Origin of the sequence: Streptomyces zagrosensis, assembly GCF_014203645.1 — a bacterium.
In the GTDB taxonomy this organism is placed as follows: domain Bacteria; phylum Actinomycetota; class Actinomycetes; order Streptomycetales; family Streptomycetaceae; genus Streptomyces; species Streptomyces zagrosensis.
Window position 1 is genome coordinate 1 of sequence record NZ_JACHJL010000011.1, and the last position, 230,686, is coordinate 230,686.

The 230,686-nt window shown below is 69.7% G+C and carries 179 protein-coding genes, 1 tRNA gene, 3 pseudogenes and 1 riboswitch (1 of these 184 cut by a window edge); of the genes and pseudogenes, 82 read left to right on the forward strand and 101 right to left on the reverse strand.

The genetic code is table 11. From position 1 onward, the window contains the following. The 7 genes from FHS42_RS20640 to FHS42_RS20670 all read right to left on the reverse strand — a co-directional run. Positions 1-827: beta-ketoacyl synthase N-terminal-like domain-containing protein (locus FHS42_RS20640; RefSeq protein ID WP_184574068.1), on the reverse strand; the 827-nt coding region annotated here is incomplete at its 3' end. After that, entirely contained in the window at positions 827-10,756 is a 9,930-nt protein-coding gene (locus FHS42_RS20645) for a type I polyketide synthase (RefSeq protein ID WP_184574070.1), read from the reverse strand. The genes FHS42_RS20640 and FHS42_RS20645, both read right to left, overlap by 1 nt. A gap of 431 nt (positions 10,757-11,187) precedes the next feature. Beyond that, positions 11,188-11,802 carry a helix-turn-helix transcriptional regulator gene (locus FHS42_RS20650; protein WP_221476715.1) on the reverse strand — a complete coding sequence of 205 codons (615 nt, stop codon included), beginning with the start codon at positions 11,800-11,802 and terminating at the stop codon, positions 11,188-11,190. A 968-nt stretch (positions 11,803-12,770) separates the two neighbouring features. Next, a complete protein-coding gene (locus FHS42_RS20655) occupies positions 12,771-13,631 on the reverse strand; it encodes a 3-hydroxybutyryl-CoA dehydrogenase (RefSeq protein ID WP_184574074.1) in 861 nt (286 codons plus the stop codon). Beyond that, positions 13,624-14,664: a 3-oxoacyl-ACP synthase III family protein gene (locus FHS42_RS20660; protein WP_246495095.1), complete on the reverse strand. Its 1,041-nt coding sequence runs from the start codon at positions 14,662-14,664 to the stop codon at positions 13,624-13,626. Before FHS42_RS20660 ends, FHS42_RS20655 begins: the two co-directional genes overlap by 8 nt. Continuing rightward, positions 14,661-16,016: a crotonyl-CoA carboxylase/reductase gene (ccrA, locus tag FHS42_RS20665; protein WP_184574076.1), complete on the reverse strand. Its 1,356-nt coding sequence runs from the start codon at positions 16,014-16,016 to the stop codon at positions 14,661-14,663. Before ccrA ends, FHS42_RS20660 begins: the two co-directional genes overlap by 4 nt. Before the next feature lie 479 nt (positions 16,017-16,495). Continuing rightward, complete coding sequence (locus FHS42_RS20670) at positions 16,496-19,354, reverse strand: helix-turn-helix transcriptional regulator (protein WP_184574079.1); 2,859 nt, start codon at positions 19,352-19,354, stop codon at positions 16,496-16,498. Between the two features lie 184 nt (positions 19,355-19,538). Between FHS42_RS20670 and FHS42_RS20675 the strand changes: the two genes are divergently transcribed. Next, entirely contained in the window at positions 19,539-22,442 is a 2,904-nt protein-coding gene (locus FHS42_RS20675) for an AAA family ATPase (protein ID WP_184574081.1), read from the forward strand. Positions 22,443-22,514: 72 nt separating this feature from the next. Here the strand turns inward: FHS42_RS20675 and FHS42_RS20680 are convergent, their stop codons facing one another. Further along, positions 22,515-23,546, reverse strand: coding sequence for an alpha/beta fold hydrolase (locus FHS42_RS20680; RefSeq protein ID WP_184574083.1), 1,032 nt, complete (start codon positions 23,544-23,546; stop codon positions 22,515-22,517). 573 nt (positions 23,547-24,119) lie between these two features. On the opposite strand from FHS42_RS20680, the gene FHS42_RS20685 reads away from it, so the two are divergent. Both FHS42_RS20685 and FHS42_RS20690 read left to right on the forward strand, forming a co-directional pair. Next, complete coding sequence (locus FHS42_RS20685) at positions 24,120-25,784, forward strand: ABC-F family ATP-binding cassette domain-containing protein (protein WP_184574444.1); 1,665 nt, start codon at positions 24,120-24,122, stop codon at positions 25,782-25,784. A 268-nt stretch (positions 25,785-26,052) separates the two neighbouring features. After that, positions 26,053-26,697, forward strand: coding sequence for an HD domain-containing protein (locus FHS42_RS20690; RefSeq protein WP_184574085.1), 645 nt, complete (start codon positions 26,053-26,055; stop codon positions 26,695-26,697). A 63-nt stretch (positions 26,698-26,760) separates the two neighbouring features. Here FHS42_RS20690 and FHS42_RS20695 read toward each other — a convergent pair whose 3' ends face one another. Beyond that, positions 26,761-28,602, reverse strand: coding sequence for an ABC-F family ATP-binding cassette domain-containing protein (locus tag FHS42_RS20695; protein WP_184574087.1), 1,842 nt, complete (start codon positions 28,600-28,602; stop codon positions 26,761-26,763). 203 nt (positions 28,603-28,805) lie between these two features. Here FHS42_RS20695 and FHS42_RS20700 point away from each other — a divergent pair, with 203 nt between their 5' ends. Next, positions 28,806-29,759, forward strand: coding sequence for an FAD-dependent oxidoreductase (locus tag FHS42_RS20700; RefSeq protein WP_184574089.1), 954 nt, complete (start codon positions 28,806-28,808; stop codon positions 29,757-29,759). Between the two features lie 330 nt (positions 29,760-30,089). On the opposite strand, the gene FHS42_RS20705 is transcribed toward FHS42_RS20700, so the two are convergent. Then, complete coding sequence (locus FHS42_RS20705) at positions 30,090-31,031, reverse strand: alpha/beta hydrolase-fold protein (protein WP_184574091.1); 942 nt, start codon at positions 31,029-31,031, stop codon at positions 30,090-30,092. Positions 31,032-31,556: 525 nt separating this feature from the next. Between FHS42_RS20705 and FHS42_RS20710 the strand changes: the two genes are divergently transcribed. After that, positions 31,557-32,606, forward strand: a complete 1,050-nt coding sequence (locus FHS42_RS20710; protein WP_184574093.1) for a dTDP-glucose 4,6-dehydratase — start codon at positions 31,557-31,559, stop codon at positions 32,604-32,606. Continuing rightward, positions 32,603-33,553, forward strand: a complete 951-nt coding sequence (gene rfbD / locus FHS42_RS20715; RefSeq protein ID WP_184574095.1) for a dTDP-4-dehydrorhamnose reductase — start codon at positions 32,603-32,605, stop codon at positions 33,551-33,553. The genes FHS42_RS20710 and rfbD overlap by 4 nt, the downstream gene beginning before the upstream one ends. Before the next feature lie 308 nt (positions 33,554-33,861). Here the strand turns inward: rfbD and FHS42_RS20720 are convergent, their stop codons facing one another. Both FHS42_RS20720 and FHS42_RS20725 read right to left on the reverse strand, forming a co-directional pair. Next, on the reverse strand, positions 33,862-35,547 hold the full coding sequence (locus FHS42_RS20720) for a BCCT family transporter (RefSeq protein ID WP_312866979.1): 1,686 nt from the start codon (positions 35,545-35,547) through the stop codon (positions 33,862-33,864). Between the two features lie 190 nt (positions 35,548-35,737). Beyond that, positions 35,738-37,750, reverse strand: a complete 2,013-nt coding sequence (locus FHS42_RS20725) for a Xaa-Pro dipeptidyl-peptidase (protein WP_376772649.1) — start codon at positions 37,748-37,750, stop codon at positions 35,738-35,740. Between the two features lie 221 nt (positions 37,751-37,971). Between FHS42_RS20725 and FHS42_RS20730 the strand changes: the two genes are divergently transcribed. After that, complete coding sequence (locus FHS42_RS20730) at positions 37,972-39,528, forward strand: M1 family metallopeptidase (RefSeq protein ID WP_184574099.1); 1,557 nt, start codon at positions 37,972-37,974, stop codon at positions 39,526-39,528. A 150-nt stretch (positions 39,529-39,678) separates the two neighbouring features. Here the strand turns inward: FHS42_RS20730 and FHS42_RS20735 are convergent, their stop codons facing one another. The 4 genes from FHS42_RS20735 to FHS42_RS20750 form a co-directional block, all read right to left on the reverse strand. Continuing rightward, positions 39,679-40,122 (reverse strand): hypothetical protein, encoded by a 444-nt coding sequence (locus tag FHS42_RS20735; RefSeq protein WP_184574101.1) that lies wholly within the window; start codon positions 40,120-40,122, stop codon positions 39,679-39,681. 92 nt (positions 40,123-40,214) lie between these two features. Next, a complete protein-coding gene (locus FHS42_RS20740; RefSeq protein ID WP_184574103.1) occupies positions 40,215-40,499 on the reverse strand; it encodes a hypothetical protein in 285 nt (94 codons plus the stop codon). Between the two features lie 275 nt (positions 40,500-40,774). Beyond that, entirely contained in the window at positions 40,775-42,241 is a 1,467-nt protein-coding gene (locus tag FHS42_RS20745) for an amino acid permease (protein WP_184574104.1), read from the reverse strand. A gap of 112 nt (positions 42,242-42,353) precedes the next feature. After that, positions 42,354-44,177 (reverse strand): AMP-dependent synthetase/ligase, encoded by a 1,824-nt coding sequence (locus FHS42_RS20750; RefSeq protein WP_184574106.1) that lies wholly within the window; start codon positions 44,175-44,177, stop codon positions 42,354-42,356. 195 nt (positions 44,178-44,372) lie between these two features. On the opposite strand from FHS42_RS20750, the gene FHS42_RS20755 reads away from it, so the two are divergent. After that, positions 44,373-45,002, forward strand: coding sequence for a class I SAM-dependent methyltransferase (locus tag FHS42_RS20755; RefSeq protein ID WP_184574108.1), 630 nt, complete (start codon positions 44,373-44,375; stop codon positions 45,000-45,002). Between the two features lie 81 nt (positions 45,003-45,083). Here the strand turns inward: FHS42_RS20755 and FHS42_RS20760 are convergent, their stop codons facing one another. Then, the gene (locus FHS42_RS20760; RefSeq protein ID WP_184574110.1) at positions 45,084-45,995 is read right to left on the reverse strand and encodes an aminoglycoside phosphotransferase family protein; all 912 of its coding nucleotides are present in this window, start codon (positions 45,993-45,995) and stop codon (positions 45,084-45,086) included. A 486-nt stretch (positions 45,996-46,481) separates the two neighbouring features. Between FHS42_RS20760 and FHS42_RS20765 the strand changes: the two genes are divergently transcribed. Further along, positions 46,482-47,213, forward strand: coding sequence for a MerR family transcriptional regulator (locus FHS42_RS20765; RefSeq protein ID WP_246495148.1), 732 nt, complete (start codon positions 46,482-46,484; stop codon positions 47,211-47,213). A gap of 201 nt (positions 47,214-47,414) precedes the next feature. Here the strand turns inward: FHS42_RS20765 and FHS42_RS20770 are convergent, their stop codons facing one another. The 6 genes from FHS42_RS20770 to FHS42_RS20795 all read right to left on the reverse strand — a co-directional run bounded on the left by FHS42_RS20770 (position 47,415) and on the right by FHS42_RS20795 (position 56,163). Beyond that, positions 47,415-49,601 carry a 3-hydroxyacyl-CoA dehydrogenase NAD-binding domain-containing protein gene (locus FHS42_RS20770; protein ID WP_184574112.1) on the reverse strand — a complete coding sequence of 729 codons (2,187 nt, stop codon included), beginning with the start codon at positions 49,599-49,601 and terminating at the stop codon, positions 47,415-47,417. 35 nt (positions 49,602-49,636) lie between these two features. Continuing rightward, positions 49,637-50,851, reverse strand: a complete 1,215-nt coding sequence (locus FHS42_RS20775) for an acetyl-CoA C-acetyltransferase (RefSeq protein ID WP_184574114.1) — start codon at positions 50,849-50,851, stop codon at positions 49,637-49,639. Between the two features lie 78 nt (positions 50,852-50,929). Then, complete coding sequence (locus FHS42_RS20780) at positions 50,930-52,072, reverse strand: acyl-CoA dehydrogenase family protein (protein ID WP_184574116.1); 1,143 nt, start codon at positions 52,070-52,072, stop codon at positions 50,930-50,932. Between the two features lie 155 nt (positions 52,073-52,227). After that, a complete protein-coding gene (locus FHS42_RS20785) occupies positions 52,228-53,415 on the reverse strand; it encodes a CaiB/BaiF CoA transferase family protein (RefSeq protein WP_184574118.1) in 1,188 nt (395 codons plus the stop codon). A gap of 322 nt (positions 53,416-53,737) precedes the next feature. Continuing rightward, the gene (locus FHS42_RS20790) at positions 53,738-55,228 is read right to left on the reverse strand and encodes a sialate:H+ symport family MFS transporter (RefSeq protein WP_184574119.1); all 1,491 of its coding nucleotides are present in this window, start codon (positions 55,226-55,228) and stop codon (positions 53,738-53,740) included. After that, positions 55,225-56,163: a dihydrodipicolinate synthase family protein gene (locus FHS42_RS20795; RefSeq protein ID WP_184574121.1), complete on the reverse strand. Its 939-nt coding sequence runs from the start codon at positions 56,161-56,163 to the stop codon at positions 55,225-55,227. Before FHS42_RS20795 ends, FHS42_RS20790 begins: the two co-directional genes overlap by 4 nt. Before the next feature lie 340 nt (positions 56,164-56,503). Here FHS42_RS20795 and FHS42_RS20800 point away from each other — a divergent pair, with 340 nt between their 5' ends. Together FHS42_RS20800 and FHS42_RS20805 are read left to right on the forward strand one after the other, a co-directional pair. Then, on the forward strand, positions 56,504-57,697 hold the full coding sequence (locus FHS42_RS20800; protein WP_184574123.1) for a saccharopine dehydrogenase family protein: 1,194 nt from the start codon (positions 56,504-56,506) through the stop codon (positions 57,695-57,697). Between the two features lie 85 nt (positions 57,698-57,782). Continuing rightward, entirely contained in the window at positions 57,783-58,415 is a 633-nt protein-coding gene (locus FHS42_RS20805; RefSeq protein WP_184574124.1) for a DUF1203 domain-containing protein, read from the forward strand. A gap of 167 nt (positions 58,416-58,582) precedes the next feature. Here the strand turns inward: FHS42_RS20805 and FHS42_RS20810 are convergent, their stop codons facing one another. Both FHS42_RS20810 and FHS42_RS20815 read right to left on the reverse strand, forming a co-directional pair. Further along, positions 58,583-58,747 carry a hypothetical protein gene (locus FHS42_RS20810; protein WP_184574126.1) on the reverse strand — a complete coding sequence of 55 codons (165 nt, stop codon included), beginning with the start codon at positions 58,745-58,747 and terminating at the stop codon, positions 58,583-58,585. A 106-nt stretch (positions 58,748-58,853) separates the two neighbouring features. After that, the gene (locus FHS42_RS20815) at positions 58,854-59,579 is read right to left on the reverse strand and encodes an endonuclease V (protein WP_184574128.1); all 726 of its coding nucleotides are present in this window, start codon (positions 59,577-59,579) and stop codon (positions 58,854-58,856) included. 97 nt (positions 59,580-59,676) lie between these two features. Here FHS42_RS20815 and FHS42_RS20820 point away from each other — a divergent pair, with 97 nt between their 5' ends. After that, a complete protein-coding gene (locus FHS42_RS20820; RefSeq protein ID WP_184574130.1) occupies positions 59,677-59,976 on the forward strand; it encodes a YciI family protein in 300 nt (99 codons plus the stop codon). 195 nt (positions 59,977-60,171) lie between these two features. Here FHS42_RS20820 and FHS42_RS20825 read toward each other — a convergent pair whose 3' ends face one another. Next, entirely contained in the window at positions 60,172-61,383 is a 1,212-nt protein-coding gene (locus FHS42_RS20825; protein ID WP_246495097.1) for a beta propeller repeat protein, read from the reverse strand. A 117-nt stretch (positions 61,384-61,500) separates the two neighbouring features. Further along, positions 61,501-63,120 (reverse strand): sigma factor, encoded by a 1,620-nt coding sequence (locus tag FHS42_RS20830; RefSeq protein ID WP_184574134.1) that lies wholly within the window; start codon positions 63,118-63,120, stop codon positions 61,501-61,503. Between the two features lie 201 nt (positions 63,121-63,321). Between FHS42_RS20830 and ssgD the strand changes: the two genes are divergently transcribed. Next, positions 63,322-63,735 (forward strand): spore wall synthesis regulator SsgD, encoded by a 414-nt coding sequence (gene ssgD, locus FHS42_RS20835; protein ID WP_184574135.1) that lies wholly within the window; start codon positions 63,322-63,324, stop codon positions 63,733-63,735. Continuing rightward, on the forward strand, positions 63,728-64,828 hold the full coding sequence (locus tag FHS42_RS20840; RefSeq protein WP_184574138.1) for a PP2C family protein-serine/threonine phosphatase: 1,101 nt from the start codon (positions 63,728-63,730) through the stop codon (positions 64,826-64,828). The genes ssgD and FHS42_RS20840 overlap by 8 nt, the downstream gene beginning before the upstream one ends. On the opposite strand, the gene FHS42_RS20845 is transcribed toward FHS42_RS20840, so the two are convergent. Continuing rightward, on the reverse strand, positions 64,765-65,625 hold the full coding sequence (locus FHS42_RS20845) for an isocitrate lyase/PEP mutase family protein (protein ID WP_184574140.1): 861 nt from the start codon (positions 65,623-65,625) through the stop codon (positions 64,765-64,767). The two genes, FHS42_RS20840 and FHS42_RS20845, sit on opposite strands and share 64 nt — an antisense overlap. A 473-nt stretch (positions 65,626-66,098) precedes the next feature. Here FHS42_RS20845 and FHS42_RS20850 point away from each other — a divergent pair, with 473 nt between their 5' ends. The 6 genes from FHS42_RS20850 to FHS42_RS20875 all read left to right on the forward strand — a co-directional run bounded on the left by FHS42_RS20850 (position 66,099) and on the right by FHS42_RS20875 (position 71,545). Then, positions 66,099-67,853, forward strand: a complete 1,755-nt coding sequence (locus FHS42_RS20850) for a helix-turn-helix domain-containing protein (RefSeq protein WP_184574142.1) — start codon at positions 66,099-66,101, stop codon at positions 67,851-67,853. A 295-nt stretch (positions 67,854-68,148) separates the two neighbouring features. After that, entirely contained in the window at positions 68,149-68,409 is a 261-nt protein-coding gene (locus tag FHS42_RS20855; protein ID WP_312866966.1) for a DUF5988 family protein, read from the forward strand. Between the two features lie 241 nt (positions 68,410-68,650). Beyond that, positions 68,651-69,301, forward strand: a complete 651-nt coding sequence (locus tag FHS42_RS20860; protein ID WP_184574144.1) for a winged helix-turn-helix domain-containing protein — start codon at positions 68,651-68,653, stop codon at positions 69,299-69,301. Beyond that, a complete protein-coding gene (locus tag FHS42_RS20865) occupies positions 69,298-70,842 on the forward strand; it encodes an MFS transporter (RefSeq protein WP_184574146.1) in 1,545 nt (514 codons plus the stop codon). Before FHS42_RS20860 ends, FHS42_RS20865 begins: the two co-directional genes overlap by 4 nt. 26 nt (positions 70,843-70,868) lie before the next feature. Then, a complete protein-coding gene (locus FHS42_RS20870; RefSeq protein WP_184574148.1) occupies positions 70,869-71,039 on the forward strand; it encodes a hypothetical protein in 171 nt (56 codons plus the stop codon). A 41-nt stretch (positions 71,040-71,080) separates the two neighbouring features. Further along, the gene (locus FHS42_RS20875) at positions 71,081-71,545 is read left to right on the forward strand and encodes a nitroreductase family deazaflavin-dependent oxidoreductase (protein ID WP_184574452.1); all 465 of its coding nucleotides are present in this window, start codon (positions 71,081-71,083) and stop codon (positions 71,543-71,545) included. A gap of 150 nt (positions 71,546-71,695) precedes the next feature. On the opposite strand, the gene FHS42_RS20880 is transcribed toward FHS42_RS20875, so the two are convergent. Then, a complete protein-coding gene (locus tag FHS42_RS20880; protein WP_184574150.1) occupies positions 71,696-72,235 on the reverse strand; it encodes a hypothetical protein in 540 nt (179 codons plus the stop codon). Between the two features lie 460 nt (positions 72,236-72,695). On the opposite strand from FHS42_RS20880, the gene FHS42_RS20885 reads away from it, so the two are divergent. After that, entirely contained in the window at positions 72,696-73,895 is a 1,200-nt protein-coding gene (locus FHS42_RS20885) for a DUF1266 domain-containing protein (RefSeq protein ID WP_184574152.1), read from the forward strand. Between the two features lie 185 nt (positions 73,896-74,080). Here FHS42_RS20885 and FHS42_RS38690 read toward each other — a convergent pair whose 3' ends face one another. Next, positions 74,081-75,163 carry an alpha/beta hydrolase gene (locus FHS42_RS38690; RefSeq protein ID WP_312866967.1) on the reverse strand — a complete coding sequence of 361 codons (1,083 nt, stop codon included), beginning with the start codon at positions 75,161-75,163 and terminating at the stop codon, positions 74,081-74,083. Positions 75,164-75,172: 9 nt separating this feature from the next. Next, positions 75,173-76,546 (reverse strand): radical SAM protein, encoded by a 1,374-nt coding sequence (locus FHS42_RS20895; RefSeq protein WP_184574154.1) that lies wholly within the window; start codon positions 76,544-76,546, stop codon positions 75,173-75,175. A gap of 451 nt (positions 76,547-76,997) precedes the next feature. Here FHS42_RS20895 and FHS42_RS20900 point away from each other — a divergent pair, with 451 nt between their 5' ends. Continuing rightward, the gene (locus FHS42_RS20900; protein WP_184574156.1) at positions 76,998-79,901 is read left to right on the forward strand and encodes a SpoIIE family protein phosphatase; all 2,904 of its coding nucleotides are present in this window, start codon (positions 76,998-77,000) and stop codon (positions 79,899-79,901) included. Between the two features lie 63 nt (positions 79,902-79,964). Here the strand turns inward: FHS42_RS20900 and FHS42_RS20905 are convergent, their stop codons facing one another. The 3 genes from FHS42_RS20905 to FHS42_RS20915 form a co-directional block, all read right to left on the reverse strand. Beyond that, on the reverse strand, positions 79,965-80,384 hold the full coding sequence (locus FHS42_RS20905; protein ID WP_184574158.1) for a YunG family protein: 420 nt from the start codon (positions 80,382-80,384) through the stop codon (positions 79,965-79,967). Positions 80,385-80,413: 29 nt separating this feature from the next. After that, complete coding sequence (locus FHS42_RS20910) at positions 80,414-81,379, reverse strand: D-2-hydroxyacid dehydrogenase family protein (protein ID WP_184574160.1); 966 nt, start codon at positions 81,377-81,379, stop codon at positions 80,414-80,416. A 238-nt stretch (positions 81,380-81,617) separates the two neighbouring features. Further along, positions 81,618-82,031 carry an arsenate reductase ArsC gene (locus FHS42_RS20915; RefSeq protein ID WP_184574162.1) on the reverse strand — a complete coding sequence of 138 codons (414 nt, stop codon included), beginning with the start codon at positions 82,029-82,031 and terminating at the stop codon, positions 81,618-81,620. 91 nt (positions 82,032-82,122) lie between these two features. Between FHS42_RS20915 and FHS42_RS20920 the strand changes: the two genes are divergently transcribed. Next, positions 82,123-82,437 (forward strand): ArsR/SmtB family transcription factor, encoded by a 315-nt coding sequence (locus tag FHS42_RS20920; RefSeq protein WP_184574164.1) that lies wholly within the window; start codon positions 82,123-82,125, stop codon positions 82,435-82,437. Next, entirely contained in the window at positions 82,434-83,567 is a 1,134-nt protein-coding gene (gene arsB / locus FHS42_RS20925; RefSeq protein WP_184574165.1) for an ACR3 family arsenite efflux transporter, read from the forward strand. Before FHS42_RS20920 ends, arsB begins: the two co-directional genes overlap by 4 nt. 163 nt (positions 83,568-83,730) lie before the next feature. Here the strand turns inward: arsB and FHS42_RS20930 are convergent, their stop codons facing one another. Beyond that, positions 83,731-84,201, reverse strand: coding sequence for an ArsI/CadI family heavy metal resistance metalloenzyme (locus FHS42_RS20930; RefSeq protein WP_184574167.1), 471 nt, complete (start codon positions 84,199-84,201; stop codon positions 83,731-83,733). A gap of 495 nt (positions 84,202-84,696) precedes the next feature. On the opposite strand from FHS42_RS20930, the gene FHS42_RS20935 reads away from it, so the two are divergent. After that, positions 84,697-85,050, forward strand: coding sequence for an ArsR/SmtB family transcription factor (locus FHS42_RS20935; RefSeq protein ID WP_184574169.1), 354 nt, complete (start codon positions 84,697-84,699; stop codon positions 85,048-85,050). A 124-nt stretch (positions 85,051-85,174) separates the two neighbouring features. Here the strand turns inward: FHS42_RS20935 and FHS42_RS20940 are convergent, their stop codons facing one another. The 5 genes from FHS42_RS20940 to mtnA form a co-directional block, all read right to left on the reverse strand. Further along, entirely contained in the window at positions 85,175-85,993 is an 819-nt protein-coding gene (locus FHS42_RS20940; protein ID WP_184574171.1) for an S-methyl-5'-thioadenosine phosphorylase, read from the reverse strand. A 141-nt stretch (positions 85,994-86,134) separates the two neighbouring features. Beyond that, complete coding sequence (gene mtnC, locus FHS42_RS20945; RefSeq protein ID WP_184574173.1) at positions 86,135-86,938, reverse strand: acireductone synthase; 804 nt, start codon at positions 86,936-86,938, stop codon at positions 86,135-86,137. Further along, positions 86,935-87,519, reverse strand: a complete 585-nt coding sequence (locus FHS42_RS20950; RefSeq protein ID WP_184574175.1) for a 1,2-dihydroxy-3-keto-5-methylthiopentene dioxygenase — start codon at positions 87,517-87,519, stop codon at positions 86,935-86,937. The genes mtnC and FHS42_RS20950 overlap by 4 nt, the downstream gene beginning before the upstream one ends. Before the next feature lie 13 nt (positions 87,520-87,532). Then, positions 87,533-88,357: a methylthioribulose 1-phosphate dehydratase gene (gene mtnB, locus FHS42_RS20955; RefSeq protein WP_184574177.1), complete on the reverse strand. Its 825-nt coding sequence runs from the start codon at positions 88,355-88,357 to the stop codon at positions 87,533-87,535. Next, positions 88,354-89,454, reverse strand: a complete 1,101-nt coding sequence (mtnA, locus tag FHS42_RS20960) for an S-methyl-5-thioribose-1-phosphate isomerase (RefSeq protein WP_312866968.1) — start codon at positions 89,452-89,454, stop codon at positions 88,354-88,356. Before mtnA ends, mtnB begins: the two co-directional genes overlap by 4 nt. 1,234 nt (positions 89,455-90,688) lie before the next feature. Here mtnA and FHS42_RS20965 point away from each other — a divergent pair. The 7 genes from FHS42_RS20965 to ssuE all read left to right on the forward strand — a co-directional run bounded on the left by FHS42_RS20965 (position 90,689) and on the right by ssuE (position 97,228). Further along, complete coding sequence (locus FHS42_RS20965) at positions 90,689-91,816, forward strand: LLM class flavin-dependent oxidoreductase (protein WP_184574179.1); 1,128 nt, start codon at positions 90,689-90,691, stop codon at positions 91,814-91,816. Continuing rightward, on the forward strand, positions 91,813-92,469 hold the full coding sequence (locus FHS42_RS20970) for a GNAT family N-acetyltransferase (RefSeq protein WP_184574181.1): 657 nt from the start codon (positions 91,813-91,815) through the stop codon (positions 92,467-92,469). The genes FHS42_RS20965 and FHS42_RS20970 overlap by 4 nt, the downstream gene beginning before the upstream one ends. Before the next feature lie 17 nt (positions 92,470-92,486). After that, a complete protein-coding gene (locus FHS42_RS20975; protein ID WP_184574183.1) occupies positions 92,487-93,494 on the forward strand; it encodes an amino acid ABC transporter permease in 1,008 nt (335 codons plus the stop codon). An 8-nt stretch (positions 93,495-93,502) separates the two neighbouring features. Next, on the forward strand, positions 93,503-94,255 hold the full coding sequence (locus FHS42_RS20980; protein WP_184574457.1) for an amino acid ABC transporter ATP-binding protein: 753 nt from the start codon (positions 93,503-93,505) through the stop codon (positions 94,253-94,255). Positions 94,256-94,307: 52 nt separating this feature from the next. Next, a complete protein-coding gene (locus FHS42_RS20985) occupies positions 94,308-95,291 on the forward strand; it encodes an ABC transporter substrate-binding protein (protein ID WP_184574185.1) in 984 nt (327 codons plus the stop codon). A gap of 119 nt (positions 95,292-95,410) precedes the next feature. Next, on the forward strand, positions 95,411-96,508 hold the full coding sequence (locus tag FHS42_RS20990) for an LLM class flavin-dependent oxidoreductase (RefSeq protein WP_184574187.1): 1,098 nt from the start codon (positions 95,411-95,413) through the stop codon (positions 96,506-96,508). A 162-nt stretch (positions 96,509-96,670) separates the two neighbouring features. Further along, positions 96,671-97,228, forward strand: coding sequence for an NADPH-dependent FMN reductase (gene ssuE / locus FHS42_RS20995; RefSeq protein WP_184574189.1), 558 nt, complete (start codon positions 96,671-96,673; stop codon positions 97,226-97,228). A gap of 973 nt (positions 97,229-98,201) precedes the next feature. Here ssuE and FHS42_RS21000 read toward each other — a convergent pair. Beyond that, a complete protein-coding gene (locus FHS42_RS21000; RefSeq protein ID WP_184574191.1) occupies positions 98,202-98,810 on the reverse strand; it encodes an exonuclease domain-containing protein in 609 nt (202 codons plus the stop codon). Positions 98,811-99,334: 524 nt separating this feature from the next. On the opposite strand from FHS42_RS21000, the gene FHS42_RS21005 reads away from it, so the two are divergent. Beyond that, entirely contained in the window at positions 99,335-100,087 is a 753-nt protein-coding gene (locus FHS42_RS21005) for a type 1 glutamine amidotransferase (RefSeq protein ID WP_184574193.1), read from the forward strand. Positions 100,088-100,546: 459 nt separating this feature from the next. Here the strand turns inward: FHS42_RS21005 and FHS42_RS21010 are convergent, their stop codons facing one another. Then, positions 100,547-100,819 (reverse strand): hypothetical protein, encoded by a 273-nt coding sequence (locus tag FHS42_RS21010; RefSeq protein ID WP_184574195.1) that lies wholly within the window; start codon positions 100,817-100,819, stop codon positions 100,547-100,549. A 191-nt stretch (positions 100,820-101,010) separates the two neighbouring features. Continuing rightward, complete coding sequence (locus FHS42_RS21015) at positions 101,011-101,262, reverse strand: hypothetical protein (protein WP_184574197.1); 252 nt, start codon at positions 101,260-101,262, stop codon at positions 101,011-101,013. Positions 101,263-101,813: 551 nt separating this feature from the next. Here FHS42_RS21015 and FHS42_RS21020 point away from each other — a divergent pair. The 3 genes from FHS42_RS21020 (at position 101,814) to FHS42_RS21030 (ending at position 105,461) form a co-directional block, all read left to right on the forward strand. Beyond that, the gene (locus tag FHS42_RS21020; RefSeq protein ID WP_184574199.1) at positions 101,814-102,221 is read left to right on the forward strand and encodes a YciI family protein; all 408 of its coding nucleotides are present in this window, start codon (positions 101,814-101,816) and stop codon (positions 102,219-102,221) included. Between the two features lie 8 nt (positions 102,222-102,229). After that, positions 102,230-103,474: an RNA polymerase sigma factor gene (locus FHS42_RS21025; protein ID WP_184574459.1), complete on the forward strand. Its 1,245-nt coding sequence runs from the start codon at positions 102,230-102,232 to the stop codon at positions 103,472-103,474. A gap of 1,408 nt (positions 103,475-104,882) precedes the next feature. Then, complete coding sequence (locus FHS42_RS21030; protein WP_184574201.1) at positions 104,883-105,461, forward strand: hypothetical protein; 579 nt, start codon at positions 104,883-104,885, stop codon at positions 105,459-105,461. 216 nt (positions 105,462-105,677) lie between these two features. Here FHS42_RS21030 and FHS42_RS21035 read toward each other — a convergent pair whose 3' ends face one another. Together FHS42_RS21035 and FHS42_RS21040 are read right to left on the reverse strand one after the other, a co-directional pair. Beyond that, the gene (locus FHS42_RS21035) at positions 105,678-106,037 is read right to left on the reverse strand and encodes a hypothetical protein (RefSeq protein ID WP_184574203.1); all 360 of its coding nucleotides are present in this window, start codon (positions 106,035-106,037) and stop codon (positions 105,678-105,680) included. A 14-nt stretch (positions 106,038-106,051) separates the two neighbouring features. Continuing rightward, positions 106,052-107,308 (reverse strand): helix-turn-helix transcriptional regulator, encoded by a 1,257-nt coding sequence (locus tag FHS42_RS21040; protein ID WP_184574205.1) that lies wholly within the window; start codon positions 107,306-107,308, stop codon positions 106,052-106,054. Positions 107,309-107,830: 522 nt separating this feature from the next. Between FHS42_RS21040 and FHS42_RS21045 the strand changes: the two genes are divergently transcribed. From FHS42_RS21045 to FHS42_RS21060, 4 genes are all read left to right on the forward strand, one after another. Continuing rightward, complete coding sequence (locus FHS42_RS21045; RefSeq protein WP_184574207.1) at positions 107,831-107,959, forward strand: albusnodin family lasso peptide; 129 nt, start codon at positions 107,831-107,833, stop codon at positions 107,957-107,959. Between the two features lie 68 nt (positions 107,960-108,027). Further along, positions 108,028-109,725 (forward strand): albusnodin/ikarugamycin family macrolactam cyclase, encoded by a 1,698-nt coding sequence (locus FHS42_RS21050; protein ID WP_184574209.1) that lies wholly within the window; start codon positions 108,028-108,030, stop codon positions 109,723-109,725. Further along, positions 109,722-110,360 (forward strand): lasso peptide biosynthesis B2 protein, encoded by a 639-nt coding sequence (locus FHS42_RS21055; protein ID WP_184574211.1) that lies wholly within the window; start codon positions 109,722-109,724, stop codon positions 110,358-110,360. Before FHS42_RS21050 ends, FHS42_RS21055 begins: the two co-directional genes overlap by 4 nt. Next, positions 110,357-110,911 (forward strand): GNAT family N-acetyltransferase, encoded by a 555-nt coding sequence (locus FHS42_RS21060; RefSeq protein WP_184574213.1) that lies wholly within the window; start codon positions 110,357-110,359, stop codon positions 110,909-110,911. Before FHS42_RS21055 ends, FHS42_RS21060 begins: the two co-directional genes overlap by 4 nt. A gap of 679 nt (positions 110,912-111,590) precedes the next feature. On the opposite strand, the gene FHS42_RS21065 is transcribed toward FHS42_RS21060, so the two are convergent. Further along, a tRNA-Leu gene (locus FHS42_RS21065) sits at positions 111,591-111,678 on the reverse strand. Between the two features lie 458 nt (positions 111,679-112,136). On the opposite strand from FHS42_RS21065, the pseudogene FHS42_RS39405 reads away from it, so the two are divergent. The 3 genes and pseudogenes from FHS42_RS39405 to FHS42_RS21075 all read left to right on the forward strand — a co-directional run. After that, positions 112,137-112,382: pseudogene (locus FHS42_RS39405) on the forward strand (formate dehydrogenase accessory sulfurtransferase FdhD); the annotation flags it as partial. A 315-nt stretch (positions 112,383-112,697) separates the two neighbouring features. Further along, positions 112,698-113,303, forward strand: a pseudogene (gene fdhD / locus FHS42_RS39165) (formate dehydrogenase accessory sulfurtransferase FdhD); the annotation flags it as partial. A 1,037-nt stretch (positions 113,304-114,340) separates the two neighbouring features. Beyond that, complete coding sequence (locus FHS42_RS21075) at positions 114,341-116,269, forward strand: exo-alpha-sialidase (protein ID WP_312866969.1); 1,929 nt, start codon at positions 114,341-114,343, stop codon at positions 116,267-116,269. Between the two features lie 164 nt (positions 116,270-116,433). Here the strand turns inward: FHS42_RS21075 and FHS42_RS21080 are convergent, their stop codons facing one another. After that, complete coding sequence (locus FHS42_RS21080; protein WP_184574219.1) at positions 116,434-117,507, reverse strand: bile acid:sodium symporter family protein; 1,074 nt, start codon at positions 117,505-117,507, stop codon at positions 116,434-116,436. A gap of 123 nt (positions 117,508-117,630) precedes the next feature. Here FHS42_RS21080 and FHS42_RS21085 point away from each other — a divergent pair, with 123 nt between their 5' ends. After that, positions 117,631-118,497, forward strand: coding sequence for a LysR family transcriptional regulator (locus FHS42_RS21085; RefSeq protein ID WP_184574221.1), 867 nt, complete (start codon positions 117,631-117,633; stop codon positions 118,495-118,497). A 134-nt stretch (positions 118,498-118,631) separates the two neighbouring features. Here FHS42_RS21085 and FHS42_RS21090 read toward each other — a convergent pair whose 3' ends face one another. The 3 genes from FHS42_RS21090 to FHS42_RS21100 all read right to left on the reverse strand — a co-directional run bounded on the left by FHS42_RS21090 (position 118,632) and on the right by FHS42_RS21100 (position 122,701). Further along, entirely contained in the window at positions 118,632-121,520 is a 2,889-nt protein-coding gene (locus tag FHS42_RS21090) for a M4 family metallopeptidase (RefSeq protein ID WP_184574223.1), read from the reverse strand. 195 nt (positions 121,521-121,715) lie between these two features. Then, positions 121,716-122,195 (reverse strand): hypothetical protein, encoded by a 480-nt coding sequence (locus FHS42_RS21095; protein ID WP_184574225.1) that lies wholly within the window; start codon positions 122,193-122,195, stop codon positions 121,716-121,718. After that, entirely contained in the window at positions 122,192-122,701 is a 510-nt protein-coding gene (locus tag FHS42_RS21100; protein ID WP_184574227.1) for a hypothetical protein, read from the reverse strand. The genes FHS42_RS21095 and FHS42_RS21100 overlap by 4 nt, the downstream gene beginning before the upstream one ends. A 337-nt stretch (positions 122,702-123,038) precedes the next feature. On the opposite strand from FHS42_RS21100, the gene FHS42_RS21105 reads away from it, so the two are divergent. Further along, positions 123,039-124,172, forward strand: a complete 1,134-nt coding sequence (locus tag FHS42_RS21105; protein ID WP_184574229.1) for a helix-turn-helix domain-containing protein — start codon at positions 123,039-123,041, stop codon at positions 124,170-124,172. Positions 124,173-124,452: 280 nt separating this feature from the next. Here the strand turns inward: FHS42_RS21105 and FHS42_RS21110 are convergent, their stop codons facing one another. After that, a complete protein-coding gene (locus tag FHS42_RS21110) occupies positions 124,453-125,118 on the reverse strand; it encodes a TetR/AcrR family transcriptional regulator (RefSeq protein ID WP_184574231.1) in 666 nt (221 codons plus the stop codon). Between the two features lie 96 nt (positions 125,119-125,214). Between FHS42_RS21110 and FHS42_RS21115 the strand changes: the two genes are divergently transcribed. The 5 genes from FHS42_RS21115 to FHS42_RS21135 all read left to right on the forward strand — a co-directional run bounded on the left by FHS42_RS21115 (position 125,215) and on the right by FHS42_RS21135 (position 129,809). Beyond that, a complete protein-coding gene (locus FHS42_RS21115; RefSeq protein WP_184574233.1) occupies positions 125,215-126,057 on the forward strand; it encodes an NmrA/HSCARG family protein in 843 nt (280 codons plus the stop codon). Continuing rightward, complete coding sequence (locus FHS42_RS21120) at positions 126,044-126,493, forward strand: SgcJ/EcaC family oxidoreductase (RefSeq protein ID WP_184574235.1); 450 nt, start codon at positions 126,044-126,046, stop codon at positions 126,491-126,493. Before FHS42_RS21115 ends, FHS42_RS21120 begins: the two co-directional genes overlap by 14 nt. 73 nt (positions 126,494-126,566) lie before the next feature. Next, positions 126,567-127,046: a carboxymuconolactone decarboxylase family protein gene (locus FHS42_RS21125; RefSeq protein WP_184574237.1), complete on the forward strand. Its 480-nt coding sequence runs from the start codon at positions 126,567-126,569 to the stop codon at positions 127,044-127,046. A gap of 769 nt (positions 127,047-127,815) precedes the next feature. Continuing rightward, positions 127,816-128,481, forward strand: coding sequence for a class I SAM-dependent methyltransferase (locus FHS42_RS21130; RefSeq protein WP_184574239.1), 666 nt, complete (start codon positions 127,816-127,818; stop codon positions 128,479-128,481). Between the two features lie 77 nt (positions 128,482-128,558). After that, positions 128,559-129,809, forward strand: coding sequence for a glycosyltransferase family 4 protein (locus tag FHS42_RS21135; protein WP_184574241.1), 1,251 nt, complete (start codon positions 128,559-128,561; stop codon positions 129,807-129,809). A gap of 13 nt (positions 129,810-129,822) precedes the next feature. Here the strand turns inward: FHS42_RS21135 and FHS42_RS21140 are convergent, their stop codons facing one another. Beyond that, a complete protein-coding gene (locus FHS42_RS21140) occupies positions 129,823-131,049 on the reverse strand; it encodes a glycosyltransferase (RefSeq protein ID WP_184574243.1) in 1,227 nt (408 codons plus the stop codon). A gap of 729 nt (positions 131,050-131,778) precedes the next feature. On the opposite strand from FHS42_RS21140, the gene FHS42_RS21145 reads away from it, so the two are divergent. Together FHS42_RS21145 and FHS42_RS21150 are read left to right on the forward strand one after the other, a co-directional pair. After that, on the forward strand, positions 131,779-133,602 hold the full coding sequence (locus tag FHS42_RS21145; RefSeq protein ID WP_184574245.1) for an AMP-dependent synthetase/ligase: 1,824 nt from the start codon (positions 131,779-131,781) through the stop codon (positions 133,600-133,602). Between the two features lie 128 nt (positions 133,603-133,730). Next, the gene (locus FHS42_RS21150) at positions 133,731-134,564 is read left to right on the forward strand and encodes an aldo/keto reductase (protein ID WP_184574247.1); all 834 of its coding nucleotides are present in this window, start codon (positions 133,731-133,733) and stop codon (positions 134,562-134,564) included. A gap of 46 nt (positions 134,565-134,610) precedes the next feature. Here FHS42_RS21150 and FHS42_RS21155 read toward each other — a convergent pair whose 3' ends face one another. The 5 genes from FHS42_RS21155 to FHS42_RS38270 form a co-directional block, all read right to left on the reverse strand. Further along, the gene (locus FHS42_RS21155) at positions 134,611-135,870 is read right to left on the reverse strand and encodes a glycosyltransferase (protein ID WP_184574249.1); all 1,260 of its coding nucleotides are present in this window, start codon (positions 135,868-135,870) and stop codon (positions 134,611-134,613) included. Positions 135,871-136,123: 253 nt separating this feature from the next. Continuing rightward, positions 136,124-136,393, reverse strand: a complete 270-nt coding sequence (locus tag FHS42_RS37325) for a hypothetical protein (RefSeq protein ID WP_246495102.1) — start codon at positions 136,391-136,393, stop codon at positions 136,124-136,126. Beyond that, positions 136,332-136,874 carry an MFS transporter gene (locus FHS42_RS37330; protein WP_312866970.1) on the reverse strand — a complete coding sequence of 181 codons (543 nt, stop codon included), beginning with the start codon at positions 136,872-136,874 and terminating at the stop codon, positions 136,332-136,334. Before FHS42_RS37330 ends, FHS42_RS37325 begins: the two co-directional genes overlap by 62 nt. Before the next feature lie 159 nt (positions 136,875-137,033). Then, entirely contained in the window at positions 137,034-137,291 is a 258-nt protein-coding gene (locus FHS42_RS21165) for a helix-turn-helix transcriptional regulator (RefSeq protein ID WP_312866980.1), read from the reverse strand. Beyond that, positions 137,288-137,413 carry a hypothetical protein gene (locus FHS42_RS38270; protein ID WP_281392818.1) on the reverse strand — a complete coding sequence of 42 codons (126 nt, stop codon included), beginning with the start codon at positions 137,411-137,413 and terminating at the stop codon, positions 137,288-137,290. The genes FHS42_RS21165 and FHS42_RS38270 overlap by 4 nt, the downstream gene beginning before the upstream one ends. 308 nt (positions 137,414-137,721) lie before the next feature. Between FHS42_RS38270 and FHS42_RS21170 the strand changes: the two genes are divergently transcribed. Next, complete coding sequence (locus FHS42_RS21170; protein WP_184574251.1) at positions 137,722-138,711, forward strand: LysR family transcriptional regulator; 990 nt, start codon at positions 137,722-137,724, stop codon at positions 138,709-138,711. Positions 138,712-138,797: 86 nt separating this feature from the next. Beyond that, on the forward strand, positions 138,798-139,964 hold the full coding sequence (locus FHS42_RS21175; RefSeq protein WP_184574253.1) for a S1 family peptidase: 1,167 nt from the start codon (positions 138,798-138,800) through the stop codon (positions 139,962-139,964). Between the two features lie 246 nt (positions 139,965-140,210). Here the strand turns inward: FHS42_RS21175 and FHS42_RS21180 are convergent, their stop codons facing one another. The 4 genes from FHS42_RS21180 to FHS42_RS21195 all read right to left on the reverse strand — a co-directional run bounded on the left by FHS42_RS21180 (position 140,211) and on the right by FHS42_RS21195 (position 143,109). Next, positions 140,211-141,227, reverse strand: coding sequence for a class I SAM-dependent methyltransferase (locus tag FHS42_RS21180; protein ID WP_184574255.1), 1,017 nt, complete (start codon positions 141,225-141,227; stop codon positions 140,211-140,213). 198 nt (positions 141,228-141,425) lie between these two features. Beyond that, the gene (locus FHS42_RS21185) at positions 141,426-141,806 is read right to left on the reverse strand and encodes an Asp23/Gls24 family envelope stress response protein (RefSeq protein WP_312866971.1); all 381 of its coding nucleotides are present in this window, start codon (positions 141,804-141,806) and stop codon (positions 141,426-141,428) included. Next, positions 141,803-142,573 carry an Asp23/Gls24 family envelope stress response protein gene (locus FHS42_RS21190; RefSeq protein WP_184574257.1) on the reverse strand — a complete coding sequence of 257 codons (771 nt, stop codon included), beginning with the start codon at positions 142,571-142,573 and terminating at the stop codon, positions 141,803-141,805. The genes FHS42_RS21185 and FHS42_RS21190 overlap by 4 nt, the downstream gene beginning before the upstream one ends. Then, positions 142,564-143,109 carry an RNA polymerase sigma factor gene (locus FHS42_RS21195; protein ID WP_184574259.1) on the reverse strand — a complete coding sequence of 182 codons (546 nt, stop codon included), beginning with the start codon at positions 143,107-143,109 and terminating at the stop codon, positions 142,564-142,566. Before FHS42_RS21195 ends, FHS42_RS21190 begins: the two co-directional genes overlap by 10 nt. A 256-nt stretch (positions 143,110-143,365) precedes the next feature. Between FHS42_RS21195 and FHS42_RS21200 the strand changes: the two genes are divergently transcribed. Continuing rightward, complete coding sequence (locus FHS42_RS21200; protein ID WP_184569116.1) at positions 143,366-143,881, forward strand: Asp23/Gls24 family envelope stress response protein; 516 nt, start codon at positions 143,366-143,368, stop codon at positions 143,879-143,881. 81 nt (positions 143,882-143,962) lie between these two features. Then, a complete protein-coding gene (locus FHS42_RS21205; protein WP_184574515.1) occupies positions 143,963-144,172 on the forward strand; it encodes a hypothetical protein in 210 nt (69 codons plus the stop codon). 161 nt (positions 144,173-144,333) lie between these two features. Here FHS42_RS21205 and FHS42_RS21210 read toward each other — a convergent pair whose 3' ends face one another. Beyond that, positions 144,334-144,639, reverse strand: coding sequence for a 4a-hydroxytetrahydrobiopterin dehydratase (locus tag FHS42_RS21210; protein ID WP_184574261.1), 306 nt, complete (start codon positions 144,637-144,639; stop codon positions 144,334-144,336). A 69-nt stretch (positions 144,640-144,708) separates the two neighbouring features. Between FHS42_RS21210 and FHS42_RS21215 the strand changes: the two genes are divergently transcribed. Then, positions 144,709-145,512 carry a helix-turn-helix domain-containing protein gene (locus FHS42_RS21215; RefSeq protein WP_184574263.1) on the forward strand — a complete coding sequence of 268 codons (804 nt, stop codon included), beginning with the start codon at positions 144,709-144,711 and terminating at the stop codon, positions 145,510-145,512. 48 nt (positions 145,513-145,560) lie between these two features. Here the strand turns inward: FHS42_RS21215 and FHS42_RS21220 are convergent, their stop codons facing one another. The 5 genes from FHS42_RS21220 to FHS42_RS21240 all read right to left on the reverse strand — a co-directional run bounded on the left by FHS42_RS21220 (position 145,561) and on the right by FHS42_RS21240 (position 151,210). Beyond that, positions 145,561-145,962: a nuclear transport factor 2 family protein gene (locus FHS42_RS21220; protein ID WP_184574265.1), complete on the reverse strand. Its 402-nt coding sequence runs from the start codon at positions 145,960-145,962 to the stop codon at positions 145,561-145,563. A gap of 162 nt (positions 145,963-146,124) precedes the next feature. Next, complete coding sequence (locus FHS42_RS21225; protein ID WP_184574463.1) at positions 146,125-147,939, reverse strand: ATP-binding SpoIIE family protein phosphatase; 1,815 nt, start codon at positions 147,937-147,939, stop codon at positions 146,125-146,127. 357 nt (positions 147,940-148,296) lie between these two features. After that, positions 148,297-149,463, reverse strand: a complete 1,167-nt coding sequence (locus FHS42_RS21230) for a DUF5954 family protein (RefSeq protein WP_184574267.1) — start codon at positions 149,461-149,463, stop codon at positions 148,297-148,299. Positions 149,464-149,507: 44 nt separating this feature from the next. Continuing rightward, entirely contained in the window at positions 149,508-150,512 is a 1,005-nt protein-coding gene (locus tag FHS42_RS21235; RefSeq protein WP_246495108.1) for a YihY/virulence factor BrkB family protein, read from the reverse strand. A 290-nt stretch (positions 150,513-150,802) separates the two neighbouring features. After that, a complete protein-coding gene (locus FHS42_RS21240; RefSeq protein WP_184574271.1) occupies positions 150,803-151,210 on the reverse strand; it encodes an ATP-binding protein in 408 nt (135 codons plus the stop codon). A gap of 305 nt (positions 151,211-151,515) precedes the next feature. Here FHS42_RS21240 and FHS42_RS21245 point away from each other — a divergent pair, with 305 nt between their 5' ends. From FHS42_RS21245 to FHS42_RS21265, 5 genes are all read left to right on the forward strand, one after another. Then, positions 151,516-152,400 carry an RNA polymerase sigma factor SigF gene (locus tag FHS42_RS21245; RefSeq protein ID WP_184574273.1) on the forward strand — a complete coding sequence of 295 codons (885 nt, stop codon included), beginning with the start codon at positions 151,516-151,518 and terminating at the stop codon, positions 152,398-152,400. A gap of 270 nt (positions 152,401-152,670) precedes the next feature. Beyond that, positions 152,671-152,886: riboswitch (cobalamin riboswitch) on the forward strand. 159 nt (positions 152,887-153,045) lie between these two features. Beyond that, positions 153,046-155,370 carry a 5-methyltetrahydropteroyltriglutamate--homocysteine S-methyltransferase gene (gene metE / locus FHS42_RS21250; protein ID WP_184574275.1) on the forward strand — a complete coding sequence of 775 codons (2,325 nt, stop codon included), beginning with the start codon at positions 153,046-153,048 and terminating at the stop codon, positions 155,368-155,370. Positions 155,371-155,773: 403 nt separating this feature from the next. After that, positions 155,774-156,976 (forward strand): L,D-transpeptidase, encoded by a 1,203-nt coding sequence (locus FHS42_RS21255; RefSeq protein WP_184574277.1) that lies wholly within the window; start codon positions 155,774-155,776, stop codon positions 156,974-156,976. A 311-nt stretch (positions 156,977-157,287) separates the two neighbouring features. After that, on the forward strand, positions 157,288-159,417 hold the full coding sequence (locus FHS42_RS21260) for a PIG-L family deacetylase (protein WP_184574279.1): 2,130 nt from the start codon (positions 157,288-157,290) through the stop codon (positions 159,415-159,417). 100 nt (positions 159,418-159,517) lie between these two features. Then, positions 159,518-160,828: an acyltransferase family protein gene (locus FHS42_RS21265; protein ID WP_184574281.1), complete on the forward strand. Its 1,311-nt coding sequence runs from the start codon at positions 159,518-159,520 to the stop codon at positions 160,826-160,828. Between the two features lie 108 nt (positions 160,829-160,936). Here FHS42_RS21265 and FHS42_RS21270 read toward each other — a convergent pair whose 3' ends face one another. The 6 genes from FHS42_RS21270 to FHS42_RS21300 all read right to left on the reverse strand — a co-directional run bounded on the left by FHS42_RS21270 (position 160,937) and on the right by FHS42_RS21300 (position 171,296). Continuing rightward, positions 160,937-164,440 carry a chondroitinase family polysaccharide lyase gene (locus FHS42_RS21270; protein ID WP_184574283.1) on the reverse strand — a complete coding sequence of 1,168 codons (3,504 nt, stop codon included), beginning with the start codon at positions 164,438-164,440 and terminating at the stop codon, positions 160,937-160,939. A gap of 176 nt (positions 164,441-164,616) precedes the next feature. After that, positions 164,617-164,835, reverse strand: a complete 219-nt coding sequence (locus FHS42_RS21275; RefSeq protein WP_184574285.1) for a DUF397 domain-containing protein — start codon at positions 164,833-164,835, stop codon at positions 164,617-164,619. Next, positions 164,819-165,445, reverse strand: coding sequence for a DUF5753 domain-containing protein (locus FHS42_RS21280; protein ID WP_184574287.1), 627 nt, complete (start codon positions 165,443-165,445; stop codon positions 164,819-164,821). Before FHS42_RS21280 ends, FHS42_RS21275 begins: the two co-directional genes overlap by 17 nt. Before the next feature lie 141 nt (positions 165,446-165,586). Continuing rightward, positions 165,587-166,984, reverse strand: coding sequence for an amino acid permease (locus FHS42_RS21285; RefSeq protein WP_184574465.1), 1,398 nt, complete (start codon positions 166,982-166,984; stop codon positions 165,587-165,589). 160 nt (positions 166,985-167,144) lie between these two features. After that, positions 167,145-169,628, reverse strand: coding sequence for a phage holin family protein (locus FHS42_RS21295; protein ID WP_312866973.1), 2,484 nt, complete (start codon positions 169,626-169,628; stop codon positions 167,145-167,147). 237 nt (positions 169,629-169,865) lie between these two features. After that, entirely contained in the window at positions 169,866-171,296 is a 1,431-nt protein-coding gene (locus FHS42_RS21300) for a DHA2 family efflux MFS transporter permease subunit (RefSeq protein ID WP_184574289.1), read from the reverse strand. 279 nt (positions 171,297-171,575) lie between these two features. Between FHS42_RS21300 and FHS42_RS21305 the strand changes: the two genes are divergently transcribed. Both FHS42_RS21305 and FHS42_RS21310 read left to right on the forward strand, forming a co-directional pair. Then, a complete protein-coding gene (locus FHS42_RS21305) occupies positions 171,576-172,358 on the forward strand; it encodes an MBL fold metallo-hydrolase (RefSeq protein ID WP_184574291.1) in 783 nt (260 codons plus the stop codon). After that, positions 172,355-172,975: a DedA family protein gene (locus tag FHS42_RS21310; RefSeq protein ID WP_184574293.1), complete on the forward strand. Its 621-nt coding sequence runs from the start codon at positions 172,355-172,357 to the stop codon at positions 172,973-172,975. Before FHS42_RS21305 ends, FHS42_RS21310 begins: the two co-directional genes overlap by 4 nt. Before the next feature lie 107 nt (positions 172,976-173,082). Here the strand turns inward: FHS42_RS21310 and FHS42_RS21315 are convergent, their stop codons facing one another. Then, complete coding sequence (locus FHS42_RS21315; protein WP_184574295.1) at positions 173,083-173,574, reverse strand: NUDIX hydrolase; 492 nt, start codon at positions 173,572-173,574, stop codon at positions 173,083-173,085. A gap of 120 nt (positions 173,575-173,694) precedes the next feature. Between FHS42_RS21315 and FHS42_RS21320 the strand changes: the two genes are divergently transcribed. After that, positions 173,695-174,204, forward strand: a complete 510-nt coding sequence (locus FHS42_RS21320) for a GNAT family N-acetyltransferase (RefSeq protein WP_376772655.1) — start codon at positions 173,695-173,697, stop codon at positions 174,202-174,204. Positions 174,205-174,271: 67 nt separating this feature from the next. Here the strand turns inward: FHS42_RS21320 and FHS42_RS21325 are convergent, their stop codons facing one another. After that, complete coding sequence (locus tag FHS42_RS21325; protein ID WP_184574297.1) at positions 174,272-174,835, reverse strand: TetR/AcrR family transcriptional regulator; 564 nt, start codon at positions 174,833-174,835, stop codon at positions 174,272-174,274. A gap of 75 nt (positions 174,836-174,910) precedes the next feature. On the opposite strand from FHS42_RS21325, the gene FHS42_RS21330 reads away from it, so the two are divergent. The 3 genes from FHS42_RS21330 to FHS42_RS21340 all read left to right on the forward strand — a co-directional run bounded on the left by FHS42_RS21330 (position 174,911) and on the right by FHS42_RS21340 (position 177,812). After that, on the forward strand, positions 174,911-175,606 hold the full coding sequence (locus FHS42_RS21330; protein ID WP_184574299.1) for an alpha/beta hydrolase: 696 nt from the start codon (positions 174,911-174,913) through the stop codon (positions 175,604-175,606). A 50-nt stretch (positions 175,607-175,656) separates the two neighbouring features. Next, positions 175,657-175,818, forward strand: coding sequence for a hypothetical protein (locus tag FHS42_RS21335; protein ID WP_184574301.1), 162 nt, complete (start codon positions 175,657-175,659; stop codon positions 175,816-175,818). A gap of 71 nt (positions 175,819-175,889) precedes the next feature. Further along, positions 175,890-177,812, forward strand: a complete 1,923-nt coding sequence (locus tag FHS42_RS21340; RefSeq protein WP_184574303.1) for an acyl-CoA dehydrogenase family protein — start codon at positions 175,890-175,892, stop codon at positions 177,810-177,812. Between the two features lie 97 nt (positions 177,813-177,909). On the opposite strand, the gene FHS42_RS21345 is transcribed toward FHS42_RS21340, so the two are convergent. Further along, a complete protein-coding gene (locus FHS42_RS21345) occupies positions 177,910-179,232 on the reverse strand; it encodes an aminotransferase class I/II-fold pyridoxal phosphate-dependent enzyme (protein WP_184574305.1) in 1,323 nt (440 codons plus the stop codon). Between the two features lie 200 nt (positions 179,233-179,432). On the opposite strand from FHS42_RS21345, the gene FHS42_RS21350 reads away from it, so the two are divergent. Continuing rightward, positions 179,433-179,999, forward strand: coding sequence for a hemerythrin domain-containing protein (locus FHS42_RS21350; protein WP_184574307.1), 567 nt, complete (start codon positions 179,433-179,435; stop codon positions 179,997-179,999). Here FHS42_RS21350 and FHS42_RS21355 read toward each other — a convergent pair. Then, positions 179,938-180,867 (reverse strand): ANTAR domain-containing response regulator, encoded by a 930-nt coding sequence (locus FHS42_RS21355; RefSeq protein WP_246495110.1) that lies wholly within the window; start codon positions 180,865-180,867, stop codon positions 179,938-179,940. The genes FHS42_RS21350 and FHS42_RS21355 overlap by 62 nt on opposite strands. 190 nt (positions 180,868-181,057) lie before the next feature. Here FHS42_RS21355 and FHS42_RS37335 point away from each other — a divergent pair, with 190 nt between their 5' ends. After that, on the forward strand, positions 181,058-182,599 hold the full coding sequence (locus FHS42_RS37335; protein ID WP_246495112.1) for a PAS domain-containing protein: 1,542 nt from the start codon (positions 181,058-181,060) through the stop codon (positions 182,597-182,599). Between the two features lie 189 nt (positions 182,600-182,788). Here FHS42_RS37335 and FHS42_RS21365 read toward each other — a convergent pair whose 3' ends face one another. Beyond that, positions 182,789-183,583 (reverse strand): SigB/SigF/SigG family RNA polymerase sigma factor, encoded by a 795-nt coding sequence (locus FHS42_RS21365; protein WP_184574309.1) that lies wholly within the window; start codon positions 183,581-183,583, stop codon positions 182,789-182,791. A 343-nt stretch (positions 183,584-183,926) separates the two neighbouring features. Between FHS42_RS21365 and FHS42_RS21370 the strand changes: the two genes are divergently transcribed. Further along, a complete protein-coding gene (locus FHS42_RS21370) occupies positions 183,927-184,475 on the forward strand; it encodes a type 1 glutamine amidotransferase domain-containing protein (protein ID WP_184574311.1) in 549 nt (182 codons plus the stop codon). 252 nt (positions 184,476-184,727) lie between these two features. Here FHS42_RS21370 and FHS42_RS21375 read toward each other — a convergent pair whose 3' ends face one another. Then, entirely contained in the window at positions 184,728-185,315 is a 588-nt protein-coding gene (locus tag FHS42_RS21375) for a TIGR03086 family metal-binding protein (RefSeq protein ID WP_184574313.1), read from the reverse strand. Positions 185,316-185,898: 583 nt separating this feature from the next. On the opposite strand from FHS42_RS21375, the gene FHS42_RS21380 reads away from it, so the two are divergent. The 4 genes from FHS42_RS21380 to FHS42_RS21395 all read left to right on the forward strand — a co-directional run bounded on the left by FHS42_RS21380 (position 185,899) and on the right by FHS42_RS21395 (position 189,807). Then, positions 185,899-186,339 carry a CBS domain-containing protein gene (locus FHS42_RS21380; protein ID WP_184574315.1) on the forward strand — a complete coding sequence of 147 codons (441 nt, stop codon included), beginning with the start codon at positions 185,899-185,901 and terminating at the stop codon, positions 186,337-186,339. Positions 186,340-186,650: 311 nt separating this feature from the next. Next, entirely contained in the window at positions 186,651-188,330 is a 1,680-nt protein-coding gene (locus FHS42_RS21385) for a bifunctional phosphatase PAP2/diacylglycerol kinase family protein (protein WP_246495114.1), read from the forward strand. Positions 188,331-188,601: 271 nt separating this feature from the next. Beyond that, positions 188,602-189,423 (forward strand): class I SAM-dependent methyltransferase, encoded by an 822-nt coding sequence (locus FHS42_RS21390; RefSeq protein WP_184574318.1) that lies wholly within the window; start codon positions 188,602-188,604, stop codon positions 189,421-189,423. Between the two features lie 24 nt (positions 189,424-189,447). After that, positions 189,448-189,807, forward strand: coding sequence for a VOC family protein (locus FHS42_RS21395; RefSeq protein ID WP_184574320.1), 360 nt, complete (start codon positions 189,448-189,450; stop codon positions 189,805-189,807). Between the two features lie 28 nt (positions 189,808-189,835). Here FHS42_RS21395 and FHS42_RS21400 read toward each other — a convergent pair whose 3' ends face one another. Further along, positions 189,836-191,977, reverse strand: a complete 2,142-nt coding sequence (locus FHS42_RS21400) for a DUF5107 domain-containing protein (RefSeq protein WP_312866974.1) — start codon at positions 191,975-191,977, stop codon at positions 189,836-189,838. Positions 191,978-192,204: 227 nt separating this feature from the next. On the opposite strand from FHS42_RS21400, the gene fes reads away from it, so the two are divergent. Then, on the forward strand, positions 192,205-193,791 hold the full coding sequence (fes, locus tag FHS42_RS21405) for an enterochelin esterase (RefSeq protein ID WP_184574324.1): 1,587 nt from the start codon (positions 192,205-192,207) through the stop codon (positions 193,789-193,791). Here fes and FHS42_RS21410 read toward each other — a convergent pair. The 3 genes from FHS42_RS21410 to FHS42_RS21420 all read right to left on the reverse strand — a co-directional run bounded on the left by FHS42_RS21410 (position 193,772) and on the right by FHS42_RS21420 (position 195,173). After that, on the reverse strand, positions 193,772-194,140 hold the full coding sequence (locus FHS42_RS21410; protein WP_184574326.1) for a glyoxalase superfamily protein: 369 nt from the start codon (positions 194,138-194,140) through the stop codon (positions 193,772-193,774). The two genes, fes and FHS42_RS21410, sit on opposite strands and share 20 nt — an antisense overlap. Continuing rightward, positions 194,137-194,721: a GNAT family N-acetyltransferase gene (locus tag FHS42_RS21415; RefSeq protein ID WP_281392831.1), complete on the reverse strand. Its 585-nt coding sequence runs from the start codon at positions 194,719-194,721 to the stop codon at positions 194,137-194,139. Before FHS42_RS21415 ends, FHS42_RS21410 begins: the two co-directional genes overlap by 4 nt. A 218-nt stretch (positions 194,722-194,939) precedes the next feature. Then, positions 194,940-195,173: a LapA family protein gene (locus FHS42_RS21420; protein WP_184574330.1), complete on the reverse strand. Its 234-nt coding sequence runs from the start codon at positions 195,171-195,173 to the stop codon at positions 194,940-194,942. A gap of 268 nt (positions 195,174-195,441) precedes the next feature. Here FHS42_RS21420 and FHS42_RS21425 point away from each other — a divergent pair, with 268 nt between their 5' ends. Then, positions 195,442-196,710 (forward strand): FUSC family protein, encoded by a 1,269-nt coding sequence (locus FHS42_RS21425; protein ID WP_184574332.1) that lies wholly within the window; start codon positions 195,442-195,444, stop codon positions 196,708-196,710. Between the two features lie 241 nt (positions 196,711-196,951). Here FHS42_RS21425 and FHS42_RS37340 read toward each other — a convergent pair whose 3' ends face one another. The 7 genes from FHS42_RS37340 to FHS42_RS21470 form a co-directional block, all read right to left on the reverse strand. After that, on the reverse strand, positions 196,952-201,511 hold the full coding sequence (locus FHS42_RS37340) for a non-ribosomal peptide synthetase (RefSeq protein ID WP_246495117.1): 4,560 nt from the start codon (positions 201,509-201,511) through the stop codon (positions 196,952-196,954). Next, a complete protein-coding gene (locus tag FHS42_RS21445; RefSeq protein WP_184574334.1) occupies positions 201,508-201,738 on the reverse strand; it encodes a phosphopantetheine-binding protein in 231 nt (76 codons plus the stop codon). Before FHS42_RS21445 ends, FHS42_RS37340 begins: the two co-directional genes overlap by 4 nt. A gap of 5 nt (positions 201,739-201,743) precedes the next feature. Continuing rightward, on the reverse strand, positions 201,744-202,376 hold the full coding sequence (locus FHS42_RS21450) for an isochorismatase family protein (RefSeq protein WP_184574336.1): 633 nt from the start codon (positions 202,374-202,376) through the stop codon (positions 201,744-201,746). A 95-nt stretch (positions 202,377-202,471) separates the two neighbouring features. Beyond that, complete coding sequence (locus tag FHS42_RS21455; RefSeq protein WP_184574338.1) at positions 202,472-204,217, reverse strand: (2,3-dihydroxybenzoyl)adenylate synthase; 1,746 nt, start codon at positions 204,215-204,217, stop codon at positions 202,472-202,474. Continuing rightward, the gene (dhbC, locus tag FHS42_RS21460) at positions 204,214-205,599 is read right to left on the reverse strand and encodes an isochorismate synthase DhbC (RefSeq protein WP_312866975.1); all 1,386 of its coding nucleotides are present in this window, start codon (positions 205,597-205,599) and stop codon (positions 204,214-204,216) included. The genes FHS42_RS21455 and dhbC overlap by 4 nt, the downstream gene beginning before the upstream one ends. 190 nt (positions 205,600-205,789) lie before the next feature. Beyond that, positions 205,790-206,569: a 2,3-dihydro-2,3-dihydroxybenzoate dehydrogenase gene (locus FHS42_RS21465; RefSeq protein WP_184574340.1), complete on the reverse strand. Its 780-nt coding sequence runs from the start codon at positions 206,567-206,569 to the stop codon at positions 205,790-205,792. Positions 206,570-206,992: 423 nt separating this feature from the next. Continuing rightward, positions 206,993-207,994 carry an ABC transporter substrate-binding protein gene (locus FHS42_RS21470; protein WP_376772657.1) on the reverse strand — a complete coding sequence of 334 codons (1,002 nt, stop codon included), beginning with the start codon at positions 207,992-207,994 and terminating at the stop codon, positions 206,993-206,995. Between the two features lie 297 nt (positions 207,995-208,291). Between FHS42_RS21470 and FHS42_RS21475 the strand changes: the two genes are divergently transcribed. From FHS42_RS21475 to FHS42_RS21485, 3 genes and pseudogenes are all read left to right on the forward strand, one after another. After that, a complete protein-coding gene (locus tag FHS42_RS21475; RefSeq protein ID WP_184574475.1) occupies positions 208,292-209,326 on the forward strand; it encodes a FecCD family ABC transporter permease in 1,035 nt (344 codons plus the stop codon). Beyond that, positions 209,323-210,483: a FecCD family ABC transporter permease gene (locus FHS42_RS21480; RefSeq protein ID WP_184574344.1), complete on the forward strand. Its 1,161-nt coding sequence runs from the start codon at positions 209,323-209,325 to the stop codon at positions 210,481-210,483. Before FHS42_RS21475 ends, FHS42_RS21480 begins: the two co-directional genes overlap by 4 nt. Positions 210,484-210,485: 2 nt before the next feature. Further along, positions 210,486-211,289, forward strand: a pseudogene (locus FHS42_RS21485) (ABC transporter ATP-binding protein); the annotation flags it as partial. Positions 211,290-211,519: 230 nt separating this feature from the next. Here FHS42_RS21485 and FHS42_RS21490 read toward each other — a convergent pair. The 9 genes from FHS42_RS21490 to FHS42_RS21530 form a co-directional block, all read right to left on the reverse strand. Continuing rightward, positions 211,520-213,634: a prolyl oligopeptidase family serine peptidase gene (locus FHS42_RS21490; protein ID WP_184574346.1), complete on the reverse strand. Its 2,115-nt coding sequence runs from the start codon at positions 213,632-213,634 to the stop codon at positions 211,520-211,522. A 3-nt stretch (positions 213,635-213,637) separates the two neighbouring features. Beyond that, entirely contained in the window at positions 213,638-215,008 is a 1,371-nt protein-coding gene (locus FHS42_RS21495; protein WP_184574348.1) for a M20/M25/M40 family metallo-hydrolase, read from the reverse strand. Between the two features lie 12 nt (positions 215,009-215,020). Then, positions 215,021-215,854: a M55 family metallopeptidase gene (locus tag FHS42_RS21500; RefSeq protein ID WP_184574479.1), complete on the reverse strand. Its 834-nt coding sequence runs from the start codon at positions 215,852-215,854 to the stop codon at positions 215,021-215,023. Between the two features lie 395 nt (positions 215,855-216,249). Continuing rightward, entirely contained in the window at positions 216,250-218,520 is a 2,271-nt protein-coding gene (locus FHS42_RS21505) for an MMPL family transporter (protein ID WP_184574350.1), read from the reverse strand. Positions 218,521-218,868: 348 nt separating this feature from the next. Continuing rightward, entirely contained in the window at positions 218,869-219,591 is a 723-nt protein-coding gene (locus tag FHS42_RS21510; protein WP_184574352.1) for a class I SAM-dependent methyltransferase, read from the reverse strand. Between the two features lie 382 nt (positions 219,592-219,973). After that, complete coding sequence (locus FHS42_RS21515) at positions 219,974-220,357, reverse strand: VOC family protein (RefSeq protein WP_184574354.1); 384 nt, start codon at positions 220,355-220,357, stop codon at positions 219,974-219,976. 105 nt (positions 220,358-220,462) lie between these two features. Next, the gene (locus FHS42_RS21520) at positions 220,463-223,048 is read right to left on the reverse strand and encodes an ATP-binding SpoIIE family protein phosphatase (protein WP_184574356.1); all 2,586 of its coding nucleotides are present in this window, start codon (positions 223,046-223,048) and stop codon (positions 220,463-220,465) included. A 251-nt stretch (positions 223,049-223,299) separates the two neighbouring features. Then, positions 223,300-226,089: an MFS transporter gene (locus FHS42_RS21525; protein WP_376772658.1), complete on the reverse strand. Its 2,790-nt coding sequence runs from the start codon at positions 226,087-226,089 to the stop codon at positions 223,300-223,302. 426 nt (positions 226,090-226,515) lie between these two features. Beyond that, the gene (locus FHS42_RS21530; RefSeq protein WP_184574358.1) at positions 226,516-226,959 is read right to left on the reverse strand and encodes an SRPBCC family protein; all 444 of its coding nucleotides are present in this window, start codon (positions 226,957-226,959) and stop codon (positions 226,516-226,518) included. Between the two features lie 146 nt (positions 226,960-227,105). Between FHS42_RS21530 and FHS42_RS21535 the strand changes: the two genes are divergently transcribed. Further along, positions 227,106-228,128 (forward strand): Rv2578c family radical SAM protein, encoded by a 1,023-nt coding sequence (locus FHS42_RS21535; protein ID WP_184574481.1) that lies wholly within the window; start codon positions 227,106-227,108, stop codon positions 228,126-228,128. 47 nt (positions 228,129-228,175) lie between these two features. After that, positions 228,176-228,574, forward strand: coding sequence for a RidA family protein (locus FHS42_RS21540; protein ID WP_184574360.1), 399 nt, complete (start codon positions 228,176-228,178; stop codon positions 228,572-228,574). A gap of 102 nt (positions 228,575-228,676) precedes the next feature. Here FHS42_RS21540 and FHS42_RS21545 read toward each other — a convergent pair whose 3' ends face one another. Beyond that, positions 228,677-230,398: a dipeptide ABC transporter ATP-binding protein gene (locus FHS42_RS21545; RefSeq protein ID WP_221476719.1), complete on the reverse strand. Its 1,722-nt coding sequence runs from the start codon at positions 230,396-230,398 to the stop codon at positions 228,677-228,679. 83 nt (positions 230,399-230,481) lie between these two features. Then, positions 230,482-230,686 carry the 3' end of an ABC transporter permease gene (locus FHS42_RS21550; protein ID WP_184574362.1) on the reverse strand. 788 nt of this gene lie beyond the right edge of the window, so the window shows 205 of its 993 coding nt (coding positions 789-993); its start codon lies beyond the right edge, outside the window; the stop codon is at positions 230,482-230,484.

Genomic DNA, 230,686 nt, shown 5'->3' on the forward strand with positions numbered 1-230,686 from the left:
ACCAACCCCACACCCTCCGCAAAATTCGTCCCATCCGCCCCCTCCGCAAACGCCTTACACCGCCCATCCCGCGCCAACCCCCGCTGCCGACTGAATGCCACGAAGGGAGTTGGCGTTGCCATGACCGTGACACCACCGGTGAGGGCCAAAGTGCTTTCCCCCGAACGCAGCGACTGGCATGCCAAGTGCAGCGCGACAAGGGAGGAGGAGCAGGCCGTATCCACGGTCACCGCGGGGCCCTCAAGGCCGAGCGTATAGGCCACGCGTCCGGAGATGACGGAGGAGTAGACCCCGGTGGGAATGTAGCCCTCGACATCGGCCGACGCATTGTTCAGCAGAGTGTCGTAGTCATGGGAATAGCAGCCGACGAATACACCGGTGGCGCTCTTATGCAGGGAGGTGGGGTCGATGCCGGCCCGCTCGAAGGTTTCCCACGCGGTTTCCAGTACGAGCCGCTGCTGCGGATCGGTGGCCAGGGCCTCGCGCGGGCTCATGTGGAAGAACTCGGCGTCGAAGTCGGCGGCGTCGTAGAGGAATCCGCCCTGTCGGCCGTAACTCTTGCCCGCTACATCGGGGTCCGGATCGTAGAGCGTCTCCAGATTCCAGCCCCGGTCGGCAGGGTAGTCCGCGATGGCGTCCTTCTCGTCGATGACGAGTTGCCACAGGTCCTCGGGGGATGAGACGCCTCCCGGGTATCGGCAGCCCATGCCCACAATCGCGATGGGCTCGAACCGGTCCGACTCGACCTCTTGTAGGCGTTGGCGAGTGCGGCGCAGGTCGGCCGTCACTCGGCGCAGGTACTCCCGAAGCTTCTTTTCATCCGACATCAGAAGCCACCATCCTCACGTTGGCCGGGCAGTCCGGAAAGTCCAAACTCGTTCTCGATGACGTTGAAGATCTCGTCGTCCGTGGCGGACTTCAGGTCGTCGCCGGAGTCAAGTGCCGACTCCCGATCGTTTTCGCCCAGCTTCCACACAAGGCTTTCCAGGCGTGCTCTGATTGCGGCGCTTTCGGATTCTTCGACGGCGAGTTCGGACAGGCTGCTTTCGAGTTGTTCGAGCTCGCGCTGTAGGCGTAGCGCAGGGTCGGCGTCACGCGGGTTGAGCTGGGTGTGTAGATGGGCGGCGAGTTCGGCGGGCGTGGGGTGATCGAAGATCAGCGTGGGGGACAGCCGTAGCCGGGTCGCCGTGGTCAGGCGGTTGCGCAGCTCGACGGCGGTGAGCGAGTCGAAGCCGATCTCCTTGAAGGGGCGCACGGCCACGATGCTGTCGGGGGTGGGGTGACCAAGGACGGTGGCCGCATGGCCGCGTACCAGGCCGAGCAGATGCCGGTGCTGGTCTTCGGGGGCGAGGGCCGCGAGTTCTTCGGCGAGGCCGCTCGCGGTCGTGCCGGTGGCCGCGGCGCGCCGGGTGGGGGCGCCCGGCAGGGCCCGTAGCAGTGCGGGCACGGCGACCGGGTCGGTGGGCGGTGTGATGGGGCAGGGCGCGAGGTTGGCGTGGTCGAGCCGCAGGGCCGTGTCGAAGAGCGCGAGGGCGTGGTCGGTACGGAGTGGAGTGACGCCGGCGTGGCTGATGACGCGGTCGCGCTGGGCGCCGTCCAGGTGTCCGGTCATGCCGCTGGCCTCCTCCCACAGCCCCCAGGCGAGGGAGGTGGCAGGCAGGCCCTGGGCGCGCCGGTGGAGGCTGAGGGCGTCGAGGAAGGCATTGGCTGCGGCGTAGTTGGCCTGGCCCGCGTTGCCCAGTGTGGCGGTGGCGGAGGAGAACAGGACGAAGGCAGCCAACGGTGCTCCCGCGGTGGCCTGGTGCAGGTTCCAGGCGGCGTCCACCTTGGGGCGGAAGACGGTGGCGATGTGTGGGGAGGTGAGGTTTTCCAAGGTGCTGTCGTCGAGGGCGCCCGCGGCGTGGAGTACCGCCGTGAGGGGGTGCTCGGCGGGGATGCTCTGCACGAGGTCGGCCAGGGCCTGCGGGTCGGCGGCGTCGCAGGCCGCGATGGTGACCTCGGCGCCGAGTTCGGTGAGTTGGGTGCGGAGTTGTGCAGCACCGTCCGCGGCGGGTCCGCTGCGGCTGATGAGCAGGAGTCGCCGGGCGCCGTGCCGGGTGACCAGGTGCCGGGCCACTAGGCCGCCGAGCGTGCCGGTGCCGCCGGTGATCAGTACCGTGCCGGCCGGGTCGAGAGTCGCCGGGAGGCTGAGTGTGATCTTTCCGGTGTGCCGGGCCAGGCTGAAGTACCGCAGGGCCTGGCGCGCTTGGGAGATGGGCCAGGTGGTGGTCGGCAGGGGGCGAAGAGTTCCGGCGTCGAAGAGGGCCGAGAGGTCGGCGAACATCTCCTGGAGGCGATCGGCGTCCACATCGAGGAGGTCGAACACCTCGTACAGAAGGTTCGGATGGACGGTGGCGACCTCATGTGGGTCGCGGATGTCGGTCTTGCCCATCTCGATGAAACGGCCGTTTGGCGCCAGCAGGCGAAGGGAGGCGTCGATGAATTCCGCGGTAAGGGAGTTCAGGACGATGTCCAGGCCGCCGGGGGCATGGGAGCGGAAGTGTGCCTCGAAGTCCAGGGCGCGTGAGGACGCGATGTGGTCGGCGTCCAGGCCCATGGCCCGCAGCGTGTCCCACTTCGGCGGGCTGGCCGTGGCGTAGACCTCGGCGCCGAAGTGGCGGGCGAGTTGGACGGCGGCCATGCCGACGCCGCCGGTGGCGGTGTGGATGAGGACCTTGTCGCCGGTACGTATCCGAGCCAGCTTGACGAGGCTGTAGTACGCGGTAAGGAAGGCCGCGGGGACGGTGGCCGCGGCGGTGAACGACCAGTCGTCGGGTATCCGGGCCACCAGGCGGTGGTCGGTGACGCGAATGGGGCCGATGCCGCCGTCTGCGGCCATGCCCATCACGCGGTCCCCCGGCGCGAGGGATGTCACTTCCGCGCCGACCTCGGTGATGACACCGGCGTCCTCTCCGCCGATCGGCACCTTGCCCGGTACGAGTCCCAGGGACACCATCACGTCCCGGAAGTTCAGGCCCGCGGCCCGTACGGCGATGCGTATCTCTCGCGGCCCCAGGGGCGCGCGGCCCTGCTCAGCCGCCTCAGCCTGGTCTGGCTGGTCTGGCTGGTCTGGTTGCGCTGTGCTCGCGAGGACCACCTGTCCCAGGGTGCCGCCCTGCCCCGACACCTCCAGGTGCCAGCCGGGCCCTTCCGTGGGCGGGATGAGGGTGTCGCCGCCGGTGGCCGGCACGAGCCGGGCCGCACTGATCTCCCCGTCGCGCAGGGCAAGTTGGGTCTCGCCATCGCTCAGCGCGGCGGCGAGTGCGGTGGGTAGCGCGCGGTGAGATGCCTCGCGGTGATCGGTGTCGAGCAGCAGGAACTGGTCGGGATGCTCGGCCTGTGCGCTGCGTACCAGGCCCCAGATCGCGGCGTGCACGAGTCCGCGTACGTCCATCGGCTCGGTGATCGATGGGTTGACGGCGCCGTGCGAGATGAGACACAGCCGGCTGGCCACGTACTGCGGGGTGGTGAGCCAGTCCTGGAGCAGTTGCAGGACGGTAGCGGTGAGTGCGGCGGTCTGTTGCACGGGGTCGGCATCGGCGTCGGGTGCGGGCAGCACGGCGAGGACGGCGTCCGGTGCGGCTTCGCCTGCTTCCAGGGCGTTGGCGAGGCCGGCCAGTCGGTCGTGGCGCCTGACGGTGGCACCGGTGTACTGGCTCAGGAGGCCGGCCAAGCCGGAGTCCTGGGCGTCGAGCACGGACAGGCGCTGCGGGATGTCGGTCCGCGGACTCTCGTCCCGGGCCGGGAGTGGGTGCCAGGCAAGGTGGAACAGGGAGCGCTGGGTGTCGAATTGGGGTGCCAAGCCCTGGGTGGTGAGGGGGCGCAGGGTCAGGCTCTCGATCGTGATGACGGGCTGGCCGGCGGGGTCGGTCGCGGTCAACTGGACGGTGTTGGGGCCCGTGGGGGTGACCTGTACGCGCAGCGAGTCGGCGTCGGTGGCATGGAGGTGGACCCCGCTCCAGGCGAAGGGCAGCGCGAGCGCGTCCGCTGTGCTGCCGGCCTGGTCGGGGGTGAGGAAGACGGCGTGTAGGGCGGAGTCGAGTAGGGCCGGGTGCAGCCCGTATCCGCTGGTGGGGGTGTCGGGTGCCAGCCGGGCATCGGCGTACACGATGGTGTGGTGGCGCCAGGCGGCGCGCAGGTTTTGGAAGGCGGGCCCGTAGTGGTATCCGCGCTCGGCCAACATCGGGTAGAGGTCGTCCACGGGCAGGCGGTCGGCGCCGGGCGGCGGCCAGGTGCGGTCGGCTGGCTCTGCCGCGGTGGCGCGGGTGGCGGTGCTGAGGATGCCGCTGGCGTGCTGGGTCCAGGGGTGGTCGGCTTCGGTGCCCTGGGGACGGGAGTGGATGTCGATGCGTCGCCGCGCGCCGACCCCGGTGTCGCCGCCGTCTGACTCGGCGGAGGCGACGGTGATGTGCAGGTGTACGGGCTGCTCGCCGGTCAGCAGCAGGGGGGTGTGGAGGGTGAGCTCCGCCAGTACGGGGCAGCCGGTGGCGGTGCCTGCGGTGAGCGCCAGTTCGAGGTACGCGGTGGCCGGTAGCAGGGGCGTGTGGGTGACGGCATGCTCGGCCAGCCAGGGCTGGCTGCTGGTGCTGAGGGTGCCGGTCGCGTGCCAGCTTCCATCGGGCAGGTGCGTGGTACTCGCAAGCAGTGGGTGCCGGGTGCCGTGCAGGCCGACACCGTCCGCGCCGGTGCTGGCGGTGGTGGGGCTCAGCCAGTGGCGGGTGCCCTGGAAGGCGTACGTGGGCAGGTCGATGGGCCGCGTGCTGCCCTGCGGCCGGCAATGTGCCCGGGTCCAGTCCACCGGCGCGCCGTGGACGTAGCCGGTCGCCAGCGCGGTCAGGAACTGCGGCCAACCACCGGCGTCCCGGCGCAGTGTTCCCAGTGCGGCCGTACCAGCGGCGAGGTCGCCATCGGCGTGCAGGACGTGCTGGATGCTGGGGGTCAGCACGGGATGCGGGCTGGTTTCGATGTAGAGCCGGTGGCCGGCGGTGACGAGTTGGTCGAGCGTGGGGTGGAACAGCACCGGCTGGCTGAGGTTGCGGTACCAGTACTCGCCGGTCAGGGCGGTGGTGTCGAGCAGTCCGCCGGTGACGGTGGAGTAGAAGGGCACCTCGGCGGCGGTGGGGTTGAGGTCCGCGAGGACGGTGCACAAGGTGTCGCGGAGGACGGTCATGTGCGGGGTGTGGGAGGCGTAGTCCACCGGGATCGTCTTCGCATCGACGCCTTCGGCCTGGCAGTGGGCGACCAGCCGCTCCAGCGCCTCGACGTCGCCGGCGACGACGGTGGTGGCCGGGCCGTTGACCGCCGCCAGGTGCAGGCCCGGGTGGTCCGCGAGAAGGGCACGGGCCCGGCCGACGGGGAGCGGCACCGATGCCATTCCGCCCGTCCCGGCGACCTGGGCCAGCGCCTGTGAGCGCAGGGCCGACACGCGGGCGGCGTCGTCCAACGAGAGGGCTCCGCAGGCGTACGCGGCGGCGATTTCGCCCTGGGAGTGGCCGATCACCGCATCGGGGTGGACGCCGTGCGCGCGCCACAGGGCGACCAGTGCGCTGGCGACCGCGAACAGGGCGGGCTGGACGACGTCAACGCGGTCCAGACCGGGGGCGCCGGGCCGGTGGCGCAGCACGTCGAGCAGGTGCCAGTCGGTGTGGGGTTCCAGGGCTTGCGCGCAGGCGTCGAGTTCGGCGGCGAAGAGTGGGGAGTCGTCCAGCAGGCCGGCGGCCATGCCGGTCCACTGTGGGCCCTGGCCGGGGAAGACGAACACGGTCTTGGGTGTGCCGGCGGCGGTGCCGGTGACGGTGCCGGGGGCGTCCTTGCCTTCGGCCAGCGCTTCCAGTGCGCTGATGAGCTGGGGGGTGTCCTGCCCGGTGATGACGGCGCGGTGCTCGAAGTGGGAGCGTTCGGTGGCCAACGCGATGGCCACGCCCACCGCTTCGCTCGCCTGCGCCGCGGGTGGCTCGGTGCCTTGGTGGCGCTGTGCCCAGGCGGCCAGTCGGCCGGCCTGCGCGGCGAGTGCCTGCGGGCTGCGGCCGGAGATCGGCCAGGCGAGGGGCCGGCCGTCGCCGTCGTTTTCGGCGCTGCCGTTGTTATCGCCACTGCCGTCGTTATCACCGTTGCCGTTGTTATCGCCACTGCCGTTGTTATCGCCACTGCCGTTGCCGTCATGTTGGGCGGGGACACGGTGCGTCGGGAAGCTGGGGACCTGGTCCGCATCGAGGCTCAGGCGATCGGGGGCCTGTTCCACGATGAGGTGGGCGTTGGTACCGCTGATGCCGAACGAGGACACCGCGGCCCGCCGCGGCCGATCCGCCGTGGGCCAGGCGCGCTCTTCGGTCGCCAGCGCCACCGCGCCCGCCGACCAGTCCACGTGGGAGGACGGCGCGTCCACGTGCAGCGTGCGCGGCACCACACCGTGCCGTAGCGCCAGCACCATCTTGATGACACCGGCCACACCCGCAGCCGCCTGCGTATGCCCGATGTTCGACTTCACCGAGCCCAGCCACAGCGGCCGATCCGCCGAGCGGCCTTGCCCGTACGTGGCCTGCACCGCCTGCGCCTCGATCGGGTCGCCCAACGCCGTCCCCGTACCGTGCGCCTCGACGACGTCCACCTCGCAGGCCGGCACCCGTGCGTTGGCCAACGCCTGGCGGATCACCCGCTGTTGCGAGGGGCCGTTGGGCGCCGTCAGCCCGTTCGACGCGCCGTCCTGGTTGACCGCGCTCCCCCGTATCACCGCCAACACCCGGTGGCCGTTGCGCTGGGCGTCGGACAGCCGCTCCAGCAGGAGCAGACCCACGCCCTCGGACCAGCCCGTGCCATCTGCGGCCTCGGCGAACGCCTTGCACCGGCCGTCGATGGACAGCCCGCGTTGCCGGCTGAACTCGACGAAAATGCCGGGGAGTGACATCACCGTGACGCCGCCCGCCAGGGCCATGGAGCACTCCGCCGACCGCAGTGCCTGGGCGGCCAGGTGCAGCGCTACCAGCGAGGATGAGCACGCCGTGTCCACCGTTACCGCGGGCCCCTCCAGGCCCAGCGAGTAGGCGATACGGCCGGACATGACGCTGCCTGTGCTGCCAGTCAGCAGGAAGCCGCCGTCCGTGCCCTCGGGGGGCTCGTGCATCCGGGGCCCGTAGTCCTGTGCCATCGCTCCGACGAAGACGCCGACCGGGCCGCCGCGGAGCGCCCGCGGGTCCATGCCCGCCCGCTCGATGGCCTCCCAGGCCACCTCAAGCAGCAGCCGCTGCTGGGGCTCGATGGCATCGGCCTCGCGCGGCGATATGCCGAAGAACTCGGCGTCGAAGCGGGCCGCGTCGTGCAGGAAGCCGCCTCGCTTGGTGTAGGTGGTGCCGGGGTGGTCGGGGTCCGGGTGGTAGAGCCCGTGGAGGTTCCAGCCGCGGTCGGTGGGGAAGTCCGTCGTACCCTCGGCTCCTGCGCGCACCAGGTCCCACAGCTGTTCCGGTGTCTGTACGCCTCCCGGGTAGCGGCAGGCCATCGACACGATGGCGATTGGCTCAGCCGGGTCCGTGGCCGGTACGCCGGCGGGGCTGAGCAGCTGGGCACCGGTGTCCTGCCCGTGGGGCGCGGGCTCGTTGAGCTCGGTACGCAGGCGGTCGATGACGTGCTGCGGGGTGGGGCAGTCGAAGGTCAGGGTGTGCGGCAGGCGTAGGCCAGTTGATGTGCTCAACCTGCTGGCGAGCTCGGCGCCGGTGACCGAGTCGAGGCCCAGGTCCTTGAACGTGCGCTCCGGGTCGAAGGCATCGAGGCGCGCGTGCCCCAACACGGCCGCGGTGGCGCTGAGTACGACGCTGGGCACGTCGATGGCACGTCCCTCGCGGGCGCCGTGGCCATCCGGCTCGTGCGCGGGCATCGGCGAGGCGGCCGGTTGCGAGGGCAGTTGCGAGGCAGCCAACTGCGGGCCGGCTGTGTCGGCAGCGAGGGGCCCGGGCTGCGCTGACTGGGTCACGTCCAGCCAGTAACTCTTCCGCTGGAAGGCGTAGGTGGGCAACTCGCTGGGTCGCGCTCCGTGTGCCGCGAAGCACGCCGTCCAGTCCACGGGTACTCCGGCAGCGTGCGCCTGCGCCGCCGACATGAGCATCCGCCGCCCATCGCCGCTGTCGCGGCGCAGGGTGCCGATCGCGGCACCGGCTTCGCCCACGATCTGCTCGACGCTCAGCGTCAGCACCGGATGCGAGCTGTTTTCGATGAATACCGTGTGTCCTGCCGCGGCCAGCGCCCGAACGGCCTCCTCGAACCGCACCGGGTGGCGCAAATTGCGGTACCAGTAGTCCGCGTCAAGGCGTGCGGTGTCGATGGGTTCCCCGGTCAGCGTCGAATAGAACGGGATGTCCGACGTCCGAGGGGTGATGTCGGCGAGCGCCGCAAGCAGTTCGTCGCGTACCGACTCGACCTGCGGAGTGTGCGAGGCATAGCCCGCAAGGACGCTTCGTGCCCGCACGCCCCGTGCCTCGTACGCGGCGGCCAGCTCATCGACGGCTGGCTGATCGCCGGCTACGACCGTGCGCTCCGGGCCGTTGATCGCGGCGACGTGCAGTCGCCCGCCGTACGCCGCCAGGTCCACGCGCACCTGCGCGACCGGCAGCGGCACCGACGCCATGGCGCCCGGCGTGCCGGACAGCGACCCCACCGCCTTGGCGCGCAGGGCCACGATCTTCGCGGCATCCTGCAACGACAGGGCTCCGCTCACATGCGCGGCGGCGATCTCGCCCTGCGAGTGTCCGACCACCGCATCGGGGTGCACCCCCAGCGAACGCCATACCGCGGTGAGCGAGACCATCAGTGCGAACAGCACGGGCTGGATCACATCGGTCCGGTCGAACGCCGGCGCACCGTCCACGCCGCGGATCACCTCGGCCGGCGACCAGTCGAGGTAGGGCGTCAAAGCGTCCGTGCACGCCTGAAACGTCGAGTGGAACACCGGCGATGATGCCCACAGTTCCGCGGCCATCCCGGCCCACTGGCCACCCTGGCCGGGGAAGACGAACGCGACCTTGCCGGGATGGGCTCGCCCACGCACCACGTGCGGCGCGTCCTCACCTCGGCCCAGCGCGGCCAGGCCGGTCAGCAGGTCCTGCCGGTTGTGGCCGAGCACCACGGCCCGATGGGCGAATGCCGACCGCGTTGCCCACAGCGCCGCGCCCACGTCGGCCGGCCGCAACTCCTGTCGTTCGGCCATGAACTGCGCCAGCCGTTCGGCCTGAGCTGCCACGCCCGGCGCGGACCGCGCCGACAGCACCCAGGGCACCGGGCCCGAGGCGGGCACGGTCGCGCGAGCCGCCGCCGGTGACGCAGCGGGCGGCCCGGCGTGGATGTCGGCGTCGCTATGGGCCCCGTTATTGGCACCGTTATTGGCGGCGTTATTGGCTGCGTTATTGGCGGCGGCGGCGTCGGGTGGCGCTGAAAGGACGAGATGGCAGTTGGTGCCGCCGATGCCGAAGGAGGAGACGCCGGCGAGCCGCTGGCCGTCCTCCCTGGCCGGCCATGGGGTACGGACGGCGGCCACCCGCAGGTTCCAGGCGTCGAAGTCGATACGTGGATGGGGCTCAGCGAAGTTGAGGCTGGGCGGTATCTCGCCTTCCTTGATGGCCAGGGCCGCCTTGAGGAGGCCGACGATGCCCGCCGCGCCTTCCAGGTGCCCCACGTTGGTCTTCGCCGAGCCGAGCAGCAGGGGCTCGCTGCTCGTCCTGCCGACACCCAGGACGTCGCCGAGCGCGGATGCCTCCACCGGGTCTCCGACCCGCGTGCCTGTGCCGTGCAGTTCGACGTACTGCACCTGGTGGGGGTCGATTCCAGCACGCCGGTAGGCGCTCGTGAGCACGGCGCGCTGCCCCTCGGCGCTGGGCGCGGCCAGGGCGGTGCCGGGGCCGTCGTTGTTGACGGCGCTGCCGCGGATCAGGCAGTAGATCCGGTCGCCGTCGGCAAGCGCCCGGGACAGCGGCTTGAGGGCGATCATGCCACCGCCTTCGCCCCGTACGAACCCATTGGCCCGGGCATCGAAGGTGTAGCAGCGGCCGTCCGGGGAGAGAGCCCCGATCCGGTCGATGGCCAACGCGCTCTCCGCCACGAGGTTGAGGTTCACCCCGCCGGCGAGGGCGAAGGTGGACTCCCCCGACCGCAGGCTGGCGCATGCGAGGTGCACCGCGACCAGTGAGGAGGACTGCCCGGAATCGACGGTGAGGCTGGGCCCGCGTGCGCCGAGGAAGTACGAGAGGCGGTTGGCGATGATGCCGCGGCTTTGGCCAGTGAAGGTGTGCGGGTTGGTCTCCCGGCGGCGATGCCGGTCCTGGAGCAGGGCGTAGCCGTCCCAGATCGCCCCGATGAACACGCCGGTGCGCGTCGCGTGCAGCGCGGCGGGCACCTGTCCCGCGTCCTCAAGTGCCTCCCAGCCCAGCTCCAGGGCGAGTCGCTGCTGCGGGTCCATGGCAGTGGCCTCGCGCGGGGAGACTCCGAAGAAGTCCGTGTCAAAGCCGTCCACTCGATCGAGGAAGCCGCCCCAGCGAGTGTGTGCCGCTGCGGGCGTAGCCGCGTCCGCTTCGGTCGCGTCCAAGGTGTTCCACCGTCCGGCCGGCGGCTGCGAGATTGCGCTTTCTCCCCGGCAGAGCAGTGCCCAAAATTTCCGCGGATCGGCTGCCTTTGGCAGGCGGCAGGAGAGACCGACGACAGCTATTGCCTCTTCGTTCGGCAGGTGGGTCTCAGGCACAACTCTGCTTCCCCTCGGGGCGTTTTGACACAGGACCGTGCACGCGGGCGCGCCGATTTGATCGCAGGTGACGGGGCCGGCTGGGCCGGTCAAGCGCAGTCCGCGGGTGACGTCTTCGTCGCCGTGAACCGTCCGTCACTCATGAGCAGCTCGCAGCGGTAGACGTGCTTGCACAAGCAGTCGCCGGGCCGTTTCCGGCCTGCGGGCCCGGATTCTTGGTCAGGGAATCTCAGGCCCGGTTGCGTGGAATGAGATAACCACTGCCGATAGCTGCTACGCAACCATATGAAGAGGCCGTTGCCTGTTCGTACTTCCGCCTTGCCCATGTTTCCCATGGACCTTGGGTGGCGCACCGCGGCCTCATTGCGGGCAGCGGGAATCCCACGGGTCCGAATGGATACCGCGGGAAAAGTGCAGTGACGTTTCTTGTGTCAGATCAGGCCGGATCGAATGGCGTAGGAAACCACATGCGTACGGTTGCGTAGATTAAGCTGCTTCATCAACCCGTAAAAGATGTTCTTTATCGTACGCTCCGAGTAGCATAGCTCTTGGGATATTTCTGCTATCACGTAGCCTTCGGCCGCCAGTCTCAGCACGTTGATCTCTCTGGCGGACAGGCCGGATGCGGTGAGGCCACGTGGCGTGAGGACATCACGCTGTACTCGGTGCACATGGTCGAGCAATCCCCCCTGGAGAGAGGAAGGGAAGTCCGCCCAGCCCCTGTTGACTCGTCGAATGACGTCAATAAATTTGGCGGGCGTGAACTCGGCACGCCACAGCGCCGCCCGAACACCGTGTTCGGCCGCCGTCGAGTAATCGGCGTGCCAACTGTTGTCCACGATGAGGCAGAACCGGACGGAGGGAGTCTGCAACTCCCGTAACAACTCCATGGTGGCTGCATTCACCGTCTCCACGGAGACGACCATGACGTCAACTTCAACTCCCGGTGCTGCGGCGCTGAGCACGAATTGCGGATTCGCTTCGAGCGGACCGACCAACCCCATGCACGTTATGGGATCTTCCGCATGAACCGCTACCTTGATCACGACCGTCACCCCGTGTCGAATGAGCGCCCCTGTAGCACGGGCTTCGACCCGCTGCGAGGCGGTACCTCGACATAATTGCATGGCTGCACAGAGGCATCCCCAGCCCGGAGCGGACGGACAGCTACCTGTAGGGAAAAATCACGCGAGCACACGCGAAAGCGGAATGCCGCACACCGCGAAGCAGGTGTCGCATTTTTTCCTATCGGTTCATCTCGGGGGAGAAAATCAGGTAGCGCGCAGGGCACGTACCAGCGTAATCGGCGTATCCGATCATCGATACGCATGAATTTTCGCTCAAAGTGGCACCCGGCGCGACTTCACGAGGCCGCATAAAGTGTCCGGCCCTGCTGGTCGCCCGGCGCACTCCACTCGCGATACGCCAAGAACTCCCACCAAGAGCCGCCAAGAACGCACGTGGTGGCGCAACCCCAAGAACACCGTGGTTTTTTCGCCCTGTCGAGGAAAGGAGTTGGGCATGCCGCGAGGCGCGAACCGGACACGGTGACATCGGGACGGTCCTTGGCTCGCCTGGTCCGCTGTGCGTGCGCGATGGCCCCGCATCCGCGGGCACCCTGCCCGTGCCGCGCGACGCGCCTGGGGCGCCGCCTCTCGCGCAACGGCCCCTGCCCTGCCCACGGGCAGGGGCGGCTGGCGCTGCTGCCGGCACACCTGGCGCCGCCCTGGTCGGCGGTGGGGAGGCGCGACCGACCAGGCGGCTGCTACGCGGCGAAGGCGGCTCGGCGGCAAAGACGCCTGGGGCCTGCATGGTTGGCGCTTCGCACACGACCGGTACGGGCGCCACCGCGGCGCGGGCGACTTTGCCCCGGGCGGGCACGGCCCTGCCCGACCGGGCGATCGTGCCCGGCCGGGCAGGGCAGGCCAGCGCTGCTTTGCCTGAAGGCGCTGGGGCGCGGCAGCTGTGAACACACCGATCCGCCAACTAGCGCTTGCGGCCCACGAGTTCATACCTAGGCGTAGAGATGGAAGCCCTGCCCGCTTTTTCTGCCCAGTAGCCCGCTTTCGAGCATGCGCAACAGTAACGAGGGCGGTGCGTAGAGCGGTTCCTTGAGTTCGGCGTACATCGCCTCGCCGATGGAGGCGATGGTATCGAGACCGATCAGGTCGATCAGCGCCAAGGGGCCCATGGGGTGCCCGCAGCCGAGGGTCATGCCCTGGTCGATTTCCTCGGCCGACGCCGCGCCGGCTTCCAGCATCCGCACCGCTGCCAGCAGGTAGGGCACAAGCAGCGCGTTGACGATGAAGCCCGGCTGATCCTTGGCACGCACCACCTGCTTTCCGAGGGTGGTGGTAAGGAAGGACTCCACTCGATCCAGCGTGGCGGCCCGAGTGGGCAGTGAGCCGACCAGTTCGACCAGCGGCATCACCGGCGCCGGGTTGAAGAAGTGCACGCCGACCAGGCGGCCGGGGTCGCGGGTGCCCTGTCCCAGCTTGCTGATCGGGATCGAGGACGTGCTGGACGCGAGCACCGCGTCCGGGTCCTGCACGACGTCGTCCAGTTCGGCCAGGACCCGCCGCTTGTCGTCAAGGGATTCGCCGACCGCTTCCACCACGAGCTGTCGATCGTGCAGGGCCTTGGCGCGGGTCGCGAAGGATACGCGTTGCATCGCGGCGTCACGGTCGTGCCCGCTGATCTTCCCCTTGCGCACGGCCCGTTCGAGCGATCGCAGCAGTCGTTCCATGCCACGGTCGATGGCTTTCTCGCCGCGGACCAGGACGGTCACGTCGAGGCCGGCCCTGGCCACGACCTCGGTGAAGCCCGCGCCCATCACCCCGCAGCCCACGACTCCAATTCTTCGGAACTCACTCATGCTGCCCTTGCCCGTGGCACGCCGACCAGCGCAGCAGGCAGGTACCGACCGACATACCGCCCCCGAACCCCGACAGCAGCACCAACTCGCCGTCCCCGATCGCGCCCGTACGCACGGCGTCGTCCAGCGCGACCGGCACCGATGCGCTACCGAGGTTGCCGTACCGGCCGACCACGAGATGGGTGCGGTCGCGGGATAACCCGCAACGGTCGGCGAGTTGACCGAGCAGTACCCCGTTCGCCTGGTGCGGCACGAAGCAGGCGATGTCATCGACGCCGACCCCCACCCGATCGAGGACCTTTTGCACCACGGGGGGCACGTTGTTCATCACGAAGTCGCGGACGGCGCGACCTTGCATGGTGAAGAAGTGCCCTCCGTCGGCGAGCGTCTGCGCCGAGGTCGGGAGCCTGCTGCCGCCGGCCGCGACCTTGATCAGGTCCTGAGCCTCGCCATGGGTGCTCAAGGTGACGTCAAGCATCCCGTGACCTTCGGGTACCTCACCCATGATCACGGCGCCGGCCCCGTCGCCGAGGAGCACCGCGGTGCGCCGGTCGCTGAAGTTGAGGATGCGCGAGTAGACGTCGGCGCCCACTACCAGGGCGCGGGAGCCGGGGTTGGCCATGATCAGTCCGCGGGCCACCTCGATGGCGTACACGAATCCGGCGCACACCGCGTTGATGTCGAAGCAGGCCGCGCTTTGGGCACCGATCAGTTGCTGGAGGATGCTGGCCGTGGCCGGTTGCGGGAAGTCGCCGGTGGAGGTGGACACGATGATGTAGTCGATGAGCGTGGCCGGCAGGCCCGCATGGTCCAGGGCGTTGCGCGCGGCGTGGGCGGCCAGGTCCGATGTTGCCTCCGTGTCGGCCGCGTAACGCCTGGTGCGGATGCCGGTTCGGCTCTCGATCCAGTCGGCGGTGATGTCCGGCACCTTCGCGGCGACCTCTTCGTTGGTCACCACGCGCTCGGGCACGTATGAGCCGGTGCCCAAGATGCCGATGGGTCGTGGCGGCGCCATGGCGCTCATGCCGCTCATGCCGTTGCCTCGACTCGGGCCGAGCAGCCCCGCAGGGGGGTGAGGCTCGCTGCGCCGAGTCGGGCGCGCCGCTCAGGGGCGCTGACTCCCATTCCCTCTTGCGGCGCCATACACAGCACCGCGACCTTGCCGAGGTGCCCGTTCGTCTGCACCAGCCGGGTGGCCTCGCCGACCTCGGCGAGCGGATAGACCGTGGAGAGGGTGGGTACGACGTGGCCCGAGTCGATGAGTCGGGCGCATTCCAGCTGTTCCTGGAGATTCGCCACGTGGCTGCCGATCACCCGCTTCAGCTTCATCCACAGATAGCGGTTGTCGAAGACGTGCTGGTAGCCGGTGCTGGAGCCGCAGGTCACCACGGTGCCGCCGCGCCGCACCACGAACACCGAGGCGCCGAAGGTGGCCTGCCCCACGTGCTCGAAGACCACGTCCGGGTCCCGGCCTATGTGGCCGCGGATGATCGAACCGAGCCGCTTGCCGATCGCGATCGCCTGCCCCGGATCGTTGGACGCGTCATCGTCGAGCCCGACCTCGGAGCGTTTGATGACGATGTCACAGCCGAGCTTGCGCACCGCATCAGCCTTGGCGTCCGACCCCACCACCCCGATCGGGATGCCACCACCGTTCTTCACGAACTGCACCGCGTACGCACCGAGGCCGCCGGCGGCGCCCCAGATCAAGACCGCGTCGCCCTGCTTCATCCGGGCGCCGTTGGCGCCGACGAGCATCCGGTAGGCGGTGCCCGCGCACAGTGTGTTGCAGGCGGCCTCCTCCCAGGTCAAGTGGGCGGGCTTTGGCACGAGTTGGCTCGCTCGTACCACGGTGTACTCGGCGAGTCCCCCGAAGTTCGTCTCGAACCCCCACGCCCGCTGTTCAGCGCCGAGCATGCCATCGGCGTGCGTCGCCGGCTCCTGATCGTCCACGTATGCGGGGCTGACCACCACGTGGTCCCCCACGCGCCAACGGCGCACGCCGGAGCCGACGCGCACGATCACGCCGGCCCCATCGGACCCGACGACCTGGTGGTCTTGGTCGTGCCGGGTCGCCCAGCCGCCCTGCTGGGCGAACTGCCGCAGGAAGCGAAAGGTGGAGACGGGTTCGAACATGGCCGACCACACGGTGTTGTAGTTGATCGAACTTGCCATGACGGCCACGACGACTTCGTCCGGGGCGAGTTCTGGCATGGGGACCAACCCGACCCGTAGCGACTTTCTGACGTCCTTGTCTGCCACGTCACGGAACATATCCGCGTCTTCTTTGCGGAGATATGCGGCCACATATTCGCGGGGTAAATCGAGGCGTTCTATCTCAGCGGGCTTCGCGCCGCCGATCAAGGCGTCAGCCAGGGAGCTCATGACAACCTCTTTTCGTAGTCACCGAGATTCTTCATCCCCCGATTGATCTTTGTGTTCTCCGTGATTCAGCAGGTCATCGCGGGAGTTCCCGTGGTGATTCTTCGCCTGTCGTCGGCCGTAGCGGCCACCGACGACCTCATGTGTGGATACCGCATGCGGACAACGCACCAGTGCACAGAAGACGAAACAGGAAAACTTCACTGCTGCGCCGTTCGGAACGGATGACGCGCCTTCGATACGGGTGAGCTACGCGCTACAGAAATGGCGAAGGTCTCCAACGGACGGGTCTTAGGAAATCACCGTCGCGAACGGCCGTCCAACTGTGCCCCCATACTGTGCCTGTTCGTACTCCCAGCCTTGCCCGAACTTCGCAGCTCGCCCGAACTTCGCGGCCACTGTTTGCTGTGAACCTGCGAACCCACAAACGCGCGACGCCTGGGAGCACTGCCACAGCGGTCGGTGACGGCGTCAGCAGGGCCTCAGTGGGGCACGTACCGCGCGAGTCCGCCGTCCAGCCAGGCGGTGGCGAGCTCCAACCGGGAGCGGCATCCGGTGCGGTCGAAGACGCTGGCGAGATAAGTCTCCACGCTCTTCTCGCTGCGCGCCAGCACGGCCGCGATCTGCCGGTTGGTCCGACCGCCGGCGACCATTTGCACCACCTTGAGCTCCATGGCGCTGAACACGGACCTGCTGGTGCGTCGGCGCGGCAGCGATAGCCCCAGCGACTCGGCGACGTCCACCAGCAACTGCCTGGCTCGCCGCGCCGACAGTCGTTCGCACCATTCCCACGCTTCGGCCAGCCACTTCTCTTCGCCGGTGGAGCGGGCCAGCCACAGGCTGGTCATGAAGGACAGCATCTGGTCGCTCTGCCAGGCCGGCAGGGTATGGACGGCCAGGGCACTGTCCACGTCGTCCCACACCAGGGCCCGGGCCAGCAGCGTGGCCACGTGGGTGGTGGTCGAGTCCACACAGGTGTGCAACTCCTCCAGCGCTCCGAGCGCCTCACGGGCAGCGCGATCATGTCCTTCCCGTACCGCGTAGATGGCCAGACGCAGCAACAGGCGTTCCAGTCCAGCGAGATGGCCGCCCGCTCGTAGGACGCGATACTCACGCCAGCCTTCTCGCCAGGCACCCACCGCGTCGCCGCTGTCGTATTGCAGGCCGGTACGGGCCCAGCTGGCCAGCGGCCCGCGGCCATGCGGGGCCGCAGCGCCGGCTAGCCAGGCGGCGGCCCGCGCGGTGTCGCCCTGCCAGCGGCAGATCTCGGCGGCCAAGCTGCGGCTGTGGTCGTACAGCGGCCCGCGGCCGGTGCCCCCGGAGTACATCTCGACCCGGCGGGCCAGTGCCAGCGCCGTATCCCAGGAGCCCGTCAAATACTCGCGGACCAAGGATTGGTACGTACGCAACGGGCTGTCCTCGAACCGTGCGCAGCGGTCACCGAGTACCGCCTCGAACGCGGTTGCCCAGTCCCCGAAGGCCGCCGCTCCGCGAAGCTGTTCGGTGTCGCCGAGTGGGGGCAGGCCGTTGTCCATGCGTAGGCTTTGCACAGCGGACAGGCCGCTGTTGAATTCGGCCCGAGTCCCCAACGTGCCGGTCAACAACAGCATCTCGGCGACGGCCGGTATCTGGAGCGAGGGTGGCTCCGCCAGCGGGACCGCGGTCGGTCTGGTCTGCGCCGGCAGGTCAAGCAGCGGCCCTGCGGAGCTGGGGGGCGGTGGCAGGCCACGCATCCGCAGGGCCAGTGCCACGAGCGCCGCAGCGGGTGGCACGCGCATCGCGGTGCGAGCGGGCGGGCTGTCGTAGGCGACGACGTAGTTGCCCAGCCACTGTTCGTGGAGCGCGGCAAGGGCCCAGGCCGACGCCAGGTCCGGCAGGTACTCGCGGTGCCGTAGCGCGAAGTCATCAGCTTCCGGCAGGAGTTGGTTGCCAAGTCTCAGCAGTGCGGTGGCATCGCCGTGGTCCAACATGAGGGCGATCGCACCACGCAGGATTGCGGGTAGGTCTGCGTCGTCGGCGGGCAGTTGGTGGAACAGGGCCAGACAGGCGCGCGCCGCTGTCCGCCGCCGCTGGCCACCGTGGTCACGGCGAACCGTGGCCAGCAAGATGTCATTCGACAGGGAGTCGGGCAACTCCGCGCCCGCCGCGAGGACGTGATCACACAGGCGCGGGTCCAAGGCCCCGTGTGTCCCACCCGCCCGCCGCTGCGCGTTCAGCACCACTTGGGCATGCAATCGGGCCTCGTACCACCGCGCCGGGGAGGTCTGGAGGGCAGTGCCGAGAGCGGGTACGGCGCAGGCGAGCCGCTGTTCGTCGGTCACGGTGACCATGCGGTGCTCGACGAGGGCGTCCAAGGCGCGGCCGATGTGCGGCACCGATCCGCCGAGTTCCGGGGCGAGGTCCAAGAAGTCGTCCACGGTCGTTTCGGCCACCGAGGTCAGCCGCGCGAGCAGTGCCAGCGCCTCCTTCAAAAAACCGAGGTTGGTGAGCGCACTGCCCTCGGCCGCGCACCACGTCCGGTCCAGCACCGCATGGCCGATGGGCAGGTGGACGGCCAACTGCGGATCGGCTGGACACGCATGGCCGTCCACCACCATGAGTTGGTCGCTCTCCCACAGCGCGCCCACCGTGGAGAGCACGGCCCGCGGGTTGCCGGCCCAAGCGCCCAGCCCGCGCCGCACGGCGGACACCAGTTCGGGGGCCGCTAGGAGGCCCAGCCGGCGCCCGGCCAGTGTGCTGGTTTGTTCCCAGGTCAGCGGCGGTACCTCCACGGTGCGATCCGCCGCGGCGGCCAGCGCGTGCAGCGCGCCCGAGCCGCCCGGGAGCAGTTGCCCGGACACCACGACGGGCACCCCGTCGGTACGCAGCCCGCACAGCAGCGCCCCGAGCGCCCCGACGTCGCCTTCGTTGACGTGGTGGGCGTCGTCGAGCACCACGGCCACCCGCTGGCGCAGCGCAGCATGCCGTACCAGGGCTTGGGTCTCAAGGAGCGCAGGCAGCAGGTGCCGCCGGTCGCGGGATGCCTCGACCTGCGCACGCCGGACCGCCGCGACGAGAGGTAGGGCATCGTGCTCGATCACCTTCACGAGCAGATCGCCTATCTGGTGTGCGAGGGAGTCAAGGCCTGTGCGGCCATGCGGTGTCAGGCCGACGCGGAGCACCAAAACGCCGGAGCGTGCCGCCAGGTGGTCAGCCGCCTCCAGCACCGTGGTCTTTCCGATGCCGGACTCACCGCGCAGGAGAAGTACACGCGCGTTCTCGCCGGTTTGCCGAAGCGCCATGCTGACCGCGCGTACCTCCTCCCTGCGTCCGACAAGCGTCGTCTTGCCGTGAGTCGGCATCAGTTCGCGTCTCTTTCCCAGGAGTTGACTCTCGACACTTCCGTCAAGATCTTCACTGATTAGACACTCCCTTCACCATCCGGACCTTCATATGATTGGTCAACGGGGGGTGGCGCCTTTCGGCCTGCCGTGGTGAGACGAGGGGGTGGGGGCGGCGAGCCACGTCACGGGGCATATTCAGGCGATGAATGAGGGGGCGTCACCTCAGTTTCAGCCGAAACTCATTGGCCGGGACAAGGTGGTTCAACGGCTCATTGACTGCGCTACCGCAGCGTCGGGCCCGGCGGTGTGGCTGGTGCGTGGCGAGATCGGCGTCGGACGCAGCGCCGTCCTCGGCACCCTCGCCGAGCGGGTGCGGGCGACCGGCATGCCGGTGCACGAGGTGATGTGTCTGCCCCGTGACCACCAGGCCGCCTATCTGCTCGCCCACCGGCTCGTCACGGCCCTGACGCCCGCTGCGCGCACCGCCACCTCGCCTACCGGGCCCGTGGCGAAGACCTCGACGCTACGCCCCGCGGCCCGCTCGCATACCGGTCCGCGCGACCCGGCGGAGGCGGTGTCCATCCAGCTCAACCGGGCTCTACGCACCCACACCCGAGCCGTTGTACTCGTGGACGACGCCCAGTTCGCCGACCCCGAGACGCTGCGCCTGGTCCGCGTCATCGCTCCCACGCTCGCCTTGTCGGCCGTGCGGCTGGTCCTGGGGGTGTCCCCCATCGGGGGCGTGTCCAGCGGAGAACCCGCAGCACACGAGGCAGGCGAAGGCGCCGTATGGCTGCTGCCAGGTGCCCTTGCAGTGGACACGGTCAGTGTGCCGCCCCTCACGAAAGAGGACGTCGCCGACCTCGTCACGGACCGGTTGCGCGCCGTGCCCGACCACGACCTGGTAGCCGAGCTCTATCGGCTCAGCGGCGGTAACCCCGGAGCGATCTCGGCAGCGCTGGGGCCGGCGGGCGAGGCAGCGATCGGCACGCTGATCGGCCACGCCCATCTGGTCCCGGGGGCGCCGTCTCCCGTGTTGCAGGACGACGACCGATTCGTCCGCGCCCTGCGGGACCTCGGTGACACTGTTTGGCGCGTGGCCAAGGCCCTCAGCGTGCTGGAGCCGATGGGCAGGCGGACACCGAGCATTCTCGCAGCGGTCACCGGCCTGCCCGCCGACACCGTAGCGAGTGCCCTAAGCCGCCTGGTGACCGCCGGCCTCGTGGTCTGCCCGGACAGCGACGGCCACGAGCGCCCCGGGAACTGGACGTTCCGTATCCCGCTCATCGCCGTCGCCCTACGGGCCCGACTCGGCCCGTACGAGCGCCGCGCCGTATCGGCGGCTGCCGTATCCGCCCTGTGGGAGCCCGACGACGACAGGCCCGCCACGACGGAGCAAGAACGCGGTGACGGCGCCGCGCGCCGCGCCTACCTGGCGGACCGCATCGTCGATGCGGGCGCGCTCATCGAACGACGGCGGGCCCTTGGCGAACTGCTCGGCGCTGCGGCCCAGTTGTCCGACACCCATACGCGCGCGGCGGCCAACTGGCTGCGGGCAGCCGCGGATCTGACCGACGATCCGACGCTGCGTGCATCGCTGCTGGCACGCCATGCGGCCACCGCCTACCGCGCCAGAGACGCCCGGGTCGCGGCGGAGGCCGCAGGCACGGTGTTACGCACCCACTCCGGCGAGCTCGACCCCGCAGCTCGGCAAGAGATCACCGTCGTCCACCTCATGGCCCTGGCCGCGGCCGGCGACATCGGGGCACTCGGCGCGCAGCACCGCCCTCGGCCCGACGACGCGGACGGCGCATCCGCCATCGCCGGTGTGCTCGCCCTGTGTCTGCTCGGCTGCTGGTCACAGGCCCTTGAGCTGATCGCGGCCACGGGCCTTGACACCCGCCCCGACCCGGTCACGCGGTACTTCGGCAAGATGTACAAGGACGCGGCCATGATGATGGGCGGCGACGCCGCGGGCCTGCACACCGCGCTGCGGACCGCGGCCGACCCCTCGCTCCCACCCCATATGGCCTTTGAGCTGACAGCCCAACAGTGTGACTACCTGCTCTCGATGGGCAGTCTGCGACAGGCGAATGAGCTGCTGCACGCACGCGGCATAGCCGCGTCCCAACTACCCGCCGAATCTGTCTTGTTGAGACAGTATCTGACCGGTTCTTGGGAGGAGGGACTAGCGACGGCACGTTCACTGATGGTCAGCAGTTGCGCGACGGCCAGGCCCCCGGTCAGCGTGCTGGCACACTCCCGGGCATCGACGATGCTGCTGGCCCTCGGCCGGCCATCGCGGGCCCGTACGGTGCTCGATATCGCACGGGCGCAGCCAGTGTCCGTGTCCTATCTGCTCGACGCCGAAGAAGCCGCCATCGCCAGCTTCATCGGGGAGCCTGACCTTGCGGAGCAGAGCGTACGCCGCGGGCTGGACGACGCGCGCGAGCGCGGTTGCGTTCTGGGGACCGAGCCGCTGTGGGCAGCGCTCGCCGCCCTGGAGAGCGATCGGGGGCGCCCCGAGCGCGCCGGGGAGAGCATGAGCGAACTGGAGCGGATCACCACGGCGATGCCAAGCGACAGCACCCGGCTGCTGTATCTGCGAGCCTGCCTCAGAGCCGTACGGCACCACCCCGAGTTGGCCGCCGAGCTGCCCGACCAACTGGCCTGCGCGCGCGAGGCCGTCCAACTGGCTCGCGCATCCGACCAGCCCTTCGAGACGGCTCGTACGCTGCTGGCCGTCGCCACGACCACCGACCCATACGCGCATCCGGACGGCCCGCACGGTCCCGATGGCGAAGCCCTGCTTCGGGAGGCGTACGACCTGTTCGGGCACCTCGGCGCCCTGGTGTGGCGCTATCGGACCCGCACGGCCCTGCGGGAGGCGGCGCTGCCCGTTCCTGGCCGTCGAACCGCCACCGAGGAAAACGAAACGCTGCTGGCCACACTGGTCGCCGAAGGACTCACCAACCGCCAGATCGCCCGAGCCCTCTCGGTGAGCGAGAGCAGCGTGGCCAGTCGCCTGACCCGGTTGTTCCACCGCACCGGGCTGCGCTCCCGGGTGGAACTGGCCACCATCATGCTCGCCACGAACCGACGATGACCTCACCAACGCTGTCGTGGCAGCCAACGTCCAGGCAGCCGGGCCCAGGCAGCCGGACCTAGCCAGTCAGGTCTAGGCAGCCGGGCCTAGCCAGCCGGGGGCTGGGCAGCCGGGGGCTGGCAGGGGCAGGGCGCGTAGCCAGTCGAGCAGCAGCCGGTTGACGTCGGCGGCGCGCTCTTGCTGGACCCAGTGCCCGCAGTCGTCCAAAAGGTGCGAGGAGACCAGCCCTGGCAGTGTGTCGGGGAACGCGGCGATCGCGTCGGCCATCCAGGCGGTGGAGGCGTCCACAGCGCCGCCGATGAACAGCGACGGCTGGCGGATCGGGTCGCCGTCCCAGGCGGCGAGGTCCGCCCAGTCCCGGTCGATGGCACGGTAGCGGTTGAGCGCGCCCGTCAGCCCGGTCCGCTCGAACTCGCCGGCGTACGTCTCCAAGTCCGCTTCTGTGAGCCAGCCGGGCGCCCGGCCTTGTGGGAAGCGATCGCTGAGCCGTCCCCCCGGCGGGACGAAGTACAAGCTGGGCGCGTCGGGCGGCGACATGGTGTCGGCGGACAGACCGGCATAGAAGCCGGCGAGCCAGGCCCGCACATCGGGCTCGATCTCGGCCTCGGCCCGGCCTGGCTCTTGGAAGTAGCGCACATAGAACTCCTCGTCCCCGCCGATCCGCGCGAAGGCTTCGGTGGGCCTTGGGCCGCCGCGCGGGGCGTAGGGCACGCTCAGCATGCCGAGCGCGGTGAAGACGTCGGGGCGCAGCAGCGCGGCGTTGGCCGCGATATTCGCTCCCCAGTCATGGCCCACGATCACCGCGGTGCGCTCGCCGAGCGCCGCTACGACGGCGGCGCTGTCCGCAACGAGGTCGAGCATGCGGTACGCCTCGATGCCGGCTGGCTTCGAGGAGCGCCCATAGCCGCGTACGTCGATGGCCGCCGCGCGGAAACCGGCGGCGGCGAGCGCCGGCAGTTGGTGGCGCCAGGAGTACCAGAACTCCGGAAAGCCGTGGACCAAAAGGACCAGCGGACCACTACCTTGCTCCACGACGTGCGTACGGCCTGCCGGTGTCGGGACCAGGTGGTGCACGGCCGGTCGCGACGGGTCGGGCTGCGACATGAATGCCTCCAGTGCGGTGCTCGCGGTGCGTCGTTCTCGTGGCGCGCCGTTCGTAGTGCGTCGTTCCCTGAGCGCACCGTTCCCGTGACGCGCCGTTCTCGTGACGCGCCGTTCTCGTGACGCGCCGTTCCCTTACGGCACGGCGGCCGGTTATCCGTCCGCTTCCATGCCGGGTGCGCGCCGAGACGATCATCCGTCGGGTGGGAATCCAGCCGCGAGCGTCTTTGCTGATTCGGCGAATGACGCCGCGCGACCTGCTGGCATGGGCGCCGCTCGGCTGCGGCCCTGTCTGCTGGCGGACCCGGTCGCGTACACTGGTCGGGTCCTGTTGTCTCCGATAGAGGTGGACGTTGCGCATCTGAGGTTCGCGATCATCGCGCGGTACGGCCCTGTCCGTACGCCCGTCACGCTCAGGCCGGCCCTGGTGCCGCCCGTGACCCCGCGCAGATGCGACCTCGGTGCATGAGCCGTCCGTACCCTTCGGACGGTCGCAGCCCCTCCATCGGCCTGGTCGCCGCACGGTGCTCGCACACGAAGCCCCTACCCACTGCGCTGGTGACTGCGAGAATCATCATGGCCCACTCCGCTCCTCCCCCCGCCTCCGTAACCTGCTCAGCCCTGTCCTTCCAATGGCCGGACGGCACGACCGTCTTCGACCAGCTTTCACTCACCATCGGCCGCGGCCGTACCGGACTCATCGGCACCAACGGCACGGGCAAGTCCACCCTGTTGCGGCTTTTTGCCGGCCAACTACGCCCCGCACACGGCTCGGTGACCGTCCACGGCACCCTCGCCTACCTGCCGCAAAACGTCACCCTTGACACGGCGGTACGCGTGGACCAGGCACTTGGCATCGTCGAGCGGCGCACCGCGCTGCGCGCCATCGAGTCAGGGGACGTCAACGACGACCACTTCGACACGATCGGCGACGACTGGGACGTGGAGGAACGGGCCCTGGCGACCTTGGCCGCACTCGGCCTTGGCGGCATCGAACTCGACCGCACCGTAGGGCAGTTGTCTGGCGGAGAGACCGTGCTGTTGCGCCTGGCCGCCCTGCTGTTGGAGCGACCCGACGTCTTGCTCCTGGACGAGCCGACCAACAATCTCGACCTGTTCGCGCGCCGCCGGCTGTGCGACGCGGTAGACGCCTGGCGCTCCGGTGCGTTGGTCATCGTCAGCCACGACCGCGACCTGCTGGAGCGCATGGACCGCACGGCCGAGCTGCGCTCCGGATCGGTGACCTGGTACGGGGGTGGCTGGTCGGAGTACGAGGCGGCGTTGGCCACCCAGCAGGAGGCGGCAGGGCGGACGCTGCGCGCCGCCGAGGCAGCGGTGCGGCAACAAAAACGTGAGCTGGAGGAAGTGCAGACCAAGGTGGCCCGCCGCGAGCGGCACAGCAAGAAAATGGACGCCCAGCGCCGCGCCCCGCGGATCGTCGCGGGTGAACGCAAACGGTCGGCTCAGGAGTCGGCGGACAAGCTGCGCGGCGTACAGGAGGACCGCCTCAGTGCGGCGCGCGAGCGGCGCGAGGAGGCCGCGGACGCCGTCCGCCAGGACGCCGAGATCCGGGTGCGGCTGCCCCATACCGCCGTGCCCACCGGGCGGACCGTGCTGCGCCTGAGCGAGCTGCGCCCCCAGTTCGGCCAGCTCAACGACGGCAACCTCCAGGTGCACGGGCCCGAGCGCATCGCGCTGGTGGGGCGTAACGGGGCGGGTAAGACCAGCTTGCTACGCACCCTCACCGGCGAGCTCGCACCGCTGTCGGGCGAGGCCACAGCCTTCGTACCACTGCGCTTCCTCCCCCAGCGCCTGGACGTGCTGGACGAGGAGTTGAGCATCGCGGCGAATGTGGCCCGGCTGGCACCGGGGGTGAGCGACAACCACATCCGCTCTCAGCTCGCACGGTTCCTCTTCCAGGGCGCCCGCGCCGAGCAGCCGGCGGGAACGCTCTCGGGCGGAGAACGGTTCCGCGCCGCCCTCGCGGCGACGATGCTCGCCGCACCGGCCCCGCAGTTGCTGCTGTTGGACGAGCCGACCAACAACCTCGACCTGGCCAGCGTGCGACAACTGACGCATGCCCTGGAAGCCTTCGAGGGCGCCTTGCTGATCGCCAGCCACGACCTGCCGTTCCTGGAGTCGATCGGCATCACCCGCTGGGTGTTCGTCGGGCAGACCCTCCAGGAGACCACCGCAGAGGATGTCCGCGAACTACTGGAAGCCGGCCACACCACGGCGTAGGCGGCCGTCCGCAGCCGGGGCGAAGAACCGTGTCAAAGGAGTGCCGCCGGGGCGAAGAACCGTGGCACAGGGGTGCCGCCGCGGTAAGGGGCGCCGCCGCGGCACCCGTGTGGCGTGCGCTGCGCGCTCGGGCGACGGGCGGGGTTTCCCTGGCCGCCGCGAGGGGGAGCGCTGGTTCATGCGGCCACAGCACTACCGTGCCACGGCCGTCAGCGGGCATCGTCGGCTACCCAGGCAGTCGGCCACCCCCGACAACGAGGAGATCGCCATGCCCGATGAACCGTACGCCGCGGGGATCGCCGTGCCCGACAGCGCGCTGGTCAAGGAGGCCACCGCACTGGTCCGGGCGGTGACCACCGACCTGATCTACCACCACTCGCGCCGCGTCTTTCTCTTCGGCAGCCTGCGCGGGCGCGACCGTGGCGTGCGGTTCGACCCCGAGCTGCTCTACATCGGCGCCATGTTTCACGACCTGGGTCTGAACGAGGAGTTTCGGGACAGCGGCCGGCGCTTCGAGGTGGACGGGGCGGAGGAGGCAGCGGCCTTCCTACGCTCCCACCAGGTGCCCGAGGACGCGGTGCGCCGGGTGTGGACGGCCATCGCCTTGCACACCACGCCGGGCGTGCCCGAGTTCATGGAACCGGAGGTGGCACTGGTGACCGCCGGGGTCGAGTACGACGTGCTGGGCATCGGCTACGACACCATCAGCGCGGCCGACCGGACCGAGATCACCGCTCTCCACCCGCGCCCCGACTTCAAGCGGCAGATCCTGGAGGCGTTCACGGAGGGCATCGCGCCCAAGCCGGACACCACGTTCGGCAATGTGAAGGCGGACGTCCTGGAACACTTCGTGCCCGGGTTCCAACGCGGCGACTTCGTGGACGTCATCCGCAACTCGCCCTGGCCGGAGTGACCACGCTCGCCCCGCTAGCCTGCCCGCCCGGCCGCCGCCCCAAGGGGGCGGAGGCGGCCCGGGTCAGCGCTCGGTGACCCGACCATCGGCCACCTCGATACGGCGCGTGGTCTGCACCGCATCGAGCATCCGGCGGTCGTGGGTGACAAGGAGCAGCGTGCCGTCGTACGTGGCGAGCGCCGACTCCAGTTGTTCGATGGCGGGCAGGTCCAGATGGTTGGTCGGCTCGTCGAGTACGAGCAGATTGACCCCTCTGGCCTGGAGGAGGGCCAGGGCGGCCCGAGTGCGTTCGCCCGGTGAGAGGGTGTGTGCGGGTCGCAGGACATGCTCGGCCTTGAGGCCGAACTTGGCCAGGAGCGTACGGACCTCGGCCGGCTCCAGCTCGGTGGCGACGGCGCCGAAGGTGTCAAGCAGCGACCTGGCCCGGGCCCGAACAGCGGCGCCTTGCGCGCGGCCCACCGCCTGCGGGCCGGTGCTCGCAGGCCCCGCGGCCGAGTCCGGCGCGCCCCGGCCCGCCCCATGGCCGCCGTGAGCGTCGTCCGTGCGACCGCCGCCCCGCCCGTCGTGCGTCTGATCGCCCTGCCCGTCGTCCGCATCGTCGCTGAAGAGTTGCGCACGGGCCTGGTCCACCTCGCCGACGACCACGCCGGAGCCGAGCGTGGCGTACCCGGCGTCAAGCGGCAGCCTGCCCAGCAGCGCTGCGAGCAGCGTGGTCTTGCCGGAGCCGTTGACGCCGACGATCGCCACCCGGTCCGCCCAGTCGATCTGTAGGTCCACCGGCCCGAAGTGGAAGCTGCCGCGCTCTACTTCGGCGCTGCGTAGCGTCGCCACCACCGAGCCCGAGCGGGGCGCGGCGGCGATCTCCATGTGCAGCTCCCACTCCTTGCGCGGCTCATCGACCTCATCCAGGCGTTCGATCAACCGCTCGGTCTGCCGAGCCTTCGCCGCCTGCTTTTCGGTGCTTTCGACGCGCGCGTTACGGAGAATCTTGTCCCCGTCTGGCGCCTTGCGGCGGGCGTTCTTGACGCCCTTGTCCATCCAGGCGCGCTGGGTGCGGGCCCTGGCCTCCAAGGAGGCTCGGGTGTCCGCGTACTGCTCGTACCGCTCCTTGGCGTGCCGCCGTGCGGTCTCACGCTCCTCCAGATAGGCGGTGTAGCCGCCGCCGAAGAGGGTGACCTGCTGCTGGGCGAGGTCCAGCTCAAGGACCTTGTCCACCGTGCGGGCCAGGAACTCGCGGTCATGGCTGACCAAGACGGTGCCGGCGCGCAGTCCACTGACGAAGCTCTCCAGGCGCCCGAGACCGTCCAGGTCGAGATCGTTGGTCGGCTCGTCGAGCAGGAAGACGTCATACCGGCTGAGCAGCAGCGAGGCGAGCCCGGCGCGGGCTGCCTGGCCGCCGGACAGTGCGGTCATCGGCCGGTCGAGACCGACCGCGAGCCCCAGGGACGCGGTGACCTCATCGGCCCGCTCGTCGAGATCGGCGGAGCCGAGCGAGAGCCACCGCTCCAGCGCGAGGGAGTACGCGTCGTCGGCGCCGGGGCGCTCGGCGACCAGCGCCTCGGTGGCGGCGTCGAGGGCGGCCTGTGCGGCGGCGACCCCGGTGCGGCGGGCCAGGAAGTCCCGTACGGTTTCGGCGCCGGTGGCCGGGTCGGAGCCGCCGGTACGCCGCCGCTCGTGTTCCTGGGGCAGGTGGCCGATGGTGGCGTGCGGTGGACTGAGCGTCACGCTGCCCTCCTCCGGCTCTGCGAGGCCCGCGAGGATGCGCAGCAGTGTGGACTTGCCCGCCCCGTTGGCGCCGACCAAGCCGATCGTGTCGCCCGGGCTTACGACCAGGTTGAGACCGGAGAACAAGGTGCGGTCGCCGTGTCCGGCGGCGAGGTTTTTGGCAACGAGAGTGGCAGTCATCAGGCGTCGATCCTAACGGCGGGCGCGCGGCGAACGCCCGCGGGTTTTTCGGGCGGCGGACGCGCCGCGGCGGTGGGCGCGGACGGCGGGCAGCACACGGTGGGCCGGGTTGGCGTGCGCGGGCGGGTCGCTGCGCGCTCCGGTGGCAGCTCGGCGCATCCGATGGTCTCGCGCGCCGTCGTGCGAGCGGATAGCGTCCCCGCATGGTGCGCGATGTGATCGTTGTGGGCTCCGGAGTCATCGGCTTGACCTGCGCCGTTACCTTGGCAGAGGGTGGTCGTCGGGTGAGCGTGTGGAGCCGGGAGCCGGCCGTGGACACGACGTCGGCGGTGGCGGGCGGGCTGTGGTGGCCGTACCGCATCGAGCCAGTGGATGCCGTGGGCCGCTGGTCGCTGGCGGCCCTGGCCGAATGGACCGCGTTGGCCAAGGCCCCGGAGGTGACCGGGGTACGGATCGCCGATGGCACGCACGCCGGGCTCAGCCGCGCTGCTGTGGGGGCGTGGGCCGATGAGTTGCCTGGGCTGCGACCGGCTACGGCGGCGGAGCTGCCGGCGGGGTTCGGTGCTGGGTTGCGGGCGCGGGTCCCGATGGTCGATATGCCCACCCATCTGCGGTATCTGGAACGGCGGTTGGTCGCTGCGGGCGGGGTGGTCGAGGCGCGCGCCCTCACCTCGCTGACGGAGGCGGGCCGGGCGGCGCCGCTGATCGTGAACTGTTCGGGGCTCGGTGCCCGGGAGTTGGTGCCCGACCCCGAGGTGTATCCGGTGCAGGGGCAGGTGCTGGTCGTGGAGAATCCGGGCCTTGACGAGTGGTTGGTGGCGGCCGATCCCGCGGCAGCCGAGACGCTGTATGTGCTGCCGCAGCCCTACGGGGTGGTGCTGGGCGGCACGGCGCGGGCGCATGCCTGGGGGATGCGCCCCGAGCCCGCGACGGCCGAGGCGATCTTGGCGCGCTGTGTGCGGGTCCGTCCGGAGTTGGTCGGGGCGCGCGTCATTGCCCACCGGGTGGGGCTGCGGCCCGCGCGCCCGCAGGTGCGGCTGGAGGCGGAGGAACTCGCCGGCGGCGCACGGTGCGTACACAACTACGGCCATGGCGGCGCGGGCGTCACGGTGGCCTGGGGCTGCGCCCGCGAGGCGGCGGCCCTGGCCAACGCCTGACCGGCGCGTATGGGGAGGCCGCACCGGCGGGCCTCGGCCCGCGCCCGAGCAGGTGTGCTCCCCGCGAGGGCCTGACGGCAGGGCCTTGGAGCCGCCCGGCTCGCGGGGAGCACGATCGTGGGGCCGACGCATGGTCGGCCGGGGGCGCCTGCCACCTGGGCGAGGCCGAGGGTGCCCCTCCGGAGGGCGGCAGGCGCATTTCCCGTGCGGAGGGCAGTGCCCCACCGTCTTCGCTCGCACGAGGACGGACCGATACGGGAAATGCAGGGACAGGGTGCCATGCCGGTCCGGAGGGGCGGTCTGATGTGGCCGTGGGCGGCCTGGGTCCGGTCAGCGGGGGCGATCACCGAGCAGGGTGAGGAGCCCATCGGCGAGCCCACCGGACCAGCAGGAGTAGTCGTGGCCTCCGTTGAACTCGGTATAGCTCACTGGGTAGTTGCGGTCCCGTAGTGCGGCGCGCAGGCCACGCGTGTGCTGGAGCAGGTCCGGTTCGTGCAGGCCGACATCGAGGTGGAGCCGTAGTTCGCGGGGAGCGCCATCAACGTACCGACGCGTGATCCACGGCAGGGCGTCGGGATCCCACTCTTCGCCGTCCGGGTGCCACCCCAGCGCGGCGGACTGCGCGAGCACCTTGCCGAACCGCATGGGGGCAGCGTATCCGGTGTAGAGCGCAGTCAGTCCGCCCAGGCCCTGTCCGGCGACGACGGTACGAGCCGGGTCGTAGGTAACCGGCCAGCGCGCGGCAGCCCACGGCATCAACTCGGCGACCAAGAAGTTCACGTGAGCATCACGGCCGCCCAACTCCCGCGCCCGTGTGCGCTCATCGACCGCATCGGGCGCGAGCACCACCAGTGGCGGCAGCAGCCCGATCGCGATGAGGCGGTCGAGCACCGACTCGAAGCCAAGCTGCCCGAACCACATGTCGCCGTCCAACAAGACCACGGCATCGCACTCATCGGGCCATGACCCCGGTGGCTCGTACACCCACACGTCACGCTCGGCGGCGAGTGCCCCGCTGCCGAGCCGGTGCCGCCGCAGGGCCCCAGCTGGCACGTCCTGCGGCGCCTCGGCCCACGGCTGCGCGGGGGCGTCCGTAAGCTCCAGAACCGAGCCGGGCGGGGCGTACCAACGGGCCGGCAACGTACGAGTGTTGAGCGGGTTACGGACGGCCCGCCCCGCCACCTCGGGCAGGTCGGTCAGCCTGGCACTGTGCGGCGGTGGCGCGACCGCTCCCACGGGCGCCGCCGGCGTGGGGCTCCGGTGGGCGCTCATCGGTTCCTCCCCTCCGTGAGCGCCGGTTGGCCTGCGGCACGATACGCCCGGGACGGCGGGATCACCGGGAAGGGCGAGCCGTCACGGGAGCGACCGGCGGACAGGACACACATCGGCTACCTGCGCTTCCGTCCCCACATGCCGTCATCTTCGGCGCCGGCGCGGCGCGTTACAACAGTCGGCATAGGGGCACATAGAGGGATGATTGTGGGTGAGGTCACACATCGAAGGTGGCGAGCACCTACTTAGGTAAGCCTAAGCTAACCATGTGCCGTGCAGCTCAACAACATCCCCAGGCCAGTCGCCCCGACTCGGCTCCCCTTCGCGGACCAGTTCCTCCAGCGCAGTTCCCTGCGGGCCAGATCCCTCAGCGTCAGCCACGCCCACTCGCTAGTCCGTTCACCTGGCGCCGCACAGCGTGCCCCCGCTCTCAGCGCCCACGTCACCTCGCCCGTACGCGCCGCCCCACGGGTGCGCTACCGCTCGCACCACCCGTCCCCCAGTCCCCAACCCCCCGGAATCCCCATGCGAATCCTCGTCACCGGCGGGGCCGGATTCATCGGCTCCCACTTCGTCCGTACCCTGCTCGGCCCGGCAGGCCCTGGCGGCGATCTCGCCGTCACCGTCCTCGACGCCCTCTCCCCCACTGGCGACCGGGCCAATCTGTGGCCGGTCGAGGACCATCCGTGCCTGGAGTTCGTCCAGGGCACCACCCGCGACCTGGCGCTGATCGACGCGTTGGCCCGGCACCACGAGATGGTCGTGCACTTCGCGGCCGAGTCGGCCACGGACCTGCCGGCCGCGGACCTACCAGCCGCGAACGAGTCCGCGTACGCCGCCACCAATGTGCTCGGCACCCAAACGCTTCTCGACGCGGCCGTACGACACGGTGTCCAGCGCTTCGTGCACGTGTCCACCGACGAGGTCTACGGGGCGATCCCCGCCGGTTCGTGGAAGGAGTCCGAGGCACTCGCCCCGGCCACGCCCTATGCCGCGTCCAAGGCCGGGGCCGATCTGTTGGCGCTCGCCTGTCATCGCACGCACGGCCTCGATGTGCGCGTGACCCGCTGCTCCGCCACCTACGGGCCCTACCAGTCCTTGGAGCGCACTATTCCGCGGTTCGTCACCCGACTGCTCGCCGGCCGCGGCCTCCCACCCTCGGGCCCGGCCCTGCCCACCAGGGAATGGCTGCACGTCGATGATCATTGCCGGGCCATCCGCCTGGTGCTCGACGGCGGCAGGCCGGGAGAGGTCTACAACATCGGCGGCGGCCCCGAATTGACCAGCAAGCAGCTCACCGACCGGCTGCTCACGGCGCTCGACGCGGACCGGGGCCGCGTCGGACACGCCATCGACTCGGCGCCGCCCCCAGGAGCACGCCCGCGCTACGCGGCTAACTGGGCAAAGATCCGTACCGAACTCGGTTACGCGCCACGGCATTCCTTCGAGGACGGACTCGCCGAGACCATCGAGTGGTACCGCGACCACCCCACCTGGTGGCAGCGGGGCCGGCCCGAGCAACGAGAACGACGTCAGCAACGAGAACGGCGCGAGCAGCAGGAGGCAGTCCGATGAACGGTTGGCTGATCACCGGGGCGGGGGGCCTGCTCGGCCGCGAGTTGCGCGCCCGACTGGCCGCGGCGTCCGTACCCGCGCTCCCCCTGACCCATGCCGACCTGGATCTGACGGACACCGAGGCGGTGGCCCGCGCCGTGCGGCGCACCCGGCCCGCGGTGGTCGTCAACTGCGCGGCCTGGACCGACGTAGACGGCGCCGAGTCCCACGAGGCCGCGGCCCTGCGGGTCAACGGCGACGCGGTGCGCAGCCTGGCCCGCGCCTGCGCCACGACAGGCTCCCGGTTGCTGCACGTCTCATCCGACTACGTCTTCCCCGGCCGGTCCACCATGCCCTACGACGAGACCGCTCGCCCCGGGCCCCGCACCGCCTACGGCCGCACCCGACTCGCCGGCGAGCGCGCGGTGCTCGAAGAGTTGCCGCGTACGGGGACCGTGGTGCGTACGGCGTGGCTCTACGGGGCGCACGGCCGCAACGTCATCCGCACCATGGCCGCGCAAGCCGCGGCGGGCGACACCACCTTGGCTGTTGCGCACGACCAGCATGGTCAGCCCACCTGGACCAAGGACGTGGCCGGTCGCCTCCTCGCACTCGGGCGGCTACCCGCCTCGCAGGCGGCCGGGATCTTCCATGCCACCTGCGGGGGCCGCACCACCTGGTACGACCTGGCCAGAGAGGTGTTCCGGATGTGCGGCGCCGACCCGGACCGGGTGCTGCCGGTGGACAGCGCCAGCTTCAACAGGCCGGCGCAGCGCCCGGCGTGGAGCGTACTCGGCCATGCTCGGTGGGAGGAGGCGGGGCTGACGCCGCCGCGGCACTGGCGGGACGCGCTCGCGGTGGCGTTCCGCTCGGTGACCGCGGAAGGGCCACCCGCTCGGCGCCGGCCCGATGCGCGGCGCCCGGTAGCGAGCGCTGCGCGCAGCACAGTGCGGGCACTGAGCGGCTGATCACGCGACGGTGCAAGGAGCCAGTGCACAGGGGTGGGCCGACCGCACGGGCCGACCGGACGGCTCCCCGGTCATGGGGATCGGTGATTGTGGTCGGTAGCTGAGATCAGTAACTGAGCGTCCCCGAAAGACGGCTGAGGGGCTTCGCGCACCGCAGTGCGCGAAGCCCCTCACTCAGCTACAGCAGCCGGACGGCATACGGGCCGTAACGGCTGATCGCGCCCCTCGCCTCCGTGCGGGGCGGGCGATCGGCCAACGCCGGCGGCCATGGCAGACGCAGTCAGCACCGTGGCCACAGCCAGCACGTGCTACTTCTTGCTCACGGGCTCCGCCTCATCGACCTCGGTGGCCCCGGAGCCGGGCATGATCTGGATCTCGAAGTCGCCCGCGTACTTCTCATGACCGGCGATGACCGCCATCTCCACGGCCTCCTCGCCCCTCTCACCACGCACGATGAGCGGGTCGTGCCGCAGATCGCGCATGAGTGCCACACACATGCCGACCATGACCAGGACAAAGGGCGCGGCTACCAGGATGGTCAGGTTTTGCAGTCCGGTCAGTACGTCCGAGCCGCCTTCGCCGACCATCAACATGACGGCCGCCACGGCGCCGGTCACCACGCCCCAGAAGATGACGACGAGCTTGGTGGGCTCGAAGGAGCCCTTTTGGGAGAGCGTCCCCATCACGATGGAGGCCGCGTCCGCGCCGGAGACGAAGAAGATGCCGACCAGGACCATCACCAGGATGCTGGTCACGGTCGCCATCGGGTACTGGTCGAGTACGTCAAAGAGCCGACCCTCGGGCGAGGTGTCGGTACCCAGTTTGTCAGCGGACTGAAGCTTCATCGCCGAGCTGCCGAAGATGGCGAACCACAGCAGGGAGACGGAGCTGGGAACCAGGATCACCCCGCCGACGAACTGCCGGATGGTACGGCCCCGGCTGATCCGTGCGATGAACATGCCGACGAACGGCGTCCAAGAGATCCACCAGGCCCAGTAGAAGACCGTCCAGGAACCGAGCCAGTCGGCGACGGACTGGCCGCCGGTGGCCTCGGTACGGCCCACCAACTGCGGCAGGTCGCCGAGGTAGGCGCCCATGGACGTGGGCAGCATGTCGAGGATCACGATGGTCGGCCCGGCCACGAAGACGAAGATCGCCAACGCGAGCGCCAACACCATGTTGATGTTCGACAGCCACTGGATGCCCTTGGCGATGCCGGACACGGCAGAGGCGATGAAGGCGACCGTGAGCACCGCGATGATGGCGACGAGCAATCCGGTGCCCGCGTCGTTCATCCAATCCAGTTTCTCTATGCCGCTGCCGATCTGCACGGCGCCTAGGCCCAGCGATGCGGCGGAGCCGAAGAGAGTGGCGAAGATGGCCAGGATGTCGATGATGCGGCCCGGCGTGCCGTTGGCGTGCCGCTTGCCGATCAGCGGGGTGAACACGGCGCTGATCGTCTGCCGGCGCCCGCGCCGGAAGGTGCTGTACGCGATGGCGAGGCCCACCACCGCGTAGATGGCCCACGGATGCAGTGTCCAGTGGAAGAGCGTGGTGGCCATCGAGGTCTGCATGGCCTCGTAGTCGTTCGCGTTATTGGTGCCTGGTGGCGCGTCGATGAAGTGCGACATCGGTTCGCTGACGCCGTAGAACATCAGCCCGATGCCCATGCCCGCGCTGAACATCATCGCGACCCAGGAGACGGTACGGAACTCCGGTTTCTCCCCCTCCTGGCCCAGCGTGATCTTGCCGTAGCGGCTCATGGCCAGCCACAGCGCGAACACCACGAAGCCCGATGCGGCCAGCATGAAGGCCCAACCACCGTGGTGGATGAGTTTCGTGAGGAGATCGGATGAGATGTCCTGCAACGCGTCGGTAGCGATCGCACCCCAGGTGACGAACGCGAGCGTGAGGACGGCCGTCACCCCGAAGACCACACGGTCGGTCTGTGGTGGTTTCGTCTGGTGTGGGCTGCCCGGCACGCTGGCCGGCACGGTCGAGTCGCCCCGACCGCCCTTCTCCTGTTGGTTCTCCGACACGCGGCGACCTTTCCTTTAAGGAGTAACTAACGAACGTTTCTGTTGCTCGCTACCCCTTACCACGGAACACAGTCCCGCCGCTTGAACTGTGCGACCTGCCGGGGGCCGGTCGGTAGACCCCCGGTGGCCTGGTGTTATGCCGTCGTCACGCGCGGCGACCCGATGTCCGGTGGTCGGACCCGGTCGGCAGCCGGTCGATGAGCCCGGGCGCGGGCACCGAGGTGAGCGGCGCGCTCGGGCCGCTGTGCGCTTGGCCGCCCGAGCGCTGGACGAGCGCCGGTGCGCCGCCTACCAGGGGCAGTTCGGCGCTGGTGCGGGCCAGGTCGAGGGTGAGCTTTGGCTGACTGTTCGGCGCGCTGATCAGCCCGCGGTCGGTGCCCGCGACGATGAGAGCGAGCCGGTGCCCGGCCTTGACCACGTGGTCGCTCGCGGCCAGGTCCAAGGTGATGGTGTGCGGCTTGCCCGGAGTGAGCGGCCGGCCGATGTGGTCATCGGCATAGTTGCCGAGGTCGGCCCAGCCGCGGCTGAAGATGGTGTAGTTCACGCGTCGGGTGTCGGCCCCGGTGTCCAGGAAGCAGGCGCTGTCGCCCGGCCTGCTCTCGCCCCAGCAACTACGGGTGGACAGCGTGGAAATGCCTTCCCCCGCACCCGTGTAGTTACGGATCGTGTCGGGCCCCACGTCCACCAGTACAGCCGAGAGGTGGGCCGTACGGGTGCTGGGAGTCGCGGTGACCGTCACCTTGGCCGACCCGGAAAGCCGTAGGTCCTTGGCGAGCGGGCGGGTGGTGAACCCGGCCTTGGCGGCGGTGCGCACATCCACCTGCGCGGCCCAGTCGGCCTCGCTCAGTCGCGGGTCGTCGGTGAACGTCTCGGTGCTGCCCGCGGTGGCGGGTTCGGTGCCCAAAATGCCGACGCCGGGGGTGGCGCCGCTGCGTGGCCGTAGCGTGGTGGCCTCGGTGCCGGCCGCGGGCCATACCGCGTCGGTGGTCCACCGGTCGGGTTCGCGCTCGATGGTGGCCATGGGCTCGCGCTCGATGCCGTTGTCAACGCCGAGTAGGTAGTGGTCGAACCAGCGGTGTGCGGTGTCCACCCACTGCTCGCGGCGCAGGTCGAACGGGTCCACGTGACCGGCCTGCGAAAGCCAGATCTTGCGCTCGACGCCGGCGGTGGCGAGAGCGTCCCACCACTGGCCGAGGTGCTTCATCCGGACGTTGAGGTCCTGCCCGCCGTGTACGGCCAGGACGCTGGCCTTGACGTTCTTCGCGTCCGGGACGTAATCGCGCTCGGTCCACAGCTTGGTCCAGTCACCGGTGCGCGGGGCGCCCTTGACGAGTTCGTCCTTGACCACGCGGCAACGAGCGGCGGCCTCCTGGCTCTCCACCGCACGGGCCAGACCATCGGGGCCACCGCTGTGGTACGGGGCGCCCTTGGCGAAGTAGTAGTCGTACCAAGAAGAGATGGCGCCGATCGGCACGATGGTCTTCAGGCCCTTGACGCCGGTGGCGGCGACTCCGTTGGCGACCGTGCCGTCGTAGCTCTTGCCGATCATGCCGGTGGCGCCGGTGGTCCAGTCCGCGGTGGCCTTCGTACCGCCCGTACGGCTGGTGTACGCGGTGGCGTCGCCGTTCAGCCACTGCACCACGGCCTTGGCCGAGATGATGTCGGAGCGCCCACCGACGTCCACGCAGCCATCGGAACGATTGGTGCCGGCGAGGTCCACCAGGACGGCCGCATAGCCGCGCGGTACGAAGTAGTTGTCGTAGTGCATCGGGAATTGCACGGGTTTGCCGGAGGCGTCGTAGGTCTTCTTCTGGCTCTCGTTGCCGCGCCCGCAGCAGGAGTAGTACGGGCTGGCGTCCATGATGACCGGAACCTTGCGGCCCGCACGTGCTGCCTCGCTGGGGCGCACGATGTCGGCCGCCACCCGATCGGTCCTACCGTTCCGATCGAGGTCAAGGCCGGTGTCCACCCATACGGACTCGCGGATGGCGTCCGCGTAGGAGTAGGCCGGTCGGCTCAGTTCGCCGGTGACCGTGCCGCCGGGCGACTTGCTGCCCTGAGCGGAGGTCGGGGTGGCGATCGTGGCCATCAGGGCGGCCACGACCGCCAGTATGAGCGTCGTCCACTGGATGCGGGTGCCCCGCGCACGTTTCAGCACGGGCGGACCGTAGCGCGAGTGACCACGCGGGCAGAAGAGGGCGGGGTGCCAGATCTTCCCCATGCGACAGCGGTCTTCGACTGACTCACTCATGTCGATCTTGTGACAGTGAGCGCCATGGACATGTCCCTTTGGACCGTCAGTACGTAGGGTCGAGCCGACCAACCGATCGTTCTGCCTGACCAGGAGCGATCGTTTCGCCTGACCGAGTTGGAGGACTCGTGCGTTACAGACTCCTCGCCCCGAGCGCGGCTGCCGCCTGCCTGCTGCTGGCGATCCCGGCATCGGCCGCGCAGCCCACGCCGGGCGCCCCGGGCGTCGGCGACAGCTACTACCCGGCGAACGGCAACGGTGGTTACGACGTTTCGCACTACGACCTGCGTCTGAAGTACCAGCCGAAGACCGACCTGCTTGAGGGCACGGCGACGCTGATAGCCAAGACAACCCAGGACCTCTCTCGCTTCAACCTCGACTTCGGGCTCCCCGTGAGTGAGGTGCGGGTGGGCGGCAAGAAGGCATCGTTCGCGACCTCCGGCAAGCACGAGTTGGAGATCACGCCGGCCACGCCGCTGGCGAAGGGCAAGCAGATATCCGTCGTCGTCCGCTATGCGGGCAAGCCCTCCGACCTGAAGATCGATGGCTTCACCGCCTGGGCCCGTACGCCCGATGGCGGGGTCATCGCCCAGGAGCCCGAGGGTTCCGCCTGGTGGTTCCCGGGCAACGACCACCCCACCGACAAGGCCACGTACGACATCTCCGTCTCCGTGCCGGACGGCACCCAGGCCATATCCAACGGTGTGCTGCTGTCAGAGAGTTCGAAGCTGGGCTGGACCCGCTACAACTGGCGCTCGGACAAACCGCAGGCGACGTACCTGACCACGCTCGCCATCGGCAAGTTCGACATCACCAAGGACACCACCGCATCCGGGCTGCCGGTCATCAACGCCTTCAGCAAGGACCTGGGCGTCAACGACGGTGCGGCGCGGGCGAGCATCGAGCGCACCACCGAGGTCACCGAATGGCTGGAGACCGTCTTCGGTACCTACCCGTTCAACTCGGTCGGCGGCTATGTGCCGAACGTGCCGGCGGGATACGCGCTGGAGACTCAGACTCGTCCCTTCTACGGCAAGAAGGCGTTCGACCGCGGCAGCAACGTCTCGGTCGTCGTGCACGAGTTGGCGCACCAGTGGTACGGCGACAGCGTCGCCCTCAAGGACTGGAAGGACATCTGGGTCAACGAGGGCTTCGCGCGCTACAGCCAGTGGCTGTGGTCGGAGAAGGAGGGCGAGGGCACCGCGCAGGAGTTGGCGCAGTACGCGTACGACCAGCACCCGGCCGATGACCCGTTCTGGACCGTCAAGCCGGGCGACCCGGGCCCGCAGAACCAGTTCCACGGCGCGGTCTACGACCGGGGCGCCATGGCCATCCAGGCGCTCCGCAACGAGATCGGTGACGAGGACTTCTTCACCATCCTCAAGGAGTGGCCGACCACCCGCCAGCACGGCAACGCCTCGGTGAAGGACTTCGTGCACTTCGCGGAGAAGGCGTCGGGCAAGCCGCTGTCGGAGCTCTTTGACACCTGGCTGTTCACCGACACCAAGCCGGCTGCGCCCGCGGCACACGACGCGGGGGTCGCCCGCGCGACCAAGCCGTCGGCTGCTACTTCCTCCGCTCCCTCGTCGGCGCCGCTCAAGCAGCCCAAGTCGTGGAAGCAGATCGAGGCCACGAACTCCGTGCACGACCATGGTGCGGGCGGCTGCAACTGCGGCCAGCACTGACCGCTACGGGGGCCCTGCGCGCTGACTCGCGAGGGCCGTAACCCCGGCCACCGGGCCACCGGCCCACCAGGTCAACACCGCGCGCCGGCGCGGCGGGTGCTTCCCGCCACGCCGGCGCGCCGGCCGTTTCCGGGACTGCGCGGCGCGGTGTCACACCTCGTCGGCTGGGGACCATCCCACCGAAAACCACTCGTCCGCACTCTGTTGGCCCAAGGCCCAACAAACCGCAAAGGGCAGCGCGAGTGCGGCGAGTTGAGCGAGCACAAAGCCATCAGCGGCCAGGGCCACTCCGATGCTCAGCAGGGCGATGACGACGGTGAAGACCTCGTAGCCGTACACCAGTTTGCAGGCGAGCAGCGAACGCCGAAAGAACAACCCGCTAGCGACGAGCAGCGCGGCGCACAACACGAACATTCCATAGGCGATCGACCGCACGGCCCCCTCGCCCTGCACGCTCTGCCCGTGGTCATGGCGGGTATCGATCTCCGACAGGATGAACCACCCGGCGAACGCCATGATGAGGACCTGAATCCACAGCGTGATCAGGCCGAACTTCACTGAGCCCGGCATGCGGTACAGCGTGCGAACGTCCATGGGGGCGACTCCCTCAGCGTGGTTCCCGTTGGCGCATCGGCAGTCTCACAGGCACCGCGGGGACCGGTCCCGACGGTGCCCGAGAGACCGCCCTACCGCTTCGCACCCGCCCACGCCGTTTCCCGATAGGTGTAGCGCCGCTCCTGCTCGGGCCGTAGTTCGACCAGGGCCATGGGTTTGTGTTGCGGGTTGCCCCTGGCGTCGAAGGCGATGGGGCCGCTCAGCCCGGGAAGTGGGCCGCTTTGACCAATTCGGAGGAGCATATTGCGCACCCCGGCCGCGTCCACCGCGTCGCTGCCCTGGGGCCCCGACGCATCGCGGATGGCCGTGCCGAGGGACTGGTTGTCGGTGTCGTCCCGCTTGATGTCCTTCACCACGTCGATGCGAAATCCATGGGATTGGCGCCGCCGCAGGTAGGCGGCGCGGCGGCGACGGCGGTTTGATCGGCGTTGGGCGAGGACACCCGGAAGAAGGTCGGGTGGTCGCACGACCCATCGGTTACGCCCACGCTTTCGTCGGCGGCACCGCGCTTGGTCACGCCCTGGGCGCACTGCTGCGGCTGGCAGGGCCGCCGCTGGCAAGGCCGGAAAGAGGCGCGGCCCACGAACCCGAGGGTGAACTCGCGGTTCGTGGGCCCGTGGCGCCTCGTCGGTCACTTCCTGAGATCGGCCGCCTGGCCGCCATTCGCCGCGCTGGCCTCGCGCACCCTGCCGCGGACGACGAACCAGCCCGCGACCAGGGCCGCGACGATGATCGGGATCAGCATGACCGTGTCGCGTCCGACCCCGCCGTCGTACCACATCAAGACGATCACGCCGGCCAGGAATCCGATGGTGATGATCTCGGTGAACGGCGAGAAGGGCAGTTGGAAGGAGGGTCGGGTGAGCAGCCCGGCCTCGGCGCGGCGGACGAAGACGATGTGGCAGAGCATGATCGAAGACCAGGCGGCAATGATGCCGAGCGCCGCGATGTTGATCACGATCTCGAATGCCTTACCAGGGACGACGTAGTTCAGGCCCACGCCGACCACGCACACCGCAGAGGTCAGCATGATGCCGCCGTAGGGCACCTGGTGGCGGTTCATGAGGCCGGTGAACCGGGGCGCCGAGCCGGCCTTGGCCATCGAGCGCAGGATGCGGCCGGTGGAGTACAGGCCGGAGTTGAGGCTGGACATCGCGGCCGTGAGCACGACCAGGTTCATCACATGGCCGGCCGCCGGGACTCCGATCTTGGACAGGACGGTGACGAACGGGCTCTCACCGTCGCTGTAGCCGTCCCATGGCAGCAGCAGCGCGAGCAGCACGACCGACCCGACGTAGAAGATGCCGACCCGCCACATGATGGAGTTGACGGCCCGCGGCACGATCTTTTCCGGCTCGGCGGTCTCACCCGCGGTGACGCCGACCAGTTCGACAGCGGAGTACGCGAAGACGACGCCCTGCAACACCACCACGACCGGCAGCAGGCCGGCGGGGAAGATGCCGCCGTTGTCGCTGATGACGCTGAAGCCCGGGGTCTCGCCGCCCACCTCGTGCTGGGTGACCAGCAAGAAGATGCCGATCGCCATGAAGATGACCAGCGCCGCGACCTTGATGATCGCGAACCAGAACTCCAACTCGCCGAAGATCTTCACCGAGATCAGGTTGAGGGACAACACCACGGCCAGCGCGATCAGCGCCATGACCCACTGCGGGATGTCGCTGAACATGCTCCAGTAGTGCGTGTAGAGCGCGATGGCCGTGATGTCCGCGATGCCGGTCGTGGACCAGTTCACCACGTACATCCATCCCGCGACGTACGCCCCTTTTTCACCGAGGAACTCGCGGGCGTAGGAGACGAAGGAGCCGGAGGACGGCCGATAGACGACCATCTCACCCAGCGCGCGGACCACGAAGAAGGCGAAGAGTCCGCACACGGCGTAGGCGATGGCCAGCGCAGGCCCCGCGGACTCCAAACGCCCACCCGCCCCGAGGAACAGACCGGTGCCAATCGCGCCGCCGATGGCGATCATGTTGATATGGCGCGCCTTGAGATCCTTGCTGTATCCCGCGTCGCCCGCATCCTGGAGCGCCCCACCGGATGGCTGCGGGGTACTGTCCTGCACGGCTTCCTTGCTCACGAGCTGTGTCTCTCGCCTTCGGTGAAAAGGTTCCTGCTGTCGGATCGCTGATCGAGCGACCCGCCGCAGTCTCACATCCTCAGGCGCATACCAGGACTTACCGTGGGTTATCTCACATCTCGTACATCCCTGCGATCACCTCTGCGTAGCGGGCGTGAACCACCCGACGGCGCAGTTTGAGCGACGGGGTGAGCTCTCCCGTCTCGGGTCCCCACTCGCGGTCGAGCAGCCGGTACCGCTTGACCATCTCGGTGCGGTTGAGCCGGCTGTTGGCGCCGGCCACCGCACGGTCGATCTCAGCGAGCACGGCCCGGTGCTGTGGCAGCGCGACGGGCTCCGCCTCGATGCCCTGCCGAGCGGCCCAGACCGTGGCGGTGTCCACGTCGAGTACGAGGAGTGCGACCAGATACGAGCGGCGGTCGCCGTACACCAGTGCCTGGCCGATCAGCGGGTGCTCCTTGAGCGTGTTCTCCACCAGGACGGGCGAGACGTTCTTGCCCGTGGAAGTGATGATCAACTCCTTCTTGCGGTCGGTGACGTACAGATAGCCGTCCTCGTCCAAGCTGCCCATATCGCCAGTGCCGAACCAGCCCGTCGCGCCACCGAGGGGTTGCACCGAGCCGTCCTCCTGGAGGTAGCCGCACACCAGCTCGCCCCGCACCTCGATCTCGCCGTCAGCGGCGATCCGCACCTCGATGCCGTCGATCGGGCGGCCGACCGAGCCGAGCCTAAACCCCGCGTGATGGTTGAGCGTGCATACGCCGGTCGTCTCCGACATGCCCCACGCATCAAGGATCACGACCCCGAAGCCGGTCCAAAACCGCACCACGTCCTGTGGCATCGGCGCGGCGGCGCTCACCGCCCACACCAGCCGGTCGAACCCCATCAGCAGCAGGAGTGGGTCCAAGACGTCCCGCTTGGCCTCGGCGTACGCGGTAGTCAGCGCTTCGGGCGGTTCCTCGGCCCGCTCCCGGTAGGCCACCCAGGAGCGTGCGGTCTCGTTCGCCGCCTCGATTGCCGCCTGCCGCTGGGCCGGAAGCTGGCTGATCGCCCCGCGTACCGCCGCGGTGAACTTTTCCCACACCCGAGGCACCCCGAAGAATTCCTCGGGCCGCACGTCGCGCACGGTGCCGGCCAGGTCGCCCGGGTCACCGCAGAAGTAGACGTGCGAGGCGCGCAGCAGTGGCAGGTACAGGCCCAGCATGCGTTCGGCGATGTGCGCGAAGGGGAGGTAACAGATGTGCGCCGCATGGGCGGGCACGATGAACTTCTGGTCGATTCCGACGCCGCTGCGGATCACCTGCCGGTGCGTGGCGACGACTCCCTTGGGGTCGCCGGTGGTCCCCGAGGTGTAGACGACGGTCACCGGGTCACTGGAGCGCAGCTGCCGCCACTCGCGGTCGAAGCTGCCGGGGTCATGTCGGTGGACGCCGTCTGCAAGGACCGCCGCGTACGACATGACCGGGTACGCGCCGTCCGCTGCGATCGGGTCCACCACGATCAGCCGCTCCAACTGCCCCACCTCCTTCACCAGCAGCGGCCCCCAGCGCTCCAGCTCGCGGGCGCCATCGATGATCGCGACCCGGGCGCCGCTGTGCCGGACGATGTGCGCGATCTGCTCGGGCGCCGCCGTGCCGTACACCGAGACCGGCACCGCGCCCAGGTGCACCGCGGCCAGATCGCTCAGCCAGTGCTCGGGCCGGTTGGCCATCATCAGCAACACCCGCTCACCGCGCCGCACCCCGACACCGGCCAGGCCCGCCGCCAACTCCACGATCACCTGACGGGCCTCGGCCCAGGTCATCGAGGTCCACGCGGCATCGGGCCCGCGCCAGGAAAGGGCGGGGAGATCCCCGTACCACTCGGCGTTACGGAGCAACAGGGCGGGGAGCGTGAGGTCTTGCGAAGGGTCCGCACGTCGCAGGGTCTGAGCCAAGGCCGCCTCCTAGTGCAGTGCGACCATTCGCGATAGTTGGCGAATGCGTCGAGGCATCGACTGGTCGCTCACCGACTGTTTACCGTAGTTGACGGAGTGTGTTCTCGATAGGTGACGGAACGATCAGTCCCAGGGGAACGGTGCTTAGGGGGCCGGACAACGGCTGCGAAGGGCGCGGGTGTTAGCTTCCTTTCCGTGGTGGAACACCAGGATGAGACCAGGACGGCCTACGACGGGGTCGTTGAGCTGTATGCGTCGATGTTCGCTGATCGGTTGGAGACGCAGCCGTTCGCGCGGAACATGATCGGCACCTTCGCCGAGCTCGTGCGCGGGACGGGGAATCCGCGGGCAGCCGACGTCGGGTGCGGGCCCGGTCATCTGACGGCCATGCTGCACGACTTGGGGCTCGATGCCTTCGGGCTCGATCTCTCCCCAGCCATGGTCGAGCACGCCCGGCGGGCCCATCCGGCGCTGCGGTTCGACGAAGCGCGCATGGAGGCCCTGCCGGTCGAGGACAGCGCGCTCGGCGGAGTGCTGGCCCACTACTCGATGATCCATACCCCACCCGGGGAACTGCCCGCGCTGCTCGCCGAACAGATGCGTGTCCTGGCACCGGGGGGCCTGCTCCTGGTGTCATTCTTCGGGACCGAAGGACCGGAGCCGGTCCGCTTCGATCACAAGGTGACGCCCGCCTATAGCTGGCCGGTGGAGCGGTTCGCCGAGTTGCTGGCCGGGGCCGGGCTCGTCACGGTGGCTCGGTTGCTCCACGACCCGGCCTCCGAGCGGGGCTTCCTCGACACCCACTTGCTGGCCCGCCGACCCTAGGGCGTGCCGTGGCCTGGAACGCAGTGGTGAAGATCATTCACGTAGAAGAAGTGCGCCCAAAGCACCACATGCGCAACTGGTTCACTGCTCGCCGCCAGCCTCCACAATCGCGCGAAGACGCGACAGGCATTCGCTGACGAAAAGGGGATAGGTGCCCCAGTAGTACGACACTCCGCTGACTGCCACAGCGATGGCCCACGCCCGGGCACGCAGCCATGTCGCGTCGTCGAGGCTCATGGCGTCCCAGTACGCCTGTCGGGCCTTGGGTGGAAGATCCCACACAGGCGAGTGCTCGGCGTCGGGAAAGCCGACTGACAGGCCTCCGAAGTCGATGACGGCGTGCAGCTTCCCCCGCTGGACCAGGAGGTTGGTGGGTTTGAGGTCTCCGTGGAGCCACCCGTGGCGGGCGGACGGCTCGGGCAGGGCGAGCGCGCTCTGCCACAGGTGTTGTAGATACGCGATGTCGAGATTGAGGCCGCCTTGGATCGTTCGGCAGGTGTCGAAGCACTCGCTGATCCACCGCTCACAAGCGTGCAGGCCACCTCCGCGGTACCAGCTGAGCCCGCCCTGGCGAGTGGCTCCCATGAGGGGGATGGAATGCAGGCTCTGCACGATCGTCGCCAGGTCGCTTCCGAAGGCGGCCCAGTTCGTGACCGATCCCGGGCCGGCTTCATCGCCATCGATCCAGCGGTACACCGACCAGGCGAGCGGGAATGCGGAACCCGGCGTGCCGGCGTGCACCGGCTCCGGGATGCGACAGGGAAGATGCGGCGCCATCCGCGGCAGCCATGTCTGCTCTTTGCGTACGGCCTGCGCGTTGTGCGGGGTACGCGGTAGCCGCATGAGCAGTTGGTCGCCCAGCCGGTACATCGTGTTGTCGGTGCCCGCACCGGCCGGCGCGATGGGCAGGGTGGCCCATTCCGGACGCTGTTCGCGCAGCAGTGAGCGGATAACTGCCTCATCCACCGGGATCTCGTCTTCGTGAAGTGTCACGGTGCGAGCCTCATGCCTGGGCTTCGCCGTCACCAGTGATTTTCCCGAGGCGACCGCCGTTTTGAACTCGATCACTTGAGATGTGCCCGATCAAGTGAGTGCCGGACGCACTGCGCGTGGGGAAGGTTTCACAGGAGCAGTGAGACAGCAATACTGTTGAACTCAGATGTACTCCGTGCCGAGTGCGCGTGCGGCCACGATCAGCCATGATCGGCCACCAAGCAGTACGTGAGTGGCCCAGAGAGCGAGGCGCAGCCGATGACCCATCCGGCGACCACGGACGCCAGCGACCCCGAAGAGACCTATGCACCCGGCACACCCCACGAGCGGGGCGCGCCCGACGCCGGCAACGGACGGGGGGCGATGGGCAGTGTTGGCGCTGTCGGGGACGACGGTGCTGTCAGCGCTGTCGCAGGTGCCGGGGATGACGGTGCTGTCAGGAACGACGGTGCTACCCGCGATGACGTTGCTGTCGAAAGGCTCGGCCTGACCATCGACGAGTTGGCGGCTCGGGCCGGGGTCACGGTGCGTACGGTGCGGTTCTACGGCACCCGGGGCTTGCTGCCGCCTCCGCAGATCGGGCCGCGCCGGGTGGGCCGGTACGGACCGGAGCACCTGTCTCGGCTGGCGCTGATCGAGGAGTTGCAGCACCACGGCATGACGCTGGCGGCGATCGAGCGCTATCTCCAGCAGCTGCCGGACGAGATCAGCGCCCACGACCTGGCGATACATCGTGCGCTGGTTGCCTCGTGGACGCCGGATGTGGCCGAGGAGGCCGGCCGGGACCAGTTGGAGCGGCGGGCCGGGCGAGCGCTGGCCGATGAGGACATCGACCGGCTGGCCGCGATGGACGTACTGGAACGCACCGCGGACCCCGACGTCTTCCGCGTGGACCCCGCGATCTTGCACCTGGGCGTGCGGCTACTCGATGTGCCCATCTCGCTGGAGACCGTGCTGTCGGCCCGTACGGTGGTCCTCGACCACGCCCGCGCCGCTGCGCGCGAGCTCAGTCGCCTTTTCCGCGACGAAGTGTGGGGGCCCTATCGGGAACGCGAGTCGGACCCGGAGCAGGTGGCCGCGATGAAGTCGCTGTCGGCCCACATGCAGCCCATGGTGGTCCAGGCCCTGGTGACCGCGTTCCAGCGGTCGCTGCGGGAGGAGTTGCGAGCGGGCTACCCGCCAGCGGATTCGGGGCCGCGGGCGCGGGAGACGGAGTAAGGGACGGGGTGGGGCAGGCCGCGCCATGAGGTGGAGCGCGTCGCATCGCCGGGGCCACCGGCCGCGCCTGCGGCCGGCGCCACGCCTGCCCGCAGTCCTTGTGCGAAGCCGGTCCGCGGCCCGAGCGCGGAAGCGGCCCGCGCCCCGCACGCGTGCGGAGCGCGGGCCGTCCCCGCTGAACAGGGCTTGCGCCCCGGGTGGTTACTCGTCGCTGAACTTCTCGCCCCGCTTTGCCTTGTCCACCAGGAGGGCCGGCGGGGCGAAACGGTCTCCGTAGGTCGCCTGGAGTTCGCGGGCGCGGGTGATGAAGCCGGGCAGGCCGCCCTGGTAGCCGTTGATGTACTGGAGTACGCCGCCGGTCCAGGCCGGGAAGCCGATGCCGAAGATGGAGCCGATGTTGGCGTCGGCAACAGAGGTCAAAACGCCTTCCTCGACGCAGCGCACGGTGTCCAGCGCCTCGGCGAACAGCATCCGCTCCTTGAGGTCATCGAAGGGGACCGACGGGGCGCCTGCGTCGCCTTCGGCGCCGAAGTGCTCGCCCAGGCCCGGCCACAGGCCGGCCCGCTTGCCGTCCACGTACTCGTAGAACCCGGCGCCACCGCTGCGGCCTGGGCGGTTGAACTCCAGGACCATCCGGTCGATGACCGCCTCGGCGGGGTGCGTCTGCCAGACGCCGCCCGCCTCCTCGACGGCACGCTTGGTCTCCTCGCGGATCTTGCGCGGCAGGGTCAGGGTCAACTCGTCCATCAAGGACAGCAGCTTGGCCGGGTAGCCCGCCTGGCCGGCTGCCTGCTCGATGGTGGCCGCCGGGATGCCCTCACCGAGCATCGAGACACCCTCGTTGATGAAGTGGCCGATGACGCGCGAGGTGAAGAAGCCACGCGAGTCGTTGACCACGATCGGGGTCTTGTGGATCTGGCGGACCAGGTCGAAGGCGCGGGCCAGTGCGGCATCGCCGGTCTTCTCGCCCCTGATGATCTCCACCAGCGGCATCTTGTCCACCGGCGAGAAGAAGTGCAGGCCAACGAAGTCAACCGGTCGCTCGACGCCCTCGGCCAGCGAGGTGATGGGCAGCGTGGAGGTGTTGGAGCACAGCAGCGCGTCCGGCTCGACGATGCCCTGGATCTCCTGGAAGACCTGGTGCTTGAGCGAGGTGTCCTCGAACACCGCCTCGATCACCGCGTCGCAGCCGGCCACGCCCTGCGGATCGGCGGTCGGGGTGATGCGGGCCAGCAGGGCGTCCGCCTTGTGCTGGGTCGTACGGCCCCGCGATACGGCCTTGGCGCACAGCTTTTCGGAGTAGCCCTTGCCCCGGTCCGCGGCCTGCTGGCTGACGTCCTTGAGTACGACCTCGATGCCGGCCTTGGCGCAGGAGTACGCGATGCCGGCGCCCATCATGCCCGCGCCGAGGACCGCGACCTTGCGCACGGTGTGTTGCTCGCCGTCCTTTGGCCGATTGGCACCGGAGTTGACGGCCTGGAGATCGAAGAAGAACGCCTGCGTCATGTTCTTGGCGATCTGGCCGGTGACCAGCTCCGTGAAGTACCGGGCCTCGATGGTCTGCGCGGTCTCGAAGTCCACCTGGGAGCCCTCGACCGCGGCGGCCATGATGTTGCGCGGCGCCGGGTAGTGGGCGCCGTTGAGCTGCTTCCTGAGGTTGGCCGGGTACGCCGGGAGGTTGGCCGCGAACTTGGGGTGCGCGGGGGTGCCGCCGGGGATCTTGTAGCCGTCGGTGTCCCACGGCTGCTGCGACTCGGGGTGCTCGTCGATGAACGCCCGCGCCTTGGCGAGCAGTTCGTCCCGATCCGCGGCGAGCTCATGGATGAGGCCGGCCTCCAGGGCCCGGGCCGGGGTGTACTGGGTGCCCTGGAGCAGCACCTTCAGCAGCGCGTCGGTGATGCCAAGGAGGCGTACGGAACGCGCCACGCCACCACCGCCGGGCAGCAGTCCGAGGGTCACCTCGGGCAGCCCGATCTTGCTGCCCGATGCCTCCAGCGCGATGCGGTGGTGGCAGGCGAGGGCGATCTCGTAACCGCCGCCCAGGGCCGCACCGTTGATGGCCGCGACGATCGGCTTGCCGAGGGTTTCGATGCGGCGCAGGTCGCGCTTGAGCTCGCGGCTCGCATCGAAGACCTGCTGGGCCTGGTCGGGGGTGACGGCGATCAGGTCGCGCAGGTCGCCGCCGGCGAAGAAGGTCTTTTTGGCTGAGGTGACGATGATGCCGCGAAGGGACTCGCGCTCGGCCTCAAGTCGGTCGGCTACCACGGCCAGGGATGCCTTGAAGGCGGCGTTCATGGTGTTCGCCGACTGGTCCGGGTCATCCAGGACGAGGGTGACCACGCCCGTCTCGTCCTGTTCCCAGCGGATGGTGGTGGGCTCGGTGCTCATCTGTGTGTCTCCGTGTGAGGGTTGGCTGCGGGCGGTCAGACGCGTTCGACGACGGTGGCAACACCCATGCCGCCGCCCACGCACAACGTGACCAGGCCGTAGCGCAGGTCGCGCCGCTCCAACTCGTCCACGACGGTGCCGAGCAGCATCGCGCCGGTGGCGCCGAGCGGGTGGCCGAGCGCGATGGCACCGCCGTTGACGTTGACCTTGTCCAGGCTCAGGCCCATGTCCTTGACGAAGCGCAGCACAACGGCGGCGAACGCCTCGTTGATCTCGACCAGGTCGATGTCGTCGATGGTCAGGCCCGCCTTGGCGAGCGCCTTGCGGCAGGCGGGGGCGGGGCCGGTGAGCATGATCGTCGTGTCGGCGCCCGAGACGGCAGCGGAGACGATACGGGCGCGCGGCGTCAGCCCGTACCGCTCCCCCACCTCGCGGCTGCCGATGGCGACCAGCGCCGCACCGTCCACGATGCCCGAAGAGTTGCCCGCGTGGTGAACGTGGTCGATCGCCTCGACCCAGTGGTACTTCTGGAGCGCCACCGCGTCGAAGCCACCCATGTCGCCGATGCCCGCGAAGGACGGCTTGAGCTTGGCCAGCGACTCAGCGGTGCTGCCGGGGCGCATGTGCTCGTCGTGGTCGAGGACGACCAGGCCGTTGCGGTCCCGGACGGGGACGATGGAACGCTCGAAGCGGCCGTCCTTCCACGCCTCGGCGGCCCGCTCCTGGGACAGGGCCGCGTAGGAGTCCACGTCATAGCGGGAGAAGCCCTCGACGGTGGCGATGAGGTCGGCACTGATGCCCTGCGGGATGAAGCCGGTGTCCAGGTTGGTCATCGGGTCGTTGAACCAAGCGCCGCCGTCAGACCCCATCGGGACCCGGGACATCGACTCGACGCCACCCGCCAAGACCAGGTCCTCCCAGCCGGAGCGAACCTTGGCCGCCGCCAGGTTGACCGCATCAAGACCCGAGGCACAAAAGCGGTTCTCCTGGATGCCGCCCACGGTGTCGGGCAGTCCGGCCGCAAGCGCCGCGATCTTGGCGATGTCGGAGCCCTGGTCGCCGAGCGGGACAACGACGCCGAGGACGATGTCGTCGATGGCGGCCGGGTCCAGGTCCGGAAAGCGGGCGCGCAGTTCGTGGATGAGGCCGACCACCAGGTCGATGGGCTTGGTGCCGTGCAGGGCGCCATTGGCCTTGCCGCGCCCACGCGGGGTGCGGATGGCGTCGTATACGTATGCTTCGGTGCTCACGTCGGAAGCCTTTCAGGTGCGGTACGGACGGGGGCTGCCACCGGAGTCGGCGCGTCCGCGCGCACCGGGGGCTGTCGGTCAGGCGAGCAGGGACCGGCCGATGATCTCCTTCATGATCTCGGTGGTGCCGCCGTAGATGGTCTGGATGCGCCCGTCAGTGAAGGCTCGGGCGATGGGGTACTCGGTCATGTAGCCGTATCCGCCGTAGAGTTGAAGACAACGGTCGGTGACGCGCTTTTGCAGTTCGCTCGCCCACCACTTGGCCATCGACGCGTGTGCCGCGTCGAGTTCGCCGGCGTCGTGATCGACGATGCAGCGGTCCACGAAGCTGCGGGTCACGGCGCATTCGGTGGCCATTTCGGCGATCTCGAAGCGGATGTGCTGAAGCTTGGCGAGCGGCCGTCCGAACGCCTCGCGCTCCTTGACGTACGCCATCGTCATCTTCAGGACGTGTTCGGCGCCGGCGATGGAGGCGACCGCGATGTTCAGGCGTTCTTGGGCAAGATTGGTCATCAGGTGGATGAACGCGCCGTTCAGCTCACCCAGCAGGTTCTCCTTGGGCACCACTACATCGTTGAAGAACAACTCGGCGGTGTCCTGCGACTTCTGGCCTATCTTCGCCAGGTTACGGCCCCGCTCGAATCCGCTCATGCCGCGCTCGACGACCAGCAGGCTCAGCCCGTGCGCCCCGCCATCGGGGTTGGTCTTGGCGACGACGATCACCAGGTCGGCCAGGATGCCGTTGGAGATGAAGGTCTTGGAGCCGTTGAGCACCCAGTGATCGCCCTTGTCCTCGGCGTTGGTACGGATGGCCTGGAGGTCGGAGCCCGCCCCTGGCTCGGTCATGGCGATGGCCGTGATGATCTCGCCGCTACAGAACCCGGGCAGCCAGCGGCGCTTTTGCTCATCGGTGCCCAGCGAGGTCAGATAGGGGCCGATGATGTCGTTGTGCAGTCCGAGCGCGAGCCCGGGGGCCGCCGCGCGGGTGAACTCCTCGCCGAGCACGGCACTGTAGCGAAAGTCGTCGTTGCCGCCGCCCCCGTACTCCTCGGGCACCGCGAGCCCGAGCAGCCCCTGCCGCCCGGCGGCCAGCCATGCGTCACGGTCCACGATGCCGTTGTGCTCCCACCGCTCGTAGTGCGGCAGCACCTCCTTGGCCAAGAAGGTCCGTACGGTCTCGCGGAACGCCTCGTGTTCCGCGGCGAAGATCTGGCGCTTCACGTGTGTGTCTCCTTCGGGGCTGCCGTACGGTGCCGGTGGTTGCGATGCGCTCGGCCGGCGCTGGCGGGGCGAATGCCGGTGGAGCGCTGCCGGTGGTCGGGGGCTCTTGGTGCGGGCGGTAGGCCGGTCGCCGGTGGGCGGGCAGCGGGCGCCGATCACTTCCGTGGTGCGGGTGCTGGCGCGGGTGCGGGTGCTGGCGCGGGTGCGGGTGCTGGCGCGGGTGCTTCGGCGAGCCGTGGTACGGCCCAGTCGGCGGCGACCTCGGCAGTGTGTGCGCCCGGCAGGGCCGGGGGCCTGCGGACGCTGCCGGGGGTGGCGGAGAAGCGGGGTGCGGGCGCGGGTTGGACGATGCCCGCGTGTTCGGTGAAGGTTCCGCGGGCGGCCAAGTGCGGATGCGTGGGCGCCTCGCGTAGGGAGAGTACGGGGGCGGTGCAAGCGTCCGACGGCGCGAAGATCTCGGTCCATTCAGCGCGGGTACGGGCCTTGAAGCGGGCCGCGACGGCCTCGCGCAGTTCGCCCCAGCGGGCCATGTCGCCCTGCTCCGGCGCCTCGTCCTGGAGGCCGAGCAGGGCGATGAACTCGGCGTAGAACTGCGGTTCCAGGGCGCCAACCGCCATATGGCCGCCGTCTGCGGTCTCGTACACGCCGTAGAACGGGCAACCGCCGTCGAGCAGGTTGGCGCCCCTGCGGTCCTGCCATGCGCCGGCCGCCAACATGCCGTGGATCATCGAGGACAGATGCGCCGTGCCGTCCACGATCGCGGCGTCCACGACCTGTCCCGCGCCGCCGGGACTGCGGGCGTGATGGAGGGCGGCGAGGACGCCGATGACCAGGTAGAGCGAGCCGCCTGCGTAGTCCCCGACCAGGTTGGCGGGGATGGCGGGCGGCTCGTCGGGCGATCCGATCATGCCAAGGACGCCGGTGATGGCGATGTAGCCGATGTCGTGCCCGGCGCGCTGGGCCAGCGGCCCGTCCTGACCCCAGCCGGTCATGCGTCCGTAGACCAGCAGCGGATTACGGGCCAGGCAGGCGCCGGGGCCCACACCGAGCCGCTCGGCGACGCCGGGTCGCAGGCCCTCGATGACGATGTCGGCGCGCTCGGCGAGGTCAAGCACCGTCTGCGGCCCGTCCGCGGACTTGAGGTCCACGGTCACCGAGCGCTTGTTGCGGTTGGTGATGTCGCGGGCCGGGTCGATGCCGAGCCCAGCGCCGCTGGGGCGATCCACGCGTACGACGTCGGCGCCGAGGTCAGCGAGCACCATCGCGGCATACGGGCCGGGGCCGATGCCCGCTAGTTCCACGACCCGCACGCCGGTCAGCGGCCCGTGCTGTGTTGCCGTCATCCGGCCCCCACCTTGCTATGACAGTTGTGACACTTTTGCTGTAACACCACTGATGCTAAGAACACGTTCCAGTTTCCACAAGCCCCTAGTTCGCCGACTCCCACCGGGCCGCACCTCGGCCAAAACATGCGGAAAGCCCCCGCCCGGACGCCCACTTGGCGCACCGGCCAGGGGCCGGACCCCGCCGCTGAGTGCAGAGCGACTGCTCCACGGGACCGGCGGCTGTCCACGCTCACTCACCCCAGCGAACGCAGCGGCCCCACCTAACACAGCCAGCTCAGCCAGGTCAGCCATGGCAGGCAGCTGCGCTATCTCAACAAGCTCAGTCGGCGGCGCTGCCGCGCAGTCCACCTAGCTCGCGCGGCCCCTTCGCCAGAGGCACGACGGGGGACGGCGCCAGATGGTCGTCCGGGCCATCGGGATCGGTGAGGCGGGAGAGCCTGCGCGGCACGTCACATCCGACGAGCACGATGACCACCACGGTCAGCCCGAACGTCAACACGGCCAGCGCCCGCCCCAGGGACATCCCCTCGGCCAGCCGGGCGCCGAGCACCGGCGCGACCGCGCCACCGAGCGCGCCGACGTTGTAGACGAAGCCGAGCGAAGCGGCCCGGTTGGCGGTCGGGAAGTGGCTGGCGATGTACTTGGGCAAGATGCCGGAAATCCCCTGGCTGAGTGCGAGCAGCCCAAACAGCAGCACGCCGAGCGCGACCAGGCTGTCCTCAACGGCGAAGACGGGGAAGACGAAGCCGAGCGAGGCGATCAGCGTCCACGCGTAGGCGCGCCGCGTGCCCACCCAGTCCCCGACGAACCCCGCCAGCCAGCAACCGCACATGGTGCCGAATCCGGCGTAGAACATGACGTCACCGACCTGGCCTGGCGAGTAACCCATCTCGGTTTTGAGGTAGGTGGGCAGCAGCGCCTGGATCGGCCAGCTGTAGAGGAACGCGCAGAAGACGGTGACCATCAGCGATACGTACAAGATCCACCGTCGCCGTCCGCCGATCTGTACCGCGAATGCGATCAAACAGCCCGCGGCCAGCACCGACAGCGGCCATACCAGGCCCTCGCCAACCGGGGTGAACACGCAAAACAGTGCGGTGCTCGCGGCGACGGTGAGCGCCGTGTTGCACCAACTGCGCAGCCGCCCGGCGAACAGCGGCGCAAACGCGTTGGGCCGCCGCTTGTCGGCCGCGACCTGCGCACTCCACTCCTCAGCCTCCGGCAGGGACCGGCGCACCCAAAGGGCCACCAGGACCGGCAGCACGCCGATCCAAAACATCCAGCGCCAGCCCCACTGGGGCACCACCCACTCGTACAGCTTGGACGCGATGATGGTGCCGCCCGCGTAGCCGGAGATCAAAAAGCCGGAGGCGCGGTTGCGCAGCCGCGGCGGCCAACTCTCCAAGACGTAGGTGGCGCTCGCGCTGTACTCCCCCGCCATACCCATGCCGATCAGCAGCCGGGCGGCGAAGAGGCTGGTGTAGCCCCACGCGAAGCCGCACGCGAAGGTGCCCAACGAGTAGAGCAGGATGCTGATGACCATCGCGGCCTTACGCCCGTAATGGTCCCCGAAGGCCCCCAGCAGCGCCCCGCCCAGCCAGCGGGTGATGAATGCCCCGGACACCAGGCTGGCGGCTTGCACCCCGCTGAGCCCGAACTCGTCGCTGATCTCGGTCAGCACCAGGGTGATCAGGACGAAGTCGAACCCGTCGAGGAGGTAGCCGAGCCAGGCCGCGAACATGGCCTTCCACTGGGCCGCCGAAACCTCGCGGTACCAGGGCACCCCGGGTGCCGGCACGGCATCGGTCATGGCAGCAGTCCCGCTTCTTCGAGGAGCTTGCGCACCCGCCCTACCGCCTCGTCGTCGAGTGGCACCTGGGGCGCCGCGGTGGCCTGGCAGTCGATGGCGCCGAGCAGCCGCAGCGCGGCCTTGAAGCCGCCGAGCCCCGCCGAGCTGCCACCCATCAGCGTCGGGTCGCCGGCGTCGGTGAGCGCGAACAGCGCGGCGAGGCGATCCTGCTCGGCGGCGGCCTCGGCCCACCGGCCGGCGCGGGCGTGTGCGTACAACCGCACATAGCCGTGCGGGTCCACGTTGCCAAGGCCCGGAACAACGCCGTGCGCGCCGGCCAACAGCGCTCCGTCTACGGTGAGTTCGGAGCCGGTGAGGACGGAAAACCGTGCGTCAAGCCCCCTGCGGCGGACGTCGGTCAGCAGCCGGCGCAGCGCTCCCTCGTCGCCGCTGCTGTCCTTGAGCCCAGCGAGGGTGCCGTCTGCGGCGAGTGGCAGCACGATGTCCGCGGTGAGCTTGGAGTGCACGGCGAGCGGGATGTCGTACGCGAACAGCGGCAGTTGCGTGCTGGTGCGGATGCGGCGGAAGTGATCGGCGATTTCGGCGGGGTGCGTGCGGGTGTAGAAGGGGGCCGTGGCTACGAGCGCGTCGGCGCCACTGGCCACGGCGCTCGCGGCGTGTTCGCACACCCGGGCGGTGGTCATGTCGATGATCCCGGCGAGCACCGGCACCCGCCCTGCGGCGGCCTCCACCACCGTCTCCAAGGCGGTCCGGCGCTGGGCGTCGGTGAGGTACGCGGCCTCACCGCTGGAGCCAAGGACGAACAGGCCGTGCACGCCCGCATCGAGCAGCCGCCCAGCGAGCGCGGCCAGCGACCGGGTGTCCACGTCGCCCGTACGAGTCAGGGGGGTGCACAGCGGCGGAATGACGCCGGTGAGGGGAACCGCAAGGCGCATCGGGACCAGCTTTCTCCGAGGGCGTCGATTGAGGACGTCGATTAGCGCTAGGGGAGTAACAGGGGAGGAATAACGGGGAACGGCATCCAATGCCATCTAAAACGACTGCTAACCCATGACAAGAAGCGACAATCCGGACGTTGGACGTCCTATGTTTGGGCCGAATGTGACGGAGCACCGGGCGCCTGTCAAGCCGCCTGCACCCGCTCGCCGCTTATTGACTCGAAGTCAACAACTGCTTACCGTGACGGCTTCCGGGCTGTGGACCGCCTAAGCCGCGCCCCCAGCCGAGCATGCACGGCGAGCCGGCGCAGCCCCGGTGGCCAGCGAGGAGACAACGATGCTGCGAGCGCGGGACGGGGAACAGCGCGAGCACGACCTCGTACTGTTCGGGGCCACCGGCTTCACTGGGGCGCTGACCGCCACCTATCTGGCCACACACGCCCCCAAGGGCTTTCGCTGGGCGCTCGCCGGACGCAGCGAACAGCGGCTCGGCGCGCTCCGCGCCAAGCTGGCTGCCATCGATCCGGCGCACGCGAAGCTGCCGCTGCTCACCGCCGATATCACCGACCCCACCTCGCTGCGCGCGGTGGCCGGCAGTGCACGCCTGGTCGTCAGCAGCGTCGGCCCCTATCTGACGTACGGCGAGCCGCTGGTCGCCGCCTGTGCCGAAGCGGGCACCGACTACGCGGATCTGGCCGGGGAGCCGGAGTTCCTTGACCGGATGTACGTCCGCTACCACCAGCGGGCCCGCGCCTCCGGAGCCCGGCTGGTGCACGCCTGCGGCTTCGACTCCATCCCGCCCGACCTCGGCGTGCGCTACACGGTAGGGCTGCTGCCGGAAGGGGTTCCGTTGCGGGTGGACGGCTATGTGCACACCCATGCGGCCTTCTCCGGCGGCACCTTCGCCTCCGCGCTGAACGCCGCCTCAAGGCCGGTCGCCATGGCCCGCGCGGCCCGCGCCCGCCGGCGCGTCGAGCCGCGCCCTGCGGGTCGCGCGGTGCGCGCGCCGCTCGGCTCGCCGCACCGCAGCCGGGACCTCGGCGTCTGGGCGCTGCCGCTGCCGACCATCGACGCGCAGATCGTGGCCCGTTCGGCCGCCGCGTCCGCGCGCTACGGCCCGGCCTTCCGATACCGCCACTTCGCGGCCGTGCAGCGCCTTCCGGTGGCCGTCGCCGGGGTCGCGGGAACGGGCGCGCTGCTGGCGCTGGCCCAGATCCCGCCGATCCGCTCCTGGCTCTCGGGCCGTCACAAGCCGGGCGTGGGGCCGAGCGAGGAGCGGCGGGCGGGGAGCTGGTTCACGGTGCGCTTGGTCGGCGAGGGCGGCGGGCGGCGGGTGATCACCGAGGTTTCCGGCGGTGATCCTGGCTACGACGAGACGGCCAAGATGCTGGCCGAGTCGGCGCTGTGCCTGGCGCTCGACGACCTTCCCGAGACGTCGGGCCAGGTGACGCCGGCCACGGCGATGGGCGGGGCGCTTACGGATCGCTTGATCCGGGCGGGCCTGGTGTTCCGGGTGGTGCAGGGCGCCTGACGGCGTGCGAGCGGGGCCTGCGGGGTCGAGCGCGACGTCCGAAAACCGCCAGCGGTTGCCACACGGGGCGTTGCAGCATGGCCGTATGAGCAGCGAAACCACCACCGCGCCCCATGACTTCCCCCGTCCCGTTCCCAGCGCCGGGCCCGGTTACGAGGTCCGCCCCATCGTTCCCGAGACCCTGCGCGAGCTGCGGCTACGGGACGACGCCGGACGAGCCCCCCGCGTGGTCATCGAAGGGGACGGCGGCACTCCGCTGCGTTGCTGTCTGAGCCGCAGCGTTGCCGGCGAGCGGCTTTTCCTGGTGTCGTACGCGCCGCTGCGCCGGTGGGCGGCCGAGACCGGGGGCGACCCGGGCCCGTACGACGAGGTGGGCCCGGTCTTCATCCACCCCGAGCCGTGCGGCGGCTGGCCGGCTGCCGGGCAGGGCGGCGGCGGAGCCATGAGCTACCCGCGGGAGATGTGGGGCGAGCGAAGGGTGCTGCGCGCCTACTCGACCAAGGGCGAGATCCTCGGCGGACGCCTCATCGAGGGACACACAGGCACTGCCAGCACTGCCAGCACCGAGGAGAATGACGGGAACGCCAAGGCCGGTGTCAGCCTCGATGAGGCGCTGGAGCAGTTGTACAGCGACCCGCGCGTCGCCGCCGTGCACATCCGGGCCGTGGAGTACGGCTGCTTTCATGCGGAGACCCGGCGGGTGGATGGCGGGGCGTGACGCCTCGCGTGGCCCCACCTGTTCCAGTCCCGGTCCAGTACCGGTCCAGTCCCGGTCCGGCCTCTGAGCTCGGGTTCGCAGCCTGGCCCCTGAGTTAGAAACCTCTGACCCGATCTTTGGGCTCGCTCTCGCGTGGCCCGACTCCTGGGGGCTGGCGCTGCCACGGCTCAGTCCCAGAGGTTGCCGATCAGCCCGGCGTACGACGTACACAGCTGCCAGACGAGCCAGAACGCGCCGTACACGATGCCGACCAGCAGCACGGTGGCCACGATGGGGTCCAGCCTGCGCTGCCACCGAGACCGGTTCATCGACTGATAGTCATGCTCTGCCATGCCTTCAACATACCGATAAAAGTCAACCGCCCATGCCCCCGTGGCGGCGGCGAGCGGCAGCCAGCAGAGCCCTGGCGGCCCGCCTAACCGGATCTCCCGGCACGGGTCAACTCCCGGCGGCGAGCGCGGCAAGCGCCCTACGGCATGCTCCATCCGCCGCCCGGGTGGTTTCCGGCAGCCGAAAGCGCGGGCTGAGGAGCAGGGTGTGGGCGCAGGCGGCGTCCAGGGTCATCCGGTGGCCAACGGACACAAAGACGGGCTTGACGCCCGGCTGGGTCCGCACCGCCCGGCCCACCTCCTCATCGCCGTCCCACAGCGGCGAGCTGTCGCCCCGCCGCTCGCCCGGCGGGGCGTAGCGGAAGGCGAACGGGTTCTTGGCGACGCCGATGGCAGGCAGCCCGGTCAGCACGCCCAGATGGCTCGCCAGTCCGAACCGGCGCGGGTGTGCCAGGCCGTAGCCGTCGCACACCACGAGGTCGGGGGTGCGGCTGAGCCGGCCGAGCGCGGTGAGGACGGTGGGGATCTCACGGAAGGCGAGGAGGCCGGGCACATAGGGAAAGGAGATCCGGCCAACGGCGGTGGTCGCCTCGACCACGACGAGGCTGTGCAGGTCGATGGCCACGGCCGCCGCGGCAACGAGATCACGGGCATCGTCGTACGCGACGTCCACGCCGACGACCACGCCCGGCGCGCCCGGCTCGACGGCCGCGCTGGACTGCGTGACCCGGCCGCGCAGCATTTCCTGCACGGCGGTCGCTTCAGCCTCGGTGGTGGGCCAGTCGGCGGGCACGTCCGCCACTGGCGGACACGGCGACTCGGGAGAAGGACTCATAGCGGTGCGCACGCTACGCGAGATCACCGAGTCGTCCCCATCCGGCCCCATCCGGCCCCGGCGGCCCTCAGTCGATCATCGACGTAACCTGGCGACCATGTTCGTACTTGAGTTGCACTACACCGCTCCGCTGGAGCGGATCGACGCCCTGCTCAGCGACCACATCGACTGGCTGACGACGCACTACGAGTCGGGGACCTTCATCGCCTCCGGGCGCAAGGAACCGCGCGACGGCGGCGTGATCCTCGCGGTGGGGGCGGACCGGCCGGACATCGAGCAGGTGGTGGCGAACGACCCGCTGGTCGTCGCGGGAGCGTGTGAGTACCGGATCACGGAGTTCCTGGCGACGAAGACCGCCCCCGCGCTGGCCGCATACCGGCAGGAGCTGCCGTCCTGACACCGGCCGCGCCCCACGGCGCGGGCCCGTTGGCCAAGGCGGCCCCTGGCCGCGAGGCGCCTGCCGGCCGAGGCAGCGGCTGACCGGAAGCGGGCCATCGGGCCGGACGCGGGCTGCCGGCCACTCCGCGTCCCCCGCCGAGTGGGTCCCAGGCGGGGGCCGCGGCGCAGCGGGGCGGCCCCGACGTGCTGCGGGTCAGCGGCCCGCGACGCTGAGGCGGGCGATGCGGCCCTTTTCGCCGGAGGCCCAGCAGCTCAGGTCCGGGGCGCAGTCCACCGTGTCGTAGGAACCGGTGTCGAAGGTGCGCCAGCGCCGGCCGCCGTCGAGAGTGAGTTCGCTACCGGTGGGGCCGACAGCGAGCGCGGCGGAGCGGCTGTACGGCAGCCAGGCAACGCCCGAACGGTAGCTGGGCGGCTGACGCCGCGCCAGGCTCCAGTTCGCGCCGCCGTCACCGGTGGTCGCGGCCGTGCGGGGTGACGGCTCGCCCGGTCGGTAGTCGCCGCCCACGGCCAGGCCGTGCCGGGCGTCGCGGAACGCGAGCCCGAAGACGCCACGAGCCGGGTCGCCGGCCGGGATGGGCGCCGCGGTCACCGTCCAGGTGTGGCCCCGGTCGGCCGAGTGCAGCACTCGCGCGGTGGCGGCGCCGCCGGTGGCGATCCACGCGTCCCGGCTGCCCGAGCTGACCAGGCACTGTCCACTGGCGGCGAACGCCGCCTCGCCCGGCTGCGCGGCCGGCATCCCCGCGGACGGCAGCACGCGCCAGCTTCGGCCACCGTCCCCGGTGGACAGGATGCGGTACTTGCCGCCCACCGGGTCGCTGAGTGCAATGCCGTGCCGAGCGTCGAAGAAGGTCATGCAGTCATAGAAGGCCGCCGGGTCGGTGTTGCGGAAGCTCTCCGTCCAGCTCGCGCCGCCATCGTCGGTACGAAAGACGCGGGACGCCTCCCCCTCGCCGATGGCCAGTACCACCGCGTGCCGTCCGTCGAACGCCTCCACGTCCCGGAACTCCAGCGCGCCCGCGCCGGGCGGCGATACGTTACGCCAGCTCTTGCCGCCGTCCGCGGTACGCAGCACAGTGCCCTGGCTGCCGGCTACCCACGCGGTACGACGGTTGACGGCGGCAAGCCCGCGGAACCGGGCCTGGCTGCCGCTGTCACCCAACCGCCACGCCAGGTTCGGGCCCACAGCGCCGTCGAACGCATCGGCACCCCCTGCCCCGCCACGGCTTTCCGCAGCGCCGGCGCTGCTCGTACTGCCGGCGTTGCCCGTGCTACCGCCGGTGCCAGCACCAGTGCCACTGCCAGCGCCTTCGTCGCCAGCCGCACCGGCGTTCGCGGGTGCCGTGAGCGCGGCTGCCAGCGCCACCCCGCACATGCCCGCCGTCATCATCCGTCGCAGTGTCCTCATGCCCGTCATACCCCTCATGCCCCTCATGGCGCTGGAAGCTAGCCCATTCCTCGGGCGGCGTCCACGGTCGGCGGCTTATGCGCACCGGCCAGGGGGTGCGGCAGGAGGCGTACATCCTCATCTGTACCAGCAGACCTGCCAGCCCAGGACCAGCTGCCTGCAGACGAGTTCACCGTTGGTTGGGCGGTCGGTCGGGGAGCTCGACGGCGAGGGCGGCGTCTGGGTCGGCGTCCCCGTTGATGTGGGCGTGGGCGTGGGCGTGGGTGCGCCGGTGGGGGTCGGAGTAGGCGTCGGAACCGGGGTCGGTATGTCCGTGGGCGGCACGGTTGGCGTAGGTGTGGGCGTGGGAGGGGCCGGGGACGGGGTCGGCTCCGAGACGGAAGGAGAGGGGGAGGTGGGAGCGGTGGATGTCTGGTGGGTGGGGCTTGCCAGCCTTGTTGGCTGCTGCTCGCGGGGTGGGGTGCTCGGGGCCTGGTGCGGCGGTGCGGCGGATGTGGTCGGCGGGCGCGGAGCGGTAGGCGCCGGGGGCACCGTGGAAGGGGAGCCCGGGGCCTGCACGCCGGGCGCCGACGCCGACGCCGACGCCGACGCCGAAAGGGTGGGCGCCGCCGACCGCTTCACGTCATCCCGCGGCGCGCCTTCGGTGCCCGGTGCCGGGTCGGCCGGCCGCTGGCCTGCGGACTCACTCGTAGCCGCGGCGGGTGCCTGCGCGCGCTGGCGCGGTGCGGAGTCACCCCCACCGCTGAGCAGCAGGCCCACCGCGACCGCGATGCCCGCGACGGCGACCACCCCGGCACCGGCCACCGTGGCGGCGACCGGTCCCGCCTGGCCGAGCTGGCCGCGTAGCAGGTGCCGTACGGACTTCAGCGCCCCCGCCACCGGCTGACCACCGGCGCCCCCGGTCGCGGAGCCGCCGACACCCCCAGCTCCGGCGGCTCCCATGGCTCCCACGCCAAGGAGCGGCGCCAAGAACTTCGCACCGCCGCCCGCAAACAGCACCAGCAGCGCGGGCCCGACCAGCGCGGGCAGCCGCGTGTTGGCCTGGGCCAGCACGGCGAGCCGGTCCCGGCACTCCGCGCACTTCTCGACATGCAGCGCGATGCTCTCGGCCTGCCGGGGTGAGTCGGCGCCCCGTACGTGTGCGGGCATCCGCTCCCAGTGCACCGCGCAAGTCGGACTGCTCGGGGCACCGGGCTGCGCACGCAAAAACGCCTGCCGCATGCCCTCTCTGGCCCGATGCAGGAGGACGGCCGTCGCGGCGCTGTTCGCGCCTATCTGCCGGCCGACGGACTCCAGCGGTTGGTCCTCGGCCTCGGCCAGCCACAACGCCTTCACCCACCGCTCGGGCAACTGACCCATGACACGGGCCAGCAGATCGACGTACGCGACCCGCTGCGCAGGGTCCTGGCCCACCGCCTGCTCCTCGGGCAGGCCAGGACCCTGCGCGCCCGCCCCCGCAGGGTCACGCGGGATCTCGCGGGAGCTGCGGCCGGCGGTGGACCAGGAGAGGTGTCGGACGGTGGTCGTCAGATACGCGGAAACGTTGTCGATGTGATGTCCGGTACGCAGCCGCCGCCAGACCCGGAAATGCGCCTCGGCCACCAGGTCCTCGGCCACCCAGGCGTTCCCCGTCAGGCTGCGCGCGTACGCGACCAGGCGAGGGTGTTCCTTCTCGTACAGCCGCGCGTAGGCGGCCGTGTCCGGCCCGGGGTCCGGCGCGGGAGAGGCTTTGGTCATGTGGGGGGCACCTCGGGGTGTGACGCGTGGTATCGCGGGGACTCGCGGGCATGGTCGGAACTTCGCAAGCCTAAATCTCCGCCCGCCGCTCTTCGATGCCGTGACGCAGCTCACGCATGGATTGAGTGCACTGGCGTAATGCACCAGCCATCTAAGGGGTCAAAGAGACAAGGACCCGCACCAAGAGCAAGGGAGCAGGCGTTGTCCATCGTCATAGACCAAGCCGTCCAAGCCCGACTGATCGCGTCGGCGCCTCGGACCCGTGCCATCCCCGCCCGCTTGCGGTACGAACCCGCCGACCCGTTCGCGGTGTGCGTCTCGTTCCCGCCCACCGCGTCACTCGACGGATTCGAGGTGGAGTGGGCCTTCGGACGCGATCTGCTGGAGATCGGGCTGCGGGAGCCCGCAGGCAGCGGGGACGTTCATATCTGGCCATGCGGCCCCGAGCTGACCGTGCTGGAGTTTCGTGCCGTGGAGGGCATGGCCATGGTCCAGCTCAACACCGCCGATCTCCGCGAGTTCCTCGGCCGCTCGTACGAGCTCGTCCCGGCGGGCGACGAGGGCGGGTACCTCGACGTCGATGCCGATCTCGCGGCGCTGCTACGGGATGCCTGAGCCGATGGGGGCCCGCTGCGAGACCGCGCTGGCCGGTGCCGCGCCCGGCATGAGCCGGCCCGCCGCGCCGTCCCGACCCATGCCCGCAGTGCGCCCCGCGACCGAGCCGGGCCTGGCGAGTTCTGCGTACCCGCTGCCTGGCACAGCGGTTGGGCCCGGCATGGCCACCGCGGGCGCGGCAACCTCGCCCGGTGCCGGTCTGCGTGCGGCGCTCACCGTGTCGGCCCGCAATGTGCCGGCCGACGCCGTCAGCGGGGCCAGCGGCGATGTGTGTGCCGCCCAGCGCACCCCGTACGGCCTGCGGCTGCTGATCGGCGACGTGCGGGGCAAGGGGCCCCGCGCGGCCGTGGGTGCCGCCGCGCTGCGCCGGGCCTTCGACCGGGCCGCGGATCGAGTACCCACCCTGTCCGTCCTGGTGGACACCCTGGAATGGGCACTGGTCGGCGCGACCGCGCAGCCGGCGCACCGGGGTGGCAAGGATTCCGGCCCGCACAACGGCGCGAGACTCGGCGGTGCCAGACCCGGTGGTGCCAGTCTTGACGCTGGTGCGACGGGGGCCGACGAAGACAGCGCCGACGAGAACTTCGCCACTGTCCTGGTCGCCGAGGTGAGCCTGGACGGTCGGACGCTGCGGCTGGTCAACCGGGGCCACCCGGCGCCCCTGCTGCTGCGCCCCGGGCGGATGCAGCGACTTGAGCCGAGGCGGCGGTTGCTGCCGCTCGGCCTCGGTGCGGTCGCCGGCATCGGACAGGTCTCGGCCCCGGCCGGTCCGTACGCCGATGAGCTGGCGTTTCCCGAGGGTGCCTCGCTGCTGCTGTTCACCGATGGGGTCACCGAGGCGCGGAACGCGCAGGGCGTCTTTTACGATCCGTTGGCGCGGCTGACCCGGTTCGCCGGTGCCGCTCCCGCGGACCTGATCGATGTGCTGCACCGCGATGTCATACGGCACACGGGCTCGGCCCCCGCCGACGACATGGCGATGCTCGCGGTGCGCCGCGCGGCGCGTGCTCCTGGCCAACCCACGCCGGGTTACGGGCGGGCGAAGAGGCGGCCCAACTCCGGGTGTGCGAGCCCGTTCGCCAAGGACGCGTAGGTGCCCGTGGTGAGCAGTTCGCGCGCCGCGCGCTGGGTAAGCGCGTGCGCCGCCTGCGCGATCCCCGCGCCCACGCTGACCCTGGCCACCCCGAGCCTGGCCAGTTCGCCGACGCTCGGTGCGCCGGGCCCGACCGTGATGTTGAGCGGTGCGGCGATGCCCCGCGCCAGTGCGGCTACCACCGCGGGCTCGACCACCCCCGGCACGAAGATCCCGTCCGCGCCGGCCGCGAGATAGGCCGCCGCGCGGTCCAGGGTCTCGGCCAGTTGGGTGGCCGGCGTCCCCGCGGCCCGTAGATAGATATCGGTGCGCGCGTTGATGAACAGCGGCACCCCTGCCTCGTCCGCCGCTCGCCGCGCCGCGGCGATCCGCTCCGCCTGCTCGTCGGCGGGGCGCACGGGAGGGCCATCGGATGTGTACGCGGCGTCTTCCAGATTGACGCCGACCGCGCCCGCCGCGAGCACGTCGCGAATGGTTGCGGCGACCCCGGCGGCGTCGTCCGCATAACCGCACTCGATATCGGCGGTCACCGGCACATCGACCGCATCGACGACGCGCCCGATCAGTTCCAGCGCCTGAGCACGGCCCAACTGCTCCCCATCGGCGGCGCCGAGCGCCCAACTGACACCCGCGCTGGTGGTGGCCACGGCCGCGGCCCCGGACCGTTCGATGAGGCGCGCGCTGACGCTGTCCCAGGCGTTCGGCAGCACCAACACGCGCTCATCGGAATGCAGATCACGAAAGGCACGGGCACGCTCGACCAGGGTGGCTACGGCAGAAGATGTCTCGGTACTCATGCAGCCAAGTTCATCAGCACGTATCGCCATCGGCTGGCGAATTTCCGACATAACGGTACGCGGAACACGGCCTCTTGGCTCGACCGGTTCGACTTCGCGCGATCAGTAGCCGCCGGACCGCAACCGTCCTGGCCCTATGTCGGTCACCTTGAGTGTTACCGCCGCTCATCGCGCCGGCGGACGCGCGACACGAAGCCCAGCAGCTTCCGCGTACCGCCCCGGGGGACGACGGCGGGCGCCGCGGGACCTCCCGATGGGCGGGACAGCGCTCCAGCCGCGTAACGGACCACCCGACGCCATACGCGAGAACGGCGGAGTACGGCGGAGTACGAAAGTGCGCCGTTGATCGGCGGAGTACGAACGACACAGCCGGCCACGGCGCCGGGCCGGTGGCTGCGGTATCGGGCAGCGCCAGGCAAGAACGAGTGGAATTAAGAACGAGTGGAAACAAGCGGAAGCAAGGGGGAGCGCGGGTGAGGAGCGCGACGGAGATCGAGAAGTTCGCGGGCTGTCTGCGGGAGTTGAAGGAACGATCGGGGCGTAGCTATGGGGTGTTGGCGCGGCGGCTGCACGTCAGCACCTCCACCCTGCACCGGTATTGCAACGGTGACGCCGTACCAGCGGACTACGCCCCGATCGAGCGGCTGGCCAGGCTCTGTGCGGCCACTCAAGAGGAACTGGTCGAGCTGCACCGCCACTGGCTCCTGGCGGACGCGGCCCGCCGCACGAACTCGGCCCGCGGCAACGCCACGCGGGGGGCAGGCTCATCGGGGAGCACCGACTGCGCCAACTCGGGCCGGGAGGCGCAGCCACCGCAGGCCAAAGGGTCCGGCGAGCCCCGTAACCCGGGTTCAGCCGCTTCAACCGTTTCAGCCGCTTCAGCCGCGGGCGCAGGCTCAGCCAAGGGCGCGGGCCCCTCCCCGGAGCCGGACCCACCACAGGAGCCGAGCCATGCGGCATCGCCCGGCACGCCGCAGCCTCCCTCCGTACCGGCAACGCCCGGTACGCCCACACCCATGCCCACGCCTTCGCCCACGCCGGATACGTCCAGCACGCCCACGCCGTCCCCCACGCCGCAACCACCCCACCCACGCAGGTCGTGGCGCGGTCCGGCGCATCGTCTTCCGGCCCGGCTGCCAGGGCGGGCTGCGGTGTGGGCGGCGGCCGGAGCGCTGCTCGCCGCGACCATCATCGGCGTCGCCGCGGGCTCGTCGCCGGGCGACGCGGGCAAGGGCGCCGGCGAGGACACCGGAGCGGGGTACGCCAACGCCCCCGTGAGCCCGCCACCGACGGGGCCCGATGCGCGCGCCGAAGGGCCGTTGGCCGAGCCGGACGCGGCAGCCGGCAAGAACCGGGAACGCGGGCATGGGGACGAGGCCGAAAAGGGCAGCGAGGACGAGGCGGAAGGCGCGGACAGGAAGGGCGCCGGCGCACAAGGCAGCGACGAGGGGGCGGGCGGAAGACAGCGCGAGCCTACGGCGGATGGGCGACACGGTGGCCAGTCCCCCGGTGGCGCAGCGCGCGAAAGCGCGGCACCGAGGCCCGGCGGCGCGGGCCAGGATGAGGGCCCCGACAGCGGTGCCGGCAACGGCGCCAACGACGGCGCCAGAGCGCCACTCTCGGTCAACACCCGCTCGCATGTCTGGGAGTACGGCTGCGATCACCGCTACCTCATCAACAAGTCGCCCACCGAGGTCGCTCCCCCGCCGGTGGAGCAGGACGCGCCGGGCTGGGCAAGGGCACACAACGCGGTGCACGGTGGGACCACCATCGTGGAGACGACCGTGACCGGCCAGTCTTCGAACGCGGTGGTCCTGCGCGGTCTTCAGGTGCGGGTGGTGGGGCGGCAGGCGCCGCTGGCCTGGTCGTCCTTCGCCATGGACAACGGCTGTGGTGGCGCGCTGACCCCGCGGGAGTTCTCCGTCAACCTCGACGCGGCCCGCCCGTTGGCCAAGCCCACGGACGGCTACGACGGCGAGCATGCGCTCCCCGCGGTTCGCTTCCCGTATCGGGTGTCCGCCACGGACCCGGAGGTGCTGCGCATCAATGCGCGTACGGTGCAGTGCGATTGCCAGTGGTACCTGGAGTTGGACTGGACTAGCGGCGATCGCCACGGGACCGTACGGATAGACGACGCCGGCCAGCCGTTCCGCACCAGCAGCCTCAAGGGGCGCCCGCAATATGGCTATTGGTCCGCAGAAGGTGCCTGGACCGGCGACGGGACCTGACCGCGTGGTGGCGGTCGTCGCCCCGAGCGTCGCGAGCGGGTTGCTGGCCATGAACGTCAACCTGGCGACCGTCGTGCTTGCCTCGCATGCCGGCCACGACACCGCTTCTGTGGCGTAGGTCACTGCCAAGCCCCTAGCGCCCCCAGAATCCCCAGCACTCCGACGTATCGGATTTAGGGGTTACTTGGGGCGCTGGGCTGCTGTTGAACTTGTTGATGGGACAGGCCACCCCCGCCGCCTCACTAAAGAAGGTTCATCGCCTCCACAGCGCCGCTCACCGGAGGAGCTTTCCATCGTGACCGAAGAACTCGCGCCCGAAGATGTGCTGACGCAGCAGACCACGGCCGAAGAGGCCAATGTAATTCTCCGCGGCGGCCCCGCGGCGGAATTTCCCGACCATGAGCGCATTCGCTATGTGCCGGACCCCAGGTCCACCTTGAAACTACCGCGTGGAAATCACTACGCGCATTTCGCGCCGACCACGGAAACCATTCCGCACGGCACGCACGACCTTCAGGTTTTTCTATGGACGGGCACCACCTACGTCGCTGAATAGGGGCCGGTTGCCCGACCGGCCATGGCCGTGAGGCGCGGAACGCACCCCTGCGCCCCACGGCCTCTCTACTCCCTCAGCCTCTCCACCCCTTCAGCCTCTCCGCCCCTTCCGCCCACGGTCCGGCCCTCACCTCGTACGGCCTCACCGCGGCGCGCCCGGCGGCACTCTGCACCCGGCACCAGAGATGGCTCTGCAGAAAAAACCTGTGCAGAGAACCGTCTGCAACCTTACGCTCCCCTCCATGGCCCACGCCGCACAAACCACCCCTGCCCCCGCTGACCCGCCTAGTCCGCCTGCATCCCATCGGCGCGACGAGCCAAGCAAACCCACCCGCCGAATCGATGCCCGCAGTCTGCGCGGGTTGGCCCATCCGTTGCGGATGCGCCTCTTGGATGTGCTGAAGATCGACGGGCCGAACACATCGGCCGGGCTGGCGCGGCACCTTGGCGAGAACACCGGCACCGTGAGTTGGCATCTGCGACACCTCGCCGAGCACGGCTTCATCGAAGAGGAGACCGGCCGGGGTACGCGGCGTGAGCGCTGGTGGCGGGCGATACAGGTCAGCAACGAGCTCAATACCGCCGACTTTCGGAACGACCCGCAAAGCCGGGACGCGCTGACCCTGTACAAGCGCGAGGTGCTGCGCCAGAACTTCGACCGGATCGCACGCTACTTCGACGAGGACTGGGACGATGCCTGGCGCGCCACAGGGACCGTTTCCGCCTGGCATGAACTACGACTTTCCGCCCCTCAACTAGGGGCAATGAACGCCGAGTTGGCAGCCGTGGTCGAACGGTATGCGCAGGAGTCGGTGGTTCATCCGCAACCGGACGCGCTGCCCGTGGTCGTACAGCTCCAGTCGTTCCCGCGGCGAGAGCGAGCCGACGGATGAGCCGGCGGGACCCGGCAGCGGAGCAGGACCCGGCAGCTCGTCGGGACCGGGCCCACCAGCGAGCCCACGAGGCCGCTGGGGAGGCCGAGGGGCGCCGCCCGGCCGTGCTGCCAGACAAGAGCCAAGCGGAAACGGCCAAGAGACAAGCGGACAAGGGGCAAGCGGAGATACGTGGCGGCCTGTTGCGTCGGCACCGCGATTTCCGGCTGCTGTGGTGCGGGGAGACGGCAGGCAAGTTCGGCGCCTCGGTGACCGGTGTGGCCATGCCTTTGGTGGCCGTGTCTGTTTTGGGGGCCAGCTCGTTCCAGGTGTCGTTGCTGGCCGCCGCGAGTTGGCTGCCCTGGTTGGTGATCGGGCTGCCGGTGGGCGTGTGGGTGGACCGGTCGCGCCGCAGGCCCGTGATGCTGGCCTCGGCGACGGCCTCACTGACGCTGTTCGTCTGCCTGCCGGTGCTGGCCTGGTGGGGTGGGCTGAGCATCGCTCTACTGCTGACGGTCGCTTTGCTCGCAGGCGTGTCGGCGGTCGTCTTCCAGACCGCGTACACCGCGTACCTGCCCAGTTTACTCGCTCCGGCCGATCAGCCCGAGGGTAACGCCAAGCTGCACGGCAGCGCTTCGGCCGCGCAGATCGCCGGGCTCGGCTCCGGCGGCTTCCTCACCCAGTTCGCGGGCGCCGTGGGCGGCCTCGCCGCCAACGCGCTGACCTTCGCTGTGTCGTTGGTGTGCCTGCTTCGCATTCGCCACCGCGAGCCAGTGCCGACACGCGCCACCACCGAGATCGCAACCACTGACACGGCCGGGGCCGACACCGGGGCCGGGCCCCGGCCCGACAAGGGCGCCGGCGGTCGCCAGGCCGCTCCGGCACGGGGGCGGCGGTCGCTGACCACCGAAGTGGGCGAGGGGCTGCGGCTGGTGGGAGGCGACCCCTGGCTGCGTACCCTCGCCCTGTTCGGTGCCACCTCAAACCTGGCACTCATGGGCTACCAGTCCGTCCACGTCGTCTTTCTGACCCGGGAGGTGGGGCTGGCCCCAGGCGTCGTCGGTGGCCTGATCGCGACGGCGAGCGCGGGCGGCGTGGCAGGGGCCCTGCTCGCACGCCGGGTCGCGGCCCGGGTCGGCACGGCGCGCGCGACGTTGCTGTTCGAGCTCGGCTTCGCCAGCTGCGCGCCGCTGATCGCGCTGACAACTGACGGGCTTGGCGTCGTGCTGTACCTGATAGGCGGCTGCTGCGTATCGGCCGGTGTGGTAGCGGGCAATGTGATCAAGGCGAGTTTTCAACAGCGCTACTGTCCCCCGGAGTTGCTCGGCCGGCTCACCGCCAGCGCCGCCTTCCTCAACTACGGCACGCTACCGCTCGGCGCCCTGCTCGGCGGCGCACTCAGCACGGTCTTCGGGCTGCGAGCCGCGATGTGGATCACGACGGCGGGGGTGCCGCTGGCTGGCCTTGTGCTGTTCTTCTCCCCCATCCGGCACCGTCGTGACCTGCCCACCACCCGGCGAACGGTGGCGCCCAAGGCGGCAAGGACAGCACGCCGGTCCTGAGAAGGCTCAAGGAGGCCCCGGACCATATGAGCCCGGAGACGACGCTCACCGAGATCGACAAGCTGTTCACGGTCCGGGCGACCGGGCTGCCCCGGGACCTGTTCGCCGATGTCGCGCCGAAGGTGGTGGCCTGCTGGCGGGCGCGGGCTGAGCAGGCTGCGGCGGCTGGTCTCGCCTCCGCGCGAGGCCTGTGCTGAACTGTGCAACATAACCTGCAAGCGACGATGGGGTGACCGCAATGCCTCTTGAGGGCGAGTACGGGCCGAGCCCGGCGCAGTGGGTACGCGAACAAGTCGAGCTGTATGAGAGTTCGGACGGCACGCAGGGGGCGACGCTTAGGGACACGGGTCTGCCCGTCGTCATTCTCACGACCCGCGGTGCGAAGAGCGGCAAGATCCGCAAGATTCCTCTGATGCGCGTGGAGCACGAGGGGCAGTATGCGGCCGTGGCATCCAAGGGCGGTTTCCCGCGCCACCCGGTCTGGTACTTCAACGTCAAGGCCGACCCGCGTGTGCAGCTCCAAGACGGCTCTACGCGCCAGGACATGACGGCCCGTGAGATCGACGGGGACGAGAAGGCCGCGTGGTGGGAGCGTGCGGTCGCCGCCTATCCGCCGTACGCCGAGTATCAGGACGCGACTGACCGCGTGATCCCCGTCTTCGTGCTGGAACCCGGGCACGGGCCAGGGCCGACGGATGCCTGACCTTGTCCCGGGTTGCCGGTATGAGGCCGTGGACAAGGCCGGGAACTCAGCGACTACTGCTCAACCCTACGCGTAGGGCCCCATGCCGGCTGAGTAGCGTGGCATGGGGCCCGAGCTGTGTCCCCGTGGCACGGGGACAGTGCGGTCGCGTTACGAGGTGGGCATCTGCCGCGAGAACTCGTCGGTGCCGCTGCCGTTCCAGGTGATGGTCAACTTCTGGCCACCCTCGCTGATTTCCGCCTTGCCCGTCATCGAATCGCCCTGGCAGACCGAGTTGACGTTCATCGCCTCATCGGCGGTGCCGGTGCACGTCATGGTGCCGGCCCGCATGACGAACGAGCTGCCCGAGACGCTCAGAATGCCCACCTGCCCGCTGTCATCGCGCTCCGTGGCGTACCAGATTCCATCGGCGCTGGTGCCGTCGCTGCCACCGGTCGAGCCGGAGCCACCGATCGTGCTGGAGCCGCCCGTCGAGTTCGAACCACCGATAAGACCAGTCGTGTCGGGGCCCGGAATCTTGATTTCGTCACCGCCGTTGGCACCGCCGCCACCGATGGCCGCGCTGTCGCCCTTACCGGGCTTTCCGAACGGCGAGGAGCCGTTGCCGTCGCCGTCGTCGCCACAGCCGGTCAGGGTGAGCGCCAACACCGCGACAGTCGCGGCGGCAGCGATCCTTGTCTTGTTTCGCACAGAGGTCCCCCGTCATGCCCAGATCAATTGCTCGGGAAACGTAGCAGGCCGCAACGGGCGCGAAAGCCCCAAGACGGTGTTCGTTGAAGCACGAGGACACAATCGATATCCAGCCGTTGCAGATCGAGTCGTCCGCACGGCGCACCAACCGGGGCACTTCCGGCTTCCGGGACGGCGGGACGCTCGCGTCCCCCCGCGTTACCCCAGCGCCGCACGCCTACCCGCCTCGCGTTGCACAGCGCTACCCACCCCGCACCGTAATCCGGCGCCGGCGCCGCGCCTCGTGCGCACGTGTGGCCGCAACCGAGCGGGCCGGCCGCACGCCGCGCGGCCCGCGACCATCACCGCCGCTGCACCACGGCGCGCGATGGCTCGTATTCGGCGGTAGGACGCCGTGCGGCCACACCGGAATTGCCTTCGTGCCCATAGAGGGCCACCTCAGCGGGGAATACTGACTGCCATGGGGACGCCGATCATGGGAGCAGCTGCGCAGGTGCCCGCATGGGTGCCGCCGACCGACGTTGAGTGGGCGTTATTCGAGGCGAAGAAGCGACAGGACTGGGACGGCTACCTACGGGTGCTCTTCGGAACGTCAACCTTCGCGTACGCCCCCAAGCACCTCGTAGACGACGATCAGCTCTTCGCCGGGCTCCCGTACATCGCTGCGCACGGCTCGCGGTTTCTCGCCGTGTACACCCGGGGCGAGCTCACGGCACCACGTGCCGGGGAGGTCGCCTGCGATGTCTCCTTGCCGCTGGCCCCCTATGTGTGGTGGGGGGAGAGGTTGCGCGGCATGGTGATCAACCCGGGGACGCCGACGGAAACGTTCTTCCCCGGCGCCCGGCGCAAACGCCGCCGCTGGCTCGCGCTTCGCGACGAGGTGCGCCCGTACGAACGCGAAGGCGACACGGGAGCGCTGCTGACCAAGTACACCGGGCCGCTGCGCGGGCCCCTCGCGGTGGGGCTCGCCTGTGGTGCGCATCTGTCGGTGCATCGGCGCGCGCTGTGGAACGACCTCACCGACGTCTACGCGGACTATCGCGCCGACACCACAATCCTCCGCGAGGCGTGGGGAACGTCCAGCCGGGGCCAGTGGCGCCGCCAACTCGACTTCCTGCTCGCGGGGCGCAACAGCCCACCGCAGCCGGAGTTCGTGCTGCGGGTGCGGCGAGCGATCGCCCGTCGTGCCCCCGGCGCGCACACCGATTCGCAGCTTTGGCAGCGCCTGGCCGTGGACACGCTGCGCGAACGCGGGGGAACCGAGGCCGAATTGGCCGAACTACGCGAGTTGATCCTACGCATCATCCGTTACGAGGCCCGATTCCGGGCAGATGGTCTGCTGCCGCCTGACGGTTACATTGCCTCGGCCTCCGGTTACGACTTCGGGCGTGCGGTGAGCGTCGCCCGCTGGGGGCTGGGCGCCCGGTACACGGAACCCGCCGAGGCAGCGGCGGCCGTGATCCAGGCCGGTGAGCTATGCCGGCGCCACTACACATCGTGGGCGGACTTCTCCGCCGGCTACACCCTGGGCCGGGTCCTGCGCTTCGACGAGGAGTCCTTCGGGCCGATGTACGCATCAGCCCTCGCTCCGCACCGCATCCTCCTCGACAGCCCCAGCAGCCCCTGGCGCACCCTTCCCTTCCAGCCCCTACCGACCTGAGAAACTCGGGGCGGCCCATGCCCATGCCCCTGGCTCGTATCGATGGTGCTTTCGCTGGCGATTGCGGGGTCGTGGCGGGGTCGACTTCGAGGTCAGGCTCGGGGCATAGGGCCGGGGCCGAGTCGCCGGGCCTGGGCCACTGGGCCTGGGCCGAAGCTGTCACCGAGACGTGATCACGGCCATGCTCAAGGACAAGGTCGCAGTGCCCTCTCGGGGCTCGCAGCTTCGTGCTCGGCGGCGCGGCGAGCGCCGCCCGCGAGCACGGCCGCCACAAACCGGCGCCGATCCTTTCCGTGCTTCCGAAACCACCGGCCCAACTGGTGTGTCGCCTGCGTGAGTTCCAGCCGGGTGAACGCCGGTCCCACCGCGAGGGCCTCGGTAACGGCCTCGGTCACAGCCAACGGAATGACCTCATCCACCGTGGGCACGACGAGCACCGTACGGCCCTGGTAGCGGCGCAACACATCCAGCGCACCGGTGCTGCGCCAGCTCTCCGGGGCCCTGATGATCTCGGTGAACCCGGCGCCGAACCGTACGGGCCACGCGCCCTGCGCATAGACGGCGGGCGCACACAGTCCGATGGCCGCCACCCGGTCACCGTAGTGCGCGACGAGGTCGGTGACCGTCTGCCCGCTCATGCTGAAGCCGACCAAAATGAGCCGCTCCGCCCGTGGAACCAGGGCATCGATCACCCCGCACGCCTGCCGAAAACGCCGTTCCAGGCTGAGTTCTCGCAGTTCACCGGTGCTGGCGCCGTGCCCGGAGAAGTCGAAGGCCACCGCCCGGCAGCCCTGATCGACGAACTCCGCCGCCAGCGGCGCAAGCCGCCCTTTGTCTCCGATGCCCGCACCGTGCAGCAGCACAACGGCCAGCCCGCTGCCCTGGGCGGGCTCCGGGCTCGCTGCGGTTGCCGTCGCCACCGGCGCAGCGGGCACGGTGACGGCACAGCTCAGCCGCTCGCCGTCGCACGGAAGGGCCGTCAGTACCGCGGCAGGCACCCCGTCGCACCGCACCGTCTGGTTGTCGTCACCGTTGCCGTTGCCGTTGCCGTCACCGTTGCCGTTGCCGTTGCTCACGTCAGTTCCCCCCTGTTGGGGCCCGTCGCCCCGCGTCGCGGACCCGCCGTCACGGATCGCCACGCTACTGGGGACGTACCAGCCGCCGATACGGGCCGCCATGAACGCCGAAGCCGTGGGTGCGTACCGACCGGGCCCGGCAACTCCGCCACCCTGCGGGCACGCACCCGCCCCTGCAACCTCGCGGCGCATGCACCCGCCTTACGCCAGCGTGCTGCCGGTCCGCTCCGGCGCGTCGGTACCCTCCGCCGCCTCCGTCCCCTCGGGCAGGCTGTCCATGAAGGAGCTGACCGAAAACACGGCGCGGCCGGGCCCGGGCGGGCCATAGCCGGGAGGCGAGGCCAGTCCGTACTCCTCCAGGGTCGCCCGATAGGTCTCCAGCAGCCGGATGTGGTATTCGAGCGGCGCGCCCTGCGGATTGGCCTTGCCCAGCGGCGTAGTGGGCTCGGGGCACCACGTGGTGAAGCGGGGAACGACGCCGTGGGACATAAAGAAACGCAGGCCCTCGGCGGTGGAGTCGATGGCCTCGTTCACGGTCGCGAAACCGAACGGCTGGGCCATCTCCACGCCCGCCACGAAGTTGGGGATCACGTTACGGGCGCCGAATACCTCGGTGGATTCCAGGATGCGCCGGTGCCATTCGTCGCGGCCGACGTAGCGCTCCTTGCCCGGGCAAAACAGCTCGAACAGCCGCTGATCCCAGACCTCGAAATTCGGGTGATAGATCCGGATGCCGTAATCGTGGAAGCGCTGGACGTCGTCGCGGGGCAGCGCCTGCGCGACCACCTTGCCGATCCACCGTCCGGGGAAACGCTCCTCGATGGCCTTCGCGTAATGACCGTAGAAGTCGGCCTCGTCCCGGCCGCCTATATGGGAGGTGATGGAGCCACCGGTCAGCGTGTACGCCTGCGAGGCGTGCGTGGTGTCGTATCGGTCGATGATCTCCAGCGCCTCAAGGACCTCTTCGACGGGCTTAACGCCGGTGTACGGGCGGCCCGCCGCCTTGTGCTGGCGCCAGTTGTGGTTGATATCGCAGTATTGGCACTCCTCCTTGGCGCCGAAATACTGGCACACCCGAAAGACCGTCAGATAAACGAGATAGCCCCACTGGATGGTCGGCGCGACCTCCATCACCGACTTGCCGTTCTCCAATGTGTGCCGGTAGTAGTCCGGCATCGGCGGCAGCCCCACATCGGCGATCCGCGCCCCGTCCAGATACAGCCCGAGCGCCCCATCCTCGCCGGCCCGCACGATGTAGGGGGATTCCGGGTTGACGCGCACGGACACCACGGTGCGGCGCAGCCCGTACGCCCCGCCCGTGAGCACGATCTCCTCCGGCGGCCGATTGAGCGCGGCGGCGCCTAGTTCGGGAAGGGTGCGGTGGTCGAAGGAGAAGATGAAGTACGACTTTGGCTTGACGTCACCGGAAGAACCATCGGCGGTGCCGCTCAACGCGGACTCGTCGAAGGCCATGCCACCTCGCAGCAAGTCCTCCTTGATCACCGCTTCCCTGGGCACCTGCGGGAAGCGTTCCATCAGATCCTCAACCAGCGCGGTCCGACTCTGGCTCGCCATGTTCTGCTCCATCCCTGGCTCCATGGGCACCCACCGGTTCGATGACGTCCCCCGCCCCGGCACTTCATTGGACCAGAGCACCCCGCCAAGGGCGGCGCGGGGGCGGCGCATCGGGCATGTGCCCAGCTCTGGGATCGTGCCCACGGCCACGGGGCACGCAGCGCCCGCCGGGCTGGTCACCGCCTTTGCCGGTCCCCAAGTGGAGCACTTCGGCGTGCTGCGTGCGCGAGGGCCGCTTACCGTGGACGAGCGCGGAGCCTGAGAAACCGCCGCGCGACGTGTGCCGCGGCGCCGGTGCGACGGGGGCGCCGGGCGTACAGTGGCCGTCCGTCGCCCGATGCTGTTGTCTGTCGCCGGTGGCCTGGGCCGCCCGGTGACAGCGGTGCTCACCCCGGCACTGATGAGCCATCGTGGCAGGCGCCGACCAGGACGCCGAGCGAGGTGTACTCGTATGCGACGCGCGGACACGAACAATGACCCGGTATCCGTCCTCAGCGACCCCGCTGGGGCGGTGCTGGACGCCCACGGTGTGATCATGGGCTGGACGCCGGAGGCAGCCAAGCTGCTCGGTCTGACCGGGGAAGAGGCATGCGGTCGGCACATCAGTGAGCTGGTGATGCGACGGGATGAGTGGCGCGAGGCCCTCGATGTGCGCGCCGCAGGCCGCTGGGAAGGGCGCGCGCTGGTACGCCACGCCACCGGTCGCGAATTCTTAGTCGTCTTTCGGGTGCTCACCCTGGGCGGTGACCCGTGTCGCACCGACGCGGCCCGCTATCTCGTACTCGCCGCGTCCGCCACCACCTACGAACGCTGGCGACAGGACATCGCCTTCTCCCACGAACTGTTCTTCCAGGACCGGATGGGCGTCGCCCTGTTCGACGCTCACCTTCGCCTGGTACGCACCAATGCGCACCTGCTCTCCTACACCGGAGTCCCGGCCGAACTCGCGGGGCAAGGACTGGGCAACTTCCTCTACGCGGAGGACGCCGCGGCCATCGAGGAACATCTCGCCGAGGTGCTGCGCACCGGGGATCTACGGCTCGGCGTGGAGGTCTTGGTCCGCACCCTGGACGACCCCAGAAGCGGCCGGCATATGACGATCTCCGCGTTCCGGTTGTGCGATCCGCATGACGGCGGGCTGGTCGGCGTTGCGGCGTTCTTCACCGACATCACGGCGCACGTCCGCGCCCAGCAGCGGCTCGATCTGCTGCATCACGCGGCGGCCGTGCTCGGTGAGTCGCTGTCCATCATCCGTACGTCCGAGGACCTGTCGGGCGTCCTGGTGCCTGCGCTGGCGGACTTGGCGGCCGTGGACCTGGCCGACCCCGTGCTCATCGGCGAGGAGCCCGCACACGACGGGGAGCACTTGTTCGCCCTGCGTCGGATGGCAGTGGCGGGCTCGGACAGCAACCCGTTGCCCACCGGCCCCATGACCCTCAGCAGCATCGACACAACCCGGGCGACGGACATCACCGCGGCGGCCGAGGCCGTTGACAGTTCCCGGGCCGCCACCGTGGCGCGCAACGGGCGTTCCCCTACGGGCCGCGGTGGGGTCATCGCCGATCTACGCCGCACCGCCACGGGCGGCGCAGGTCCGGAGCGTACGAAAAGTACGGGCACGACGGGTAGCACGGGCGACACAGACAGCCCCGCCAGCGCCGCGGGTGCAGCTGCCGCAGAGACCTCAGACACCTCCGACACCGCAGACACCTCAACCGGAGCACGAGGGGAAAGCGACGGCGGCGACCGCGGTAGGGGTCCCCGGCATGGCGAACGCGCCGAGTACGGCAGCCGCAGCGATCAAAGCAACCGTGACGGCGACCGCGGCGACGCCAACGGCCAGCAGCCCGCAGGCGGCGCTTACGGCGAACAGGACGCACCAGACGCACCGGACGCACCGGACGCACACAGCAGCCCACTCAACCAGCACAGCCCACACGGCCAGCACAGCCAGCACAGCCAGCACGGCAGCGACGCCGACGATCGCGACAAGAGCGAGGAAGTGCTGGCCTGGGCCCGATCCGTCCCCGGCGCGCACTCGGTGATGACGGCTCCGCTCCATGCGCGGGGCATTTTGCTGGGGCGGGTGACCGTATGGCGTACGGGAACCACCGCTCCGTTCGACGCGGAGGACCTGACACTCCTTGAGGAAGTCGCCGCACGCGCCGGTCTCGCCGTGGACAACGCCCGGCGCTACACCCGCGAGCGGCGTGCCGCGATCAAGCTTCAGCGCAGCCTGCTGCCGCCGGCGGTCGCCGACGTCGTGGCAGCGGAAACGGCCAGCGTCTATCTACCGACCGATGCCACGCGCGGCGTCGGCGGCGACTGGTTCGATGTCATTCCGCTCTCCTCAGCTCGCGTCGCCCTGGTGGTGGGCGACGTCGTCGGGCACGGTCTCCAGGCCACGGCGACCATGGGGCGGCTACGCACCGCCGTACGGACCTTGGCCGACCTGGATGTTGATCCGGAGGAGCTGCTGACCCACCTCGATGATCTGGTGCTGCAACTGACGGTGGAGGCCGACAGCGACCGGCCGGGCATCGAGGACGGGGCGTCGCACTCGCTGACCGACTCCGTTGGTGCGTCCTGTCTCTACATCACCTACGACCCGGTGACACGGCAGTGCGTCATGGCCAGCGCCGGGCATCCGCCGCCCGCTCTGATCTGCCCGGACGGCACGATCCGGTTTATCGAGCTCGACCCCGGCCCGCCCCTGGGCGTCAGCAGTCTCCCTTTCGAACTCACCGAGGTCGAACTGCCACCAGGCAGCGTCCTCGCGCTCTTCACGGACGGGCTGGTGGAGCGCGGCACCGGCGACGTCGATGTGGGAATGGCCGAGCTACGCGCTCGGTTGCTGCGCGCGGATGTGCTGAACCGGCCGCTGGCGGGCCTGCCTCGGGAGATCGTGTCCGGGCTGCCGCCCAGTCGGCTGCCCGACGATGTGACGCTGCTCCTTGCCCGTATGCGCGTGGTCCCGGAAGCAGACACCGCCGCGTGGGCGTTGGAGGCCGATCCCGCGCGGGTCGCGCGCATCCGCGAGCTGGTGGCCCGCCAACTGTCCGACTGGGGCCTTGAGGAACTGGCGTTCACCACGGAGTTGGTGGTCAGCGAACTGGTCACCAACGCCATCCGGTACGCGGGCGGCCCGGTCGAACTCCGGCTCATCCGGGCCGGCGTCCTGATCTGCGAGGTCTCCGACCCCAGCAGCACCCAGCCCCGCATGCGCCGCGCCCGCGCCACGGATGAGGGTGGGCGCGGCCTGTACTTGGTCGCCCAGCTCACCAGCCGCTGGGGTAGCCGATATACCCGGCACGGCAAGACGATCTGGACGGAACAGCCGCTGCCGGACCGTTGAGTTGCGGGTCCGACGATCGGGACCAGGCCAGAGCCCAGGCGGGCGCGCTCGCGCAGCCTGCCGTCACGCCCGAACGGGCTCCTTTACCGCCTCTTGTTGCTGCGGCGTCCCCAGCTTTGTCAGCACCCGCTCCCGCAGCAGTTCGTACTCCTCGCGCAGGCGCACGATCTCGGCCGGACGCGGGACGACGGTCCCACCGCTGACGATCTCCTCGGGCGCGAACTGCTCGCGCGTCAGGTCGATGTCAACGCCCATGCCCAGCCGATTCCACCAGTGGAAGTCCGTCTGTTTCCCGTCCACATGCACCTTCCCCCTGATCAGATCACCGCCGAGCAGGTCGTTGAGCACCATGGCGGTCACACCGCATTGGTCCCTGGCCGGGTTGTCAGGGGTCCATGTGGCCCGGGACTCCGGTGTGCAGGTGTCTGCGCCCCAGCTCGCGCGGACGGCTTGTTCGATGTCAGTGAGCAGCCAGTACGTCATGAACTCAGGCTCGCACGAGGCACTGACAATCACGCCGGGCCGAGGCAGCGCACGGGTGTCCCCGCCAGGTACGCCTGAATGTTCTCCACGGCCTGCCCGTAGTAGGTGCGGTAGTTGTCTCGCGTGACATAGCCCAGGTGCGGGGTGGCCAGCAGCCGAGGCGCCGACCGCATCGGGTGCGCGGCGGGCAGTGGCTCCACGTCGAAGACATCGACCGCGGCGCCGGCGATGGTGCCCGCGTGGAGTGCGGCCAAGAGCGCGGCTTGATCGACGATCGCGGCACGTGAGGTGTTGACCAGGTAAGCGGTCGGCTTCAGCAGGGCCAACTCGGCGGCCCCCACCAGTCCGAGGGTGCGCGCGCCGAGCGCCAAGTGTACGGAGACGAAGTCGCTGCTTCGCAGGAGTTCGTCCCGGGTGCCGGCATGGCGTACCCCGACCTCTCGGGCCCGTTCCCGGGTGAGGTTTTGGCTCCAGGCGACCACCTCCATGCCGAAGGCCAAGCCGATCTGGGCCACCCGGCCGCCGATCTTTCCCAGGCCCAACAGGCCAAGGCGTTGACCCGCGAGGTCGGCGCCGACCGTGTTCTGCCAGGGGCCGCCGTCGCGTAGCACCTCGCTCTCCGCGACGATGCCTCGGGCGAGGCCGAGCAGCAGCGCCCAGGTCAGCTCGACCGGCGGCGTCGGCGAGCTCGCCGTGCCGCACACCGTCACCCCGTGCGCCTTGGCGGCGGCGAAGTCGATCGCGGAGTTCCGCATGCCGGAGGCGATGAGCAGCCGCAACCTGGGCAGTCGCGCGAAGAGCTCGGCGGGGAAGGGCACGCGCTCGCGAAGCGTGACGACTATCTCGTAATCGGCCAAGGCCGCGACGAGCGCGTCTTCGCTGCCGAAGTGCTCGGCGAAGGTGATGACTTCCACGTCGTCGGCCAGGACCGACCAGTCGGCGCTGGACATCGCCGCGCCCTGGAAGTCGTCGAGGACGGCACATCGCTGCTTCATATCGGTGTTCTCCCAGGTGGTGACCGTGCGGCAAGGTACCCCTTGCCTACCGCATCCACCTCGGCGCCCCGCACACCGCCCCGAGCAAGCGGCCCGACCGGCCAGGCTCTGACGGAGCTACGGGCATCTCAGGCCCGATATGTCCGCCGCGTCGCCCCGCGGGCGTTGCGCGTAGCTTCACGGGCGTTGCGCGTAGCGCCGCTTCACGGGCGTTGCGCGTAGCGCCGCTTCGCGTGGGTTACGCGGTCGCTTCCGGGGCAATCTCCGCGATCAGGTTCTCCACGCGCCGCTTGATCTCATCGCGGAGGGGGCGTACGGCCTCGATGCCTTGGCCTGCCGGGTCGTCCAGCGTCCAGTCGAGGTAGCGCTTGCCGGGAAAGACGGGGCAGGTGTCGCCGCAGCCCATCGTGATGCAGACATCCGACGCCTTGACCGCATCGACGGTGAGGATCTTGGGCGTCTGGGCAGCGATGTCGATGCCGACCTCCCGCATCACCTCGACGGCGGCCGGGTTCACCTGGTCGGCCGGAGCGGAACCGGCAGAGCGGACCTCGATGCGGTCACCGGCCAGCTCAGCGAGCCAAGCGGCGGCCATCTGGGAGCGGCCGGCGTTGTGCACGCAGACGAACAGCACAGAAGGTTTTTCGGTCATGGGGAGGGCTCTCTTGTCTCTCATGGAGTCAGGCGCCATTGATGTCAGCGCGTACTGGCATCAGCGACCACTGATGTGACAGTATCAGCCCATGATGACGTCAGTCGATCCTGACTTGATCCGGATTATCGCCGACCCACTTCGGCTCCAGATCGTGCAACTGCTGGCCCGCGAGACGCTGTGCACCATCCACCTGGTGGAGGAGACCGGCGCACGGCAGACCAACCTCTCCAACCATCTGCGGGTGCTCCGTGAGGCCGGGGTCGTGGAGACCGAGCCGTGTGGCCGCTTCACCTACTACAAGCTCCGGCCGGAGGTCCTCACCGCGCTGGCGGAGCAGTTCACCGCGCTGGCCGACAGCGCCCGTACGACGATCGACACCTCCCGAAAGAGGCCGTGCCCGTGACCCCGACAGATGCCCCCGCCATCGGCGATCCGGCGCCCCCTACGGACGCCGGCGTCGTCGCCAAGCTGTCCACGCTCGACCGCTTTCTCGCGGTGTGGATTCTCGTCGCCATGGCCGGTGGTCTCGGTCTGGGTCGGGCCATTCCGGGCCTGGACAACGCGCTGGCCACGATGGAGATCGGCGGCATCTCGCTGCCGATCGCGCTCGGCCTGCTGATCATGATGTATCCGGTACTCGCCAAGGTGCGTTACGACAAGCTCGACGCGGTCACCGGTGACCGCAGGCTGATGGCATCCTCGCTGGCCATCAACTGGATCTTCGGGCCGGCCGTGATGTTCGCGCTGGCCTGGATCTTCCTGCCCGACCTGCCCGAGTACCGCACGGGGTTGATCATCGTCGGCCTGGCCCGCTGCATCGCGATGGTCATCATCTGGAACGACCTCGCCTGCGGCGACCGCGAAGCCGCCGCCGTACTGGTGGCGCTGAACTCGGTCTTCCAGGTGGTGATGTTCGGCGTGCTGGGCTGGTTCTACCTCGACTTGTTGCCCGGCTGGCTGGGCCTGGGCGACGGTGAGCACCTCGATATCTCCATCGGAAAAATCGCCCTCAATGTCGGGATCTTCCTCGGCCTACCACTCATCGCCGGATTCCTCACCCGCCACCTGGGCGAGCGGCGGCTAGGCCGCGCACGCTACGAGACGAGTTTCCTGCCGCGGATCGGGCCGTGGGCGCTGTACGGACTGCTGTTCACGATCGTGCTCCTCTTCGCCCTCCAAGGCGACACCATCACCAACGAGCCCCTGGACGTTGCCCGGATCGCACTGCCGCTGCTGATCTACTTCGCCACGATGTGGTTCGGCACCTTCGCTTTGGGCAAGGCCATCGGCCTCCCCTACGACCGCACCGCCACACTCGCCTTCACCGCCGCGGGCAACAACTTCGAACTGGCCATCGCCGTCGCCATCGGCACCTTCGGCGTCACCAGCGGCCAGGCCCTGTCCGGAGTCGTCGGCCCTTTGATCGAGGTGCCGGTACTCGTCGCCCTGGTGTACGTGTCGCTGGCCTGGCGCAAGCGATTCGCGGCGGACGCCCTGACCACGACGGCCTCCCCACGCGCCGGGGGAGGTTGACCCTCTCCGCGGCACGCCGGGGGCCACCGCGAAAGCGCTATGGGGCGGGGCCAGCAGCCCGGTGGTACTCCGCGTCTCGCACGCCCCAGCGGTCGCATGTGCCTGGCCCAACCGCCCCCCGTTGACGGTCGGTTGGCCCAGCACAGCGACGTATGAGCGCGTCCTAGACTCGCGCCGCCCCTCCCCCGGCCGCCGGGGCGCAACAGGCGCCGGCCTCGTCTGCGGTCGGCTGCACCGGGGAGCCGGCGGCGCTGGCACCGAGGGTGTCGGCGTCCGCCTTGACCACGTAGACCTCCCACGGCTCCTGGCCCGGGCCGTGCACCCAGACCTTGTCCTGGACGGCGTAGCAGCAGGAGGTGTCGTTCTCCTCAAACGTTGCCAAGCCGGCCCCCTTGAGGCGGTCGGCCGCCGCCGTGACCTGGCCGGTCTCTTCGACCTCGATGCCCAGGTGATCCAGGGCCGTGAGCTGGCCTTCCTCACCTTCGATGAGAACGAGCTTGAGGGGCGGCGAGGCGATGGCGAAGTTGGCGTATCCCGCTCGGCGCTTGGCGGGCTCCGCGCCGAGCAGCTTGGAGTAGAAGGCGATCGATCCTTCGAGGTCGGCGACGCGCAGGGCGAGTTGGATACGGGACATGACCCCTCCATGAGGGTTGTGATGGACATGATAGAGGCGTGGGTAGGCGCACTGGGGGCGCGCCGGGTTGGCGCGCTCGCATGGCGGGCGGAGGTAACTGCCCCCACCGTGCGCTACGAAGCCGCCGATCGGGGCCTTCGCTCCCCACACAGCCCATCGTGGCACCTAGTTTCGACAACAGTCAACATAGACAGCTATCGAATTATCGCCCGGGAACCCCCCGCCGGCACGTACCGCCCCGCCCCAAGCCCATTGGGCACCGCACCACTCACGACTCACGGCACACGGCACACGACACACGACACACGACGAACTCCGTACGGTGTCAGCGTCAATCACCAGGCCGATCACCATCCGCCACGGCGAGCACGCGCACCGTGGCCGCCCCGGCGGCTACGCCGAACTTTTCGGCACACCGCGCCGGCCAGTCACCCTCGGATACCCCCTCATTGCCTGTTCTTGGCATCGCCCGGAAACGGGTGTCACCATGGGCAGATGCCCACGCTCCGCGAGACGGCCGCCACCACACGCGTTCAGCCGTGCTGCCCTCCCCTCACCCGGCAGGAACTGTCCTCGGCGGACGCGGAAGTGATGGCCGCCATGTTCAAGGCGCTGAGCGACCCAGTCCGGTTGCGACTCTTCTCCAAGGTCGCCTCGCACCCGGACGGCGAGGCATGTGTGTGCGACATCGCCGACGTCGGCGTCTCCCAGCCCACCGTCAGCCACCACCTCAAAAAGCTCCGCGAAGCGGGCCTGCTGCTGGCCGATCGGCGCGGCACCTGGATCTATTACCGCGTCGTGCCCTCCGTGCTGGCCGCCATGTCCGGCATGCTCAGCGACTCGGCCTGAGCCGACCACTACGCGCTCACCACCCCGGGCTCGCCACCCGACGCCCACATCAACCGCGCTCCACCAGCCCCCGCCCCAACTCGCCAACTCGCCGCACGTGTTGGCCCGCCGAGCGGGTGCTGGCTCAGGGGAGGTCGAACGGCAGGGTCAGCCCGTCAAGCACGCGGGCGCACGGGTAGTCGTCGCCCTCGGGGAGTAGGCCGATGGCTTCGATGACCATGCCGCGCAACCGCTCCGTGTTCTGCGCGAAGACGGCGAAGACCTCCTCCTGCGCGACGCTCTCCGTGGCGTCGATACCGGCGTCCCGATCCGTCACCAGGGCGACCGCGGCATAGCTGAGAGCGAGTTCACGGGCCAGCACGGCCTCTGGGTGCCCGGTCATGTTCACCAATGACCAACCGGCCGCGGCGAACCACTGCGATTCCGCGCGGGTGGAGAACCTGGGCCCCTCGACCACCACCATCGTCCCACCGTCAACGGCCTTGATCCCCTGTGCCGCCGCGGCCTTGAGCAGCGCCGTGCGGCCCTCCTGGCAGTACGGATCAGCAAAAGAAACATGGACCGCGCCCTCGTCGTAAAAGGTCTGGGCGCGGCCACTGGTCCGGTCCACGAGTTGGTCGGGCACGACGACGGTGCCGGGGCCCAACTCGTCCTGGAGGGAGCCGACCGCACAGGGGGCGAGCACCCGGCGCACCCCCAACGACCGCAAGGCCCAAAGGTTTGCCCGGTAGTTGATCCGATGGGGCGGCAAGCGGTGCCCGCGGCCGTGCCGGGGCAAGAACGCCACCGTACGACCCTGGACACTGCCCACGGTGAGGGCGTCCGATGGCGCGCCGTACGGCGTGTCCACCACCATCTCTTCGGCGTCCTCGAAGAGTTGGTAGAACCCACTCCCCCCGATCACTCCGATATCGGCCCGCCGGCCGCTGTTCTGGGCCGTCATGCCCGTCCTCTCTATGCGTCTGTGGGGGTTCCACTGGTCTGGCCGATGTTGCGCGTCATGTGGGCCTCGTCGAGCCCCTTGACTCACGTGGGCCTCGTCGAGCCCGTTCGGCTCGACGAAGCCTCCGGGCCCTCCCGGGCCTCACGCTCCCGTGGTGCCCGTGACGTCTGCGGTGCCTGGCGTGTGTCCAGTGTCGGTACGAGCCGGCGCCATGGGGCCGGCCGCCGGGGCGGCACCGGGCGGCACATCTGGCAGGACCTCCTGGAGGCTCGCCACGGTGCGGTGCCCGGTCACCGGGCCCCCCCGCGGGTCATCTGGCCGCCGCACGGCCACGGTCTGCCACCCCGCGCTGGCCGCCGCGTCGAGTTCCTCCCCCACATCGCTGAGGAAAAGCGTCGCCTCGGCGGATACACCCAGGCGGTCGGTGATGGTCCGATACGAGGCGGGCTCCCGCTTGCTGCCTGCGCTGAGCAGGTCGAAGTAGCCACACAGCAACCCTCCGAGGTCACCGTGGTCGCTGTACGCGAACCAATATCGCTGTGCCTCCTGTGACCCGGATGAGTAGATGTAGCGTTCGATACCCGCCCGCTGCCAGCGGTCTAGGGCCAACGGCACATCGTCGTAGACATGCCCGGTCAGCTCACCGTTCGCATAGCCATCGGCCCAGATCAGCCCCTGTACGTGCTTGAGCGGTGGCGCCTTGACGTTCGCGTCGGACCAGGCGATGAGCGCTGTGGCTGCGCCGTCCTCGTCAAGTACGGGCTCGCCGGCGAGGACCCGAGTCTCCCGCAGGACCTGCGTCCAGGCCGGATCTCCACGGTGAGCGGCGAGCCAGTTGGCGATGCGCTGCCTCGCGTACGGGAAGAGCACCTCGTGCACATGGGAGGCGGAACCAGTGGTCCCTTCGATGTCCAGGACCACCGCGCGTACATGCGTTTCGGTCATGCCGCCGCGTCCGCCGCCAGCAGCGCGTCCAGCCGCGGGAAGCGCTGGGCAATGGGGTCACCGGTGAAGTCGCCCACCCAGCCGTCCTTCTTCTCGAAGAAGCGGATCGCGGCGAACTCCGGGCGCGGGCCCATGTCGAACCAGTGTGGGGTGCCTGCCGGTACGGAGAGCAGGTCGCCCGCCTCGCACACGACCGCGTAAACCCGCTCGTTGAGGTGCAGGTAGAAGCAGCCCGTGCCATGGGCGAAGAAACGCACCTCGTCCTCGGCGTGCCGGTGTTCTTCGAGGAAGGTGGCGCGTGCCGTAGTGGCCCGCTCCTGCCACTCGGGGCCGTCTTCGGGGTGGAGTTGGGCAACATCGACCAGGTCGAGGCCGTCACGCGCGCAGAGCTCGGCCACCTCGGTGCGGTAGCGCGCGAGCACCTCATCCTGGCTGGTGTCCGGAGCGATGGCGCCGCGCAGCGGCCAACGGCTGAACGAGACCGAGCAGGCGCGCAGCGCTTCGGCGATGCGCGCCTGCTCACGGGTGCGCAACAGCACCTGCCCTGGCGCGTCGTCGGGCATGACCTGGAGCAGTGTCATGGGATCAGCTTCCTTAGTCGTTCGCGGCCTGCGGACCAGTTCCGGTGAGCAGCAGCAGTTGGCAGATCGCCTCCAGGCACTCCAGCCGGTCGCGCGCCTGGGCGAGGTCACGCCCCCAGGTGGTGATGCCGTGGTCGGCGATGAGGAGGCCCGGGGGCGCGTGGGGTGTGCTGGCCAGTCGGCTGGCCACGTCCGCCGCGATGCGCGGCACTTCGGGCCAGTTGGGGAAGACGGGCACGTCGGTACGGGTGGGGTCCGCGAGGCCAAGTCCCTTCAGGAGCTCGAACCGCTCGACCCGCAGCATCCGCAGTCGCGTGGGGTGCCCAGTGCGGGAGGCTATGGCTGTGGCATACGGGGAATGGACGTGGATGACCGCGCGGGCGTGTGTCGTGCCGTAGACGGCGCAGTGGATCGCCGTCTCCGCGGACGCCCGCAACTCCCCGCGGCTCACCTCCGCCCCGGTGTCCGCGTGCACGACGACCATGTCACGCGCCGTCAACTCGCCCTTGGCCCGCCCGCTGGCGGTAATCAGCACGGTCGCCCCGGGGCGTCGCACCGAGAGATTGCCCGCGGTGCCGGGCATCCAGCCGCGCCCGTACAACGTCCGCGAGAATGCTGTCAGTTGCTGCGCATCCTGGTCGGAAGCGGTCTCGTCTGGTGCGGTCTCCTCCGGTGCGGTTTCGTCTGGTGCGGTCTCCTCCGGTGCGGTCTGGTTGCATACGGTTCGATCGGCCGCAGCCTGGTCGCCCAAGGGTGCGTCCTCCACAGCTCGGCCCCTCCCGTACGCCTCAACCGCGGCTCCGTCACGCCCGTACGCCTCGTCGGCAGCCGGGGTCATGCCGTGACTCCGCTGCGTGCGCCACGGTCGGTCGCCGCCTGCGGTGGGCTGCCCTGCGCAACCTGCACAGCTTGCACAGCAGCGGGCAAGAACACCTGATCCTCCGAGACGATTGCGGTGATCAGATCGGCGGGAGTGACATCGAAGGCGGGGTTGTACGCGCCGGCGTCAGCGGGAGTGGTGACGACGCCAGCGAACGCGGTGACTTCCGCGGGGTCACGCTCCTCGATGACGATCCCCGAGCCATCGGCAAGCGCGCGGTCCCAAGTGGACTCGGGGGCGACGACCACAAAGGGAATGCCGTGCCGCGCGGCGGCGATGGCGAGCCCATAGGTGCCGATCTTGTTCGCGACATCCCCGTTCGCGGCGATGCGATCCGCCCCCACCAGCACACAGTCCACCAGCCCTTGGGCCATCGCGGCGGGCGCGGCGGAGTCCACGCACACCCGGTACGGCACGCTGGCCTGCCCCAACTCCCAGGCGGTGAGCCGGGCACCCTGCAACAGCGGCCGGGTCTCGTCCACCAGGACCTCGTGGACCAGGCCACGCCTGCCGAGCTCGATGATCACGCCGAGTGCGGTGCCGACCGCGGCAGTGGCCAGCCGGCCGGTGTTGCAGTGGGTCAGTAGGCGCATCGGCCTCCTGGGGACGCGGGAAAGCACCAGTTCGCAGGCCCGCGCTACGGCGGCCCCGTTGACCGCGGCGTCCTCATCGAGCATGGCCGTGGCCTCGGCCAGCACGGCATCGGGCCCAGCGGCGAGCCGTCCGATGGCCCGCTTGACGGCCCAGGCCAAGTTGACGGCGGTGGGCCGGGCGCTGGAAAGGCGTGCGGCGTCGGCCCGTACCGCGGCCTCATCGACCACGCCATCGAGCCGGTGCCGGTAGGCCGAGAGCGCCACGCCCAGGGCGCCGGCCAAACCGATGGCCGGTGCGCCCCGGATGGCCAGTGATCTGATGGCCTCGACGACGTCGTCCACCGTCTCCAGCCGCAGGACCCGCGTCTCACCGGGCAGCGCCCGCTGATCGACGGCCAGGACACCACCGCCGTCCCACGTGAGCGACGGCTGCTCAACTGGCACGTCAACTGGCACGTTCACTGCCCGCCTCCCCTCCCCTGCGACTCTTCTACCGTTCTTGCTGCGGTTTGCCTACGGCTACGCCGCGGCTTTTTGCCTGCGGCCCGACCCTTTCGCGGCCCGGTCGCACCTCGCACGGCAGGGCCCACCGAAGGCGACCGAATCGCTTCGGGCGCGAGTCGATCGCGGCGACCCCCGCGGTCGCCGTGCGGCCACCGCTTCGGCCCAGCCAGTCCGGTCGGCATAGCGCGTGGCCTCGCCACACCCAGGCCACACAGCCACACAAGAAGACTATATGAAAATGATAACCACTTCGCTAGGGGTGTCGCTGCCCGTCCGGCACAGGATCGAGGTCACGGACGCCCCGGGTGAGTGGCGAGCGTGCCAAGCGGTCTCAGCGGGGCGCTGCCGACCGCGCTCCCTCGCTCCATGCCCAGCCGGCGGCGGCGGCACGTGTGCGTTGCGGTGCCCGCCACGGAAAAGCGACGGCGTCCTATGGGCGCACGATCAGGCCCATTCCCTGTGTCGGCCTCATTCCGCCTCCCCGAGCAACCCAAAAACGCATCACCGGCTGAAAAGGCCCCCCGGCCCGCACATTGCGGGCATGTCAAATCTTCGGGCGGCGGACGCAAGGCAACACCGTACGGCCCGAACCCGGCGCCACCACCCGCACCGTGCCCCTCAACACGGCGCACAGCGACCCGTACCCGCAGCGGGGCCCGGTCTGCCGCCGATCGTAAGTGCGCCCCTCACTGGTCTGTCAACGGCGCCTCAACGGCCCGTCGATGGGGCATATGACGCGTACAAAACCGGTCAAGGCCCGTCCGGCATCCGGGCAGATGGTTGACGAAAGGCACAACCTACTGGTCCATTAGTTGCGTGAAGGGACAGCAGCGTTTGGTCACCCGCGACCACATCGACTTCGGTCGAGTGTGGTCCGCCGCGTGTTGAAGCTGACGCAGCAGCGAGCTGTGTGACCGGCTCCTCCCTCCTTCGGTAACCCCGTCGCGGGTCGATCTCCCCTCGCGTTTCCTCGGACGCACCGTCGTCGCCTGCGGGCCTGTGAGCCGCCTGCGCACGGCCCGTGCGCCCATCAGCGCACTGCCGCTGCCCACCCCGCCCGATGGCTCGGGCACCACCACCGCTACCCGCCAGGTCCCGTCGATCCGAGGCCCCTGCCCCCACGCCGCAGGCCATATCGGTGAGCCGGTATGTCGGCGTGTCACCCCATCACCCTTGCGAAAGGCCATGTCCCATGCCCGTGGAGTTCCTTGGCATCGCTGCCACCAACGACGGCTCCGAGACGACCGCGCGCTCCGGCGCCGCCTTCGACGCGGCCTACACCCTCCGACTGGCCCGGGCGCACGAGGAACACGGTTGGGACCGGGTGCTGTTCGCCTACGCGTCCGGATCGCCGGACCCCGCCCCGGCCGCCGCGTACATCGCCAGCAAGCTGGACACCTTGCAGGTCCTGCTCGCCCACCGGCCCAACGTCTCCTATCCCACCTATGCCGCCAAGACCTTCGCCACCCTCGACCAAATCAGTGCGGGCCGGTTGACCGTGCACTTCATCACCGGTGGCAATGATCACGAGCAACAGCGCGAGGGCGACACGCTCAGCAAGGACGAGCGCTATGCGCGCACTCGCGAGTACATCCAGATCGTCAAGAAGATCTGGACCACCCGGGTGCCCTTCGATCACGAGGGCGAGCACTACCAGTTCCACGACTTCGTCAGCGACGTCTTCCCCGTCCAACAGCCAAGGCCAGGCGTCTCGTTCGGCGGCTCATCGCCCGCGGCGTACGCGGCCGGTGGCGCCGAGGCCGACATCTACTGCCTGTGGGGAGAGCCGCTGGCCAAGACCGCCGAGCAGATCGAGGCGGTGCGGGCCGCGGCAGCGGCTGCTGGCCGCACCGACACCCCGCGCATCCAGGTCGCCTTTCGCCCGATCATCGCCCCGACCGAGGAACTAGCCTGGGAGAAGGCCCACCGCACGGTCGGCGCCATCCGGGCCCGGCGCGAGCAGGGGCTCGTACGGCAGCACCGAAGCGGCGACCCGGAGAACACCGGCTCGCAGCGGCTGATCGCCATAGCGGACGCCGGAGAGCGCTACGACCGTGCCCTGTGGACCCCGACAGCGGCGGCCACCGGCGGCGCGGGCAACTCCAATGCGCTGGTCGGCACGCCCGATACGGTCGCCCAGGCACTGCTCGACTACTACGACCTCGGCGTGGACATCCTCTCCGCGCGCGGTTACGACCTGCTGGATGATGCGATCGACTTCGGGCGGTATGTGATCCCGATCGTGCGCGAGGAGGTCGCCAAGCGGGACGCGGAGCGCGTGGCGCGCGGCCCGCAGACGCTCGCGGTGGTGAACGGATGACCTCCGTCGCCCAACCCCCGTCCGAGCTGACGGTCGTTCGGGTCACGGTGTCCGACCCCCGCGTCAAACCACTGCTGCGCGAACTCGGTGCCGAGTACACGGCCCGTTACGGCGGTGACGCCCACGCCGAGCTGGCCCGCTACCCCGACGAGCAATTCACCCCCGCTCATGGCGGAGTGCTGCTTTTGCTCCTGGAGCGCGGGACGCCGGTCGCGGGCGGCGCCTTCCGCCGGTACGACGCGACATCTGCCGAGCTCAAGCGGATCTGGACCCACTCCGCACACCGCCGGCGCGGCCTCGCCCGTCGGGTCGTCAGCGCATTGGAGTACGAGGCGCAGTCTCGCGGCTACCGGCGGATCTACCTGACCACCGGGCCGCGGCAACCCGAGGCGCGCGGCCTCTACCTGGCCACCGGCTACACACCGCTGTTCGACACCGAGGCCGACCCGGAAACCATCGGCCCGCTCCCCTTCGAGAAGCACCTGCCCGCCGCGCAACACCTCTCCGCCACCCACCTCGACGCGCAGCACCTACCGGATGCGCAGCACCTACCCGACGCGCAGCTCCCACCCAATGAGCAGCACATCGCCACCGAGCAGCAGTTCCGCGCCGGGCCACCACGCCCCGCCGAGCAGCAGTTCCCCGAGCAGTGATGAGCAGGCACACCACGATGGGAAATACCACCAAAACTGCACCGCCCGGCGCGGCCCCCATCGACGCCGGCCCGCACAGACCCGACCACGGCGACCTCGCCGCACTCAAGGTCGTTCCCACCCGCCACTACGGCCGGTGGGCGGCGGCTGTGGCCGTGCTCGTGCTGACAGCCCAGTTAACGCACGGTTTGATCACCAACCCCGTATGGGAGTGGGGTGTCTTCCGTTCGTACGTACTCTCCGAGACGATCGTCCAAGCGGTCGGCTTGACCCTGCAACTCACCGCTTACGCCACCGCTTTGGGCTTCACCCTCGGTACCGTGCTGGCCTTCATGCGGCTCTCGCGCAACCCGGTGCTTCAGACCGTGGCCTGGGCCTACATCTGGATCTTCCGATCCATCCCGATGATCGTCCAGTTGGTGTTCTGGTTCAATCTCAGCGCCCTGTACGAGCGGCTTGGCCTCGGCATCCCCTTCGGCCCGGTCTTTTGGTCCATCGACAGCAACAGCCTGATCGGCACGATGGGCGCAGCCCTCATCGGTCTTTCGCTGCACCAGGCCGCGTACGCCGCCGAGATCGTGCGCGGCGGCGTCATCTCCGTCGATCACGGGCAGTTGGAGGCCGCCGCCGCGCTGGGCATCCCCAAGCTGCGGCAGATTCGGCGGATCGTGCTCCCCCAGGCGATGCGCGCGATCCTGCCTACGGCCGGCAACGAGATCATCGGCCTACTCAAGGGCACATCCGTGGTCTACGTCATGGCGATCGGTGAACTCTTCTACCAGGTACAGGTCATCTACGGCCGCAACGGGCAGGTGATCCCGCTGCTGATGGTCGCCACCGCCTGGTACGTGTTCCTGACCTCCGTCCTGTCGGTCGCGCAGTATTACGTCGAGCGTCGCTTCGCCCGCGGGGCCAACCGCAACCCGCCACCCACCCCGCTCCAACGCGCCCGGCGCTTCGCGGCCAACCTCCGATCCGCGGCGCGGCACGACGCGCCGGTCACACCCGTGGGAGGCGGCCGATGAGCGGCGTCATGGTGGACGTTCGCGGCGTCCACAAGGGCTTTGGACCGCTGAAGGTGCTGCGCGGTGTGGACCTCCAGGTTCGCACCGGCGAGGTGACCGTCATCCTCGGCCCTTCCGGCTCCGGGAAGTCCACCCTGCTACGCGCCATCAACCACCTGGAGAAGGTGAACCGGGGTTGGATCAGCATCGACGGCGAACTGATCGGCTACCGACGATCCGGCGACAAGCTGTACGAGTTGCGTGAAAAGGACATTTTGCGGCAGCGCACCCACATCGGGTTCGTCTTCCAAAACTTCAACCTCTTCCCTCACCTGACCGCCCTGGAGAACATCGTCGAGGCCCCCATCTCGGCGCTGCGCCGGCCGCGCAAGGCCGCCGTGGTGGCCGCCGAGCGGCTGTTGGAGCGGGTCGGCCTCGCCGACAAGGCCGGCGCTTACCCGCGTCAGTTGTCCGGTGGGCAGCAGCAACGAGTGGCCATCGCCCGCGCGCTCGCCCTCGAACCCAAGGTGCTGCTCTTCGATGAGCCCACCTCCGCGCTCGACCCCGAACTCGTCGGCGAGGTCCTCGATGTGATCAAGGACCTGACCCGTACCGGCACCACCATGATCATCGTGACCCATGAGGTCAGCTTCGCCCGTGAGGTCGCCGACACCGTGGTGTTTTTGGATGGCGGCGTCGTCGTGGAACAAGGGCCGCCCGCATCCGTACTGGACGCCCCGCAACACGAACGCACCCGCGCCTTCCTGTCCAAAGTGCTCTGAACCGCAGAAATTCGGGCCACTGTCACCGCGCTCGCGAGCAAGGAGAACCACCATGCACGCCCCCTCGACCCCACGTACCGCAGCAGCCGTCTTCGCACTCGCCACGTCCCTCGCCTTGGCCGCGTGCAGCAACCCGTCGGACGGCGGCACGACGGAGGTCGCGGCCACCTCTGGCGCCCGTACAAAGATCAACCTCAGTCCAGATCAAAGACGCATCAGTACGCCCAGGGTCGAGTCCATAGCGGCCAAGGTCCCCGAGTCGATCCGCGAGCGAGGCGCCTTGAAGATCGTCAACTCATCTGGCTCGTCAGCTCCGCTGGTGTTCTACGCCAACGACAACAAGACCACCATCGGCGTCGAATCCGACCTCGCCCACCTGGTCGCCAACGTCCTGGGCCTGCGGCCCCAGTTCAACACGGCCTCCTGGGAGAACATCTTCGTCGGCCTGGACAGCGGCAAGTACGACGTCGGCTTCAGCAACATCACCGACACCGAGGAGCGCAAGAAGAAGTACGACTTCGCCACCTATCGCAAGGACGACCTGGCCTTTGAGGCCCGAAAGGGCAGTGGCCTGAAGGTGACCGGGCCCAGGGACGTCGCAGGCAAGACGGTCGCCGTGAGCAGCGGCACCAACCAGGAAAAACTGCTGGTGGAGTGGAGTAAGACCAATGAGCGCGCCGGCCTCAAACCGGTGAACATCAAGTATTACGAGACTCCCAGCGACACCTACCTCGCGCTCGCCTCACGCCGAATCGAGCTCTATCTCGGCCCCAGCCCCACCACCGCGTACCACGTGGCCGTGGCCGGGAAGACCGAGATCGTCGGCACCCACTCCGGCGCCGGTGCCAGCCTCCAGGGCCTCATCGCGGCCACCACCAAGAAGGACAACGGGCTGGTCGAACCGCTGGCCGACGCCCTGAACGTGGTGATCGACAACGGCAGTTACGCAAAGGTCCTGGGACGCTGGGGCCTGTCCGGCGAGGCCCTGACGAAGTCGGAGATCAACCCGCCTGGCCTGCCCACGACCAATAAGTAGCCGCCCCACGGCACGAGACCGTACGGCCTCGGCTCCCCACCCCCGTATCGGGTGCCGAGGCCGGAGCCGCGCACTGTGCTGAAACGTTCCTTGCTGAAGACGTGCCTTGGAGGTTCCCCGTGCGATTCCAAGTTCTGACCATCGGCGGCCACGCCCCGCACCCGCTGACCGGTCAGCTCGACAGCGCCGCCGACCGGCTCGCCGAGATGGTGGAGACGGGGGTCGTGGCCGAGGAGCTGGGGTTTGACGCGTACGCCGTGGGTGAGCGGCACGCCGGGCCGTTCCTCTCCTCAAGCCCCACCGTGCTGCTCGGCGCGCTGGCCGCCAGGACCACCCGGATCAGGCTGCTCACCGGAGTCACGGTGGCGGCCATCTTGGACCCGGTGCGCGTCGCGGAGGACTACGCGACCGTGGACCAGCTCTCCCGGGGGCGCGTCGAACTGGTCGTCGGCAAGGGCGCGGAAATGGGCCACTTCGACCTCTTTGGCCTGGACGAGAGCCTTCAGTGGGAGTACCAGGCCGAGAAGTACGAACTGCTCCGCAGGCTGTGGCACGAACAGAAGGTGACGTGGGAGGGCCGGTTCCGCCCGCCGCTCACGGACGCCACCACCCTCCCGCGCCCGTACGGGGACCGACCGCCGCGCATCTGGCACGGCTCGGCAACCAGCCTCAACTCCCCGGAGCTCGCGGCCAAGCACGGCGACCCGCTGTTCAGCGCCAACGCCATCCAGCCGCAGGCGGCGTACATCCGACTCATCGACCACTACCGCGAGCGCTTCGCGGCCTACGGCCATGACCCGGCCGGGGCCTATGTCGGTGCGGGTTCGGGAGGGCTGTTCATCGCGGACACCACGCAACAGGCGGTGGCTCGCTTCAAGGACTTCTACGAGGCCCGCGTCCAGCAGACGTACAAGCCCCATCTGGCGGGAAAGCCCGGCTACAACACGCCCTTCACCACCATCGAGGACGCCATCGCGGATGGCCCCCATCTGATCGGCAGCCCACAGCAGATCATCGACAAGATCCTCGGCTACCACCAGGCGTACGGCCATGACCTCCAGTCCATCACCGTGGACAGTTCCGGGCTGCCGCTGCCCGAGCAGATCGACCAACTGCGCCGCTTCGCCGAGGAGATCGCACCCGTGGTACGACACGCGGCGCCCACTCGCCTGTGGCAGCGCGCGGCGGACAAGGAGCGGGTTGCCGAACCGGGCTAAGGCTCGCCCCATGCCCGTATCCCGCAACCCGCAACCCGCAACCCGCAACCCGCTGGCTCGATGACCCCGAAGCCCCCGCCCGCACCATCCGACCGATTCGGCCGCCGCATTCTCGCCCGCGCAGGGTCTGAGCCCAGCCGGTACTCCTGAAAGGTCACCCTCATGGCCACCGTTCTTTCCGTCTCCGGAAGCCCCTCCGCCTCCTCTCGCACCGCCCGATTGCTACGCCACCTGGACGCCCGGCTCGCCGCACAGGGGCACGAGGTGATCCCCCTGGATGCCCGAACTCTGCCCGCCGATGCCCTGCTGGGCGCCGACTTCGGGCATCCGGCGATCGTCGAGGCCACGGACCTGTTCGCCCGGGCGGACGGCGTGGTGATCGCCACTCCCGTCTATAAGGCGGCCTACTCCGGGCTGTTGAAGTCCCTGCTCGATCTGCTCCCGCAGTACGCCCTCACCGGAAAAACCGTTCTGCCACTGGCCACCGGCGGCACCACCGCCCACGTTCTGGCCATCGATTACGCGCTACGCCCCGTGCTCAGCTCCATGGGCGCCGCGCACATCGTGCAGGGCTGGTTCACGCTCGACACGGACCTCCTAGTTGGCGGCGACGGCGCGCTGACCATCGCCCCAGGGCCGGCCCGGGCCGTGGAGCGGGTCGTTGACCAGTTCTCCGCCGCACTCGGTGGCCGCATCACCCTGCTGGCGGCCACGGGATGAACATGCTGCCCGCATGGGGCGCAGGCCACCGGCCCAGCACGAGCGCCCGCCACCCCCGGCCGATGGCCGGCAGCGAAGCAACGGGAACTGCCCGGCCCCGGCGACTACCGGCTGCGCGGACACGGGCGCAACCGCGACGACGGTGACCCCCGCGAGGACGGTGACCCGGTGGAGAAGTACATGATCCGGGTATGGTCCGCCCCGCAGCGCGAGCCCATCACGGTCACGTCAACCAGCGAGATCGCGGTCCGGTGGCAGCGCGAGTGAGGGGTCAGGTGGCAGCGCGAGTGAGGGGTCAGCCGGTGACCGTCGCGGCAGCCGCGCACCGACGCATCAGCCAGCCCGCCCGCCTCCGACGCTTCGTGGTCCATCATGATTGGCCCATCATGATCTCGCTCCCCTTGAGTGCCTCCGCGGAGGCCATGGCGATGATCGCATCGCCTGCCTTGAGATGCGGCAGCGACGCCATGGTCAGCCGGCAGTGCGCGTAGACGTTGGTCTTGACGACTCGGTCGGTCGGGGGCGCAGTGGGGGCAGTGGGCGCGGTGGGCGCAGCCGGGCGGTACCAGGCAAGAGCCGATCATCGACGGGCGCCCGAGTGTGTCCTGTTTCGCGTCTTTTGTATGCCCTGGGTGGAACAGGAGGGCACCGCAGAGAGTTGAACCAGGTGTGGGTACGAGGGGAACAGTGTCCCCGGGCCTCATCTCATGCCCATGGGGAAGATCGTTCGGCTGAAGCCCCATGGCGCCTTTCGCCGAGAGGCGACCGCCCTTCGTGCCCTCTGATTCCGCCCCGGCCGGTCCCCCCACCGGTCGGGGCTTCTCGCTGCCCAAGCCTGCCGTCGTCGGCCGCCATAACGGCTGACCGATGTGGCGGGCGTCCAGCCGGTCGTTCCCGGGCCGTGGGTGGCGGCCTCCCACCCGGGTTCCTAGCCGACGCCACCGGTCCACGGCCTTTCGGTGAACAGCCGGCCTCACGCCTCGGGAGGCAGGAGGCATCCCTGCGGCAAGGTGGCGCCAGCGGCGCATAAATGCTTGATGGCGGCAGCGAAGGAATAGCAGTCGAACAGCGCCGAGTGCTCCTCCCCAGCAACAGGTTTGGGAAGACCAAGAACGCGCCAAAGACGTCCCACATGAGACGAAGCGGTGGCCGGCGCAATGGCGTTCAGCCAGGGTCGAATGTTCAAGAAATTGGCGCCAAGGAAGCCGTTCTTTACCTCTTCGCCACGAGAACGCGCCCAACCCACGTTTTCCCCGAGAACGACCATGTCGTTCCCGTACGAGAGCACTGACTGCCCCCGACAAAAGGCCAAGAACTCGCCCAACGCTTGAGCCGGAGGAAGCCCCTGTCGGTCCACCGATTCCTGCTGGATTCCAGTGAGGCCAGTGAAGTACGTGGACAATCGCGGGTTAACTAACGGCTTCACCAGCACCTCGTACTCTTCCACCACGCTGAGGTCCTCACGTACCCGTAAGGCGCCGATCTGAACGATTTCACGAAGCTGCCCAGGCGCCGACCAATCCCGCTCAAGCGCTCCTTGCCACGACGTGAACTCAAGGTCAAACAGAACAAGGGTTGACAAACCAGTTCTCCTCATCCATTACACGTGCACCTCGCTCAGCAGCAGCGCGCTATTCCGCGTCCGATCACATGCCACCACATCGCATGACGGATGCCTGCTGCCTCTCCCATCTGAGCACCTAGCACCTATCGCACAGTGCCAGCGTGACCGGCGACAGCCCGGACGCCAACAGCACGACGGGCGACAGCGACACCTACGCCGTCCACGTTACCCAGCAGTCCGCCACGGCCGTTGGGCCGTGCCGGCAGGCGCCAGGAGGCGGGGAGTGCGGCCGACAGCGCCGCGAGAAGGTAAGGACCAAAAGGCAAAGACCAGTGGCCCAGGTAAAGACCAGTGGCCCCGGGCGACGGGGCGACGGGGCGACGGGGCGACGGGGCGACGGGGCGACGGGGCGACGGGGCGACGGGGCGACGGGGCGACGGGGCGACGGGGCGAACCGTACCCACCCAGACCGGGGATGACCTGCCACGTTAGGGTGAATCTCCCCCTAACGCCCCCCTCTGTTTCCACAAGGAGATCGCCCCATGCCCGCGCGCACCGTCCTGATACTCCAGCACGTCGAGGTAGAAAAACCCGGCCTCATCCTGGACGCACTGGACGGCAGCGGCCTCAACGTCGTCATCCGGAACCTGGTCGATACGCCGGGTGCCTCAGCGAGCGACCTGCCGCCGGCATCCGACCTGGCGGGTCTCGTCGTCATGGGCGGCCCCATGAACGCTGACGACCTGGAAGGGCACCCGGCACTGAAGCTGGAGCGGCATCTGCTGGCCGACGCGCTGCGGTCGCGGACTCCGTCGCTGGGCATCTGCCTGGGCGCCCAGCTTCTCGCCCGCGCCCACGGCCTGGCTGTACGGACAGGCGCCGAACTCGGCCACGACAGTGAGATCGGCTGGTCCCCGCTGCACGACGTGGACCGCAACGACCCGGTTGTCGGCCCGCTGGCCGACGCACCCGCCGTACTCCACTGGCACGGTGACCGCATCGTGCCCGCCCCCGCCACCCGTGTCCTGGCCCGCACCCACACCACCGAGTGCCAGGCGTTCCGCGCCGGCCCGGCCGCCTGGGGCCTCCAGTTCCACCTGGAGGTCACTCCCGGCCTCTTGGACGACTGGCTCACCGAAGCGCCCTTCGCCACCGAGGCCAGGGACGCCCTGGGTCCCGACGCCACGACCCGGCTGCGAGCCGATGCCCGCGCCGCCGCCCCAGCCCTACGCCCCCTGGCCGAGCAGAGCCTGGCCCACCTGCGGACCCTCTTCGTACAACGCGCCGGCCTCTAGTCCCCGGGCCTGCCCGCAAGCCGAGGGCTGCCCTCTCCTCGCGCCCTCGCCAGTGAACCGTACTGAGGCGTGAGCGAGGCGGGCACCATCCCATCGACCGCGGTAGCCGACGCAGGGTGGCGGCGCCGCAGACTCTCCACGCGCCCACGGTCACCGCCGCCCCTAGGCTCACACGGGTCCGCGGCCGGCGCCGTCGATACGTGACCAAGTGGCCTTCGTGACTCCAGCGCGTCGCCCCAGAGGGCGGGAACGACGCGCTGCCGTACTGCCTCGTCGCCTCCACCACCGGCCATGCCTCCCCTGGCCCGGGAGATGGTCGCACTCTCCCCGTGGGGGCGTGGGTATCACTGGTGAGCGGCAGGGGCCGGCACAGCCTGGGGTTGTGCCTGCGATCGTTCTCGCTCATCAGCGACCGCGGCGTTTGTCGCAGGTCGGCTTAGCTCACCGGTGGTCGCTTGCTTACTTGTTGTGGCTGCCGCGCACGTACTTGTTGTTGTTGTTGTCGTGGACATGCTTGTTGTTGTTGTCCTGCACGAGCTTGACGTTGTCCGAACAGTCCGCGTTGTGCTGGTAGTTGCTGAGGATCGGAATGGGGAGGATCGGGATTTCGTTGCAGTTGAGGATGTCGCCACCGTTGCCGTACCTGGGGCTCTCCTCACCGGCGTAGGCACTGGACGCCAACCCGGCGACCAAGGCCATAGCGGCGAACGAAACAGCGAGAGTCTTCTTCATCTTTCCTCCATAGGAAGTGAGGGTCGGGAGGTACGAGCGAGAGTCCCGGTAATTGTCGGGACGCACTGGGTTACGTCTGCTGAGCAACAGGTCCTGCAATGCCCCGTTGTTGACTCACAACAAACGGCGTAAACCCTGAAACACAGTGCGCGGCAGCGCCCCATCGAGGCGAGAACCGCCCTCTGCAATGCTCAGCGGGCTACCTTGCTGCTTTTCGAGCAGTCCACGCTGTGTTGGTAGTTGCTCAATAGCGGGATCGGGAGAATGGGGAGTTGGAAGCACGTCAGAATGTTGACGTTGTTGTGTGCGATTCCCCCGCCACCCTTCGCAGCATCGATAACATACTGCGGTTTCTCTTCCCGGTCGTCAGCCTGCACGGCTGCTGCGGAGACCAGTACGGCGATGACCGCCAGCAGCAAGGTGGCAAAGCGCGTCCTCTTCATGTACGTAGCCTCTCTCGACCATGGCCGGCACTTGGAGACGTCCAGCCCCACGAGCCAGCAATTAGCGGATCTGCGACAGGAGCTGTTATGTGCCCCTCCGCAGAAACCACTATGAAACTCATCGGGCGGACTCCTCGAAGAGACACGCCGCTCACACATCAGACTCTTATCGGATAGGCCCGATAGTGGCCGTTCCCTGCTCCCGTGGTCGCCCGCAGGCCCTCCCACTGTGAGGATTTCGGCGGGCTCCTGTGCGCCGCAGCCGCGCACAGGGGCAGCCGGTGACACGAGGTTTGGGAGGGCGAGGCGGAAGGGGTGTCAGGGCGGGGGCTCGGTGGCCGGCCCGGGGTCGAGGGCGGCGCGGCCGTTCAGGAGGTGGGGCTCGCCGCGACCGCTGGTCTACTCCGGCCGCAAGACGGCTCCACCAGGCTCAGATACGAAATAAAAAAGTTGGACGGCAGTGTCGAGAACCTGTCGAGAACCCGCGACCGGCTCCGTCCTCGCAGTGAACGCGACCACAATGGGTCGTACCAGCACCGAGGAGAACCACGATGGCCAAATACTTGCTGCTCAAGCACTACCGCGGCGCCCCGGCAGCGGTCAACGACGTACCCATGGCCCAGTGGACGCCGGAAGAGATCTCGGCTCACATGCAGTACATGCAGGACTTCGCGGACCGGCTTGAGGGGACCGGCGAGTTCGTAGACGGTCAGGCGCTTGCCCCCGAGGGGACGTTCGTCCGGTACGACGGCGAGGGTCGTCCGCCGGTCACCGACGGTCCATTCGCCGAGACCAAGGACCTCATCGCCGGCTGGATGGTGATCGACGTCCACAGCTACGAGCGCGCCGTCGAGCTGGCCGGGGAGTTGTCGGCCGCCCCTGGGGCGGGCGGGAAGCCGATCCACGAGTGGCTTGAGCTGCGCCCGTTCCTGACCGCGCCGCCCACCATCACTGAGTGACCTCTCGGATGAACGAGGTCCTGCTCCGGAGCCTCACACCGAGCGTGCTCGGTATCCTCGTCCGCCGCGGAGCCGACTTCGCGGCGGCCGAGGACGCCGTGCAGGAGGCGCTCATCGAGGCGATCCGCGTCTGGCCGGCAGACTCTTCCCCGAGTTCTTCGAGCCAGGAACCCCCCGTACGGGACCCGAAGGGCTGGCTGGTCACCGTGGCCTGGCGCCGGTTCATCGACGCGACCCGGGCGGACGCCGCCCGCCGTCGGCGTGAGGAGCTCGTCGAAGAGGAGCCTGCGCCCGGGCCAGCTCCCGGGGTGGACGACACGCTCCAGCTCTACTTCCTGTGCGCCCACCCCTCACTGACGCCGTCGTCCGCGGTTGCGCTCACGCTGCGCGCCGTGGGCGGGCTGACCACCCGCCAGATCGCCGAGGCCTATCTGGTGCCCGAGGCGACCATGGCGCAGCGCATCAGCCGGGCCAAGCGCACCATCTCCGGGGTTGGGGTCTCCCCTGCTCAAGCGGGCCCGAGAGCTCGGGGAACGTTCAACCAGCCCGGTGACGTCGCCACCGTGCTACGCGTCCTGTACTTGGTCTTCAACGAGGGCTACTCCGGCGAGGTAGATCTCGCCGCCGAGGCCATCCGACTCACCCGGCAGCTCGCGTCTGCGATCGACCACCCCGAGGTGGCGGGGCTGCTCGCCCTCATGCTGCTCCACCACGCCCGTCGCGCCGCCCGGATCGCGCCCGATGGCTCCCTGGTGCCGCTGGCCGAGCAAGATCGCGGCCGGTGGGACACGGAGGCGATCGCCGAGGGCGTCGAGATCCTACAGGCGGCCCTTGCCCGCGATCGGTTGGGCGAGTACCAGGCCCAGGCCGCCATTGCCGCACTCCACGCTGACGCGCCCACCACCGAGGAGACTGACTGGGTGCAGATCGTCGAGTGGTACGACGAGCTCGCGCGCCTCACCGACAGCCCGGTCGTCCGGCTCAACCGCGCGGTGGCCGTTGGTGAAGCCGATGGGCCGCGCGCTGGCCTGGCGGCACTCGCAACGCTGGACGCCTCTTCCGCAAGCTCTGTGAGCAGGGGACATCCCGTGCCCCGCTACACCGCGGTAGCGGCGTACCTCCACGAGCGCGACGGCGATCTGACGAAGGCGGCACGGCTATACGCCGAGGCGGCCCAGAAGGCACCCAACCTCGCCGAGCGCGACCACCTGACGCGCCAGGCCGCCCGGCTCAACGCCCGCCTGCGTCGTTGACGGGTCGCGCCCCGGTCATCTCGCGGCACTTGGCGCGGGCACGTGGCACTCGGCGCGAACCGGCGGCGCTTGGCGCGGCCCCGAAGCATGCGGCCCGCGGCCGAAGCGTTCGCCTCACAGCGAGTTGGCGGATCACGACCCGCTGCGCCACGCGTTGCCAGCGGGGAAGTTCAACGGTGCCGGCATACGAGCTGAGAGCGCGGTGTCTCGATAGACCCGCCCACTGAGATGCCTGCTGAAGATGACCCAGCCGCGACGGTTCGGCTGTCTGAAAAGTGGCTCACCCAAGCTCTCCCACGGTGGCGAACGTGCCACCCGCCCACCGCCCCTAGCCTTCGACGATCTGCTCATTGGCCCTCGCGTACTGTGCAGCCCAACCCTCCCGCGGGGACTGTGGGCGCGGGTGGACACCCGAGGCGGGGATCGGTGAATGAGGCAGGCACACGAATGCAGTCCATAGTCGAGGGCCCGAGAGCGTAGCCCAACGCACGGCTGGCGGCGCACAGCACCGTATCCACGTCCCTGCCCCTGCACAGTGATCGAGGGCTGAGCGACGTGCTGAACACCGCTGCCCCGCCCGGCTCCGGTGTCGGTGTCGGTGTCGGTGGGAGGTCAGCGCTGCTGGAGGTGTCCGGTACGCCGGTGTTCGTGAAGCGGGTGCCTCTCACGGAGATGGAGCTCCACCCAGACCACGTCCGATCCACGGGGAACGTGTTCGGACTCCCCCTCTTTTGTCAGTACGGCATCGGCGGGCCGGGGTTCGGGGCGTGGCGGACGTGTAAGGCACGATTCAGGCACAGCTAGCGAGGCACTTCCGGTCCTACTCACTAGGGGTCGCGCCTCTCACTCGCCCGAAAACTACCCATACTCTTGTGTCGAGTAGACGAGGTGTCATATGCGCGAGACTAAACATCACATACAACCCCCTTGACACACCCGGGGGTAATCATTACCTCTCATACTCAAGAGAACCGCGGGCCCCCTTTCCTCTTCGCTTGCGTGCGAGTTTGGTTAATTCGCAATCGCTCAAGCGATGAGTTGTTTTTGCGCTCACGGGATGCGCTTCCCGAGCCTTTGGCGGAAGAATTCGGCTCTTGGCTCCAGGCCGTGGCCGCGGCTTACTCCCTTAAGCTCTGCCCCGCCGCGCGAACGCGTCTCGTCTACCGCGTGCCGGAGAGGCCGGCCGCGCGGTAGCGTCGGTCCTCAAGTGGGTCTTCGAGTCAGGCAGTTGAGCGCGGTGAGCGTCTGCACTGATGGCACCTGGGGAGGGGTAGTGGGCAACGAGCCACAACGACACGTACGACTGCGCTTGGCGCGACAGCGGCCAGCTCCGGGCCGCGTTAGGCCCAGGACACGCGAGGAGACACCTCAGCCCAATCCACAGCCTCCGGCCAAGTGGTGGCGTCGGATGGACTGGATGAAAGCTGCGACGGTAATTGGAGCCGCAGCAGCTATCGGGAGTGTTGCCTTCACTGGTGTGGCGACATATTACAGCGCCATGGTTTCCCGGGACCAGCTTGAGCAGTCGCAGGAGGATGCGAGGAAAAAGGTGCACGAGCAGGCGGAACGCGTCACCTGGTGGCATGAATTCAATGGCGGCAAGGGAGGACGGCGGGCAATTTGGGTGGTAAACAGATCACACGATCCCATCATGGACATGGACGTGTCTATCGCCCACAATGGAGAGAGAGGTGAATCCACTACAAACTTGGACTACTCAACGAGACTGCACATATACAATCTTGCGCCCTGCACCGCCATGCGCATAAACCCACCCTTGAAGCCTCGGTTCGTGGTGCTGGATGTCGAGTTCACCGACTCGGCAAACAACAGGTGGGTGCGTGACAGAATTGGCACTTTGAGCAGAACCGATTACGGTGTAGATCCAGAGGACAAATACAAGAACCTCAAACACACCAATGCCATATGGGACGGCAACTCCCGGCCGACCAAACCCGCAGAAGGGTGTGGTGACAGCGAACGATAGGCGCGATTTACGGCGAGGGACGTGCGCCAGGAATGCTGTAGCACTACGGCTTGGTCACTTCCCTCGCCGATGCCGTCAGCCACAGACGATGCCGCCGCGTGCTACCGCCCGCAGGTCCGTGCTCCAGCGCCGCTCACCACGTGCTGTTTCAGGGCCTTTCCGGCCCCGGTTGGCCATACGTTGGTCACGTGACCAATCCTTTGGCCCCGGCCCTGATCAGGACTTTTCGATGACCTCGAAGATATCGGCGTCGGTCTCCTGCTGCCATACCGGAAGGTCGGGCCAGTCGGCGACGTACCCCGGCTTGGGGTCCTCGAAGTGCTTGAACATCTGCGCCGTCCAGCACACCGCTACGAACCGGCCCTTCTGTTCCCGAGACAGTTTGGCCGTGTGGCCGTCACTGAGCTCGATGAACTGGCGGACCTGGTCATAGACGGCACCTGCGGCGTCACGCTCCCACTGCGGCGTGTCCTCCCAGGGGGTGACATACCCGGGCTTGGGCTCCCCCGGGAAGTGGCGGTGCACTCCTTTGATCCAGGCTTCCCGGAACACTCGTGCACCTTCGACCTGCGACATGCCAACCCCTCTCGTCACGGCGTGCTGAACGTGGCGATCTTCGCCCCCAGCTCCGCTACGCGGCGGTCCTTACTCAGGGAGCCGAACTCTTCGCACAGGGCTTGGAGTCTACGGGCGATGTATCCGGACGCTGAGGCTTGGGCCAACTGGAAGGCTTCCCGCCCATACGCGACGACCTGTTCAGGGTCACGCCGCTTCGCCCCCACGGCGGCAAGGTCGGTCAGCACAGCGCCTCTGCGCCGGTACGACTGCCCAGAGGCCAGGGCGGTCTGCGCTAGCGCTTTCTTCAAGGTCTCTTCCGCCAAGTCGAGTCGGCCAAGCTGCACGTATCGTGCTCCGCGCTCCTCGGCCAACCGCGTGCCGTCGAAGCGCAGCCAGCCACCGTTGGTGCTGTCCGTGGTCAGCTCCCTCACCTGCTCGGCGTTGTCGAGTGCACGCTCGCACGCGGTCAGGTCCCCAATGCCGGCGTACGCCTCGGCCTGGACTGAGGCGACCCAATGCCGGGTAGCGAGGATGCTGTCTCCCCGCTTGGCCAGTCTCTTCGCAGCTACAAGGATCTGCGCCGCCTGGCGGTAGCGCCGCTCCGACATGGCCACGTACGCGTGGCGCACGAGGGCACACGCCCACAGGTCGTAAGCTCCGGCGTCCTTGCTGACGGACGCTGCCAGGGAGTACGACGCTGCCGCGTCGGTGTACCGGTTGGCATCGAAGGCGACTTCTCCGGCCAGTTGGTAGAGGTCGGCTGCTGCGTTCAAGAGCGGGCGCGAGTTACCTCGGGTGTCCGCTGCCAGGGCTTCATTGAGTGTCGCTAGCTGATCGCGAACGATGAGGTAGACAGTCCCCTTGGAGCGGGCCAGTTGGTAGACCTGCCAAAGGTGGCTGTTCATCTGTGTGAAGTCAGCGGGAGCACCTCTGCGTACCCCGTCCGTAAGGGCTTCCGCCTCGTCGAGAGGTAAGGCGGTGAGCGCTCCACTGACGGTGAGGATGCGGAGGAATTCGCGGCGGATCATTTCGTCAGGGTCTCCCGCGCCAGGATGGTCATCGGATTGCTGCCCTGAAATCTCATGGCTGACTCCTCGTGGCTGCGCCAGGAGGGCGTCAAGCTCGGTGAGGCTGGCTTCGAGAGCATCGGCCAAGCTCGGTCGCTGAGGCGGTTGAGGAGTGCTTCTGCCGCTCTCCCAACGCCCGATGGTCGTGCGGTCCACTCCGAGTAACTCGGCCAGTTGCTCCTGACTGTAGCCCAGAGCTTTGCGCCGTTCGGCCATGCTCATGGGTGCCCCTCTTCGTGACCCGCGCCGCCCTGCCCCGTGCACGGAAGTGCATCAAGACTGCCGCATAAATGCTGTGGGATGAACGGCCTTCCGGCGCTTTTCTTGGAGTTGTCGCAGAACGGCACGGGAGTGGACGGAGAGAGGCCGCAGAGGTGGCAGCGAAGCCGCATGGAGAGCGCTCGTCACGACGCAGGTAGTACCGCCGGTCGGCACCGCGGGAAGGGGCACGACCCCATGGGATCGGTACTGACCGGCACTTGGGTGTTGGGCAACATCCTTGCCCTGTTCCTCCTCTGTGCCACCGCAACTCAGCATGTCGGACTGGGTGACCTCGCGTTGCGCCCTTGGCTGACCTGTCGGCGCCGGGCCAGGAAGCGACCGGCTGAGGAACCGAGCGCGGATCATCTAGCGATCCGGTCTCAAGCCCCTCCCGGACCGCGTAACTCGCTCCGGGAGGTCGCACCACCGTGGCGGGGAAGCCCCCTCCGCGCCCAACAGATTCCGAACGGAGATGAGAGAACCATGGAGGACCGTTCCCAGCTCGACACCGAGCCAACGGAAGAGGTCGTGCCTCTGGAGGACGCGGCGCTTCTGACGAAGGGCAACACCAGCTCCAGCGTCGAGAACAAGCGCTCGCCCTACGGGGCCTAGCGACCGGCGGCGGCATCTTCGCGGAGGTGCCGCCGCGCCCTTTCCCGCTCGTCAGAGGAGGTGCCGGAATGCGTTGGTTCGGCGGGGCTCTCGCCCCTTACGGCACGGCCCCCAGACCCGAGGGTGCTCATGCCCTGTGGCAGAAGCCCGACGCTTGGGTCGTGGGCACCACGGTGCGCCAGGCGGAGAGCGAAGGCGGGCGGCGGTTGGCGGTGTTCGGTCCATGCGGCGCGACGGACAGTGAGCTGGAACGGTTGGCCCGACGCACGGACTTGCGGGAATTCGACGCGGCGGCTACGGCTTGGGCTGGCTCCTACGCCCTGGCCCTGGACGACGGCACGGGATCGTTCTTCCTGTGGCCCGACCCGGCAGGTTCGTGTCCTCTGTACGTGGCCGAGATCGACGGCGTATCCGTGTGGGCGTCCAGCTCACTGGCGCTTGCCTCCCTGCTGGGAAGTCGGCCGGACACGGCTTGGCTGGCCGCTCACCTTGTACACCCGACCGCTTGGACGCCGGGGCGGTCGGCGTGGACTGGCGTTGAACAGGTGCCGCCAGGGCATCGGTGGACGGCTCCGCGAGACGGGGCGCCGTTCTCTGTTCCCTACTGGCGGCCGAGTTCCTCCGTCTGGCCGGAAGCGGTGGACAGGCTTCGGCTCGACCTGTCGAACAGTGTGCTGATCCGGGTGAGCGGGCGGGAAGCCTCGTCTGACCTGTCCGGCGGTCTGGATTCCAGCACCCTCGCGGCCTACGCCGCACAGTGCGGACCGGTCGTAGGGGTCACCTTCCACCCCAAGGGGCGGGAGTCGGGTGGAGACGTAGACCACGCGCGCGCGGTGGCTCGTGCGTTCCCTTCCATCCGGCACCGTTTCATGGCATTGGGGCGCGAGCATCTCCCGTTCACCGACCTGGACCCTCTGGTCTTGACTGACGAACCGGCCCCGTCCTCCGTGACCATCGCCCAGCTCTTTCATCAGTTCGCCCTGCTGACCGAGGAAGGTGCCTCCGTGCACCTGACTGGGGACGGCGGAGATTCCCTGTTCATGCCTCCCCCTGTCCACCTTGCCGACCTCGCCCGCTCGGGCCGCTTTGTCCGTCTGGCCCACGATGCTCAGGCGTGGGGCCGCCTCTACCGTTCGAGCCCCTGGCCCGCTATGGCCGCAGCGTGGAACGCACCCGATCGACTAGGTGGCGCGTCGATCCCGAAGCCCTGGCTCAACCGCCAGGCCACCACGCTGGCCGAGTCGGTCATCTCGACGGACACGGCCCCTGATGGCTTGGGCTACGCCGACCGCCACCTTCTCAGCGAGGCGCGGTACGTCGGCCGTACCGCCGCGACGGAGGACCAGCTTGCCGCCACGTACGGCATCGAGATGCACAACCCGTTCACGGATGCGCGGGTCCTGGAAGCCGTGTTGTCGGTCTCCGCTGCGGCGCGGTGGTCAGCCCGCCGGTACAAGCCGCTGCTCACCGACGCGGTTGCGGGCCTCCTGCCCAGCGAGGTCCTGCGGCGAGGCTCCAAGGGGCTGTTCGCAGTGGAGCACCACCACGGGCTACGGGCCAACCAGGCGAGCGTGCTGGAACTGGCTGACGGGCGCCTGGCAGATCTCGGCTTGGTGTGTCCAGCGGTTCTCCGCTCGATTCTCCGACGTGCCGTGCTCGGGGTTGACGTTCCCTGGGGGTTGCTCGAACCGCTCCTTGGCACCGAGCTATGGCTACGTGCCAGCGACACCGCGACCGAGAGCGTTCGTTGGGAGGGCAGGCAATGAACGTCCCCGTTCCGAGTCGTCACACCCGTACGGCGCTGGCCGCTGCGGTGGGCGTGGTCGTCAACTATCGGTTCGGAACGACCGTGGTCCTTACCGGCGATTCCCTGACGCGCTGGCTCGCCTCCCTAGAGCACAGCGAGGCACCGGCCCCCATCACTGTCCGTGCCTCCCAAGTCTCCTGGGGAACCAGGGAGTCGTCCGCACGGCTCGACACGCTGACACCCCCGCCATGGTCGTGGCGCATCGCGGCGACCGTGCTTCTCGCGGGCACTCTTGCCGCGCGCCACTTGGGACGGAGACGCACACGATTCGGCCGCTTGGTACGTCTGGCCGAGGCGGGCCGCAACCTCCCGTACCCAAACCGGACGCACGCCAGCCTGGCGGTCCGTTCGGTCCGCTGGGTCGCGCGTGCCTTCCCCGCTCGTGTCGCATGCCTGGAGGAGTCCACGACAGCCGCGCTCCTGCTGGCGGCGGGCGGACGTGGGGGCGCCTGGAGACACGGCGTGGCCACCGACCCAATCCGCATGCACGCCTGGATCTGTGACGTTCACGGTCAGCCTGTCGAAGAACCGGTTCAGACTGGTGACTACACGCCCATCAATGGATCAGAGCCAACGTCGAAGAGGTACCGATGACCGACCCGCACATCCTGCTTCCGGGCAAGCGCGTCAGCCTGGCGATGCCGAACCGCGAGCACCTACCCGAATACCACCGCTGGGAGAATGACCCCAGCACGATCCTCGGGTTCGGAACACAGGTCCCTCAGTCGTGGGAGGTCCGTGCCGGCGGTTGGGAAGCCACAGGCCGAAACCGGGACTTCCCCCAGTTCGAGGTGATCACCACCGAGGACCTCACACCAGTCGGCATCACGACTCTTCAAATCGACCAAGCCGTCCGGACCGCCGAGTACGTCATCCTTCTGGCGCCCGAAGCGCGGGGCAAGGGGCTGGCCACGGAGGCAACAGCTCTCACGCTTCGGTGGGCGTTCGAGTACGCCGCGCTGCGGATGGTCTGGCTGAAGGTGCTGGAGCCGAACGCGGCAGGGATCACCGCATACGAGAAGGCCGGGTTCGAACCCGCTGGCCGCCTGCGACAGTCCGGTTACTGGCTCGGCCGCCCCTGCGACGAACTCCTGATGGACGCGCTTGCCGAGGAAGTCACCGCCTCCGCCGACTCGATGAACTGACTTTCCCCAGGCCCCGGTGCTCTCCACTCGCGCCGGGGCCTCTGCGTCTCCGTGCGCCTGTCTCAGGCGCTCTCCAATGTGCCGGTACAAAGGTGTCGCACAGGAGATTCCCGGCGCCTTGGCAATGGCCGCGACGCTCTCTCCCTTGGCATGGCGGGCGCGGGTTACGGCTAGCTTGTCGTCGTCCATCACGGTCGGGCGTCCACCGTGGTTGCCCTTACGGGCCGCAGTGTCCAGCCCTTCCACCGTCTTCTCCCGGATGCCTCCCGCTGCACCTCGGCGGCCACGGCCAGCACGGCGAACACGATGGCACCCGCCGCTGGCGGACGGCACGCAACCGTCTGCACCTGCCGGACAACTTCCGGCTGCACGACTGGCGGGCATCGAAGATCACGAACGATCTCGACAACCACGAGAACCCGGTAGAGGTCTCCGCCAAAGCCCGGCACCACTCGCCGGGCTACACCATGACCCGGTACGGCAGGCGTCGCGCCGAGGGAGCTAAGAAGCTCGCAGCCTCCAGCGCATCCCGGATCGGCCTGTCAACCATGGGTCTGGGCCCTGCTGGTCACGAGTCGCGAACCGCCCCGTCCGAAGCGGCGGAAAACTCCACTGGTCACGCTGCGGGTCACGTGAGGCCCAGAAAAGCAGAAAACCCCTGGTCAACAGGGGTCTGAGCTGGTGTCCGAGGGGGGACTTGAACCCCCACGCCCGATAAAGGGCACTAGCACCTCAAGCTAGCGCGTCTGCCATTCCGCCACCCGGACCAGGTGTGCTCCGCGGTTGCCCGCGGCGACAGGGATAACGATACCAAGGATTCGCAGTGCGTTTCACCTGCGTATCCGTGCCTTCCGGGCCGCAGAGATGAGCCGGGGGCGGCGTGCGGAGGGTTGATGTGGTGGATACGCAGAGTGAAGGCATGGGGTGCGCTTTACTCGGGGTCGGTGGGGTCGCCTGTGGGGGTCAGTGAGTGACGCGGCGAGTGTGCCCGGGGCGGGCGGCGGGGTGGGGTGGGCGCAGTTCTGGCCGGCATGTGCTGGCCCAGGGGCTAGATGACCTCGCGACCTCGCGACCTCGAACACCACAGCATCGGCGCCGGCTCGGGCCTGGTGGGGTATGCCGCGAGGCTCGTGGCGTGCCGCGATGGGTGACAATACGGAGGTCAGGGCCCGGCTAGAGGGACGGTCGGCCTACTGCGCGGAGACGATCAGGACGGACCGACACCATGGGACGGGTCACCGAACGACGGCGCGTAGTGCGCATCCGCAACGGGGTGGTCAGCACGCGCCCGGACACGCTCGTCGCCGAGGAGCCGTTGGAGATCCGGCTCAACGGGAAACCCCTCGCCATCACGATGCGTACGCCCGGTGATGACTTCGCGCTGGCCGCGGGGTTCTTGGTGAGTGAGGGAGTGCTGGGGCGCGCCGACGAACTGGCCACCATCGCGTACTGCGCCGGGGCGGTCGCCGAGCTTGCGTCGGAACCCGGCGAGCTGCCGGACGAGGGTCTCGACGGGCCCTCGGGCAGGCATCTCCATGCACTGCCCGGGGGGCGTCTCGGTGGGCCTCCGGGCGGGGAAGGCAACGCACCCGGAGATGACCGAACGAGCGGGGACGGCCGAGCCGGTGGGGAGGGGGCGGTAGGGGACGGTGGGGCGGGTGCGACCGGCTCTCGGCGTAACGAGGGCGTTGGCGGGTGGTCGGGGGGCGCAGGTGCGGCGGCCGGGAGTGGTGCGTACCCGATCGTGAGCACCAACGGGCTGGAGGATTCCGCCGCTCGCCGGACCGCCGGCGCCCGTAACCTCGCCAATACGTACAACATCGTCGACGTGCGGCTCGCGCCCGGGGTGCCTGTCCCCGACATCTCGCTGGAGCGCAACGTCTACACCACGTCCTCGTGCGGGTTGTGCGGGAAGGCCAGCCTGGACGCGGTGCGGACGATAGCCCGCTGGCCCGTGGGCGATCCCGCTTCCCCGGTCACCCTCACCCTCGACACGCTCGCCGCGTTGCCCGACCGGTTGCGCGCCGCGCAGCGGGTCTTTGACCGTACCGGAGGGCTGCATGCCGCCGCGCTGTTCACGGCGGAAGGCGAGCTCGTGGACGTACGGGAGGACGTGGGGCGCCATAACGCCGTGGACAAGCTCATCGGCCGGGCCCTTCAGGAGGGCCGGCTGCCGCTGTCGTCCAGCGTGTTGCTGGTGTCCGGGCGCGCGTCCTTCGAGTTGGCGCAAAAGGCGGTGATGGCGGGCATTCCGGTGCTCGCCGCCGTGTCGGCTCCATCATCGCTTGCGGTGGACATGGCCGAAGAGACGGGGCTGACGCTCGTCGGCTTCCTGCGGGGCGCGAACATGAACGTGTACGCCGGCGCTGAACGGATCGTGTGGGAGGAGTAGCACGGAACGATCGTCGCGGGGCTGGCTGTCGCGACCCCGGCGGCCGGCGCGCAGACTGCGCAGACCGGGCACACCATGCCCGATGCCGTCAGCGGCCAGGGCAATGACGGCCGCCGCGGCATAGTGCGCCAGCTCCTTCAATACACCAGCGGACTCGCCAACTACACCAACTCTCCGGGGCGTTCCCCGCCGATCACTCGGCGGATGGCTGCTACCGAAACCGCTACCGGCACTACGCCGCCCGGGAGTTGGTGCCGAACTCGGGCGCCAGGTGGACACCACGATCATGAAGCTGTCGGCCGCGGATGCGGCGGGGCGCTGACCAGCACGCCGGTTGACAGCAACGCCTTCTTCAAGGCCCTCAGCAACGGCCGGGTGCTGCGTTCCGCAGAGCTGGACGAGATGCAGACCCTCCACCCGAAGCCCGACGAGCCGCGACGCTCGTACGGCCTTGGCATCGAGACGACGCCGCTGAGCTGCGGTGGCTTCCCCCCGGCACCACGGCGGCAATGCGCCCGGCCACGCCAGCGAGAACGGCATCGGTGCCGATGGGCGGCGGACCGTCACCGTCACGGTGAACCGCTTCGATGTGGCATACGAGTGGCATACGAAAGGAAGCAGGGACGCGAAACCCGCAGCACCGCACTCCGCACCCTCGCCGTCCAGGTCCCCTGAGTGGGTGAAGCCCGGACGTCGCACGGTTCTTGTAGGGAGATGCGGGAGACAAGTAACTTCTGGCATGCGCACATAGGACGTGGGATGTCTTGATGTCCAGATGCCTTCGAAGGGCAGGTCCGAGTATGGCGTCAGAACTGCACGCAGACCCCGCGAGAGACGGCAGATCGCACCCACTCAGATCCGAGCAGCGACTGCACCGACTGCACCCTCCCCACAAGGTACGTTCGGCGCACCGGCCGTACGCTCCCATCGGCCCGGACGTCCACCACGGGTCGTCCGGCACGGACTGCGCACACGGCCCCCGCAGGTCGCACGGCCCACGGTTCCGCGGCCGGCGCCGGACGGCGTTATGGACCCTCGTGGTGCTCGCCCTCCTGCCGACCCCCGTACGGGCCGTGGGCCCCGACCGAGCCGCCTCCACAACCGCGGACGCAACCGCGGATGCAACCGCGGGCACAACTACGGGCACAACTACGGACACAGCCGTAGCCCCGCCCGCCTTCGAGCAGCAGGTGCTCTTCAAGGCTTCCCAGGATGGGGGCTATTCCTGTTTCCGGATTCCCGCCATCGTTGAGACGCGGAACAAGACCCTGCTGGCCTTCGCCGAGGGCCGAGTGGGTAACTGCGGCGACGCCGGGGACATAGATCTCGTCCTCAAGCGGTCCTTCGACGGTGGGCGCACCTGGAGCCAGCTCAAAGTCATCGACCACGGCGACGGCGACACACACGGCAATCCGGCGCCGATCGTGGATCGTCAAACCGGCCGGGTTCTGCTCGCCACCACGTACAACAAGGGCCGTGACGACGCGCAGAACTGCGAGGTGCCTTGCGACCGCAGGCCGCATCTCCAGCACAGCGACGACGACGGCGCGACCTGGTCAGTCCCCCGCGACCTGAGCACCGACATCCGGGACCCGGACTGGGACGCCTGGTACGCCACAGGGCCGGTGCACGGCATCCAGCTCACTCACGGCAAGCACGCGGGGCGCCTGGTCTTCGGCATCAACGCGGAGAGTTACGGCGCCGATCGCATCACCGACAACCATGCGGCGCTGGTGCTGAGCGATGACGGCGGCGACTCCTGGCGGGTCGGCGCGCTGGACAGTTGGCCGCTGGCGCAGAACGGAACGTTCCGGCAGAAGCCGTCCGAGGTGACGCTGGTGGAACGCGAGGACGGCGCCATCTACGTCAATGGGCGCGAGCAGGACGGCACGGATCTCGGCCACCGCGATGCCGCGGTCAGCCAAGATGGCGGGGAGAGCTTCCAGGCGCCCTTCCAGGCGCTACCCAGCCTCTACACGCCCATGGTGCAGGGTTCGGTGATCCGGCTGCGCGGCGCTGGCACCGGTGAGCGCGGTCCTGGCCGGCTGCTGCTGTCCGCGCCCGCCGATCCGGACCGGCGGCGGACCATGATGATTCGTTCCTCCTACGACGAGGGCCGAAGCTGGGAGAGCGTGGATCGCGGCAAGGTGGTCACCACCGACTGGTCGGGCTACTCCGACATGGTCCGCACCTTCGACGGTTCGGTCGGACTGCTGTACGAGGGCGGGACGGCCGACGCCCGCGATGAGATCCGCTTCGCCCGCTTCACCGAGGACTGGCTCGGCCCGCGCCGCGGCCCGGACCCGACGACGGCGGACGGGGGGCGCCAGGCACGGCCCGCCGCGGTGCTCGGCGGGGCGCGTACGGGCGAGGGGCGCTTCGGTCAGGCGATGCAGTTCGACGGCGCCGACGACGCGGTACGGCTCCCCTTCCGCGGTGCGCTGCCGCTGGGCGAGCGGGACTTCACCGTCAGCCTCTGGTTCCGCTACTCCGCCACCAGTGGCGAGCAACCCTTCTTGTGGATGGGCGGGGTCGGCAACAGGTCGCCTCAGGTAGCGGTGCGCGGCGAGCCGGACAACGGCCGGATCACCGCGTCGATGCTGACTCTGAGCGGCGCGGCGCCGCCGGTGACGACCACGGTGCACGCGGCACGCGCGTACAACGACGACCGCTGGCACCATCTGGCGCTGCGGCGCGGTGGCGGGGAACTCGCCCTCTTCGTGGACGGCGTGCCCATCAGCGTCGCGGCTGCGGCGGGCTCGGTCAGCCGCAACGCGGTCTTCGGCGTGCACGTCGGGCAGAAGGTGGACAGCAGGTCGCATCTGCGGGGAGCGCTGGACGAGGTGCTGGTGCTCGACCGGGCCCTACCGGACGCGGATATCCAGCGGCTGCGCAGAACGTCGGCGGAGGACATCGCCCGCGGCGGCTCGGTGCTGTGGCTGCCATTGGACCAGGTACGGCCGTAGCATCCGCCGCCGATCGGCCGCCGGTACGCAGCGCGGGCCTTGCGCCTGTGGGCCGTACCGGCGGCCTTCGTACGCTCCAACGCTCCGGCCCGTACCCACTGGCCCGCGTGCCGCCGATACGCATCAGCCCGCGCCCGCCAGCCCGTACGCACCAGCCGCGCCCCTTACGCGGCAGGGGCGCGCGCTCCCGCGGCGGGCTGGGACGGCGGCGCCTCGGCGGGTTCGGCGGGTTCAGCGGGTTCGGCGGGTTCGGCAGGTCGCTCCTGCGGGGCGCGCGCGGCGTACCGCTTGGAGAGGACCGCGCACACCATGAGCTGCATCTGGTGGAAGAGCATCAACGGCAGCACCACTAGTCCAGCCTCGGCGCCGAACAGCACGCTCGCCATCGGCAGCCCTGCCGCCAGGCTCTTCTTCGAACCGGCGAAGGTGATGGCGACGCGGTCGGCGTACGGGAAGCCGAGGCGGCGCGAGCCGTACGAGGTCAGCATGAGCATCGCCGCGAGGAGCACCGCCTCCACGCCGAGCAGCGCCAGCAGGCGGGCCCAGGTGACCTGCTGCCACACGCCATCGGCCATGCCCTGGCTAAAGGCGGTGTAGACGACAAGCAGGATCGAGCTGCGGTCGGCGTAACCGAGCATCCTTCGGTGTCGGGCGATGAATCCGCCGACCCAACGGCGCAGCACCTGCCCGGCCAGGAAGGGAACGAGCAGGTGTAGCGCGATGGTCAGCAGCGAGCCGCCCGAGAACCCGCCGCTCTCGCCGAGCAGCAGTCCGGCGAGCACGGGGGTGAGGAGGACGCCGACCAGGCTGGAGAAGGAGCCCGCGCAGATCGCGGCGGCGACGTTGCCGCGGGCCACCGAGGTGAAGGCGATGGATGACTGGATGGTGGAGGGCACCAGGCACAAAAAGAGCAGACCGGTGTAGAGCTGGGGGGTCAGCACCAGCAGGACGAGCCCTCTGGCCGCCAGACCAAGCGCGGGGAAGAGCACGAAAGTGCAGGCCAGGACGGTGAGGTGGAGTCGCCAGTGGCGTAGTCCTGCCATCGTCTCGCGGGCGGAGAGCCGGGCGCCGTAGAGGAAGAACAGCCCGGCGACGGCGACCGCGGTCGTGTCGTCCGCGACGACAGCGGCCTGTCCGGTGGCGGGCAGCAGGGCGGCGAGTAGGACGGTGCCGATCAGCGCCAGGACGAACCCGTCGAGCGGCAACCAGGAGGGGAACGCACGTGCGGGGCGGCGCATGAGATCTCTTTCGGGGCCGGATCAAGCTGACCTGGCCACCCTGCCGCACGCCCTGCTCATCGGGAAAGCCGTTCACCACTCTCACTGTTATCGCGAAACGTGATGGCCGGGTACGGTGGCGCAATGTTCGACCCGACGCAGTTGCGCACCTTTCGCACGGTCGCGCAGACCCTCAGCTTTACGCAGGCCGCTCAGCGGCTCGGGTTGCGGCAGTCCACCGTGAGCCAGCAGGTGCGCAAGTTGGAGGCGGCGGCCGGCCGGCAGTTGTTCGTGCGCGATACGCACAGCGTGGAGCTGACCGAGGACGGCGAGGCGATGCTGGGCTTCGCCCGGACGATCCTGGAGGCGAACGAGCGGGCGGCGAGTTGGTTTGTTGGCGCCCGGCCGCGCGGTCGGCTGCGCTTCGGCGCGTCCGAGGACTTCGTCCTTACCCGGCTGCCGGAGATCCTGGAGGGCTTTCGGCGCGACCACCCCGGGGTTGAGCTGGAGCTGACGGTGGAGTTGTCCGGAACGCTGCACGCCATGTTGGAGGCCGGGCGGCTTGATCTGATCCTCGCCAAGCGCTCGCCGGACCGGCCAGGTGGGCGGCTCGTGTGGCGGGACCGGTTGGTGTGGATCGGTAGCGATCGGCTACGGATCGATGCGGACCGTCCGCTGCCGCTCATCCTCTTTCCGCCACCGGGCATCACGCGGGCCCGGGCCCTTGAGGTGCTGGAGCAGCACGGCCGGGCCTGGCGGATCACCTGTACCAGCGGCAGCCTCAACGGCCTGGTCGCGGCGGCCAGGGCGGGCCTCGGCGTCATGGCGCACACCCGGGGCATGATCCCGCCCGGCCTCATCCGGGTGCCGGATCGGGCGGGCCTGCCCGACCTGGGCTCGGTGAAGTTCGCGCTGTTCCACGGTGGGGACGCAGTGGCCGCACACGCCGGGGCGGACGAACTCGCAGCGGCCATCTTGGCGGGCGGGGACCGGCTGCACCGGGGCGGCTAGAAGGGCTAGGAGCCTCGCCCGCACCCGGCACGACCGCAACACGACCGCGACACGACCGCGACGGCGTGAGGCCGGTGGTCCGCCGGGTACGTCACCCGGCGGGCCACGGCCCGAAGTCGCGTCGCTCTACGGGGTCAGCCGCACCGGCCTGCCGGCCGGGTGCGGGCCGCCACGTTGGTGGTGCCGGTCGTTGAGTCCAGCCACACCGCTTGGCTGCCCGCCACCGCGGCGGGCGATGCCTGCTCGCCGCGATTGCAGGAGACCCGGCCCTTGCGGTTGCCCGGGTCCTCAGGCGAGCCGCCCGCACCGAACTGATAGAGCTTGGGGGTCGATTCGTTGCGGATCTCGGTGTCGGGGACGTACGAGCCCACCGTCACGGTGCTCTCGGACGCGGCCAGGTTGTAGGCGTTCAGAGCGTTAGGCCCGACCTGCGGGCTGAGGTCCACCACGCCGGAGCCATCGATCGCGGCGCGGCGCAGGGTCGTCGTGTTCTCGGCCAATCCTTCGTCAAGGAGCCAGAAGACGTGTGTGCCATTGATGGCCGTGGGACCGATGCGCGCGGAGTTCGGGTACCGCTGGATCTCCTTGTTCTCACCGGTAGCGACGTCAACGACACGGGTGGACCACTCGTACACGGCCCGCACCCGCTCCTTCTCCTGGTAGACAACCTTGCCGTGGCTCACTGACGGGGAGTACGCCCGGTGGTAGGTGCCCCCGCCGATTCGTACCAGGTTGGCCGGGTCCTTCAGACTCAGGTAGAGCACCCCTGCGCGCCCGCCGTGGTTCGCGAAGCCGAAGGTCACCACGTCACCGTCAACGTCCAGCGTCCCGTTCACGCCCCGGCCGGACCACAGCTTCTTCACGGGGCCGCCCGCGAGCGGCCTGGACAGGACGTTGGTGCCGCCGCCTACGCCGTACGCCTGCCACACCACCGTCTTGCCATCGGTGGCCGGCTTGACGTGGTAGCGGCCGTCGTTGGGGCTCATCAACTTCGGCTGCCCCTTGCCGTCGCCGCGGCCGGCCCACACCGAGTATGGTTCCGAGCCGTCCTCGTTGGACTTCGACGCCGCCCACCAGCCGCCGCCCCCGCCCAGGTTCGTATCGGTCGTGTTGATCCGGTCCAGGAGGTTTTCGGAGTCAACGCCGAGGGCCAACTCCCAGCCGGGCACGATGCCGTGTGCGGTGAAGGCGCGTTGCAGCGCCTTGTGGTCGGCCGCCGGGATCTTGAGGTCCTTGGCTGCCGCGAGCACGGCGGCCCGCCCCTCGGTGAAGCCGTCGAGCGGCGTGAGGTACTCGGTCAACGCCTTGTAGACGATTTTGTCGGTCAGGTCGGCGCCCAGGTCTTCGCGGGCGTCCCACAACGCGCCGCCGAAGATGGTCGAGTTGAGGTGGACGCCGCCGTTGTCATTGGCGAAGCCAAGGCCGAGAAACGACTTGGTCGTGGTGCGCCCGTCACCCAGGTCGCGCAGCGCGCATTCGCGGGGGGCCTTCGTTCGACACAGGCGCTCACCGATGAGGCCCGAATCCGGGTCGCTCACCGGTATGCCGTACACATCCGCCTCGATGGCGTTGCCGAAGTAGTCGGCGATGGCCTCGTTCATGGCGCCGGACTGGCCCGCGTAGACGAGGTTCGCCGTGTGCTCGACCACGCCGTGTGTCATCTCGTGGCCGACGACGTCCATGCCCGCGGAGAGCGGTCGGTACTCGGCATCCCCGACGCCGTACACGATCTTCTGACCATCCCAGAAGGCGTTGACGTACGTGTCCCCGTAGTTGGCGACGCCCACCAGGGAACGCACGGTCATACCGTGGTCGTCGAAACTGTTCCGGCCGTGCTTGCCCTTGAAGTAGTCGTAGACCTGCCCGGCGGCCCAATGCGCGTCCACGGCGCCGACATCGGTGGCTTCGGTGCCGAACGCGGGCGTCGGCGAACCGAACTCCGCGACGTCCGCGGGCCATTGCCCTGACACCTCACCGGGCGTCTTGCCGCGCGCGTCCCAGGTGGACAGGGAGTTGTTGGCCCAATCGGTTTCGGGGATGCGGGTGAGGTCGCGGAGCACGTACAGATCGCGGTAGACGTCGTGCTCCACATCGAGGGTGACGGCCTTCCCGTCGAGCTTGGCGCCGGTGCCCTTCTCCGGGACCCGCGCCCCCTTCTTCACGGTGTCCGCTGCGGGCTCCCCCACCGCCGCACGAGGCGCATCCGCTGCGGGCTCCCCCACCGCCGTACGAGGCGCGTCGAACGTCTTGATACCGCTGTACTGGAGGACCGGATACCCGGCGCGGGCATCGACGTAGACCTCGCGCAGCACGGGTTCGCCGCTCGCCGGGTCGGTGCCGCGCACAGTGACGTGCCGGGTGAGCACGCCTGCCCCGGTGGGCAGGACGACAAGCCCGCGGGCGGTGCCCACCAGCGGGGGCGCGTCCTGCTCCCCCTCGGGTTCCAACTGTGCGGTGAAATGCCGCTCGTTGAGCTGGGTGCGGACGGAGTCCACGGCACGTTCGACGGCGAGCGCCTCGCCGACCTCTGGCGTGGTGCCGGTGCGCAGTTCGGTGAAGTATTTGCCCGAGGTGCCGGTGACGACCCGCTCGCCGTCCTTCTTCTCCATGCGCACGACGTACTGGCCGCCCAGGACGGGCACGCCCCCATGCCGCTGCTGGAGCCGGACGGTCTCCTGACCGTCCACTGCGGTGGTGCCGGCGGGCACCAGGTCGCGCTTCGCGTCCGCGATCCGATACCGACCCTGCTTGCCATCCAGGTACGTGCGGGCCGCGCCTGCCGCATTGCCCGTGGCCGGGGCCTGCTCCCGGATGCCCTGCACCAATGTCGGCGTCTGCGTCTCCTGACCCGGAATCACCTCCCCCGGGCTCGGCGGTGGTGCCGACGTCGCCGTCGCCGCGACGGCGGGAAGCGCCGATACGACGAGTGCGGCGGCGCTCGCCAGCGCCGCCGCACCCGATATTCCGCTCAGTGGTGATCTGCGGCCACCTCTACGGCCGCTGCCTCTCCTGGGGTGACGCATGGTCTCCCGACCCCCTCGCTAGCGGTGCCGGTGGCGGAACACCGCCCGGCAGGGGCCCATCGAAGCGGTGATGCGCTGCCCCATCAATGAGGCGGGGGTCCGCACGGGCGAGATCTGGCCGATGGCCTCGGCACCGCTTCCCGACTGCACGCAGCAGTGCCCTGATGCATGACTGGGGCGCAGCGGTGCCCGGGCTCACGACTGGGGTGCAGCGGTGCCCGGGCTCACGACGAACGCGGGTGACTTCAACACCGCGGCGCTGACCGCGGTCATGAGCGCGACGCTGCCGGTCCGGTCGGCCCGGACCCACCGTCGCTGATGCTGGGACCCGCACGAGCATGGGCCTATGTCATCGCCATCCCCGCGCACGTCATCACCAGCCAGCCAGCCACCGTCCAATACGAGCGTCAGCCCCCTGGGCGCCTCCGGCGCGGGCGGCCATTGATCGACGCACAGGACGCGGTGGTGCTGCGGCAGGACCAACCCGAGTACGTACGCCACGCGTTCCGCCGCGGGCACGACCAGTTCGCCGGGGCGCAGAATGACGCTCGGGGCCTGCCACGGGGTGTCGCTGTCGCGCGTCTGGAGCACCCGCGGCCAGCCTCGCGACACATCGCCAGGCGTATCCGGGTTCTGTGGTTTCCATACGAGCAGGGCCACGCGGACCGCTGTCACCCAGCACCTCCGGAGCTTCGACGGATCTCCGTCAGGTCGAACCCGCACGCCTCGGGCGTGTGTCCGTTGGTAGTCATGATTCCGGCAGCGTCGGCCCCGTCAGACCAGTAGAAGCCGCCCGGCCCGGCGAGCGTGTCCAGGGTGAGTTGTACGCGGTTTGCGTTGGACCGCAGGACCCCATCCGCCAGGCCTTTGGCCTCGAACAAGGCCGCTTCGTAGGCGAGTTGGAAGTCCACGTCCGTGACGGGCTGCCACCCACACGCGGGGGCGAGGGGCGCGGCACCGGCGAGAAAGAACCGGAGCGCGGTGCCATCACCAAGCCGTACGGTGTGCTGGCCGGTCAGGATGCGATGGGCAGAGCGGGAGCGTGCCACTGCCCGCACCGGGTCAGCGGCCTCGACCAGCGGCACGTCGCAGGCCAACTGATCTTCGCTTCCCAGGCGTTGCTCCACCTGCGCATCGGCCGGTTCGGGCGCTGGGGGCCAGCGGTCTGAGTAGGCAGTCATCACCGAATCCCCGTCCCCCCGCTGCGGTGACGAGGGCACTGGCACGGGGGCCACGGTTCGGGCTCGTTACGGGGCGCGGCCTGATCCGAGTCAACCTCAACGATGACATGACGCGGTGTTTCGCCACGTCGCTTGCGGTACACCGCCATGCGCAGGATCGAGTGGGTCACAGAGGGCTCTTCCGTTCAGAGGCTGCCGCGCACCACGGCAAGCAGTGGTGGCCGCAAGGGGCGCTGGACCTGATCACCGATGGCGATCAGACGCTTACAGAATTGCCGCGATCGATCTGAATAACCGATCACCCTCCGTTGACGAGTGATGACGGTAGCCTTGGCTCATGGTTGCCGTGAGTAGCAATGAGTTCGGGCAGCGTATTCGTGCGGCCCTGCTTGCGCGCGGACTGAGCATGCGGGCAGCGGCTCGGAAGCTGAGTTACGACCCGGCCTACCTGTCCCGCATTTGCTCGGGGAAGCAGGCGCCATCGGTCCAGTTCGCTCGGGACCTTGGAAAGCTTCTGGGTATGGGCGACGAGCTGGTTGCCGCTGCTACGGCGACGCTCGGCGCGACAATGCTTCCTCTGGGTCTGGGGCTCGGCCTGGGCGTGCGTGATGACGAGCTGGCGCAGACGATCCGCACCACGTCCCAACAGTTGGTCACCTTGGACAATCAAGGAGCGGGGGCGGCGATAGCTCCGCTCGCTGCGCGGGCCTACAAGGCGGTTCGTCCCCGGCTCACGGGCGCCGAAAGCGACGTGTTGGCGGCAGCCGCAGAGTTGGCGGAGGTGACGGGGTGGCTGTTCTTCGACGCCGCCCGCATTAAGGCCGCACGCGCATATACCGAGGCGGCGTTGGCCTTGGCGCAGGAGGCCGACGACAGGTCCATCGAGCTGCTGATTCTGCAAAATTTGGCCATGATCGAAGGCTGGGAAGGGAACCTCGACGAGGAACTGAACATCTCCGCGGCCATGTTGGACGCACGGCTACCCCCACGTGTCGAGGCAATGTTCGAGATGCGTGCGGCCCGGGCGCTCGTGGGGCGCGGTGACATCCGCGAGGGCACGTACCGGTTCGACCGGGCGCGAGGCGGCAGCTCCAGCGCGGCCGACCCCTCCTGGGTCTGGTGGCTCGATCGGCGCGAGATCGACGCCTCGCGCGGAAGCGCTCTGTTGTTGGCCGGTCGCCACCACGAAGCGCTCGGCTGGCTACGGCTGGGGACGGACATGCGGGGGTCGGCGGTACGCATCAGCGTTACCTCCGCGCTGCGTGCCAGTTCGCTGGTAACCGTCCAGGCCTGGAGCGACTTGGAAGAGTTGGCGATCGGAATGCACGGCATGGCGCACGTGGTGTGCTCGGAGCGGGCACGGAATCTCCTTCTCAACGTCATCGAACGTGGTACGCAACAGGCCCCCGACCCGGCACGGGACGCGTTGGCGCATCTGCGGGAGATCCTCTGGGACGACGAGCTGATCTAGCGGCGCCCCCTTAGGGTGACGTCGCTTCCGGCTGGCCCCGATAGCGCATCGAGCCGACGATTCGCTGCCTCGCCGCTGCCTGACCGCCGCGTGATCGCCGGCCGATCGCCGCCTGGCCAAGTGCCGCGAAATCGTCGGCGCAGAGCAGGTGTTGAGGGTAGCCAGCCCCGTCAAGGCCGTGTTGTGGCGCGGGTGCCCCGCGCACTGCGCTCTCGCTGCCGCCCCTCAGTGGTCACCCTGAAACGCCCAGCGCCTGCCTGTCGGCCCCTCTTTCGCCGCATCAACGAGTGCCGCGCCAACGCGCCGTCAACAGGTGTTGCGCGGGGGGCGGTTCAGGCAGGCTGGCGTGCGGTGCAGCGGCGAGGCCACCCAGGGCGATCGCGATCAGGCGGCGCCGGGCAGCCCGCGCCTCCGTGGTGAGCGCAGCCTCCCCCAGCTCCTCGATCTGTTCGACCAGGGGCGAGCGGCCCAGCTGCTCGATGAGGAGAATGATGTCGGTGGCCGTCGCGTCCCGACGGAGTCCGCCACACGCGTGCGCGCGCTCCACGAGTGCCGCGAAATCCCGGTCCGCCGCCGACGCGAGGTCGGCCGTGGGCGGGGGCAGTGAGGTCAGCTTCCGCAGCGGGGCGAGTGTGCCCTGGCCGTACTCGACGCTCTCGATCACCAGGTCCTGTAGCCCCTGCCAGGGGTCGGGGTGGTCGGCGGCCGTGCGCAAGGCCGCGTTCCACTGCTGGTTCGACAGCACCAGCAGTCGCTCGTACAGGGCGGTCTTGCTGTCGTAGCGGCGGTAGAGCGTGCCCATGCCGACGCCGGCGGCTTCGGCGATCGCGTTGACGGAGGCGCGCTCGCCGTCGCGGGCGAAGACCCGGCGGGCGGCCCGAAGGAGGGCTTCGTCGTTGCGGGCGACCTCGGCCTGCCGGGCCAGCTGCCGTTTGGAGACGTTCATGCTCGCCAGTCTAGACGTTGCGGAGCACTTTGCTCCGCGGTACTGTCATCGATGTGCGGAGCAAACCGCTCCGCACTAAGGGGGAGTGAGAATTCCATGGACTCGAACAAGACGGTGCTGGTCGCTGGAGCGACCGGACGCCAGGGCGGCGGCGCCACCCGGGCGCTGCTCGCCGACGGCTGGAACGTACGGGCCCTGGTACGCGACGTGGACGCGGCCCCCGCCCGCGCCCTGGCGCACGCCGGGGCGACCTTGGTGCGCGGCGATCTCGATGACGCAAAGTCACTTGCCCGGGCTGCCGCCGGCGCTCACGGCGTGTTCAGCGTCCAGCCGCTGGCCGCCACCGAGGAAGAACTGGCCATCGAGGTCAGCCGCGGCATCGCCATGGCGGACGCCGCTCGGGCCGCAGGGGTCGCGCACCTGGTCTTCAGCTCCGTCGAGGGCGCCGAAAGGGCCACCGGGATCGAGCACTTCGAATCCAAGGCCCGCATCGAGGAGCACCTCGCCGCCACCTTCCCGATGGCGACGATCCTGCGGCCGGTGTTCTTCATGGACAACCTGCTGTGGTACGCCGACGCCGCCGGCGAACGCGTCCTGGAGCTGCCGGTGATTCCCGGCCGCCCCATGCAGATGATCGCAGCCTCGGACATCGGCCGGATTGCTGCCGCGGTGTTCGCCAAGCCCGAGACATACCTCGGCGCCCGGCTGGCGATCGCCGGGGACGCGATCAGCTTCGAGCAGGTGGCGGCCACTTATCAACAGGTCACCGGTGTCCCCACGCGGCTGGTGGCCAAGCCGATCCAGGAACCGATGTACGAGTGGTTCGCCAAGGACGGCTACCGAGCCGACGTCCCTGCTCTGCGCGCCGACTTCCCCTGGCTTCAGCGCTTCGACGCCTTTCTACGTGACGCCCTCGCCCCAGCTCATGCCCGCACCTGACCCGCCACCTCAAAGACTGGAAAGCGAGATCGCCGTGCACACCGAATACGCTCCAGCCGCCGACGTCAGCGCCGTCGCGCAGGTCGTGGCCGCCGTCGAGAACACCCAGCGGGCCAAGGATGTCGAGGGCTTCCTGTCCCTATTCCACCCCGATGCGCTGTGGACGACCGGACACGGCAAGGTCCTGGTCGGTCTCGACGCCATCGCCGTATTCACCCGCGACGTGCTGCCGAAGGCCGACTGGGACGGAGACGTCACCTACGAGGTCGTCCACACCAGCTTTCTGCGACCGGACGTGGCAGCCGTCAAGGTCAGGCAGATTTACCACGCACCCGACGGCGATTCGGAGGGCGCCCCGCTGTACGTCATGACCAAGCAGGGCGACGGGACCTGGCTGCTGCACGCCTGCCAGAACACCCCGGTCCGAGCCGACTGAGCCCCACCACCGCGCTGTGTCATGGCGCGGCGACGACGGGAACCGCAGCAATCACCACGATGAGGAGTGCACTGTGTCCGCGCGCGTGAATCTCATGGGCGACAAGATCGCCAGCAAGGCCATGAAGGGCATCAACACGGCGAGCATGGCCGTGATCAACAGCGGTCTGCTGCCCAAGACGACGATCGACCTCGTGCTGTTGCGCGTGAGCCAGGTCAACGGTTGTGGGTTCTGCACCGACATCCACGGCAAGGATTTGGCGCACGCCGGGCAGAGTGCCGCCCGGGTGAACCTGGTTGCGGTCTGGCGCGAGGCCACGGTCTTCACCGACGAGGAACGGGCGGCCCTTGAACTAGCCGAGCAGGGCACCCGGATCGCTGACGCTGCCGGTGGCGTGCCGGACGATGTGTGGGCGAACGCCGCCAAGCACTACAGCGAGGAACAGCTAGCCGCGCTGACCTGCCTGATCGCGCTGATCAACGCCAGCAACCGGCTCGGTGTCATCGCCGCTGTGCCAGGTGGCGACTACACGCCCGGCCAGTTCAGCGGATAGACGGTGCGGGGCCGACCGCCCCGCTGGGGGGCCTTAGTCGATCGACGGAGGCCCCCCAGCATGTGCTGCCTTGGCGCAATTGACGCAGCTGAGACGTGTCTTAGCCCGGAGAACCGGGGAAGCAGTGCCCCAGGCGGCGCGACGGGGCCCAGCAGCGCATGGGTCAACTGCGGTCCGGCCAGAGCCATTCATAGCGCTCCTGCCGCCTCACGCCGACGATCGGCACGATCGGAGCGGCCCGCCTTCGCGAGGTGTCGGCCGGGAGGCCGCAGGATGTGGTTTCGAGGACCAGCGGGTGTGGCCCGGGCACGAACGGGCACAGAGCCGCGGGTGGTTGGTCTGGACCTGAGTCGGTACGATTCGGGCGTGCCGCCCCGCTATTCGGGCACCACAACCGGCGGCAGCGACTCGCGGTGAGCCTCTCACCTGGGCTTATTGATGACGCCATGCCACATTTTCGGGCAGCTGAAGAACATCAACGGGCATGCCCCGCGGCGGGTTTGGCGGCTCGTAGCAATTGCCGAGTGGACATGCACGAGCTCTGTGCAAGAATTACCGGCGTACATCCGCAAGCGGACATGTACGAAAATGCAAAACCCCTGTGCTTACCCGCAGCCCAGGACGTGGCAATACTTTCCCGGACGGTTGATCTGTTCCATCGGCTCCCAGGTGAAGGGTTGTTATGTACGACATGAACCGCAGGTTCTCCACTGCCCATGTTCGCCATTCTCCCGTCATTTCGTCGGCCTGTGACCCATCGGAACGGACCATGAAGGGCATCTTCGGCGATCTCTATGACAGCGATGCCTGGCAGCTCTTTCCAGGGGGCGGCGACAAGAACGGGAACCTATCGCGTTCGGGTAGCGGATCGAATCTCGTGCAGACCGCGGCTCTCCGCCGGGAGCTTCCTGGCCTGCTCTCGCAGCTCAGTGTGCGCAGCCTCCTTGACATACCGTGCGGGGACTTCTACTGGATGTCTCAAGTAGAACTCGGTGTGAACTCCTACCTCGGCGCCGATGTCGTCCCCGAGGTCATCGAACAAAATCAGCGGCGCTTTGCGCGGCCTGGCCGTGATTTCCGCGTGCTCGACATCACGCGGAGCCGGATTCCACAGGTCGATCTGATCTTCTCGCGAAACTGCCTGGTGCATTTCAGCAATGCCGATGTGTGGGCCGCGCTGGAGAACATCAAACGCAGCCGCTCCACCTACTTCGCGACGACCACCTTCACCAGTCGGGCTGGTAACGCCGCCGACATCGAGACCGGCGGCTGGCGCTGCCTCAACCTGCGCCGCGCGCCATTCTCGCTTCCTTCCCCCCTGCATCTCATCGACGAGAACTGCACAGAGGTCTATGTGTCCGGGGAAGGCGGAGCGGAGGTCGTGCACCGCTTCGCCGACAAATCGATCGGCGTATGGCGGACCGCCGACCTGTAGGCGCTCTCAGCCTCGGCATGTCACGACACCACCCAAGAGACCCGGAGTGCGTGCAAGTGCCTTTATGTGATCCGCCAATGGCCGGAATTCTCGTAGTCAACGAGAGATATTTCCCGGACGACGAGCTGGAGCCGGCGCAGGTCGGTGCCACCTCGTTCTCCCGCTCCGCATTGCGTTGCCTGTGGAACGCCGGACTCTCCGCCGGGGTAATCCTCTACAAGCGAGCTGAAGAACTAACAGAGCCCCAGATCGATCTCACCCACCGGTCGGGCTTCCGCTGCGCTACTCTTCGCTTCAATTTCGACATGGGCGCGGACACGGTGAGCCGCGCTATCGCCGAAGCAGCGGCTCGCCTCTGTGCCGCATACGGCTTCAGCAGCCGGGCCATGCTCTACTACCAGACCGACGCCCTGTTGGTATTTCATCCGCAAGAACTCGCGTGCTGCGTGACCCATCACGGGCCTTTCGTACACGACTTCGTTGAAACGTTCTCGGCGCGGGAAACCGCGCAGGCTTTCGGTGACGCGGCCAAGGCGCTGCACCTGTTCAAACACCAGGAGCTGGGCGTGAACAGTGTCCGGTCGAACGGGCGCATGTTTGTGCTCCAACACTCGCAACTGCAACGGGAGTACCTGATCAGCCGGGGCGTTGATGAGCGACGCATCCGCGCGATACGGCCGCCGATAGCGCCGCCCACAGTGTCGGAGCCGCTTCGCGACGAACGGCTCAGATCGTTCGTCGAGGGGGCTGAGCTGCTCGTCTTCACCGCCGTCGCACGGCTCGACTACTTCAAGAACGTCGAACTCCTCGTCAGCGGCTGCGTCCAAGCGCGTAAACAAGGAGTCCCCTTGCGCATACTGGTCGTTGGGGACAGCGCTGAGGACGATGTCGCGCGGCAAGCGCTGCGTGCCCACGTGCCCGAGGAGCTCAGCGCGGAGTTCATGGCGGTCGGAAAGCTCACCAAGTCCCAGCTTTACGCCCTGTTTAGCCTGGCGCGGTCCAACGGGATCTTCGTCTGCCCCTCGCGGTACGAGACGTTGGGCATCACGCCACTTGAGGCCGCGCTCTCCGGCGTCTGCACCCTGATGACCGACTCCGAAAAGGTGGAAGCACGCAGGTTCTTTCCCGATGCTCACCGGTTCCTGCCCAGCGGTGACGGTCTGGCCGACGCGATCGGGCTCGCGTACGCCAGTCCTTCGGGCGTCGAGCAGCTCGGCAAAGAACTGCGGGAGGCCATCGCGACCGAGATCTCCGAGGAGAACTTCGAGCGGGACACGCTCAGCGCCTGGAGCTACTTCTCGCAATCCGCCCGGCAGTTGGACAGCTGACAACCCGCACGGTTCACGCGGACACAGACGGCCTATCTCGGCTGCACTCGTCTAGCAGCAGTTGCGCAGCCACCGGCGCCCCGTCATTGCGGATCGTGCCGGCCATGGCGGTCGCTCGGGCGAGGGTGTCGGGGGCCAAGGCCGTTCTCAGCGCGGCTGACAGGGACTCGGTGGTCGGAGCCGGGCCCTTGTGAGCCGCGCCGATGCCCAGGTCAGCCACCCGGCCAGCCCAATACGGCTGGTCCACCACCTGGGGCACCACCACCTGCGGCGCGCCGGCGCGGGCGGCGGCCGTCGTCGTACCCGCGCCACCGTGGTGTACGACGGCGGCCACCCGGCCGAACAACTCCTGCTGGTTGACCTCGCCGACAACGAAGCAGTCGTCCCGGTCGTCAATCAGGGCCAGATCGGCCCAGCCGCGGGAGACGAGTGCACGGCGGCCCTGCGCGCGGATCGCCTCAATGGCCACTCGGGCAGCGTCCTTCGGGGCGCGCATGCTGCCGAAACCCACGAACACCGGTGGCGTGCCGGCGGCTAAGAATGTCGTCAAGTCGGCGGAAAGCGGACGTTTGTCCGGCAGAATCCACGCGCCGGTCTGCACCACGTCGAGGCTCGTCGGCTCCTGCCAGGGGCCCAGGGTCGGGTCCGCCGCCAGCCACGGATGGTCGGTGTAGATGTGGTCGCGAACGTTGTCCACCGATGACAGGCCGATCGATGCCCGGTGGGCGTTAAGCGCCTCCCCGAACAGCGCGTTCCAACCCTGGGCGTCCAGGTCCCACAGCGCCCCGTTGTCGGTCACGTGCGGTGGGAACGGCCGAACGGGGTTCGGCACCGGCGGATGGTGCGGCGACGGCAAAGTGATCGGCTGATAGCTCACGTACGCATAGGGGATGCCTAGCTTCTCGGTCACCGATGGCGCGGCAACCTGCATCACGCCCGTGGCCACCAGCGCGTCGCATTCCTCGGCCAGCGCGGTGATCTTGGCGAATTGCGCGGCAATCAACTCAACCGAACGCTGGGGCAGGTCCGCGGTCGGTGGCCTCTTTCCCTGCATCATCGGGCGTACCGGCTGACCGATCGGTATCAGCGGTACGCCAACGCCGCCCAGCAACGCAGCGAACTCCTCGTCCGGCGGCGCGCACACGCGAACCTCCACGCCAAGTGCCCGCAATTGCATCGCGAGCCCCACCATCGGCTCGACGTCCCCGCGCGATCCGTACGTTGACAACAACACCCGCATTTCGCAACTCTTCTTCCTGGAGGTTCTGGGAGTTCTGGAGGTTCTGGATTCGGTCGACAATTTCGTGGTGGCTTTGCCGGGTTACTGGGTTACTGGGTTACTGGTGTTTACCAGCCGGGTTACCGGTATGGGGGTGGTTCATGCGCCCCTCCTGTGGAGTCGCATCCCACTAGCCGGCTCGGGCAGACTCCGCCAGTTCGAGCAGACCCCGCCGGCTCGGGCAGACCCCGCTGGCTCGGGCAGACCCGCCGGTTCAGGCGGGACTGGCCAGCTCGGGCAGGCCCCACGGGGCGAGCCCGACCCGAGGTCGGAACGCGGCCCCTTCTCTCGCCTGCCGATGCTGACGAAACGGGCGCCCCTTGCCGTACTGCGATGGCTGAAAAAGCACGCTCGGAGCCCGCCGCTCATCCGCGCGCAACGGTCCACGGCGCCCTCCGGGGCCGTAGACCGGCCTCGCTCACAGACGTGGAAGGCGTGCCTTGAGGGGCCACTGCCTCGTTCCGAGCACAGGTCAGGACATACGCGGTAGGAACTGTGCCGATTCAGTGCAGAAATCAGCCACAAAGATCGCGCCACACGCTCGTCCAGCGGCCAGGGGGCTACGAATGGGCCCACCCATGCCCATTGACCAGCGCCGATGGCCCGGGTTGCGGATGCGGAACACCCCTCGCCCAAGGGCCCGGGATCGGGTACGGTCGCGGCGCTGAGTGGAGCCCGAGGAGTGAATAGTTGCGCGAATTCACCGTCCCATCCTTGGCGACGGCACCCCAGGTCGGAGGGCTGGCGGACGTCGTGTTCGACCATGCCGCCGACGATCCGGGGCGGGTGGCCTTCGCCCGTAAGGTGAACGACCAGTGGCGCGATGTGACCTCTGGGGAGTTCCGCGATGAGGTGCTGTCCCTGGCCAAGGGACTACTCATGCAGGGGGTGCGGTTCGGCGACCGGGTCGGCATCATGTGCCGCACGCGATACGAGTGGACCCTGTTCGACTTCGCACTGTGGTCGATCGGCGCCCAGTCGGTGCCGTTGTATCCGACCTCGTCGGCCGATCAGGTGCTGTGGATGCTGCATGACGCGGGAGCCTCCGCGTGCGTGGTCGAGCACGAGGACCATGCCATGACGGTCGGCTCGGTGATCGACCGACTGCCCCGACTGGCCCGGCTGTGGCAACTCGACGCCGGCGCCCTGGAGGAGTTGCTCTCCAGCGGGCAGGACATCGATGACGACGTGGTGCACCGCCACCGGTTGGCACTGACTCCCGACTCCACCGCCACCATCGTCTACACATCGGGCACCACCGGGCGGCCCAAGGGCTGTGTGCTCACCCACGCTAACTTCATGGCCGAAGTCGATAACGTCCTCGCCCGCTACGAGCCGGTGTTCCACTCCCGTCCCGGCGATGAGCCAAGCACCTTGTTGTTTCTGCCCCTTGCCCATGTCTTCGGGCGCATGGTGCAGGTCGCAGCGGTACGGGGCCGGGTCAAGCTGGGGCACCAGCCGGAGTTGTCCGCGGCGGCGCTGCTACCCGACCTACGGGCGTTCCAGCCCACGTTCATTTTGGCCGTTCCCTACATTTTCGAGCGGGTCTTTACTGCGGCCCGCCGCAAGGCCGAAGCGGCCGGAAAAGCCGGCCCGTTCGACAAGGCGGTCGAAGTGGCGGTGCGATACGCGGAGGCCGGTGAGCGCAAGGCGTTCGGCACCGGTGGCGGACCCGGCACCCCGCTACGCGTGCAACACCAGCTCTACGAAAAGCTCGTCTACAGCAAGGTGCGCGAGGCGATGGGCGGGCGCATCCGGCACGCCATGTCGGGCGGCTCCGCCATGGAGCGGCGCCTTGGCCTGTTCTTCGCGGGCGCGGGGATCACCATCTTCGAGGGGTACGGCCTGACCGAGTCCACGGCCGCCGCCACGGCCAATCCCCCCGAGCGCACCCGCTTCGGCAGCGTTGGGGTGCCAATCCCCGGCACCACGGTGCGTATCGCGGACGACGGCGAGGTGCTGCTGCGCGGGGGCCAGATCTTCGACGGCTATCTGGGCGATCCGCAGGCGACCGGCGCAACCCTGCAGGACGGCTGGCTGGCCACCGGCGACCTGGGCGCGCTCGACGAGGACGGCTATCTGACCATCACCGGCCGCAAGAAGGAGGTGCTGATCACCTCCGGCGGCAAGACGGTCTCACCGATCGCCCTGGAGGAGCGCGTACGAGCCCATCCACTGGTCTCGCAGTGCATCGTGGTCGGCAACGACCGTCCTTTCATCGCGGCACTGGTCACCCTCGATCCAGACGCCGTCGCGCACTGGCTCCAGATGCGTGCGAAGCCGCATCTGGAGCCATCGGAACTGGTCCGCGATCCGGAACTGGAAACTGAGATTCGGCGGGCCGTGGTCGCCGCTAACACGCTGGTCTCACAGGCCGAGTCGATCCGAACATTTCGGATACTGGCCGTCCAGTTCAGCGAGGAACACGGGCTACTTACGCCGTCCCTGAAGCTGAAGCGTAAAGCGATCGAACGAGCGTACGTATCCGAAGTGGATGCCCTCTACCACACCTGAAACGGTGTGGCACGACCAGGTTCGGTCGATTGCGGCAAGGTAAAAATGCCCGGCGTCGGGAATGCGAGCACCAGTTCCATCGTTGATGCTGGAGTACCGCAACTCCCTACGTTAAGGATCGATTGCTCGTGAGCAACGTCCCTTCAATCACTCTCAATAGCGGCGCCTCCATTCCGCAGCTTGGTTTCGGCGTCTGGCAGGTGGCTGACGATGAGGCCACCGCCGCGGTGAGCACGGCTCTTGAGGCTGGCTATCGCAGCGTGGACACCGCCGCCGCCTACGAAAACGAGAAGGGCACGGGGAAGGCGGTTGCCGAATCGGGCATTCCCCGCGACGAGCTGTTCATCACGACGAAGGTGTGGAATTCGGACCATGGCTACGACGCCACACTCCGCGCCTTCGACAGTTCGTTGGCCAAGCTCGGCCTCGACTTCGTTGACCTGTACCTCATCCACTGGCCCTTGCCTGCCAAGGACGACTACGTAGCTACGTACAAGGCGTTGGAGAAGATCCACGCTGACGGACGGGCCAAGTCGATCGGCGTGTCGAACTTCCAGCCGGCCCACCTTGAGCGGCTGTTCGCCGAAACCTCGGTGGTGCCCGCGCTCAATCAAATTGAGCTGCACCCGCAGTTCCAGCAGACGACGGCGCGCGCCTTCCACGCCGAGCACGGCATCGTCACCGAGGCATGGTCTCCGTTGGGTTCCGGCAAGGGCCTGCTCGACGACCAGAAGATCGCCGGCATCGCGGACAAGCACGGCAAGTCCCCGGCTCAGATCGTGCTCCGCTGGCATCTACAGATCGGCAATGTCGTCATTCCCAAGTCGGTGACGCCCTCCCGCATCCGCGAGAACATCAACGTCTTCGACTTCACCTTGGACGCCGACGACCTTGCGACGCTTACGAGCCTGGATGCGGGCAAGCGAACCGGGCCCGACCCGGACGTCTTCGACGTGTCCTGACTACGTACGCACAGCTCCCGGAAGTGTGCGCTGTCCCGTCGATCGCCTAGCCCGGCGATTCGGTGTGGTTCACGCGGGCACCGGCGGCCTGTCCTGGGTGACTTGCGTCGAGCAGCATTTTCGCGGCCACCCTCGCCCCATCGGTGGGGATTGCGCCGGCCACGGCCCTCGCCCGCGCCCGGGTCTCGGGCGTCAGGGCCGTGGCAAGCGCGGCGAACAGGGAGTCCACGGTCGGAGCCGGGCCGTCGTGGGCCGCGCCGATACCCAGCGCGGCCACCCGCGCCGCCCAGTACGGCTGGTCCGCGATCTGGGGAACCACCACCTGCGGCGCCCCGGCCCGGGCGCTCGTTGCCGTCGTGCCCGCGCCGCCGTGGTGCACAACGGCGGCCACCCGGCGGAAGAGTGCCTGCTGGTTGACCTCGCCGACAACGAAACAGTCGTCGGCGTCGTCGATCGGGGCCAAGCCCGCCCAGCCCCGGGCGAGGACTATCCGCCGGCCGTGCGCGCGGATCGCTGCTATGGCCACCCGCGCGATGTCCTTCGGGATGTACGCGGCCATGCTGCCGAAGCCCACGTACACCGGTGGTGCGTCCGCGTCCAAGAACGCCTCCAACTCTTGCGAGAGCGGACGGACGTCGGGCAAGACCCAAGCCCCGGTCTGCACAATGTCGAGGTCCGTCATGCCCTGTGACGGGCACAGCGTCGCGTCTGCCGCCAGCCACGGCTGATCGGTGAAGACGTAGTCGCGGACGTTGTCCACCAGCGGCAGGCCGAGCGCCGCCCGATGGCTGTTGAGAGCCTCGCCGTACAATGCGTTCACCCGCTGGGCGTCCTGCTCCCACAGCACCCGGTTGTCGGTCTCGTCCCGTGGGGACGGCTTGCCCGGTCGCGCCCCAGGAGGGAAGTGCCGCGACGGCAGTCCGAAGACGTGGAAGCAGGCGAACACATAGCGGATGCCCAGTTTTTCGGCCACATCCCGTGCGCCAGCCGGCATCAGGCCGGTTGCCAGCAGCACGTCACAGCCATCGGCCGCGGCGGTGAGCGTCTCGAACCGCGCCGCGACCAGCTCGGGAGCGAGCCGGAACGCGTCGTTCGCCGTCGGTGGCCTCGTGCCGGCGACCACCGAGCGCACCGTGGGGCCGAGCGGCACCAGCGGCACGCCGACGCGCGCCAGCAGCGCAGCGAACTCCCCATCCGGGGGCGCGCACACCCGCGCCTCTGCCCCCAGCTCTTGCAACTCCAGCGCCAGTCCCGCCAACGGTTCAACATCCCCACGCGAACCCCACGTCGTCAACAACACTCGCACGTCAAACTCCCATTTCCGCAGGCTCTGGCTTTCGGCCGCTGATTCTGCGGTACGAACGGGGGCTTGCCGCAAGCCCACCGGTGCGCTATATCTTGAGAGTGGCAAGGAGCGGGATCTCCTTGCCTTTGTTTTTTGCTCTGCTGCCTTTTTTGCTCTGCTGCCTTTTGTGCTCCGTCGCCTTGTGTGCTCCGCTTCCTGCTGTCATTCGTTGCCTTTCGCCGCTCCCCCGGCTCACGGCGTAAAGCCTGCGCACTCAGCGTTGGCCGGCTGGCTCGCCATGCCCCTGCCACGGTCGGGCGAGCGTGATCAGCGCCACCGCGGAGAAGACGACAAATACCAGCACCACAACGGCCATTGACATGGCGGAGGTGTGTCCCAAAGCGCCGGGGAGGGGTGCAGCCGCGGCGCCGAGCACGAACTGGGCGCCGCCGAGTACGCCGGAAGCGGCACCAGGGGCATCGCTACCGATCGACAAGATGATGGTGGTCGATGCGGGCAGCACGATGCCGAACCCGACCGTCATGCCGAACAGGCAAGCCCAGATGACGGGGAACGTGCTGATGCCGACCACGAGCAAGGCGACCAGCGTGTGCCATCCCTTGCAGTAGTCGGGCGATGTCGAACACGACGATGGACGGGGCAAGCGCGCAAACCAAGGACAGCACGGTGAACATGCCGGTACCTGCCAAAAGCAGGCGTCGTCGCCCCATCGCGTCACTGACCGGGCCGAGCACGAGCTGACCAACGGCGATCCCGACAAGGCAGGCTGTCAGCGACAGTTGGACGGCCGCTCCCGAGGTGCCGAATGAGGTGACGAGCTCGGGGAAGCCGGGCGCGTACATGTCGGTGGCGAACGGTGATACCGCCGAGAGCCTGCCAAGAGCGACGATGAGTCGCCCCGTTCCAGTCCGCAGGGGCGTGGGATCGATACTGACGTTTATCGGTCTCCATCCGAGGGGTCCGCTGTGCGGGATGCCGGTCGAGACGCCGCTACTCCTCGGCATTGGCGGCCGGGAACAGATCCCGAGGCCGCGTGAGCACCGACTCCACGCACCGCGTCTACTCGGCCAGCTACTACCTGTCACATCGTGCTTGCCGGGTGCGCGCTGCGGTGTGGAGCGCGGGTTTGCGGGATGTGGAGCGCGGTGCTCCGCCGGCGGGTATCAGGAGTGCGCCCGCCTGAACCGGACGGGGGTGGTGCCCCGATCGCGCCGGAAGGCGTAGCCGAAGTTGCTGGGTGAGGCGTAACCGACCTCGTGCCCGATGCGGGACACCGGCCAGTCGGTTTCGACCAGCAAAGTTGCTGCCCGATCGAGACAGCGGCGGCGGTGGAACTCCATCACCGACGCCCCGTACAGCGCGCGAAATCCGGTGGTCAGGCGCCGGATCGACATGGACGACGCGCGGGCCAGCTCGGTCAGCGACGGCGGCGCGTGGCGTCGCTGCTCGCCTCAGTCTGAGCGATCGACGCGTAGTACGCCGCATACATCGCGTCCAACGCGGCGGAACCGGCAGCGCCGGCGAGCTGGTAGACCCGGGTCACAAGATCGTAGGTTAGCCTCCCGCAGCGCCGTGAACATGGTGCGTAAGACCACCCCGAGCCCCGAGCCCGGCCCGGCTGCCTTCTCGCCGGTGGGGCGGTGGTGCGGTGGTGCGCAGGGCGGCCGGTCACTGAGCATGGGGCGCCGCTCGTCCCCGTGGTGCGGGGGTTCGCAGGTGCCAACTCTTCGGGCGGGAGTGAATTTATCCCTCCGCCGCTGCGGTTCCGCGCCACCCCGGTTGGCAGGAGGTGACGAGAGAAGGTCAGGCGCGTGTATTGCTGCCGCGCCGAACCCGCCATAGCTTTCGGATATGGAGCTTGAGCTGCGGCACCTCAGAGCGATACGTGCGATAGCCGACAGCGGCTCGCTGACCAAGGCCGCAGCCTCTCTTGGACTCGCGCAGCCCGCCCTCAGCACCCAACTCAAGCGGATTGAGCGTGCCCTGGGCGGGCCGCTGTTCATCCGGGACCGTACGGGGGCCAGAGCGACCCCGTTGGGCGAACTGGTACTGGACCGGGCCAGGGTGCTGCTGCCCGCGGTGCGCGAACTCCAGGAAGAGGCCGTGCGGTTCGCGAACGCGTGGGCGCACATTCAGCGATTTCGGATTGGTGGCACCCATGGGCCCCTGCTCGGCGGGCTGATCGACCGGCTGGCGACAGCCCATCCGTCCGCCCCAGTAAGTACCCATACGTCCTGGTCTGTCCAGGAGTTGAGCACCATGGTCGTCGAGGGGCGGCTAGACTTCGCGCTCGTCGGCACCTGTGGGCAGAGCCCGCCGCCCGCCAACGACCAGCTCACCTGGCACCCGATCGGTACCGACCCGGTATTCGTGATGTTGGTTGAAGACCATCCGCTGGCCGGTGAGGTTGAGCTGAAGCTCAGCGCGCTGGCGGGCGAGTCATGGACGGACGTACCAGGTGACGGGTGCTTCGCCGACTGTTTCGCGGCGGCCTGCGCCCGGGCCGGGTTTACTCCGGTGTCCGTCTTCGAGACCGACACGGCCTCCTGCGTACACCTGGTGCAGGTGGGCCGGGCCGTTGGCCTGTGCAGGGCTACGTTTCCGCCGACGCCGGGCGTGGTCGTACGGCCGCTCGCCGGATCGCCGCTGAGCTGGCGGCACCTCATCGGCTGGCATCCCGGCGCCCCGGCCGCCGACACCGCTCCGGCGGTGGCGGGGCACGCCAGGGCCGCGCACGCGGACGCGGTGCGGCGCAGCGTGCCGTACGCGACGTGGCTGGCGTCCAACCCGCAATGCGGCTCAGCCTTCGGTACGGCCACGGGCGCGCCCTCGACGTCATAGCATCGCGCTATGGGTCAGTTGACAGGTCCGCGACGAGCCCTCTCCGCATTACGGTGACGCCACCCCCGACATGAGGAGAACACCAGATGCTCCGCAGACGTGGCTTGATCGCTGGTTGCGCCATCGCTATGAGCGCCTTCTCCCTGACCGCCTTCCCCGCGATGGCGGACAACGGCTCCACCGCCACCCCCAGCTCCGCCGAGAGCTCCACATCCCAGGTACCGGCCGGGATGCTCAAGGCCATGGAGCGCGACCTCGGACTGACCCCCGCCGAGGCCAAGGAACGGATAGCCAACGAGTACCGGGCCGCCACCTTGGAGCCCAAGCTCCGCGGCTCGCTCGGCGCCGACTTCGGCGGCTCCTGGCTGGCCGGCGACAGTGCGCGCCTGGTCATCGCCACCACCGACCCGGCCGACAGCGCCGCCATCTCCGCGGCCGGTGCCACCGCCAAGGTCGTCAAGCACAGCATCAAGGAACTGAACGCCGCGAAGAGTTCCCTGGACCGGATCGCGCGCACCAACTCCACCGCCACCGCACCCGTGTGGTACGTGGACGTCAAGACCAACAGCGTCGTCGTACGGGCCTCCAACCCGGCCGCAGCCCACTCCCTCGTCGCCAAGAGCGGCGCGGACAGCACGCTGGTACGCGTGGTCAAGTCCGCGGAGCAACCGCAGACCTTCTACGACGTACGCGGCGGCGACGCGTACTACATCGGCAGCGGTTCACGCTGCTCCATCGGCTTCTCCGTGACCAAGGGCACCCAGAGCGGCTTCGCCACCGCCGGCCACTGCGGCAAGGCCGGTGCGACCACCACCGGCTACAACCGAGTGGCGCAGGGCAGCTTCCAGGCGTCCCGCTTCCCCGGCGCCGACATGGCCTGGGTCGCGGTCAACAGCCAGTGGACCGTCAAGCCGTGGGTGAAGGGCCCCAGCGGCAACGTCACCGTCGCCGGCTCGCAGCAGACGGCCGTCGGCGGCTCGATCTGCCGCTCCGGCTCCACCACCGGCTGGCACTGCGGCACCGTCCAGCAGCACAACACCAGCGTCAGCTACCCGCAGGGCACCATCTCCGGCGTAACCCGTACCAGCGTCTGCGCGGAGCCCGGTGACTCCGGCGGCTCGTACATCTCCGGCAGCCAGGCGCAGGGCGTCACCTCCGGTGGCTCCGGCAACTGCAGCAGTGGCGGAACGACGTACCACCAGCCGATCAACCCGATCCTGAGCGCCTACGGGCTGCGGCTGGTCACCGGCTGACCGACCGGCGGGCGGCGTGCTCAAGCCCGGTTCACGCCGCCCGCACCGACCGTCCGACCTGGCGAAAGGCCAGCGGCTCGGCCGAAGGTACCCACGCTGTGAGCGCCGGTACCCCGTGCGGCTCCCCAGCGCACGCAGCCCACTCCACCGGGCAGCCCGACCCCGCTCCACCGGCGCCGCCGACCCCATCCGGGGCGGCGGCGCTCGGGCGTGCGGGGTGCGCACGGAGCGCGGGGCGCCCGGCGTCTATGCGTACGCCGTGTGCACCGTCTCCGCTGTCAGCAAGAACGCGTCTTCGCGGCGGGCGATGCCCTCGGGGTCCGCCGAGTCGAGCAGTTGGGCCAGTACGGCGATGTCCTGTGCCGTCATGAGGTCCCCGACCAGTTCCGTGAACCGCGAGAGGCTGGCCGTGACGTGCTCACGGCCGGTCGCGCCGAGGGGCGCCGGCAGGTCGAGCAGGAAGCTGCGGCTGGTGGCCCGGCTCAGCCCGGCCCCGCTGAGCAGCCCGGGCCAGTCCTCGACCACTCGCGTCGAGCCCGGCAGTCCGGCCCGCATCCCCTCGAACCACTCCTCCATCACCGCGTTCAACCGCGCCTGGAGTCCCGGGTGGCCGAGACCGATGTCCCGGGGCAGGAACCGCATCGGCAGCCCGCCTTCGGTCAGGGCCATCAGCCCGCCCGGGCGCAGCGCGCGGGCCAGCCGCTGCACCACATCGCGCTGATCACCGACGTGGTGCAGCACCTTGCGGGACCAGACGAGGTCGGCTTCCCCCAAACCGGCCACGACGCGTTCCTCCCCTTGCGTGGCGGAGCCCGCTCCGTTCGCATCGGTTCCCTCGGATACGGCGACGCCATCGGGGAGTTCGGCGAGAAGCGTGGAGACGCGGTCGCCGAGGCCACGCCCGGCGGCGCGCTCGGTCACGAGGTCGAGCAGGGGCTGCGCGGTGTCCACGGCGACGACCTCCGCCCGGGGGAACGCCTCGGCGAGCAGACAGGTGGCGACTCCCGAGCCGCTGCCGATGTCAAGCACTCGGCGCACGTCGTCGGGGCGCTTGCCCGCCGCCTCGAAACGCTCCCGAAGCCAGCCGATGACCTGCTCGGTGACGGGCTGGTACAACTCTGCCTCGCGCACCAGCCGGGGGCCTTCCGTAGCCCAGTCCAGATCCTGGTGATGCCCGTGCGAGTGCCCGGGCCCGTGCGGCGCATCGCCGTGCTGGGTTTGGGCGGCGTGCGGGCCTTGGGAATGAGAGTGCGTTTGTGCCATCTAACGCTGCCTCCGGCTCGTAACGGATATCGCGGTGCGACGGCCACGGTCTGGCCGTCTGCGATGAGCCTGCCCCCGCCGCGGACTGATGGCAAAGATTGTTGCTGTTTCCGCAATAGTCGCCGGGCCCGCCCTTTTTCAGCCCGACCAGCGGGGCGCGTTTTCAGCCCGACCAGCGGGGCGCGATCCGGGCCCGGGTTACGCGATGTCCGTGACGGTGATGCTCACACTCACCCGGGGCTCGGGCGCGCCGTCCGCCGCCGCGAGCTCCCGTACCGCCGCCGTGACCGCCGCGCGAACCTGACGGGTGACGTCGAGCGCACGGTATCCGCGGACGACCGCGAGGTGGACGCGCAGGTCCCAGCCGTGCGGGCTGTCCACCCGGTACGCGCGGACGCCCGCTATCCGGCTCGCGGACGACGCCTGGTGCGTACGAGAGCGGTAGCGGGCCGCCGCACCGCGCACCAGGTCGCCGAAGCCGGGCCGCAGATAGGCGACGCCGGGCGTTCGGCGTGCGGCCTCCGCAGCCGCCTCCAGCACCCGGGCGCGCTCCGTGGCTTCTTCCTGCGAGGGGATCACCGGTCTCTCCTTTCGCGGGTGTCGCGAGAGAGCGGTGGCTCGTCGCCCAGGGCGTCACCGAGGCCATCCCCGATGACATCAACGACGGACACATCAATCTCCGCGACATCCATGCCGACAGCTTCCCGCGCAGCGTCGGCGACCAACTGGCGTACGAGGGCGGCCAGTTCAGGAACCGTCCAGTCCAGCGTTGCCGTCAGCTCCAGCGATACGCGCATGGGCCCACGGTGGTCCTGGCCGCCTGGCAACAGCGAGCGGCGAGCGGCGGCAGGGTCGATGGGCATGACCTTGCAACTGCCCGCGAACACGCCCGGCAACGACTCTGCGGTCTCCCGAAATACCTTGGCCGCCGCGACCTCGGCGATCCACGCGTCGTCCGCAGGTTCTCCCAGCGGGAGCATCCGCCCCGGTCGTAGCTCGGTTCTGACCAGGTCCATCACCCGAGCCGTTATGGCCTCGGCGGGTGGCTCCGGCTCGATACGCGCCTCGCGCACATACCGGTCGAGCACGCCGAGCCCGGCCAGCGCCTGACGGCAGTACGGACAGGCGGCCGTGTGCTCGTCCGGCTCCTCGGCCTCCCATACGAGGGCGAGCGAACGCCCGCAGAGCAGGATTTCGTCCCCCTCGTGGCCGGCGTGGTCGGCGTGCTGGCCGCCGGGGCGGGTGTGGGGGGTGTCTTGGGGGTCGGGGGTGTGGTTGGTGTGGGGGGTCTCGTCGTCCCGGTCCGGCCCGTCGCCGGGCGAACCTGGGTTCATGCCTACCGCCATGCTCCCATCGCCTCCGTCAGGTAGCGCCGTGCTCGAAAGATCCGGCCGCGTACGGCCTGCTGGCTGATGCGGGTGACATCAGCGATCTCCTCGTACGACAGGCCGTGCAGTTCCCGCAGCACCCAGCAGGCGCGCTGCTCGGGGGTCAGCCCGTTCAGCGCGTCCGAGAGCGCCCGTACCACCTCGGTGGACTCGGCCGCCCGGACCGGGGATGCAGCGTGCTCGGGTGCGCTCAGCTCGGGGACCGAGCTGAGGTCCTGCGTGGGGCGGCGGGCACGGAGCAGGTTCAGGCACCGGTTGGTGACGATGCGGTACATCCAGGTGGAGAACGCCGCATCGGCCCGGAATTCCGGGAGTCTTCGCCACGCACTCACCAATGCGTCCTGCACGGCGTCCTCCGCGTCCGCCCGGCTGCCGAGGAGCCGGGTAGCCAGGCTGAGCAAGGGCCCGCTGTGCCGACGCACCAGCAACTCGAACGCCGCCTCGTCGCCTTCCCCGGCCCGCACGGCCAGCAACTTGTCGCTGGGTTCGGGCACTCATCGGCTCCTCTCCGTTCCATACCGCTACAGCCTGCTACGTCACGCACCGCTCTCGGGTTCGACACGGCGGGGGCGCATCCGTCACGCGTGCGCTGGGTCACGCGGTCCGCGCGCCTCGGGCCGGAAAATCTCGGTTTCCGCGTGCGGAACGGGGTAGTGGACGGGTCCAAGTCTCTACCAGGACAGACCAACCGGCGCGCTGAACGAGCTGGGCCGGCCCTGTCGGACGCCACCATGACAAGAGAGGACTTCAATGACACCTCAGACGGCTACCTCGGCGATCAATGAGCCCCGTACCGGCGACAGCAAGCCCAGCGCTGGTGACAGCAAGCCCACCACCGGCACCACCACCTTGGAGAACTCCGCCGGCGCGGACAGCCAACCCGCAACCCGCGGCAAAACCTCCATCGCCGATGGCGTGGTCGAAAAGATCGCCGGCATGGCCGCCCGTGAAGTTTCCGGTGTCCACGCCCTCGGCGGCGGCCTCGCCCGCACCCTGGGAGCCGTCCGCGACCGCGTCCCGGGCGGACGCCCCAACGTCACCCGCGGCGTCAAGGTCGAGGTCGGCGAGCGCCAAACCGCCATCGACCTCGACATCGTCGTCGAATACGGCGTCCCCATCACCGACGTCGCCAGCGACATCCGCGAAAACGTCATCGTCGCCGTCGAGCGCATGACCGGCCTCGAAGTCGTCGAGGTCAACATCTCCGTCATCGACGTCCACCTCCCCTTCGACGAAGAAGAGGACGACGAAACCCGCGTCCAATAACCCGCATAGATCGCCGCCCGTCACCCCGGCACCCTCCTGCGGGGGGACGGGCACCGCCTTGCAGCGCACAAGGAGTAGGACATGAGCACAGCGGTCGTGGGCCTCGCCACCGGCATGGCACTGGGATTCGCCGGCTACTTCGGCGGGTTTACCGCCTTCCTGCTCGTCGCCGCCCTCGGCGCCATCGGCTTCGTCATCGGCCGGACAGCCGATGGCACCGTGCACTGGACCCAGCTCGCCCGGCCGAGCCGAGACCACGGCATCTCCCGCCGCGGCAGCAGGCTCAAATGACCCTTCCCACCGCTGAGCCCGGCGCCACCACCCTCACCGACCGCGCCCTCAGCCACACCACCACCGGCCGTAACGGGCGGTGAACGGCGCCCGATAGCACGATGCCCATCAGGGCGGTGGCCTCGTGGTGGCCTCGTGGTGGGCTGGGGCCGGCGGGGCGGCTAGTGTGCGCCGTGGCCGGGGGCGATCTCCATGAGGCGGCGGGCGAGCTCCAAGTCGAGATCGGTGACCTTGCCGCCGACGCTGTGCGTGTTCACGGTGACCGTCAGCTTGTTGTAGCTGAGCAGCAGGTCAGCATGGTGGTTCAGCTCCTCTTGGACCTGGGCGATGTGTACGACCATCGCGGCGCCCTGCGGGTGCGTGTCGAAGGCGTACGTATGCGTGATCCGGTCGCCGTCCGTGGTCCAGCCGGGCAACTCCTTGAGACGCTCATCGATCTGCGGCCGGGACAGCGGTTTCGCGGCCATGTGGTCTTCCCCTTCGTCACTGCGGATACCGGGTCTCTAGCCTGCCACGCCACGGGTTACGGTCAGGGAATGACGACTGCCACGGTTGCTCCGGGAGTGGGCGCTCTGTTGCGCGGATGGCGGGACCGGCGCCGGATCAGCCAACTGGAGTTGGCGCTGCGAGCCGATTCCTCCGCGCGCCACATCAGCTTCATCGAGACCGGCAGGTCCCGCCCGAGCCCGGAGATGGTGCTGCGGCTCGCGGACCACCTCGACATCCCCGTACGGGAACGCAACGCGCTGCTGATCGCCGCGGGGTACGCACCGCACTTTCCCGAGTCCTCGCTCGATGATCCCTCACTCGCCGGACTCCGCGAGGGGCTGCACCGATTGTTGACGGGCTATGAGCCCTATCCGGCGCTGGTCATAAACGGCAGGTACGAGGTCATCGCGGCCAACGCCGGGATCGGGATGCTCATGGAAGGCGTGGCCGAGCATCTGACGCGCCCACCGGTCAACGCCATGCGCGTCACCATGCACCCGGAGGGCATCGCCCGACGCATCCTCAACTATCGCGAGTGGCGCGGGCACTTGCTTGAGCAGATGGAGCGACAGCTCGCGCTGCTGCGGTCGGCGCCCCTGCGGGCGCTGTACGAGGAGGTCAGCGCGTATCCGCTACCGGAAGGCGGCGGCCACCTGGCCGCGTACAGCTCCGATCACGTGCCGTTCGCGCTGCCGATGATCATCGAGCACGACGGCCGGGCCCTGTCCTTCATCTCGACCGTCGCGACCTTCAACACGCCGATGGATGTGACGGTCTCCGAGCTGGCGGTGGAGACGTTCCTGCCCGCCGACCCGGAGACGGCCCGCTATCTGCACGGGCCGCGGCCGTAACGAACCGGGCGGCCGGTGGCGACCGGCCGCCCGTTGCCCCGCGCCGACTCAGGCGGTGGGCACCCGGTCGAGGAAGCCGAACACGGAACGGACCCGGCCGTCATCGGCGAGGGTGATCACATCGGAGCCGGCGACCGGTGCGGAACCGTCCGCGTCGGAGACCAACTCCCAACTGAACCGTGCGGTGTGGTGATGCCCGTCAACGGTGCCGGTGAGCCGGAAGGCGAACCCGGGGAACTGTGCCTGAGCTCCGCCAATCACGGTTACGAGCTGGTCATGGCCACTGGCGTCGGAGAGCGGGTCGGTGTAGGAGCCGTCCTCCACCCATGCGGCGGCGACGGCTTGGGCCCGCTCGGCCGGGTCGGTCGCGTTCCAGGCGGTGAAGTAGCGGGCAACGGCACCGTCGTAGTCGATCGCGGCGGCGGGAGTGGTCGAGGTGGCCTGAGACATGCCGGTGCTCCTTGTCAGCGGGGTGTTCGGGACCGGGTTCCGATCCGGAGTGCGCCGGACCGGAACCCGTTGCCCTCACTGTGCCGGGTACGCACGATCGAGGCGATTACCGGTGAGGTAATGCCGGTGCGTACCGGCGCCGTTGCCGTCGCGCACGTGTGGTCAGTGCGGAATGTCTTGCTCGGCCCAGACGATCTTTCCCGTGGGGGTGCGACAGGAGCCCCAGCGGCGACAGAGCATGTTGATGAGCTGGAGCCCGCGTCCGCCCTCGTCGCTGACGTCCGCGTGCTGGATCTGCGGCAGGTCAGGGCCCGTGTCCGATACCTCGATCATCAACCGCTCGCCCCGCAAGAGCCTCAGCCGCCCCGGGCCCTGCCCATAGCGCAGGGCGTTGCCCACGAGTTCGCTGACGATGAGCTCGGTGACGTCGGCGAGTACGGACAGGTCCCACCGGCGCAGCTGTTCGGTGACGTATCTGCGGGCGATCGATGCCGCCGTGCCATCGGGCGGCAGGTCCCACACGCTCAGCCGCACGGCTGAGGTGGTGTCGATTGCCGCGGTGAGCAGTACGGCCTCGTCGAACCGCTTGTCGCTGTCGGGCAGCGCGGTCAACAGGCTGCCGTCGTCAAGACGCTCCGGCGACATTTGAGCGACGGTGTCCAAGAGGCGGCCGAACTGTACGTCGGTGTCGTCGGTGCGGGTCTTGATCAGCCCGTCCGTGTAGAAGATCATTCGGCTGCCCGCCGGCACCTGGACGCGTATCGGGTCGTAGGGGATCACGCCCGCGCCCAGGGGCGCGCCCGCGGGCACGTCCACGTAGCTGGGCTTGCCGTCTGCGGCCACCAGCAGCGGGCGCGGGTGTCCGGCACTGGCCAGCGTGTAGGTGGAGTCGGCGAGGTCGTAGACGGCACATAGGCACGTGGCGACCTGGTCGTCTTCGAGATCGCGGGTGGCCAGGTCGAGCCGGGCCAGCACCCGGTCCGGTGCCGTGTCGAGCATCATCAGGGTGCGGGCGACGGTCCGCAGCCGCCCCATGGTGGCCACCGCGGACATCCCGTGGCCCAACACGTCGCCGACCACCAGTGCGGTACGGCCACTGGGCAGGGCCATCAGGTCGTACCAGTCACCGCCCACGCCGCGGGCGTCGGCCGCCGGGGCGTAGCTGGTGTGCACGACGAGGCCCGGTGTGTGCGGCGTGGCGCGGGGCAGCAGGCTGCGCTGGAGGGAAACTACGTGCTCGCGCTCGCGCCCGTAGAGCCGGGCGTTGTCGATGAAGACGGCCGCCTGGGAGGCCAGTTGCTCGGCCAGCGCGAGATCGGTGGCGGAGAACGGGGGGCTGTCGCCCGCCCGCGCGAAGTCCGCGCTGCCAAGGAGCAGCCCCCGGGCGATCAGGGGGACGGCCATATAGCTGTGCACACCGCCGCGGCGCATCTTGGCCGCGGAGCTGTCAGTCGAGGCAACCCGGTCGAAGTCCCGGTCCGTCATCCTGGCCACCAGCACCGACGTGCGCTGCGCCAGACACACACTGGTCAGCAATGTGTCGCGGTGCTTCTCGTCGCGGACGATGATTTCGCCCACCGGGGCGGGCTCCAGGTTGGTGAGCGCATCGATGGTACGAACGGCCATCGCTCGACGGGTGGCGAGCACGCCCCCCTTGGCACCGCGGTCGCCCTCCTCCCCCTGGAGCACCGCCTCCAGCAGGTCCACTGCGACCGCATCGGCCAGTTGGGGGACGACGAACTCGGCCAGTTCCTGGGCGGTGCGCTTCAGGTCGAGGGTGGTGCCGATGTGGGTGCTTGCCGTGCTGAGCCAGGCCAGCTTGCTGCGCGTGGTGAACTGGCTCGTGCCGCCACCCTGGTCGCGGCTCACGCGCACGCGTCGGCGTGCCGCAGCCCGCCCACGGGCGGCGCTTTGCGTGGCCAGCCGACTGGTCAGACGCCGAATGCGACTGCCGTCGTTCACTTGCTGGCCTCCCATCGCGCCCAGGCCGCCGTGCTGCTTACGAGTGTGCCGGTCTTCCGGCGTCCCCGCCGCCCGGGCGCCATCCACGGGTGGTTGTCCAGGTTGTCGTCGGGAGTGAGAGCGTATGTCGCTCTTCTGCAATGTTCAACGGCTCGGCCTTGCCCCGGCCACACTCTTCGCGCATTTCCCTGGGTTCACAGCGGTGCCGTGGTGGGGCGCATCGGCGGTCGTACGCCCCCGCTTGGCCTGCGGCCGGATGACGGCACCGCATGCCAGTGGGTGCGTGGGGTTCGGTGCGGTACGGCGCGCGCCGGCGCAGTGCGGTGATGTGGGAGCCCCGTGGAGAACGTCGGGGTGTTGTCCGGCATGTGGTCAGCTCTTGTCGCGGCGGGCCGCCTTGTGTCGGGCCACCTCGGCCAACATCAGGTCGTGCAACCGCTGTGCGTCCTCGTCCAGTTCGATGGGGGCGTCGTCCGCGTTGCCGCCGTGGTGGTCGGCCCGCGTGGCGTCTTCGCCGTCGCCCTCGGTGCCGCTGTTCGCTCCTGGTGCGCTCGGGGTGCCTTTTTGCACCATTACGGGGGGCTGCGGATCGTGGTCGGACGGGCGCGGGCCCTCGGGCCCATCGGGGCCGATTCGTACCAGACGCTCGACGCGCACCACCCGGAAGTGCCGTCCCACGACGTTCAGTTCGTTGGCCCGGGTGGCGTCGAGGCGGTCTGCGGCGGCCGTGTACGGTGCCTTTTCTTCTTCACTCAGCCCCAGCCGCCACGGGATCATCACCCGCAGGCTCATCGCCAGGCCGTCGCGTGCCTCTTGTGGTGTGGCCTCCACGCCGATGGAACCCGGCATCCAGCGCCCGGCCGTCCGCTCGGCCGTCATGAAGGTAGCGGGCAGCAGCACGCCACCGGGGTGGGTGTGGGAGGCGTGCACCAAGTCGTCACGGACGTCATCGGGCACAGCGCCCGTCTTGCACAGCAGAGAGAGAAGTTCGATCTTCAGCGCGCCCTGGGCTGCTGCGGTCGGCAGGGCCGGGTCGATGATGAACCCGACAGCGGGCTTGTCGGCTACGTGGCGCGACTCCCCTACTTCGGCCGGGTCGGGGTCCGATGGACGCGGCGGCTCCGGGCCTTCGGGGCCGGAGCGGATGAAGCGCTCGGCTCGTACGACCCGGTAGCGCACGCCGAGGACGGTCAGCTCGTTCAGGGCTTCCCACTCCAGCCGCTCGGCCGCCTCCATGCACTGTGCTCGCCCGGCGGCGTCGCCGGCCTCGCCCACGCGCCGCCCTTGCCCGCGAAGGTGCGCGCCCATGTCGTCGCGGCTGTCCTGCGGCGCCAGGCCCGCGAACGAGTCGAGCATTTCCCACCCGCCCGTCTCGCACTCCCGCGCCACACCGAATACCGGCCCGCCCAACCCAAGAAGGTCCGGATACGCCGTACGCGCCTGCCACGCCTCGACGTCCGCGACGGCCTCCACGGGCCCCTCCGGCCCGGCGACCTTGATCATCCGGTACGCGGGTACGTTCTCACCCATCTCCGCCATAGCCTCAGCATGCCCCCGCTACTCGGGCGTCGTACGGCAGATGTTCACAAGTGACCGTCGAGAGTGCGGTTGGGGTCGGACGGCGACCGGTCTTGAACGATGCGGCCAGGTTCCGGGCGGAAGCGCGTACGGGCATGGCGAGGCGCCATCGGTGCGGCACCGCGGGTGAGCTCCGCGTTGAACTGAGCTCCGGCCAGCAGGGCCAGGTTGGAGAGCCACAGCCACATCAGGAAGATGACGGCACCCGCGAGGGAACCGTACAACTGGTCATAGGAGCCAAAGCGGGTGGCGTAGATGGTGAACCCCACCGATGTCACCAGCCACAACAGCACTGCCAGTAGTCCGCCAGGGGCGCTGCGCGACAGGCCCCGCGCGGCCTGCGGCCCGGATCGGAACAGCAGCAGGACCAGGCCGGTCACCAGGGCCAGGAGCAACGGCCACTTCAGGACGTTCCACGCGGTCAACGCCGCGCTGCCAACGCCGAGCAGTTGGCCCACCGCATGGGCCAGCGAACCGGTGATCATCAGCGCGGCGGCGGTGCACACCAAGAGGACCATCAGGAGCACGGCCGTGGCCAGGATGCGGGGGGCCGTGCGCCAAGCGGGGCGGTTGTCGCGCACCCCGTGCATGGCGTGCAAGGCACGGCGGAAGACCGCCAGATAGCTGGAGGCCGACCACAGGGCGCTCACGGTACCGACGACGGTGAGGGCCCAGGCCGCCGAGCGCTGGTGCGCCATGTGCTCCAGCGAGGCGCGCACCGCGGTGCCAGACTCCGCCGGCGCGATGGCCGTGACCTGGTCGATCAGTTCCTCGGTCGCCGCCGGGCCGGCCAACCCGATCAGGGAGACGGCGACCAGAAGGGCAGGCAGTAGGGCGAGCACCGCATAGTAGGTCAAGGCGGCGGCCCAGTCGGAGACGTCGTCGTCCCACATCGCGCGGGGAGTGGCGCCCAGCGCCGTCCGGCACCGCTCACGCCCGGGCAGCCCCCACCGACGGGCCAGACGGCCGGCCGGGCCCCGGGGGGACGGCGGGGCCGTCTCGTGCGTCATGGGGTTCTCGCTCCTCATCGTCCTTCGGATGCGCGCTGGCGCTGCGTTTGTCGGCTGTGGGGCTTGTCGGCTGCCGGCTCGGCACCCTGCTGGTGCGCACGGGCGTGCGGGCTCACGCTGTGCCCTCATACGCCTTCATATGCCTTCGCATGCGGGCTTGCGTGCGTGAGCTCGCACGGCCAGGCCGCCGACCCTATGCCGTCGCGCCGGGTGATCGCCGCGGTACGCCCGCACCAGCGGCTCGGCGTGCCGGCATGGCGTGAGCTGCTGAGAGGTACCCCGCCAAGCCGTTAGGTAACTGGCATGACGACGCAGATCTCCTTACCGCCGCTCGCGTAGGGAGTGATGATGACCTCCGAGGCCAGCCGGCAGATCAGTGGCCAGCCATAGCCCCCAATCGATATCGGGTTGCTTGGGTCGCGTGGCCTGACAAAGGGCACCGCGTCACTGCGGTCACGGATCGCCAGGCGCAGCCCCTCGACATCGAAAACGGCCCAAAAGCCGGTGATGCCATCGCCGTGTCGGATCGCGTTGGTGGCCAACTCCGTGGTCACCAGCAGGGCGTCCGCCACGCTCATCTCGTCGGGCTTCGCTCCCCAGAGCTCACGAAAGTTCGCGTTCACCATGTCCTCGACATGGTGCCGCACATCACTGGCGCTCTGCGGATGGCTGAGCCGGCCCCTCAAAGGAGGCTTCAAGGAAAGATGCACCGTTGCGTTCACACCGCTTCACCCCGTACTGACGCGTTGTCTCCCGTCTCCCTGCGGCTGCCCACATTCGTGCACCGCAAGCGGCCGAATTCCGGGGGCCTGACATGGCGTGAAGCCGTTGGACCGCTGGTGCGGCCGATGTGGCCGACCGCTCCTACCGGGCCCGTTGCCATCCGTTTCAGATTGAGGTGCATGAGTTCGCTACGCGCGGGTAGACGGTGCTCCGTTGCCGAGAACGGCAGCTAGCAACAGCGGAGCAGCGGATTTTGGGGAGGCTGATGACGGTGCAGGTCATGTCCAAGGCGACAGGTACGGCAACGAAGCAGACCAAGGGATCGCTGGTGGCCAGCGAGACCGTGACTGAGCCCGGCACCCAACTGCCGGCGCTAGCCGAGCCGCACAAGCTCGCGCCCAAGGACGCCAGGTCGCTTTCCAAGCTGTTCTTCGACCGGCTGACCGTCCTCGAAGAGGGCACCCACGAGTACCAGTACGCGCGCAATACGCTCATTGAGATCAATATGTCGCTGGTGCGCTATGTCGCCCGGAGATTTCGCCACCGCGCCGATGAGATGGAAGACATCGTTCAGGTCGGCATGATCGGTCTGATCAAGGCCATCGACCGGTTTGAGCTGTCCCGCGAGGTGGAGTTTCCCACCTTCGCCGTGCCGTACATCGTCGGTGAGATCAAGCGGTTCTTCCGCGACACCACGTGGGCCGTGCACGTCCCGCGCCGGCTCCAAGAGGCGCGCGTCGAACTGGCCAAGGCCTCGGAGGAACTGAGCGGCCGGCTGGGGCGCTCGCCCACGGTCAGCGAGCTGGCCGAGGTGCTGAAGATGAGCGAGGACGAGGTGATCGAGGCCCGGGTGGCGGCCAACGGCTACCACTCCTCGTCCCTGGACGCCGCCATCAATGGCGATGACCAGGACAGTGCTGCGGCCCTCTCCGACTTCATCGGTGAAGAAGACCCGTCCATAGAGCTGATCGAGGACTTCCAGTCGCTGGCCCCGCTCATCGCCGACCTCGACGAGCGTGAGCGACGCATTTTGCATCTGCGGTTTGTTGAGGAGCTGACACAGGCGCAGATCGGTGAGCAACTCGGCATCTCACAAATGCATGTTTCCCGGCTGCTTTCGCGCGTCATCGCCCGCCTGCACCGCGGACTCCTGACCTCGCGCTAACGCTCACTTCTTCGCCAGGCCCTGACTGTTTTCCCAGGACCCACGGCCCACGCACCGGCCCCCGGCCTCACCACCGCCGGGGGCCGCGCCATGTCCGTGGCCCGTAGTCCGTGCCTGTACTCCGCGCCCGCAGTCCGTGCCCGCAGCCAGCGCCTGACCGGTGACCGTGCCCACACAGCTCGCGCGTGGCCCGCGGCCCATGATCCGTAAACGTGTCTCATTGCACCATCCACGGCCTGAACACCCGTGTCCCACGCGGGAGAGAGCCCGTAGGCTGGCTGGTGCAGTCGGTTCGCCCTGTCGGCCAGACAGGCGCGTCGTAAGAGGGAACCCGGTGGGAAACCGGGACTGCCCCGCAGCGGTGAACGGGAACGACAGTCGTCATACGCACTGGACCCGATCGGGTCTGGGAAGCGACGGCCAGTAGGAGTCTGCTCGGCAGACGAGCCCGTAAGTCCGAAGACCTGCCGCTGCCCGTGTGCGACCAGTGCGCACGGAGATCCCGGTGACCGCGCGGGCGGATCGGCATGCAGATCGAGCGGGCAGGCGCGACGCACATCGCGACGGACCCCGCTGGGTCCGCTGTCCCTTCGCGTCTTCGGCCCGGCCCGGGGTCTAGGAACAACACTCGCGAAGGAGAGTTCCGTGACCCGCAAGTCCGCAGCCGCGGCAGCCCGTGCCACCGTGTACGGCTACCCCCGACAGGGCCAAAACCGAGAGCTGAAGAAGGCCGTCGAGGGCTATTGGAAGGGCCGGGTCAGCGCCGCCGCCCTTCGGGACACCGCCGCCGAGCTGCGCCGCGGCAACTGGCAGCAGCTTGCCGAAGCCGGCATCCACGAGGTGCCGACCGGCGACTTCTCGTACTACGACCATGTCCTGGACACCAGCGTGATGGTCGGTGCCATACCCGCCAGGCACCGCGCCGCCGTCGAGGCGGATGCGCTGGACGGCTACTTCGCCATGGCCCGCGGCACCCAGGAGAACGCGCCGCTGGAGATGACCAAGTGGTTCGACACCAACTATCACTACCTGGTGCCCGAACTCGGGCCCCACACGGTCTTCGCCCCCCATTCCGGCAAGCAGGTCGCCGAACTGACGGAGGCCATCGCCCTTGGCCGCACCGCCCGCCCGGTGCTGCTTGGCCCCCTCAGTTATCTGCTGCTGGCCAAGCCAGCACCGGGGGTGGCCGCTGACTTCGTGCCGCTGACGCTGCTCGACCGGCTGCTGCCGGTGTACGCCGAGGTCCTGGCGGACCTACGGGCCGCCGGCGCGCAGTGGGTTCAGCTGGATGAGCCCGCCCTGGTCCAGGACCGCACCGCGGCCGAGCTCGGCGCCGCCGCCCGCGCCTACCGTGGCCTCGGCGCGCTTGGCGACCGCCCGAAGCTGCTGGTCGCCTCGTACTTCGATCGGCTGGGCGAGGCGCTTCCGGTGCTCGCCGGGGCCCCGGTGGACGGGCTCGCGCTGGACTTCACCGGGCCGGCCGCCGCCAACCTCAACGACCTCGCGGCGGCCGGCGGTCTGTCGGGCAAGCGGCTGGTGGCCGGGGTCGTGGACGGCCGCAACATCTGGATCAACGACTTCGAGAAGTCACTGGCCACCTTGGGCACCCTGCTCGGACTCGCCGACCAGGTCGATGTGGCGGCCTCCTGCTCGCTGCTGCACGTGCCACTTGACGCCACCGCCGAGCGGGACATCGATCCACAGATCGCCCGCTGGCTCGCCTTCGCCCGGCAAAAGGCCGCCGAGGTCGTGACGCTCGCCCGTGGCCTCACGGACGGCACCGACACGATCGCCGCCCAACTCGCCGCCAACCGGGCCGACCTGGCATCTCGCGCCGGTTCCGCGCTCACCCACGATCCGGCGGTACGGGCCAGGGCGGCTGCCGTCACCGATGCGGACGGCCGCCGCTCGCAGCCGTATGCCCAGCGCGTGCCGGCCCAACGCGCCCTCCTGGGGCTGCCGCTGCTGCCGACGACCACCATCGGCTCGTTTCCGCAGACCGCCCAGTTGCGTACGGCCCGCGCCGACCTGCGCGCCGGGCGCATCGACACGGCGGCGTACGAGGAACGCATCGAGGCCGAGATCCGTGCGGTCCTCTCCTTCCAGGAAAAGGCCGGCATCGACGTCCTCGTACACGGCGAGCCCGAACGCAACGACATGGTGCAGTATTTCGCCGAGCAACTGACCGGCTACCTCGCCACCCAGCACGGCTGGGTTCAGTCGTACGGCACGCGCTATGTCCGCCCGCCGGTGCTGGCCGGCGACATCTCACGGCCCGGGCCGATGACGGTGCGTTGGACCCAGTACGCCCAGGCCCACTGCGACCGCCCGGTCAAGGGCATGTTGACCGGGCCCGTGACCATGCTCGCCTGGTCCTTCGTCCGCGACGACCAGCCGCTGGCCGAGACCGCCCGGCAGGTCGCGCTCGCGCTGCGCGATGAGGTCGGCGACCTGGAGGCGGCGGGCACCTCGGTCATCCAGGTGGATGAGCCCGCGCTCCGCGAGACCCTGCCGCTACGCGCCGCCGGCCACGCCGGCTATCTGGCCTGGGCCACCGAGGCGTTCCGGCTCAGCACCAGCGGGGTGCGTCCGGACACCCAGATCCACACCCATATGTGCTACGCGGAGTTCGGCGACATTCTGGCGGCCATCGACGCCATCGACGCGGACGTCATCAGCCTGGAGGCTGCCCGCTCCCACATGCAGGTCGCGGACGAACTCGCCACCGCCGGCTACCCGCGCGAAGTGGGCCCTGGCGTCTACGACATCCACTCCCCCCGAGTGCCGGACACCGCCGAGGTCATCCGGCTGCTGCGCAAGGGTCTTGAGGCCATCCCGGCCGAACGGTTGTGGGTCAACCCCGACTGCGGTTTGAAGACCCGAGGCTGGCCGGAGACCAGGCAGTCGCTGGAGAACCTGGTGGCGGCGGCACGGGAGGTGCGGGCGAACCTGTCGGCCGCCGAGTCCTGACGTGTCCTTCGCCACTGCCTAGCTGAGCTGGTCTGAGCTCGGTTGAGCCGATGTACCGGTGTACCGATGTACCGATGGTGTCGGCGAGGCTGGGGGTGTTCGGCGGGGCTGCGGCTGCGGTCCAGGCGCTGCCCCAGCCCCGCCGGAACCAGGCCGACCGTAAATGCGTAAAGCAGACAAAGAAGAAAAAGCAGGAATAGCAGAGGAAACGCGGCGGTCAGGGCGCCGGCGTCAGCGTCGTGTGCGCTCCGAGATGACGGGTAGGCGCCTTTTCGTCCGCGTCTTCCCTATCTTCCGCAATGGCTGTCACAAAGACGTTACGGAGATCTCCGGGCGAATGGGCAACCGCCGCTCCCGGTAACTCCTCTTTCCCCCTGACCGCCAGCGCACGGAGGAACCCGCCATGCTTCACACCCGCCGCCCTCAGCACCGCGTTTCACCCCAGGCCCGCCGCCGCGTGGCCCTCGCAGGCACGGCCGCGCTGGCTGCCGCGGCGCTCACCGCCTGCTCCAGCGCGGGGGCCGACGCCGCATCGGACAAGCCCGCCACCGTCAAGGTCAACCTCGCGGGCACGAAGGCCAAGGCGGGCGAGCAGGTCAAGGTCACGGCCCACAACGGAAAGCTGACCGAGGTGACGGTCACCGACGACAAGGGTGGCAAGCTGCCCGGCCAGCTGTCCGATGACGGCAGCGCATGGGCATCGGAGCGTAAGACGGCGCCCGGCGCCAAGTACACCGTCACCTCGCACTCCAAGGGCGAAGGCGGCGCCAAGGACTCCGTGACCTCCTCGTTCAGCACCGTCGCCGCCGACAAGGTCAACAAGCTGGACTGGCGGCCCGGTGCGGGTTCCACGGTCGGCGTCGCACAGCCCCTCTCGGTGGTCTTCGACCATCCGGTGAAGAACAAGGCCGAGGTGGAGAAGCAGCTCAAGGTGAAGACGTCGAACAACACCGAGGGCTCGTGGGGCTGGATGCAGGACTGGTCCGGCAAGGACCGGGTGGACTGGCGGCCCAAGGACTACTGGCAGCCGGGCACCAAGGTGAAGCTGTCGGCGCAGCTCAAGGGCGTGAACTCGGGCACGGGCGGCGGCTGGTTCGTCCGTGACTACGCAACCGACTTCACCATAGGCGACCGTCAGGTAGTCAGCGTGGACCTCGACGCCAAGCAGCTCACGCTGACTCGTAACGGCCAGCAGGTGCAGTCGATTCCGGTCTCCGGTGGCACTCCCGGCGGCGAAAAGGCGTCTTGGCGGGGCACCACGGTGCTCATGTCCAAGGAGGGCACCATCAACATGAACTCCGAGACGGTGGGCCTCGGCAATACGTACGACAAGATGGTGGACTACTCGATGCGGCTGAGCTGGTCGGGCACCTACGCGCACGCCGCGCCATGGAACACCGCCTTCTTCGGCAACACCAACCACAGCTCCGGTTGCATCGGCATGAGTAATGCCCATGCCGCTTCGCTCTACGGTGCGGTGCGGGTCGGCGACCCGTTCGAGATCAAGGGCCAGGAAACCAAGGGGCTGATCGCCCCCAACAACGGGTTCGGCGAGTGGAACCTGAGCTGGGGCGATTGGCAGGCCAAGAGCGCCCTGCACGGCTGAGGCTCCCCCGGCCACTGTCCGTCCCTAGCGGACGGGCGCGCGCCAGTGGCCCCTGACGACGATCAGGGGCCACTGGCGTTTTTCGCGTCCTGCGGCCGTTCCCGTCCGATACGCCCTATCCAATGCGCCCCATCCGATTCGCACAGACATAAAGCCATTCGTACACTCATTCTATTCGTGACCGTCACGGGCCACACCCCAGGCAACCAGGGTGATCGCCTTGGCATCTTCCAACGTGCCAGGGTGGCCCCAAGGTGGCCACCGGAGAACAACGCGGGACCGCTCAGGTGCACAACTCTTCTCGTACAGGCATGACGCGGCGCTCGGCCCTGGCCGGGATCGCCGCGGTCACCGCGGTTGCCGCCGCGGGGTGCGCGGGCGGCGGCTCATCGCAGTCCCAGCCCGCCCGCAGGCCGGTACGGGCCGTGGACCCGAGCTCGACCGACGCCTACACGACGGCCGCAAAGCCGCTGTTGCTCCAGGTCATGGCACACCCGGACGACGATCTGTACTTCATGAACCCGGACGCACAGCAGCTCGTACGGGCGGGCGTCCCCGTGGTTTCCGTCTACCTCACCGCCGGCGAGGCGGTCGGTAAGAACTGGGTGCCTGGCATGCCCAAGCCGACGCTGGACAGGGCCGCCTACTCCTCCGCCCGGCACCAGGGGTTGCGTCAGGCGTACGCGACGATGCTGGGCGTCGATACGTTCACGCCCTGGCGCACCTCGGTACTCGACCTGCCGGGCGGTGTGCGGGCCGAGACCAATGTGCTCATCCACGGCCGCCGCAAGGCCCGGTTGATCTTCTTGAACATCGCCATGGCCTCACCGGACGACATGCGCCTACCCGCACTGTGGTCCGCGCCGGGAACCGTCATGCAGACCCTGGCGGCCACCGGCTCACCGTGCCAGACCATCAGCAGCTACGACCACGAGACGCTGGTGGACGTGCTGGCCGGGATCATGGATACCTACCGGCCCACGGTGCTGCACACCATGGACCCCGACCCCGAATTCCAAGCCCACGACGCCGTACACCCCAAGGACAACGACTACGGGTCCTGTTCGGACCACCGCGACCACACCCCGACCGCGCTGTTCACCTGGAAGGCCATGTCGCAGTGGGTGGCCGATGCCACGCGGCGCGATCGGCGCGCGCCACGCTTCACCACGCTCTCCTTCCGCGGCTACTACAACCAGCGCTGGCCGTACAACCTGCCGCCGGCCGTGGTGGAACGCAAACTGCGGTTGGTGGATGCCTACGGCGGCGACCCGCACTGGGAGTGTGGCAACGCCGCAGGGTGTGGCGATTACGGCCAGGGGCACGGGCGGGCGCTGCGCAACCGTAAGGCGTGGATTCGCTCCACCCACTACCGCTACCCGGGTGCGCAACTCGCGGTGCGCACCGACCGCTCGGGCCGGCTGGAGGCGTACGGCGTACTGGGCACGCAGGCCGCGCGCTGGCGGGAGACCGCACCGGGCAGCGGTCGCTGGTCGCCGCCGCAGAACCTGGGCGGCGGGCCGTTGGCGCCGGCCCTGGCAGTGGTCACCGACGCGGCGGGCCGCACGGTGCTGCTGGGCTTGCGCTTCTCGCTCCTTGAGGGGCAGGGCGGCGGCAATGCTCGCGAGATCGTGGTTTTGGAGCAGCGCACGCCCGATGGTGAGTGGGGGCGCTGGACGAGCCTGGGCACGCCGGAGCGGCGGCCGATGCGGGGGCGCCGGGTGGGCACCCCGGCCGCGGTCGCCACGCCCGATGGCCGGGTGCATCTGTTCGCCCGTACGGCGGCCAAGGGCGTCGCGACGCGGGTGCGCGAGGCGAACGGCCGGTGGGGACCGTGGCGCGACCTCGGCGGCAACGGCATCCAGGACGGCCTGACCACCACCGTGGACCGGCAGCAGCGGGTGCATGTCTTCGCCGCTGGCCATGACACGGTGCACCACTGGACGCAGGACGCCCCGGGTGAACCGGTGTACTTCCAGCCGCTGACCGGGCTGCCGCAGCCCAGCCATCAGCCGGGGGTGGCGCTGGCGCCGGACGGTGCGCTGACCGTGGTCTATCGCGCGCCCGCGGCGGTGCGACCGGTCGCCTACCGCTTCACGCCACCCGCCGGCGCCGACGCCCGACGCGCCGCCATCGACGCGGCGGCGCTGCGCAGCACGCCGTTGCGGCACTTCGACGGCTACGGCCCCATCGGCGCCGGAGCGGTCGCCGTGCGCGGCGGCAAGGACACCGTGGTCCTGGTCGGCCGGGCCGAGGACGGCACGGTGCAGGCACAACGGGGCATTTCGGGCGCCGCGGCGCCGCGGCGCGCTCCCGCCGGGTGGCTGCCGGTGGGCACGAGCGCGCTGGCAACGGGCCTGGACCAACAGGTGTGCGTGGTCGGCATGGGGGCAGGCGCCGACCCATGGGTCTGGCGGCCCCACCCGACATCGGACGTCTGACGTCCGGATGGGCTGCGGCGGGCTGGACGTACGGCATGTCAGCATGCCCGGATAAGGATTCCGCGTCGAGCGGCCCGGCTCTGAGGAGGGTGAAGACGATATGCGTTACGCCGACCGAGGCGATGTCACTGGCGGGGAGACCCACCACCACCGGTCGGCGCCCAGACTCTACGTACTGGATGGCCTGCGGCTACTCGCGGCTTTGATGGTGGTCCTCTTCCACTACGTCGCCCTGTACGGCGGCTGGGACAGCAACCCCAGCGCACTTTTTCCCTCGCTACACCCGTTCGCCCGCTACGGCTGGCTCGGCGTCGAAATCTTCTTCCTGATCAGCGGATTCGTCATCTGCATGAGTACCTGGGGACGATCGCTCGGTGACTTCGTGGTCTCACGGGTCTCCCGGATCTATCCCGCGTACTGGGCGGCAGTGCTGCTGACGGCCGGGGTGGTGTCGCTGTGGCCACAGGTGCGCACCGTGGCCGGCTGGGGCGAGGTCTTGACCAATCTCACGATGTTCCAGCAGGGCCTGGGCGTCTCCGATGTGGACGGCGTGTACTGGACGCTGTTCATCGAGCTGAAGTTCTACGCACTGTTCGCGGTGGTCGTCGCCACCGGGGTGACCTACCGCAAATGCGTCATGTTCTGCGGCATCTGGACGGCGGCTGGTGTGATCGCGCCCACGGCCGACAACACCCTGCTCGACATGTGGGCGATGCCGATGTACTCGCCATACTTCATCGCCGGTATCGCCTTCTACCTGATGCACCGGTTCCGGCCCACCGCGTTGCTGTGGGGCATCGTGCTGGTGTCGCTGCTGCTCGCGCAGCACCATCTCGGCGAGCGGATCACCGACAACCTCGCCGACCCCAAGCAGCCCATCGCGCACTGGCCCGCCCACCTGGTGGTCGGGCTGGCCTTCGCCGTCATGGCGCTGATCGCCCTCGGTATGTTCGATCGGGTGCGCTGGCGCTGGCTGGCACCGGCTGGCGCGCTGACGTATCCGCTGTACCTGGTGCACATGTACGTCGGCCTGACGATGATCCACTGGTTGCGCGGGCTGCTGCCCGCGCCCTATCTCGTCCTCGCCGTGCTGGTGGTGATGCTGCTGGCCGCGTGGGTGCTGCACCGCTGCGTTGAGCGCCCGCTCGGCAGTTGGCTGCGCCGGGCGCTACGCCAGGGTTTGGACGACATGCGGCGCTACTCGGCCCCGCTGGCCTCCGGGCCGCAACGCTCGCAAGCGACGACGACCGGGGCGGGACAAGCGGCGGGCACAGGCCCGGCCGCGGATGCTGCGGAGTTGGAGCACGCGCAGGAGCTGGAGCATGCGGCGACGGCCCGCGGCGCGGCGCCGGTGGCCGAGGCGGAACACCTGCTGGACGCCGAGCGCACCACGGTCCACGAACGGGTGTAAGGGGTCCGCCCGGCGGCGGGCAGCGGACGGCAGGCAGCGGGCGGCCCGTCAGCTCCGCGCGGCAGCCTCGGGGCGTACGTCGAAGCTGGCGCCCTGAGTGGCGCTGCCTCACGCCGGCAGAAGCCGCACCTGTACCGGGCGCCCATGCACCGTGCGAAAGGCCAGCACGGTCTCGCCGCCCCTCAGCGTCGCTCGGCACCGCTCCCCCGCGTCCGCGTCCGCGACCCGCCACCGTCCCCGCAACGTCACCCGCAGGGTGTGCGCCGCGCTGGGGTGGGTGAGCCAGGGACGGGAATAGGCGGTCCAGTGGCCGACGTAGCGGCCCCCTTCGTACTGGTCGGGGTCGCGGCCCTCGTACAGCCGTAGGTCCGGGTCGCATACCGACAGTGCGAGCGCGCCGTCGCCGTCCGCGCGGACGAGCAGCAGGGCGGGGGTGTCCACGGCGTGTACGGGACCGTCGTCCGCGTCCAGGCCGCCGGTGGGTTCGAAGGCGGCGTAGCCGGTGATGCCGGTGGCGCGGTCGGTGACGATGTGTGCCCCGTCGTCGGCGCGGTGCACCGTGTACGGGGCGGTCGATGGGTCGGCCATGCGCTGGGCGAAGGCGGCCATGGACGCGGGGGTGGCCCCGATGAGCATCGCGTACGCGTAGCGGGCGCCCTGCGGGGCCGTGCCGTGCCGCAGCCAGGCGGTGGCGAAGTCGCCGCGGGTGGGCGCCCCGTTGCCGTGGCGTCGGGAGTGCTGGGTGGAGCGGGTCAGGGCGAGGTGTTGCCCCGCCGGCAGGTAGTAGCCAAGGCCCTTGTCGTCGAGGAGCCAGGTGGCGCTGGTGAGCGGGTGGCCGGGGTACTGGTAGGGGAAGGCGGTGATCGGTTGGGGGCCGCCGACATACGTTGGGGCGTTCGTGGTGGCGAGATGGGTCTGGAAGAGGGTGGTCTCGGTTTGGTGGTGTCGGTCGCGGTTGCCGATGCCGGTGCCGAGGGCGATGACCCGGTTGTCGAAGAGGAACACGGACGTGCGGGCGTGGTGGGTCTCGTCGTGGGTGGGGTGCTCGCGCAGCCGCATGGCGAACATGCCGTTGCGCCCGTCGATGGTGTGCCCGCCGGCGAACCGCTCCTCAGTGAGCAGCATTTCCTCGATCGTGCCGGTCAGGTCGGCCTTCAGGTCGTCCCAGGACTTGTGCAGCGTGGTGGTACCGGGGCGGCGGTTCCAGTCGTAGCCATCGTGTTGGAAGCCACTGTCGCGGTTGGTGACCGGGGTTCCGCGGTGCAGGACGTGGAGGTGGCCGTAGGTGTTGTAGCGGCCGTACCAGTTGGCGCCCTCGTACACCTCGGTTGACCACAGATAGCGGTTATGGCCGCGCACCGTGACCTGCCACTCGTCGCGGCGCTGCACGACCAGTGCGGCGTAGTTGTACGCCCAGGCGCCCGTTGGCGCGGCCTCGGCGCGTACCCCGGCGGCAGCGAGCCGTTCCGCGATCTTTCGCTGCGTCCCGGTGGGCCGCTCGGGCAGCAGCCGTAGGAAGGCCGCGCCCATCTCCGGATCGAGGTCATGGTGCCCGTCCGGCGGGCCTGCGAGGGTCAGCCACTGGTAGGGGGTGAGGGACATGCCCGTGGTGCCCTCGGGTTTGCGGCCACTCAATGGGATGGGCCAGTGCAGGGTGTTGGCCACGATCCGTAACGTCAACACGGCGTGGCGCAACGCCTGATGGGCCTCGGTGGTGATGCGGAACGGGCTGCGGCTGAGCAGATAGACGATGGGCGAGCACCCCGCGAACCCGTCGCGCGCATAGTCGGGGTAGAAGCCGACGTGGTGGAAGGTGGTGCCGTCGATCTTCAGGCCGTCCTGGATGCCATCGGTGGGCAGCAGATAGCGACTCAGCCAGTCGCTGAGCGCCCGGAGATATCCGACGCGACGGGCCTCGCCGTCCTGGAGGAGGGCAACCGCGAGCATGCCCCGCACGTTCATGTTGAGGATGTCTGCCGTGGAGCCGTGCCCGTTGCGGAAGTCGAAGCCCCTGCGCAGCCGCCCAAACCCCACCAACCAGGTCAGATCGGCGCGTACCGCCGCCAGCAGGCCCGCATCACGCAGCACATCGCGCATCAAGAACACCGAGTCGTAGTAGCCGACCATGGCGAACCCGAGGTGGTGGATGGTGCCCTGGCAGCTGCCGTACGCCCAACCCTGTTCCCGTAGCTGCCGCACGATGCGTAGGTAGAGCTCGGCGAGCGCGGTTGCGTGCCCGGTGCCGCTAGCGGTGTGTGTGCTCTTGTCGGGAACGGTGTGGGTGTTGTCGGCGGTCCCGTTGATGGTCCTGTTGGTGCCCGTGTGGGTGGTCGTGTTCACGCCGGCGGTGGTGCTTGTGCTCGCCGTGTCATATGCCTGGGCGATCTTCCGCAGCAGGCCGGTGACCTCCTTGAGGTCCGCCGCGCCCACGTACGCCGTGAGGTCCGCGCCGATCTCGGGCGGGTAGATCTGCGACTGGAACGAGAACGCCGCTCGGCCCGCCGTCAACTCAGCCGTTTCTTCGCTGAGTTGAGCGACATAGGCGTCGGTGACCGGTGGGCCGCCCGTCAGGTAGTCGTCGTGGTAGCGGCGTAGGACGGTACGCAGCCCCGCGCGCTCGGCGGCGGTCGGTGTGGGGGTCTCGATGGGGGTGCGGGTGAGCAGTCGGTCGAAGAGGTGGAGCGCTTGCCAGTGCTGCTGGTCCCAGCCGTCGCCCTCGATGCCGATGTGATCGACCTGCGCATCACGGCAGGGGGCGTCGGGCCGCAGCGCGACGTTGAGCAGGAGTTGGTCGAGCCAGAGCGCGCCGGGGCGGCGGGGCGCGATGATCCGGCAGGTGTCCATGTCGGGATGGGGGCGGCCCCGCATGTCGTACGCGTACCGCACCCAGGTGGTGCGCCAGCCGGTGAAGTTCAGGCGGAACTCGAACCAGCAGTCGGTCCGCTCCCCGCGCCCGAACTCGAACCGCACCACGTCGTCCACCGCGGTCGCGTTGTAGATCCAGACCGCGAACGTATCGACGGTGCCCTGCCAGGCCTGATCGGCGAGCGGCTTGGTGCGGTACGGATCGGGGGCCCAGGCCAGTTCGGCATGGACGGTCAGGCGCGTGCGCGGCCCGTGGTCCCAGCGCAACGCGTGCCGACCGCACACCGAGCCGTGCTCCGAGGTGATCGACAACGCGCTGCCCGGCCCGGCCGCGATCGGCTGGGGCACGGCGCTCTCCAGCAGGAAGGCGGGCGGCGTCAGCGCGAGCGCGCGCTCTTCCAGATCAGTGGCGAGCGCCTCGTCGGCGCCCAGGTCCTGTGCAGCGGACGCGTTCGCCGCGGCGGGGCTCGCCGACGCGAACGACATGAAGGGTACGGACGGCACCGAGGGCACAGCGGGCACAGTGGGCGTCGCGGCGACGCCGGTCACCGCGGCCCCGTAGGCGAGCAGTCGGCGCCGGGAGAGGGAAAATTGGGCTCGGGCGAGTGGCTGGGGCGTGAGCGGGTGGGGTGTGAGCGGGTGGGGTGTGAGCGGCTGGGGTGTGAGCGGCTGGGGCGGTCGGGGCCGGCCATCGGCCGCCGTGCGGGCCACCGCGTGCCGGGGCTGTCTGGCGCTGTTGGGCTCCATGGGGTTTCCTTCCGCCGCCCGCCGGTTTCCTCCCCCGCAACCCGATTGTGCGGGCGGCGAGCGGATTGGCACAGGGTGCGCGCCGGGCGGACCCGGATGGCCCGGGCAAGAGGAAGGCCCCCATCGGCTAGACGGGGGCCAATCTTGTACGGCTTCCGAGGGCATGTGCCCGGATGTCAACTGCCGGCGAACTCTCCGGCCTTGACTGCGGCAACGAAAGTGGACCAAGCCGGCGCGGCGAAGACAAGCGCCGGGCCATGCGGGTCCTTGGAGTCACGCACCGGGACGGCTCCGGGGAAGCTGTCAGCGATCTCGATGCATTCAGCTCCCTCGCCATTGCTGTAACTGGACTTACGCCAGCACGACACGACAGATGCGTCAGGAATCGTCTTCATTCTCGTACTCTTTCAGGTAACCACGGAACATGTCGAGAGATTCATCCTCGGGCAACGCCTGCGATCGAGCCACATCGAAGCGTTGGGTGAGTTCAAGAATGCGTCGCGGTGACTCGATGGGTTGCCCCGTGGCGAAGCTCTCGACGTAGGCGATCGTTGCCCCGGTCGCGAGAGTCAGCAGGCTCAAACTGCCCCCCATCAATGGGTGCTCCCTCTGCACAAACGGCAGCACCTGGACCGAGACGTGTGGCGCCCGGGCAGCCGAGAGCACAGCGCGAAGCTGACTCCTCATGCACGCGCAGCCCCCCACGGGACGCTTGAGAGCGGCTTCATCCATGATGGCCCAGTAAAATGGCTTTTCCTGCTTCTCGAAGACCATCTTGCGCGCCATTCGCGCGGCTACGAGTTCGGCAATTTGCTCTTCCGGCTCTCCGGGTAGCGAGGCCCGAAACAGCGCCTGCGCATAGTCCTCAGTTTGCAGTATCCCAGGAATCAGGCTGCTGCCAAAGACCTGAATGCGAGTAGCCGTCTCCTCGCCCCGTACCACCACCCGGCCATAGTCAGGTAGCGAGGACTCCCAAGCCACAACCAACGGAATGAGAATGTGCATCGCACACTCAGTAGCCCGAGGAAACGAGTAAACGCGCCCTGGCGAGGTTGGGCGTGTTGGCTTTTGCTGGCTATCCATTATCGATTCGCTTGCCGACACACGACGAATCGCGAAATGACGGACGAACGGCCAACGCCCGCCTCAAAACGATCCCTGGCCGCTATGGTTGCCGCCCACTCGACCGGCCCCCACCGGCGTCCGACCGGCCGCCCCAGCGGAGCTTACGGTTGCCGGCGCCTCCTGCGTCCCGGCCGCGGCGGACGGCGGTTGCGGCTGCCGTTGCCCCTGGTCACGGCGGGCCGCCAGCCACACGTAGACCAGCACGCCGGCGAAGAGGAACAGCACCCCCTGGTAGACCGCCGCGTAGCCGGCGCCCGCGACCAGCCACAGCGAAAAGCCGAAGGCGGCCAGGGCCAGGGCGGTGTCTCTGGCCAGTCGCCCGGGGCTGACCTGGTCGCGGCGTCCGGAGAGGAGGAAGTAGAGCTGCGCCGCTGTCGCGAGGAGATAGGGCACGGTGGCCGTGAACGTGGTCACCAGGACCAGCGTTCGGAACGCGCCACCGGCTCCGGCCGTGAAGTTGACGACCGTCAAAAGCGAGGCGAGCGCCGTGCCGACCAGGACACCGGTGGTCGGCACGCCGCGCCGCTTGCGGAGGAAGATGGCGGGGAAGAGGCCGTCCGTGGCCGCGGCGTAGGGCGCCTGTGCGCTCATCAGCGTCCAGCCGTTGAGCGCGCCGGTCATCGAGATCAGCGCGGCGCCGGCGATGGCGGCGCCGCCCCAGCCGCCGCCGAACATGGCGTCCACCGCGTCGGAGAACGGCGCCGTGGAGTGCGTGAGGTCGTCGTGGGCGACCGTGCCGAATACCGCGAGCGTGCCCAGGAGGTAGACCAGCGCGGCGCCGAGCGTGCCAAGGACGGTGGCCCGGCCCACGTTGCGGCGTGGATCACGCACCTCGCCTGCGCTCATGGCCGCCGATTCCACCCCGAGATAGCTGAACAGCAAGATCGCCGCCGAGGCCGAGACGCTCCCGGCGAGCCCCTGGTCGCTGGCCTGGAACGGGCCCAGGTTCGCCGGGTCGAAGAAGAGCAGCCCGCCGACCGCGACCAGCAGCAGCGGCACGAACTTCAGCACCGTCGAGACGAGTTGCACGGCCCCCACGTAGCGGGTGCCCGCCAGGTTCGCGAGCGCGGGCAGCCACAGGATGACCAGCGCGGCGAGCACGGTGTGCCATGTCTCGCCGCGCACCGGAAGCAGCACGTCCAGATAGCCGACCGCCGCCACCGCGAGAGCCGCGTTGCTCACCCACGTGGTGATCCAGTAGCTCCAGGCCGCCAGAAAGCCGGCGAAGTCCCCGAACGCGGCCCGCGCGTACACATAGGGCCCGCCGGTGCGCGGATCGCGCTGCGCCAGCCGCCCGAAGACCAGCGCCAGCGTGAGCGCCCCCACGGTCAGGACGACGAAGGCGAGCAGGCTGACCGTGCCGTACGGGGCGACGAGGGCGGGCAGCAAAAAGATGCCGCCGCCGATGATGTTGCCCATGACCAGGGCGGTTGCCGTGGGCAGGCCGAAGCGGCGCGAGCGCTGGTCTTGCTGGTCTTGCACGGGGGCCTCTCAGCTGCGGGTCGCGCACACATCGCCCGATGGTTCCGGGCGGGAGGGACCGCGCAATATGGTCATCGACCAGGAGCGTTGCGCAAAATCAGCGGGTTTTGTCCTGTACGGCGCGCTCTGTGGCGGAAAAAGACCCGGTCGACCGGGGGGTAACCGAGGATTCGTCCACGGGCACCTGCGGCCCGTCCGCCTCGTGCAGCCAGCGGCTCAGCACCTGGTGCACCTGCTCGGCCCCGACCAGTTCCGCACCCGCTGCCACCGGTGGGCTCAGTTCGTTCGGCCACAGCAGGAAGGGGCGGCCCTGCTCGCCACCGAGCCCGCCGTGCGAACCGATCTGCTCCTCGAAGGCGTGGACCTCACCGGTGCCCGGGTCGTAGGCCGAGTTGACCATGATGTCGGCGACGTGCGGGAAGCCATCCACGCGCAGCACAGCCTGCGCCGCGCCCGGCCCGAAGGGCGCCAGCGGGCTGGTGCCGATGACGCGCCCGGTGGTGAGGTGGTGTTCGCTGCCGTGCGCGCCGAGCACCACCGCGCCCTGCGCATCGGAGCGTACGAGCAGGAAGCCGATCCCCGGGTGCTCGGCGAGGGTCCGTAGCAGGGACGGGTGGCGCCGGTCTATCTGCTCCCTGCTCAGCCGCTCCGGCACGGCCGGGAAGGAGATCAGGCCGAGGTTGCCCGACCCGAGCACGATGGGTCCCTGCCGGCGGCGGCGCGACGAGTCGGGGCCGGCCTGCGCGGCGCGCTTCGGGTGGGGCTCGGCGTGGTGGCCGGCGGACTGCCCAGCCGACTGCCCAGCGGCCCGCTCGGCCGACTGCCCGGTGGGGTGCCCGGTGCCAGCCGCTCCCTCGGTCTCGGGCGGCCTCGGCTCCGCGCCGTGTGCTGCTTGCTCGTCCGTCTCCTCAGGGCGGTGCAGCGCGGCGCGGGCCGCCGCGCGGGCCTCCGCGCCACTGCGCGTACGCCCGGCGCGCCGGGGCACCGGCAGCCCGCACCCGGCCCGCACCAGGTCTTCCAGGGTCAGCCCGTACTGCTTGGCGAAGGTCTCGCCCGGGGTTTGTCCGTGGTCGGAGATGAGGACGAAGCGGTAGTCGCGCGGGGCGTGCCGGGCAGCCTTGGCGATCAGCTTGATGCTGCGGTCGAGGCGGCGCAGCACCTGGTGCGTATCGCGGCTGTGCGGCCCGGAGTGGTGCGCTACCTCGTCGTAGGCCACGAGATCGGCGTAGACGGCGGTGCGCCCCGCGAGCATGTCGCCGATGACTGCGGCGACAACCACGTCGCGCTCTACGACGGTCGCGAAGGCACGGATAAACGGGTAGAGCCCGCCGCGCCCCATGCGGGGCCGTTCTCGGCGCAGCTTGGCGCGGGTGGACTGGCCGATCTCGCGGCAGACCTCGGCGATGAAGGAACCGGCGGTGCGGGTGGCGTTGGTGGGATCGGAGAAGTAGGCGAAGTAGCCCGCGCGCGACCGGTTGTGCTTGCCGCGCCGGGCGGCGACCGACAGGACGAGTGCGAGTTGGTCGGCGCCGCCGGTGAACAGGTTGCCCCGGCTGGCGCCGTCCACCGAGAGCAGCCCCGGGTGGCCGGTGCGCGCGGCGGCGCGGCGCTGAAGCTCGGCGGCGCTGGTGGGACGGTTGCTGATCATCAGCTCGCCGGTGTCCTTCTCGTACCAGCGAAAGGCAGGCACGTCCTCGGTGGAGCCGTGCAGGATGCCCAGTTGGCTTGCGCCCGTCTGGCTGGACCAGTCGGTGCGCCACGGGCTGAGGGTGTGGGTCGTGCCCTCCCAGGAAGCGACGGTCTCCATGAGCGGCGGCTTGTGTTTGATCCGGCCGCTTGGTCGCCGGGAGCTTGAGCTCCGGCGGCTGCGGGGGCACGGCCGCTCGCGCAGCGCCGCCCGCAGGGTCGCGTAGCCGACGCCGTCGAGCTGGAGGAACACCGTGCCGGGCGAGCGGTGCGCTGTGGCGGCCGGGCCGCGGGGTGTCTGGCGGCCGTGCGGCGGCCCGCGGAAGGGCCGCTGGCCTGGGGCATTGGAGGTGTCGTACGCGTCGCGCCGGGAGTACGCGCCACGTCGGGAGTACGGGCCGCGCTGGGAGTACGCGCTGGCCGCGCCGCCGCGGCGTTGCCTGCGGTAGGCGAGTCGGGCCAGCCGTCTGCGGTACGCGCCGTCGTCGCGTACCGCGAGGGCCGTGCTCGTCGCGGAGGACGCCGCCGACATGACGGCCGCGACGACGACGGCGGTCTCCGGCTCAGCCTCGCCGCGCCCGTCAGGTATCAGGCTCAGCGCGACCAGCAGCAGCGAACCGTTGAGGAAGAAGACGAGGAGGCCGAGTACGTAGGCGGGCACCAGCAGGAGGGCCCGTACGAGACCGGGCCATACGAGGGCGCTCAGCAGTCCGAAGGCGCCGGCGCCGGAAGCTGCGGTGATGCCGATCCGGGTGGCGCTGTCGCCATCGGCGGACTGGAGCCGGAAATCGGGCAGGATGCCGGCGAGCGCGAGCATGGTCAGGGTGCTGACCGCCCATACCGCCGTCACCCGCAGCAGGGCGCCGCCCACGGTCCTCCATCGGGGCAACTGCACGCGCCTTCACCTCATGTTCCCGTCCGCCTGGTACACGGCTCGCCGCCCAGCCTGTCATGCCCGGGACCGCTTGCGGACCACAGGTCAGGGGCCCGAACGGGCCGGGCGTCCCCGCCCTGCTGAGCCGCGCCGACTGGCCCGTACGAGGGCGCGGGGGCCGGGCGGCAGCAGCGAAATGCTGAGGGCCGGCAGCGGAATGCCGGGTGCCGGCTGCACGCCAGGTACGTCTGTACGTCGCTATCCGCGTCCCTTGGGCATCAGCGTCGCCGCGCCGGCCACCGCGAGTACGGCAAGGACACCGGCGAGCAGGAAGGCGGTACCGTACCCCCGGGCTCCGCCCAGCGCGTTGGCCACTGCCGTCAGGATCGCGATGCCCAGCGCCGTGCTCACCTGCCGGGTGGTGTTGAGCAGCCCGGAGGCCAGGCCCGTCATGGCGGGCTCGACACTGCTGGTGGCCGCCACGGTGATCGGGGTGAACGCGATGCCCGCGCCGAGCCCGACCAGCAGCAGCGGCACCGCGATCGTCGGGAAGAACAGCGTGTCGGCGCCGAGCCGCGTCAAGAGCAAAAAGCCCGCAGCGACCAGGGAGAGGCCGAGGCAGGCGCTGCGCCTGGTGCCCCAGTGGGTGGTCATCCAGCCGGTGACCTGCGCGCCGGCCATCACCGCCAAAGCAGTGGGCAGGAAGCCGAGCCCCGCACGCGAAGGAGAGTAGTCCAGCACCTTTTGCAGATACAGCGAGAGCACCACGGGGCTGGCGAGGTAGCCGATGCCCAGGCAGAACATCACCGCGTTCGCGCTGCTGACGGCGCGATATCCGAAGATCCGCAGCGGCATCAGTGGGCTGCGCGCCCAACGGTGCTGCCGGATGACGAACAGCGTCAGCAAGACGACGGCACCGATCAGAAACGTCACCGCCCGCACCGCGCCGCCCGGCTCGCCGCAGGCGACGACGCCGTAGACGAGCGCGGCAAGTCCGGTGGTCACCAGCAGCGCCCCGACCACGTCCAGTGGCTCGCGCGCGCTGTCCGTACGAACGCGGGGGCTGAGTGCGCGCCAGGCCACGGCGAACACCACGATGCCGATGGGGACCTTGATGAGGAAGACCCAGCGCCAGCCGAGCGAGTCGGTGAGCAGCCCGCCGAAGACGGTGCCCGCCGCGGCGCCGACCGCACCGACCATGCTCCACAGGCCGAGCGCGCGGGCCCGCTGGGCGGGCTCGGCGTATGCCAGGTGGACGATGGTCAGCGTGGTGGGCATCAACAGCGCGCCGCCGACGCCCTGCACCGCCCTGGCGATCACCAGTTGGGCCGGGGCCATGGCCAGGCCGCACCAGAGGCTGGCGGCGGTGAAGACGCCGATGCCGCAGAGGAAGACGGCGCGGGTGCCGATGAGGTCGGCGAGCCGTCCGCCGAGGAGCAGAAAGCCGGCGAAGGCGAGGGTGTAGGCGTTGACCACCCACCCGACGGAGGTGTCGCTGAAGGCCAGGGCGTCGGAGATCGGCGGCAGCGCGACGGAAACGATGGTCGCGTCGAGTACGACGATGAACTGCGCGCTGCACGAGAGCAGCATCAACAGCCACGGCGGCGTGGCACGGTGCTCGCCCGCGGCGGCCGGGGCCCGCGGCTTACCGGCCTTGGACCCAGCCTTCAACACGGCGCGCGGCGACATGCCCTCCCCCTTCACCCACTCCAACTTAGGTAACCCTAACTCAGCCTCCGCGCCCCTTACCGTCGCGCGATCACCTCGCGCCCCGGCTGACGGAGACCTCATCTGCCCATGACCCGTACATGACACTCCCTGGCGGCTGCCCTCATGCGATGCGCCTGCCTGCATGCATGCGATGGGCCCGGCGCCTGGCAGTCGAGACGCCCCGCCGCGGCACACAGGGCGCCTGAACTAGGCTCGGGTGAGCTGACGCTGGTCAGCGCGCGAGATGGGGAGGCCGGGGTGTCGGTGGAGATCACCTGGTGGGGGCACGCCACCGCGATGGTGGTGGACTCCGGGGTACGCATCCTTACCGATCCGCTCCTCGTCCAGCGCCTGGCACATCTGCGGCGACGGCGCGGCCCGGTGCCGCCAGCGAGCGCGTCCATAGCCGATGTCGCACTCGTTTCGCATCTGCACGCCGACCATCTACACCCCGCCTCGCTCGCACGGCTAGCGCACGGCACCCGCTTGATCGTGCCGCGCGGCGCCGGAGCCGCCGTGCCGGGGCTGCGCCGAGTGGCGGCTGCGCGCGGCCTGCGCGTCACGGAGGTACTGCCCGGCGATGAGGTGGCGGTCGGTGAGGTACGCATACGCGCCGTGCCCGCCGCGCACGACGGGCGCCGCCTGCCGTACGGGCGACACCGAGCGCCCGCACTCGGTTACGTCCTGCACGGCGCGGCCACCACCTACTTCGCCGGGGACACCGGCCTGTTCGACGAGATGGCGGACGTCGTCGGCCCCTGTGATGTGGCGCTGCTTCCGGTGGGCGGCTGGGGGCCGTATCTGGGCCCCGGCCATCTGGACGCGGAGCGCGCGGCGCACGCCCTGGTGCGGCTCGGAGTGCCCAGCGCGGTGCCCGTGCACTACGGCACGTTCTGGCCGATCGGCCTCGATGCCGTCCGGCCGCACGAGTTCCACACGCCGGGCGACGAGTTCGTACGACATGCGGCCCGCCTCGCTCCGCACTCGGCGGTGCACCGGTTGCTGCACGGCGAGAGCGTGCACCTGAAGGCCGCTCAGTGATCACCGAGCTCGCCCGCGCCGTTCCCCCGGAGTCCACTCAGCAGGCGGTCGGGTACCCCTCGCTGTTCCTTTTGGTGATCTTCGGCTCCCTGGTGCCGGTGGTGCCGACGGGGGCCTTGGTGAGCTCCGCTGCGGTGGTGGCGATCCACCAAACCTCGCCCTTCGCGTTGCTGTTCGTCTTCGCGGTGGCCTCGTGTGCGGCGTTCCTCGGGGACATGGCGCTGTACTGGCTCGGCCAGCGCGGGGTGCGCTCGAAGAACGGCTCGCTGTGGCTGGGGCGGCTGCGCGACCGGGCAGCGCCGGAGCGGCTTGAGCAGGCGCAGACAAAGCTCGCAGAGCACGGCATCGCCGTCCTCGTGCTGTCCCGGCTGCTACCCGCGGGACGCATTCCGGTGATGCTGGCATGCCTGCTGGCACACCTGCCCCTGCGGCAGTTCGGGCGCGGCGCGGCCCCGGCGGCGCTGGCCTGGGCCGCGACGTACCAGGTGATCGGCATCCTGGGCGGCTCGCTCTTCGCCGAGCCGTGGGAAGGCGTGGCGGCGGCGGTCGGCCTGGCGCTCGTGCTGAGCGTGGCGCCGCCGCTGTGGCGCCGACTGCGCGGGTCACCAGCGGGCTGACCGCGTATCCGCCCGGCCGCATGCGGAACACGCGGCGGCGCCAAGTCGGACCCGGCCAAGTCGGGCCCGGCTGCCCTTGGCCCGCTCCCTGCGCCCTGTCAGCGCGCTCAGGCTCGGGCGTTCGGGACATAGCCGAGGTCGATCGGGGACACGGCCGGGCCGCTCGTACGCAATCCGGCTAGCACCTCGGGCAGTTGTGGCGGCCACAGCGCCTGCGTGTCGCCCACCAGGTCATCCGGCGACCACCACCGCCAATGCAGGATCTTGTCTGCCGCGTGGGCGGCCGTGAGATCTCCATGGGGGTCTCGGCGCGGGCCGTACGCGAGGAAGATGTCCTCACGCTGCCGAACCGGAACTCCCGCCCGGGTGAAGTCGTGCTCCCACCGGCACAGCACCGTGCCGCTCAGGACGAGGTCGGTCCACCCGGTCTCCTCGCGCACTTCACGCGCGGCGGCGGCATGCGGTGTCTCGCCCGGGTCAAGGCCGCCGCCAGGCATCGCCCAGTGCACACCCACTTCCTCGTTGTCGTACCGGAAGAGGAAGACGGCCCCCGCCGGGTCAAGGACCGCGACGCGCGCTGCTTGTCTGGGTATCCGCATCGGATCACCCTGCCAGAGGCCCACTGAGGAAGGTCGCCCAGTGCGTGCACGCCATCCGCGCGGTTCCGGACCAGGAATATGCGTTGCCACGCCATCGCGCCGGTCGGCATGCTCACGGCCATGAGCGCTGCGAACCAATCCGCCGATGCCGCCGTCGTCGTTCCTGTCAGCGTGCGCGACCTCCTGCCCCGCGACCTTCCCGCATGCGCCTGGTCGGGCTCGGCCACGCATCTGGGCCAGGTCGAGCGAGAACTGGTGCGCGCTGCGGCCGGTGAGGTGGACTACCTGGCTGTATGCACGCCTGCGGATGTTCCGGTGGCGATCGGTGGCATCGATTATCAGGTGTCCGAAGAAGCCGGAACCCTGTGGCAGCTGGCCGTACTCCCGGCCATGCAGTCCTGCGGTTTGGGAACACTGCTGATCAAAGCCGCCGAACAACGGGTCGCAGAACGCGGCCTGCGCAGGACCGAACTCGCCGTGGAGGAGGGCAATCCGCGGGCTCGCGCCCTGTATGAGCGCCTGGGCTACGTCGCGTACGGCCGCAGACCCGACGCCTGGGACGAGGAAGGGCTCGACGGGTCGATCCGCCGCTACGAGACGATGTGCGTTCTCCTGCGAAAGGACCTTTGAGCCGCGCGGCGTCCGGCGAGACACCATTGAGGACTCGGGACACCCTCTAGGACGAGGAAAACCGCGCCTATACGTAGCCCTTGGGCAGGTGCTCGACTGCGCCGAGGAAGTCGCGGAAGGCCCGGTCGGTGCGGGTGGCGTCGCCGGTGGCGTCGAGGTCCATGAGGAGACCACGGATGACGGCGAGAACGAGCGTCGCGAGATCCGGCCGACCGATGCTGCGCAGGCCGTCCTCTAGCGGCCCGAGCCAGTCGGTCGTCGCGGTGCGCCGGAAGTTGGGCCACAACTGCTGCTCCGCACTCTCGCGCAGCTGACCGAACATCCGCAGGTACGGCTGCCCGTCCAGGCCGGTGATGGAGGTCCAGGCGCGGTTCAGGGTGACCGTGTACGACTCGTCGGGTCGCACCCGCAGGAGGTCGCCGAATGTGTCGAGTTGGCGTTGCCGCGCGTGCCCGAGGACGGCTCGCAGCAGCGCGTCGCGGGTGCCGAAGTGATAAATCAGCATGCGGGCCGAAGTGCCGGTGGCGGTGGCCAGCGGTTCGAGCCGGTCGGGGAGACCGTGCGCGAGGGCGTGATCAGCGCAGGCGTCGAGCAGCCTCTCCTTGATGTGCGGCTGCGGTCGTCTACCCATCGCCCTACTTTTTCACGTAACGGCTACTACGTCTATCGTCGGCAGGGAGCAGTCAAGGCAGACGTGGAGGCAGCGATGAGGGTCGTGTTCGTGCATGGGGCGTGCGTGCGGGACGGAACGTGGTGGTGGCACCGCACCGCCGAGCTGTTGCAGGAGCGAGGGGTGCCGAGCGTGGCCCCGGCGCTGCCGAGCTGCGGCGAGGCGGGCCTGCCCGGCGGCGTCGGCGGTCCCGGGCTGCCCGAGGATGTCGCCGCGGTGCGGCAGGTGCTACAGGACAGCGACGAGCCAACCATCGTGGTCGCCCACAGCTACGGCGGCATCATCACCGCGGAAGCCGCCGCGGGAATCGGGTCAGTACGCCACCTGCTGCTGATCTCAAGCTACTTGCCCGAGGTCGGGCAGAGCCTGTCGGAGTTCGGGGACGGCAGCCCTGCCCCGTTTCTCGACGTTGACCCCGACGCCGGCACATTCGGGGTCCGCCCCGAGTTGCTCGTGGACACATTCGTGCAGGACTGCGACCCCGAGATCCAGGCGCAGGCGGCGGCCCACCTCGCCCGGCAGAGCGTGCAGGTGACCGGGCAGCCGGTCGGGGCAGCCGCATGGCAGCAGTTGCCCTCTACGTACCTCATCTGCGCCCAGGACCGGGGCACCCCGCCGAGCCTCCAGCGCGAGTTCGCCCGCCGGGCCGGCAGCGTCGTCGAACTCGACGCCGGCCACCACCCGTTCCTGTCCCAGCCCGCCGCGGTCCGGGACCTGCTGCTGAGCCTGTGACGGCAGCCGCGGCCGAGCCGGGCCGGCGATCCGAAGGTCAGGAGACCGTCGTGAGTGCCGAGGAAGAACCGCTGTTGAGGACCTACCTGACCTACAACGGGCAGGACGTCGGCGGCCTACTACTCAACCGTCTCCGCCCCATTTTCGGCGAACACCGCGGAAACCCCGAGAGCGCCGACGACTTAACGTCACATATCCGCCTTCACCCGTGAGGGCTAAGTGCCGGGAAGTGATCACGATCACAAGGCCGTGATCTTTGTGTGGTGCCCTGGTTCGATAAGACATGTCAATCATCCAGCACCTGGCCGCACCGGCCCAAGCCCCCTTGCCCGAACTGGGCAACCTCCTTTTCGGCGATCAACGCATTGGAGTCCACGGACCGTGGCGGGCGCTGAGCGCCGACCCGCGGATGCGCCGCAGACCCGCGGCGAACGTGACCGACCAAGTGGCCGAGTCATACGCCCGCCTGCGCCTGGTCAACCAGGCCATCGACGACCCGCTCGCATTCGCTGCCGACCCCTACCGGCTGACCGCCCTGCACGAGTGGATCGCCCCGCTGGACGGTGCGCTGGCCGTCATCGCCAGCATTCACTACAACCTCTTCCTCGGCAGCCTGATCGACCACGACCAGCACCCGAAACGGCCCCTGGGCGGCTTAGCCGCGATGGAACAACTCGGCACCTTCTTATGCACCGAGCTCGGTCACGGAAATGACGCCGCCAACCTGGAGACCACCGCCACTTATCACCGGGACAGCGACACCTTCACGCTGCACACCCCCTTAGCAGCAGCACAGAAGTTCATGCCCAACACTGGCCCGGCCGGCGGTCCGAAGAGCGCGGTGGTGGCCGCACGCCTGCTGGTGGACGGCCACGATGTGGGAGTCTTCCTCTTTCTGACTCCGCTTTCGAACGAGGCCGGTCCGCTGCCCGGCGTCACGGTGCGCCCGCTGCCGGAGCGCACCGGCAGCCCGATCGACCACTGTCTGACCGCGTTCGACCAGGTACCCCTGCCACGCGAGGCACTGTTGACCGGCACGCACGGCCAACTGGACGCCCAGGGCGCGTTCAGCAGCGCCCTGGGCAGCAGGCGCAAACGATTCCTCGCCGCCATCGGCCGAGTGACACTCGGTAAACTGTGCATGAGTGCCTGCGCGATCGGCGCCGCGCGCACGGCTGTGGCGATCGCCGTCCGCTACGGCCACCACCGCACCGTCAGCGGCGCGCGCCGAGGACAGACAGTGCCGGTGTTCGCCCACCGCACCCACCACCAGCCGTTGCTGTCCGCACTGGCGACCACCTACGCCATGACCGCGCTGCACCGCGAGGCCGTGACCCGCTGGGCCGAACGCCAGTGCGCCGACCCGGCCGACACCGCCGCCGCCGAACGCCAGGTCGCCATCGCCAAGGGCTGGATCACGTGGCAGACCAGGGCCGTGCTCACCGAGTGCCGCGAACGCTGCGGCGCCCAGGGCCTGTTCGCGCACAACGGCATCGCCCAACTGGTCCTCGACGTCGAGGGTGCCATCACCGCCGAGGGCGACAACCTGGCCCTTTGGGCCAAGGCCGGGGCCGAGCTCTTGTTCAGCCCAGATGAACCGGAGCCCCCGGCGACCGCGCCCGCCACGATCAGCGACCTGGCTCGCCCGACCGCCCTCCAGGCCCTGCTGCACACCGCCGAACAGCTGCACCTCGACCACGCCCGCACTCGTCTGCGCCAGGCACCGGCCGGTGACCAGCTTCGCCGCTGGAATGCCGCAGCCCCCTTCGCACTCGCCGGGGTCACCGCGCGTGCCGAACGGCAGGCCGCAGCCGCCCTGCTCGCCCTGGCCGACCGGGCCCATGACCCACAGACCCGAACCGTGCTCCTTGAGCTGCACCGCCTGTTCGCGCTCCAACGGCTCATCGGCGCCAGCGGCCAGTTGCTGAGCCATGGACACCTGACTGTGGAGCAGGCCCACGCGCTGCCCGAACTCGTCAGCAGCACACTCGACCAGCTCGCCGGCCGCGCCCTCGCCCTGGTGGACGCCTTCGACCTCCCCGAAGAGGCCGTCAGCACGCATCCGATCGCCACCGCCCACTACCAGGACGCGTACGACGACCCGAAAGGCGCCTGGCACCGCCCCCACCGGGACATCCCGCACCCGACTCCCCCGCACGACCTGACACCTCTCATGAGCGCGCACGAGGGCCCCTACGCGAAATGACCCAGGCGCCGGGGCCACTTCGAGCCAGATGAGACCGGCCGACGGCGTGTGCAGGGGATGAAGTGCCTTGGGCCAGGCCCTCACCAAGCAGCCGAGATCAGCTACCGGGGGCTTCCGGGCTCGCCTCGGCGCCACCCGTCAGCTCGTTGAAGGCCGCCATGAAGAGGGTCAACGCAGCCGTCCCGTGCGGGAGTTCCAGCGGGGCGGCTGCGGCCAGCGCGGCGAGCCGCTGCTCGTCGTCGGCCCCCAACAAAGGCAGTGTGGGCAACCGAATCCGCAGCGTGTCAGGCGCGTCCCCGAACTGGTAGCCGCCAGGCACCGGATACCCGAGTCGTCGGGTGAGATGGCGTTCGAGGTCCACCGAGTCGGCGATGCCACGGTCGGCGAGTGGACCGCGCAACTCCTCCACATCAGCGTAGAGATGACGGCCCGCGCGCGGTGGGCGACAGAGCACCCCGAGGTCGGTGAGCCCCTGGTACGCGGCCGTGCCGACCACCCCGTACGCGCGGGCCGCGGCGGCCATCCTGGCTCGTACCGCCGCGGGTTCCGTCAGCGCGTGCTGGGCCGCAGCCGCCACCGGGGCCGGCAACTCGGCCCGTACGGCGCTGAGTGCGGCGAGCAACCGGGCGCGCAGCACACGACCGCGTTCGCAGGCGGGGAAGCGGGTGATGGCAGCGGGCCAACTCGGCGGCATGAGCGCGCCCGCGAGGTCGGTCAGCACCACCACCCGGTCCGGCACCATCTCGGCGGGGCTGACGAGCACGGTCTGCGTCTGCTGCCGCTCGCGTTCGGCCGGGTCGGCGGGCGCGGTGCCGGCGCGTTCCGGTGGCAGCGGCTGGACGCCCGGGGTGGTGTGCACCGTGTCCCGCCACGTTTCGTCGCTGACGATCAGCAGGTCCTCCGCCTCGGCGGCCTCACACACCTCGTGCAGCAGTTCGGGCGGCGCTACGGTACCGGTCGGGTCATCGGCCACCGCGAGCAGCAGCACGCGGGGCGCGCCGCCTTCCTTCCTGATCCGGCGCACGGTCTCCAAAAGGGCGAAGGGGTCGGGCACGCCGCCGCACTCGGCAGGCGCCGGCGCGTGGTAGGTAGGGCGGTCGGCGAGCCGGGCCAGCGGCGCGTACCAGGCGGCCGATGGGCGGGTCAGCAGCACATCGCCGCCCATGAGCGCGAGCAGCGTCAGCAGCAGCGGCTGCGCGCCCGGCCCTGCGAGCACCTGGTCCGGCGCGGTGGGCAGGCCGCGCCTGGCCCAGTAGTCGGCGGCTGCTCGGCGCAGTGCGAGCGCGCCGCCCACGGGCTCGGGCTCCGAGCGTCCGGCGGCGGCGGCGAGGCGTGCGGCGAGTTCCGGCAGTGGCGGCAGCGCCCCCTGGGCCGCCGGCAGGACCAGGGGGCTGTGGGGAGCCGGGGCGGGCCACTGCATCACTACCTCCATCGGCGAGGGGGCATACCGGGGTCACCTTCGCAGATCACCGCCCCGGCACGAGCTGCCGACACGTGGCCCGGCCCTGCTCGCGGGTGCCCCGCGGGGCCAGGGCCCCCGCGTTTGCCCGCCGGGGGCCAGGGGCACCCGGCGCGAAAGAGACGAGAGACGAAGAGAACGAGAGGGAAGGTGCACACCGGATGACGATCATGCCCGAGGGGCAGCGGGACGCCTTGGAGGTGCTGACGAGCGACCATCGTGAGGTGGAGCGCTTGTTCGCCGCGTACCAGGGGTCTACGGACGCCGAGCAGCGCCGGCAGTTGATCGATCGGGTGACCATCGCTCTGGTCCAACACGCGGTCGCCGAGGAGGAGTATCTGTATCCGGCACTCCGCACGGCCATCCCGCACGGTGACCAGGTCGCCGACGCCGAACTGGCGCGGCAGTCGGCCGTCGAGGAGACACTCAACTCACTCGATGACCTCAATCCGGCGCATGAACGGTTCGAGGCCCTGGTACGGCAGCTCATGGACGAGGTGTCCGCCCATATCCGGTCCGAAGAGGACACCATCTTTCCCCAGCTGGCGACCCATCTCAGCGCGGAGCAGCGGATGGGCCTCGGGCTGCACCTCCTGTCGGCCAAGCGCACCGCGCCGACGCACCCGCACCCCGAGGCCCCGGACAAGCCGCCACTGAACAAGTTGATCAACCCCGGGGTCGCGCTGGTCGATCGGGTGCGGGACTGGCTTTCCGGCCGAACTCGATGAAATGCGGCTCAAGCCCACGGCCACGGCTGCGCACCACGGTCTCGGCTAGCTCGGCAAGCTTCCGGTTGGACTGCTGCGACATGCGCCGCAACATGCCGAAAGCGGCCTCCGCGTCACAGCCCAGGATGTGCATCATGATGCCGCACGCCTGGTCAACGACGGGCCGGGAGCGCAGCGCGGTGTCCAGTTGATCGACCTCGGCGAGCGCCGCCTGATAGCGCCTAGCGCGGACCAAATTGGTGACGGCCAGATCGCCCAGGAGTTCCGCGGTGTCCCGTTCCGCCGCGCCGAGTACGCCGGGGCGTAGCCCGTACAGCGTGACGGTGATGGCGAGCCCGTCATGTTCGAAGGGGAGCGTCGCGCAGGCGCGGACCCCGGCCTCCAGGGCCTTGGCCCGGTAGTGCGGCCAGCGCCGCTCGCGCAGCAGGTCGTCGGCGGAGCTGGGTTGCCCCGTATACAGGGCCGCCGGAATCGGCCCGTCGCCCAGGCTGAGCTGCACGGCCACCAGGGCGGACAGATCGGGGTGGGTGGCGGCGGTGAGCTGCTGTTCCATCTCCGCCTCGGCCTCAGCCTCCCCTAGTCCGTCCGCGTCATCGCCCGCCAGCAGTTGCGGCTCGCGCAGGGCCGAACGGGCCGCTGGAAGGCGGGCGTCCGGGGAGCGGCCGACGCCATCGGCGACCCGTAACCGGTCGGGCTCGGCCCAGTTCGCGACGTCGCGGGCCGCGACCGCGGTGGCGGTGGCCCCGCAGCTTCCGGGGGTGTGCGCGGCGGCCTGCTCGGCGAGCCGGGTCAGTTCACGGGTCAGGGCTGCTCCGGTGTCTGGCGGGGCGGGCGGCTGGCGGGGAACTACGCGGTTCTGGTCGGACATGGTCGCGGGCTTCCTCTCCATGGACGGGGGTTGTTTCCTCCGCTTTCCCCTCGGCTTCTCACCTTGGGTCGGATGCCCGGGCTGACGCTGGGGAAACGGCGTGGTGAACGTCGCGCTAGGAAGTGGGCCCACAGCGTTCGCACACCGAATGACGGGGCTTGGGTGGGCTGGCACCGGCTAGCGTGTGGCCATGACAGAGGGTAAGGATGAGGGGTTCAGTGAAGAGCTGACGGACTTCCGCCGGCGTGTTGAAGAGTTGCGCGCCGTACGGGCACTGCCCGAGGAGGAACGTTCGGGGGCCCTGGACGCCGCCCTGCTGGAGCTCCAGCATGCCGCGGAGGTCCTGTGGCCTCGATTCGAGCAGTGGTCAGCGGCGCGTGGAGGCGGCCGTAACCATTCTCAGGAGCAGCGACTCCTGCGGGCCCTGTTCCAGCGCATGCCGGTGGCAGTGGCCCTGGTGGACCGGGAGGCGGTCGTACGGCGGATGAACTTCGCCGCAACCCAGCTTTTTGATACGCGGGCGGGCTACGCCACGGGTCGTACGCTCACCGGTTGGTTCCGGCACGACGGCCGGGTGGCGCTGCGCTCACAGATAGCGGCGGTGGCGCGCGGCGAGGGCGGTCGCGTCCTGCTCGTTCGGGTGCCGCGGCGGCCCGGCGCAGCGGAGGGAGGGCCCGGCGCGCTGTGGGTGACGCTGGGGGCGATACGCCCGCCGGACGAACGGCAGCTTGCGGTGCTCGCCGTGTTCCAGCCCGCCGACAGCGACAGCGCGGCGCGGGGCCCTGGTGCGGTCGAGTTCTCGCTCAGCGCGACCCGTTCTCCGGCTACTCCCGACCTCGCCGAGGTCTCCCGCCAAGCGGAGGTGCTTGACCTCGTAGACGACATGGCGACGGCGCTGCTGAGCGTGGCGCGCCAGGCTCGCCCCGACACGGTCGCCAGACACGCGGCACAGGTACTCCACCAACGCTTCGCCGACTGGGTGACCGTTGACTGGGCGGAACATCCGAGCGACGGCGGCACGGCCCAAAGCCCATCCACCGCAGGTGCCCCCGAGGACGCAGCCGCCGGGGGCACCCTTCACGCCACCGCCGGGAGCGCTGCCGCTGAGGTCGCCGCAGGCGTCTTGGGGGACACGGCGTCCGCCGGCGCGGCCGGCTTGGCGTCCCATCGGCTACGGCGCCTTGTGGTCTGCGGCCCAGACGGTGGCACCGGTTTGGTGCCCGCCGTGGCCGAGCAGGACCCCGTGCAGTGCCCGCTGGTGGTGGAGGCCGTGCGAGCCGGTGCCTCGGCGTTGCAGGTGCGCCCCGAGGAGGTGGAGGCGTTCGGGCACGACGCCTCGGGCGCGCCCGTGTTGGTGGCCGCCGATGTGACCTCGCTGCTCTGCGTGCCGCTGCGGGCCGCGGGCTCCGGCCCGGCGCTGGGTGCGCTCACCCTGTTTCGGGTCGGCGCGCGGCGTGCGTTCGAAATGGCGGAGGCGGGGGTGGCGGACCGGATGGCCCGGCATCTCGCCCTCGCTTTGGACCGCGCCCCGGCGTCGGCCGCCGGGACCAACGGCTCGTCCGGGGCGGCCACCGCGGACCTCGGCGGTGACAGCACCAGTGCCGTCGCTGACACTGAACTCGGCCCGGGTCACGCTGGTGACGTGGAGGCGAGCGCCGCGACACGGGACATCTGCCTGACCGCACCGCAGCGCCCGCCGGGCCCCGATCCCGTACACCGGCCAGCCTACTGACCCAAGCCGGCCGACCGCCGCCGGTCGGCTGGCCGTTTACTCGGCTGGCCAGCGGCGGTCGGCCTCGTAGGCGCTCTTACCCGAACGTGCCATTCCCTCGCACGCGGTACGCGGTCATGCGGTACGCGGTCATGCGGTGGGCATTTACGCGGTACGCAGTCACGCGCTGGGCCAGCATGCCTTACGCGATCACGCAGCGTCTGCGAGGACCTTCTCGCCGAGCTGGGCGCAGGTGCGGCTGATCAGCCGGGAGACATGCATTTGGGACATACCAAGCTGATCGGCGATTCGGCTCTGTGTCATATCGCAGAAGAAACGCAGGTAGAGAATGTGCCGCTCGCGTTCGGGCAGCGCTTCCAGCTTCGGCTTCACGGCCTCGCGGTCAACGATCCGGTCATAGTCGGGCTCGGGCTCACCAAGGGTGTCCGCCAGCGAATATCCATCGGTCGCCCCGGTCATCTCGGCATCGAGCGAGAGCGCGGAAAAGCTATCGAGGGCGCCCATGCCGGTCCGTACCTCGTCCGGGCTCAGCCCGGTCTGCTGGACGATGTCCTCGACCGAGGGCCGCCGCCCATCGGGCGTCCTGGTCAATTCCTGGACGGCGACCCGAACCTTTTGTCGCAACTCCTGCACCCGGCGCGGCACGTGCAGGCTCCACAGATGGTCCCGGAAATGCCGCTTGACCTCACCGACGATGGTCGGCACGGCGTAGCTTTCAAAGGCGGAGCCTCGGCTCGCGTCGTAGCGGTTGACCGCCTTCACCAGGCCGAGCAGCGCGACCTGCTCCAGGTCCTCCCCGCTCTCACCACGGTTGCGGTAGGTGGCGGCAATACGTTGTGCCATGGGCATCCAGGCGCAGACCACCCGCTGCCGCAGTTCGTCCTTCTCGGGACCATCGGGCAGCTCCTCGATGCGCCGGAAATCCTCCGAGGTGTCGGGGGCATCGTCGTGCGGGTGGCGCTTGCGGGCACGTACAGACGTCATATTCCGCTCTCCCTGAGTCGGTGCATCGGTACCTCGCCATCTCGAACGGCGAGCGAAGATGTCATCGCGGGAGCGGTGCGCACGCGGACCGGACAGTCACGCGCAGGCAGCCGTGGCCTCCCGCGGGTGTGCCTCCGGTCCGAAGCACAGTTCTTCGGGTGCCCGAGCTATTTCGCGCGCAAACCACATTTCTGGCGGGCCGGTGTGAACAAGTACCCCGCAGTGGGCAGTCGCCACGCAACGAAGCCCCTCGATTGGCGCACACGGATGCGAGCAACTATCGAGGTAGGTGGGGGACACATGAGCTGTCCGTCAGCACAGAGCTCAGAAAGGGACTTCCATCATGCGCGTCGCATTTCTCTCTGCCCCCGAGGGCGTAGAACAGGTCGAACTCACCGACCCTTGGAAGGCCGTCCGCGACCACGACGGCACGCCGGTGCTGCTGTCCACCGCCTCCGGCGAGATCCAAGCCTTCAACCATCTCGACAAGGCCGACACCTTCCCGGTGGACCAACTCGTCAGCGAGGCCAGCATCGAGGACTTCGACGGCCTGGTGCTGCCCGGCGGCGTCGCCAACCCGGACGCGTTGCGGATGGACGCGGGAGCGGTCGCGTTCGTACGGGACTTCTTCGCCGCGGGCAAGCCGGTGGCGGCGATCTGCCATGCGCCGTGGACGCTGGTCGAAGCGGACGTCGTACGAGGCCGCACGCTCACCTCGTTCCCCAGCCTGCGCACTGACATCCGCAACGCGGGGGGTGAATGGGTGGACGAGCAGGTCAAGGTCTGTTCGGGTGGGCCCAACGTGCTCATCACCAGCCGCAAGCCGGACGATCTGCCCGCGTTCAACGAGGCGTTCGTGAAGGAGTTCGCCAAGGTGTCGGGCGACCAGTAAGGGCCAGCGCCCGTTAGGCCAGCTCCCATAAGAGATAGCCCAGCAAGGGCCAGCGACGGCCAAGCCCGCAGGGCTAGCAGGGGCCTTCCGGGAGCACGGCCGGCGCACCATGCGGCCGTACGCTCCCGGGAGCCCAGCCCAGCGTTGGCTCGGGCTCGGGCTCATGGCCCGGGCCTGGGGCTGGGGCTGGGGCCTAGATCACGCTAGACCAGGGGGCCGGGCTCTCAGCTCCCCTTCGGGCTCGGGGCCGGCTCAAGGGCGCCGTCCCACAAGCGTCAGTAGCTTGGTCTGTGCATCCGCCCCGGGAGGCGGCGGGAGGGGAGCGTCGAACAGCCCGGTACCCTCCAAGTCCGCTATGTACGGGGAGACTTCCTCCGTGGCGCAGTCAACCAGCTCCTTCGGCAGCCGCTCGTCGGCGCCGATCGCGCGGGAGAGGTCCCAGGTGTGGACCACCGTGTCCATCGTCATCTGGGAGCAGTAGGCGATGGCGCTGCCCTGGCCCGATGACAGGTGCACGGTCCGCTCCAGCGCGCCAGGCTCGGCGATCGCCGCAAGCGCCTCCGCCACCGCACGGTCCCAGTTCCCCACCGGGTCATCGCCCAACTGGTCACCGTCGAACCGGTCGCCTTGTTCCTCGATGGTGGAGCCATCCCGGATCAGGGGCGGCACCCAGAGCTGTTCGGCCATCAGATGGTTCACCAGGTCCCGTACGGACCACTCGGTGCAGGGTGTCGGCGCGTCCCACTGGTCGGAGCCGATGGCATGCACCCGGTCGGAGAAGAGTTCAAGGGCCTCACGGTGCCGTCGTGACACACGCTGCTCATCCGTCTTGTCAGCCATGCGCCCCATTGTCGCCACACCCCAGCCCGCCCGCCTCCGCGCGGGTACCGGCGCACCGCGAGCCGCTGTCCTACCTCGGTGTGGAGCCCGCTCGCGCGGGGGCGCCGTTCCTAAGTCCGTCGCGGGAGACACAGCTCGGACCATCGCAACGGGCGCGGGTCCCTGACACCCGCGCCCGGCGACTGTTCCGGTTCTCGACCGTCAACAGGTGGCCGCTCAGCCATGCCTCGGGTGCCCTGGTGGCGCCCGGTCAAACTCATGGATTTTCCTCAGCTCCCGGTCACACCGATCCCACCCGCAACACGCGGGTGTACAGCACCCGCCCATCCGTGTGACAGCGCAGGCCCCGGGTACTCGCTCGCCGCGGTGGGCCTGGGCGGGCCGGACGAGCCAGGTGGTCCGGCCCGGGCAGGCTCGGGCGGTGCCGCATGCGGTTCGGGCTGTGCCCGTGGGGGCATTCGACCGCCAGGGCTCCGCCTTCCCGACACCAGAAGGGCTCCCGGGCCCCCGAGGGACGGCGTTTCTCGCGCCCCGGGGAGTGCGAGGGCCCGTGACCCGAAGGCCACAGAGAAGGCGAAGCGAGATGGCACAGTACGTAAGGCATGTCATGACTCCCGAGGTGACGGCGGTGCCGCCGGATGCCTCGCTGGTGGAGGCCGCCCAGCTCATGCGTGCCAGGGACATCGGAGATGTCCTCGTCACCGACAATGGCCGGCTGCTCGGGGTGCTGACGGACCGCGACATCACCTTGCGCGCGGTCGCAGACGGTGCCGACCCGCTGACGGTGAGCTGCCTGTCGATCTGCACCCCCGAGCCGGTCACGGTGGCTCCTGACGCGGCCGTGGGTGACGCGGTACGGCTGATGCGGCGGCACGCGATTCGCAGGCTTCCGGTCGTGGAAAACGGGCAGCCGCTTGGCATGGTGAGCATCGGGGACATCGCCGAAGAACACGATCCGGGCTCCGCGCTGGCAGACATCAGCCGGGCCCGGCCCACCAACAGCGCTGGTGGGCCAGCCGGCTGACAACGTTCCCGTACGCCGGGCGCGCCGTACGCGCCGTACGCACCGTACGCACGGCATGTGCCGTACGTACAGGCCGCGGCCGTGTCCCCCGCACCACGGCTTACGCTGACGGGCGCCGCAGAGCCGGCGGCCGTGGCGGAGCCACGCGAGCAGTTAACCAAGGGAGTGGACGCATGGCGGGAAAGGGCGCGCGGCCGACCGGGGCGCACCGGTCGCGAGGGCGCAGACGATCGCGGGGCAGCGCCACGGCAGGGCCAGGGTCATTCGGTACCCCGCCATCGTGGGCGCCCTGGCTTCGGCCTGCGGGAGCCTTGCCGATACGGCCCGCGGAGCGCGCTGCGGAGGGGGACCGCTGGCTGGTCCGCCTGGACAAACGGTTCTTTGAGACGGTGGCAGCACGGAATTGGCCGGGGGCTGAGCCGGTGTTGCCGCGGCTGAGCCGCAGCGCGAACCACGGGCTGCTGTGGTTCGGCATCGCGGCGGGCATGGCGGCCACCGGTCATCGGCCCACGCGCAAGGCCGCGCTGCGTGGAGTGGCATCGCTGGCCCTGGCGTCGGCGACGGTGAACACCGTGGGCAAGCGTTCGGTGCGTCGGGCCAGGCCGCTGCTGGATGCGGTACCGATGATCCGGCGGCTGCGCCGACAGCCCTTCACCACCTCCTTCCCCTCCGGGCACTCCGCGTCGGCCGCCGCCTTCGCCGTGGGCGTGGCACTGGAATCGCGCCGTTGGGGCGCCGTGGTGGCCCCCATCGCGGCGTCGGTGGCGTTCTCCCGCATCTACACGGGCGCGCACTACCCCAGCGATGTGATCGCGGGCGCGGCCCTCGGTGCCGGCGCGGCGTTGGCCGTACGCGGACTCGTACCGACCCGGCACCAGTTGCCGTCCGCCGCGCGCCCGCGTACCGACGCCCCCGCGCTGCCCGGTGGCCGCGGGCTGATCATCGTCGCCAACTCCGGATCGGGCGCAACGAGCGTGTGGCCGCCGCGGGCCGATCCGCTGGAGGCGATCAGAGAGGCGTTGCCCGAGGCCGAGTTCTGGATGTTCACGCCCGAGCCCGAGCCCGATCTGGTTCCCGAGGAGGAGGCGGCCAAGGCACATGCCGCGGCCGACCGGGACAAGCGCGCCGGTGTGCTCCCCACGCAGGTCACCGAGGTCGATGACGCCGGCGGCGTAGCGGCGCCCGTAGCACTTCACGCAGTGCCGCCCGCCGACGAGCCGCCATCGCTGACCGACTTGCTGGAGAAGGCCGCGCGCCGAGCCTGGGAGGTCGGCGGCGCGCTGGGAGTGTGCGGCGGCGACGGCACCGTCAGCGCCGCGGCCACCGTGGCGGCGCGCACCGGCCTACCGCTGGCCGTGCTGCCCGGCGGCACGTTCAACCACTTCGCGTACGACCTGGGCCTGGAGACCGTCGATGACACCTGCCGGGCGGTGACGGCGGGTGAGGCCGTGGCCGTTGACCTCGCGCGCTTCACGCCCGATGGCTCCTCATCGCCCACCCACTACGTCAACACCTTCAGCATCGGTTGCTATCCGGAGCTGGTACGCATCCGGGAACACTGGGCAGGGCGCATCGGCAGTTGGCCAGCCGAGGTGCTGGCCGCGGCCCGGGTGCTGCGTACATCGGAACCGCTCCCACTCGTCGTCAACGGCGCCAGCCGCTCGGTGTGGATGCTCTTCGCGGGCAACTGCTCCTACCGCGGGGTTGGTTCGGCCCCGGCCAGCAGGCACGATCTGGCCGATGGGCTACTCGATGTGCGCATCGTGCACGGCGGTCGGCTGCCTCGTGTCCGGCTGCTGACGGCAGCGCTGTTCGGCGTGCTGCGCCGCTCCCCCACCCACGCGGAGGCACGGCTGCGCCGGCTGCGGGTGGACGGCATTCCCGAGGGTGCGCATCTCGCGTACGACGGCGAGGTGGCACCGGCACCGCCCGGCCTGACCCTGGACAAGGTGAACGAGGCACTGCGCGTCTACCGGCCGCTCGAAGGCTGAGGGCTGCGCCGCGGCACGACAGCCGGTGCTGGTCGGGTGGGGCGTACCGGCAGGGGCCAGCACCGGTGGTCGCGCCGACAGTCAGCCGCCGCACCTCGCGGACGGACCACCGCACACCGGATGGGCTCACCGCACACCGGTCGAGGTCACCGCGCATCCCCCGATGACCGCATCGTAAGACGCCTCGCTCACCATGCGAGATGTCAGCGTACGGTGCGACGTGGGCGTCCGCGCACGGGCGCCCCCACTCCAGGGGAACGAGAGGTCCGCCATGTCCACCGGCACGCCGCGCCGCGCCGCCTCCTATGTCCACGGCCATCACGCGTCAGTGCTCCGCTCCCACACCTGGCGCACTGCCGCCAATTCGGCTGCCTATCTGCTGCCCGATCTCACCACCGGGCACTCGGTACTCGACCTGGGCTGCGGGCCCGGCACCATCACCGTCGATCTCGCGGAGCGAGTGGCGCCGGGCCAGGTCACGGCCGTTGACGCGGCCGATGGCGTGCTGGACCGGGCACGCGCCGTGGCGGCCGAACGCGGACTTGCCAACATCACGTTCGCCGTCGCCGACGCGCACCAACTGGACTACCCCGACGCCTCGTTCGATGTGGTGCACGCCCATCAGGTGCTCCAGCACCTGGGTGACCCGGTAGGCGCGCTGCGCGAGGCGCGCCGGGTCTGCCGTCCCGGTGGCGTGATCGCCGCGCGGGACGCCGACTATGCCGCCATGGCGTGGTATCCGCGCGTCCCCGGCCTCGATACCTGGCTGGCGATCTACCGCTCGGTGGCCCGCGGCAGCGGTGGCGAGCCGGACGCCGGGCGACAGTTGCTGTCCTGGGCCCGCGAGGCGGGCTGCACCGACATCACGGCCACCGCCAGCACCTGGTGCTATGCGACGGCCCCCGAACGCGCCTGGTGGAGCGGGCTGTGGGCAGAACGGACGCTGACCCCCGAGTATGTGGAGCGCACCGTTTCCGGCGGGTACGCCACTCGGGAGGCATTGCACACAGCCGCCGACGCCTGGCGGGAGTGGGGCGAGGCGGCCGACAGCTGGTTTGCCGTCCTGCACGGGGAGATCCTCTGCCGCGTGTGATCCCTCTCAACTAGGCTCGGCAGCATGGACATTTTGGGGACTTCGCTGCGGGTGTGCGTGCCGAATCTGGATGCCGCAATCGCCGTCTACGAGCGGCTGACCGGGGCGCAGGCGATGCGCTTCGAGCGGGGCAGCGTGTCGGTCGCCGCCGTTGGCTGCTTCTTCCTGATGAGCGGCCCCGAGGCCGAGTTGTCGATCCTCCGGAAGGTCACGGCGACGCTTGCGGTGCGGGATGTGGACGAGGCCATGCAGGACCTGGAGTCAGTGGGCGCGCAGATCATCGCTGGCCCGCTGCCGACTCCGATCGGCCGCAACCTGGTCGCCCGGCACCCGGACGGCTCGGTCTTCGAGTACGTGGACCGCAACCCGCAACCGGGTCCCTGACCGGGGCCAGCCCCCAGCTCGCACCGCGTTACGACGGTCGCATCCGGAACTCGTAGCGGTCCGGCAGCGGATGCTCCGCGCGGGCCCGCGCCCGCACGTCGCCGGAGCTGAGTTCCGCCGCCCCCTCGCGGGCAGCGATGAGGGCTTCGGCGATGGCGTACCAGGTGTCGCTCAGCGCCTCGTCGCCCTCGCGGAGATCGTCCACTTCAAAGCCCCGGTCGAACAGCGCGCGGGCCTGCTGCACATCGCCACTCGCCAGCAGCACCCGGGCTTCGAGCAGGACGAATCTGCCGCGCTCACGCACCGCGGCGGGCAGTGCGGCCAAGACGGTACGCGCGTCATCGGCGCGCCGCACCGCCAACAGGGCGCTCACCGCCTCGCGTCCGAGCCCCGCCAGCGCCACGGTCCACTCGGCCGCCGCGTCGTCCGGGCCTGCTGGGTCCGCCGCTTCCACGGCAGCCGCGCCGCTGGCACCACCAGCCCCACTAGCGCCGCCGTCGCCGTTTCGAGTGCGCCACTCGTCCACCGCTCCACGGAAGGCGGCGAGCCAACGGTCGGCTGCCCGGTCGTGGTGACCGTCCAGCTGATCGGCAACGGCCAGGCAGCGCAACACCGGCCACCAGTCGCTGATCTCGATGGCCCGCTCCCAGCTCCGTACCGCCTGCGAACGGTCGCCCTCGTGCCACTGGGCAACGCCCAGGTGGTACTTGAGGTGCGGGTCCACCAGCACATCGGCGTCGGCGGTCTCCAGGAGTTCGCGCCAGGGGCGCGACACCAACGAGGTGCCCGGCGGCATCGCGGGCTCGGGCGCGGGCAGCGCGCCGGTTCGCAGAAGGTCGCGCCACGGCTGCTGTTTGGCGCCCAGCGCGGCGGGGGCGAACGGCGTGCCCGGCAGCACGTATCCGCCGCGTTCCACCTCAAGCGCGCCCCAGCCCGACCCCTGGGCCAGTGACTCCTTAGGCTCGGTGTCGGCGTGCGGCAGCCACGCCTGATACGCGGCCTCGACATCGGCCCGTGGCAGCGCCTGCGCGAGCCGTTCGGCCACCGCGCCGCGGGCCGCTGCCCAGTCGGCGCCGTGGACGGCGGCGGCGTCGGCATCCAACGGTCCGTACGCCTCCAGCCAACTGAAGTCCTCTTCGGCTCCGAGCCGCACGTGTTCGAGTTGGGTACGGGCGAGGCCGGCCTGAATCTCGGCATAGCCGCCGGTGCCCGGCTCGGTGAGCCAGCGCTGCCAACGGCGCCCACCGGCCCCCGCGCCCCACAAAAAGAGCTTGCGGCCTCGCAGCAGGTCGGTCGAGGTGTGCACCAGCCCACGGCCATCGGCGTCCAACGCGGCGATCCAGCGCCTGTCGTCGGCGGGCAGCTCGTAGAAGTAGTCGGCCGCATACGCGCTGCGCAGCGGATAGGTGTGATCCACGCCCTGCCACTCGGGCACCGGGACGCGGCGCAGGTCGCGCTCATAGCCGAAGTGGTACGCCGCGTCGGCCGGGGCCAGGACCCGGCTGCCCTCGTCCTCGGGGACGGCGATGTTGGACCACCAGTAGACCGGGGCCGGATGGGGATGCGGATTGCGCACCCGTACGCCCACGTACAGGAAGTCCGAACCGTCCGGGAGCCACAGATCGATCTGGAACGGCAGGTCACGCAGCCGCTCCCACTCCCATAGGCGCAGCATCTCGCCGCCGCAGCCGTCTGGCGCGGGGACGCGCGCCGCGTGCATGGGCGCACAGGAGAGGGTGGTGTGGCCAGTGGCGCCGATGTTCCACTCGATGCCGCCGGAGAACCAGGCGCCGTTGAGCGCGAAGTCGGCGGGTTGGAAGACGGGGTTGCGGTAGAGGAGTTCGCGCTCGGTCGGCTTGTGGAAGAGGGAGACGACCCGCCCGCCGAGGCCGGGCAGCACGGTGGCGCGCAGTCGGTCGTTCTCGATCACGATGGCGTCCAGCGCGGTGGGTACGCGATGGCGCGTGTAGGCGTCGCGCAGCCGGGTGGGCAGCACCGAGTGCAGCGGCTCGTACGCGACTTGCCGGGCCATTTGGTCGGGCAGCTGGGCCCGGGTCCGGTCATCGATGCGGTGGACCTCGTCCAGTGGGCTCAGGGCGGGCAGCGGGTTCTCCGGGCCCAGCGGCGCGGCGGGAAGGGTCAGGGTGGTGCGTCGCACGCTCGTTGCCACTGCTGCCTCTCTCAGTCCTTGACCTGTGGCCCCCTCGGCTGCGGCGGCCGTGTGATCACCATGGAACATGGTGTGGCCCCGGCTGAACAGGGCTTCCGCCGATCAGAGTTCCGCCGGGGCGGTCATGGGTGGTGGGCGGCCGGGGGAACGATCCTCACGGCAGGTAAGGTAATCCTAATCTTTAGCAGTTCTTTGTCGGTTTTGCGTCGTGCCGGAGGTTTACTCCCATGCTTTCCTCCCTCCCGCCGACCGGGATGCCCAAGCGGCCCCCGCGGGTGCCGCGCCCCGCGCCCGTGCCGCGCGTGGACAGCCCGCGGTTGGCGACGCTGGCGCGCCGCCTTGAGGCGTGCGGGCAGGAGGCAGCGGGCGCCGAGGGGGCAGCGGCAGAGGCAGTGGCAGAGTTTTGGCGCGAGGTCGCGGCCGTTGGCGCCCCACTGATCGAGCAAGACCCGCAGGGCGACCCCGAACACGCGGTGGTCACCTTCGTTTGGCGCGGCTCGCAGGACACCCGGGCGGTGCTGGTGCTGCCCAACAAGGTGATCGATCCGCGCGAGCCCGACCGCAACCTGATGGACCGGTTGCCAGGCACCGACATCTGGCACTGGTCGGTGCGGATGCGGCGCGACTGGCGGGCGACGTACGCGCTGTGCGTCGACGAACCCGATGCCGAGCAGGCTCCCCCGCCGGCCGCAAGCCACCGCGGTGGCCCGCCACCTGCGGGGGGCCGTCCGGCCCCCGCAGACGCCGCGGGCCCCGCGGACCCCGGGTATATCGCCTGGCTACGCGGCCAGGGCCGGCCCGATCCGCTCAACCCCCGTGCGCTGCCCCGACGCTGGGGTGGTGCTCAGCAGTCGGTGGTGCGCCTGCCGCTGGCGCCGAGCGAGGCCGACTGGCAGGTGCGCGACGGCATCCCCCGCGGTGCGGTCAGCAGCCATCCGGTGCGTAGCGCCGCACTCGGCACCGAGCGCCGCGTATGGGTCTACACGCCCGCCGGGCGACCCGCGGCCGGGGCGGCGCCGGGCCCCGACGCAGCGCCCGGTGCCGGCGCGCGGGCGGACCTGCCCGTGCTGGTGCTCTTCGACGGCGAGATGTGGCAGCCGGAACTCGGCGTGGCCACGCTGCTCGACAACCTGATCGCCGATGGCCGCCTGCCCCCACTGATCGCGCTGCTACCCGACTCCCTCGACAGCGACACCCGCTGGTCCGAACTGGCCTGCAATGACCGGTTCGTACGCTTCCTATCGGACGAGCTGCTGCCGTGGGCGGCGGCGCGCTGGCCGGTGACGGACGACCCGGCGCGCACCGTGCTCGCGGGCCAGAGCCTGGGCGGCCTGATGGCCGCGTACGCCGCGGTGCGCGCCCCGCACCGGTTCGGCAACGCGCTCGCACAGTCGGGCTCCTTCTGGTGGCCGGACGGGCCCCAGGGCCAGTGGCTGACCTCGCTGCTTGAGGCGGCGCCAGAACACCCCGCCCACCCGGTGCGCTTCTGGCTTTCGGCGGGCGAACAGGAGTGGGTGCTGCTCCCGGCGAACCGGCGGCTGCCGGCCGTGCTGCGGACGAAGGGATACGAAGCCGAGTACCGGGAGTTCAACGGCGGCCACGACTACCTGTGCTGGCGCACCGAGCTCGCCGATGGCCTGACCGCACTGCTCGCGGAATGCATAGCCGCTCCGGCGGCGGGACAAGCAGCCGCTCCGGCGGCGGGATATACAGCCGCCCCGGCGGCGGGATACACAGCCGCCCCGGCGGCGGGAGGTACGAGCGGGGCAACGGCGGGGCGTGCGGACGCGCCGGTCAGTCCGCCGGCTGGCTGAGCCGCAACTGATTGCCGAAGGGGTCAAGGAGGGTGACCGAAAGGCCGATCTCATCCTCCTCAAGCCCCGGCTTGAGGTACGGGTAGTTCTTGCCCAGCAGTTCGGTGTGCAGCTCGCGTACGCCATCGAGCTCGATGTATACGGCGGAACCGGGCGTCCCATCCCCGTGGTGCTCCGACAGGTGCAGCACCAGCGCACCCCGGGAGACCTGCGTGTAGGCGGGCATTCCCGCGGCGAACCGGTGCTCCCAGTCCACGGCGCAGCCGAGGTAGTTCACGTAAAACTCATGGGCCTTGGTCTTGTCGAAGACCCGCAGCACGGGAACGGTGCGTCGAAAGGAGACAGTCATGGCCTCACTGTGCCTGCTTCGGCGCTTCGACGAGGCATTTCGCTGGTGATGGCCCACCGCTCGTGGTCACGCCACGCGCCATCGATGAAGAGAAAGTCCGGCGAGAATCCCTCAAGGCGGAAACCAAGCCGCTTGACGAGCGCGATCGAGCGCTCGTTGTCGGGCTGGATGTTGGCCTCAAGACGGTGCAGCCGCATGGGGCCGAAGGCGTACTCCGCGACGAGGCCAAGCCCCTCGCTCATCAGGCCGCGCCCGGCCGCGTGCGCGAACGCGCCATAGCCAAGTGCCCCGCACTGGAACGCTCCGCCGACGATGGCGTTGATCGCTACGTAACCGGCGATCTCATCCGTCCCCCGCTCACAGATGACAAAGCCCACCCGCGACGGCTCCTCCAGCCGGTGCACATAGGAGGCGAACTCTTCCCTGGACGTCGGCGGAAACAACCACGGTCGGTGCAGTGCGACGCTCTGCCGCGCGCTGGTGATGAACTCCCGCTCATCGTCCCGGCGCAGCCGGCGAATGGCCGCGCGCTCCCCAAGGGCGAGATACCCACCGCGGGGAGGGCCACCGGCGCCGGACAGATGGGAAGCGTGGGAGGTGCCGGCTGCGTCATGGGCGTCATGGGCATGATGGCGGGCGCCGCTCGGGTCCTGTGAGCCGTCGCCGGTGGGCCGGTTGCTCGTTGGGGGCGAGGAGCGGCCCGCGCGTGGCGGTCGCTCGGGGTGCGAGGCAGACATCGGCCCATCGTACGAAGCCAGCCGCGGGGCGGCGAGGCGGTGGGCGCGTTACCGACAGGCTGCTAACGCCGTCGAAACAGGTACGCGCCACACAGGCCGCCGATCACCGTCACCGCCGCCAGCGCCAGCCACAGCGGCATGGTGACCTCGGGAATCAGCAGCCGGATCTTGACCTGCCGGGTGTTCTCGAAGATGAAGACCAGGCCGAGGATCGCGACGATAAGGAGGGCGATCCTGCCGGGCGTGAAGAACTCGCTGCCGCGCCCGCCGCCGTCGGTTTTCGCCTTGGGGCTCATGCCGCACCTTCCGTCGAACGTCCAGACCGCCCCCTTAAGTCCAGAATGCGGCGGCCGTCTGCGAGCGCATCGCGTGACGGCGCAGCGTAGGCCGTATGGGTGACGGCCGCGGCCGTCCGCACATGCACCACCGCACCCAGGCATGGGATCAGCTCACCCGGGCACGGGAAACGGACGTGCCTGAGCATGGGCAGGAAGCCGTGCCTGGACAGGGAAGGAGCCGTGCCGGGCACGGGAAACGGAGGCAACAGCGAGGTGCTGGGAGGCGATGGTGGCCGCGTGGTGGTGGCTGAGATGGGAGCTGGCGGCCGTGGGGCGCACGGCGCGCAACGCGCTGCGTGCGCCGGGACCCGAGCGGGACGCGATGACCCAGTCGCTCAAGGCGGCCGGGGCCGCCATCGCCGCTTGGGCGCTGACGGGCTGGTGGCTGACCGCGCCGCTGGCCCTCCTGGCCCCCTGGACGGCACTGGCCCTGGTGGACGCGACGGTGTACCGGTCCTTCCGCGCCGGCCTGCAACAGCTCGCCGTCATCGTCGTCGGCACCCTGTGGGCCACAGCCGCCATGGCCATGACGGACGGCAACACCATGGGTTCCATGCTGATCGCGCTGCCGGCCCTGGTGCTGGTGGGCACCTATCGCCGGCTCGGCTCGCAGGGCATTTACGGCGCGACGACCGCGCTGTTCGTCATCACCTATGGCGCCTACTCGCTCAGTGCCGTCAGCCATCGACTGCTGGAGACCGCGATCGGCGCCGTCATCGGCATCGCCGTCAACGTGCTCATCCTGCCGCCCATCCACCTCGACAACGTGCGCGATCAACTCCTTCGCCTGCCCCGGGAGAGCGCGGATCTCCTACGTACCGTCGCCGAAGGGCTCCGGGGCGGCGATTGGGGGGACGCGGATGCGGCCGGGTGGCACGACCGGGCCCGGCGCATGGAACGCATTCCCGACGCCGTCGCGGAGGCGCGCCAGTGGAGCGCCGAGAGCGTTCGCCTCAACCCGCGCTGGCGCCTGCGCCGCCAAGTCTCGCCGCCGCCTCCCCCAGCGGCCGATATGACCTGGGAGCGCGTGGCCGGCCATCTGACCGCCATCACCCGCACTCTGACGGTGACCGCGGGCGAACAGGCGCTGCTGAGCGCGCCCGGTAGGCAGTACCTCACCCGTTACGCGGAGCTGGCCGAGCACATGGCCGCGCTGTGTGATGCCGAGGCCGCGGCGCTGCGGAACAAGCATCCCCGTCAACAGAAGGCACAGCGAAGAGCACGGCAGGAAGCCCAGCTAGACGTGCAGCAGGACGCACAGCAGAACGCACAGCAGCAGGACACCGCGGATATCGACCCTGCGCGCACGTGGGAGCTGTACGACGGTCTCGCCGCGGACTTCCACCACCAGACCGGGCCCGCCTCGGCGGTAAGCGGCGGCCTGTTGGTGGAGACCAAGCAACTCCTGAACGAACTCACCCGACGCGAAGGCTGGGACGACCACCGGGACAACCACCGGGACGACGGCGAAAAAGAAGCCGACGATCACGGTTAGTGCTCTGACCGCCTCAATGCGCCGGGTTCCTCGTCGAAGGCGGCGGCCATCGGGGCGTTCGGCGGAACCGGTCCAGCTTGGCCTCGAAGTCCGATTCGCTGGATTCCTCCCCAGCCTTGGGCCCTCCCGCTCAAGGTCAGAGCACTAGCCACCCAGCCCGCCGCGTGGACCACCGAAGTGGCCCACGCGGCGTCGAACAGCCTGCTACGCGATCTACGCGACCTCACCCCGGTCGCCGCCGTCAGATGGCGTCCCGCAGCCACTCCCGTACCGCCTCGGCGACCCTTGCGAGCGGGCCGGGCTGGGTGAGTTGCGGGTGCAGGCAATCGATGTCGTGGTTGACCAACCGGCCGGTGACGTAGGGCTGCCATGCCTCGCGGGTCAGCCAGTCCTCCGCGCGGGGCGCTGTGGCCGTGAAGAACAGCACGTCGCCTTCGAAGGTCCGGTGCTCGTGCTTGCGCATCAGCATGGCGTTGTTGACCACGATGTCCACGACTGCCGTAAGCGTGTAGTCCGGCAGGCTGGCCAGCGCGCTGCCCTCGCGGCGCAGCGTGTCGATGACCTGCGCGCGCGTCAGCGACTCGCCCGCCTGGATATCGAACCCGGCCATCCGCAGCAGCGCCCGCTCAGCGTCGGCTTGCGCCGGTATGGCCATGGTCCGCCACTGGTCGGAAGGGTAGGCGTCCATCAGGGCGAGGAGTTCGACGCGCTCCCCGGCCTCCTGGAGCCGTACCGCGACGGTGTGCGCGATGACGCCGCCAACGGACCAGCCGAGCAGCCGGTAGGGGCCGTGTGGCTGAACGGAGCGGATGTGGTCGAGGTAGTCGGCGGCCTGCTCCTCCATCGTGCCGGGCAGCGGTTCGGGCTCGGTCAGACCACGCGCCTGGAGCCCGTAAAGGGGCTGGTCGGAGCCGAGTCGGGACAGCAGACCCGCGTAGCACCAACTGATGCCGCCCGCCGGATGCAGCGCGAACAGCGGTCGTTCACGGCCGCCAGCGCGCAGCGGCAGCAGCACACCCAGCGCGTCATCGGCCCCACCGTTGGCCCCGCGGCCGGCCTCGCCGTCGCCCGCGGCCAGCACTCGCTCCGCGAGCGCGGCCGGGGTTGGTGCCTGGAACAGGGTGCCGAGGGCGAGTTCGGTGCCCAGCGTCTCGCGGATGGCGGCGACGAGCCGGACGGCGAGCAGCGAGTTGCCTCCCAGCTCGAAGAAGCTGTCATCCACGCTCGCCTGCTCTACCCCGAGCACCTGCGCGAACAGCCGGGTGAGGGACTCCTCTTGGTGGCTGCGCGGGGCGCGGCCCACTGCGGTGGCGGTGGCCGGCGGCGCGGGCAGGGCCTTGCGTTCGAGCTTGCCGTTGGGGCTCAGCGGAAACGCGTCCAAAACGACGATGGCGCTTGGCACCATGTAGTCCGGCAGCCGCGCGGCGAGCCGCTCTTTGAGCATGGTGGGGTCGAGCTCTTCCACCACTGCCGTCCCCGCGGGGAGAGCGTCAGTCCCGTTCGGGGCCGTCCCGGCAGCGCGGGGCCCCGGCTCACCGGCCCGGTCCGCCTCAGCCGCTGCGGCAGCCACGGCAACCGCTTGCCTGGTTTCATCGCGCTCCGTTGGTGAGCGGTCGGCCCTGGCGGCGGCATCCGCCTGGGCCGACCACCCGGTCTGCGGGGTGGGCTGGTGGCCTGTGACGTAGCCGATCAGCCGCTGGTCGCCGGGCCGGTCCTCGCGGACCAGCGCACAGGCCGCGGCGACGCCGTCCTGTGCGGCCAACGCCGCCTCGATCTCGCCCAGTTCGATACGCAGGCCGCGCAGCTTCACCTGGTGATCGGTGCGGCCCAGATATTCGACGCAGCCGTCAGTGCGCCAGCGGGCCAGGTCGCCGGTGCGGTACATCCGGGCGCCGGCCTCGCCCTGGGCCGCGGCGAACGGGTCGGCGACAAAGCGGGTGGCGGTCAGTTCGGGGCGCCCGAGGTAGCCGCTCGCCAGTTGCGCTCCGGCCAGGTACAGCTCGCCGGCGATGCCGGGCGGGCAGGGCTGGAGAGCGGCGTCGAGTACGTACAGGCGGGTGTTCCACACCGGTTTGCCGATCGGCACCGGGCCGCTCTCGCCCGCCTCGCACGGGTGGTACGTGACATCGACGGCAGCCTCGGTCGGCCCGTACAGGTTGTGCAGCGGCACCCCGGGCAACAGTCGGTGGAACTCGGTGACGGTCTCCCTGGGCAGCGCCTCTCCGCTGCAAAACACCCGGCGTAGCCCGGTGCAGTGGACCGCACCCGGCTCGGTGAGGAAAACGCCGAGCAGCGATGGCACGAAGTGAGTTGTGGTGATGCCCTGTTCGCGGATGATGCGGGCCAAGTAGGCCGGGTCCTGGTGTCCGCCGGGCTCGGCGACCACCAGCGTCGCGCCTTCGCGTAGCGCCCAGAAGAACTCCCACACCGACACGTCGAACCCGGACGGGGTCTTTTGGAGCACCCGGTCATCGGGGGTGAGCCGGTAGGTGTCCTGCATCCAGCGCAGCCGGTTGTCGATCGCCGAGTGCGGCACGACCACGCCCTTGGGGCGGCCGGTGGACCCTGAGGTGTAGATGACGTACGCGGGGTGGTGCGGGGTGAGCGCGCGGCCCGGGTCGGTGCCCGGCTTGGTGGCCAACTCGGCGCGTAGCTGCGGGTCATCTAGCACGAGGATCGGCAGCTCGGTGGCAGGCAGCGCGCCCGAGGTCGCCTCGTTCGTCAGCACGCACACCGGCTTCGCGTCGTCCAGCATGTACGCGAGCCGCTCGGCCGGATAGTCGGGGTCGAGCGGCAGGTACGCGCCGCCCGCCTTGAGCACCGCGAGCAGCGCTACCACCAGGTCAACCGAGCGCGGCAGCGCGACGGCGGCCAGCACCCCGGGGCGCACGCCGAGTTCGATCAGGCGCCGGGCGAGTTGGCCCGCGCGCGTGTTGAGCTGCGCGTAGGTCAGGGCGGTGGCGCCGAAGACGAGCGCGGTGGCGTCCGGAACGCGGGCGGCGCGGGACTCGATCGGGCCGATCAAGGTGGTGGGCGGCAGCGAGCGCGCGGTGTCGTTGAACTCGGCGAGCACCTGGGTGCGTTCGGCCGCGGTCAGTACGGCGAGGTCGCCCAGCGGCGCGTGCGGTTCGGTGCCCGGGTCGGCGACGCGGGCCAACAGATCGAGGAATCGTCGCTGGTGGGTGGCGAGTTCGGGCTCCGTGTACAACTGTGGGTTGCCGTCGTAGTCGATGCGCAGGCCGGCACCGTCGGCCCGGTCGTAGATGTTGACGGTGAGGTCGTCCACCGGGCCCGTGGCGAGGTTGTGCGCCTGCGAGCGGGCGCCGGCGAAGGTCAGCCCGTAGTCGAACGGCATGACGTTGATCAGCGGGCCGACGAGCGCCCGGCCGTCGCCGAGCAGCCCGAGGTCGCGGCGCATGTCCTCGTAGCGGTAGCGCTGGTGGCGGCGTGCGGCGCGGATGCCGAGCACCACCTGGCGGACGAGGTCGGCCAGCGTGTCCTGGGGGCTGACCCGCAGCCGTAGCGGCAGGACGTTCATCACCATGCCGGGGATGCGCAGCGCCGTGGAGCCCATCCGGCCCATCATGGGCAGGCCGAGCACGACGTTTTCGCTGTGCGTGGCCCGCGAGAGGTACAGCGCCTGGGTGGCGAACAGCAGGTCGGGCCAGGTGGCGCGGAGCGAGGCGGCGAGGGTGCGCAGGCGCTCGGTCTCCTGGTGGCCCAGGTGCGCGGTGTGGCGTACGAAGGTGCGGTCGGGCAGTGCGGTGCGCCCGGCCAGGTTGGGCGCACCGGGCACATCGACAGCGCGCGGCCCACCGCCGCCTGCGGCGTCACCCTGGCCGGCTCCCTCCTGACCGGTGTCCTCCTGGCCGGTGTTCGCGCCGAAGTGGCCTAGGTCCACGCCGATTTCGGCGGCCCAATAGGCGCGGTCCTTGTGGTATGCCTCGTCCGATCGGTACGCATGGTCGGCTGCGACCAGTTCGGTCAGGCGCCCGAACGGGCTGGGTCCTGGCTCGGTGTCGGCGGCGAGGGCCGTGTAGACCTCGGCGACGCGGCGGGCGAGCAGCGAGTAGCCGTATCCGTCCATGACGAGGTGGTGGACGCGCTGGTACCACAGCCACCGCTCGTCGCCCACCCGGAAAAGCGCGTGCTGGAACAGTGGGCCCGCCGCCAGGTCGAACGGCGTGGCGAGGTCGGCGCGCATCCAGGCGAGGGCGACCGCATCCGGCCCGTGCTGGCCGTCGCTGAACTGGCGGCCGGTGTGTCCTTGGCGGCTCCTGTGCTCTTGGCGACTGCTGTGCCCCTGGGTGCCGTGGTGACCTTCGCGGCCAACGCTGCCCGCGCGCCAAACGCCGTCAGCACGGCTCTCGGGCCCGCGCAGATCCGCCTGGTGCAGCGGGAAGGCGCACCGCACCGGGCCGTTGCTCTGTTCGTCGATGTGGCCAGGGTGACCAGGGCGTCCAGGGTGGCTAGTGCCAGTGGGGGCCGGGCGGCCGGGCGGCTCGATCTCGATGGGGACCTGCCGGGGCCCCTCGCTCCCGGCGGCGCCCGCGATGATGCGTACCCGCAGCGCGTCGGCCTCGCCTGCGGTGCGGTGCAGCGCCTCGGCGAAGACGGCCGGGTCCAAGGGGCCGTGGATCTCGATGTACTCGGCGGTGTTTTGGGCCGGGCTGTCCGGGTCCAGGGCCTGCGCGAACCACATGCCCGACTGGGCCGAGGTCAGCGGCAGCCCGGCCGCGGCCTGCCCGCCGGGGCCCGCCGCACTGCCCTTCGGCACAGCCGAGTCGAGCACTGCGGTCATGCCTGGGCTCCCAGCAGCGGGGCCCACCGCTCGATGGCGGGCTCCTCGGCGAGGTCCACGAAGCTCACCTCGACGCCGTGCTCCCGCCGCCAGCGCTCGACCAGGGACATCACGCGGACCGAGTCGAGGCCGTAGTCCACCAGGTTCTCGTTGTCGGGGATGTCGCAGGGGTCCTCTCCGAGCACGTCGGCGACGTCGGCGCGGATCTGCTCCACAGTGAGTGCCATCGCGGTTACTTCCCCTCGAAAATGGTGTCGGTGGTGGTGACGACGGCGCATTTGGCGGCGGCGTAACGCAGCGCCAACTCGTGGTCGGCGGCGGAGAAGTCGGCGACCGCGTCGGCGACCAGGAACGACTTGATGTCGCGCATCCAGGCGTCGCAGGCGCTCATCAGGACGCCGATATGGGCGTACACGCCGACGATGATCAACTGGTCGCGGCCCTGTGCGGCCATCCGCTCGGCGAGATCGGTACGCACGAACGCGCTGTACTTCCACTTGGTCAGCACGGTGTCCCCCGCGCCCGGGGCGACCGCCGCGGCGATGGCCTTGGCGTGCTCGTCGTCGGGCAGCCCAGGGCCCCAAAAGTCCTGTTGGAGGCCGCGCTCGGCGGGGCTTTGGCCACCGGGCTGCGCGGAGTACACGACGGGGACCCCGAGCCGGGCGCAGTCCTTCTTCAGCCGTGCCACGTTCGCCAGCAGTTCGGTCACCGGCGACGCGCCCTGGTCGAACGCGGACAGAAAGTAGTTTTGCAGGTCGTGTACGAGCAGCACAGCGCGGCCCGGGTCAGCCGTCCACGCCACCTTGTTGGTGGGCAGATCGGCTGCGGTGGGCATCGGATACGGCGCGATGGCGGGCAGTGCCATGACGGGTGGCCTTTCGGGGCTTCAGGGCTGAGCGGGGTGGCGCGGTGCGCCCGGCGTGCGGAGACGAGCGGGCCCGCGACGGGGCAAGGCGCGCGTCAGGGGGCCGGCGCTCCGGCGTGCGGCTGCGGAGCAGGCAGTCCAGCCGGTGCCGCAGCCCCGGGCTCCAGCGAGCCATCGGGCGCCTTGGCGGCGGCTGGGCGGGCGGCGAGTTGGGCGGTGATGGCCGCCCGGAGGTCCTTCTTGCTGACCTTGCCGACACCGGTCTGCGGGAACGCCTCGATGAACTCGACGCGGTCGGGCACCTTGTAGGCGGCGAGCCCGCGCTCGCGGACGAACTTCTTGATGGCCAGGGAGCGGACCGGCGCGGCACCTTCGCGCAGCACGATGTACGCACAGGTGCGCTCACCGAGGTAGGCGTCGGGCATGGAGACCACGGCGACATCGTGCACGGCCGGGTGGGCCAGGATGTGGTTTTCGATCTCCTCGGCGGCGACCTTTTCGCCGCCTCGGTTGATCTGGTCCTTGGCCCGGCCCTCCACCACCAGATAGCCGGCCGCGGTCTGCCGCACCACATCACCGGTGCGGTAGAAGCCGTCGGGCGTGAAGGCGGTGGCGTTGTGCTCGGGGGCGCGCCAGTAGCCGCGGATGGTGTACGGGCCGCGGGTGAGGAGGTGTCCGGTGGCGCCGGCGGGCAGGTCGTTGTCCTCGTCGTCCACGACGCGTACCTCGTCGTCGGGCGAGATGGGGCGACCCTGGGTGGTGACGATGGTCTCCTCGTCGTCGTCCAGGCGCGTGTAGTTGACCAGCCCCTCCGCCATGCCGAACACCTGCTGGAGCGTGCAGCCCAGAGCGGGCCGCACCCGGCGGGCAGCCTCCTCGCTGAACTTGGCGCCGCCGACGAGCAATACCTCAAGGCTGGACAGGTCGTGCTCGCCGCGCTGGGCCGCCTCGATCCAGGCCAGCGCCAGGGGCGGCACCAGACCGGTGAGGGTGACTCGCTCCCGCTCGATGAGCGGAAAGGCCACATCGGGGCTCGGCTGCGGGCTGAGCACGACGCGGGCGCCCGCGTACAGCGCGCCAAGGGTGCCCGGCGAGCTGAGCGGGAAGTTGTGGGCCGCGGGCAAGGCGCACAGGTAGACGCTGTCCTCGTCCACGGCGCAGATCTCGTTGGAGCCCCACAGCGAGTAGATGTAGTCGTCGTGGGTGCGCGGGATGAGCTTGGGGACGCCGGTGCTGCCGCCGGAGAGTTGAAGGAAGGCGAGGTCAGCGGGGGCCGGCGGATCGGTGATGGGCACCGGCTCGCGCGCCACGTCCGTGAGCGCGGTGTGCTCGCCCGCGCCATCGGCCCCGCCCGCGACGAACACATGGCGCAGCGTGGGGACCTGTCGGCGGACCGTGGTGGCCAGTTCGCGGTAGTCGAACCCGCCGTGCACGGCGGGAATGATGTACGCGGCGGCCTCGCTGAAGTCGCAGAAGTAGCGAACCTCGCTCTCGCGGTGCGCCGGCAGCGCGAAGACGGGCAGTGCGCCGATGCGGAACAGCGCGAACATCACCTCGAAGAACTCGGCGACGTTGGGGAGCTGGAGCACCACCCGATCGCCCTTGCCGATGCCGCGGGCCAAAAAGCCGGCGGCGAGCCGGTCGGCGCGGGCGTCGAGTTCGCCGTAGCTCCAGCGTCGCCCCTCGGGCGCGCCGGGCGCGGGCGCCGGGTCCACGATCGCTATCCGGTCCGGATGCCGAGCTGCACGATCGCGCAGCAGCCCCCCGAACGTCTCGCCGCGCCACCATCCGGCGGCCCGGTAGCGCTCGGCGTACTCGCTCGGCCAGGTCGGCGTACTCACTGTTCAACCCCTACCGCGTGCAGGAACGTCTGGAACTTCGCACCGGTCTCGGCGGTCTCGGCCTGCGGCGTGGAGGCATCGACGACACCGGCGCCCGCGTAGAGGCGCAGCGTGCGCTGCTCCGCCTCCGCGCAGCGGATGGTGACGACCCATTCGCCGTCACCACTGGCATCCTCCCAGCCGACCATGCCGGTATACAGACCGCGGTCGAAGGGTTCGAGTTCGCCGATGACCTCGCGGGCCAGGTCGGTCGGCGTTCCGCACACGGCCGGGGTGGGGTGCAGGGCGCAGGCCAACTCCAGGGCGGACGCGGTGCGCCCAGCGCGCTCGGCCAGCTCGCCGGTAACGGTGGTGGACAGGTGCCACATGGCGGCGGTACGCACCAGCGTGGGGCGTTCGGGCACGTTGATGGTGGCGCAGAAGGGGGCGAGTGCGGCACGTACCGCGGCGACGACGACGGCGTGTTCGTGCAGGTCCTTCTCCGACTCCAGGAGCGCCGCTGCCCTGCGGACGTCCTCGGCGAGGTCGGCGCTGCGCGGCGTGGAGCCCGCCAGCGGGTTGGCGATCAGGTGCCCGCCGCGCCGGGTGACCAGGAGTTCGGGGCTCGCGCCGAGCAGTGTGCGGCCGGGGCCAGCGGGAAGGGCGAAGGTGTAGCCGCCGGGGTCGCGGCGGGCGAGCCGCTGCACCATGGCGGGCAGGTCGAGCGCGGTCGGTGAGGTCAGCTCCAGGGTCCTGGCGAGGACGACCTTGCTGAACTCGCCGCGCCGCATGCGGGCCACGGCGGCAGCAACGGCCGCACCATACGTCTCGGGCTCGGGAACCGGGCGTACGGTCCAGCCGGTGGCCTCGGGCGCGGCGGCGGGCAGCGCGATCAGCGGGTCCTCGCCGAGCGGCGGCGCCCAGCGGGCAGTTACGGGGACGGCGAGCGCGGCGGGCGCCGACTGATCGAAGGGCACGGCGCCGACGACCAGCGGCGCCCGGTTGCCGGCGCTCGCCTGTGCGGCCAGCGTCTCGGCGACCCGGCGGGGCAACGGCCGGTCGTCGTGCGGGACCTCGGCGCGTACGCCATGGGTGAGCAGGGTCCTGGTGGGCGAGGCGAAGAATCGGGCGTCGCCCGCGGTGTAGGCGTCGAGCAGCGCGGTGGCAGCGCCGACCGAGTCGGCGTCCACCGCCCGGGTTTGCCGCGGCGTGGAGGCAGCGCGTGCTATGCCGCGCGCCGGTTTGACCCTGGTGGTACGGGCCGTGCCGGCTGCGGTGTCCTCCTCGTCACGTGGTGCGCCTGCGGCGCGTTCCGTGGTCGTCTGGCCGGGCTGCCCGGGGGCAGAGTCCGGCTCGGACGGACCGGCCATCGGGCGCTCGGCGACCTCGCGTGTCGTCGTCACCTGCTGCTCCATTCCTTCGGTGCGGTGGCACCGGTCGGGGGGTTGTGGCGCCAGGCCGCGGACTGGCGTGGCCCGCGGCCGGGTTACGGCCCGGGGCGAGGCCGCCGCCGGCCGCGAGGCGGGTTCGGTCGCGGTGGGTGGGGGTGCCGGGGTGGCAGGGCGGGTGAGGGCGGCGGGTTGGCAGGTTGGGTCAGGCGCGCAGCGTGGCGCCGCCGTCCACGTACAGGTCATGCATCGTGATGTGGCGGGCCCGGTCGGAGACGAGGAAGGCGACCGCCTCGGCGATATCGGACGGTTCGGCGATCCGGCCGAGCGGGATGCCCACCCGGTAGGAGGCGGGGTCGCCGTCGATGACCCGCAGCGGGGCCTGCGGGTCGGTCCACAACTGCCGCTGCATGGCGGTGTCGGTTGACCCCGGCGATACGACGTTGCAGCGGACACCGCTGCGGGCCAGTTCCAGGCCAAGGCACTTGGTGAACATGGTGGCGGCGGCCTTGGAAGCGGCGTAGGCGGCCATGCTGGTACGCGGCACTCCCGCCGCGTTGGAACCGACGGTCACCACGCAGCCGGAGCGGCGTTCGCTCATCAAGCGGGTGACAGCGCGACAGGTGTGGAAGACGCCGGTGGTGTTGACGGCGAAGGTGTCGTTCCAGTCCTGGTCGGTCAGATCGGCCACCCGGGAGGGGCGGAGCACCCCGGCGACGTTGACCAGGATGCCGATCGGGCCGATGGCGGCTTCCACGGTGTCCACGACGGCGTCAATGGCGGCGCTGTCCGTGACGTCGGCGGTGTGCGCGACGATCCGGGCGGCGCCGTACTCCTTCTCAAGTAGCGTGATGCCCTCGGCGTTTCGGTCGATGGCGGCGACACGGGCCCCTCGATCGGCGAGAGTCCGGGCCACTGCCTCGCCTATGCCCTGGCCCGCGCCGGTGACCAGCGCGATCCGCCCGGCGAGTTCTGGCTGCTGCACGTGATGTCCCCTCGACCTGATCGAACTTAGGCAACCCTAACTTAACATGCGTAGCCATTCAGCCCCAGGTGACGGGCCTCTCACGGCAGGCGAGGCCCGCTTCCAGCCGGCCGAGATCCGGGCCTACTGCCCGACGTTCGGGGCCCGTTGGGCCTTTCGCGTACGGGGGTCTCGCCGCCGAAACCAGTCACCGAAACCAGCCGCCGTAACCGGCGACGGGGACCAGCGGCGGAAGCCGCCAGCGAGGATGAAGGCGGCGCACACAGCGAACGACGCACGGGGCGGGTGGGGCACGGGGTGCGGGCCGCAGGGCCAGCCCCGCGCGGACGCGCGGACGCGCGCCGGCAACGAGACCCGGCAACGAGACGGGGCGAGCGGGCGACGGCTCGCGCCACCGGCCCCCGCTCGCCCCACCGTGTGGGCTTACTTACCCATGGCCTGCTGGATGTCCTCCAGCACCGACATGGCCGCGAGGGAGCCACCCAGGCTCGTCCACTTGGAGCCGTCGATCTCCGTCACGTGACCGCCCTTGACGGCGTCGAGCTGCCGGTAGGCGGGCTTCTTCTTCAGCTCGCCGAACACGTTCGCGTCCTTGCCCTTGGATGCGAGCGTGCCGATGAACAGCCAGTCGGCGTCGATCTGCTGAATGTCCTCGTCGCTGAGGGGCGTCGAGTGCCCGGCGCCCTTCTTGTTTTGCAGCCCCGGCCGCTTGAAGCCCAGGTCCTTCAGCACATCGCTGATGAACACGCCCTGCTGCATGACGGCGGTGCCCTTGGCCGAGTAGCGGGCCACGCTCACCGTCGAACCGGCCTTGTCCCCAAGCGACTTCTTGACCTCGTCCAACCGCTTGTCGTAGCCGGCCAGAAACGCCTTGGCCGCGGACTGCTTGTTGAGCACCTCACCCGTCAGGTCGAGCGCGGACTTCCAGCTCTTGTCCTTGCCGATGGTCACCACGGTCGGCGCGACGGTACGGAGCTGCTTGAGGACCTGACCATCGGCGATCTGCCCAGCCAGGATCACATCCGGCTTGGCGGCGACGACCTTCTCGATGTCGGGACCGGTGACCGCGCCCACGACGTCAATGTCCTTCGCCTTGTCCGCCAGGTACTCCGGCGCACCCTTTTGTCCCCGGCCCGCCGTCAGGCCAACCGGCTGCACACCGAGGGCAAGCGCGGTGTCGAGGTCCATCTCGCTGAGCGCCACGACCCGCTGGGGAGCTGCGGGCACCTTGACCGACGCACCGGTCGCGTCCTTGATCGTCCGCACGTCCCCCTTGACCTTGTCGCCTCCCTTGTCGGAACCGTCCGAGTCGTCGGACCCGCAAGCGGAGAGCGTAAGGGCGCAGGCGAGCGTGAGGACGGCGACCGCGGTCAGCCGGCTGCGCGCGGACCGCGATCCAGCCGGCCCAACCAGCCCAGCCGGCACAGCCGACCCTGCCGGCACAGACACAGCGGACGAAGACCCAGCAGACGAAGAAGAGGACGGGGACGAGGACATGCGGTTCTCCGAAGTGTTCAGCCGGCGTACGGGAGTTCCCGTGGCCGGTGTGGCCGTGCGGCTTCCGCCGCTGGTCACGGCGAGAAAGCGCGCACCACCGGGGCATGGCGATCGACGGGTGGGTCCGGCGACCCACCCGGCACCCCGGGTCAACTGTGAGGTTAGGCTACCCTCATGTCCGTTGCGCAAGAGGCCGGGCCTCCCACCGACGTGACGAGGCCCACGATGACCAGGCACCGCCCCACGGCGTGGGCCACCGCCGCTTTGATCGCGGCCCTGCTCGTGCTGTGCCTGCTCTCTCTACTGATCGGTTCCGGCAAGACGTCGATGGGGCGCGCGCTCGACTTCGTACTCGGCGACTCGTCGGCCCGTGCCGATGCGGCGCTGCACCTGGCCGTGGTGGACGTACGGCTGCCGCGTACCATCGCCGCCGTCCTGGTGGGCGTCGCGCTCGGCGCCGCGGGCTGCCTGCTCCAGGCCGTCACCCGCAATCCGCTCGCCGAGACCGGACTGCTCGGCGTCAACTCGGGTGCGGCGCTCGGCGTCGTCATCGGGCTGACCTACTTCGACGTGAGCTCGGCGTACGGCATCCTCGTCTGGGCGCTGGTCGGCGGCATGGCCGCGAGCGCCGTCGTCCTGCTGCTCGCCGCATCCGGGCGCGCTGCCGCCTCACCGCTACGGCTGGTGCTGGCCGGGTCCGCGCTCGGCGCCACCTTTCACGGCATGACCTCGTACGTACTCCTTGGCACCCAGTCCACGTTCGATGTGTACCGCTACTGGACCATCGGCTCGTTGGCCGGCGTGGAGACGCGTACCGCGCTGTCCATCGCCCCACTGATCGTCATCGGCCTGGCCATCGCCTTCGGTTCCAGCCGCCCGTTGTCCGCGCTGGCCCTCGGAGACGACAGCGCCCGGGCGCTCGGCCACCACCCGGGCCGCATCCGGCTGGTGGTCGCCGCCGCGGTGACGCTGCTCGCCGGGGCCGCGGTGGCGCTCGCCGGGCCGATCGCCTTCCTTGGACTGCTCGCCCCGTACGCGGCACGGCTGGTCACCGGGCCACGGCTGACCGCCCAGTTGCTGCTGTCCGCGCTGATCGCCGCCAACATCATGGTCGCTGCCGACATCTTGGCCCGGATCGTCATCCGCCCCTGGGAGACCCCCGTGAGCGTCCTGTTGGCACTGCTCGGCGGGCCGCTGCTCATCTGGATCGCCCGCACCAACCGCCTTCTTGGCCTCGGCACCCCGGGAGCAGGCGCATGACGGACCGCGCTACGCACCCGGCGCCGGCCACCCCCGAGCCCGCGCCCGCTCCCGAAGCGGCCCAACCGGCCCCGGCCACCGGCCGCGCAACGGCCTCGCCGCGTGCGGACTTCGGCAGCGTCGCCCCGAGCGACAGCATCGTGCTGCGTACCGGCACCCTCTCTTGGCTCCTCCCCTACCGGGCCGCGCTCGTCTCGCTCGGACTCTCGGCCGTCATCGCGGTCATCGTTGCGCTGGCCACCCTGGCCAGTTCGACCGGCATGAGCGTCCGCGCGTCGCTGAACGGGCTGCTCGGCACCGGCGATCCGCTGACGGTGATGCTCGTTCAGGACTTTCGGCTGCCGCGCATCGTGGTCGGTCTGCTGGTGGGCGCCGCCTTGGGCATCGCCGGCTGCCTCACCCAGACCCTGGCGGGCAACCGCTTGGCCACCCCGGATGTGATCGGCGTCAACGAGGGCGCCACCGCCGCCGTCGTCGCCTCCGTGGTGGGCAGTTCCACCGCGATGGTCGGCGACTGGTGGCTCGGCCCGCTGGGCGCGGCGGGTGCGGCGGCCCTGGTGGTGCTGTGCGCGGGTGGCGCCGGCACCCGCGGTTATCGAGTCCTGGTCGTCGGCATCGGCGTGTCCACCGTCATCGGCGCGGTCAGCGACCTGGTGATGTCCCGCCAGAACGACAACACGGCGGGCGGCGTGTTTCTGTGGAGCGTCGGTAGCCTCAGCGGGCGCGATTACGGGGTGGGGGAGCCCCTCGCGCTGTGCTTGCTGGTCCTGGTCCCGCTGGCGCTGGTTGCCGGGCGGCGGCTGAGCGTGCTGCGCTTCGACGACGACATGGCCGCGGCCCTCGGCCTCAACGTGCCGCTGCTGCGCGGCCTCACCCTTGCCCTCGCCGTGGCGCTGGCCGGGGTGGCGGTCGGCATCGGCGGCCCCATCACCTTCGTTGCGCTCGCCTCGCCGATCATCGCCACCCAGTTGTACGGGCCGACCCGGGTGCCCATCGTCGGCTCGGCCCTAGCGGGCGCGGCGCTGGTGGCGGCGAGCGACGCACTGGGCCGGGTCGTGGCCCCCGTGGAGATCCCCGTGGGCGTGGTGACCAGCGTGCTTGGCGGACCGTTCCTGCTATGGGTGCTGTTCGGCGGCTCCTCTTCCAGAAAGGCATGACCGTGGAACTCGTCGTCGAACGGCTCAAGGCCGGCTACCCGGCGGGCTCAGCCAACAAGAGCGAGCCCGCTCGGCTCGCCGTGCGCGGTGTGGACCTCACCATTGCGGCGGGCCAGGTCGTGGCGATCGTCGGCCCCAACGGCTGTGGCAAGTCCACGCTGCTGCGCGCCATGGCGCGGCTGCACCAGCCCCATACGGGCACCGTTCAGGTCGGCGGCGATGACATCTGGCAGTTGCGGCAGCGCCAGGCGGCGCACCGCATCTCGTTGCTCCCGCAGTCCCCGCAGGCGCCCGAGGCGGTGACCGTCGCCGGCCTCGTACGGTACGGGCGCCACCCCCATCAGGGATTGTTCAGGCAGTGGTCGCGCGAGGACGAGCGTGCGGTGCGCGCAGCGCTGACCGCCACCGGCGTGACCGACCTGGCCGACCGGCGCCTTGACCAACTCTCCGGCGGCCAGCGCCAGCGCTGCTGGCTGGCGATGGTGCTGGCGCAGGAGACCCCGGTGGTGCTCCTGGACGAGCCCACCAGCGCCCTGGACCTCGGCCATGCGGTGGAGGTGCTGGAGCTGGTGCGCGAGGTGGCCGCCGCCGGTCGCACCGTGGTGATGGTGCTGCACGACCTGACCAGCGCAGCCCGCTACGCGGATGTGATCGTGGCGATGTGCGAGGGCACGGTGGTGGCTTACGGCCCGCCCCGCGAGGTGGTGGACGCGGCGCTGGTACGGCAGTTGTACGGCGTGCCCGCCGACATTCTGGCGGCCCCGGGCGACGGCTCCCCCGTGGTGGTCCCGAGGTCTCGCGCCGCGGTGCCGGCGCACGAGGGCCCGGACGCGGCGCGAGCGGCGGAGCAGCAGCCCGGCCGGCACGACAGCTCGCGGGACGCCGAGCAGGACCAACCCGCGCGAACCGGCGCTGCGGGCACGGGAGAGGCAACGGCCAAGGAGGCGACCCTGCCCACGGGGTGAGGCCCCGCCGGCAGCGTCGGACAACGTCGGACAACGTCGGACAACGTCGGACAACGTCGGACAGCGCCCGGTTACGGCGCCAGTTCGACCGGCACAATGCCCTCCGGCGAGAAGCCGAAGACCTGCCCGTACAGCGACAGTTCCGCCTCCAGCGCCTGGACGATCGACTCCGCACGCCGAAAGCCGTGGCCCTCGCCAGCGAAGGCCAGGTAGGCGTGCGGGATGCCGCGACCCTCGATCGCCGTCAGGAAGCGTTCGCACTGCACCGGTGGGCAGATCGCGTCGTCGAGCCCCTGGAGCAGGAGGAACGGTGCCCGCAACTGGTCGGCCTGCTGGAGCGGGGAGCGCTCGCGGTAGCGCTCTGGCACCTCGGCCAACGGCCCGATCAGGCTCTCCAGATACTGCGCCTCGAAGTCGTGGGTGTCATCGGTCGCCCAGCTCACGAGGTCAAGTACGGGGAAGCTGATGGTGCCGCACGCGTACAGGGAGGTGCTGGTGAGGGAGGCGGCGGTGGTCCAACCGCCCGCGCTGCCGCCGCGGATCGCCAGTCGGTCAAGGTCAGCGCTGCCATCGGCGGCCAGCGCCTGGGCCGCGGCGGCGCAGTCTTCCACGTCCACCACGCCCCATTGCTCGCGCAGCCGCTCCCGGTAGGCCCTGCCATAACCGGTCGAACCCCCATAGTTCACCACGACGACGCCGATGCCGCGCGAGGTGAAGTAGGCGACCTCCAGGCTGAGGACCTGCGGCGCGCGACTGGTGGGCCCGCCGTGGGCCCACACGACGTAGGGCGGCAGTTCGCCGTCCGGTGCCTGGTGGTTCGGGTTGCGCGGCGGGTAGAGGTGGGTGTGGATGTCGCGCCCGCCGGGCCCGCTGAAGGTGCGGGACACCGGCTCGGGGTAGTACGCCGGGTCCACCAGATCGGTATGAGCCTCGCCTATCACCCGGGCATGACCGGTGCAGGTGTCCAACTCGACGACCTCGTACCCGCTGCTCGGGCTCGCCGCCACACCGATGACCCGGGTGCCGTCCACGGCGAGCGTCGGCTGCCACTCGGTCCAGGGCCCGACCGCGTCCACCGGCTGTTGTGCACCGGCGCCACTGCCATGACCGGCGGGCCTCGCCGTCGCGTCGTCCTCCGTGACACCCGGGTGCACGCTGTCGGCCCGACCCGCGCCCTCGCCTGCCGTGGCGTCCTCGGCACGCGGGTCAAGTATCCCAAGCGACATGGCGCCCCGGCCGTGGAGGACGGCGATCAACCCGCTGGCCAGCGGCGCGAACCAGCGAAAGCCGACCTTCCACAGCGGCCCGGCGAATTCCTCGTCGCGCGGGCAGAGATTGACCGCGACCCCGCTGCGTGGATCGACTCGGTGCAGGTTCCACCAGCCGGTACGGTCGCTCGCGGCGATCAGCGTGCCATCGGCCGCCCATTCGGCCTGGGCGATGGACTCGGCGGGCCCACCGAGCAAGGTCCGTACGCCCTTCAGCGCCCCGTCTTCGCTCACGTCTGCGATCTTCAACTCGGTGCCGTCCCACGGCATCCGGGGGTGGTCCCAGGCGATCCACACCGCGTGCCGCCCGTCCGGCGACAGCCGCGGCCCGGTGAGGAAGCGGTGCACGTCGTTGGTGAGTTCGCGGATGACGGTCCGGTCGTTCGCGGCCGAACCATCGAGCGGTACGGCGGCGAGTACGCGGCGCACATCCGTTGGCGCGGGCCCGGTGAACTCTTCCAGGACGCCCCACACCTCAGCGCGGTCGGCCAGCAACACCAGATCGACCCAGCGCAGCCCGCCCCCAACAGCCGAGAGGGGGGTGAGCGGCCGGGGCTCGGCGGCTTCGGCGTCGGGCGTGCCGGGGGCGTCCGGCTCGTACGCGTACAGCCGCTGGTCGTCGAAGTTGCTGAACACCAGCAGCGGTCCACCCGCGGCGCGCGCGGTGGCGACCCAAGGGGCGCCGCCGTACTCCATGACCCGGCTGCGGACGTTCCACGGCGGAGGCAGCACCACCTGTTCACCAGCCCCCGCCCGGCTGCGGATCAGCGTGCGACGACCGCTCTCCTCGGGGCGCGGCGCCGTCCACCACACCTCGTCACCGACCACCCCCACATCCTCCGGGCCACCCGTGTGCGCCGCGGTGAGCGCCGCACCGATCGGGGACCGCCAAGCTCCGTACGGGGCCGTGGACACCATCTTCTATGCCTCCCGCAGAAAGTGGTCGAGTACGCGGACGCCGAAGTGCAGGGCCTCGACCGGCACCCGTTCGTCCACGCCGTGAAAGAGCGCCGCGTAGTCGAAGCCCCGGGGGAGCTTCAGCGGTGAAAAGCCGTATCCGGTGATGCCGAGGCGGGAGAACTGCTTGGCGTCGGTGCCGCCCGCCATGCAGTACGGCACGACATGCCCGTCCGGGTCGTAGCGCTCGATGGCCGCGCGCATCGCCGCGAAGGTGGGCGAGTCCACCGGCGCCCCCAGCGGCACCTCCCGATGGTGGTACTCCCACTCCACGCCGGGCCCGGTGAGCTCGTCAAGGGTGGCCGCGAACTCTTCCTGCGTGCCGGGCAGCACCCGCCCGTCGATGTACGCGCTGGCGCTGCCGGGAATGACGTTCACCTTGTAACCGGCATCCAGCATCGTGGGGTTGGTGCTGTTGCGCACGGTGGGTTCGACCAGTGCGGCGGCGCTGCCGAGCTCGGCGAGGAGCGCCTCCACATCGAAGTCCGGGGCGTCCAACTCCGCCTTGACGCCGTACAGCGCGGCGAGTTCGGTCAGCGCGGCCCGTACCGTGGGCGTCAGGCGCACGGGCCAGCGGTGCTCACCGATGCGGGTGACGGCCGCCGCGAGGCGGGTGACCGCGTTGTTGTCGTTGGTCTTCGAGCCGTGTCCGGCCCGGCCGCGCGCGGTGAGCTTGAGCCAGGCGGTGCCCCGCTCCCCCGCCCCGACCGGGTAGAGCCGCCGTACTCGGTCGGAGCCCGGCGTCGTGCCGTGGTAGGTGAAGGCGCCGGACTCACTGACGCCTTCGGTGCAGCCGTCGAAGAGTTCGGCGTGCTGGTCGGCGAGGAAGCCGGAGCCCGCCCGTGCGCTGTCTTCCTCATCGGCGGTGAAGGCAAGGACGACGTCGCGCCGCGGCCGTACGCCCAGCCGCTGCCAGGCCCTGATGACGGCGACCATCATCGCGTCCATGTTCTTCATGTCGATGGCGCCCCGGCCCCACACCACGCCGTCGCGAAGCTCCCCGGAAAACGGGTGCACGCTCCAGTCGGCCGCCTCGGCCGGCACGACGTCGAGATGCCCGTGCACCAGCAGCGCGGGAGCCGCCCGGTCCCGACCCTCGATCCTGGCGACCACATTGGTACGGCCCGGCGACTGTTCGAGCAAGGCGGCTTCCACGCCTGCCTCGCTCAGCCGCTCGGCCACGTACTCGGCGGCCGGCCGCTCCCAGCACGAGCCACCACCCCGGTTGGTGGTGTCGATCCTGATCAGCTCCGAGGTGAAGCGCACCACCTCCTCAAGGGCCTGCCCGTCCAGTGCGCGCCCGCCGGGCGTGCCGTTGTCGTTGGTCGGTGTCATGTGCTCCCCCGCTCAGCCGTACTGTTCCTCGACCGCCGACGACACGACGGTGGTCACCGCCTTGAAACAGCGGATGCCCTCGTACATCGACGGGGAGGTATAGGCCACCCGTCGCTCGCCTCGCCGCTCCACACCTGGCACCACCGTCGCAGCTCCCACCAGATGTTCGGCGTCGAACTCCAGCTCCACCTCATGCGGACCAACACATTCCGGTTCGCCGCGTACGGCCAGCGCGGTCGCCTCACGCGCGGCGGTGAGGATGTCGGCGGCGGTACGGGCCGGGGTGCGGCACACGGCCGCGTACCGCGACACGTAGTCCTTGACCGCGACCGACCTGGCCTGTGGCGCATACCCCTTGGCGTCATCGCAGGTCCGGTCGTCGCCGGTGACCAGCACCACGGGCACCCCGTACTCGGCGACCACCAACGCATTGAGCAGCCCCTCGCTGGCCCGGGTGCCATTCACCCACACGCCGGTGATGGAGTTGGCGAGATAGGTGTGCGCGAGCACGCCCTCGGTTCCGGCACCCGTGTGGTAGCCGACAAACGCTATGCCGTCTACGTCCCCGTGCTGGACGCCCTCCACCATGCTCAGGGCCTTGTGCCGCCCGGTCAGCAGCTGGGCACGCTCGTCCAACCGTTCCAGCAGCAGGTTACGCATCGTCGAATGCGCCTCGTTGATCAGCACCTCGTCGGCGCCGCCATCGAAGAAGCCGGTGACGGCCGCGTTCACATCGGAGGTGAACAGCGCTCGACAGCGCTCCCACTGCGGCGTCCCTGGCAGCACATCGGCGGGCCAGGTCACGCCGGTGGCGCCTTCCATGTCCGCGGAAACGAGGATCTTCACCATGCATCAGTCCTATCGCGGGTGGGGGGCCATGCGCACCCGTTGTGACACCGGTGGCCGGTATCGATTCCGGGGCCGCCGCTGCGTCAGGGAGCATCGAGCGCACCCCTCCGCCTGCGTACGCCAGGCCGTGAGCGCACGCGGGTGGAAGGCTGCCTGTCTACGTACCTCACTGTGCCTCACCATGGCCCGCGGCTCACGGGGGCGTGCCCGGGCGATCCGCCCGAGCCCCGCGCACCGAATCGATCGGGCCAGCAGCGGCGACCGGGCACGGACGGCGCCCCTGCGCCCCTTTCTCGGCTTCTCGGCCGGCTACGCGGCTCGGCACCGTCATGGCGGTGGCGCAGGGGCACCGATCGCCTCCCTGCGCCACCGCTACGCCACCTGCCTAGGCGTTAGTCGCGGTGGGTGGACTCCAGGTCGCGCTCGCCGGCGTCGGCTGCATCGGTGACGTTGGCCGCGCCGGGGGCGACGGGGGGCCCGTCACCCTCGTGCAGACCAAACCTGGCGTGCAGCGCCCGCAACGGGCCGGGTGACCACCAGTTGGCGCGGCCCGCCAGCCGCATGAAGGCAGGCACCAGCACGCCACGCACCAGCGTCGCGTCCATGAGCACCGCGAGCGCGATGCCAAGACCAACGGCCTTCATATAGCTGATGGAGCTGAACACAAAGCCGAGGAAGACGATGGAGATGAGCGCGGCGGCGGCGGTGACCGTCGAGCCGGTGTGCTCAAGGCCGCGGGCCACCGCCTTGGTGTTGTCCTGGGTGCGGTCGTGCTCCTCCTTGATACGGGAGAGCAAAAAGACCTCATAGTCCATGGACAGGCCGAAGGCGATGCAAAACAGCAGCACCGGCACGGTCCAGGTGATCGTTCCGGTGACGGCGAAGTCGCCGACCCAGCCCTCCAGGTGGCCGTCTTGGAAGCCCCACACCAACACGCCGAGCGTGGCACTCAGACTCAGACAGTTCAGCACGAGCGCCTTCAGCGGCAGCACCACACTGCCGGTGAACAGGAACAGCACGATGAACGAGCTGATCGCGATCACGCCAAGGCCAAGCGGCAACTTGTCGGTCATCGACTCTATGCCGTCGTGGAGCTCCGCGGCGGGGCCACTGACCTGCACGTCGTACGGGGCGTCGAGCGCCCTGATGTCCCGCACCAGTTCCCGGCCCTTCTCGGACAGCGACTGGCTTTCGGGCACCACCGTCAGGTAAGTGCTGTCGGCGACGCCCATCTGGTGGGACGTCGGGCCCGGCGGGGCGACCTTCTTGCCGCCAGCGAACGTACCGGCCTCGGTGTCCACGCGGGCCACGTTGCCCAACTGGGAGAGCTGCTGGGCGTAACCGGTGATGGCACCCCGCTCGCCCTTACCCGGCGTGCCGCTCAACACGATGTTCAGGGCCTGGGTCTCCTGGGCGTTGAAGTCCTTGCGGAGCGTCTCGCCCACCTGGCGCGACTGACTGCTCGTCGGCAGCACCCGCTCGTCGGCCAGGCTCATCTTCAAGTCCAGGAACGGCGCGCCGAGGAAGAGCAGCAGGCCGATGACGACCGCGGCGATCGGCACCGGGAAGCGCATCACGGTGACCGCCGTCCGATGCCAAAAACCGTCCTCCGGGTTGGTCACGGTGGGCTTTTTCTTGCCCAGGATGCGGCCCTTGTCGATGCGTGGCCCCAGCGCCTTGAGCAGCGCAGGCAGGAAGGTCACCGAGATCAGGGCAGCGAGCAGCGCGGTGGGGATGCCGGAGTAGGCGAAGGAGCGCAGGAAGTAGAAGGGGAAGACGAGGAGTGCGCCCATCGCCAGGGCGACGGTGACGGCCGAGAAGACGACGGTGCGGCCCGCGGTGCGCAGCGCGATGGCGATGGCCCCGTCGGTGTCTGCCCCGTTGGCCAGCTCTTCCCTGTACCGCTTGATGAGGATGAGGCTGTAGTCGATTGCGAGGCCGAGCCCAAGCCCCGTGGCCACGTTGGTGGCCATCACCGATACCTGGGTGAACAACGTCAGGATGCGCATCGTCAGCAGCACGGTGACGATCGTCAGACCGCCGACCATCAACGGCACCGTGGCCGCCACCAGGCTGCGGAAGACGAACAGCATCACGATGAACAGGATGGGAAAGGTGATCATCTCGATCTTGAGGAGGTCGTCCTCGGTGATGTCGAACATCTCCTTGTTGGCGCGGGCCGAGCCACCGATCGCCACATCGACGCCTTCGACCTCACCCGCATAGCGGGACGCGAACTTCTCGTAGCGGTCCGCTACTTCGTCCTCGTCCCCGGAGATACGCGCCATCACCAGGGCGCTGTCACCGCCCTTGCCGCGCAGCGAATCGGCCTTGCCCAGCGACCAGTAGGAGACGGCCCGTTCGACGTGTGGTTCCTTGGCAAGCCGGGTGGTGATGGCCTGGCCTGCCGTGGCCACCTCGGGCGCGTCCACGCCGCGCTTGTCGGTGATCAGCAAGGTGAGGTTGGGGGCGCCCGCCTGAAACCGGTCCTCCATGATCGCTGCGGCCTTGGCCGACTCGGTGGAGTCATCGACAAAGCCACCGGTGGACAGCTTCGAGATGACCCCGCCACCCAACGCTCCCGCGATGATGAAGAGGACGCCTGAGAAGTACAGGACAAGCCTGCTGCGACCGGAGGTGAGCCGGGCCAGAGAAGCGAACATCTGACAAATCCCTCACTTCGAACGACCGACCAGGTGCCTGGCGGCGGACAAGACGACGCTGCGCCAGAGCCGCCCGCCCACAGGACATGGAACAAGCCACCCCTACGGAACAGTCTGCCCCACAGGATTGGGGGCTTGCCATCGGGGCCCCTCAAAGGGCCCAACGCCGCCCCTACGAAGCCACCGAAGACGCCACACGAACACCGATCCCGCGACTGCGACTACGACTACGACTACGGGGCCACTATGGGCGCAGGCGTACATGAATGTGCTCACGACAGAGCTATTCAGGGCACGGCCCACGGCACAGCAACGCCCGCGGCGCCTCGCCCCTGCCACTGCGCGCTGCTAAGCCCCGCGTGCGACGAGCCACCATGCCGACGGCAGCACGATCCGCTCTCCGTCCGGACCGCTCTCGGTGGTCGCCAGCGGCAGCTCCCCGCTCGCCAGGACGCGTAGCCGCGCGGCGGTCAGCAGCGCGGGGATCGCCTGGTCGGAGACCTCGCCGGGCGCTATGCCGTGCTGGAAGACGGCCGCGAGCTTGGGTGGCGGCCCCGCCGGCCCCTGCGCCAGGCCGCGCAGCACCCGCCCGGCCTCCTCCGCCAACTCAACGACGAAGGCGCGGCCCCGCTCGCCGACGAGCAGCGCGATGGCCTCGGCGACGCGCGGCAGATCACGGCTGTCGCACTGGTGCAGCACGCCGCGCAGATAGACGTTGGCGTCACCGAGCTCGGCGTGCAGCGCCCGTACAGCGGGCAGGTTCGCCGCGTCCAACTGCCGGTACTCGGCCACACCCGCCCGGTCGGCGCCACGGGCGCGAGCGATGGCAGCGTGTGAGAGATCAACACCAAGGACCCGGCCGAAGCGCTGCGCCAGGTACCGGCTCTGGGTGCCGTTGCCACAGCCGACATCGATGAGAGGCAACTCGACGTCGAACTGCTCCTCGAACATGGGCAGATGGTGCGCGACAGTCTCCTGTGCTGGGGCGTCCCACAGGACGCCACCCGGCTCGGGGGGAGCGTCCCGCCAGAACTCTTCCCAGGCCCGTACGTAGCCGGTTGACTCAGTCATGGCCCAATTGCTACTGGCCCGGGCCCCGGTACACAAGGTGACGATCGAAAGTTTCGCCAATCCGCCACCGGCCTGCCGCCGACCCGCCGCCTACGTCGCCCCGCACACCCGCCTGCGGTCACTGGCCGACACGAAGAGTGCCACCAAGCGGGACCTGAGCACGACTCCGCGATATGTCGCGCCATCACTGTGTAGCCGAGGGCCGCAAGCGGGGTGACCTGGAGGAGGAACCACCGGGCGGCGTCTTTGCCACGTCCCACCAGCACGGATGGGGACGCTCGGGCGGCGGGGTGGCCGTCCTCGTAGCGGCCACCGGCCACCGGCCACCAACACAGCGCCGTGACCAGCGGTCCTACGACACCGGCCGGGGTGCGCGTGGGCGTCAGGTCCTCATCGCGGCCCGGTCGGACTCGCTGCGAAGCACGCACAATTCGTTGCCTTCAGGGTCAGCAAGGATCGCCCAGCCAGAGCCATCGGGATTCCGGTGATCGGCGACAAAGGTGGCACCGAGACCGAGTAGCCGCTCCACCTCCTGCTCACGCGATGTCTCAGGGCGCAAACACAAATGGATGCGGTTCTTGGTCTGCTTGGCCTCGGGCACCTGGTTGAAGTGCAGCACCGGGCCCTCCGCCAGCAATACCTGTGTCTCCAGGGCACCCGGTTTGTCCTCCGGATGCAGCGGACGGCCAGTCACTCCGCCCCAAAATCGCGCCAGTTCATAGGCATCCGCACAGTCAATCGCCACGTTTTCCAGTATCGAAACCATGCGCGCGAGCCTTCCTCACATCCGCTCCCCACGCCACCGAGTTCCGCTCAGCCTGCGCGCACACAGCTCAGGCGCATGGCAGCACCTTCGGCACCCGCGCTAGAGCTACGGGAGACCTTGCTCGAACCACACCGTCTTGCCGTTGGTGGTGCGGCTGGTGCCCCACTCCTTGGCCAGCCGGCTCACCACATGCAGCCCGCGCCCGAACTCATCGTCAGGTGTGACGTCCAGCAGGCTCGGCAGCGTGTGGTCGGCGTCGCGCACCTCGCACAGCAGCGCGTCCGAGCGCACCAGGCGCACCCGTACCATCTGGCGTGCGTGCCGGACGGCGTTGGTGACCACCTCGCTCACCAGCAACTCCGCGGTGGGCACGGCCTCTTCGAGGCCCCAGCGGCACAACTGCTCACGGACCTTGCGGCGCACGGTGCGCACCGCCCGGGGTTCCGGGGCCACCTCCCAGTCGGCGACGTCCTCGGCGGCGATGCCGTTTAGCCGGGCCATCAGCAGCGCCACATCGTCCTTGCGTTCGCCGCGGCCCTGGTTCAACGAACCGGCCAGCGAGCGGATGATGGTGTCACAGGCGTCGTCCATCGAGGCGGCCGGATGAGCGGCCGATTCACACAGCGCGGCAAGCCCGACCGCGATGTCCTCACCGCGCACTTCCACCAGGCCATCCGTGCACAGCACCAGCCGGTCACCGGGTTCGACGGCCACCCGGACCGTCTCGAACGGCACACCACCCACACCGATCGGCGCACCCGTCGGCAGGGTGAGCAGTTCGCTGCGGCCATTGCTGGCCCGCACCAGGACGGGTGGGATGTGCCCGGCGTTGGCCATGGTCAATTCGCCGCCGATGGGGTCGTACACCGCGTACAGACAGGTGGCCAGGTAGTGTTCGCCGAGCCGCTGGGCCAGGTCATCGAGGTGACGCAGTAGTTGGGTGGGCGGCATGTCAAGGCTTGCCATGGTCTGCACCGCGGTGCGTAACTGACCCATCATGGCGGCCGAGTTCAGCCCGTGGCCCATGACGTCGCCGACCACGAGTGCGGTCCGCGAGCCCGGCAGCTTGACACTGTCGAACCAGTCGCCGCCGACCCGGCCGAGCCGGGTCCCGGGCAGATAGCGGGTGGCGGTGTCGCAGCCGGCCATCCGTGGCGCGATGTGCGGCAGCATGCTGTCTTGGAGCGTCTCGGCGACGTTCTCCTGGTGCGTGTACATCCGGGCGTTGTCGAGGACGAGCCCGGCACGAGCGGCGAGTTCGGCACCGGTGACCCGGTCCATGTCGTTGAAGTCGGGTCGCTCCTGGTGCCGCAGCAAGATCATGAACCCGAGCACGACCTGCCGTGCCTTCAGCGGCACGACTAGCATCGACCGGTTGTTGATCAGCGGGCTGATGTCGCGCTTTTCGAACTGCGCGGCGATCGCGTTGCCCAGCTGCTCTGAGATGCGCGGCACCAGGACCGGTTGCCCGGTGGTCATGCATTGGAAGAACGGCGTCTGTACGGGGAAGGGCATCGACTCGCCGACCGGGATGACGTCGTCCCAGCGGCCCGGCTCGTCGTTGTGCTCCACGGCCACCCGGTGCCACAGGGTCGTAGCGTCCGGCGGCCCGTCCGGGAATCCCTCGCCCGCGACGACCTGTTCCCGCAAGTAGGTGCCCGCAACATCGGTGAAGCGCGGCACCACCGCCCCGCTGACCTCCTGGATGGTGCAGGCGAGGTCGAGCGAGGTGCCGATGGCGCCACTGACCTCGTTCAGGAATTCCAGGCGCTCGCGTACCGCCGCGTACTCCAGATCGGATTCCAGTTCGGCCGCGGCAGCCGCGGCCACCTCCGGGTCCACCGCCGTGTCGTTGGCCGCGCGCAGCAGCCGGGTGCGCCGCTCGATCCGCTTCGGCACGCCCCAGTCCGGAGTGACCGGGACTCGTTCGTGCTGGCTGATCTCCAGTACCGGATAGCCGAGTTCGAGCACCTGCGCCACGATACGGGCGCTCTCCTGCGGGCTCATGCTCGGTAAGATGTCGGGCAGCCGCCGGGCCAGCTCCGCCGCCTCATCGAACTCGGTGTACAGCGCAAACCCGGGCGCGACCCGCTCGTACCACTCTCGCTCGTCGGTCAGCCGTCTCGCGTCGGCGGCCAGCACCAACAGTCGCTCGGGGCCCGGGCCGACGAGTGGATACGCCCACCACAGCACATCACCCGGGCCGTGCTCGGTGTCGGCCATCCGGGCGCGGCCCGCGGTGGTGTAGAAGGACCCGCCGCCCAACGAGGCGCCGAGCTGGGGGCCGAGGCTCGACTCGTCGGCGCTGTCGGTGAGTTCGGCGTGGTCAGCGAGCTCGGCGAGGCCAACTAAATCAGTGACATCAGTGACGTCAGTGAGATCAGTGAGGTCAGCGGCGACAGGCAGCGCGCCAGCGCGCGAAAGGCCATCCTCCGCTTCCTCGTTGCTGCCGCGGTCGCGCAGCGCGCCGGAGACCGGCATCAGATCGACGGCGGGCGCGCCAACGGCCTCCTCACGGCGGTAGCCGAACAGCTTGCGCGCACCGGTGCTCCAGTGGGTGACCCGCCCGGCGCCGTCCACCACGACGACCGCAAGCGGTATCCGTCCCGAGGCAGGCGACTGCGGCACCCGGGCCGGTGGCACCGGGACCACCCTGTCGTCGCCATCTTCCGGCGACGCGCCGTGGTTCATTGGCGGAGTCTCCTTCGTACGCGTACGCAAGATCTGCGCCCCCACGGCTACGGTACGGCCTGGGCAGACAACGGCGTGGGGCATTGCCGGAATAGATGGGTAGTGCGCGGGCGCACTACCCCAACTCTGCCCTCCCCCTGCACGGCGGCCGAGCCCCGAGGCGGCCCCCGGGGCGCCCGGTTCCGCCCCGCGACCCGAACCGCCGGTCCGCGCTAGCCCTCGCTACTCCCGGCTAGCCCCCGTTAGCCCCCTTAGTCTTCGTATCCCAGTTGCAGGTCCCGCTCCGTGCGTCCGCCGCCCGCGACCCGCAGCACGGTCGCCACCGGCGGGTATCCCGCCGCGATCACCGTGTACTGGCCCGCCGACAGGTCGATGAAGCGAAAGACGCCGTCGGCCCCGGTGGTTGCCGTGTCCACGACGTTGCCAGCCGCGTCGAGCAGCGTGACCCGCGCGTCCTCCACCGTGCGTCCACCGCTGGCCCGCACGGTGCCGCGGAGCACCGCACCGCCGGCCAACTCGATGTCCTGCCGGGTCTCGCGTGCGGCCTGCACGGTCACCGGCAGGGCGGCGGGCCGGTAGGCGGGCGCGCTGGAGGCGAGCGTGTACTCGCCGGCCACCAACTCGGTGATCAAATAGCCTCCTTCTCGGCCGCTGCGGGTGGAGGCGACGACCTCGCCGCGTACGTCGGTGAGCGTGACCATCGCATCGCGTACGGGCGTACCGTCCGCCGTGCACACCGCACCCGCAAGGCGGCCCGCGCCGCCCAGCACCACATCGAGCTCGACGGGTCGCTCCGCGACGGTGACGCTGACCGCCTGCGGCTGGTGCCCGCCCGCTGCAGCGATCAGGACGTACGCGCCGGGGCCGGGCGTGCTCAGTGCGTAGCGCCCGTCTGCTCCCGTCGCGCCCCGCCCGATCTGTCGGCCCGCGACGTCGATCAGGGTGAGGGCGGCGCGCGGCACGATGCTGCCGTCGTGATGCGCGACGGTCCCGCACACCGGGACGCCGGCCATCGGCTGGCCTTCGGTGCGGCTGTGCTCGGTGCCGTACGACGCGGCGGAGGTGGTGGGGGTGGCGTCCTTCGCACCGTAAGAGGTGGCGTAGCCCGTGTCGTACGAGGTGTCGTACGAGGTTTCTCGCTGGCCCGCGGTGTGCGCGGGCGTGCCGTTGATGGCGGTGTCGGTCCGGCTGCGGGCGGTGGGGACGGCGTGGTCTTGCTGGTCGGTGCGGGACACCAGGGGTTTCTCCTTCAGCAGCAAGGCGAGCAGGAAGCCGAGGACGAGCACCGGCACGAGGTAGAGGAAAATGCGGGGCATCGCGTCGGCGTACGCGGTGAGGTAGCTGTCGCGCAGGGTGTCGGGGAGGGTGCGGACCGCCTCCGGGGTGATCGAGTCGGCGCCCGGCAGTTCGGCGCCTGGGGGCAGTTCACGGGCGAGGGCGTCGGCGAGCCGGTTGGCGAACAGGGTGCCGAAGATCGCCGCCCCGATACTGCCGCCGATCTGCCGGAAGTAGTTGTTGGCGCTGGTCGCCGAGCCGAGGTCGGCCGGGCGTACGGAGTTTTGGACGGCGAGCACCAGGACCGGGAGGACCAGGCCGAGGCCGAGGCCGAGCACGCCCATCCATGCGCTGTAGGTCAGCCGGGCGGTGTCCTCGGTCAGGCGGGACAGCAGCCACATGCCGAGGGTTGCCAGCGCACAACCGACGATGGGGTACGCGCGGTAGCGGCCGGTGCGGCTGATCCAGTGCCCGGAGGCGATCGAGGCGACGACGACGCCACCCATCATCGGCAGCATCATAAGACCGGACTCGGTGGCCGTGGCCCCGTCCACCATTTGCAGGTAGGACGGCAGATAGCTGGCGGCGCCGAACAGTGCGACGCCGACGACCGCGCCGACGAGACCGCTCACGTTGAAGATCGAGTCACGGAACAGCCGCAGCGGCATGATCGGTTCGCGCGCGAAGTGCTCGACGACGATGAACAGGAGCACGGTGCCAAGCGCCCCCAGGCCAAGGCCCACGATGATCTGGGAGTCCCAAGCGTGTTCCGTGCCGCCCCAACTGGTGAGCAGCACCAGGCAGGTGGAGGCAGCGGCGATCAACAGGGTGCCGAGCACATCGAAGTGGGCGCGCCCCTTGGGCCGGGGCAACTTCAGCACGAGGAGGATCACGGCCAACGTCACCAGGCCGAGCGGCACATTGATGTAGAAACACCACCGCCAGGACGCGTGGTCGGTGAAGAAGCCGCCGATCAGCGGTCCGGCGACGGACGCGAGTCCGAAAATGGCACCGATGAGGCCCATATAGCGCGCGCGCTGCCGGGGCGGCACGATATCCGCCATGATCGCCTGAACACCGATCATCAGCCCACCGCCGCCCACGCCTTGAATGGCGCGGAAGATGATCAGCTCGTCCATGGTGCGGGACCAGCCCGCCAGCGCCGAGCCCGCGATGAACACCACGATCGCGAAGACGAACACGCCCTTGCGGCCCAGGAGATCACCGAGCTTGCCGTAGATCGGAAGCACGACCGTCGAGGCCAGCAGGTAGGAGGTGATGGCCCAGGACATCTGGTCAAGGCCGTGCAGATCACCCACGATCTCGGGCAACGCGGTGGCGATGATGGTCTGATCGAGGGACGCCAGCAGCAGGGTCAGCATCAACCCGAGAAAGACCAGCCGCACCCGGGCCGGGCTGAGTGACACGATGGCCGTGTTGGCTGGGTCGGTTGCTGCGGCTGTGCTGGCTGTTTCCGCTGTGCTGGCCGTGCTGGCCGTGCTGGCTGTTTTCGCTGTGCTAGCCGGGGCAGCAGGGTCGCCGTCATCGGGAGGCGGTTGCCATCTGGCCTGCGCCGAGGGCGTCGGTTGGTCCGTTTCCTGACGCTTCAGCGCTCCCGGGGCGCCGTTGGGCTCCCCCGGGTTGCTTTGACCGCTTGCGTCTCGCGCCGGGCGTACCGCCCGCGCCGTCGCGTATTGCTTGGTTGGGGAGGCCGGGTCGAGCGCCGCGCTGGGCTCGTCCCGATCCGCCAGGGTGGTCCCGCCCACGTACCGCTCCCGTCGTCACGTCTGCACCGCTGCTCATTTCTCGCATTACGCGACAACAGCGAGCAACCGAGACGATTCTTCGAAAAGAGGCGACACGGGCGAGCAACTTCGTTGCCCCAGGCGCCTGTCACGCGCTCATCAGGGGTTTCCCTGCCGAGGGCGCCCGGAGCACATCGGAGCATCGCCGGGAAAAACCACTCGATCCGGTGAGCCGACCATTCACGCGCACGGGGGCGGCGCCGAATCTGCGTGCGCAGCGCAACTCCGCGCCCTGCGGGGCCGTGCGGAGCCCTGCGGGGCCGCGACGGGGGCCGGGCCGGGCGGTCAAGTCATTGGCTGTACGGGGAAGTTGCCCCGCGTACGCCGCCGTGCCGCCCGGCGGGTCATTGGCGCCGCTTCGCCGGCAAGCCACCCCTCACCGACAGGTCACTTCTCCGTCTCTTGCGCGAGCCGGGCCAGCACGGCGTCGTAGATCCGCCCGAGCCCCTTGGGCGCGAAGGTCCGCTCGAAGAAACCACCGATGCCACCGGCGCCGGTCCACACGCTGGTGACCAGGACGCGCGACTTCCCTTCACCCGCCGGGGTCACGGTCCAGGTGGTGACCATCGAGGAGTTCCGGTCCTTTTCGACCAATTGGCCATCGGTCGGCTCGGTCACGTCGAGCAGGCAATCGCGCACCCGCTTACTGGTCGCCTGGAGCTTCCAGTGCACCAGCGTGCCCTCGCCGTCACCACCCTCGCGCACCTCGTACTCGCTGAAGTGCTCGGACAGCAGCCGTTCCCGCTTGCCGCTGTAGTCGGCGAGCGTATCGAACACATCCTCGGCACCCGCCGTGATGATTCGCTCCGTCGTGGCCTCGACCTGCGTCATCGCTGTTCCTCCGGTCCTGTTCACGTGCTCTCGTGCGTGATCGGCAAGCCAACCACTTCCCCTCGCACCCGCCCAAATCGGGGACTGACACCCTTCGAATAGCACGTATGTTCTATAATCGAGGCCGTACGACCGAGGAGGTGCTCATGCGCTGGGAGAACCTAGCCGCCGAGAAGGCCGCACCCGCGCTGTTCGGCATGGACAGCGTGACGCGCACCTTCGACACTCCCGAGTTCCGCGGCATCACCTTCCACGAGGTGCGGGCCCGCTCGCTGCTGAACCGGGTGCCGGGCGCGTCCCGGATGCCTTTCGAGTGGACGGTCAATCCCTACCGCGGCTGCTCCCACGCCTGCGTGTACTGCTTCGCACGCAAGACCCACAGCTACCTCGACCTAGACACCGGCATCGGGTTCGACTCCCAAATCGTGGTGAAGATCAACGCGGTCGCGCTGCTGCGCCGCGAGTTGGCCGCGCGGAGCTGGACCGGCGAACACATCGCGATGGGCACGAACGTGGACTGCTACCAGCGCGCCGAGGGCCGATATCGGCTGATGCCCGGCATTTTGGCCGCCCTCCTTGAGCGGTCCAACCCGTTCTCCATCCTCACCAAGGGCACCTTGCTCTTGCGTGACCTGGAGCTGCTGCGATCGGCGGCGGCGCGTACCGACGTCGGCGTCTCGATGTCAGTGGGCTTCGTCGATCCCGCGCTGTGGGGCACCGTGGAGCCCGGCACGCCCTCGCCCGAGCGGCGCCTTGGCACGGTGCGCACCCTGACCGACCACGGCATCGCGTGCGGGGTGCTGATGGCGCCGGTCATCCCGTATCTGAGCGACTCGCCCGAGCAGCTGCGGCAGACGGTGCGGGCCATCGCCGAGGCCGGGGCGACCTCGGTCACGCCGCTGGTGTTGCATCTGCGGCCGGGCGCCCGGGAGTGGTTCCTGACCTGGCTCGACCAGCACCACCCCGGGCTGCGGCGGCGCTATGACGCGCTCTACGCGGACGGGGCCTACGCACCCAAGTGGTATCAGCGGCGGATCACCCGCCAGGTGCACGAACTGGCCACCGAGTACGGCATCGGCCCCTCCGGACCCGGGGCGGCCCGCGCGCTGCCCGAGCCGCCGCCCGTGTTGCCCGACCCGGCCGCCGGGACCCAACTGGCGCTGTTGTAGAACCGGGACAGCGGCAGTTGCGCCGCAGGCACCACGTAGGGAGTCCCATGGCAGAGCACACCCAGATCATTGCGCCGGACGGCATCGCGCCTGGCAACGGCTACAGCCACGTCGTCATGGGCAGCGGGACGCTCATAGCGATCTCGGGGCAGATCTCCGTAGACGAACACGGCGCGCTGGTGGGCGAGGGGGACCCCGAGGCGCAGGCGCGCCAGGTCTTCGCCAACCTGCGCCGCTGCCTCGATGCGGCCGGCGCGACCTTCGCCGACGTGGTGAAGCTGACCTTCTACGTCACCGACGTCGCCTTCATGCCGGCGCTGCGCGCGGCGCGCGATGCGCACATCGACGCCGCGAAGCCCCCGGCCAGCTCCGCCGTCCAGGTCGCGGCGCTGGTGCGGCCAGAACTCCTGGTGGAGGTGGACGCGTTCGCCGTACTCGACAGGTGAGCGCGGGCCGGCCGGCGAGGCAACCGATCGCCGGCCACCGCGCCCGCCCCCAGGCAGCCGGGCCCAGGGCGCGCAGCCCGGGGCAGCCGGGCGCGCAGTCGGTCAAAGCGTCGCGGCCAGCAACTCCCGGGTGTAGTCGTGCGACGGGTGGTCGAAGACCGCGTCGCGGGTTCCGGTCTCCACCACCTCGCCGCCGTGCAACACGGCGATCCGGTCACAGAAGTGCCGTACGACCGCCAGGTCGTGCGAGACGAACAGCAGCGAGAGCCCGAACTCGTCCCGCAGATCCATCAGCAAGTTGAGCACCTGCGCCTGTACGGACACATCGAGCGCCGAGACCGGCTCGTCGGCGATCAGCAGCCTGGGTGCGGGGGCCAGCGCGCGGGCGATGCCGATGCGTTGGCGCTGGCCCCCGGAGAACTCGTGCGGATAGCGCGCCAGATGCTCCGTCTTGAGGCCCACTCGCTCCAGGAGCCATGCCGCGCGCTCCCGTCGTTCGGCCGCTCGTTGGTTGGTGTGCGCGAGCAGCGGCGTGGTGACGATCTGCTCCACGGTACGGCGCGGGTTGAGCGAGGCGTACGGGTCCTGGAAGACGAGCTGCACCTCACGGCTGAGCTCGCGGCGCAGCCGAGTATGTCGGGCGGCGGCCGAAATGTCCCGCCCGTCGAAGTGGACGCTGCCCGAGGTGGGCCGCTGGAGCCCGGCCAGTACCCGGGCCGTGGTGGACTTCCCCGACCCCGACTCTCCCACCAGGCCCAGCGTCTCACCGGGCGCGATGGCCAGGCTGACATCGCGTACGGCTTGGACCGGCGCTCGGCGCAGCCCCGGCAGCCGCGACCCGCGCGCCGCAAACTCCACCCAAAGCCCGCGGACCTCCGCGATCGGCGACACGGTGGCCGCAGCGGCGGCGGGCCTCGCACCGGCCCGGGCCGGAGGCGCCTCGTGCCCTGACCGGGGCACCGGGTCCGGGTCGTCCACCGTCGGCAGCCGGGTGCCGGGCACGGTGTGCAGCGTGGGTGCGGCACCGATCAAGGCCCGGGTGTACGGCTTGGCCGCGGCGCCAAGGAGCCCTTGGGCCGACCCCTGTTCGACCTCCCGCCCGCCGCGTAGCACCAGCATCCGGTCGGCCATCTCGGCGACGACCCCCACATCATGGGTGACCAGGAGCACCGCCGTGCCGTGCTCTTGGCGCAGTTCGTCCAAAAGCCGCAGCACCTGACGCTGGACGCGGGCGTCGAGCGCGGTGGTCGGCTCGTCGGCGATCAGCAGCTGTGGGGAGTTGATCAGGGCCATGGCGATCATCACGCGCTGCCGCATGCCGCCGGAGAACTGGTGCGGGTAATCCCTGGCACGGGCCGCTGGAATGGCGACCCGCTCCAGCATGTCGGTGGCCCGCCGTCTCGCCTCGGCCCGGGGGGTGCCTGGATGGTGCAGCCGGTACGCCTCGGCGAGTTGGGCTCCCACCGAGTGGAACGGCGACAGCGCGGCCAGCGCGTCCTGAAAGACCATCGCGGCGCGTGCCCCGCGCACGGCGCACAAGCGCTTCTCGGGCGCCCCGACGATTTCGGTGCCGCCGACCTGGATGCTGCCGGTGACGGTCGTACGGGCCATGTCGTGCAGGCCGAGCGCGGCCAGGCCCACGGTGGACTTGCCCGAGCCCGATTCGCCGATCAGGCCGAGCACTTCGCCGGGCGCCACGTCGAAGGTGAGGTCACGTACGGCCTGCACGGGCACGACCGCGCCGCGTTGGCCACCGTGCGAGCGGGCGAAGGACACGGACAGTTCGCGCACCCGCAGCGCGGGGCTGCGGCCTCCAGCAGCCATCGGGGCTTCCTCTGCGGTCAGACGGGACGGATGAGACGGGTGGGGCGCGTAGGGCCTGCGGCCGGGCGGCTGGACGGGGGCGGTCATGCGAGCCGTACCCGGGGATCGAGCCAGGCGACGACAAGGTCGGCCACCGCGACGAAGACGACCACGCACAGCGCGGCGAGCAGCACGGTGCCCACCACGGTCGGCAGGTCGTTGCCGACCACGGCGTCCACGGCCAGCTTTCCGACGCCGCCGAGGCCGAAGACGGTCTCGGTGATGAACGCGCCGCCGAACAGCGCCCCC

Coding starts and splice junctions, on each gene's coding strand:
- FHS42_RS20655 (WP_184574074.1), bottom strand. CDS start 13,631: ATGAGTGAGTTCCGAAGAATTGGAGTCGTGGGCTGCGGGGTGATGGGC.
- FHS42_RS20660 (WP_246495095.1), bottom strand. CDS start 14,664: ATGAGCGGCATGAGCGCCATGGCGCCGCCACGACCCATCGGCATCTTG.
- ccrA (WP_184574076.1), bottom strand. CDS start 16,016: ATGAGCTCCCTGGCTGACGCCTTGATCGGCGGCGCGAAGCCCGCTGAG.
- FHS42_RS20670 (WP_184574079.1), bottom strand. CDS start 19,354: ATGCCGACTCACGGCAAGACGACGCTTGTCGGACGCAGGGAGGAGGTA.
- FHS42_RS20675 (WP_184574081.1), top strand. CDS start 19,539: ATGAATGAGGGGGCGTCACCTCAGTTTCAGCCGAAACTCATTGGCCGG.
- FHS42_RS20680 (WP_184574083.1), bottom strand. CDS start 23,546: ATGTCGCAGCCCGACCCGTCGCGACCGGCCGTGCACCACCTGGTCCCG.
- FHS42_RS20685 (WP_184574444.1), top strand. CDS start 24,120: ATGGCCCACTCCGCTCCTCCCCCCGCCTCCGTAACCTGCTCAGCCCTG.
- FHS42_RS20690 (WP_184574085.1), top strand. CDS start 26,053: ATGCCCGATGAACCGTACGCCGCGGGGATCGCCGTGCCCGACAGCGCG.
- FHS42_RS20695 (WP_184574087.1), bottom strand. CDS start 28,602: ATGACTGCCACTCTCGTTGCCAAAAACCTCGCCGCCGGACACGGCGAC.
- FHS42_RS20700 (WP_184574089.1), top strand. CDS start 28,806: ATGGTGCGCGATGTGATCGTTGTGGGCTCCGGAGTCATCGGCTTGACC.
- FHS42_RS20705 (WP_184574091.1), bottom strand. CDS start 31,031: ATGAGCGCCCACCGGAGCCCCACGCCGGCGGCGCCCGTGGGAGCGGTC.
- FHS42_RS20710 (WP_184574093.1), top strand. CDS start 31,557: ATGCGAATCCTCGTCACCGGCGGGGCCGGATTCATCGGCTCCCACTTC.
- rfbD (WP_184574095.1), top strand. CDS start 32,603: ATGAACGGTTGGCTGATCACCGGGGCGGGGGGCCTGCTCGGCCGCGAG.
- FHS42_RS20735 (WP_184574101.1), bottom strand. CDS start 40,122: ATGGACGTTCGCACGCTGTACCGCATGCCGGGCTCAGTGAAGTTCGGC.
- FHS42_RS20770 (WP_184574112.1), bottom strand. CDS start 49,601: ATGAGCACCGAGCCCACCACCATCCGCTGGGAACAGGACGAGACGGGC.
- FHS42_RS20785 (WP_184574118.1), bottom strand. CDS start 53,415: ATGACGGCAACACAGCACGGGCCGCTGACCGGCGTGCGGGTCGTGGAA.
- FHS42_RS20790 (WP_184574119.1), bottom strand. CDS start 55,228: ATGACCGATGCCGTGCCGGCACCCGGGGTGCCCTGGTACCGCGAGGTT.
- FHS42_RS20795 (WP_184574121.1), bottom strand. CDS start 56,163: ATGCGCCTTGCGGTTCCCCTCACCGGCGTCATTCCGCCGCTGTGCACC.
- FHS42_RS20800 (WP_184574123.1), top strand. CDS start 56,504: ATGCTGCGAGCGCGGGACGGGGAACAGCGCGAGCACGACCTCGTACTG.
- FHS42_RS20805 (WP_184574124.1), top strand. CDS start 57,783: ATGAGCAGCGAAACCACCACCGCGCCCCATGACTTCCCCCGTCCCGTT.
- FHS42_RS20810 (WP_184574126.1), bottom strand. CDS start 58,747: ATGGCAGAGCATGACTATCAGTCGATGAACCGGTCTCGGTGGCAGCGC.
- FHS42_RS20815 (WP_184574128.1), bottom strand. CDS start 59,579: ATGAGTCCTTCTCCCGAGTCGCCGTGTCCGCCAGTGGCGGACGTGCCC.
- FHS42_RS20820 (WP_184574130.1), top strand. CDS start 59,677: ATGTTCGTACTTGAGTTGCACTACACCGCTCCGCTGGAGCGGATCGAC.
- FHS42_RS20825 (WP_246495097.1), bottom strand. CDS start 61,383: ATGAGGACACTGCGACGGATGATGACGGCGGGCATGTGCGGGGTGGCG.
- FHS42_RS20830 (WP_184574134.1), bottom strand. CDS start 63,120: ATGACCAAAGCCTCTCCCGCGCCGGACCCCGGGCCGGACACGGCCGCC.
- FHS42_RS20840 (WP_184574138.1), top strand. CDS start 63,728: ATGCCTGAGCCGATGGGGGCCCGCTGCGAGACCGCGCTGGCCGGTGCC.
- FHS42_RS20845 (WP_184574140.1), bottom strand. CDS start 65,625: ATGAGTACCGAGACATCTTCTGCCGTAGCCACCCTGGTCGAGCGTGCC.
- FHS42_RS20860 (WP_184574144.1), top strand. CDS start 68,651: ATGGCCCACGCCGCACAAACCACCCCTGCCCCCGCTGACCCGCCTAGT.
- FHS42_RS20865 (WP_184574146.1), top strand. CDS start 69,298: ATGAGCCGGCGGGACCCGGCAGCGGAGCAGGACCCGGCAGCTCGTCGG.
- FHS42_RS20870 (WP_184574148.1), top strand. CDS start 70,869: ATGAGCCCGGAGACGACGCTCACCGAGATCGACAAGCTGTTCACGGTC.
- FHS42_RS20875 (WP_184574452.1), top strand. CDS start 71,081: ATGCCTCTTGAGGGCGAGTACGGGCCGAGCCCGGCGCAGTGGGTACGC.
- FHS42_RS20885 (WP_184574152.1), top strand. CDS start 72,696: ATGGGGACGCCGATCATGGGAGCAGCTGCGCAGGTGCCCGCATGGGTG.
- FHS42_RS38690 (WP_312866967.1), bottom strand. CDS start 75,163: ATGCGCCGCGAGGTTGCAGGGGCGGGTGCGTGCCCGCAGGGTGGCGGA.
- FHS42_RS20895 (WP_184574154.1), bottom strand. CDS start 76,546: ATGGCGAGCCAGAGTCGGACCGCGCTGGTTGAGGATCTGATGGAACGC.
- FHS42_RS20900 (WP_184574156.1), top strand. CDS start 76,998: ATGCGACGCGCGGACACGAACAATGACCCGGTATCCGTCCTCAGCGAC.
- FHS42_RS20905 (WP_184574158.1), bottom strand. CDS start 80,384: ATGACGTACTGGCTGCTCACTGACATCGAACAAGCCGTCCGCGCGAGC.
- FHS42_RS20910 (WP_184574160.1), bottom strand. CDS start 81,379: ATGAAGCAGCGATGTGCCGTCCTCGACGACTTCCAGGGCGCGGCGATG.
- FHS42_RS20915 (WP_184574162.1), bottom strand. CDS start 82,031: ATGACCGAAAAACCTTCTGTGCTGTTCGTCTGCGTGCACAACGCCGGC.
- FHS42_RS20920 (WP_184574164.1), top strand. CDS start 82,123: ATGATGACGTCAGTCGATCCTGACTTGATCCGGATTATCGCCGACCCA.
- FHS42_RS20930 (WP_184574167.1), bottom strand. CDS start 84,201: ATGTCCCGTATCCAACTCGCCCTGCGCGTCGCCGACCTCGAAGGATCG.
- FHS42_RS20935 (WP_184574169.1), top strand. CDS start 84,697: ATGCCCACGCTCCGCGAGACGGCCGCCACCACACGCGTTCAGCCGTGC.
- FHS42_RS20940 (WP_184574171.1), bottom strand. CDS start 85,993: ATGACGGCCCAGAACAGCGGCCGGCGGGCCGATATCGGAGTGATCGGG.
- mtnC (WP_184574173.1), bottom strand. CDS start 86,938: ATGACCGAAACGCATGTACGCGCGGTGGTCCTGGACATCGAAGGGACC.
- FHS42_RS20950 (WP_184574175.1), bottom strand. CDS start 87,519: ATGACACTGCTCCAGGTCATGCCCGACGACGCGCCAGGGCAGGTGCTG.
- mtnB (WP_184574177.1), bottom strand. CDS start 88,357: ATGACCCCGGCTGCCGACGAGGCGTACGGGCGTGACGGAGCCGCGGTT.
- FHS42_RS20965 (WP_184574179.1), top strand. CDS start 90,689: ATGCCCGTGGAGTTCCTTGGCATCGCTGCCACCAACGACGGCTCCGAG.
- FHS42_RS20970 (WP_184574181.1), top strand. CDS start 91,813: ATGACCTCCGTCGCCCAACCCCCGTCCGAGCTGACGGTCGTTCGGGTC.
- FHS42_RS20975 (WP_184574183.1), top strand. CDS start 92,487: ATGGGAAATACCACCAAAACTGCACCGCCCGGCGCGGCCCCCATCGAC.
- FHS42_RS20980 (WP_184574457.1), top strand. CDS start 93,503: ATGGTGGACGTTCGCGGCGTCCACAAGGGCTTTGGACCGCTGAAGGTG.
- FHS42_RS20985 (WP_184574185.1), top strand. CDS start 94,308: ATGCACGCCCCCTCGACCCCACGTACCGCAGCAGCCGTCTTCGCACTC.
- ssuE (WP_184574189.1), top strand. CDS start 96,671: ATGGCCACCGTTCTTTCCGTCTCCGGAAGCCCCTCCGCCTCCTCTCGC.
- FHS42_RS21005 (WP_184574193.1), top strand. CDS start 99,335: ATGCCCGCGCGCACCGTCCTGATACTCCAGCACGTCGAGGTAGAAAAA.
- FHS42_RS21010 (WP_184574195.1), bottom strand. CDS start 100,819: ATGAAGAAGACTCTCGCTGTTTCGTTCGCCGCTATGGCCTTGGTCGCC.
- FHS42_RS21015 (WP_184574197.1), bottom strand. CDS start 101,262: ATGAAGAGGACGCGCTTTGCCACCTTGCTGCTGGCGGTCATCGCCGTA.
- FHS42_RS21020 (WP_184574199.1), top strand. CDS start 101,814: ATGGCCAAATACTTGCTGCTCAAGCACTACCGCGGCGCCCCGGCAGCG.
- FHS42_RS21025 (WP_184574459.1), top strand. CDS start 102,230: ATGAACGAGGTCCTGCTCCGGAGCCTCACACCGAGCGTGCTCGGTATC.
- FHS42_RS21030 (WP_184574201.1), top strand. CDS start 104,883: ATGGACTGGATGAAAGCTGCGACGGTAATTGGAGCCGCAGCAGCTATC.
- FHS42_RS21035 (WP_184574203.1), bottom strand. CDS start 106,037: ATGTCGCAGGTCGAAGGTGCACGAGTGTTCCGGGAAGCCTGGATCAAA.
- FHS42_RS21040 (WP_184574205.1), bottom strand. CDS start 107,308: ATGAGCATGGCCGAACGGCGCAAAGCTCTGGGCTACAGTCAGGAGCAA.
- FHS42_RS21045 (WP_184574207.1), top strand. CDS start 107,831: ATGGAGGACCGTTCCCAGCTCGACACCGAGCCAACGGAAGAGGTCGTG.
- FHS42_RS21050 (WP_184574209.1), top strand. CDS start 108,028: ATGCGTTGGTTCGGCGGGGCTCTCGCCCCTTACGGCACGGCCCCCAGA.
- FHS42_RS21055 (WP_184574211.1), top strand. CDS start 109,722: ATGAACGTCCCCGTTCCGAGTCGTCACACCCGTACGGCGCTGGCCGCT.
- FHS42_RS21060 (WP_184574213.1), top strand. CDS start 110,357: ATGACCGACCCGCACATCCTGCTTCCGGGCAAGCGCGTCAGCCTGGCG.
- FHS42_RS21080 (WP_184574219.1), bottom strand. CDS start 117,507: ATGCGCCGCCCCGCACGTGCGTTCCCCTCCTGGTTGCCGCTCGACGGG.
- FHS42_RS21085 (WP_184574221.1), top strand. CDS start 117,631: ATGTTCGACCCGACGCAGTTGCGCACCTTTCGCACGGTCGCGCAGACC.
- FHS42_RS21090 (WP_184574223.1), bottom strand. CDS start 121,520: ATGCGTCACCCCAGGAGAGGCAGCGGCCGTAGAGGTGGCCGCAGATCA.
- FHS42_RS21100 (WP_184574227.1), bottom strand. CDS start 122,701: ATGACTGCCTACTCAGACCGCTGGCCCCCAGCGCCCGAACCGGCCGAT.
- FHS42_RS21105 (WP_184574229.1), top strand. CDS start 123,039: ATGGTTGCCGTGAGTAGCAATGAGTTCGGGCAGCGTATTCGTGCGGCC.
- FHS42_RS21110 (WP_184574231.1), bottom strand. CDS start 125,118: ATGAACGTCTCCAAACGGCAGCTGGCCCGGCAGGCCGAGGTCGCCCGC.
- FHS42_RS21115 (WP_184574233.1), top strand. CDS start 125,215: ATGGACTCGAACAAGACGGTGCTGGTCGCTGGAGCGACCGGACGCCAG.
- FHS42_RS21120 (WP_184574235.1), top strand. CDS start 126,044: ATGCCCGCACCTGACCCGCCACCTCAAAGACTGGAAAGCGAGATCGCC.
- FHS42_RS21130 (WP_184574239.1), top strand. CDS start 127,816: ATGAAGGGCATCTTCGGCGATCTCTATGACAGCGATGCCTGGCAGCTC.
- FHS42_RS21135 (WP_184574241.1), top strand. CDS start 128,559: ATGGCCGGAATTCTCGTAGTCAACGAGAGATATTTCCCGGACGACGAG.
- FHS42_RS21140 (WP_184574243.1), bottom strand. CDS start 131,049: ATGCGGGTGTTGTTGTCAACGTACGGATCGCGCGGGGACGTCGAGCCG.
- FHS42_RS37325 (WP_246495102.1), bottom strand. CDS start 136,393: ATGACGGTCGGGTTCGGCATCGTGCTGCCCGCATCGACCACCATCATC.
- FHS42_RS37330 (WP_312866970.1), bottom strand. CDS start 136,874: ATGCCGAGGAGTAGCGGCGTCTCGACCGGCATCCCGCACAGCGGACCC.
- FHS42_RS21170 (WP_184574251.1), top strand. CDS start 137,722: ATGGAGCTTGAGCTGCGGCACCTCAGAGCGATACGTGCGATAGCCGAC.
- FHS42_RS21175 (WP_184574253.1), top strand. CDS start 138,798: ATGCTCCGCAGACGTGGCTTGATCGCTGGTTGCGCCATCGCTATGAGC.
- FHS42_RS21180 (WP_184574255.1), bottom strand. CDS start 141,227: ATGGCACAAACGCACTCTCATTCCCAAGGCCCGCACGCCGCCCAAACC.
- FHS42_RS21190 (WP_184574257.1), bottom strand. CDS start 142,573: ATGGCGGTAGGCATGAACCCAGGTTCGCCCGGCGACGGGCCGGACCGG.
- FHS42_RS21200 (WP_184569116.1), top strand. CDS start 143,366: ATGACACCTCAGACGGCTACCTCGGCGATCAATGAGCCCCGTACCGGC.
- FHS42_RS21205 (WP_184574515.1), top strand. CDS start 143,963: ATGAGCACAGCGGTCGTGGGCCTCGCCACCGGCATGGCACTGGGATTC.
- FHS42_RS21210 (WP_184574261.1), bottom strand. CDS start 144,639: ATGGCCGCGAAACCGCTGTCCCGGCCGCAGATCGATGAGCGTCTCAAG.
- FHS42_RS21215 (WP_184574263.1), top strand. CDS start 144,709: ATGACGACTGCCACGGTTGCTCCGGGAGTGGGCGCTCTGTTGCGCGGA.
- FHS42_RS21220 (WP_184574265.1), bottom strand. CDS start 145,962: ATGTCTCAGGCCACCTCGACCACTCCCGCCGCCGCGATCGACTACGAC.
- FHS42_RS21225 (WP_184574463.1), bottom strand. CDS start 147,939: ATGGGAGGCCAGCAAGTGAACGACGGCAGTCGCATTCGGCGTCTGACC.
- FHS42_RS21230 (WP_184574267.1), bottom strand. CDS start 149,463: ATGGCGGAGATGGGTGAGAACGTACCCGCGTACCGGATGATCAAGGTC.
- FHS42_RS21235 (WP_246495108.1), bottom strand. CDS start 150,512: ATGACGCACGAGACGGCCCCGCCGTCCCCCCGGGGCCCGGCCGGCCGT.
- FHS42_RS21245 (WP_184574273.1), top strand. CDS start 151,516: ATGTCCAAGGCGACAGGTACGGCAACGAAGCAGACCAAGGGATCGCTG.
- FHS42_RS21255 (WP_184574277.1), top strand. CDS start 155,774: ATGCTTCACACCCGCCGCCCTCAGCACCGCGTTTCACCCCAGGCCCGC.
- FHS42_RS21260 (WP_184574279.1), top strand. CDS start 157,288: ATGACGCGGCGCTCGGCCCTGGCCGGGATCGCCGCGGTCACCGCGGTT.
- FHS42_RS21265 (WP_184574281.1), top strand. CDS start 159,518: ATGCGTTACGCCGACCGAGGCGATGTCACTGGCGGGGAGACCCACCAC.
- FHS42_RS21270 (WP_184574283.1), bottom strand. CDS start 164,440: ATGGAGCCCAACAGCGCCAGACAGCCCCGGCACGCGGTGGCCCGCACG.
- FHS42_RS21275 (WP_184574285.1), bottom strand. CDS start 164,835: ATGAAGACGATTCCTGACGCATCTGTCGTGTCGTGCTGGCGTAAGTCC.
- FHS42_RS21280 (WP_184574287.1), bottom strand. CDS start 165,445: ATGCACATTCTCATTCCGTTGGTTGTGGCTTGGGAGTCCTCGCTACCT.
- FHS42_RS21285 (WP_184574465.1), bottom strand. CDS start 166,984: ATGGGCAACATCATCGGCGGCGGCATCTTTTTGCTGCCCGCCCTCGTC.
- FHS42_RS21300 (WP_184574289.1), bottom strand. CDS start 171,296: ATGTCGCCGCGCGCCGTGTTGAAGGCTGGGTCCAAGGCCGGTAAGCCG.
- FHS42_RS21315 (WP_184574295.1), bottom strand. CDS start 173,574: ATGCGGATACCCAGACAAGCAGCGCGCGTCGCGGTCCTTGACCCGGCG.
- FHS42_RS21320 (WP_376772655.1), top strand. CDS start 173,695: ATGAGCGCTGCGAACCAATCCGCCGATGCCGCCGTCGTCGTTCCTGTC.
- FHS42_RS21325 (WP_184574297.1), bottom strand. CDS start 174,835: ATGGGTAGACGACCGCAGCCGCACATCAAGGAGAGGCTGCTCGACGCC.
- FHS42_RS21330 (WP_184574299.1), top strand. CDS start 174,911: ATGAGGGTCGTGTTCGTGCATGGGGCGTGCGTGCGGGACGGAACGTGG.
- FHS42_RS21340 (WP_184574303.1), top strand. CDS start 175,890: ATGTCAATCATCCAGCACCTGGCCGCACCGGCCCAAGCCCCCTTGCCC.
- FHS42_RS21345 (WP_184574305.1), bottom strand. CDS start 179,232: ATGCAGTGGCCCGCCCCGGCTCCCCACAGCCCCCTGGTCCTGCCGGCG.
- FHS42_RS21350 (WP_184574307.1), top strand. CDS start 179,433: ATGACGATCATGCCCGAGGGGCAGCGGGACGCCTTGGAGGTGCTGACG.
- FHS42_RS21355 (WP_246495110.1), bottom strand. CDS start 180,867: ATGTCCGACCAGAACCGCGTAGTTCCCCGCCAGCCGCCCGCCCCGCCA.
- FHS42_RS37335 (WP_246495112.1), top strand. CDS start 181,058: ATGACAGAGGGTAAGGATGAGGGGTTCAGTGAAGAGCTGACGGACTTC.
- FHS42_RS21365 (WP_184574309.1), bottom strand. CDS start 183,583: ATGACGTCTGTACGTGCCCGCAAGCGCCACCCGCACGACGATGCCCCC.
- FHS42_RS21370 (WP_184574311.1), top strand. CDS start 183,927: ATGCGCGTCGCATTTCTCTCTGCCCCCGAGGGCGTAGAACAGGTCGAA.
- FHS42_RS21375 (WP_184574313.1), bottom strand. CDS start 185,315: ATGGCTGACAAGACGGATGAGCAGCGTGTGTCACGACGGCACCGTGAG.
- FHS42_RS21380 (WP_184574315.1), top strand. CDS start 185,899: ATGGCACAGTACGTAAGGCATGTCATGACTCCCGAGGTGACGGCGGTG.
- FHS42_RS21390 (WP_184574318.1), top strand. CDS start 188,602: ATGTCCACCGGCACGCCGCGCCGCGCCGCCTCCTATGTCCACGGCCAT.
- FHS42_RS21395 (WP_184574320.1), top strand. CDS start 189,448: ATGGACATTTTGGGGACTTCGCTGCGGGTGTGCGTGCCGAATCTGGAT.
- fes (WP_184574324.1), top strand. CDS start 192,205: ATGCTTTCCTCCCTCCCGCCGACCGGGATGCCCAAGCGGCCCCCGCGG.
- FHS42_RS21410 (WP_184574326.1), bottom strand. CDS start 194,140: ATGACTGTCTCCTTTCGACGCACCGTTCCCGTGCTGCGGGTCTTCGAC.
- FHS42_RS21420 (WP_184574330.1), bottom strand. CDS start 195,173: ATGAGCCCCAAGGCGAAAACCGACGGCGGCGGGCGCGGCAGCGAGTTC.
- FHS42_RS21425 (WP_184574332.1), top strand. CDS start 195,442: ATGGTGGCCGCGTGGTGGTGGCTGAGATGGGAGCTGGCGGCCGTGGGG.
- FHS42_RS37340 (WP_246495117.1), bottom strand. CDS start 201,511: ATGACCGCAGTGCTCGACTCGGCTGTGCCGAAGGGCAGTGCGGCGGGC.
- FHS42_RS21445 (WP_184574334.1), bottom strand. CDS start 201,738: ATGGCACTCACTGTGGAGCAGATCCGCGCCGACGTCGCCGACGTGCTC.
- FHS42_RS21450 (WP_184574336.1), bottom strand. CDS start 202,376: ATGGCACTGCCCGCCATCGCGCCGTATCCGATGCCCACCGCAGCCGAT.
- FHS42_RS21475 (WP_184574475.1), top strand. CDS start 208,292: ATGACCAGGCACCGCCCCACGGCGTGGGCCACCGCCGCTTTGATCGCG.
- FHS42_RS21480 (WP_184574344.1), top strand. CDS start 209,323: ATGACGGACCGCGCTACGCACCCGGCGCCGGCCACCCCCGAGCCCGCG.
- FHS42_RS21490 (WP_184574346.1), bottom strand. CDS start 213,634: ATGGTGTCCACGGCCCCGTACGGAGCTTGGCGGTCCCCGATCGGTGCG.
- FHS42_RS21495 (WP_184574348.1), bottom strand. CDS start 215,008: ATGACACCGACCAACGACAACGGCACGCCCGGCGGGCGCGCACTGGAC.
- FHS42_RS21505 (WP_184574350.1), bottom strand. CDS start 218,520: ATGTTCGCTTCTCTGGCCCGGCTCACCTCCGGTCGCAGCAGGCTTGTC.
- FHS42_RS21510 (WP_184574352.1), bottom strand. CDS start 219,591: ATGACTGAGTCAACCGGCTACGTACGGGCCTGGGAAGAGTTCTGGCGG.
- FHS42_RS21515 (WP_184574354.1), bottom strand. CDS start 220,357: ATGGTTTCGATACTGGAAAACGTGGCGATTGACTGTGCGGATGCCTAT.
- FHS42_RS21520 (WP_184574356.1), bottom strand. CDS start 223,048: ATGAACCACGGCGCGTCGCCGGAAGATGGCGACGACAGGGTGGTCCCG.
- FHS42_RS21530 (WP_184574358.1), bottom strand. CDS start 226,959: ATGACGCAGGTCGAGGCCACGACGGAGCGAATCATCACGGCGGGTGCC.
- FHS42_RS21535 (WP_184574481.1), top strand. CDS start 227,106: ATGCGCTGGGAGAACCTAGCCGCCGAGAAGGCCGCACCCGCGCTGTTC.
- FHS42_RS21540 (WP_184574360.1), top strand. CDS start 228,176: ATGGCAGAGCACACCCAGATCATTGCGCCGGACGGCATCGCGCCTGGC.
- FHS42_RS21545 (WP_221476719.1), bottom strand. CDS start 230,398: ATGGCTGCTGGAGGCCGCAGCCCCGCGCTGCGGGTGCGCGAACTGTCC.